This is a genomic window from Ureibacillus xyleni (genome assembly GCF_900217795.1).
GTDB classification, from domain to species: Bacteria; Bacillota; Bacilli; order Bacillales_A; family Planococcaceae; genus Ureibacillus; species Ureibacillus xyleni.
This window is the reverse complement of sequence record NZ_OBMQ01000004.1, coordinates 115,344-286,120: the sequence shown is the minus strand read 5'-3', so window position 1 is coordinate 286,120 and position 170,777 is coordinate 115,344. Positions and strand designations below refer to the sequence as shown.

Below are 170,777 nucleotides of genomic sequence, written 5' to 3'. Positions count from 1 at the left end.
CCAAGCCCGTGGAAAGCGAAGTGAATCCCACCTTCTATTTAGAAGCAAATAATTACTATAAATTTTTATCGGTATTTAGTTTTTCAGTGGCTTCTCTGTTGTCCCAATCCTTTCTATTTAAGGTTCAGGAGATAAATCTATGCTTATCATTATTGTCATCAAGCATGTTGTCCATAACGAAATATTAGTCTATTTCACCCATATTCAACACTCATTAAAATCCCCGAAATATGATTTAGCTTGATATATTACTATTATAGTCTCTAATAAACTTTATTACACTATTGTCAATTCCCCCCACTTTTTGGTTCAAAAAGTCCTTCTTATTTTAAGTACAATGTTTGTTTCCTAGCTTGCTTATTTGGAAAAATTTGAATGATTTTTATAGCTAAGGTCAATGCTAAAAACATGTCACCTTTATTTGGTGTTTTAGGAGGTAATTAAATGACAAGAAGATTGTTTGCAAATCGAGTTGTATTAATAACTGGAGCTTCAACTGGAATTGGTCGTGCAACAGCCCTTGCATTTGCTCGGCATGGTGCGAAAGTTGCGATTGGGGATGTAGATGAGCGTGCAAATGAAACCATTGAACTCATTGAAAAAACTGGTGGAGAAGCAGTATTCTTTAAAACCGATTTGACAAATGGGAAAGAAGTAAAATCACTTGTTGAACAAACTGTAAAAAAATTTGGCGGATTACATCACGCATTTAATCATGCAACTAGTATTTTAAATATACCAACAAAATTCGCAGATATCGAAGAAGTTGAGTTTAATAAAGTAATGGAAGTGAACATAAAAAGTATATTCCTTACTGTAAAACACGAACTTCAATATATGGTTGCAAATGGTGGTGGTACAATCGTCAATACTGCTTCTTTAACAGGTTTAATGGCTGATCCTTTTATAGCGCCTTACGTTACTGCAAACCACGCAGTTATTGGGTTAACAAAAGCTGCAGCATTTGACTATGCTCAAGATGGCATTCGTGTAAACGCAATAGAGCCCGTTTTAACTGAAGTATCCTTGACTCAACTAGATGTTAAAAAAAGCTTCTTTCCAATGCCACGTGCTGTTAAACCAGAAGAAATTGCTGATATGGTAATATTCCTTTCCTCTGACGCTGCAAGTTTTTGTAACGGTACTGTTTATGCAGTTAATCGGACAAATTTCCCACTCACTAATTAAAATCATCTAAAGCTCCAAATACATCTTTATTGACATAATTTCGGTCATCATTTCTCATATTAAGTAACGAGGAGATGATGACATGTCAATATTTGATCATAGGAAAAATAAAAAAAGTGGTCAAGGTCAGTCGAAACTAGGAGACACTGTAGGTTCATTGTTAAAAAATTTTGAGGAGATTGCAAAAGAGTTCCTTCCCACAAACGGGCAAGCAAACAAGAGCTTAAATCAATCTGCTTCAGGGAAATCACAACCGAAAAGCCCAGAAGAAATAGCGAAAGAGTTCCTACCTATAGACGGTCAAACAAGTAGAATGTCCAATGCGTTTGCATCGTTGAAATCTCAACCAAAGAGCCAAGAAGAGATTGCCAAAGAATTCCTTCCAACTAATAGTGAAAATAGAATGTCGAATGCTTTTGCTCCAATGAAATCACAACCGAAAAGTCATGAAGAGATTGCCAAAGAATTCCTTCCAACTAATAGTGAAAATAGAATGTCGAATGCTTTTGCTCCAATGAAATCACAACCGAAAAGTTATGAAGAGATTGCCAAAGAATTCCTTCCTGCTAAAAGTCAAGCAAACAAGGGCTCAAAACAATCTACTTCAGGGAAATTGAAGAGCCAAGAAGAGATTGCAAAAGAATTTGCCCCATCTAAAGGCCAAACATTTAAGCATGATAATGGAGCAAATTTAGGTAATCAAAAACCTAAGAAATGATAGAAGAGGCTGTCCAGCAAGTCATAACTTTCTGGACAGCCTACTTTTTATAATAATTATCCATTAAAAACCTTTACTCTTGTGGCGCTCACATCAAAATGCTACCATCCTCATCGCAAAGGGGGCACTACCAAAATGACTTCAGACGCCCCCTTTTCTCATTTATTCAAATACAGCTACTAAGCGGCCTTTTACTTCATGATTTTTAAGTTTTTCTAAGCCTTTGTCGATTTCTTCAAATGGGATTGTCACAAGAGTTGGATTCATTTTTCCAGTAGCGAAGCAATCATAAACACCTTGTAAGTCTTCTACAGACCCACCATTACTTCCTAAAAGCTTAATTTCTTTCGTAATCATTAAATACGTATTAATAGTGGATTCTAATTTACCCATCCCAACAATTACAACCGTTCCTTGAGGTTTGATCGCTTCTAGTGCATCAGAAGTTGTTTGTCCAAAACCTGCAAAGTCCACAATAACGTCACATTCCGCTTCTTTCATATCAAGAATTGTGTCGTACACTTTTTTAGCCCCAAGTTCTTCCGCAAGTTGACGAGCTTCTGGAGAAACATCTGTTGCATACACTTCGCATCCTTTAATCAATGCCATTTGTAAAGCAAATTGACCAAGGCCACCAATTCCGATAATACCTAACTTTGTACCTTCTTTTGCTTGTCCAATGCTAAATAGTGCACGATAAGCTGTGATTCCTGCATCTGTTGAAGCTGCTCCTTCTATAAAGGAAACGCCTTCAGGAATTTTTACACATTGCTTCGCTGGAACACGCACCTTTTCTGCATAACCACCGTCATAAGTGTATCCAGCAGTGATTTTCGTTTCTCGATCCATAGGGTTAGCCCCAACACGATCTCCCACTTTAAAATCCTCAACTCCTTCACCTACTTCAATGACAACGCCCGCAAACTCATGCCCCATAATAACTGGACCATTTGGGAAAAGTGGCATCCAACCTGGATCTTGTAATGCGGCAACGTCCGAATGGCATAGACCAGCAGCTTTCACTTCTATCACAATTTGACCTGGGATTGCTTTTGGATCTTCTTTTTCAATCAATTCTAATGGTTTGTTTGTACCTGAAAATAGCCAACCTTTCATAATGATCGCCTCCAAATTGTTTTACCTCTACATTATACCCAAAATACACAACTTTATGGTTTAGTTTACTAATATTTTACAATTTCATAATCTCGCCCTTCGTTTTATCTGTAATTCGATAATAAACTCTCAATCCGGTAAGAACCAAGCCAATTATGAATGTCACTACTAAAAAAATCATTGCTGCAGGGAAAAGCCCAAACGCATCCAGCATTGTCGAACTGTTATCTTTTAGACTAGGAACAATAAATAATAACCAACCGATTCCCACTACCGGTATTAATTGTGGGATTAAACGAAGATAAAATCTCCACGCCGGAAATTTCTCTCTTTTCTCTGTCCATTTTTTACTTCTTACAATTCCTCTTATTCCTAAGATCAAGTAAATGAATGTAATAACACCAAGAGATAAATCAATTATTTTCGGTGTGGATGCTTTCAACTCAGGGGTTTGTCCCTCAGTTAATTGGATAATACCTGAACTAATTTCATATGCATGTTCAAATGTGGGAGTGAAGCTATTGAGTAAAACGGCAACAGCATAATCACTAGGTGGTATGATATCTTGTTGTGATTGGAAAGTAGAAATGGAGCCACTATGAGATATGCGTGTTACTTCACTATTGGAAGATTTAATCGACCAGCCAAGGCCATACTTCTCGCTTGCAGGTTGTGGTGAATAAGACTCTTTCAAAAGCGCTCGTGATAATAATGGTACCCCCTTGTTATTTTTCCCCTCGTTTGTGTGCAGTGATAGCCATTTCCCCATATCACTAGCTGTTGTAAAGATACTCCCTGAACCACTGAACATTTTTTCAAGTTCGTGCCATGGCATTGCTGTACCATATAACGTGACATATCCTCGAGGTAACCCTAACTTTTCCATCTCCCCTGAATTCACTGCTGAAATGGAGTCCGTCATTCCGAGGGGTAAAAATATATTTTGTGTAAGATATTCATTAAACTCTTTCCCACTAATTTGTTCCACTAAAAATGCTAAAGTCCAGTAGTTTGCATTACTGTAAAAATACTTTTCTCCGGGATTTGATTGTAGTTTCCAATCATAAAAACGGTCTACACCTTCTTTTAATGTATTTGCTGGGGCTACAATGGTAGGGTTTGGTAGTCCAGAAGTGTGACTCAATAGTTGACGCACTGTTACCTGTTTCCATCTTCCATCATCAAGCGTGAGTTCTGGAAGGTAATTTACAACGGGTTCGTCCAGTTGAATCTTTCCTTCATCCACCAACTGTAAAACAGCAAAGGCAGTAAAGGGCTTCGTACCAGACGCGATACCAATCTTTGACTTTGCTGTTATTGGTTTTCCGTTAGAATCATGACCGTATCCTTTTTCATATAATACTTTTCCATCCTTTACAATGACAATTGCTGCACCCGGCAATCCGTTCCTTTCAATATAATTCGTAACATACTCATCCACATCATCAGTATTGAAGTTTTTAGCGGCTTGGCTAGATAAAGGAACGAAAGGTATAATCAGTAGTAGAAGAATAAAATTTATCTTTTTGAACATAACGAGCACTCCATTCTAAAGATTTTGCTTACTTCCTCCTTTACTTTTTCATTAGTTTAGCCTTGATTTTTGATTAGTACACAAATTTCAGTGTTACGATGACAAATCATAAAGCGCAATCTAATTCTGAATGCGCCAGTTTATTCTTTGTTATTTTTTTCCAGTAAACTCTAATATATTTAAACTCTCGGATGCTACTGGTTCTTCAAAATGTTTATCCCCCAGTGGTAGTTTGTTTGACATTATTTATATTTATTTAATAGTTCATCTGGAATATGACAATAATCGTTTGGACATTTAGCTAATCGATCTTGATGTTCTTCTGCACTTCTCACATAGTTTGTAAGAGGTAATACTTCAACAACAATACGGTCATAATCATCTCTCTCACTAAGAAATGCCTTCGCTTCAGTTAAATGTTCTTGCTTTTCACTATATACACCTGTTCTGTATTTTTCACCAACATCTTGTCCTTGTTTATTCAAACTATATGGATCGATTATTTCAAAAAAATACTCCATTAATTCGCTAATTGTTACCTCTGTTGGATCAAATGCTGTTTTCACACATTCGGCGTAACCATCATAAATACCCTCGAGTATATTACTTGTACCATTTGCTCTTCCCGCTTCAGTAAACTTAACGCCAGGTAAGGTTTTTATAAAAGCTTGTACTCCCCATAAACATCCACCTGCAAAATAAATTGTTTCCATCTGTTTCTCCCCCTTATGTCCCTGAACACAGGATAATCCCTGCACGCCTTTACTCTGCTTTATATCTCTTACATTTATATTGAATATTAACATTTTATTAGTATATTTAGAGGATATTTCTTCACAAATATTTAAATATTCTTATATGGCCTTTTACATGAAGAAAGCGGCCGATTGTTAGATATTTTTATTCAACCCAAGCCATCGTTATCACGGCTTCGAGTTAAAATGATTGATAAATAACTATATTAATGAAGTGATTAATGTGGAAGACTAGGTGGTATATTGATAAAGATTTTAATAGGATTAACGTCTCTACTCTTTATTATTATTGGTATGTTACACGTTTTTTGGGCATTTGGTGGAAGATGGGGAGTAAATAGTGCTCTTCCAACTAAAGATGATAGTAATTTACCAGTGTTACGACCTAGTATGGTAGGTACACTTTTTATTGGATTACTTTGCTTTTTTGCATCGGTGCTTCTATTAGTTCAAATAGATTTAATGGTGGTCCTCAAATCCTCCCCTCTATCAAAATGGCTTTGTATCGCTGGAGGAATAGTTTTCTTGTTACGTGCTATTGGTGAAGGAAAATATGTAGGGTTTTTCAAAAAAATCAAACATACGAGATTTGCAAAACAAGATACCGCCTTCTATTCACCGCTTTGTGTATGGATTAGTCTTATTTTTTTGCTAGCATCATTACAATGAAATTTCAACAATCTACATTCAACATTAATAGTGAAAAAGGGCAATTATCCACTGTTGCAGGATAGTGCCCGATTGCTAATTTGTACTGTTACTTTTCTTTTAAATTCAAATTATTAATTATTAATATAATAGAAAATACGATTAAAAGTAGAAACCCAACTAACTAACACCACTCCTACTGTTCCTCCATATCTGCCTAGAAACATTCCCAGTTTGGCGAAACTAAGTATGGGGCTATTTAATAATGCAAGCACAAAACTTCCGAATATACAGTAAAGTAATCTTTTATTTCAGTAGAAAATCCCTTTACCAACCTCATTAATTTAGTATCCATTAACTGCTTGTTTAAATTTCTCGAGCATTTCAAGTTCTTCTTTATATTTTGCCCCATCTATAAATTTTTTTTGGAACTCTAAATCATGAAGCATTGCATCTGCCAATTTAGTATAAGTAAAGCCAGGTACAGTGAAAATATCTACATAATTGGGCTCGTCTGGGCGAACAATACACCATTGTCCTTGTTGATTTAGGTAAGCATTTGCTTTAATTTTTTCCGTCGCCACTTTTATAAATAAACTTCCCTTTTCTTTTAAAGTTAGTGAATTATAATAATCGTGAACAGCTTGTGGTGCATCCTCTGGGAATAGGGACTTTTTAACCTTTCCATTTGCTTGTTGCTCTGCCAGTTTCTGAGCTTCTTCCACAGGTATTGAAGTTAGATAAGCCTCATCAAATGTTGATTCGTTTGGCTGTAACTTTTGTAGAATACTCACAATCTTATTATTGTTTTGATAACTAATTAAATCACCATATTTAAAAGATTTTGACGCCCTCGCTTCAAATTCAGCTATCCAATCTCTTTGACCCAATTCATTTGCGCTTGTTTCATATAAACTAAAATCTGATGATATTTGAATTCCGTTTTCTCGAATGATATGCCCTGCATTATGGATTAAATCACGCTTTGCTCGGTCAAAATCGAACGTCATTAAAGCCACTTCTTTTCCAGATATCTCACCTGCTTCATATAAGGCGTTTGCGATTTGAACAATCTCATCAAATGTCGCATTTCGAACGTTATAATTTTTTGAGAGTTCTCCATAAATATCACTTGATGCAAAATTCGTAGTATTTATTTCTACATTGGTACGTGCCAATACATCATCAAAATTTGCTTCTTTTCGTTTATTCGTCGAAATTACATTTGTTATTGAGTTATCTAACGCTACTTGACCTAATGCGTGAATCATCTCCTTCATCCTTTCATAATCTTTTAGAATGATAAAATCATTAAACTTTATATCGAATTCTAATTGTATATTTCAATATATTCCCAAAAAATTCACATTATTTTTAGAACCTAAATTTTTATGTAACATAATATTTTGCTTAGGCACAGAATCGTTGCGAATTCCAAAATTGGAGTCAGTTGTTCGTAAATAATCATATTAACTCCAACAATCGCTCCATAATGCTATGAGCAAAATTCCCCCATGATTAGAAATGTACAAATCAAATTTACAATAAATAACATTATCAAATAGTTTACTCCGAATAAAAAGTAAGTATCAAGCGGATATAGCATTTATAGCCTATTTATCATAGGATTAACAAAATAACCTTTCATTTATCTGATATTTTTATAATTAAATTGATATAATTATCTCAGAATAATAGTTTGAAAGGATATGTTTAATGAGATACTTGATGAAAGTTACTACTGCAGTGATGATTTTCCTTCTCCCAATCAGTACAGGCAATGTGCAGGCAAGTGTAGCAGACAGTACAATTCCTGCACTTGTTTCAATTGAAAGCGATAAAACGAGTTTAGCACCAGGAGAAAAAATAACGTTTTCTGTTGGCATAGAAGATGAATCTGATTTAGATTATGTTTATTTAAAAGTGAATCCAATACATCGTTCGATTTTAGGAACAAGTGTCCAATTAAAGTTTGATGCTGCAACGGAAAAATACGTTGGTTCATATACAGTGCCTACGAGCGCTTTTAACGAACAATGGTATGTTTCTTTTGTAGGTGCGCGTGATGTGCATGGTAATTACATGCATTTAGAAGATGGTGGTATCGTCATAAACAATTGGGAATCCCCTATTACGTTTAAAATTTTTGACGGTAACGATACAGTGGGACCAACTTTTGAGCAAAAGGGTTCGTTAACATTAAACGTAACAGGCCCTTTTGACTTCACAAAAAATCTAGTTATTTACGATGATGTCGATACGGATGTTGAAAAATCTGTGAAAGTTACACACAATATCCCTGAAAAAACAGTTGGCACATTCACTGTGAATTATGAAGCAAAAGATTTTACAGGCAACCTTTCAACCTTTAGCCAAGATGTAACAATAAAAGATATAGAATCACCGAAGTTATACAATGTACAAAATCGTACTATTTTTGCAGGCGATGCTTTTTATGCTTTAGAAGGTATTCAAGCAACGGACAACTTTGAAGGTGACGTGTCGAATGCCGTCAAATATATTGGTTATGTGGATACTTCAAAAGCCGGCGACTATTCTATAACGTATAGGGTGAGCGATAAAGCGGGCAATACAATAAATCAAACTGCTAAAATTACAGTTGTGGCAAAGGAAAGCGTTACAATTACAGGAACTGAGGATGAATTTTTACTACTCAACAGCACGTTTGATCCGCTAGCAGGTGTCAAAGTGATGGACAGTTCAAACCAAGATGTAACGGCAAATCTTTCAGTTGAAAGCTCCGTCGAAACTGATGTAGCCGGTCGTTATTCGGTGATATATACGTTTGATCAAGGTGGTTATGAGCCCCTTACTGTGTATCGTCAAATTACGGTAGCCCCTTACAATAGCCCTCGAATAGAAGGCTTACAGGACCTGTATCTTTTTGAAGGTGAAGCGTTGACTATGCCTACAAACATAAAAGCTTATAATGTCATGGGATTACAAATCGATGGCGTTCAAATGAAAACAGATCGACCAGTGAAGGATGCTGGCGATTATGCTGTGACGTATTCGGTAAAAGATCATTACGGCTATTCTTACGAGGAAACTAAAAAATTAACTGTCCTTGCGAAAGAAGCTTCGTTTAGCGATGTACCGGTTAGTCATCGATATTTTAAAGAAATTCAGTTTATGAAAGAAATGGGCATCATTAATGGCTACCCAGACAAAACATTTAATCCAACTGCCTCCATTTCACGTCAGCATGTAGCATCACTCATTTATCGCAGTGGGGTTGCACTAAAGCCGATTCGTGAAAAAATAGCGTTTGTGGATGTACCCGAATCGCATCCATATTACACAGAAATTATGGCACTGTATCAGGCGGGTATTATCGATGGCGTAAATGGCATGTTCAATCCAAAAAATTCGCTAACAAGAGCACAATTAGCGAAAATTTTAGTGAATGCTTATAAATTAGAGCTTCAACCACTAAATTTAATGACTTTTACAGATACTGACAATCACTGGGCAAAAGACTATATCAATATTTTATCGTCAAATGGAATTACAACCGGCGCACAAGGACGTTTTAACCCGAACGAGCAAGTAAGCCGCATGCATTACGCTACATTTATGTATCGAATTGTTCAATAAGAAGCGATAGAAGAACCGTGCATTTTTTTCGATGCGCGGTTTTAGTTTTGAGTAGTGAGTTAATCCTCACAAACAATCTAATATATATTAGGCTGAAAACTTGCTCAAGTAATCAAACCAATTATAGAACACATCTTTTCTTCGTGGTTTTTAAGAAGTTATGCTATATTCAAAAGTGTTAGGAGTGAGTTGATGAAAAAGTTTTTAACAATTATCGCAATGTTTGTTGTTTTACTTGGAGCAGCTGGCTATGCTGTGTGGCATTTTGGTACAAATATCGCTTCCGAGAAAATAATCGAAAAAGTGGAATCTACTATAGATGAAGAAAATCTAGAAGAAGTAAAAACCTATATCGAGAACGATCCGAAAGTTCAGGAAATTGTAAGCGAGGCAGCAAATACAAATCCGGAAACGCTTCCCTTCCAAACGAAGGAAGAAGCGACACGTGTGTTAATCAAAAAAGTGGGCGTAAATCGTTTACTTGAAATTCAAAAACAAGCTCAAAACGGTTCACTTAATAAGGATGAAGTATTAGCCGAAATTGAAGGTAAACTATCTGAAGAGGAAATTTCAGCTTTAAAATATGTTTTATATAACGAATTGTATAAATAAAACTAGCCGTTAACTACGCTAGTGGCCGAAATATAAAAAGTGGCTGTTCAAAAAGTCAAAACTTTCTGGGCAGCCTGCTTTTCTATAATAATTATCCATTAAAACCTTTGCTCCTGCGGTGGTCACATCAAAATGTCACCATCCTCGTCGCAAAGGGGGCGTCTCAAATGATCTTCAGACGCCCCCTTTTTTGTTTTCATCCTATTCAACTATCATATTCTCCTAGTCCTCTTCCCTACACGATAAACGCAAAGTATAAAAGGAATAGTACACAAAGGACATACATCATTGGATGAACTTCTTTCGTACGCTTTTGTGCGACTAAGCACATTGGATATAGCACAAAGCCTAATCCGATCCCGATTACGACACTAGAAGTTAGTGGCATCATAATAATTGTTAAAAATGCAGGAATAACAATTTCTAACTTTGTCCAGTTGATTCGACGGATTTCCATGGCCATTAATGCACCGACAATGATTAAAGCCGCTGATGTTACTTCGACTGAAATGACACTCACAAGTGGTGAGAAGAATAAAGCTACGATAAAACATGCGGCAATGACAACAGATGTAAAGCCGGTTTTACCACCCACCGCAATCCCAGCTGAAGATTCGACACTTGTCGCAGGTGTTGATGTCCCTAATACAGCTCCAATTACCCCCGCAGCTGAATCGGCAAGTAAGCCTTTCCCGATATTCGGAATTTTATTATCTTTCATCATACCCGCTTGACTCGTTAAACCAATTAACGCACCCGCTGTATCAAAGAAGGCCACGATTAAAAATGTGAAAATAACAGTCAACATTTCTGGTGTGAACATTTCATCTAAATGACCAAATACAACACCAAATGTCGGTTCAATGCTTGGAATGCTACCAACAACTGAAGAAGGTACGTCAATTAATCCAAAGATCATCCCAACAATCGTTGTAATAACCATTGAGTAGAAAATCCCACCGTTAATCCCTTTTACTAATAAAATCGTTGTAATGATAATCCCCAGAACGGCTAATAAGGTCATCGGTGACGTTAAATTACCAATGGAAACAAATGTATCTGGATTACCGACGACAATTCCACCATTTTTTAAGCCGATAAATGTAATGAAGAAACCAATTCCAGCAGCGATGGCGTATTTTAAGTCGATTGGAATCATGTTAATAATTTTTTCGCGTATTTTAAATAAGCTTAAAATCATAAAGATGATTCCAGCAACAAATACACCCGTTAAAGTAACTTGCCAATCAATGCCCATGCCAATACATACTGAGAACGTGAAGAATGAGTTTAATCCCATACTAGGCGCAATCGCTATTGGAAAGTTTGCAAGTATGCCCATTAGAAGTGTGCCGATGATGGCGGTAAGTGCAGTAGCAGTAAACACAGCACCATGGTCCATACCAGATTGACTTAGGATAATTGGATTGACGATTAAAATATAGGCGATTGATAAGAAGGTCGTAATTCCTGCGAGTGTTTCCGTTTTATAGGAAGTCCCCCGTTCGGCAAATTTAAAAAAGTCTTTCATGTTGTCATCTCCGTTTTGCTAAATAAAAAAATTTGCGGGAAGATTTCCGAAGTTAGCTTTTTAACTAATTCATTTATTGTTCCAGGATAATAAAAAAAACTTTGACCACGAATTGGCCAAAGCTTTTCTACAAAATGGAATAAAAAATATCATCATTTCCCATTCCTTGTAGACAAGCTATTTATGGTAGCTGGTAGAAACTTTCAAGCCGTATTCTTGAATTTATACAAGGGATATCTATTCTTTTTTAAAAACAATAGGAGAATAATAACAAGATTAATTTAAGTCGTCAATAGTATAAGCATTGAGTTGAAGAAATAAAAATATTCGAAAAAGGCAAAAAGTTGAGAAGATCCTAATGTCTCTCAAAGTATTCGAGGAATTTTTTAATGAGACGGGTTTGGTTTCGGTTTTTTGAGTAGATTCCACCGAATAAGAGGTGAAAATTCAGTGGATGCCCCGTTAGAGGTATCGAAATAATTCGCCCACTTTCCAAATATGGATCGTCCATTAACATTAAACTAGAGACAATACTAATCCCCACGCCTTCTGATACGGATTTTTTGATTACCTCTGAGTTCGTCGATTTAAAAATGATATTTAATGGACCAAAATGTTTTTCAAAATCCTCAACCAGATTGTTATAAAAATTTTTCCCGTATATCACGAATGGGTACTCTCGTATATCCATTAACTGCAGCTCTTTACTAAAAGCCAATACAGAATCTTTTGGAACGATTACCTGAAATGTTGCTTGCGTTTGAAATGAGTGAAAAGCAATAGGTTCAGGAAATGTGGGTTTAACCGTATTAAATAACGCAATTAAGCCCAAATCTACTTTGTTTTGATTCACTTCTTCTATAACATCTTTATTGTCCATTTCCATAATCGATACTTTTATTTGTGGGAAATCCTTTTTAAATGTAACGAGTGCTTTCGGTAAATATGTCATAAATATACTTGGAACTGTGGCAATTTTTAATTCTCCGATATAGGAAGAAGTTAAAGATTGCACCTCTTCTTTTAATTCATCTGCTTTTTTTAATATTTCAAGGACTTTTGCAATAATGTTTTTCCCTTCTTCAGTTGGAATCGTTCCATTTCTTGACCGTTTAAATAGTTGAACGCCAAATTCCTTTTCTAATAGTGAAATCGATTGGCTGATTGCCGATTGTGTAACATGTAGATTTTTGGCAGCAATCGACATGGATTTCGTTTCAATCACTTCTTTTATATATTCCAACTGTTCGAAATTCATGATAATCCCCTTTACATTAGCTACACTAATATGATTATTAATAATTATAATTATACATAAAAGTTATTTAACTATATAATCAATAAGTTAAAATTAAATCGTGATTTATGTAAGAAAGAAGAGAAGAATTAAATGAAAGAGAAAATTTGGACGAAAGATTTTATTTTTGTGTGTTTAAGTAACTTTTTTGTGTCACTAAACTTTTATATTTTAGCAACCGCTTTTCCATTATATGTAAAAGATATTTTACATGGGAACGAACAACAGATGGGCTTGGCCATTACGATTTATTCTCTAGGAATTGTATTGATTAGACCTTTCTCCGGGATATGGGTAGATCGTTTTGGTAGCAAGAAAATCGCTTTAGTAGGGTTAGGCCTCTTTCTAATTGCCTCCTTCTGTTATTTCGGGGCAATGGGCATTGTTGTTTTTCTAGCTATTCGATTTATTCACGGAATGGGCTTTGCGCTTGCCTCGACTGCTACAACTACGATTGCCTCGTCGATTATTCCTATTTCGCGACAAGGTGAAGGCGTCGGTTATTTTAGTATGTTCATGAGTCTTGCGATGGTAATTGGACCCGCATGCGGCCTTTTTCTATGGAAAGACAAGAACATCACCGTTTTACTTGTAGCTGCTTGTATTATTTCAGCACTTTCCCTCCTATTTGCAATTGTTTTACGAGTTTCACAGCAAAAGCAAAATGGCCCTGAATTAAATCAGACTACAGTCCCAAAAAAGAAAATGCATTTTAGTGATTTTATCGAACGAAAAGCTTTGCCGATATCAATTCTTGCATTTTTACTTGCCTTTTCATATAGCTCTTTATCTGGATTTTTAGCTTCTTTTACTGCTGAAATTCATCAAACTCAAATCGCAAGCCTATTTTTCGTTGTGTTTGCCATGATGATTGTTGTGTTTCGTCCAATCGTCGGGAAAGCATTTGATAAATATAAAGAACATTATTTATACTACCCATCGATTTTATTGTTTGGAATTGGTTTATTAATGTTAAGTCAATCGCATTCTGGGAAGATGGTTTTAATTTCTGGTTTACTCATGGGGATTGGTTATGGGGCATTATTTTCATGTTTTCAAGCACTTACAGTAAAGCTTTCCCCAATTCATCGCCGAGGTATCGCAACAGCAACATTCTTACTGTTTTTCGACTTAGGCTATGGATTAGGTTCTTATTTTATGGGACTGATTGCTTCCATGGTAAATTATAGCATGATGTATGCGGTAGCGGGGATCATTACGTTGTTATCAACTACCCTCTATTACCTGTTCCATCATCGTCCACAAGCGAAACATCCATTCAAAATTAAGATTTAATGCCAAAATCATTTAGGTTGTAGAAGGAAGTTAAAGTCCATTATTTGGGATTAACTTCCTTCTTTACTTTGATTAGAAAACTATTTATCACCTAAATATAGATGCGACGTTGCAAGGTTGGATGTCGATTTTTTGCCACACGTTGCCCACCACATAAGGTTCAACCTTCAACCAATTGTCTAGCTCTTCTTTTGATGGAAATTCCACGACCATCATGGATCCGATCATTTTTCCTTCCTCATCAAGAATCGCTGCCCCATATAAATGCTCGCCAGCTTTCTTTCTTTTTTCAACTGATTTTAAATGTTCATCTCTTGCCATTAATCTTCTGTCGATGGCATGCATATCAGTACCATCATAAGCTGTAATGATGTATTGCATTCATCCTATCTCCTTCCACAATATAGATTATTTTAACAAAGCCACTGATGATCTAGTGAAATTTTTATCTTATTTCCCTCTAACTTTCATTTGTCACTTGGAAAGCTGTACATGTTCCCTTTGTTATTCCTTCTTGACTCAATCTTTCTCCTTTTGCTTCAGTTATTCAATTAAAACAGCGCCACTAACCTTTACACCCTAACATAATATCTATTCTTAAGAATTTCAGAATTTAGTTCAGAGTGTAAAACAAGGGCCGAGATACATTACTTCCCCCTTAAGACTTAACCTAAGGCAATACCAGTAAATTTAATTCGACATTAATTATAAAATAATCTTTAAAGTCACCTACGTTTTTCATAGAGTTGGAAAAACTCCAATTTAGGTTTTCTATTCTTACTAATTTTATAGATAATTTCACTTTCATGCTTTTTAATAAAATCGACTTGTTTATTCGTAACTTTTTTAACATTGAGTACATAATATTCCCATTTCGGTTTTTCGTAAATTTTTTTCATTCTGTATTCACAAGAAGGAGTAAACCAAGCATCTGGTACCCATCGATTAAAAGTTTTATTCCATACCGCTTGTTTAGTGGTATATTTTCCTTTATTTTTATTATTCAATTGACTTAGTACTAAATATTTCGGTCCATGTACGCCTTTGTTGCGTTGTTCGTCAATATCTTGATTCGCCGTTTTCCAAGTAATATACTTTTTTTCTTCTATATTTGTGTGCTTTGGATAACTTGGTTTTATCTTTCTATCAAATATCTCCACAATAAAGTAGTAAAAAGCCCTTTTTCCATGAGTATTATAAGTATGTAACGCTAAAACATCTATCCATTTATTTGCTGTATTTATTGAATTAACAATATCTCTCGTAATCATTACGGCAGCTGACTCGCCACTTTCTAAGTAACTTATATACTCAGCATCATATTTCACACGTTTGTTCATGTAAATTCTCCTTAATTATCATTTTGTTTTGTACAACAGATTATTTCATTGCAACTACTTTCTTACTGCTTTGAACAGCATAACCGCGGTTTTCCTTTCTTCTTAACCCTCCTAAAAAATAAAAGCCACCCGAAGATAAATACGAATCCTATTGAAAGGAAGATCGTATAAATCTACGGGTGGCTATAAAATTGAATTTTATTTATCAAATAAGTGACTTATTTGAACGCCATCTTTAGCAGAATACTAAAGAAAATTTTCAGTTGTTAATTTTAAAATAACACAATTGTTAATTTAAGGCAATTTGAAGTTATTTTTTTTCAACAAATATTTAAACGGGCTAAGCTAACTCCAACCAAGCGACAGCTTCACGATGTGTGAATTGTGTAGCAACACATATGTGCTGGTCCTACTTTTTTAGCTACCTATTTATTGTCCTCAAAACCGTTCCATGATTAGATCTGTAATTACTGAAACAGCCGCTTTATTCCCTTTAGCAGCTGAAATCATTAAAGAGGATGGTTTGGATCGTTCGGTTTCCCCTGCAATATAGACATTTTTTTGGGTTGTTCGACCAACATGATCTGTTATCACTTTTCCTTCTTCATCCATTTCACAGCCTAACTTCTCAGCGAAATGATTTGGTCGGTAATATGATGGCGCAACGAATCCAGCCGTTCTATTAATGGATGCTCCTGTTTCGAACTCAATACTTTCTAAGTAACCGTCATTTCCTATTAAGTCTTTTATCTTTTCCGCAATAATTTTGATATTGTGTTTTTGTAACTCTGTTTGCCCTTCAATAGATAATTGAACGCCATTCGTTAAGACAATCAAATCCTGCGACCAATTATAAATTAACTTTGTCAAATGCAGGACATGCTCTTCTTTTTCTGCAATCACCACTAACTGCTTTTCTTGTTGCTCCCAGCCATCACAATACGGACAACTAAATAGGCTTTTGCCATAAAATTTGCGTATGCTTGGAATCGAAAATATTTCTTGAATCCCAGTGGCAAGCAATATTTTTTCCGAAACAAATTCCTGATTCGTCGATGTTTTGACAGTAAATTGCTCATTTTCCTTGATAATTTCGGTAACTGTTGCATTAATAAATGATACGGACGGGTAATTCTCCAACTCTTTTCGTGCGATTTCTTTAAACGCTTGTGGCTTTATTCCATCTCGAGTAATAAAACCATTTGACGCTTGTGTCACTCTATTCCGATTCGTTCCATCGTCAAATAAAGCAATGTTTCTCCTAGCCCTTCCTAGAGTTAAACTCGCACTTAACCCAGCAGGACCTCCACCGATCACGATACAATCAAGGACATTCATGTTTTACCTCCGTATTTAAAAAGGATCACTTTATCGTTATTGATAAAATGACCCTTTTTCATATTGAATTATACAATCTAGTGCTCTACGACTTAGTTTCACCGTTAATAGAATAAAATTCAATTAGCTTGTCTAATAAATCATGTAATCCCGTAAAATGAAATCCTAGTTGCTCTGCTTTTTCAGTATTTACTGACCACGAACCATCAAATGCAAAAGGTGAGGCATTTTCACTCGTCACTTCAGATGTCAGAATAGCTCTTTTGTTCACATGGCTTTCAATTTTTTGAATCAGTTCCCTTAAGGAAAGATCCCCTCGACTTCCAGGGTTGATCGCTCCGGTAAAGTTTGATTCTCCCATTTTATATAAAAAATCTGCTGCTTCGTCCGACGAAATAAAACCCAATCGGACATCAAAATTTTTAGCGCCAATCTCCTCTTCGTTCATAACCTTTTCTACATGAAATTTTACCCGTTCCGTAAAGTCATCCTTCCCTACGACAATTGGAAAACGCACCGAAACTGCTTCAAATGACTGGTCGTTAAAGAGTACAGCTTCTGATGCTCGCTTTGCTTCTTGATACCCAATGAAGCCTGGATATTCTTTTCTTCCTTTAAAAGAAAAGGTAAATGTAGTTGGATCAAAAGCTTCTTCCTTGTGGTTTGTTCCGTAATCATACACGGCTTGAGAAGATGTAAGGATATACTTTTTCACTTTCCCTTTTAAGGCTTCAGTTGTTGCCTTTAATTCCTTTGGCGAATAGCATGTTTGATCATACACAACATCCCATTGCCCCTCTTTGAAGGCTGCAAAAACGGTCTTCTCATCTTCTCGGTCTAACTTTAAGCGATTCACCCGATCTCCAAATGAATCCGCCGTAAGCCCCCGTGTCGCAATGTTTACATTTTTCCCATCTGCTAGTAATCTCTCAACTAATTGTTTTCCAAAATACTGAGTCCCACCTAAAACTAGGATATCCTGCATGAATCGATTCCCCTTTTTTCCATTCCAATCTATTTTTACTACTAACGCATCTTTTACACGAATTGAAGGGCTGAAACCGGTATATCGCTTTGAAAGATGCCCTCTTGATTTAAAGAAATATGATCCCCAACAAAATCGATTATTCCGTTATTATCTTCGACGCTACATGATAATTAAAAGTTTCCAAATCCTGTATGCCATATTTTTTGTAGTTCATTTGGATTTGATATGTTTCCTGTCCGTTTATGTGGATAACGGTTACTTTAGAGGACCAATTTTCACCCTCGCCAACAAAAATTAAGTTATCCTCTTTTACACGGCATGCAAACATTTTCTATTATTTTTTTGATTAAAATGCCCCCTCAAAACTCTGAATTAGTGAGTTAAATCACCTTAAAAAATTTTTTCAAAGTTATCTAATGTTTATGTCGTTTGTTGACTTCAATCGTAATGAACTCCGGTAAATAGTTGGGGGTACATCCTTTTGCTACTTTTTGATCTTTGTAAAGACCCGTTTTCTCACCAAGTTTAATACAACGTGCACGATATTTTTCATCATAAACGCCTATCCAACCAGCAGTGAAATTCATCGCCCATTGAACTTCTGGTTCTTCCTGCGTAATCGTAGCTTCTATTGTAGATAGTAAGTCTGCGGTGTTATCGGGCGGAGTTTGTCCTGTCCATCTCAATCGCCCTTGATAATACCAGAAAGCTCGCCTTTGAAGTGCAGAAGGGCTATTTTCCCATGACTCCATCAATGCAATTGTCTTCTTGTCTTTGGTGAGCTGATTTGCCATTAACCAATCCATTAAGTTATTTCGCTCATCAAAAGTATGATTCTGCATATCCTGATTAAGCTTATTGAGCACATCTTGTGATAGAAGTTTTTTATCCATAATTAAAATTGCTAATAATCTAGGCAAATACTCCTTCGTTGACCAAAGTTCCATCGCTAGTTCGTGATTTTTTTTAATGTCCTTTGCGATTTTTCGTAAGTCGCCTAGTTTCGTATTACTATCGATCTGAGCTAGAATGTTTTCTGCTTTTTGTGAGCGTTTTGCTTCTGTACCTTTATTCTCATTCATTTTATTTAACTCCTTCATAATATTGCGACATTTATCGTTTTAAAGAAACGACCCCGCTAGTTATACATATAGACTACACATTCATTGCATATTAAATAAATGGCCACAACAATAAGTATCTATTTCTTCCCTTTTCGTTCTAAAAGTAGAGGTGTTATATTTAGTAAGATCGAAACAATAGTCAAAAACCATAATGCCCTCTCCATACCAGGTACAACATCCTGTAAAGCTGCCCAATCTTTCGCATCTACCCACTTCGATACAAGACTATATTCTGCACAAAGCGTTAATGCTGTGAATGACAATCCCATTGCCATCGCAAACTTGTAATCTTTACCTGTTGTATACATATAAAGATTAATAAAAGTTGTTACAATTGCAATAAGCCCTATGATTAACCACATATTGACGCCTCCAGTAATACTTCCGTTTCTAATATAGACATTAATGGTAAGTATATGGTTCCCAAAGCGTTCTGTGGGAACTTTCAGAAAGAATGTTGTTCAACAATCTAGCCTAATAATGAAAATACGAGAGTGCCTTGTTAAATTGATTTGAATTGGGGATTTTCTTTTTTCAAAGATACATACTAAGGACACCACATGGCAAACTAAATATTATGGAGGTGTCGATAGTGAGTAACAACCGGAAGAGCAATGTAAGTGGTACCGTTAGTGATAAGCAAGCAGTAAGGAAGAATTTATCAAGAGAGTTTGATCATGAATTTGCAAATGAACCTTTAACAGCGGCAGAAAGAGCTAATAATAAGAAAACGAAGAAGCGGCAATAAACTAAAATGAAGTAAGCCCTGAATTATTAAGCCCCTATCTTTAGTATTTTATTCAAAGTCAAAAATAATTAAGAAGCCCTTTAATAAAATGTTTTATTCTAATGTCAAACATTATATAGGGTAAAAAAGAAAGGATAGATGAACAGGAGTTATACCTGCTTACATCTATCCTTTTTGTACAACATATTACCTCAATCACTTGTTTATTTCACAATCGCGCCCGTTTGTGGAATACTTATTAACTACGATTACTTCTCTTTAACTTTTAATAAGAAGAATCCCTCTACTACCAAAACAATAAAAACACTAGCAATAATTGTTTTTGTAACTGGTACACTAGATTAATATCTAATCAATAAAGCTTTTCTATATATATATGTCCCATACTGTACTGAATAAATTTATATTTCTTATACGTAATAATATCACCTGTGTTATATACTTTATCTAAGTTTTGAATAATTTCATTTTCAGTTAATTCATAACCAGCGTCTACTACTAAACTAGCAATATATTTTTTATTACTCTTATAATATTCTCTGTCTACACTAATAATTTCAGTAAAATATGTTTTTGAACCAGGTTTGGTTTCCATTTTTGTATCCATATTATCTTTATACATAAAAATAGGACCATTTGAGTTCGTAATTGAGAATTCATCTTCTAATGGAGTATAGTAGCTTAGTCCTTCTTTAATATTATCAATAAATCTACCACTTACTTTATTCGCAGTCAGCTTAGTTTCAGATGGCGGATTATATATAGTACCTCCACCATTATTATTTGTATTTAGAGTAAGTCCAGAACCACTCTTAGTAGTTCCTTGACTTAAAGTACTATCAACTCGTTTTTTACCATTTGCAGCAACATCATTAATACTTGCACCATTTGGTTTTTCAATTGTTTCATTAACATTATTTAATCCACCAAGTTCCATTCTATATAAAAAAGCAACAACTTGACTTCTTGTTAAATTATTAGTTGATCCAAAGAACGCATTTAAATCACTATCTTTAAATTGAGGATTTTGACCAGAAGTTACATTATTATCTAATAAAAACTCAATTGAACCCTTCAAGTCAGTTCTATTACCTGCTATATAAGTCAATACTTGAGCAACTAAACCTCTTTTGATTGGTTGATTTCTAATCGTATTATCAAAGTATCCATTTAAAGGAACAGCATATTGTGCTAATGCATCATAAGAACTATCAGACCAATGAGCAGAATTAGTTGTTTTATTAAGATTTCCATACGAATCTTTAATATTAAAATAGTTACTAATCATTTTTGCAAATTGTGCTTCAGTAACTGTATCACTTGGTCCAAATCTGCCGTCACCATATCCACTTATAATTCCCTTACTTTGCGCCCATTGAATGGCTTCATAAGCGTAGTGATCCGTTTTTACGTCTTTAAATTGTGCACTTGCGATCATATTTACAGGTGCTTGTATTATCTGATAATCAGCAAATGTAGTTGTTGGTGCTGCTAGTGCAGAAATTAGTAGTGTACTAATTGCAGCGGTTTTCCATTGTAATTTCATATGTTTTATCTCCTGTCTAATGCATTCTATATACATAAATTTACCAATAACGGTAACTTTCGTCTACCTAACGATGTTGAATCCCAAATTCGTGTTTTATAGTAGAGATATAAAAATGTGTTTTTCTTAAACTAACCTTCCCCTTAAATATACATGAAGGAAGTTAATGAAAATAAAAAGCCCATCACTAAATTTGTATTTAGTAATGTGCAATTTTTATTTAATGTGTAACATTTTAAATGAAACTCTATTAAATAAGACATAATGTACATTTACTTGTACTTAATCTTACAGAGTAAGGTGGGGGCTATTTGACCCGAAAACAAAAAACGAATTCCTAAAATCAGAATCCGTTTCTCGTAAATTATCAGAGGGTTTGTGGGATCTAAACACCCTTTCTCCTTACTTTTAATGAATGTTCGATGATTAAATCGAGTAGCTTATGATAAGGAATCCCTGCTCCCTTTGCACTTTTTGGCAACAAACTATTTTTCGTCATTCCAGGCAGGGTATTTACTTCCATTACATAAGGGATATCATCTTTTATCATCATGTCAACTCGGGCGTAAACACTGCATTTCAATGATTTGAAGCAAGTCATTGCAGCGGATGAGACACGGGATTGTATTTCAGGAGGGAGTTGGACCACCTCTTCAATAGTAGCTGCATCATCGTATTTGGACGTATAATCAAAAAATTCACTTTGATGGCGAATCGAAATCACGGGTAACAGCTTACCATCTAAAATGCTAACAGTAATTTCATCACCCGAAATAAACTTTTCGATGATCACTTCATCATCCCATTTGAATACTTCCTCAATAGCTGGCAATAATGTTTCTTTGTCATAAACAAGTTTTACGCCTACACTCGAACCGCCTGAATTTGGTTTTACAACGAGCGGGAACCCCATTTTTTCTACATCGTCCATTTGAAGTTCTTCAAATTTCGTAAGGTGAATCCAATCCGCTGTTTTCACGCCTTCATAACGGATGATTTTTTTGGAAAGATTTTTATCCATGCATAAGCTGCTGGACAGAATACCGCTCCCTGTATATGGAACGCCCATCGTTTCAAGAGCGCCTTGTATCGTGCCATCCTCACCGAATTTGCCATGCAGTGCTAGTAGCGCAATGTCGAGATTTTCCACTTTTTCCACTAAGTCTTCTTTGTTCTCTAAGTGGATTGGTACAATTTCATATTTATTTTTATCTAAATGGGCAATCATTTCTTTCCCTGTCATGATTGAAACTTGTTTCTCGGAAGAAATTCCCCCCATAATGACACCAACTCTCATTTTTTAGCCTCCATAATGTTTTTTTATCGTGTCCCCGATGATTTGAATGCCCTGAATAATCTCACTATCTGTCAGCCTCGAAAATCCTAATCGTAACGTATGGTGTCCACTGTTGTCTGTATGGAACACATTACCTGGTAAGAAAACAACGCCCCTTTGAGAACATTTTTCTAAAAGCTCTCGAGTATCAATATGGTTTTCTAGTTCTATAAATAGATGAAGTCCACCGTCACCAGTGATTCGTTTGAACGGAATAAATTTCTTACAATAATAAACCGTTAATTCATACTTTTTCTTATAGACCGATTTCGCTTTTTTTAAATACTTCTCAAAGTATCCATCATGCAAATATTGGTATAACACAGCTTGATCTAATGTAGACGTATGAATGGTTCGAGCTCGTTTCATACTTTCTAGGTAGTAAATTAGCTCTTTGTCTGCTAATATCCAGCCGATCCGTAAGCCCGGAAAAAGAACTTTAGAAAAGCTGCTAATATAAATCACATGATTGCTTTGTCCGGCGAAGGATGCTAATGATGCAAGATGTGACCCTGAGTAACGTAATTCTTCATTAAATCCATTTTCTATAATTGGAAGCTGATAGGCAGAAAACAAATCCATGAGTTCTTTCCTTTTTTGTGAGGACGTTACGATTCCAGTTGGATTATGATAAGACGGAATGAAGTATGCAAAATCATATTCATTTTTTGATAAGCACGTTTCGAGCTGACGAACATTGATACCGTCATCTTCCATTTCAATTCCATCTATTTCGAAGCCATGTAATCGAAAGAGCTTGAGAGCAGAATCATTCGTTGGATTTTCACAAAGTACACGGCCGCTTTTTTTATTGAAAGCGGATAAAATAATGTCTAGACCTTCCGTAAATCCATTGGTAATTAAAATATCTTTATTGCTAGTGTCTACCCCTTTAATTTCCATGTAGTGAAGCAAGTGGTCAATCAGTGGTTTATAGCCTTTTGCATAGCCATAGTTCAGAACGATGTCTCCTTCAACGGACAGCCGATTTAAAAAAGCTCTTTTAAAATTTTCTACATCAAAAAGTTTTTCATCGGGCGCGATACTTGTAAATGAAATCATTTCCTTGTTCCAGCGCACACGATGTTTCATCAGATCCAGTTCTTCTGCCAGTAGTGTTTGCTCGTTGACTTTTTTCGTCCAATCGAACTGGATGGTTGGGGATTTAAAGGTCTCAACACGACTTACAAAGTTTCCCTTTCCCTTTACCGCATAGATAAGTCCTTCTTGTTCCAAATCCGCATAAGCTGTTAGAACAGTGTTTCGGCTAATGGACAATAAACTACTAAGTTCACGAGTGGATGGAAGCTTTTGGTGCTCAAGTAAATGCCCGTTAGTGATCATTCTTTTTAAATATTCTTTCAATTGAATATAGACAGGACGGCCTTCCGTAATTTGAAAATCGTTAAACACTCCATTCATCCCCTTGGTAACATTTTTACATTTCTGCACGCATTTCAAAAGGTCCACCCAATCTGTATTTTTACGGTCTTGTGGTAGGGTGTGGAAACATTAATGCGTTAAGCTAAATTGTTTTAAGATGACGTCTCACCTAGCCATGATTTCAGATATGTAATAAATTTTTTCGTAGCTGGGGCAAGAGTTTTAAAAGAGGTAGAAGCAATGCCAATTGTACGAAAATTTTCTCCCTCTAACTTAAGCGTTTTAACGTTCGATGGGACACGATGTAACACCATTTCCGGAAGTATACTAATTCCCATCCCATTTTCAACCATTGAAATCATGGCTTGGTCATCTGACAGTTCAAATTTTATATTAGGGGTCACCTTATTTTCTTTTAAAATTCGGATTAGATCATTATCACTCCCCTTTTTCGGCTTGATTAAAGGCTCATCTTGAATGCTTTCAAAACGTATTTCATTCTGGTCGGCAAGCGGATGTTCACATGAGAGAACACAGAGCATTCTATCCTTTTTTAGTGGGATTGCCTCCAGATGTTTCGACGTCGGCAGAGACACAAAACCAAAATCAACTAAACCCGTTGTGATCCAATGTTCGATGTCATCATAATCCCCTTCTAACAGTTTAATTTCAATCGAAGGATGATTTTCATTAAATATTTTCATAATTTCAGGTAGCCAGTGAATGGATACACTTGAAATCGTTCCAATCCGTACAGTACCAATTTCCAGCCCATTGATATTCGCGATTTCTTGTGCCATTTCTTCGTTCCACCTTAGTATTTCACGTATGTATTTTAAGACGCGTTCCCCATTACTGGTCAATTGGATACCAGAGCGTCCCCGATTGAGTATAGAAAAGTTCCATTCTGATTCAAGGCTTGTAATGGCATGACTCACAGCAGATTGACTTAAACCAAGTTTTTCACCTGCTCTCGTAATGCTTCCCAACTCCACGACGGTACTAAATATCTCAAACTTAACAAGAGACAATTCAACCACTCCTTTTGCATGAAACTTTTTCATATTAACATTCAAAAACATTCATTTTTCTTATGCTAACTTTACAATTATACTTAAAATTATTCAACTTGGTATAGAATGGGTGATGAAGTAAATGAATGGGAATAATTTTTCTAGAAATTCGATTGGGTCAGACACTCAATTAAAAGCGAATTTCATGATGCTGATTGTGACGATGTTTTGGGGGTCATCTTATTTGTTTATGAAGATGGGTCTCGATTCTTTTGAAGGGTTTAATTTGGTAGCACTACGTTTTGGCATCGCCTTTATTTTAGCCGGAGCTTTATTTTATAAGCGTTTAATTCAAATGAATTTTAAAACGTTCTTTTACGGTTTTATATTAGGTACCCTCTTATTTTTAGTGATGTCGACTGTAACATTCGGATTAAACTTTACGAGTGTCTCAAATGCAGGGTTTTTATTTAGTCTTTCCGTTGTATTTGTCCCAATGTTATTAGCGCTATTCTTCAAAATAAAGCCAGAGAAAAAAGTTATTTTTGGCGTTGGGATTGCGTTATTAGGGATCGCTCTATTAACATTAAATCACCATTTAACTATAAATTCTGGAGATTACCTGATTATTTTAGGTGCAATCTTCTACGCAACACAAATTATTTTTACAGATAAATTTACAAAAAATGTTGATTCGATTACCCTTGGGATTTTACAATTGGGCGTTGCAGGTGTTTGGGGACTCGTATTTTCGTTTCTTTTCGAAGAGCCCCATCTCCCAAGCACAACCGAAGCATGGGTTTCAATTATGGCATTAAGTGTTTTATGTAGTGCAATTGGGTTTATCGGGCAAGCGGTCGCACAAAAACATACTACGCCAACGCACACAGGCCTTATCTTTTCACTTGAACCCGTTTTTGCAGCGTTATTTGCGTTTTTGTTTATCGGAGAAATTCTTCCAGCAAAAGGATACGTCGGGGCAATTCTTATCATGCTAGGTGTATTAATAGCTCAGTTTAAATTTAAGAAGCCACTTTTGGGGAAAAAGTTCAATCAATCGGTTGAAGGGTCGAAAGTTTTACATTAGGATGAAAAAACGAATTCCAATGGCTGGAATTCGTTTTTTATTTCACTACAGATGTAAGGATATAGCCATTTTGATTGTCCCCTGATATGTCAAAATAATTGGTATCGGGATTCTCTAATTCTTCCACATATTGAATGAAATAATTGACACCATTTACCTGTTGAGCGTATTCTTTTTCTTGTTTTAAAAACTCAAGATATTCTTCTAAAGTAAGGTCCCTCTCCTGCATGATAATACTGTGTGGCAAACCTACGTAACGGTAATGCCAAGGTTCAAATGAAATCCCCGTCACATGCACTTTATTTGCAGGATAGCGTAAAATAAAGCCGAAGTTGGCAGCGTTTTTTGCAAGCCATGCCGCTTCAGGTGCATTCTCCATTGTTCCTTGAGTCGAGCCAATATCTACAGCAAGCCCTGTCTGATGCTCACTGAATCCTGGAGGTTGAGCATAATCGCTGCCATTTTCCTCATATAACTGCAGTTGTAATTGTTCACTACGATAAGCACTGTTGATTCTAAAATGATGGATGCCATCGATTTCAGCTGCGTTAAACATTTGTTGTAAAGGTTCTAAGATATCCTGTTCAAGATAATATTCAGTATCCACGAGTACATTACTTGCAAAAGTGGTTGGAATCACCGTTAAGTTCGTTGGATCCTGTTGAAGTTTTGTTTCCTTATTGATTAATATTAATCTACCAGTATGAATGGAATTGTCATGTATCGAAAGTTCCTTCTCTAAAGTTGGAGATTCCTCAAAAAAGAAGAAATAACTTAATAAGATGATAAGTGCTGCAACCATTATTTTTTTCAAAATGCTCTCCCCTTTTCTAGTCAATACCTAGATTAAGGAAGAGAGTTTAAGAAATACATAGGGGAAATCTTAAGGTTTTCTTAATTTGTATATGGGGAGGGTAACTTTGAGATGAATTGGTTACTCATATTTTCTATGTGTTGATATTCTTTTTTCATAATCAAATGGAAAAAGCACAATGTAATTCTTGAAAAAAAGTAACTCATAATAAATTCATCTTACTGCATTTTGGTCATCCTTTAGGAAGAAGTTGCCTTTTCTATAAAAATAAAACTATAGTAATTAAACCAAAACAATATCGAAATTACATCCCCCGTAGTATCCTGTTGCGATATAGTAATGTGGGTTGATAATTTATTAAAATCACAGTTATATTATTTTCGAATCTTAGTTAAGTGAACAAATTATATCGCCCTCCATTTTTTATATTTTGGCTTAACCAAATACGAAAGTAAATGTTCTATCACTTCTCTCTCATCGTCTTCTTCAATTTCTTTCCAATATATTTTCATAGTACCTTGATTATTTATGAAAAATGTATCTCTATTATCAGCATCTTTTTCTTTTAATAGTTTATTATAATGACTTTTTATTCGCTTTTTTATTGGTTTTCCTTTACCTATATAAACAATTTCTTTTGAAGCGTTTTCATATACATATACACCTTTTTGATTCTGCAAATGAGATTCAATAATATTTATATTGTTTTCAAACTCTTGGCAATTATTTGGTCTAGTTTGTTCAAAATTAAATGAGTTCCATAATGAGGTTGTTAAAGGGTAATAACCCTCTTTCTTTAATAACTCTTCAATTTCCTTTCTCATCATTTTATCTCCCCCTACCTTTTATTACTATGCCACGCCTGATAGTAAAAAGCGCCTCCACTTATTGTAGAAACGCCGCGCGATTACTGAGTTCTAGCTTGTAGGACTTCACCAATTCGAAGTAATATTGCTTCTAGATCGCCATTCGTTTGAAATGTAAAAGGATGGCCAAAATTCGATTTCATTGTGTTCTCCTCAATCTTTTTTGGAAACTTTGTTAATGCCGTGCTTTTCATTGGGTCCGATGCCATTTCTTCAAGCTCCGGTTCCTTTGCAATCAACGTCGGATGAACAACGATTGTAGGCATTACATTATCGATTAGATAGACATATGCCTCTGCATCTCTTTCCTCAAACTCCATATGTTTGAATTCGGCAGCTTTTTTCGTTGTCTTCTTCCAATCGAAATTTGCTTTTTTAAATGTATCTTTAAATTGTTCTAGCGGGACCGTTCGTTCATCTTTAGGAGCTTTTTGAGTTTTAATTTTGTTCTCTTCTTTGCCTGAAATTTGTTGTTTCTCTAGTTTTAGTTCTTCTAGTTGTTTTTCAATTTCGGCGATCTTCTTCTGATGTTCTTCCATCCATTCCTGAAAAATCTGAGGCTCTTGTATTTGTTTAGCGGGCAATTCGTATACAGGGGCTGTAAATTCATAGCTGAAATATACTTCCGTATACCAAACCCCCAGATCAAAAATGAACTGATGGGCTTGTTTTGCTACTTCTAGATCCAAATCGGTAATTTGATGCACTGCAATATTGCCGTTTTTTCGTATGTATTCGAATCTTTTAAACATGTCATCTTGAATAATGTCATGGTTATACAATCGATTAATCTTCTCCCACTGTTTCAGCGGGTACACTTCATTCATATTTTCTTGCTCAAAAATCATGTTTACTAATGTTTCTCCAAACAAACGCGCATTCATCACGGCTGCTTGGGGTTGTTCCCATAAAAGGTCCTCCACACTTAAATGCCAACTCTTTTAGCGTGCTCGAAAAATCCCCAAGAAAATTAAATATACTAGACTTCATTCACTTTCGACTTCCTTTCAATCACTCATCTATAAGTTTACCATTTATTTTTGATTAGATGGTTGCAAGAAAGAAATTGCGTCCCCCATTATGGAAGACGCTAGATTATATTTATTTATCATACGCCAGTAACGCATTCACCCCATGCGCGAGTGCTGAGCCTGCTTTTAATGCCGTTGCAACTAGAATAGCTTCTGCGATTTCTTCCTTGGACGCGTCCGCTTTTTTGGCGTTCTTTGTGTGTAGGTCGATGCAGTACGGGCACCCTGTTGTATGCGCCACTGCCACCGCGATAAGCTCCTTTTCCTTGACGCTTAAGAATCCTGCTTTTAGTGCTTGCTGGTCAAAGGCGATAAATGCTTCGAAGCAATCACCGTTAAGCTTTGAAAATTCGCCTAATCGTTTAAAATATTCCGCTTTATACAATTCGTCGTCAGCGCTTTCATCATACGTATTCAGCGCATTAACACCATGAGCTAAAGCTGAACCCGCTTTTAAAGCCGTCGCCACCATGATAGCCTCTGCGACTTCTTCCTTTGTGGCTTCTGCTTTTTTTACTGCTTTTGTATGAACATCAATGCAATACGGACAGCCTGTTGTGTGTGCGACAGCAACGGCAATTAACTCTTTTAATTTCACTGGTAATTCCCCTGCAGCTAACGCCTTTTTGTCAAATGCAACAAATGCTTTAAATGCATCGGGCGCCAATTCACTAAATTCCCCTAAAAGATCAAAATAAGATTTTTTGTAAAGACTTGCTTGACTCATTTTTTCTCCCCCAATTTTAAAGTAGTTTATTGCTTTATCCATGGGTGTATTTGCATGAGATGTACTTACTTGCTAGTACTTAATTTACCATAAATGGGAAAGAATATAAATTGAAAATTAAGAAATTTGAAGTTTTTTTTACAAGCTTTTTATACTTTATTATCTTCGTTTAATATCTTCAAATCTAGGAATGCCTAATAAAGAAAATAGAATATTCACGTATGTATTATTTATAGCGATTTGTTAGTTTCTCTTTATGGCTTTCCATAATTTCTGTCAAATCAATCTCGTATTTATCAGCTAAAATAAATAAATTATCCAACACATCACCAAGTTCTTCTTTTAAGTTCTCAACTTGTTGTTCTTTCGATAGATTAACTTCATCTGGGCGATCTCGACCAATTTCGATTGTACGGATTGCTTTTGATACTTCCCCAACTTCTTCTGTTAAAAAGTTGACACGTATAAACGCATCTAAATCATACCAGCCGCGCGTTTTATAAAAATCTGTAATCCATTTTTGATATTCTAAAATATTCAATGCAATCGACTCCTTTTTTTTCTATAATAATAGCATAAAGGGGGAAGAAAATTTGAACATTTCAGTGTATTGTGGTGCGAGTTTAGGTAATAACGAATTATATGTAGAGGCAGCAAAATCACTTGGTAAGTGGATTGCGGATAATGGTCATACATTAATATATGGTGGTGGAAAGGCTGGCTTAATGGGTGTTATTGCTGATGAGGTTCTACTACATAATGGGGAAGTTATTGGAATTATTCCAACATTTTTAGTAGATCGCGAGCTAAGTCATCCAAATTTAACGCGTTTAGAAATAGTAAACTCGATGTCTGAACGTAAAAATAAGATGATTGAATTAGGAGATTGTTATATTGCATTACCAGGTGGTCCAGGGACGTTGGAAGAAATTTCAGAAGTTATTTCATGGGCAAGAATCGGCCAACATCAAAATCCATGTATTTTGTTTAATATAGGTGGGTATTATGATAAATTAAAAGACTTTTATGAGGATATGGTAGACAACGGATTTTTAACGGAAGCCGATAAAAAAGCGATGTTATTTACCGACTCATTCATTGAAATTGAAGAGTATATTATGGATTATACACCACTATCAGTAAGAACATATAAATAGATAGTAAACAGCCCATTTAACTATTTTTAATAGAAATGGGCTGCTTTGTCCCCAATGTTCGCATATGCTAACTAGCCAAATCAGACGCATCCCTTATTCGTAAAATGCGCCTAGTTGCTATATACCATTTCAATCTACGCCTAATTTTTCAAAATACCTAAATAGTCTTTCCAAGGACCCACGTCAGCTCGGTATCTCTCAGCCATAACCCTTACAATTTGGGCAATATGTGTGAAATCATGAACAACCCAGGTTGAAAGTAATTCGCTTACTTTCACTGTACCAAATGCCGGGTGCGAACCTTTTAACTTGAGATGAAGATTAGGTTCAATCAGATTGTTTAGTTTATTAATATTTTGCATTCTGATAGTTTTAAACTCCTGCAACTTTTGTTCAATTGATGTTTGAGACTGAACATTTAGATGGGCGTACCGATCAAATGGAGGAAATGGTCGATTGCAACCTTCCTGAAGCATGAACTCTAGCCTTGGTATCCAATTGTTTTTCTCTCCCTCAATGAGATGCTCTATCACTTCAACTGCATTCCAAGTTGCTTCACCTTCATTACAATGGAGCCAACTTTCTGAAAGACCAGATAAAAAATACTCTAGTGTCTGCGGTGTTCGTTCTAGCACTTCGATAGTTTCTTTCATATTAAACTGCATACTGCAACCCCTTCCTATAATGATGCACACCCATTTTTATGATGACGACTCTATGAAAATTCGGACCGTTCATAAGAAAAAGTACAAATCCAGTGTGTGGAAATGTGCTCTGATTTATAGCAATTACCCTGTGTAGCTAATTTTACCTGTCTCCAATAATTCCTTAAGCCCCATAAACATATAATGCCAACCTTGTTCCGTACTATCACGCCATTCAATATGAGCTTTTTCGATATCGGATTCTGTCCAATTTTCTTCATGCATCACATGAATCACTTGTGTGAATGTCATCTCACTAGTTTGCTGAAGTTTTTTTAACTCAACTGTAATTGTATCGGCTAAATCGTTTCCGCTTAATTCTGGCATTTTAAAAGTGAACACAAGTTTTTTGGGGGGATCCATTTCTAAGTACTCCCCAATGGCACGATAATCTTTCCCCCCGCGATGGTCAACAATTTCCCACGTACCGCCTACTTGAGGGGTATTTTGTGCTACCTTATTTGTCCCTTCCAATGTGAACAACCATTTTCTCATCATTTCAGGGTTAATCCATGCATCAAAAACTTTTTCAGGTGCTACATCAAATTCTCTTTTCATCGTTAAAGTTATTGTTGAATAATTTCCCATCAAAAAAAATACCTCCATTATTCTTTAAATGATAAACCCTCTTCTTCTAATGAAGATCTCATAAGCGGTAAGGAAGTTGGTCCAATTCCATGTAGTTTTAAAATTTCTTTTTCCGTGTATTTTGAGAGTTTCTGCAAAGTGTCAATCCCTTCACGAACTAAGGTATTTCTAGCAGGTGAGCTAAGTTTCGATAGGAAGCCATGATCTGGTCTATTTTCTTGATTACATATAGGGCAACTTGTACAATCACTACTTTTATAATACTTGTGCCCTTTTTCACAAACTCTTAAACTTTTGTCAGCTTTCAAAATACCCCTCCTACGAATTTCTAGGTATCATATGGATTGTTTCATTGTACACTTGTCATTAAAGTCACAGTTTCTTTTCAAAATAGGTTAGAGCTAGTCCTTTACCGACTATAACTTCTTTAACTTTTTCAAATCCATTTTTTTCATAAAAATGAACTGCAGGGGTATTTTTCGAACCTGTCGCTACTTTTATAGTACCAGCCTCACAAGAACTTACAATGAAATTTAAAAGCCTCTGTGCTATTCCTTTTCTGAAATGGGTTGGGTGAACAATTAGCCTATAGATATCAACTTCATCGTTCTCTTCCTTTATTGATACCACTCCGCATAGCTCTTCATCTTGGTAATAGCCAAAGAATGTTTCTCCGCATCCTAACAAAGTATCAACTGTATCTTTTAATGGCGGTATATCATATGAACCAATTATTTCTGCCTCTACTTTATAAGATGGGATCTGAATATTTAATACATTTTCTGCGCTTTTTCTATCTCGAATATCAATTTGTTTAATCATGGCAACCCCTCTATTTCATTTTGTTATTAAACTCAATTGTTATGTGAATTCGAATTACTTTAACAATAACATCTGTATCCTTATGAGGGTCACTACAAATACTTTTCCGCGGTGATTTGACGTTCATCGTGCTCATGAAGGTCACTACGAACAATTTCTCACAGAGTTTTGGCGTTCATTTCATTAGGCCACTTTTACTCTAGCGTATGTGGTGTACGGCTAACACTTCTATCGATTCTTGCTACTCCTTCCCATGGACATCCATTTTTTAAAAATCAGTTCCTCTTACCCTATTAGCTCAAGAATACGTTCATTCTCTATCCCTTATTTTACTTCACATGCATGTTTCTCCAATGTCAAATGTTGTATTTTTTAACATACAATGAATGCTAAATTTAGGCTAATGCTGTATATTAAACATAGGAAATAAATCGCTAAAGGTTGGGGGGAGAAATGGTGGAATTTAAGGAAGTTACAGTAGAAACAACTGTTCAGGCACCAGTGGAGAAGGTATGGGAATATTGGACAGAGCCTGCGCATATGACGAAATGGAACCATGCTACAGATGATTGGCACACAACATTTGCTGAAAATGATTTACGCGTAGGTGGAAAATTCGTTTCAAGAATGGAAGCGAAAGATGGCAGTATGGGATTCGATTTTGGTGGAATTTACGATGAAGTGAAATTACATGAGGTTATTTCTTATACAATGGAAGATAGCAGAAAAGTAAAAGTTACGTTTATCGGCCAAGGAAATGAAACCAAAGTAATTGAAACTTTTGACGCTGAAACGACACACCCACCCGAGTTTCAACAACAAGGATGGCAAGCAATATTAGATAATTTTAAACAATACGCTGAACAAACAAATAAATAAACTTGATGTTTAATAAAGATGGCATTTCTGTGGTTATTCAATATCCACAGAAATGCTACATTCTTAATCTATTATCCTTTTAGTCCACTATAATTTAAAAGTACTTTCCTTATTCGAGGAAGGGGCCGTTTGTGAGGAACAAAAATGTTTAAAAGAACTTTAAAAATTTAATTTAAACTATTTTTAGTTCAACTTTACGGATACCTATTGCCTTTTTTGCATCACCAAGAAATCTCCAAACACCTTTATTGATTTGCTGAATTTTCATTTCTGCAAACTCTTTGCGAAATAAAGTTGCATCACAAAAATTTTCCATAGCAAGTAAACTTTGTTCATCTCCTTCCACAAATTGCCCCCATAACGCAAATGTTCCATCTTCTAGTTCAACAACATACCTCTCAAAATAATCCATAAATTACTCATCACCTCATCATGTATTTAAACTACCTCTTTAGTAAAATACAATTCCTCCCACTTTTATCTATACTTTAACAAATTTTTTAACGATTGTTTCATAATTTAGCCCCATTGTTGTACCTGCTCCCATCCTTCATCACTCCATATAAAGCGTAATTGTAGTACCTCCTTTTTTTCAACCCGGTTATGTATTTTCCTTCCATAAATAAAAAAACCGCACCAGTGAAATGCGGTTTTACTAATTTCATATCACAAGATAAAAAAGATAAGCATAGGTAAATTAAATAAGACCAGTTATAAAGTTAATATAAAAAATGATATTAAGAGCAATTCTATTATTTTCTTAATTAACAACTTCTGAATGGCTAAATATTTTCATCAAAATCGCATTAGTAGAAATGAAAAAAAGCTGCCTCTATTGACAGCTTCGCAAATTAATCATAAGCAACCCCACAGGAGCAGCGATTTTTTCCAAATGATAGATGATAGGATGCGGGGAATTCTTGATTGACCCGTTGAACTTGAGCTGCAAATTCCTCACTATCTCCTGGAATTGGGGAAAGTGCATCCGCTTTTTCTTGAGAATCAATATTCGCTCCTGGTGGGACGAATCGGTTCGGTGCAATTCGAACGCCATTTGTGACCACCGCATTCGTCGAGATAAATGATCCTTCCCCAACAATGGCATTATAAACAATCGCATTAAACCCAACAAATACTTTGTCCCCGATATAACATGGACCATGGACAAGGGCACCATGCGCTACAGACACTTCATTTCCAATAAATATCGAATACTTTTTGTTTCCAAGTGAAATTTTTCTATTTAATAATCCATGCAAAATGACACCGTCTTGGAGATTGGTATTCGACCCTATATAAAATGGCGTTCCTTCATCCGCGCGTATACTAACATTTGGGGCTACAAAAACATTGTTACTTATTGTCACATCCCCGATTACACTGGAAAACTGGCTTATAAATGCGGTTTGATGTATTTTTGGAAAGCGTTGAACAGGATTTGATGGTGTAATCGGGTTGGGACTAATAAATGGTTCGAAACAGTGGGAGTTCGTTCCTTTTTCCAAGTAAAAACCTCCTTCACAATCTAATGGCATAACATTATATTATGCAAAAAGAAGAAAGGAGGAATGGACAATTTTAAAAACAGCTACTCCCCTTCTATCGTAACTTCGAAACGCTTCACATAAACAGCGGTCCCCGTGATTTCAACATCATACGTATCCGTGTTTTTCGAAATATGTACCAGTACCCGTCCATCTTTTCCGATTTCATGCCCTTGCTCTACAATAAGATTAAGCTCATTAAAATTATCATTTTGAATGTAGCGAGCAAAAAATGCACCCATAACTCCCGAAGCCGTTCCTGTCACCGGATCTTCTAGTGTCCCTGAGTATGGCGAGGAAAAATGTCTGGCATGCATATCTGCATTCACATCATAAGTTTCTAAGCAAAACGGATGAACCGATGATGTTGGCATTTCTTTCAAAATACCAGGAAATTGTTTAATATCTGGTTCCATTTTATTAAAAGCATGGAGTCCTTGGATTGGAACTAATAATGTCCAAGCTCCTGTGCTTCCGTATACAATTGGTAAATCCTCATGAAGATCCGTTTCTTCTAGGCCGATTGAATTCGCTAAATCTTTTCTTGAACCTTTGAACTCTTCAAATTGTGGAGAAGCGTGTTTCATCGTAATGAGTATTTCATTTTCTGAACCTGTTGTAATTTTTATCGGCAAAATTCCAGCTTTCGTTTCAATGGTGAATTCCCTTTTTTCGCCTAATAACCCTTTTGTCTGTAACCCACAAACTGTCGCCATTGTTGCATGCCCACAAAGGTTTGTTTCGTGGCCCGGCGTAAAATAACGGATTCGAAAGTCAGCTACTTCGGATTGCAGTGCAAATGCGGTTTCATTAAATCCAACTCTGAGAGCGATTTCTTGCATTTCTTTTTCCGTTAAATGGTCTGCATGAAAAACTACCCCTGCAGGATTCCCTTTATTCGGCTCTTTACTAAACGCTTCAATATGATAAACCGGTATAGATTTCACAATTACTTCCCCCAATGGATTATGATCGTCTCACTTATTTTACCAAAAGTGCTTGTTTATGTATGTAAGAATTAACATGAAAAAAATCACCTTTTCTGAACAAACTAGAATTTAAAAAGGTGTTATGTTCATGAAAAAATGTATGCTAATCCTATTTTCCTTGATAATGCTAACGTCATCACATATAACACACGCTGAATCGGACTTTTACCAGCCCCCAAAAGAGTCTAAAGAAGAGCTTGTGATGGACATGTTTTTTTCGCTCTTGCTACCCGATGTTCAAAAAGCAGTTTCCAAATTCTATTCAGATTCTTACATCGAAAGTCCTTTAGTGTATCCATATCAAATCAACATTTTGAAGATGGAAAGAACGAATGGTTATCGGGGATTTATGTTTTCAGTTGTAATTGAGGTGACGCCAGTATTTGGTGCTCACAACCCAGTAGGAAAAGACCAGCTCACTTTTTCGATTACGTCATCTGAAGTTGAACTGACAGATTTTAAGCATCTAGAGGATGTTGAGCTTCCACCACATTTGCAAGATTTGAAAAAAAGATAGGATTGGTATTTAGGAAATGGAAAAATTAATTTTACTCGTTGATGACTCCCTCTTTATGCGAACGTGGTTGAAGAAAACAATCAGTGAACAGATTGATATTCAATTTATTGAAGCTGCCAATGGAAAAGAAGCCATCGAGATGTATACAAAGTTTTCACCGCACGTAGTTTTGATGGATATTACGATGCCAAAACTTAGTGGAATTGAGTCACTCAAAGAAATTATCAAAATCGATTCACAAGCGACCATCATCATGTGCACATCTCTTGGGTCAAAAATGTTAGTTACTGAAGCGATACAATCTGGTGCTAAAGATTTTATAGTCAAGCCGCACTTTCATAATTTGATTCCGATCCTAAGAAAGTTTATTTAAAACGGTACGCTGATGAATAGATGTTTGAAAGATATTAATTTTTTGTGCACCACCCTCAAAAAATTTCTATTGTCCATTTTAGACGTCTAACCCATTCCTGTTGTACTTCTATCGATGAACTTCTAACTTTGTTTAATATTGTCCAAACTTTATAAACACAGTAAGGTTTTAATTTTTCATGTTCAATTGGATTATTTTTTTCATATGCGCTAATAAATAATGAAGATAAAAGATTCGCATATTCAGGATAATGCAATTTTGTAAACCAGCAAACCCATCCTACATCGGTTAGTGGATTTGCCCATTCTGCCCATTCCCAATCTAAAACGGTTAGGCTGTTATGATCTGTGAATAACACATTATGAACTCCGTAATCTCCGTGGGTTAACACCCAATCTTCTTTTTGATCGTTTATAGCATTTACAAGCATTTTGGATTTTTGTTGAAGTTCTGCTGGGACAAAATCTAAATCAAAGTTTAATTCGTGTAAATTCCATTTCTTTACATCATACGAAATAGAATGATATTTTATGGAATGAATTTTTGTAGAAAGAGCTTCCCCTAAACAGGTAAATAAAACTTTAGCTCTTTCTAGGTCATGGTTATCTAATATGGATTGGCCGTTTATCCCTTCACGGAATTCTAACACGACGAATTGATGATCCTTATGTTCGAAAAAATCGTAAAGTTTAGGAACGATTCCCGTATGTTGGGTAATCTTCATACAATTCATTTCGTTTACAATATCCTTATTCACCGTGTTTGCTACCTTCACCACTTTTGGTGGATTCGTTCCCTTTAATAAATAGGTTTGATTTGTATACCCGCCTGTTAAACGTAAAAGTTCGATATCACCGTATTTTTTTAAATGCTCTGTTATCGATTGTTCATTCATGTCATCACATCCAATTTACTCTTCTCATTACCAATTTAATATAAATTGCAACTCAATGAAATAAGACCAAGGCAATAAACCCTGGTCTTTTCAATATTTCCGCTAGTTTAAAATGTATATAGTTTTAATAAACCCTATAAGTCTGACCTGTTTGTGCTCCCTCTACACTTTTTCGAAAAGCACTTGCCACCTTACTACCAGGGACAGGTACAAAACCAGGAAAATACGGTTCATAAATGTCTATAGATTCTTCTAAAACAGTTGGGCTTATATTGTTTATACGAATCCCTCGAGGCATTTCAAGGGCTGCCGATTTAACAAAAGCACTTATTGCACCACAAGCCATAGCAGCTGATACTCCACCTACTATAGGATCATCCATTGTAATACCTGTTGTTAACGTAAAGCTACCGTGGTCATTGACATAATTCCGTCCAAGTAGCACTAAATTGATTTGGCCTTTTAATTTACTTTGTAGAGCAATTTCATTATTTTCTAAAGTTAGTTCTGAAAAGCTTCCAAAGAACGTATTGCCCGCTGTATTAATTACTGCATCTACCATACCTACTGCTTCGTACATTTTCACAATGCTTTCAGGAGAAGTAATATCAACAGGAATGTCTGCTCCATTTCGACCTGCTGTAATAATTTCATGACGAGATGACAATTCGCTATAAACCGCACTTCCAATTGTCCCTGTAGCACCGATTAAAAGAATTTTCATTTTTAATCCCCCAATTTGGATAAAGAAGGGTGTTTTTTGTGCACCCTTCTATTTTTTTACTCTACGTGATATCCTTTGTTTTCAATCGTTGTTTTAATTTCCTCTACCGTGATTTGGTCTGAATCAAATAGTACATCCACATTACCTTCTGACAAATGCACTTTCACTTCCGCTACACCTTGCAATTTCCCAACACTACCTTGAATTGAATTAACACAACCGCCACATCTCATGCCCATCACATTGAATGTAATTTTTTTCATAAACTATCTTCTCCTTTATTTGTTAGTTGGATTTTGAAAAACACTTACTTATCTATCTATATACCCCACCCCCCTATATGAAAGCGAAAAAATTTTTGCTGCTTTATTTTTTATTTAAAATGAGTACGAACAAACTAATTAAAGAAAAAATTGCAATTAGAATATTTACATAGATATATCCGCTTGAACTAAAAGCAATCAATATACCTGCAATCGTTGGACCCATAGTTGACCCCATGGAACGGGCTAAACTTAAATAACCGATAGCTGAACCAGTTTCCGTTTGTTGAACGTTTTGAATCATGATGACATTTAAAGGCGAACCGATGATAATACCAATTCCAAAGCCAATTAACGTAATGGCAAAGAAAAATAGGAAAATATGATGTGAAAAAGCAATGAGTACGGCACTGATGAAAGTAAGTGAGAACCCTATTCCTACTGCTTTTTTTGCTCCCATATTTTTTACTAAATAGCCCCCTACTAAAGATGCAATCATGGAGGCCACAGCTAATGGTGTAACACTTATTGCAGAATAACTTTTATCCAGTGAAAATTGTGTTTCAATAAAGAATGGCAATAAATTAATGGTACTTGCCATAATAAAACCAGAAAGCAACGATAAAATTAGAACGAATAACGTATTAAAATTTTTGAAGTAATTAATATTAAACACGGGATCCAATGCTTTCTTTTCAACTTTTATGAATAAAGGAATCAGTGCAATACCAATGAATAATAACCAACCATTGATTAATGTAATGCCTAACATAATCGTAAAAATAATGCCAACTAGTATGAACATTCCATAAAGATCGATTGGTTTCTTAACAATTTGTTGATTGATTTTGATTGGAGCCATGAATAGTAAAATGATAATCGATATTGGTACATTCACTAAAAAGATCCATTGCCATTGTGTACTACCGATAATGAATCCCCCAACGATTGGACCTAAAATTGTACCTAATCCAAACACGACACCAATTAACCCTAACATTTTAGCTCTTGTTGCTTCAGGGTAACTTACTGCGATAAAAGCACCTACAATTGGGAAAATACCCCCTGTACCTATTGCTTGCACCATTCTTCCTAATAAAAACGTAATGAAAGTTGGAGAGAACGCCGCAATAATAGAGCCTAGACCAAATAAAGCAATCCCGATAAGAAAGATTTTCTTTCGTCCAAAACGATCGGATAATTTCCCCATCAACGGAATGCTTACTGAAAAGAACAATGTATAGATGGTAAAACTCCATACACCCCATGATGCTTCAATTCCGAAAAATTGATTGATGGAACTAAATGCAGGACCAACAATCCCGTGATCTAAAGCACCCATAAATATGCCGGCCAAAAACAGTGTTAAAGCAAAAGTTTTCGATAGATCTCGATTTTCTTTACGTATTAATAGTGAATCCATATGAAAAACCTCGTTTCGTTTTCTTTGTATTTATTTTATACCATACCCCCCTAACCTATGTAAAGTGTTATGAAGAAATTTTTTCCTAAAAACATAATTCGCAATTTTTCAGTTATAATAAAACAAGTGATACAATATCTGGAAAGTTGGTGGGTTTTTTGACGAAGAAACTGGAAACATTACAATCCGAAATTAGTATAGATGCCAAAAAAGGGTTTCCTATTTTGCTAGCTGGTGCTATCGTGTTTTTAATCTTTACCTTTTTACCATTGATGTTCCCAATGGAGACAGTTTATTTAATTTGGATTTTTGGGTTAGGAATGATTTTTCCATTGGGCGTTGGATTAGGTAAGGTATTCGGAGCGAATATTTTAAAAGCAGGAAATCCTTTAGGGACATTAGGAGGAATTGTTGCGGGTGCTCAAGCTTTTTATATCCCCGTCTTTATCATCGTATATATGCACATTCCAGCCTATTTGCCTTTTACGATTGGATTACTTAGGGGATCACATTTCTTGCCGTATATGTGGATTTACAGAAGTAAAGCGTACCTTTTTGTTACTCTCGGCGTTTGTTTTTCTTCTTTAATCATTGGAGGCTATTTTGTAACGCATGCCTATACTTTTGTACCGATCGCCATTAGTCTTGTGTATGGTATTGGGGTTTTATTCATTTTAAGAGAGCTTAAGGTAGAAGCGAATAAATAATCGTAATTTAAAGTCAACCATTTAGTAGGGTTCTAATGGTTGACTTTTTACTCGTTTGTTAACTTTTGGTAGATATTTCTTTTAAATATTGTTAGATAAAATAAACAGTAATTACCATATTTTAACTAGATTATGAGGAAATTACATGAAAAACCTAACAAAAGATATTTCAAAAAAGATTTTAGCCAATGAAATCCCAGTGGAAACATTATTATCTCAGTTTCCGGAGTATAAAAATGAAGTATTCAATGAAATTAATTTACAAATAGACAAAAATGACCCGAACTTAATTTATGTACTCATTGAAAAATATACAATAGCTGCAAAAGTCTCCATTGATAAAATTACAAAAAGTGGATTCAATGAAAAAACGTTAAATGCATTTATGCCGAATATCATTAAGGCCCGTTTTGCCCTTTTCTTATTGGAGCAATTAAGACTTTCTGCTTTAGCAAATAAACATACAAAAAAAATAAGATTAAATCTTTGGGATGGATTTATTTTACAAAAGCTTTTATTTAAGAATGATTTAGTTAGAAAACCGGCTTCTCTGTATTTATTTAAATTTTTTTGGAAGTTTATTTCAAATAAACAAAGCTTAATGCCTCTTGTGAATGAAAAAGGCATATATTGCTTCTACTCGCGGGAACTCATTAAGGAACTTTCAACTCTAACTGAGGGGAAAGAATGTCTTGAAATTGGTGCTGGCGACGGGACTTTAACACGGTTTTTAAATGCAGAAAACATTCATTGCACGGCTACGGACGACTATAGTTGGGAACATTGCATCACATATCCAGACTTCGTTGAGAAAGCTGACGCAAAAGCTGCTCTTCAGAAATACAATCCTGAAGTCGTTATTTGTTCGTGGCCAGTTCCTAAAAATACATACGAAAAACATGTATTTAAAACAAATTCAGTTAATTTATATATTGTTATTGGTACAAGAAACCCAGCATTTACTGGGGACATTGATTCTTATTTAAACGCTGCAAATTTCACTATGGAATATAGCGAAAAACTTTCTTCACTAGTGTTACCTCCATCAAATGAAAATGCTGTTTATCTTTTTCGGAGGAAAGAATCAGGTTTGCTTGAAAAACAATTATAAATTTATGGAATTCTAATCTCTTATCAAAAAAAGACAAGCGCATTTAATTAAAAATGCGCCCATCGATAAATTTACTTCGGAAGATTCAGTTGCCATGAAATGCCAAACCGATCATTAAGCCAGCCGAATTTTTTGCTGAAACCATAATCATTTAGTGGCATCAGTGCCTCTTCTGCCTTACCATCTTGGAACATTAATAAGCACGAAAATTTCTATTAATTTCACACTTTCTATTAACTCACTCGATTTTTCTATTAATGCTTCAAAATTTTCTATTAACTCGGGGAATTTTTCTATTATAAGCACGAAAATTTCTATTAATTTCGCACTTTCTATTAACTCACTCGATTTTTCTATTAATGCTTCAAAATTTTCTATTAACTCGGGGAATTTTTCTATTATAAGCATGAAAATTTCTATTAATTTCGGACTTTCTATTAACTCACTTGATTTTTCTATTAATACTTCAAAATTTTCTATTAACTGGGTGATTTTTTCTATTATAAGCACGAAAAATTCTATTAATTTCGGACTTTCTATTAACTCACTCGATTTTTCTATTAATGCTTCAAAATTTTCTATTAACTCGGGGAATTTTTCTATTATAAGCACGAAAATTTCTATTAATTTCGGACTTTCTATTAACTCACTTGATTTTTCTATTAATACTTCAAAATTTTCTATTAACTCGGGGAATTTTTCTATTATAAGCACGAAAATTTCTATAAATTTTCGGACTTTCTATTAATTTATCTCCAAATAAAAAAACCACTCGATTTCATTCGAGTAGCCATTAAAATTGATTTAACACGTCCTAGAAAATATTAAAATAAACTCAATTCATACTGATAAAACTGTGAATCTCGTACATAACCATTTTTCTCATATAGTTTTTGAGCGGAATAGTTATCAGGTGCTGTGCTTAGGCTAATGCTTTTGGCGCCGGTTTGAATGCCGTGTTCTTTTACTTTTTGTAAGAGCATTTCGCCGATTCCTTGATTTCGGGCTGCTGCGTCAACATATAAGTCGTTCAAAATCCATGCTCTTTTCATCGATATGGACGAAAATGTTGGATACAATTGGGTAAACCCTACATATTCTAGCCCGTCTTTTACAACAAATATGACAGACTCCTTGTTTTCAAAACGTTTCTTTATGTAAGCACTGGCACCTTCTATATCCGACGTCTGTTCATAAAACATTCGATATAAATTAAATAACTTTGCAACGCCTTCTAAATCTTCCATGGTTGCTTGATAGATTTCCATTTTGAATCCCTCCCATTCGATTATACACTTTGGATAGTTAATGTTGTTATTACATTCCCAACCCATTCAAATTCTCCTTCAAATACTGAATAAATGGATGTTCGTTCAAATCCGCTTTTCTCGTGCAAATAAACAAACTTTGATTGATTTCTATTTGTTCGACAAAGACTCTAGCAAGACGACCCTGTGTTAACGTTTCTTTCACGCTGCATGCTGGTGCGAGTGCCATGCCAAAGCCGGCTTCAACCACCTTAATCGATTCGAGTACGCCTTGCATTTGTAGGCCAAATTTCGGTAATGGACAATTATGGGTATAAAAAATCGCCTTTAATAAATCAAGGGTTGAACTCCCCTGCTCCCGATAAATAAAATCGTGTTCACTTAACTCAAAAATCGAGATCTTTTGATTGGCTAAAGGGTGCGTTGGGTGGACGACAAACCAAAATGGCACATCGAGGATTTTCTCAAAATGCAAATCTTCATGCCCGATGTTACTTTGCACAACAAAGCCAAAATCCACTTCATAATTTAAGACGCGCGCTTCTACTGATTGCACATTTCCTAACGATACATAGATTTCCGACTCCGGATTTTCGAGCTTATACCCAGCAATAATTGGTGGTAAAATATAATTGGTTGAAATGTAAGAAGACGCAATTTGCACTTTTTCCTTCTTTTCCAAAAAGGTTTTGAACTTTTCATCAATCTGCTCTTCTAAATGAAACAAGCGTAACCCTTGTTCATAAAGAAATGTCCCTTCTGATGTGAGTTCAATCCCTCTTCCTTTCCCCGTGATTAATTTGACCCCTAATTCCCCTTCTAGTTTCCGAATTTGAGCTGTGACAGCGGGCTGACTAATATGTAGAGAGTTCGCAGCTTCGGTGATACTCCCTAGTTTTGCAACATTTGTGAAGATCCGTAACGTGTGTAAATTCATCTCTTTCCCTCGATTCATAACTAAAACTTATGAATAAACAAAAAATATATATTTGTTTTATGAATAGTATAGCAGTATTTTTGGATTAGAGGTGATGGATTTGGAAAATTTACTATTGGAGTGGCTATCGCTGCATGGTCTTTTATTATTTGGAATTGGCGTACTCGCTGCCATTATTGGGGTGATGTTTGGAGCTGCGGGATTCGTCTTACTCCCTGCCCTACTCTTAGTTGGAATCCCAATTCATGTAACTGTGGCAGTGAATAAATTTGCAACAGGCATATCTTCCTTTTCAACCGTTCTTGTCCTAACGTTAAAAAAGAAAGTAGGACTCAAACAAATGCTGCCACTCATGCTCGTTGCAGGACTTGGTGGAATAAGCGGTGCGTTTTTTGCAACCAGATTGTCCGAGCAGGTGATGAATATCGTCGCTTGTATCGTGTTAATTTCGATGTTTATAGTAGTTTTGAAAAATAATAAATCGGGGTTAGTGAAAGAAGTAGATGACACTGAAGGTACGGATAAACGAACAAATTGGTGGGCGCCATTTTTTATCGGGATTTATGATGGAGGGTTTGGACCGGGATCTGCGCTTTTAAACATTACGTACTTTTTGAAAAAACAATTTAGCTATTTAAAAGCGGCCGAATTGACTCGTTTTATGATGTTTGCCAGTTGCATTAGCGCATTTTTCTTTTATCTCTTTTATGGCATCGTAAATTGGGGATTTGCTATACCGGTTGCACTTGGCTCCATTGTTGGATCGCATATCGGGCTAAAAATCATTCCGTATTTAAAAGGAAAATGGATTGAATTTTTGCTGCCAGTTATCTTTTTCTTATTAATCGTTCAAGTAGTGGTTGATATGGTGTTTTAATAAACTGAAGTCAAAGTATTATGGCTTCATACAACACTAAAAGACTAGTATAGAAAACAATCTACACGGGTCTTTTAGTTGAATTCCAGTGTTAATTTGTCTATTTGAATGGTTGCTGAGCAGCTCTGTAATTATGAGTTGGATTCAATTTCCTCGTTCATTTGAGTCTTCATCGCTTTCATGAATACCCTCAATTTTTTGTTTACGCTTAAATGTGATTAGCATAAGGATCAAATATTCCCGTAAGCAATAAGATACTAATCGATAAAATGATTGCTCCAGCTAGAAACAATCCATTGCTTACGATTTTTTCGTTCGTATTGCGTGAAAATACACCTAATAAATGAATATCCATTTATAGTTGGAATGATTATGCAGCTATGAGAATGACCACCTCAATTAAAAAATGCTAAATAGATTACAATGCCAACTATGATTAAAAGAATGAGTAATCCTGTCCCTTTCCAACCGAAATCCCCAATTAAATCATGAAGTCCGCCTCCTGCAGCAGGATTTCTCTTTAATTCTTGTTGTCTCAATCTTTCTCTTCTGGCTTCGGGAGTTTCTTTATTCACTATTTACACCTCTCAAATTTTTAACAAAATCTCCTTCAACTGAATTAAATCATCTATCACAAAATCGGCTTTTGAAAGTTCATCTTCTTTTGCAAAATCAAAGTTACAACCGATTGCCATTAAGCTATTATCTTTTGCTGCATTGATATCCGAAAGACGATCTCCCACGACAGCACCATTCGTTATTCCGTATTTCGTAACGATTTTTCGTACCAAATCGGATTTGTTCAGCGATTCGATTTGTGAAATGCTAAAGGTTTCCGTTACCCATTGATCTAATTGATAATACTTCACAATTGCATTTAAGTAGTCTACTAAACCGTTACTTGCTATATAAATAGAACAATTTTGCTCTTTTAGAAAACTAAATACTTCTTTCACATGCGGGTATAAAGCACCTTTGCCATTTTTGATATTGACGATTAATCTTGCTAAAAAATAAGTATCCGCGAGTTGCCTTAGTTCGTTTGAGTGATGGGGTAACAAAGATTCCCATACTTTTGGTAAAGGAACACCCATAATTTCACGGTATTTCTCAATCGGCGTTACACAATCCCATTGATGAAGTGCCCGCAAATGGTTGAATGTATCATCAAGGGAACATTCTAAAATTTTATCTGTTTGAAATAACGTGCCATCCATGTCGAAAATGATTGATGGTACCATCACTTTTCCTCCTTTTCTAAATTTCCGCCAAAAATAAAGTTCCCTGCTTTGTTGGGGGATTTGGAGGATATTAACAACCTAAGATTCTCATTATTATATTAAAATCATGATAAAATTATATAAAAGAGTTTTAGGAGTTTTCGTATGTATATTATTTGGTGTATTTTAGTTCTTATCTTAGCTTATATTAGTTCTTATTTATTTGGAAAAATAAAATTTAGAACTTATTTATTATTTGGACTTTTAGTTATTATATTAATTGCAATAAATTCGATTTTTTTGACAATCATCCTGTTTACAATAGCCGCCTTTTTATTTATCTTCAAAAGAGTTGAATCTCCCAATAATCCTATTGAAACAACCGTTTTGCAGGACTCCCCTACTTATGTTGAGACCGATGAAGATCGACCAGACTTTAAAGAATATCACCGGAAAGTAGATTCACACAAGGTTAATAGATATGTACGGTCTAGTGGTTATACTGCGAGTAGTTTAAATGACAATCATGATGAAGACGAATATGAACGTGATCGTTTCGAATTGGAATATGATGGACAAAGCTATGAGTATGATTATGGCGATCGTTTTGACTCTGATTATGAATACGACGGCGATAGTGGTGGTTACGAGAACGACTATAATCGTGATCGCTACGACTATGGAGATTCGGGATCTGGGTCGGATTGGTAAAGGCACTTACTTTAATGTAGGTACTTATTTTTTCCAACCTTTTAGAATCGATTAGGGAACTGAACAATCAAAACGGACAAACAGGAAATATAGGAAACTAAAAAACCGAAACATTTACACTAGGTCATTTCCACTTGAGGAGATGACCTTTTTTGATAATAACCTTTCCCTTTATTTCGAGGATTTTCCCAAAAGGCTTAACTAATATCTCCCCCGATTTTCCTCCCATTTCGGATCTTTTTTCCAATGGTATGTATCGTTAAAAATATGTAACGGATGATCATTGATAACAATGGTTTCATTATCTACCCATCTAATATTGACAGTGCTTTCATCGTAATTCCAATAAATCGTCTTGGTTTTATCACCATAATCAATTTCGACTCGAATGGCTGCTCTTACCGTTGCTCCCCCTTCATCGATGACAAATGCTTTTGCTACATAGTCGTTGTTTGGCGATGGATGCTCTGATAAAAATTCACCTTTCGATAATTCATCTAGCTCAACATTCAGGAAATCATAAACTTTGTACGTACATCCCCCAATAATCAAAACAATGAAAATAAGCCATTTCTTCAATTACTATTCACCTCGATTTGCCCGAGCAACAACATTGAGTATTAAAATATAAAATGGATACGCGATTAATCCCCCGATTGCTAAAAGACCCGTAACCGGATTGGGGGTATCTCCGCCATACGTGATTGGGAATAACTTTGCGTAAATACAAATAAAGAGAACGAAATAAGGGAACCAAAGAATCATGGTCCAAAAATTCGCCTGCCATTTGTTTGTAAGGTAGTAAAGTAGCATTGAACCACCAATCATATCAACCATTAGCGTGAAACCAATCAAAATATTTACTGTTCCAATTTCCCAACCTGTGAGCCGTGCAATTCTATATACATTCTGCATCAGTTCGAGTGGAACAAAAATCATTAGTGCATACAAAACACTCATCACGTTTAAGTTCATATCATTCTCTCCAATAGTTTAATGATATGACGGTAAATATTGGAGGGGGGTTCAATTTGTTATTACTACCCTTACAAAAGACAGATTGCGGAACATTAAATTTCAAGAGATTTGAATCGTATTCACCTTCAGAATCATATTCAGCATTCGAATGATCTGCAGATAATAGAAAATTTCACCCTAATTATAGAAAATCTCTCTCACTTAATAGAAAATTCTGGGCCGTTAATAGAAAATTTAAGCCTTTTATTAGAATGTTCTCAGATAATAGAATTTTTCACCCTAATTATAGAAAATCTCTCTCACTTTATAGAAAATTCTGGGCCATTAATAGAAAATTTAAGTCCTTTATTAGAATGTTCTCAGATAATAGAATTTTTCACCCTAATAATAGAAAATTCTAGGCCGTTAATAGAAAATTTAGGGCTTTAATAGAATGTTCTCAGTTAACGGGAAATTTCGCGTCTTTTTTAGAAGGTACTTAAATAATAGAAATTTCCCCTAGTTGAATGATTAATTTTCGATAGTCTTCTAAATCGGCAACGACTCGCCCATCGATTTTTTCTTGGAAATCACACTCTAACTCTTGAGCCCATCTTCTCGCTCTAGAACATGCTCGACCCGCGTCGCTAACTTCTACGATTGGGGACAGTTCGCCTTGTACATTTTTATAACAGATGAGGAATCTTTCTTCTCTTTTTGAACTACCCGGAAAAAGGACAACGACATGACCATTTTTAGCCCTTAGCTGTTTATGTTTTCTCCAATCGTATTTTTCGAACACTTTTTCTTTATACTCAAATTCAATTCCATCCGTATCTTTTTCTAGAGGGTCACCAAAAAGCGAACAAAGTGTACCATTAAAACTTGTTACCGGGATGGGTGCGCCTATATGTTTGTTCATTCTACTTTTTGGGAGCATGTTCTTCATTTTTTCTTCAACGGACTTGTATTCCCAGATTTTAGTCATTGCCCTTCCCCCTTCAACCTTTCATTCGCTTTAGCTAGTTCCATCTTATTCATCTTTTGGCCTATTTTTATCAGAAACTCCTGGATAGGTACGGTCAAGACAATCATCTTTATCCAGCCCATATAAATCGCTTATTTCATCTTGGTCGTGGTCATTTGAAATTTTAGATGGTAACTTTATCTCCATAGCTACTTCCTCATCAAATCGATCATAAATAATTTCCTTGCGTTCTTTTGACATTTACTTCACCCTTTTTCATATTGCTTTCCGCTACCCAATCGTCATAGGTTACCCCGTCTATTTTTTAAAAAAATATTTTCTTTCGGCTAAATGATTTTGACCGTAAAGCCTAATATCATTCTCAATTTCTACTAAGGTATTAAATTTCTTTTTTTTCGCAATTTTACTAGCAAAAGTTAAAGCTTCTGGCAATTGCAATAATGTAGGATCATCTGCACCAACATTAACTTCTAAAATTGTAGAACTAGGTTGATGACAATGTAACTCGACATAACTTTCCCAAAATTGTCTACCAGTTGGTTTATGATTCTTTTTCACTATTCCAGCCACCTTAATCGTTAATTGAACGAACTATACTAATTTAGTATATGGTAGCTTTTTCTATATAGTCAATATATTCAAAATTATTCACCCATTAAGACGGCAAATCTTTTTGCCGATGCAACTCACGAAATCTGCATTCCCTTCCCCGCGCTAGTTTGAAAATGGTCAATGGACAGCTAGTATAAATCGCAAAACCGATGCCAGAAATGAGCCGCCCAACTAAAACATGATTGTTCACGGCTTTCCTTGCTCTAAAAAATAGTTGCACGTCTCATCTATCGTCTGAAACCCTTTGTGCTGTTGCAGTTGTTTCATCCAAAACTCAAATGCCTCTTCAAAATGGTGCGTCTTGAACTTGTGATAATTGATCCCGTTCAGAATTAGCATGTTAACAATAAATTCCTCTCTCACCCCGAGTCCCCCCTAAAACTCGATATTTCGAATTCGTTTATCTTTTGTTTCTGCAAAATGGATCAAATACGTGTTTTTCATCAGGCGCGACACCAATTTTCGGTCATACATCGCTTCAAGTTTTGCTCGATTTAAATTGGTTGTGATGATGGTGCTTTTCTTTTGCCGCGCGTTGATGATTCCTCTCAAAACACGACTTGTGTAGTCCGATGCTCGTTTTTCTGTATCAATATCCCCCGTCTCTGCCCCTAAATCATCCAAAACGAGGTAATCGACACTTGCAAGTAAATCTGTGACATATTGTTCGGTGTACTTGCTTTCTCGGTTGTGAAAACTATCCCGAATGCGGCGTAACATTTCATCCACATCGACAAAAAGGCATGTAACATCGCGATGAAATTCATTCAAACTTCTTAGGAGCGCCATCGCTAAATGAGATTTGCCAACACCTGTATTGCCAGTAAGCCAAATGTTAAAAACCTCTCCTTTACGAAATTGATTTAGCGCTATTATTGCCCGTTCCTTATTCGCCACCTCTTCATGTTCTGTCACGTAATAATTTTTAAAACCCGCTTCCAACAACGTTTCGTCTTGTAAAATACTTTGTTTGTACAGCAAATTATATTTTGCAAGAGTTTGTTGCTGTAAAATTTCGTTTGCCAATTCTCGCTCTAGTTGTTGAGTCAGCTTGTCTGTTTCGCAGACGGTGCACATTTCTTTGTTGTTGATGAGCATGTAATGGCAGCGGTGAAGATCACAAAATTTAGAAGTTAATGCCATCTGTAAATTGTGTGGTAGTTTGATTTCGCTTAATTTTCGCATGTTGACCACCTACTTTTTCATTCAAGTACGATTCAAATTTTGTTCCAAAAAGCGTTTCTGGACGTAGAAACTTGTTCATTTTTTCGTCATGTAACCAACTGCACACCTTTTTGATGATGACCGTTTGAAAATCGTCTTCTGTAAACCCTTCTTGAAATCTAGCTCTGATTAATTGTCGTGTTTTCTTTGACGTATAGCGATAACTTGTACCCGCTTTTTCGTTTAGGTAGTCGACGATCGATTTGTATGGAATGGCGAACTCAGGCAATATCTTTTTATCAGTATTTAGTAATTCAGTATTTAGTTTAAAGTCAGTATTTAGTAGCCCTTCGTTATCTAAATCAATAGAACTTGGATTTTGGTTACCTACTTGTACGTTTTGGGGAACTTCATACACAATCGTTTCCCACTTCGCAATTCTTTTATCCACATAAACAGGAAACCGTTTCACATAGCCATAACTTTTTAGCTCATTAAAACCAGAACGAAAGGATTTATCCCCGTCAGAAGCATGTTTCTTTAATTCGTCAATGTAAAAAAACCAATCATCTGGCATCGACAGCATATAGGCAAGAATTCCTTTTGCCTTCCAGCTTAGCCTTGCATCGTTTAAGAAACCTCGATCCAAAACCGTATATTCTTGTTTTTTCTCAGCACGAATTATTTTACTCATAATATCCACCTCTCCAATTTTCGATAAATCGTAATGCATCTTGCAGTTGACTTTGCTTAATTTCCCGATACGAACGCACGTGATACCGTCTTTTTAATGCGGCATAAAGCAAGCGAAAGTAGACTTGTCGTGCATCTGGATCATCTGTCATCTCGTAAACTCTCGTGCTCACCGCTTTGCGCAATCGCAACTGTAATGGCAACACATCCACCCCCCTCTTTAGAAGGATATATATCTTTTAAAATCGGAAAAGGAGACAAGTAAAATGAAGTGAATTTTTCAAATTGAGGCTAGAGTAAATAAAAAAGTCTGCCGTTAAGCGAAAAGCAGCTTTGCGGCAGATTTGTTTTATCAATCAAACTCATTGGTATTTAGTTGATTAATTGCTTCCAAAACAACCTGAGGATGCAGCACAGGTATCATGTGAGCAATATCTGGTATAATTTGCAATTTTGAGTGCTTTAGTTCATCATTTAGTCTTTTACCTTGCTCAATAATATTAAATGGATCGTTTTCACCAACTACAATTACCGTAGAGGTTTCTATACTAGAATAGTAAGAACTGATCTCTTTCGATGTTTTTGGGAACTCCAATACATCTTCACGATTTGCTTTAAATTGGCCTGGTCTAAATCCTAAAGCAATGGTTTCTTCTAGATATCCATCAGGGGGAGTTTCTGGTGAAAACGTTGAAATTACAGTACTTTTAGCTAAATTTTTACCTAATGGTGTTTTTAATAGTGTATTTAACATCAACTCTCCTACAAGTGGAGTTGTAACGATTTTAGATAGTGCATCTCCATTTTCTGCTGGGTACCCTTCCTTATACATAGCTGCTCCCAACAACACAATGCCAGCCACCTCATCTGGAAATTGCTGTGCATAAGAAAGTGTCATTGTACCACTCCATGAATGTCCAACAACAATAATCGGATCTTCTACTCCAATCTTTTTCAAAGCATTTCGTATTAATTTTGCTTGGGAAATCGGGGTTACCTTTCCTTTTGGTCTTTCACTATAACCATAGCCTGGTCGGTCAAATGCGAATGCCTGGTATCCATGAGCAGCTGCTAATTTTAGTACATCTTTATAATCATTTGCAGATAGCATTGCACCGTGTAAAAACACAATTGGCTGACCTTTCCCCTCCGTATAGTAATGTAATTTCACATCATTTACCGTTACATATTCCCCTTTTGGAGAGAAGCTGATTTCCCCCTTTTTCACCTCAATTGCGTTATAAATATATAGCCCTACAAACAACAGTAACAAACTAGTGAATATTGCAATTATCATTTTCTTTCCCCTTTTCATGTTCATACCTATTCCCCTTCTAAAATATACGCATTAATATTCTAATCAAATACCATTTAGTATGTTTACCGTACAAAAAAGTCCGTAATTTAATTGAAGCCACTGAAAAACTAAATACCGATAAAAATTTATAGTAATTATTTGCTTCTAAATAGAAGGTGGGATTCACTTCGCTTTCCACGGGCTGGCTTCAGCCTCCTCGTCGCAAGCTCCTGCGGGGTCTTCAGCTCAAGCTGTTCCCGTAGGAGTCTTCGTGAATCCCACTTCCTAAAAGATCTGAGCTTATTTTTATTATAAAAATTTATTAAAATCGACTTTTTCAGTGCCCTAAATTTAATTACGGTCTATTTTTGGAATTATTCCATTCCAAAGAACACTCGAAATAGTTTCAAATATTGACTTTGATTTAAAATGTGTTGGATCAATAATGTATTCAATTAGGATGCCTTTCATTAATGCATCAATTGTAATACTAAGAGACTCTGCATTTACCTCACTCGTAATCAGATTCTTCTTTTGCATTTCACCTAGATAGACACCAACACCCTCAATAATTTTACTGTGAATCATTTGTAGCTTATGATGAATTTCTGGCTCCCTACTTGATGTAACAAACTCAAGGAACAATCTTGAAGAACCTTCTTCCTGGTCAAAAAAATTGAATTGTAATTTAAGCCAACTTGTTAAAGCTTCTTCAGGATTATTTGAGGATAATATTTTCTCTATTTGTAATGGAAGAACTTTTAGCTGTTGTGTTAAATTATGTTCTAAAATCGCCAAAAACAAATCTTGCTTACTAGAAAAGTGCCAGTAAACAGCACCTTTTGTCATTCCTGCTTCTGCCGCAACTTTATCGAGAGACGCATTCCAGTAACCTTGAACAGAAAAAGTTTTTGTCCCTGCTTCAATGATTCGTGTCCTAGTATCCGTAAAAGTCTCATTCATGGTTGATTGTTTTTCCTGTAGCCAATTTCTCATCTCTTCTTTATTCCCAAAATGTCTTCTAACCGCTGTCCAATGCACACCGGCTAACTCGGCAATTTCTGCAAAAGTAATTTGATCAAATGGCTTTTTTTCAAGTAATTTTTCTGCCTCCTGGAAGACTTTTTCACGCACAGACAAGTTAACACCTCCATTCTTTTGCATTCACCAAAGTATTACATAAACATACTTTGTAGGATGTTTATATAATACTAATTTACGAAATAAATTGTCAACAAATTCCTTCCATCCCAAAAGCGGCTTCTCGGATAATATTTACGAATTCTGTTGATACTAATAGAAAATTTGCTCTATCATGCAAATCGTAGAACTATAGCAATTCATTGGTAAATATGGTAGCATGGAACTCTATACAAATGAAGGACGTGAATGTAGTTGATTAAAATTGAAATGCCAAAACCGAATGTGGTCATTTATCAAAGACAGCAAGAACTAAAAGAGGGCGATGTTCCAATTACCCCTTACTTTGGATTTATTGACTTTCATAAAATCACGCGTGATAAAGGTGGGATTTTCTTATTTTACAATAAAGCCAATGAAGTGTTATTTGTCGGAAAAGCCCGTAAAATTCGCCAACGTATTAAAAAACATTTTGAAGATAATGTGTCGCCAATGAAAAATCATCGAGATGAAATTTACAAAATCGAGGTGTACGAAGTGGAAGACGCAATGGAACGTGAAATTTACGAAACGTACGCGATTAACCAATTTAAAGCGAAGTATAACGTGGACAAAGTATTTTATTAATATAACGTCAATGCTCTCTTAATATAGGGAGCATTTTTTCGCTACAAAAAAAGTACGAGGATTGCTCCCCGTACTAAAACTCGATTAATTCCCCAATTTGTTTCATATCCGATAAGATGTAATCCTTATTTCTCATCACATCGTCAAACCAAGGATCGACTGGCTTCATAAATTGTTCTTCAATTTCTTTCTTTTGATGCAACATCCCTACCAAATAGTCAATCATTTTTGTCCGTTGCTCATAAAACTTCACTCTTTGATGGAAATCTCTGTTTACTTCCACTTTAAACACTTCGCCTAATCGAATAATGCCGGCATTCACCTTTTGTTCAGCGTAAAGGGACGAGCCCACAATCGCCAGTTTATAATTAAACGAAACAGCCATTGGTTTAAAATAGCTTTGCATTAATTGTTCCACTTGTTCGGTAATCACTTGAAGTTGAACTTTTTGCGTTTCCGTAAGCGTATGAGTTTGTTCAAACACTGGTAAAACTTTGTACGTTTCATCCAATAGATTGTGAATGATAGCCATTCGCTCGGGATCATAATGTTCGCCAATTCGCTCGTAAATTGTTTCTGCGACGAATAAGCGCTGTAAATACCCTGTTAATAAAATTATTCCATTATATTGTTTTGTTGCATTGTTTGTCATTTTGAAATGACCCCCCTTTTTCACTTTTGGTCATTTCTTTCTAGAAAATCCCTAATTTCACTATCTCTATTATAATGAAAATTAAGATAATTAACTAGTCCTTCTTTCTGTTGCCAAACTCACCCCAACAAACACAACAAACGATAGTAAAATAGGAATTGTCACCGTATGCATGCCAAAAATATGTGGGGAAAGCCGATCAATCAAAATATATAACGTGAGCCCACTTATCATCGATGCAATTGCCCCATATTTGTTCGCCCTTTTCCAATACAACCCTAAAACGATGGACCATAGAAATGCTGACTCTAACCCTCCAAAGGCAAATAAATTGAGCCATATTAAAAATTCGGGGGGGTTTAAAGCAAATAAGACAACCGCTAACCCAATAATTGTCGTCACCCAAAAACTTCGCGATTTAATTTGCCCTTCTGCAGCGTTCGGATTGATAAAATGTAAGTAAATATCTTTCACAAATGTTGAACTGACTAAAATGAGTAAAGCATTCACTGTCGACATAATGGCCGCCATTGGAGCAGCTAACACAATGCCAGCTAGAATCGGTGGCAACACTTCTAATGTTAATAGCGGCATCACCTTATCCCCAACCTCAATGCCTGGTAATACTGGTCTTGCTAACACACCGATTAAATGCATGCCAAACATGATGGTCCCAATCCCAATCGTGCCAATAAGAATCGCCCGATGTAAGCTTTGGGAATTTTTATAACTCATTGCCCGCACTGCAATTTGAGGCAATCCAACTACCCCTAAGCCAATTAGAATCCAAAAAGTGGAAACATATAAAGGTGTTAGTGACCCGTCTGATCCAAATGGGGTTAACATTTTTGGATTTTCAGTAGCTAATGAAGTCATAATATTTTCAATTCCTCCACCTGCGATAATGGTACCGATTAAAAGGATGATTGTCCCGACAATCATAACAGAGCCTTGCATCGCATCCGTTAACGCAACCGCACGAAAACCGCCAATTGTAACATAAACTAACACAGTTACGGCAAAAATAATTAATGCCACCGGATAATGCAGCCCCGTTAACGATTCGATTAACCGAGCTCCCCCAACCCATTGTGCTGTCATACTTGCAAATAAAAATACGATGATGCTAATTGCAGATAGGATAATGACGACATTACTTTCATAACGTTTTTTTAGAAAATCAATTAACGTGATTGCTTCATATCGACGAGAAATGATGGCAAACTTTTTCCCTAAAACCATTAAGACGAAATACCCTGCCGGAAGTTGTGCCATCGCCAGCAACACCCATCCTAAACCAAGGTTATAAGCAACACCGGGTCCCCCGATAAAACTAGATGCACTTCCGTATGTTGCCATCATCGTCATGGCGAGTAAAAATCCACCCATTTCACGCCCACCGAGAAAATATTCTTGTAAAAAAGAATCAGATTGTCGTACTTGTTTATTTGCCCAAAACCCAATTGCAAAAATAATGATTAAAAATAGGATGAGGGGAATAATCACTTGCCACTGAATCATTGTTCTTCTCCCCCATCATCAAATGGGATATTTTTAAAAAATAATTTTATTGTTATCCAAATAAGAACAATCATGAAAATCGTTCCGGCAAAACAACTGTAGAAAAACCATGCTGGAAATCCAAAGATATACGAATATTCAGCCGGGTCTTTTGAACCTAATCCATAAGCAAACCCAAACCAAATGGCAAAATTGATTAGCACTAAAGCGATGCCGATGAGTGCTTCTCGATTTGCTACTTTAAAACGGGGATCTTGCAATCTTTTCACCCTTTCACTCTAGAGAATTGGAATATTTATCACTGAATCGAATTTATATAATTATTCATAATAATGTTAGAGTATTTATTTTTTTTAAGCATAATATTTTGTTATAATTATAGAAGTGTGTATAGGATGGAGGATTTTATTAATGAAAATAGTATCAGCAATATTGTTAGCCTTTACTCTAGCATTCACAAGTGTCGGAACGGTTATTCTTCAAGATGACGTTCAAACGGTGGAAGCAAAAAAGTACAAATCTGGTAAAAAAAGCTATAATTCTAACCCAGGTACGAACAATAATAATATCAAAGACAACGATGCAGGAACAAACGTAAACAAAGCAACGACAACAAATAAAAATACGACGGGCACAGCAACAACAGCAAAAAAAGGTGGATTTTTCTCTGGCGGGTTAATGCGAGGATTATTCATCGGTGGGCTAGCTGGCTTACTATTCGGTAGCTTATTCGCAGACATGGGCTTACTTGGAAATATTTTAGGTTTTGCCATTAACGCAGCTGCCATTATTTTCATTGTGTTCTTATGTATGAAAATTTACCAAATGATGAAGCGCAAAAAAGATAAAGAGGTAACAGATCATTGGAGAAATTAATTTTATCCGAACAAGAAGTAATCAACGCACTTTGCTTGTTCCATGCAAAGTTTAAAAACGTACAACCTCAGGAAGTAGAAGTCGAGTTAATGTATGATGACGACGCGGGTTTTACGGCCGAGGCTTATGTAAACGGACAAATGGATCTTTATAACACAGTAAATTTTATTACGGCAATTCGCCTATATATTGATGAACAACTTCATCGCGACTCCCTTTCTGCTAGAATCGTGTTAGATTTACACGATGAAGAAGGCATTATTGCAAAAATCGAATTTTAATTATGGATGGCGGATGGCGACTCAATCTTGGGTCGTCATTTTTTGTTGCGGTTCCCCCCACTCTAGTTCATGCATGTTCTTGATGAACGACAAAACTATAACGAAAATTTGAGCGTAGTGACTTTCAAAGATGAAATAAATGCATTTTTTATAATCTCTCCCGATAATTTTTGTCTTCTAAGTATAATGAATAGCTGTTTTACTGAATACTATTTTTCTTGTAATTACAACATTTTTTCGCTTTTATAAGTTAGATGACCTCCACTTTTCTTGCTAACAACAATTAATTTTCGTCTTCATCACGATAATAGGCGCGTATTTTATTCATTTCCCCAGCAAATAAATACCAACATAAAAAACCAAAAGCCCATAAAGACTTTTGGTTTGCTAATAATCTAATTCTGTTGTATCAAAGAAAACCGTTTCTCGGATGTCTGTTGTTCGATCTTTTAAATGGTAGTAGCTGATATTTCCGTTAATTAATTCTACAAAAAACTCAATTTCGGCATGGGTGAAGAGTGGCCATTGAGCGATTGCTAATAAACCTTGAGGAGGAGGAACTTGTTTTAAACAATCAAGTATTTGTGGATCATTAAAATTCAAGTAAAAGTATCGCCCGTCTCGAATCTTTGCTAAAATACTATATCTTTTTTTCATGAATCCTCCTATTATTTTCTAATGATATTAGTAGTTATTAATAAATATATATGTCTACTATTTTATTAACAGTATGTATTAATTTCAACAAAATTTTGAAATGTTTACAATAGTCATTGAACTTTTTATGACAATTACAAAAAACAGACATAAAAACGGACTTACGCAAATACGTAAATCCGTAATGTTATTTATTTTTGTGCGGCAACGTCTACAATTCGGCCTTCTGTTGCTGGTTTCACTTCTTTTAATGATTTTAAATGATCTCTCAAGTTTTCCCAATCGGAAAGGCCAAGATCTGTTACTTTGCCATTTGCATATGCAGCCGCAAACATGTCATAGCCATCTCCACCTTTTGCAGTGAAGGCATTTGTTGCTACTGTGTACGTTTTTCCGTCTTCAATGGCAACATCGTTTCCACCCGCGTCTTTATACGTAATGTTGACAACGCGACTTCCGGCTGGTTTTGAAGAGTCAAATTCAATTTTTGTTCCTTTTGAAACGTGTAAGAAGCCCCCGTTTTCTTCAGGGTATTTGCCAACTGATACTTCAAATGCTGCTTTTAACTCGGCACCTGTCACATCCATCAATGCTAATGTATTACCAAATGGCAGAACCGAGATTACTTCGCCAACTGTAATTGGTCCTTGTCCGATGTTTGAACGAATTCCTCCACCGTTTTGGAACGCCATGATCACTTCTTTTTTCGTGTAGTTTTTCGCTTTTGCTAGCATGCCATCTGTAATGTAGTTTCCAAGAGCAGTTTCATTTTTGCGAACACTCAAGCCGTCTTTGTTGCCTTCATCTGTAACGCGTGGGTTTGCTAGACTTTCCGTAGCTGTTGCACCAATTTCTTCATTTTGAACAGCATCTACTTTTTCTTTATACGGTTTTAAAATTTCTAATGCGCCTGGGTCATCTGTATACTTCCCTAGTTCAATTAACTTTCCAGCGTATTCAACCACAACGCCCTTTTCATCAAATGCAACGTCTAGTGTGCCTAAGAAATCGCTATATTGGTAAGCTTGAACGATAATTGTCGCGTCTTTTTCTTCACCTTTTGCGTTTTTATCCACAACAACAGGTTCATCAAGTTTCGTATGACTATGACCACCAACAATCACGTCAATGCCTTCAACCGCTTTTGCTAATTCTAAATCGTTATCAATTGCCGCTGTATCATCATAACCGATATGCGTTAGTGCGATAATTTTATCAACGCCTAAGTCTTCAAATGCTTTTACGGCTTTATTCGCTTCTTCAATATAGTTTTCGAATTTCACTTTACCAGGTGAAGAGATGTCAGCCGTTTCAGCAGTTGTTAAACCAAAAATACCAACTTTCTCACCATCGATTTCTTTTACGATGCCAGAATAAATTTTCCCTTTTTCTGGTTCACTTGATGTTAGGTCATTGAATAATCCTGTGAATTTGTCATCACCTGAGAAATCTACGTTTGCAGAAACAAATGAAAATTCCGCTGCTTTTATGAAGTCCGCTAATGCTTTGTGTCCTTCAGCGCTAGAACCTAAATCAAACTCATGGTTCCCAAATGTCATTAGGTCATACCCCATGTAGTTCATGAATTTTAAGTCTGCCTCACCTTGGAACTCATTGAAATAAAGCGTGCCACTGAATACGTCCCCTGCATCAAGTAACAGTGAGTTCGGATTTTCTGCACGCAATTCTTTTACAGCTGCAGCACGTTTTGGCGCATTTTCAGCACGAGCATGTGTATCGTTGCTGTGAAGAATTGTTAATTCAAAATCCTTTTCTACTGGTTCTGGTTGTGGCTCCGGCTGAGGTTGTGGCGTTGGATTTGCAAAAACATTTAATGCACGAACAATAAATGCTGCCGCCTGACCACGTGTGATCGCTTCGTTTGCTCCGAATGTAGTGCCTGTAGCATTTGTGATGCCATGGTCTAATAACGCTTTGACAAAAGGTGTGTCTTCTTTAGAAACATCAGTAAACGGAAGTGCATCATTATTTTTTGGTTCTAATTTGAGGGCAAGGGCAATAATTTTCGCAACTTGTCCACGTGAAATCGTTTCATTCACTTTAAATGTTTGGTCATCATAGCCGTTGATAATGTTCGCTTGTGCTAATGCGGCAATCGGACCGTAATATTGGTGTGATGGTGGAACGTCTGCAAAATTTGGATTTGTTACGTTTTTCACATCCAATTTTAAAACATTCGCTATGATTTTTGCTGCTTGTCCACGAGTAAGTGCAGCACCTGGCTTGAACGTGCCATCTGGGTAACCAGTAATAACACCTTGAGATGCAAGTAAAGAAATTTCTTCAAATAGTGAATGTGTGGATGGGACATCTTTGAAAGTAGTTGCTGCAAATGTTGGTGTTACTAAAAGAGCTGAAGCAACTAATGTAGTGGCAGTAGTTGCAGTAAATAACTTCTTACGTTTTAAAGTCATATAAATTAACCCTCCGTTATCTGAATATTATGAGATTCATAATCTACTAACTATTTTACTAGAAAGCTATGTAAATGACTAATGATTTGATGTAAAAATAATGTAATTTATGTAAAGGGTTCCTACTACGAGTTTATATATAAAAAGGCTATGTTAAACAACCAAACAAATGTTCTTGTCAATATTATAGAACATTCATTCGCATTTATCAACATCGCCTATAAAAAAAAGCAAGTTGAACGAGTCAACTTGCTTTTTATGTCTAGCTTAGTGGCTAGCTCCTCGAAAACTTCAACTTTCTCCTACACGTGCGGGCACGTTTATCGAAAGTCTCCAGTTAGGCGAGCCGCTTTCGCTTTTCTTATGCTTCTTGAGCTTTGTTACGTAATACCATTTGTAGGATACCGCCATGACGGTAGTAGTCTACTTCTACTTCTGAGTCGAAACGAGCAAGAGCTTGGAATTCTTTTACTGTTCCATCTTCAGCTTTAGCAGTTACAGTTAAGATATCACGTGGTTTTACATCGTCAGTTAAGTTAACTGAGATTTCTTCTTTACCAGTTAAGCCAAGAGAATCTGCGCTGTCACCTGGTAAGAATTGAAGTGGTAATACACCCATCATTACAAGGTTAGAACGGTGAATACGCTCATAGCTTTGTGCGATAACTGTTTTAATTCCTAATAAGAATGTACCTTTAGCTGCCCAGTCACGAGAAGATCCCATACCGTAGTCGTTACCAGCTAATACTACTAAACCAGTTCCGTTTTCTTGGTATTTCATACATGCATCGTAAATGTATTCTACTTCACCTGTTGGCCAATAAGTAGTGAATCCACCTTCTGTACCTGGTGCAACTTGGTTACGGATACGGATGTTTGCAAATGTACCGCGCATCATTACTTCGTGGTTACCACGACGGCTTCCGTATGAGTTGAAGTCACGGATTGCAACACCGTTTTCTTGTAAATATTTACCTGCTGGAGTATCTTTACCGATTGCACCAGCTGGAGAAATGTGGTCAGTTGTAATTGAGTCACCAAACTTAGCAATTACACGTAAGCCGTTAAGACCTTGGATTGCTTCTGGCTCTTTAGAAAGACCAGTGAAGAATGGTGGGTTTTGGATGTAAGTTGATTTTTCATCAAATGTGTATAAAGAATCAGTTGATGTTTCAATTGCATTCCATTTTTCGTTTGCAGTAAATACTGTTTCGTATTCTTTTTGGAATAGTTCACGAGTAACTACTTTGTTTAATACTTCGTTTACTTCTTCAGTTGAAGGCCAGATGTCAGCGAAGAATACATCGTTACCATCTTTGTCTTTACCTAAAGAATCTTTTTGTAAGTCGATGTCTACAGTACCAGCTAATGCATAAGCAACTACTAATGGTGGTGAAGCTAAGTAGTTCGCTTTTACAAGTGGGTGTACACGACCTTCGAAGTTACGGTTACCAGAAAGAACTGAAGTTACGAATAAGTCTTTTTCTTTAATTGCTTCTTCGATTTCAGGTAATAATGGACCTGAGTTACCGATACAAGTTGTACAACCGTAACCTACAGTGTTGAAACCGATTTGGTCAAGGTAGCTTTGTAAACCTGAATCTTCTAAGTAACCAGTTACTACTTTAGAACCTGGTGCTAAAGAAGTTTTTACCCATGCAGGTGGTTGGATACCTTTTTCAACCGCTTTTTTCGCAACTAAACCAGCTGCTAAAAGAACGTATGGGTTAGATGTATTTGTACAAGATGTAATAGCAGCGATTGCTACTGCACCTGTAGGCATTTCTACATCGCCATCAGCAAATTTAATTGTTGATGTTTTTGAGAATTCATCTTCAGTTAAACCGAAACCTTGAACGCCCATTGGAGCAGTAACTGCTTCATGGTAACGAGCTTTCATATCTGAAAGTGGAATTAAGTCTTGTGGACGTTTTGGACCAGAAAGGTTTGGCTCTATATCTTCTAATTTAATTTCTAATACGTCTGTGTATACAGGCTCTAATTCTGGATCAAAGAATAAGCTGTTCGCTTTTAGGTAGTTTTCTACTACAGCGATGTGCTCTTCGTCACGACCAGTTAAACGCATGTAGTTTAATGATTCTTCATCAATTGCGAAGAAACCACAAGTAGCACCGTATTCAGGAGCCATGTTAGAAATTGTAGCACGGTCAGCAAGTGGTAAGTTAGATACACCAGGACCGAAGAACTCTACGAATTTACCAACTACGCCACGTTGACGTAATACTTGAGTTACTTTTAATGCTAAGTCAGTAGCAGTAGCACCGTTTGGAAGTTCACCAGTTAATTTAACACCGATTACTTCTGGAATTGGGAAGTATGAAGGTTGACCTAACATACCTGCTTCTGCTTCGATACCACCAACACCCCAACCAAGAACACCGATACCGTTGATCATAGTTGTATGTGAGTCAGTACCTACTACTGAGTCTGGGAATGTTTCGAATGTGCCATCAGCGTTCTCTTTCACGTGAACAACTGGAGCTAAATATTCTAAGTTAACTTGGTGTACGATACCTGTTGCAGGTGGTACAGCACGGAAGTTATCATATGCAGTTTGAGCCCATTTTAAGAAGTTATAACGTTCTGCGTTACGTTCGAACTCAAGATCCATGTTCGCTTGTAATGCTGATGCGTTACCGTATTTGTCAACTTGTACTGAGTGGTCAATTACAAGGTCAACTGGAATCGCTGGGTTGATTTTATCTGGATCTCCACCTAATTCTTTCATAGCTGAACGTAAAGAAGCTAAGTCAACTACTACAGGAACCCCAGTGAAGTCTTGTAATACTACGCGAGATGGTTTGAATGGTACTTCACCTTCTGGATCTGCACCTGCACCAAATTTAGCTAAATTGTTTACGTGATCTTCTTTAATTACATAATCATCGAATTGACGTAATACAGATTCTAATAATACTTTAATTGAGTATGGTAGGCGTGAAATGTTTGCTACGCCTGCTTCTTCGATTGCAGATAAACGGTAGTAGTTATACGTTTTACCATTTACTTCAAATGAAGAACGGCTATTGTGTAAATTGCTTGCCATTGTTGTACTCCCCCTAATAAATATTCGAAAAGGCTAAAATCAAAGCTTCTTTCCTCCAAAAAATATCATAACTTAAAATTATACATAAGTAAATTACATTAATATTATCTTTTGTGATAAGTTATTTTTATGACCTAGCGGAAAGCTTTGCAAATGGATTATACATGATTAAAGCCCAAAATAAAAGCACACCTAGTAAGGATGCGCATTATTGGACATAAAAAACGATATAATAGTCATTTATTGTTGTTTCATTAGCTTTACTTGTCGTATCATTCGTTCATCCGCTTTTTTATCACGAACGATTAATATCGCATGAATTACAGCCGGAATCCAAAATAACAAACATAAACCGAAATTGATCAGTGCTTGAATGGGTTTCCCACAAAACAAAACAGCTAATGGCGGTAGGAATATGGCTAATAAGTACATCATGTTTTTACACTCCCTTTTTACTTATATAAAATGATTTGTATTTTGAACAGTTTTTAATCATATTTTTTTCTTGTTAGAATCACTCTTGGTACTCGGGGCTGTGAGAACCATTTTTGTTCAATTTTTGGTTCGATTTGTCGTTCATCGGCGCTATGAATACCATTTCCACCCAAATCCCAGTGTGCTTATTTTGGTTTTCATCATCCCCCTTATGCATCCCATTCATCCCGATGTTCCGGCTTGTTATTGACTTCATCGATTCGAAACCATAAAAAAGCAGCCACCTCCCAAAAGTGACCGCTTCTTCCTAAATTGATAATTCACTTAAAACTTCATCATTTTCGTCTAGCACTTGAATCGAGAACTTTTCTTGATCCTCTAATTTCGATTTATCAATATACCAAATGGAGTACCCTTTGACATTATATAATTGGAGAACTTCCTCATCTAAAGAGGAAAAATCAACAAGGTCGGCTTTTGTCCCATTCACTTTAACCGAAATGTCGCCTTTTGGTTTAATTAACCCAAACAAAATTTTGCTATCGGAATGTGCGCTTGTGATCGTATTGTCTTCAAGGGGATTTGGTAGTTTGGAATAAGAGCCCTTCCCTGTATTCCAGCCTTTTAAGTTTTTCGTGACAACCCCAGTGCCAAAGTAGTTGCCATTCGATAAAAAGAAATAACGATGCTCCTTATCGGTTTTCGGTCCTTCAATCCATTCATAATCCGCATCTTTTGGCAAAGCTTGTTCAGGGGTGTCTTTCCCGTCACCAGAAAAATGAACAAAGAATAAGTTGAATAAATAACCAATGATTACGACAAAGACCGCAAATAATAGAATTCGTGTAAATCGGTTTCGCACTATACCCACCTCTATTCCTAAAAGAGTAATTTAATAAACGCTTATTGCTTCATCCATTTCCCTAAAAACAGCGAAACAATACCCATCAACTCCGGAGCTTTTTTAGAAAACTTTAACGTGAAATACAGTGTTTTCATAAAGTTCAAGGTGTTAGTGCGAGCAGCGAAGTATTGTGGTGTATAGCCTACTTCCATCACATAAAATTGTAGTTTATCAAATACTTGTTCAATCCATTCAATGAACACTTCTTCAGGGAACTGTTGATTTATTAATTGCTCCACAATGGCAACAAAACGTTCATCTTCATCGTTTGTAAAGACAGACCCCTTCCAGAAGCTATCTTTAATTCCCTGTAGGAGGATTGGCGATAAACGGATTTCAAATGCCGGGTGTGAGACAATGGCCGTAGCTAAATCTGCCCCGTGCGCAATCGCCAGTGCCCAGCCTTTTTCCCCAACAAACCCGCGCACATCCTTTTCTCTACTTAAATAGGGTGAACAAGCATTTAAAATGGCAAGCGCGTCTTCGTCATTTAAAAAATGCAGTTGGCGGTCTGCGTGAAGTAGCCCCGTTAACCATAATGCTGAAAACGATCGTGTGAAAACTTGGTCGGACTCCCCATCATGAATAGCAGAATATAAATAATCATGTTCGACTAATGTTTTCGCAGTAGAATTCATTTGCTCCTGTGATAATTGGTTTTGGGAAAGTAGCTCAATAAATAGACGGTAATTGAGTTGATCTCGCAACTCGTTTTCAGGGACACCGATATGTAAAATCATATTGTGCAATAATTCATCCCCGTGATCAGTTAAATATTGTTGTCTACCTTCAAAATTCATATTTAATAGATTGATTAATGTGGTTTTCAATGAATGTATCCTCCTAAGCAAAACTCTCTACAATTGTAAACTTCAAGTAGAATTTTGGCTACAAAAAGGAATTTCCAATCGAAAACGCTTCCGTTGCATCAAATAAATCATTTACTTCAATCACTTTATCAGAAAACCGCTCAACAATTGATAAATCTACCGCGTTAAAATAATTCGTCAAAATGATGCTAATACATTCACACGACTTTTGTTTTTTTGTTTGATTAAATGTCTCAATAAAATTCGTCGTTAAAAAACTCGATCCATCGGTTAAAAATAAAATATCCGCTTTTTTAAACGGACTTTGACTAATGATTTCAAGGGACTTTCGAAGAGGCAGTTCAAAATTAGTCCCCCCACTTAAAAAACTATTGCAAAGATCAATTAACTGCTCAATGGATGAATGCCCTTTATAAAAATATTGCACTTCCCCTAAACTATCGGAAAATGGAATAATCACCATATCGCGTTTTTGTTTTTTGGCAATCATGAGCAATGCTAAACTGAACGCTTTGCACTCGTTTTTAATCGAACACATCGAGCTGCTTTCATCGATACAAAATACAATCGGCCCTTTCCCTTTAGGCGGCTGATTGTTATCATATTGCAATGTTTGGAATTCTGAAAAACGCCTTAAGAAATCAAGTCTCGTTTTTGGATATTGAAATTTTGCCAGTTCCATAGGGATTAATTTCGATAATTCCTGGCCTACATGGATGTTATTAATCGCAAAATCTTGCTCAACTAATGTTTGTTTTTTTGTCACGAGTGGCTTTAGTTTCCCCGTGAGATCGGCAATTTCTTTTAATGTTGGGTTACATTGTAATTCTTTCGCTAATTGAAGCTGCTCTTTAATTGATAACTTGTTTAAATGTTTCCCGTACATATCCGTCACTTCATAAATATCCTTTTTTAATGACAACGCTTCCCCTTTACTTAAATTGAGTAAAATTGTAATATCCCGTGCAAGTAATTGGTTGGCCACCTCATTTTTCGCTTGAGGATTGGCGGTGTAGTACTGTTTCTGGTGTTGCACGTGTGGAGGAATAATACTATTAAAATAAGTAAGAATTCGCTGCACTAAAAATTCGGTCGTAATAATGGATAACAGTTCATCTAATTGTGTCAGTTTTTTCCAATTGTTATATTCCTGATTAGTAATAAGCTTTTCGATAATTTTATAATGTAAATTGCAATTCTTTTGTTCTTCTAAAGTGAAGTTTGTTTTATAGAAAGCGGCCCAAATATCCCCTACTAAATTCGTAAAGCCACAGAGTATTTCCTCGCCTTCCTCACAAAGATTCCGGAGTGTTTTCGCAAAAGTGAGTAATTCATTAAATCGCATCATTCTTGCTGCCGAGACATTTAAAAGCGTAATCGAATATTTCCCACTCACATACTCATTTTGCTTATAGATGCTAACCACCCTCTATAACGATAATCATTACAAAATCTTTTAAAAACCGATTACTTGAGAAGTCATGTCGAGCAATCGCTTATGCATATCATTTTTTAAATTTACTAATTCCTTGCGATTGGGCATTTTCGTTGTTAACTCTTGCACTTCTAAATATAAAGATTTTCCTTGTAATAATAATTCGCCAACCATTTCTTTCCCTTTTCCGGCGTCATCTGTCATGGAATGCTCAATAATCTGAAGCAACGTATCGAATTCAGGGCTAATTCTTTCAATAAATGTATCTACCGAATCATCCACAATCTCAAAAATAATTTTTGCCGTTGTTTCACGCTCTTCAGGTCGATTCCATAAAACGTTTGTAAGGACTAACAAATCATTTCGCTCCACTTCCATTCGACCCGCAAGATACGCATTTGCCCGTAAAAGTGAAAGCGATTGTTTAAAACGACGGTCAGACGGATGAATTCCTTCGTCTAGTAAACTAGTTCGAATTTTTGCGATTGTATGATAAATCGCATCCGGAATCTCAACTAAATTCACTTGCTGTTGGTGATGGTGTAGTTCATGTAATGAAAGAGATGGAATCAACGGCTCACCATGATCTTTCAACATGGAAATAAACAAATCTTCCTCGCGTATATACGTCACTTCTAACCGAAGCAAAAAACGGTCAAATAACGCTTCTAGTCCTTCCCCTTCTTCAATATATTCGTTAGAGGAGCCGATTAATGTCATTAACGGACAATTAATTGGCTTGCCATTATCATAGAAAATTCGCTCATTGATTAAAGACAATAATGAATTTAATACACTGGAGTTCGCTTTGAAAATCTCATCGATAAACGCAAACTGAGCCTCTGGTAACATCCCCTCAATGTTTCGTTTAAAATTTCCTTGTTCTAATTCCTTCAACGACAACGGACCAAACAGCTCATCTGGCGTACTAAAACGGGTTAATAAATGTTGAAAATAATGAGAATCCTCAACAAACTTACTTAGCATACTCGCTAATGCACTCTTCCCTGTTCCTGCTGGGCCAATCAATAACACATGCTGACGAGACAATAACGCAATCATCAACGCCTCAACTTCCCTTTGCCGATCATAAAACATTGAATTCAAGGACAACATGATTTGCCTGAGCTTGTTGTGATTCATCTTGTTTTCTCCTTTTATATGAAAAAAATTTAACTCTATATATCAATTATGTGCAAAAATTTCCTTTTTTATACTAATAGCTTCGTATTTTGTTTTATAACGCTTTTGTAAAAAATTGATTAAGATTTGGATTTTTTAGTGAAAATAGGAGTATTAATTGGTTGTTTATAGGAGGACATTGAATGGCAATGTTGAAGTTGTTTTCAAAATTTTTTAAAAATGCAAAATCAATTCAAAAAATGGTCCAATATTCGAAAAACGGCAATTTTATTCAATTAAAGCCGAAATGTTATAAAGAGTCAGTTCATTTCGATAAAAATACCGTCATTGCTGGCGATAAACTTGAAACGACGATTATCGAAGGTTTTTTTATTATTCCAAAAAATGTTACGGTGTCTTTTCAAAATGTCACCATCTCCCCCACTTCTCAAATGTATATTGAGGGGGATGTCGTCCTGACGAATTGCCATGTGGCGGGTGCAAAAACCGATGTACTACTCGTTGTGGATGGCGGAAAAATAAAAGCAACTCACTGTGAATTTAAAAAGGCTCGTGATATTGGGATTTCGCTCATCAATAACAGTAAGGCAATCATTGAAAATTGTATTTTTGAAGAAAATGGCAAAGCGCATATATTAGCTGAGAGTTCGCAAATTTGTATGGAAAATAGTGAATTATCGAAAGCAAAACACGCGTTGTTAATTAAAAACAAGTCCTTGTTGCAAACGAAAAATGTCCATATCCACCACCACACAAATACACAAGTCGTAATTGATGATGCAAAATATTTTGACCACGAAAGTACGATCGAACGTGGCGATGGAATGGGGTTGCAAGTAATACACAAAGGGCATGCCTCCCTACAAACGACGAATTTTAAATATAACGCATTAGCCCAAATTTCAGGGCAAAATAGTTACTTAACCATTCGAAATTGCACCATCCAACATGGAAAAGATGTAGGTGTCACAATTCAAGGCCATTGTGAAGCCCAATTGTCCTATTGTCAGATTTCACAACATAAAAATACGAGTATTGAAGTTTTCAAACAATCCAACATGAACATTGAGTACAGTTTGATTGATGGTAGTGAACATCAAGGCATTAATATAAGACAAAAATCCATTGTCAATCTGTATGATGTCATTGTGAAAGGGCATCGTGCTTCTCAAATTTTCATTATCGATAAATCCATTTGCTCGATGAAAAAATGTATGATTAAAGAAGGCTATCATGTTGGAATCTGTATAGAAGATGCTAGTAGTTGTGCAGTGGTTGAAAGTGAAATATGTCATAATGCCAATTCAGCCGTGACCGTTTTCAAAAGCGAATTTTCCATCTTTCAATCAACGTTAACCCAAAATGCAGGCAATGGAATTTTAGCGATGACAGACTCGGGGATTGAAGTGGATGAATGTAAATTTTATGACAATGAAATGCCCCATATCGCCTGCAAATCTAACGTCACAATCCACATTGAAGAGAGCGAATTGTTTAAGGGAAAAAGTTTGTTTATTGTCAATGAATGTGAACTTACGGCGGTGAATAGTCAATTTTACGATAGTCATAATGTGCAAGTGGAAATTTGCGATTTATCGACCGCTCGATTTGAAAACTGCCAAATTTATAATGGCGGCTCTTACGGAATGAAAGTGATGCGCAATTCCAACTGCTTTTTAATGAATAGTTCGATTTTCCGCCATGAACTTTCGCAAATGGTTGTCAATGATAGCTCGGTCATCTTGAAAGATAGCGAGGTGTTTGCGGGCAGCCGCCATGCATTTTATATCCAAAATCATAGTGAAGTGTTAATTCAAGACACCTTTATTTCTAAACATGCCCAACATCAAATTTGGATTGATTTTGAGTCAACGGTGGATTTGAAGGGCGTCCAATTAACAGACGGCACCCTTTCAGATATATACGCCCAAAACCAATCGTCCGTTTATGTGGCCGACAGCATGATCCGCAACAACAATTCCCGCTATAACGTGCAAGCCGTCAACTTCTCCAAAATCGAAATCGGCAATAGCGTCATCGAAAATAAATATGGCGATGTGTACTATAGCGAAAATCATAGTTTCATCAAGCAGTTAGATTATTAACGTAGCACCCCTCCCCCGCCTTTGAAAAGTTGTTTCTTGGGTGGGGGTTTAGTTTAGCTAAGTTACGGGCAAACTAGGGAGTTCATCACGTGTATGAAGGACAGTTCATTCTGGGATTTCACCTGCATTTCGACGTTCATCACGCGTTGACCATGAATACAATTTCAGCTCAATTTTCATGGAATTTTTGGCTTCATCGCAAAGTTCACCCTACATTCATCCTTCATCATGTTCATTCGCGCCACCTCTTCGCACTCTGCTAACAAAACTACCTACTACAAAACGTGCCAATTCCTCCCCGAATACGGATAAATGTTCTAGTTGATGAAATTTTAGTTTTCCAAACGGTGTTTCTATGAGAAAATTACAAGTTGGAAAGGAAGTTACGAAAACTATGACGACTTTAACGAAAATCACTCCGAAGTACGATCCTTGGGAGGCATATTTAGACGTAGAACAATTCGGGAAGTTAACCCTGTCCAACATCGAATTTACGACAACGACTTTATGTAACATGCGTTGTGCTCATTGTGCAGTTGGTTACACCCTTCAAACGAAAGATCCAGATGCGCTTCCCCTAGACATCATTTTAAAAAGATTAGAAGAAATCCCCCATTTAAAAACCATCAGCATTACAGGTGGGGAGCCGATGTTAAGCAAAAAATCAGTGGCGAATTATGTAAAGCCGATTTTACAATATGCTCATGAACGCGGCATTCGTACACAAATGAATTCAAACCTTACATTAGATGGTGAACGATACTTAGAAATTGCACCTTTCTTAGATGTTTTACATATTTCGCACAACTGGGGAACAATCGACGAATTTGTCGAAACGGGTTTTGCCATGATGGAACGAAAACCGACATTTGACCAACGTACCGCCCTTTTTCAACGAATGATTGAAAATTCGAGAATGTTGTCGGAAAATGGTGTGATGGTGTCGGCTGAAACGATGTTAAATAAAAAGACCGTACCTTATATTGAACACATCCATCACCAAATTGTGCACGAGATGAAATGTGCACGACACGAAGTTCATCCAATGTACCCATCCGATTTTGCATCGAGCCTTACTTCCCTATCGTTAGAAGAGACAAGAGAGGCGATCAATCATTTACTCGATATTCGCGATGAGGACACATGGATGCTATTTGGAACATTGCCATTTTATCCATGTAGTCAAAAGGAAGAAGACATTGCCTTAATCAATCGTTTACGCAATAGCAAAAATGTGACATTACGCAACGATCCAGATGGGCGTTCTCGACTAAACATTAACATCTTTACTGGAGACGTGATTGTGACGGACTTTGGCGATACACCAGCACTCGGCAATATTCAAACCGATTCCTTACCAGACGTGTTTGAAAAATGGTTAAATACTGATTTAGCCCGCAGCTTAAATTGTCATTGTCCGGCAGTAAAATGTTTAGGACCAAACGTATTAGTAAAAAACATGTATTATCAAGACGAACAATTTGTCAGTGGCTCAGTGAAATAAGGTAAAGGGTGATTAGAAGTAGACACTCTAATCACCCCTTTTTTCCATATTGAATTTTTTCGTAGGCTTGTTGAATGAACGTTTTATAGATGGTGTTTGGGAAATCTTGTACACCATGCACTGCAATTGAAACTTCCTTTTTCGCTTGTTCTTTATTGCCAAGTTCTAAAAAACATAATGCACGAACAGCAAAACATTGATACATAATCGATAGATCAATCGGATGATGCATATTTGGCGAGATTTTGAAATCTTCACTATTTTGAAGCGCCTCATTAAACAAACCGCGCGCCCAAAATGCATAAGTGGCTTCGTTTTTATAGTACTGAACGATTTCATTTCCAGCTTTATCATCTAAATAAGAACCATATCGCGCAACCGCTTCATAATCTTGCTCGATGAAATTAGCATAATGAGATTTACAAAACGCCAGCATACTTTTTGCAACTGGGTCCTCGGTAAATTCGGCGTGCTGCGTTAACTTCATTAGATAATATGCACTTTTTTCTCGATCGCCTTTACGGATCGCTTGAAATAATGTAAAACGATAAAAATCATCCAAACGATAGTAAATTTTGTTTTCATGGGCGATATGTAATGCGAAATGTAAATGTTTCTGTGTATTTTCCACATCATCAACCGCTGAATATAAAACAGTTAGAACATAATGCATATCAAGCAGTGTCAAAAGGTCAATCATATGAAGATACGGCTCGACTTGCTCTTCTGCCTCTTTTATAAACTGAAGGGCAATGCGATAATCGTTGCGTTTGTAAGCAGTGCTGGCAAGAAATGAAAAACACTCAACCACTCGATTATAGGCGTGAATCTTTTCGTAATCCGCAATCACATCAAACATGGAAAATTCAACATCGATATTCAAATAGGTAGCTAACCTTAAGTAAATATCAAGAAGCCGTACTTCTTCAAAATGATTTCCTTGAAGTTTTTCTCGTACTACTTCAATTTTTTCAACCATATGCAAAAGCAACGTTTCATCTTGCGGAGAAAACGGTTGTTCAATTTTTTTAAAGCTTGCTTCCATTTCAAATAAAAGCTTTCGGAGTTGCTCCACATGATGATCGTTTAGTAGTGTCGTGACCTCCACGCCTAAACGTTCCGCAATATAATGCAAGCTTTCCATCGACGGTTGCGCTTTGCCATTTTCGATTAAACTAAGCATGCCTTTTGTTAAACGTTCGCCCGCCAATTGGGCAAGTGTGAGCTTTTTTTCTTTTCGAAGCTTTTTAATGCGCTCTCCTAAATCTTTCATCCCATTCCCTCCCTTCCCTTCATTGTATCAGAAATTTAATTAAATTAAACTTCTTATCCCACAGTAACAAACGAATTCAAAAATAATTGTTTAATTAAATTAAACTACCCTATTGCACTCTATGATATTTTCACATATTATAAGTTTAATTAAATTAAACAAGGAGTGATTTCAATGCAACGAAAAGCAACGTTTCATTTATATACATTTTTAGTTAGCAAAACATTATCGACTTTAGGGGCAAATGTGTATGCCTTTGGAATGAGTTTGTTTATTTTAGCGATGACCGGTTCAGCACTAAGTTTTGCGGCAAATTTAATTTTTTCCATCATCCCAAGAACACTTCTTTCTCCAGTAGCGGGGTTACTTGTCGATCGTGTTTCGAAAAAATTCATTGTGCTCTCTGGCCAACTCGGAACGATACTTTCCATTTCATGTTTACTAATCTACATGACGTTTTTCGACATCTCTCTTCCAGCAATCTACTTAACGACATTTTTCTACACAATTAGCAGTACGTTTACAACCATTGCATTTTCCGCATCAATCGGAAATTTAGTCGATGCAGAGCGAATTCAAAAAGCAATGTCCTTTAATCAGCTATCTCTTTCCATCGCTGGCATTTTAGGACCGATGATTGGCGGCATGCTTTTTGGATTTGTCAGCATTGAAACGTTTCTAATCATTAATATTGTTGCGTATTCCCTTGCCTTACTGTTGGAATCAACTATGAACTTCAAACTTTTTTCATCTACAGAATCCAGCCCTAAAGAATCCATGGTCCAAAGTCTTAAAAGTGGCATTCACTACATTAAAGAAATGCCTATGATCAAAAATCTCATGTACCTGCTTTTATGGATTAATTTGTTCTTTACATCAATTACGGTGGGCGCAAACTTCATTTTTGTCAATATCATCAAGATGGAATACCAACTCATTGGCATAGTAGAAGCAGCAAGTGCCATTGGGATGCTAGTCGTCTCCATTTATTTTGCCGTTCGTTCCAACATTAAGTATCCCCTACTTTTCTCAAAACGAGCGGTACTTGCCCTTTCAACATTAGTCGGCACTTTTGCGTTACCATTACTCATTCCGATGACGAGTACTATTGTTTTCATTTATTATTTAACAGTAATGTTTTTATTTGGAGGCTCCCTTGTGTTAACGAACACACCAATCGGGATTATGATTCAAAAAGATGTCGAGGAAAATTTCAGAGGTCGAATTTATGGGATTATCGAAATGTTTGCGATGGGGCTAACACCAATCGGCACACTTCTTTTCGGCTTACTATATGATGTGATTCCAGCGCAATTTATTTTACTATTCTGTAGTATGGCTCTAATTCTAACTACCCTCTTCTTAATGCCTAGAAGATTAATAGAAACCGCTTATCCAGACTTGTCGGGTCCCAAAGCGAAAACAATAAATCCTACTTCTCCCCCTTTCCGTTAAAGTGCACATACGTTATAATAAAAAGCCCAGTACAAATCGGAAGCCACTGAAAAACTAAATACCGATAAAAATTTATAGTAATTATTTGCTTCTAAATAGAAGGTGGGATTCACTTCGCTTTCCACGGGCTTGGCTTCAGCCTCCTCGTCGCAAGCTCCTGCGGGGTCTTCAGCTCAAGCTGTTCCCGTAGGAGTCTTCGTGAATCCCACTTCATAAAAGATCTGAGCGTATTTTTATTATAAAAATTTATTAAAATCGACTTTTTCAGTGCCCTATACAAATCGCTGGGCTTCCATGTTTTTGTATGCTTTTTTATAGTATAATAAAAAGGTTATCGTGTGATTAAAAAATCTATTTGGATTTTTATATATAAGGAGAGTCTATATACTATGTGTGGATTTACAGGATTTATTGGCGAAGTAGCAAATGCTGAAGCTGTATTAGAAACTATGATGAATCAAATTATTCATAGAGGACCAGATAGTGGTGGTCAATTTGTAGAAAATCAGGCGGCACTTGGTTTCCGTCGTTTAAGTATTATTGACTTAGAAAAAGGATCACAACCTTTATACAACGAAGATAATTCATTAGTGTTAGTGTTCAATGGTGAAATTTATAACTTCCAAATTATTCGTGAAGATTTAATAGAAAAAGGTCATATTTTCAAAACCGATACAGACAGTGAAGTACTTCTTCATGGGTATGAAGAATATGGTACAGATTTAGTGAAAAAACTGCGTGGGATGTTTGCCTTTGTTATTTGGGATCGCAACAAAGAAACATTATTTGCAGCCCGTGACCATTTTGGCATTAAACCATTTTATTATGGTCAAATGAACGGCACGCTATTTTTCGGTTCAGAGATTAAAAGTTTCCTTCCCCACCCACATTTTGTGAAGGAACTAAATAAAGAAGCATTAAAACCATACTTGACATTCCAATACCCTGTTTTAAAAGAAACATTCTTTAAAGGAATCTTTAAACTACCTGCTGCCCACTACATGAAATATGAAAAAGGCAAGCTAACCGTAGAACGTTATTGGGAACCAGAGTTTCATGCAGAAGAACGTCCATTAGATGCGATTGTTGAAGAAATTGATGATGTGGTGCGTGAATCTGTACAAGCTCATACTATTGCAGATGTAAAAGTCGGTTCATTTTTATCAAGTGGTGTGGACTCAAGTTATGTCGCTTCTGTATTACGCCCTGACAAAACATTTACAGTTGGCTTTAGTGCAGAAAACTTCTCTGAAATTGACAATGCCGACGAATTATCAAAAGAACTTGGCATTGAAAACGTCAACCAAATTTTAGACCCAAATGAATGTTTTAACGATTTAGGAACAATCCAATATATGATGGATGAACCACATTCAAATCCATCAATCGTGCCTCTTTACTATTTAGCACGTTTAGCAAGACAACATGTAACAGTGGTTCTTTCTGGTGAAGGTGCCGACGAATTGTTTGGTGGCTATGATTTATATTCAGATACACCAAATCAAAAGAAATTCAAAAGTTTACCGGGTCCTGTAAAAGCATTGGCTTCATTAGGTGCAACAATAATGCCAAACAGTAAAATTGGTCAATTTGTAAAACGCGTAAATGCGCCAGTAGAAGAAACATTTATTGGGCAAGCTCGTATTTTTGAAGAAGATGAAGCAGCAACGATTTTAAATAACGATTACGTAAATGCCCCATCCGTAAAAGAGATCGTCTCCCCTATTTATAATAAAGTAAAAGGTCATGACGATGTAACGAAAAAACAATTGCTCGACTTAAATTTATGGTTAGTGGATGATATTTTATTAAAAGCCGATAAAATGTCAATGGCACATTCCATCGAGCTTCGCGTTCCCCTACTAGACCGTGAAGTAATGGATGTTGCCGCAACAATTCCAACAAGATACCGAGTAAACGAACAAAATTCAAAATTTGCTTTCCGTAAAGCAGCGAACAATGCATTACCTGAAGCGTGGGCAAATCGTAAAAAAATCGGGTTCCCAGTGCCAATTCGTCATTGGTTACGTGATGAAAACTATGTTTCCCGCGTGCGCAATGCGTTCATGAGTAATATCGCGGCTGAGTTCTTTGATCAACCAAAAATCATAAAACTTTTAGAAGACCATGTATCGGGTGCACAGAACAATCAGCGTAAAATTTGGTCCATCTACATGTTCCTACTTTGGTACAATGAGTATTTTGTAAAAACGGATGAACAACGCAATGCTGAAATAAAAGAACTTGTTACGGTGTAAGAAGAAATGAAACAGGTACAAAATTCCAAAAAAATTTTGGTCCTATCCACAACCTTACTATTACTTGGTTGTAGCCCAATTGATTCATCGAACACAGGTGTATTGCAATCGATTATCAACTCGTCGCATGAGTTAACCATTCAAACTGTTGAATTTTCGAGCACAGAAATTGTAACGAATGTTGGTGTGACGCTATTTGATTACATTACTGGTGAAGAGATTGCAAAGGTCGTAGTTGACGATGAGGGAAAAGCTGTTTTTCCGGGAGTAATACAAGATACAGCTTATAAAATTACCATTTCCCGAATCCTCCCTTCTGGTGAATGGCTTGAGCAAACAGAAGAAGAGATTGTTTATGATGAAAACAAGCCAATTGTGTCTATCGAAACATTTAATACAAATAACCATTCTCCATTAGATGTTCCGGTTGTTTTGCAAAACCCAGAACTGCCAAATGGATGTGAAATTACTGCATTAACAGCCATACTCAACTATTATGGCATGAAAGTAGATAAGTTAAAGTTGGCGACCGATTATTTGCCGAAACAACCAATTACAAAAAAAGGAAACACCCTATATGGCCCTGATCCAAATCTAGCCTATGCAGGAGATCCTTCTAAAAAATCCGGAAGCTATTATGTGTTTGCACCGCCAATAGTAGAAGTAGCAAATAACGTGTTGTTTGAACATAGTAGTGAATTTCGAGCGATGGATTTATCTGATGCCAGTAAAAAAGAAATTATTAATTACGTACAATCTGGGGTCCCAGTTTTAGCTTGGGTAACCATTGATTTAAAAAAACCTCGAACAAAAGGGGCTTGGGTGATTCAAGAAACAAAGCAAAACCACCCAATCTACATGAACTTACATGCAGTGGTGGTGACGGGTTACCAGAACGGAAAAGTGTCAGTTATGAATCCCCTATCTGGTCATCAATCTATTGAGGAAAATGTATTTTTCGACAGTTTTAAATCATTAGGGTCTCATGCAATCGTCATATTATAAAAAAGTCGTCTATTTCTAGACGACTTTTTTCTATTAATATGCAATTCTCTTTGCTTCGTACGCTGCGATTTGCTCTTCATATTTGAATGTTAACGCAATTTCATCCCAGCCATTTAGTAGCATTTCTTTGTAATACGGATCGATGTTAAAGCTATACACTTTGCCGTCTTCCCCTGTTACGGTTTGAGCTGCTAAATTTACTTCTACGTTATAAGGCTTTTCTAAACCTTTTGCTAAAATTTCGTCACACTCTTCTTCAGTTAAACGAATCGGTAGAATACCATTTTTGAAACAGTTATTGTGGAAAATATCCGCAAAGCTTGGTGCAATGACTACGCGGAATCCATAGTCCAAAATTGCCCATGGTGCGTGCTCACGAGAAGAACCACAACCAAAGTTATCTTGTGCAACTAAAATTTCAGAACCTTTATATTCGGGTTTATTTAATACGAAGTCAGAAATTTCGTTTCCTTGCTCGTCAAAACGCCAGTGGTAAAATAAAAAGCTTCCAAACCCAGTACGTTCGATACGTTTTAAAAATTCTTTTGAAATAATTTGGTCCGTGTCGACATTTTTACGATCTAATGGTGCAATGACACTATTTACTATATTAATTGGTTCCATATCTTTTGTCCTCCTTGCAAGACTTACACTTCTTGTTTTACATATTTACGAACGTCTACGAAATGACCTTCAATTGCAGCAGCTGCCGCCATCGCTGGACTTACTAAGTGCGTGCGAGCCCCTGCACCTTGACGTCCTTCAAAGTTACGGTTTGATGTAGAAGCACAGCGTTCGCCAGATGGAATGATGTCTTCGTTCATACCAAGACAAGCAGAACATCCTGATTCACGCCATTCAAACCCAGCATCCGTAAAGATTTTATCCAATCCTTCTGCTTCTGCAGCAGCTTTTGTTGAATAAGAACCTGGAACAACAATACCACGTACGCCAGGGTGTAATTTTTTACCTTCTACAATACTAGCTGCTGTACGTAAATCGGATAAACGTGAATTTGTACAAGAACCGATAAATACATGTTGCACTTCGATGGACGTAATTGGTTGTCCCTCTTCTAAATCCATGTAAGCAAGTGCTTTTTTCAATGCTTGTTTATCAGATTCATTGTCAAAATCTGCTGCAGTTGGAACCGTTTTTGATACACCTGTTCCCATTGATGGGTTTGTTCCCCATGTTACGATTGGTTCGATTTCATCAGCGTCGATTTCAAGAACCACGTCATAAGAGCAACCTTCATCCGATGCTAAGCTTAACCAGTAAGATGCTGCTTCTTCAAATTTATCTTCTTTTGGTGCATGACGACGACCACGTAAAAATTCAACTGTTGTTGCATCTGGAGAAATAAGACCTGCTTTTGCACCTGCTTCAATTGACATGTTACAAATTGTCATACGTTCTTCCATTGAAAGCGCGCGAATTGCATCTCCTGTGAATTCCACGATATGACCAGTACCTACACCAATTCCCCATTTTGCAATAATTGCTAAAATGATATCTTTTGCTGCAACACCAACACCAAGTTTACCATTTACACGGATTTCCATTGTTTTTGGTTTATTTTGCCATAAAGTTTGTGTTGAAAGCACATGTTCAACTTCAGAAGTACCAATACCAAATGCTAATGCACCAAATGCTCCGTGCGTTGAAGTATGAGAGTCACCACAAACGATAGTTTTTCCCGGTTGAGTTAAACCAAGCTCAGGACCGATTACGTGAACAATCCCTTGATCTGGGTGGCCAATATCTGCAAGCTCTACACCAAATTCTTTTGCATTGTCTGCTAGAGTCATAATTTGTTTTTTCGCAATAGGGTCATTAATTGTTGGTAAATTTTTTGTTGGGACGTTGTGATCCATTGTTGCAAAACAAAGATCTGGGCGACGCACTTTTCGACCTGCTAAACGTAATCCCTCAAATGCTTGAGGAGATGTTACTTCATGAATTAAATGAAGATCGATATAAAGTAAATCAGGTTTCCCCTCTTCTTGGTAAACAACATGTGAATCCCAAACTTTTTCGATAATATTCTTTGCCATAATCTTCACCAATCCTTAAATATAAGATTCCATAATACTTTCTGCTACAAAATTCGTATCAATTTCAGCGATTACTTTGTCTGTGAATTCATCCGTTGTTAGTGCGCGGCCGCCATCTTTCACTAAATCAGCCGTGTAATACCCATCTTCAAATACAGCACTTACTGCACGTTCAATTTCTGCTGCTTCTTCTTTCATGCCAAATGAATATTGAAGCATCATGGCAACTGAAAGAATCGTAGCTGCTGGGTTTGCAATTCCTTGGCCAGCGATTTCCGGTGCTGAACCATGAACTGGCTCGTATAAACCAAAGCTGTCACTGCGAATCGATGCGGAAGGAAGTACACCTAATGAACCTGTAATAACAGAAGCTTCATCACTTAAAATATCACCGAACATATTATCTGTAACGACTACATCATAGTGACCTGGGTTTGTGATTAATTTCATTGCGACAGAGTCTACTAAATTATGCTCTACAACCACATCCGGATATTGTTCTTTCTTTTCTTCCACAATTTGGCGCCATAATCTTGAAGTTTCTAAAACATTTGCTTTATCAACAGAACATAATTTTCCGCGACGTAAACGAGCAAGTTCAAAAGCATTGTCAACAATACGCTCAATTTCATGACGAGTATAAATGTTTAAATCACTTGCTTCTTCTTCGTTACGTTTTTTCTCGCCAAAGTAAATACCACCTGTTAATTCACGAACGATCATTAAATCAACATTTTCAGCTACCTCACGTTTTAACGGGGAAGAGTCTAAAAGTGATGGGAATGCTTTTACTGGACGTAGATTTGCAAATAAATCAAATGTTTTACGGATTTTTAATAAGCCAAGTTCAGGGCGTAATTCTGCAGGGTTGTTATCCCATTTTGGACCACCAACCGCTCCTAAAAGAACTGCATCACTTTCATCACACATTGCAATTGTTTCATCTGGAAGTGGATTATTGAACTGATCGATTGCTGCCCCACCAATAGCAGCATATCCTAATTGGAAATCGTGATTATATCTTTTTCCGATTACTTTTAACACACGTACTGCAGCTGCTACCACTTCAGGACCAATGCCGTCACCAGGAAGTACTGTAATTTTCTTTTCCACCTGCAAAAACACCTTTCTATATTGAATAGCTTTTATTCCGAGATTAATGGTTATCTTTTAAAGAAATGCCATCAAACGTATAAACATTTGATGGCGTTTCATAGTTAATTTATCAATTGACAATTGACATTTTAAACTTCTGTTGGTTGCTTTCCACGAATACTTTCTTGAATTAAATGACGGTTAATTGCATTTAAGTATGCTTTCGCTGTCGCTTCAAGAACGTCTTGTGCAGCATCACGACCAGTAGATGTAAAGCCGTTGTAACGTAAGTTGATAACTGCTTCCCCTAATGCATCGCGACCTTTACCAACTGATTTCACACGGAAATCAAGGATATTTACCTTCGCGTTTACTAATTGTTCTAATGTATTAAAGATTGCTTCAACAGAACCTGAACCAGTTGCTGCTAATGTTTTTACTGCGCCTTCTGGAGTAAGAACAGATGCAGTAGCTGTTGGAATGTTTTCTGTACCGTATGAAACTTGAACAGATTTTAGTTCGTATAAAGGAATGTCCTCGATCGAAACTTGTTGTTCTGTAAGAAGCGTCATTAAATCTTCTTCTGTAATTTCTTTTTTACGGTCAGCTAACTTTTTGAACTCTTGGAACGCTTTGTTTAGCTTTTCGTCCGATAAATCGAAGCCCATTGTAATGGCACGATCGCGGAATGCTGCACGGCCAGAGTGTTTTCCTAAAACTAAAGGAATATCTTCTTCACCGATTAATGCTGGTGAAATAATTTCGTATGTTTCTTTATGTTTTAACACGCCATCTTGGTGAATACCAGATTCGTGGGCAAATGCATTTTTCCCTACTACCGCTTTATTTGGTTGAATCACAACACCAGTTAAACGGCTTACAAGTTGAGAAGTACGTTTAATTTCTTTTAAATTTAAACCTGTTTCAACTTGGTAAATGTCATTACGAATATGCATTGCAACACCGATTTCTTCTAATGCAGCGTTCCCTGCACGTTCACCAATCCCGTTAATTGTACATTCAACTTGGTCTGCACCATTTTGAATCGCAGCAATGGAGTTGGCAACTGCCATACCTAAGTCATCATGACAGTGAGCAGAGAATTTTACTTTATCTGCTCCACGTACGTTTTCACGTAGGAAGGCAAATAGTTCACCATATTCTTGAGGTGAAGCATATCCAACTGTATCTGGAACGTTAATTGTCGTTGCACCAGCTGCAATCACTTCCCCTATGATACGAACTAAGAAATCACGATCTGAACGGAACCCATCTTCAGCTGACCATTGTACAAGTGGGAAAAACTTTTTTGCATATTTTACAGCTTCCACAGCTTGCTCTACAACTTCATCAGGTGATTTTTTCAACTTGTATTCCATATGAATTGGGCTTGTTGCTAGGAATACATGAATATGAGGTTGTTCAGCAACTTTGATTGCTTCCCATGTAGTATCGATATCTTTTTGAACACAGCGAGCAAGTCCTGTAACGATTGAATTTTTCACTGTTCCAGCAATACGATTCACCGCTTCGAAATCCCCAGGGCTTGAAGCAGGAAAACCTGCTTCAATAATTGTTACGCCTAGGCGTTCAAGCTGCTTTGCAATCTCGATTTTCTCGGCAGTGTTAAGGTTAATACCGGCTGATTGTTCTCCATCACGAAGCGTCGTATCAAAAATATCAATTTTACGCACTATTTAATCACCACTTTTTTCTTGCCTTCTTGAATGAATGGCATCATTGCGCGAAGCTTGCGACCAACTTCCTCGATTTGGTGGTTAGCGCCTTCTTCTTTATATTGAGTATAACGTGGACGTCCAGTTTCGTTTTCTTTGATCCAATCTTTTGCGAACGTACCGTCTTGAATGTCTTTTAATACTGCTTTCATATTTTCTTTAACTTCAGGTGTAACGATACGTGGACCAGTTACATAGTCTCCCCACTCAGCTGTATCTGATACTGAGTAACGCATTGTTTCCATACCACCTTCAAACATTAAGTCCACGATTAATTTTAATTCGTGTAATGTTTCGAAGTAAGCTAATTCTGGTTGGTATCCAGCTTCTACTAAAGTTTCGAAACCAGCTTTTACTAATGCAGTTGCACCACCGCAAAGAACTGCTTGCTCACCGAATAGGTCAGTAACTGTTTCTTCAGCGAATGTCGTTTCAAGTAAGCCACCACGAGCTGAACCGATTCCTTTACCGTATGCTAATGCTAAATCACGAGCTTCTCCAGTTGCATCTTGGTGAATCGCGAATAATCCTGGTACGCCAGCGCCTTCTTGGAATTGACGGCGAACTAAATGTCCTGGTCCTTTTGGTGCTACTAAGAATACGTCAACATCAGCTGGTGGTACGATTTGACCGAAGTGAATGTTGAAACCGTGAGCGAACATTAACGCTTTACCAGGTGTTAAGTGTGGAGCGATTTCTGCTTCGTACACTGCTTTTTGTCTTTCATCTGGAAGTAAGATTTGGATAACGTCTGCTTCAGCAGCTGCTTCTGCAACAGTTTTTACTGCAACGCCATCTTCTTTTGCTTGGTCGAATGATTTACCAGGACGAACTCCTACTACTACGTCAAAACCTGATTCTTTTAAGTTAAGAGCGTGTGCATGCCCTTGAGATCCGTAACCGATGATTGCGATTTTTTTCCCTTTTAATGCTGCTTCGTTAATTTCGTTTTCATAGTACATTTTTGCCATTGTAAATTCCTCCTAAGAATGTGTTCAATTTTTTTATGCTTAGCACGCAGTTAGTTTTGCGTGCTAGCTATATATACTAACTACCTGTAAGTAAAACTTACTTAAGAATAGAAAGTTGCGGTGTGTCTAATGGTTGCGTTTCACGAACTGTTGCGGTTACACCTGTACGAGTTAATTCTTTAATCCCGTAAGGCTTAATGAGTTCAATGAAAGCATCAATTTTGTCTGGGTGACCAACCACTTGATACGTGACAACATTTTTAGATGTATCAACGATTTGTGGTCTGAATGGTTCAACAATTGCATTCATTTCAAGTCGTAAGTTTGCAGGTGACACGACTTTTACAAGTGCGAGTTCACGCAATACAATCGATTTTTCAGTAATATCAGTAACTTTTAGTACGTCAATTTGTTTAGATAATTGTTTCACTAGTTGTTCTAGCTTCACTTCATCTGCCACATTTACGACAAAAGTCATTTTTGAAATATTTTGCTGCTCTGTATGACCAACAGTAATGGATTCAATATTGAATTGGCGTTTCATAAGTAAACCAGTTACTCGGTTTAAAACACCGCTTTGGTTAATTACAGTTACTGTAATGACACGTTTCAAGGTCTCTTCACCCCTACCATTTCATCTAATGCTTTACCAGGTGCGATCATCGGATAAACATTTTCAAGTTGTTTTACACGACAATCAATTACAACTGGTTCATCTGAATTTAAAGCTTCTTCAAAAACTGTTCTTGCTTCATCAAGTGTATTGATGCGGTATCCTTTCACACCATACGCTTCTGCCAGTTTTACAAAGTCAGGTTGTACTGGCATTAAGCTTTGTGAGTAACGACCGTCGTAGAAGATTTCTTGCCATTGACGAACCATCCCTAGTGCTTGGTTGTTTAAGATGACAACTTTTACAGGTAGGTTAAATTCCTTCAATAATGCAAGCTCCTGATTTGTCATTTGGAAACCAGCATCTCCACAAATCGAGATAACTTTTTTATCTGGTTTTGCAAATTGAGCGCCAATTGCAGCTGGGAAACCGAATCCCATCGTTCCTAGTCCACCTGAAGTTACCCATTGATGACTATGGTTTTGGCGATAATATTGCGCTGTCCACATTTGATGTTGACCTACGTCCGTAGTAACGACAGCATCACCATGTGTAATCGCGTGAATCATTTCAAGCGCTTGTTGTGGTAAGATTTCATTTTCATCTTCCACAATCCAATAAGGGTAATCTTCTTTCATCTGATTTAAGTAATCAATCCAAGCAGTTGTATCAGGTGCATGGAAATCTTTTTTCAGAAGAGCTTTTAACGCTTCTTTTGCATCGGCTACGATTGGAATATCAGTTGGAATGTTTTTACCAATCTCAGCTGGGTCGATATCGATATGAATGACACTTGCGTTCGGTGCGAATCTTGAAGTATCTCCTGTTAAACGGTCATCAAAACGAGCACCAATATTAATAAGAAGATCACTCTTTTGAATCGCATCGTTTGCAACTACAGCGCCATGCATTCCAGCCATACCGTAATTTAGTTCGTGATCACCATGAATACTTCCAAGACCTAATAATGTGTTAACTACCGGAATTTTGTATTTTTCAACAAATTCAGTTAATTCTTCACGTGCTTCTGCGAATAGTACACCAGCACCTGCTAAGATTAATGGTTTTTCAGCATTGGAAATTGCTTGAATTGCCTTTTGAACTTGTAAGTAATTTGGTTTTGTGTTTGGTTGATATCCCGGTAAGTAAATTTCTTGCTCTCTACTTGCCTGTGCTAACGCTTCATCGAAAATAGAAGCTGAAACATTTTTAGGGAAGTCAATTAATACGGGACCTTTACGACCTGTATTGGCAATATGGAACGCTTCTTTCACGATACGTGGAATGTCGTTTACATCTTGCACTTGGTAGTTATGCTTTGTAATCGGTGTTGTAATCCCCATAATATCTGCTTCTTGGAATGCGTCTGTTCCAATTAGGTTGGAAGCAACTTGACCAGTAAAGATGACTAAAGGAATTGAATCAATCATTGCATCTGTAATACCTGTTACTAAGTTAGTAGCTCCTGGACCACTTGTTGCAATTACTACACCTGGTTTATTTAATACACGTGCATATCCTTCTGCAGCGTGAATTGCACCTTGTTCATGTCGAGTTAAGATATGTCGAATTGGGTTTTTGTACATCGCATCATAGACGTTCAGTACAGCACCACCCGGATAACCGAACACAATATCAACGCCTTGATCATGAAGTGCTTGAATTAATATATCTGAACCATTTCTCGGTTTAGTTTGTTGTTCTGGCTGCGATAAATTAGTTGCATCTATTTTTTCGCTTGTCGATACATTTGCAGACATTTTTTTACTCCTCCCTAATTTCCAAGTCTATAGGTGATCACAAATTTATAAAAAATAAAAAAGCCTTTTTATCCAACGCAAAAGAAAACCTTTCGCGTAGGGATGAAAAGACTTTCATGGTACCACCCTTGTTCGTAGCAAATTGCTACCTCGTGAATAGTGGATATTATCTATCTTCTCATTGAACTTTTTAAATAGTTTGAAAATTCAATGTGCAACAAAGATAGATGCACTATTCATTAGTAACGAGCATCGAATAATGCCCGGAGCTATCTAATGGCGAAACGCGTTTAATAGCTCACTCCGAGGGGATGTCGGTTATAGTTGTATCGTCGGCTTCCAGCAATACCGACTCTCTGGTAGATACAAGACTCTATAACCTTTAACCTCATCATCGAGTTAAATATTTAGATTAATAATGTTTATATGATAATTATAACACTTTTAAACCATTTAGTGAATAATAATTATATTTTCATAATTCCGCCTTTTGAAGCGTTTGTCACTAATTTGGAATATCTTGCTAACCATCCCGTTTTAATTTTTGGTTCGAATGGTTGTAGGTTTTGGCGACGTTCGTTTAGAACTTCTTCAGAAACTTCTAGATTAATTGTTCTGTTTGGTAAGTCGATTATGATTGTATCACCATTTTCGACTAATGCAATTGGTCCACCTTCAGCAGCTTCTGGTGAAATATGTCCGATTGAAATACCACGAGATGCACCGCTAAAACGTCCGTCAGTGATTAAAGCAACTTTTGTTCCTAAACCACGTCCCATAATTGCAGAAGTTGGTGCAAGCATTTCTGGCATACCAGGACCACCTTTTGGACCTTCGTAGCGAATAACAACAACGTGTCCTTCTCTTACAGTACCGTTGTCAATTGCTTCTTGAGCTTCATCTTGTGAATCAAAGACAATTGCTTCACCGATGAACGTTTTAATCGAAGGATCCACAGCCCCAACCTTAATAACAGAGCCTTCTGGTGCGATGTTTCCGAATAATACGGATAAACCGCCTACTTGACTATATGGATTATCTTTCGTGCGAATGACTTGATCATTTGTAATTTCATATTTTTTCACAAGTTCGCCCATTGTTGTACCTGCAACTGTAATACGGTCCGGATGAATTGCTCCAGGGATTTTTGTAAGTTCGTTAATGATAGCACTTACTCCCCCAGCCTTATTAATATCATCCATTGAGACATCTGATGCTGGCATAATTTTTGCAAGATAAGGAACTCGGCTTGCAACCTCGTTTATATCTTCTAAGTTATACTCGATTCCTGCTTCATTTGCAATAGCAAGAGTATGTAAAACTGTATTTGTTGAACCACCCATTGCCATATCGAGTGCAAAAGCATCATCAATTGCTTCTTTTGTTATGATATCGCGTGGTTTAATATCTTCATTAATCATGCGAACTAACTGTCTTGCAGCTTCACGAATAAGCTCGTGACGTTGTTCACTTGTTGCAACGATTGTACCGTTACCTGGTAGTGCTACTCCTAGCATTTCCATTAAACAGTTCATTGAGTTTGCTGTGAACATACCGGAACAAGAACCACATGTAGGGCATGCATTGTTTTCAATATCTAATAACTCTTCAGCCGACATTTGGCCTGATTTATGAGCTCCTACACCTTCAAATACAGATGTTAACGATAATTGTTTACCTGAAGAAGATGTTCCAGCTTCCATTGGTCCACCTGAAACGAAGATGGATGGTACGTTGGTGCGAACTGCAGCCATTAACATACCTGGTGTAATTTTATCGCAGTTTGGAATGTAGAATACCCCATCAAACCAGTGTGCATTAATTACGGTCTCCGCAGAATCTGCAATTAGCTCACGACTTGGTAGTGAATAACGCATCCCAATATGACCCATTGCAATCCCATCGTCAACACCAATTGTATTGAATTCGAATGGAATCCCACCTGCTTCAATAATTGCCTCTTTTACAACATCCGCAAATTCTCTTAAATGCACGTGACCAGGAATGATATCGATATATGAGTTACATACTCCGATAAATGGTTTTCCTAAATCTTTCGCTTTTACTTTGCCCGTAGCGTAAAGAAGACTACGGTGAGGAGCACGATCAACTCCTACTTTAATCATATCACTTCTCATAATTGAAACGCCCCTCAGTTCTACTAAATTGAAACTAGCTTAGTAGATAATAATACATAAATGGATAATCACTGTACTTCGAATAGAGGTAACGTGATTGTGTTCACTAAAATTTAGCGAACGTATTAAATTGTTGTCATCATAGTATAAAATGGTCGTTTCCGTCAACACTATTTTTTTAATTATTTACACAATTTAAAAAATTTATCTTTCATGAAATCGTTTTCTTCCTCGATAATGATGGGAATTTTCTGTTTCAAATGATTTATTTGAAAATTTCTTGAATTTTAAATTACTTGAAATCATTTCACCACAAAACAGTAAAATCCCCCCTCTTTGGGAATTAATTGAAATGAAAAAAGAGTGTTGGCAAAATCAATTTCGACTTTACCCACACTCTTTCTCTAGCAATCTACTTGATAGATTAATAGTTTATTTTATTAATAAAAGTTCTACGGAGAGGTTTAAGAGGATAACCGAATGCAATAAAGTGAAAATGAAACCTTGTTTATTTAACTTTTTCATAACTTTTCTATCCATATTAACCACCCCATCAAATTATTTTTGTAACATGTGTCAATTATATGACAAATTTTCGAAAAAGGCAAAAGATTTTGAACATTTTGTGAATTATTTTAAGATTATTTTTTCAAACATGCATTGATTTTTCAAATATGTACATATTACGAAGTGAAGTATAGTAGCAGATTCAATATCTATAAGGAGTTGAACAACTTATGATGAGCTTTATTTGGTATTTAATCATCGGCGGTATACTCGGTTGGTTAGCCGGTGTCATTATCGGCCGCGACGTTCCTGGTGGGATTATTGGGAATATTATTGCGGGGATTATCGGTTCATGGATTGGCAGTGCGATTCTTGGGAACTGGGGTTGGCAAGTATCTGATTTTTACGTCTTCCCAGCACTTTTAGGCGCAATTGCTTTAATCTTTATAGTTAGCCTTGTAATGCGTTCAATGAAGAGAAAAACAACATAATAGTTGGGTTAAAAAAAGAAATCAACGTTCCTTAAAAAGGTGTTGATTTCTTTATTTTACGTTGTTCAACGTTTTTGATTCATCTGAAGACAAAATTATCTGCTCTAAATCATCGCTTACTTCTTCGTATAAGTGGTAATAATACAAAATATCATCCACGTACTCTTCACTATGGTTGTAATTATAAATAGCTTTTTTCAGCTGGCCATCCGAGACACCTGCTTTTGCTAAATAATTGGCGGCACTAAAAATGGCATCTTCAATATCAAAGGGATCAGCAACTCCATCTTTATTGGCATCCACTCCATAACCACCGTATTTTCGGATGATTTTCGGGTTTGTTTTTTCTTCTTCCGTGATTTCCCCTTGTCCTAAACCATTACAAGTTGGATGATCCCAACCAACAAAGGTACACGGCATAAATTGCATATGCCCTTCTGCACCTAATGGAGAAACGAGTGTCTTCATCGTTGAAAATCGTGTTTCAATGCGATGATGTGCCGCAAGTAATGTCCATGGAACTCCGTATGTTTCTTCTGCCGACATGTAAATGGGAATATACTCTTCAGGAATTTTCAAATCTAAATCTTGTTGAATGACATCCATTTCGTTTTCAACAAGCTCGCTAATAAATGGGATACTTTTTAACTCTTGCCAAGCGAGAAACGCAAAGAAATAAATCGTAATGGATGCAGGGAGTAATATGATGATTAAAAATAATTTCACTCCAGGACTAATGAGTGGTTTACTCTTCTTCTTTTTTGCCATACTTTTTTCACCTAAGTTTAAAATAGTTACAACGTATGATAGTTACCCATACCAATTCAATCTATACTAATTAATTATACATCAAGGAGTGAGATGAGATGTGGAAAGATTTTAAAGAGTTTGCGATGAAAGGAAATATTCTTGATTTAGCCATTGCGGTCGTAATTGGTGGAGCATTCGGCAAAATCGTTACTTCATTAGTAGAAAATATCATTATGCCTCTTGTCGGGATGCTTACTGGAGGAATTGATTTAACAAAAAGCTTTGCGTATGGCCCGGAAGATAGTTTGAAATTAGGTGTCTTTTTACAATCGATTATTGATTTCTTAATTATTTCCTTCTCTATTTTTATGGCATTACGATTATTGTCTAAAATAAATCGTAAAAAGAAAGAAGAAATTGCAGCTGAGCCAACACCAAAGATTGATACGAAAGAAGAACTTTTAAAAGAAATTCGCGACCTCTTAAAACAACAACAATCTTAAGACCAAGTGTTTAATCTCCGTGATTAAGCACTTTTATTTATGACTAAGGAACTTATAATTATCGGTATTATAACTTTTCATTCTGAATATGTTGTTTTCACTAAATTAACGTGTTAAATTGTATAAATAATCGAATCATTCCATATGTTTCGGCCCATGTATTAAACGAAAGAAAGAGTGAGATCATTGACAAAATCAATTGAAACGAAATTAGTTCAATTAGGAAATTTAAGCGATCCAAAAACGGGTGCAGTAAATCCTCCTATCTATTTATCTACGGCTTATAAACATGCAGGGATTGGGCAATCAACAGGTTACGACTATACACGCACAAAAAACCCAACACGTGAAATTTTAGAAAAAGGCATTGCGGATTTAGAAAACGGGGATGCAGGATTTGCTTGTAGTTCAGGAATGGCTGCAGTACAACTAGTGTTATCTCTATTTAAACCAGGGGATGAAATAATCGTTCCTGATGATATTTACGGTGGAACATATCGCTTATTAAAATCATTTAGTGAAACGTACAATATCAAACCTGTATATTTTGCAAAAGTGGAAGATATTGAAGGCATAATCAATGAAAATACAAAAGCTATTTTCCTAGAAACACCGACAAACCCATTAATGCTAGAGTTTGATTTAGATCAATTTAATGATATTTGTAAAAAACATAACTTACTTTACATTGTTGACAACACGTTCTATACACCATATTTCCAACGTCCAATTGAGCATGGTGCAGATATCGTACTTCACAGTGCAACGAAATATATTGCAGGTCATAACGATGTATTAGCAGGTCTTGTTATTTCAAAAGGACAAGAGTTAAGCGAAAAACTTGCTTTCAACCATAACGGCATGGGCTTAGTTCTTTCGCCAATGGATAGCTGGTTAACAATTCGTGGTTTAAAAACATTGCATCTACGCCTAAAACAACATGATGCAAATGCGAAGAAAGTTGCATCTTATCTAGAAAATGAGCCATTGGTGACGGATGTGTTATACACAGGTAAAGGTGGAATGCTTTCTTTCCGTGTAAAAGACGCAAATATGATTGATCCATTTTTACAAAAAATGCAATTAATCACTTTTGCTGAAAGTTTAGGTGGCGTGGAAAGTTTCATTACGTACCCTGCTACACAAACTCATGCTGATATTCCATATGAAGAGCGTGTTGCGCGTGGTGTAGATGATCGCCTACTACGTTTCTCTGTTGGAATTGAAGAAGCAGAAGATATTATTGCAGATTTAAAACAAGTATTTGATCAATTACGAAAAGAATTTTAATACAAAACGACGACCCTTTTTGGAAGAGTCGTCGTTCTTTTTTAATGATGGTCTGGCTCTGAAATTTCGCTTAACGCTTCCCCAGCTTCATTCACATAAATGTTTTCTTTCGCTAAGTCACCAATTGCACAAATACCCACGATTTCGCCATTTTCAACTACAGGGATACGGCGAATTTGGTGTTGTGCCATAATACGTGCACATTCATGAATATCTGTATTTGAATCACATGTAATGACTTCTGTTGTCATCGCATCATGACAGTGCACTTTATTGCTATCTTTCCCATCTGCCACACAGTTTAGCACGATGTCACGGTCCGTAATAATCCCTACTACTTGTTTTCCTTCACATACTGGAACAGAACCACAATCAATATCTCTCATAATTTTCGCAGCTGTTGTTAACGAATCATGAGGTGTACAAACTTGGATATTTGTTGTCATAATTTGAGATACAGTTTTCATACGCATTCCTCCAATCAAATTTATCTCTCTTATTGTTGCTAATTTCTTGATTTTTATTCCGAATAAAAAAACTGCTAATTAGCAAAATACTAATTAACAGTTTTTCGTGATTATTTTAATCTTTCTTCAATTAATGTTTCCATGTCAATCGCGATTGTATCATATGGAACGCCTTCTTCTGATTCAGAATAGCCCGTATAATTTTTTACCGCCACGCCATTTTCATCAACTAAATAAAACGTTGAGGCATGCAGTACTTGATCACCTTCTGCGGGCATTTTAACAATCGTTTTAAAAGAATTTAACCCAAACTGCTCAATCCACGTTTGATCATAGTTTGTCACTAAATGCCATTTCGATTCATCCGCAAGTTTATAACGGCTTAAATACTCTGAAAGTACTTCAGGCGTGTCCGTTTTTGGGTCTACTGAGAAACCGACAATATTGTAATCTTCCACTCCACGTTCTTTCAATTCTTCTTGAATGACTGACATATTATACGTCATTGGCTGACAAATCGTTGTACAATTCGTAAAAATAAACATGGCAAGCCACGGTTTCCCTTTTAAACTGTCAAGAGTTACGGTTTCTCCACGATGATCAGTTACTTCAAAATCGGCAATTTCATATTCTGTATCCGCTTTAAATTTATAATTGCTACAGGCACCTAGAACTGTTGCCAGAATAAGTATGCCAACAAGTCCGAATAACTTCTTTTTCATTCCTTCAACTCCCTTTTCCACTTTCATCTTATCGAAAAGGGAGAATTTGTACAACCATTCAGGATGACACTTATGGAACAAATTTGTGAAGTTAGGTTTCACAATCCATTTTACTCTTGGTTTATGGAAACAAGTGCGGTGTGTATTGCTTCAAGCTTCGTTTCAATACGGTGTAACAAATAAAATGAAACAAGTATTGGAAAACCAATTTCTTGAATTAACATCACCCATTCGTCCATCCAATTCCCCTCCCTATAATAAAAGTCGACAACTAATAAGCAGTTGCCGACTTTTTTAAAATTAGCTCATTAAATCAAATTCAGTTACATCTCTTGCGACGATTCTTGCTTGATTGATTGCCGTGAACTTGTACCCTTCCTTATGAAACACATCTGAATCAATGATTGCGGTCATAGCAGTTTTAATTTGATCCGGCGTTAAATTTGGTTTCGGGTCACTAATTGAAATTGTCACTATCTTGCCGATTTCCGTGTCAAATTTCAATTCCAATACTTTCATCAAAATTGTTCTCCCCCTTTACAATTATAGATCCACAGATTCAGAAACGATTCTTTTTACATCGTTTAATGGATTTTGGCAAAGACCTGCGATAGCGTACACGACAGAAGAAAGTTGTTCTGGTTGAACATCTGGTCGCAAATTTTGATAAGTTTTCGAAGTGAAAACAGGCTTACCAAACTCATCCATCCCTGAGACGAAAACAAGTTTTACTGATGCACTGTCAAAATTATAGGCTGCCATTTACTTCCCCCCCTTTCACTTACGTATATATCTTTTTTCAAAGCAAAAGGAGACATTACTAGTGAAAACTTTTTTCATTCAATTTATAATGGAAGTACGTAAGAAATAATGAGGTGAACGTTTTGCTACATGGTTGGTTTTCATGGTTTATCGTGTTTTGGGTTGTCGTGCTAGTTGCGTTAATGGCAATTGGTGGTTTTTTCATGTTCCGCAAATTTTTAAAGGCTTTACCAAAACAAGATGGTCGGTCTGATTTAGATTGGCAAAATATATACATTGAGAAAACGGTCCACTTATGGGGCGACAAAGAGAAGGAATTGTTAAATGAACTTGTAAGCCCTGTGCCAGATTTGTTCCGACAAGTGGCGAAGGAAAAAATTGCAGGAAAGATCGGGGAAATCGCATTAAAAGAACGGGCAAATTCCATTACAAACGAAATTATTATTAAAGGATATATTCAAGCAACCCCAAAGCGCGATCATAAATTTTTAAGAAAAAAACTCGACGAATTAAGTATTGATGTCACGCCTTATGAGCATTATTTTGAATAATCCATACATACAAGGCATGAAAAAACTGCACGCCCTTTTTTAGGTGAGTGCAGTTTTCTTTTTACCCTCTTGCAACTTGTGATTTTTCTAATTTTTTATATTGAATATACATCGCCATTCTCCAAGGCCAAATCATGGAAAATGCTAAAATCCAAAACATTCCACCCAATTCTCCTACATTAAAAGAGTCTGATAGAATGGCTTTTGCTAAAACACGTATAATCAGAAGTCCCATTAAAATAAAGAAAAACGCTTTAGAACGTTTCATATAAATCTCGTTATCTCGTACTTCAAATTTAGACGTTGCGATTAACACGGTTGAAAAAACTATACCTACTAGTGCTGCTTCTAATATTTGCATCGGTGGAACACGAAAGTCTTCAAAAATAAACATTAATCCTCCCGTAGACATAGCAATAGGTGGAATGAGTATTTTTTTTGCATTTACAGGTTTCTTTTGCGAACGAACACGCACGAACATCACAAAAATCCCCATAAACAGTGCCATGACAGTTGATCCAATAATTAAATAATGAGAAGGTATATTAGCCAACATAAAAAGGTCCTCCTCTTATCTCAACATTTTTATAAAATAACGTATTGATAATAACTCATTTGCAAAATAAATTCCACATTAAGTGTCCACAAAATAAAAAAATCCTACTCTATGAAGAAATCTTCACGAGAGTAGGAAATTTAAATGATTTAAGGTCCGTATGTGCCTAAAATATTATTCACAACCATTTTTAGTTGATTCGGTTCGAAAGGTTTTGTAATAAAATCTTTTGCCCCAGCCTCAATTGCGTCCACAATAATTCTTTGTTGTCCAAGTGCTGTAATCATAATAATGTTTGCATCGGGAAACTCAGGAATTATTTGTTTGACTGCATCTAAGCCTGACATCACAGGCATCGTAATATCCATTGTCACGAGGTCTGGTTGAAGTTCTTTATAAAGTTCTACAGCTTCCCTGCCATTTGCTGCTTCCCCCACCACTTCAAAGCCCCATTCTTTAAACATATTTCCGACTGCTACACGCATAAAAAGTGCATCGTCTACTATTAATACTCTAGGCATCCATCATTCCCCTTTTAATAATCATAAGACAATTTATTTTTCTCTAGCTTATCATTAGAAGCCAGTAAACCCACCGAAAACTGGGGATAGAATACGAATAATATAATCAAGTCCGTCAAAGAATAAAAGAATTCCGACAGCAACCATGATATAACCACCAAATTTGACGATTTTCTGGCTGTGTTTGCGAATCCAGCTTAATTTTGAAATAAAGAAGGATAATATGAAAAATGGAATGGCAAACCCAAAATAATAAGAAAGCATATAACCAAGGCCAGATTCTGGGTTTGTACCAGCTAATGCGATAATCGACATTAAGATTGGCCCTGTACAAGGCGTCCACCCAGCAGCAAAGGCAATACCAATTAAAACTGACCCAAAATATCCAGAAGGTCTGTTTTTAAATTGAATTTTGCGATCTTTCATTAAAAAATCAATTTGAAGTAAGCCTACAATCATTAACCCGAAAACCACAATTAAAATGGCACCAATTTGTCGGAGTAAGTCTTGATATCCAATGAAAAATTCTTTTGCTAATGATGCGGAAAAACCGATTGCAATAAAGATAATTGAAAACCCAATTAAAAAGAATAACGTATGTAAAATTGCCCGTTTTTGTAGCATTCCTTTCTCATTTTTCAACTCATCATAACTCATTCCTGTAATATAGGACAGAAAAGCAGGATAGAGCGGCAACGTGCAGGGTGAAATAAAACTTAAGAAACCTGCACCAAATGCTAAAAAGACATTAATATCTGTGTTCATGGTGAGATTCTCCTTACAATTAATGTCTCCATCGTACCAAATTTATTGAAACAATGTGTAGGATTGGCTTGTGAACTTTTATTGACAAATATGTGTTGTGAATGTGAAGTTTGTTTGATGTACGTAGAATTTAACTGCCAATGTAGGATTCTTCTCTACTGCTAAATCGAATATTCCAAATCGGTTCAAATCGGTTAATAATCGCATTTTTCACTTGCTTCATCTCATCCAAATTATTCATCGGACAAATTTTAAATTGAATTTTTGATTTTTCATATAAATCCGTTATTTTCGCATTTATATGGCAATGTGTTGCAGTGCCGTCCTTAAAACAACATTTTGGTGAAATATTCCCAATATGTTGGTTAAATCTCAATTTAAATGAATTTGCACAAACGCCAGTAAACACAAGCTCATCATCGACTACAATGGTATAAACGCCAGTTTTGTTTAACAGCGTTTCATTTCCTTTCACCGCAAAATGGGAATACGTTAAATCTCCATAATTATTTAAAAACTGTTTATAGAAAGGGTCCCCATTGCTTTTTAAATTATATAACGCTTTTCCTGCTGGTATGTCTAAATATTGTTCATACTTTCCATGAAATTGACTTTTCAACCCCTCGTATCTTCGATGGCGAAGTAGTTCGCGCATGGTTTTCTTATCAAACTTTGCAAATGTATCCTTGATCCCCGTATCAAGAATTTCTAGTTCTAACTTGTGAAAGCAAAATTCTTTATCCCCTAATTTTACGTACATTTGTAAGCTCCCCCTTGCTTATATAAAACTATATTAATGTCACGTAATAAAATTATATTCTACAAAACTTTCTAGAATCCTCTTTCATACAACTAGAAATTTCTATTAAATTTCAACATTTGCTACTTCATGCCGGATATTATGTCGTTTCCTTGCTTCAATAATCGTTGAAATCGTAAAAATAATGATGGCAAGCCAAATGAAACTAAATGAAATAAATTCAATTGTAGAAAAAGTTTCATTATATAAAACAATGCCAAAGATTAAGAGCGTTGTTGGTGTGATGTACTGAATAAACCCGATTAAATATTGTGGAAGTAACTTTGCCCCCATCGAAAATAAGACAAGTGGGATTGCTGTGACGACCCCGGCTAAAATTAATAAAATATCTGTTTGCACCGATACATGAAGGAATGACATATTATTAGTTAACATAATATAAATATAGTAAATCAAAGCGAAAGGTAAAATAAATAAAGTTTCAATGGCTAAACCTCTCGTCGCATTCAAAGTAATTTTCTTTTTTAATGCTCCATACGTTGCAAAACTAAACGCGAGCAAAAGAGCTACCCACGGAATTTCGCCATAGCTGATTGTTAAAACGACCACTCCTACTAAGGCAACTAACACGGCAAAAAGTTGCATTTTCGATAATCGTTCTTTAAAGAAAATCATCCCAAACAATACGGTAATTATCGGGTTGATGTAATATCCTAAACTAGTTTCAATCACATGCCCGTTATTTACGGCAAATATATAAATATACCAATTACAAGAAATCGCAAAGGATGCAGCTAAAAGAGACAAAAAGATTTTTTTGTTACTCCATAATAGCTTCAAATCTTCTATTAAAAGATTCTTTTGTTTAAGTAATAGAATAAAAATTGTTGTAAAGACGAATGACCAAATGACCCTACTTAACAAAATCTCCATGCTATTTACTTGGTCTAAAAGTTTCCAATAGAGAGGAAACAATCCCCAAATTCCGTATGCACCAAACGCATAGAGAATGCCCTTTTGTTCATTCCTCATTAAGACACCTTCTTTATTATTTTGAGATAAGCAAATTATAGTATTTGGAAAAATAGAAGTAAATGTATTTTTGTTCAATAACACATGTACCATTATGATGAAAATACACGTAACCTTAAAAAAGATTACGTGTTTCTTTGTTATTCCACGATACCATTTTGCAATAAATACATTTTGTGATATAAACCCTTTTGCGAAAGAAGCTGCTGATGATTGCCTCTTTCTACAATTTCCCCTTTATGCATCACTAAAATGAGCTCTGCATCTTGAATCGTCGATAAACGGTGGGCAATGGCAATTGTTGTACGCCCTTTTCTCATTTTTTCCAGCGAACTTTGAATGGCCACTTCGGTTTCTGTATCAATGGATGCGGTTGCTTCATCTAAAACAAGCACCTTAGGATTTGTCGCAATCGTACGAGCAAATGCAATCAACTGCCGTTGCCCACTTGATAAAGTAGACCCTCTTTCCGTCACTTTCTGGTTATATTTATCCGGCAGTTGCTCAATAAATTGATCTGCTTGCACAAATTGAGCTGCCGCTTGAACTTCCTTATCTGTTAAGTTTTTATCGTGCAAACGGATATTACTATCAATTGTTCCATAAAACAAAAACGGATCTTGAAGGACAAGACCAAGTTTTCTTCTCAGTTCATTCTTACTATAAGACTTAATGGAATGACCATCAATAAATATGTCTCCGTGCTCAAATTCATAAAAACGCATTAACAAATTAATAATCGAACTTTTTCCACTGCCCGTTGACCCGACAAGTGCTACCGTTTCCCCGGGGTTCACTGTAAAACTAATATTTTTTAATACAGGTGTTTTCCCATCATAACTAAACGTCACATTTTTAAATTCAATGAAGCCATCACGTATTTCGTAATCTGTTTGTTGTTGCGCTGGTTCTAGTTCCTCTTCATCAATTAAGGCAAAAACCCTAGAAGATGCAACTAGTGCCTGTTGAAACAAGGCTAATTGTTCCATCACCTGATTGATTGGTTCAAAAAATCGATTAATATACGTTATAAACGCAAAAATGACCCCAACTTCAACGGCAGTTTCAAATGAAGAAACACCAAAATACGACAGCAATAAAACAACGGCAACAAAATAAATCAGATCAATGACAGGTCTTAACAATAGGCTATTTAATTTCGTATTGTTCATTGCGGAACGGAAATGTTCATTATTAATTTGGTGGAATTCATCATTGAAACGCTCTTCTTGACGAAATGCTTGCACAATCCCCATCCCAGATAAACTTTCCGATAACTTAACATTTAGTTGACTCAACTTTTCCCGCATCGTCATATATACAACCGAACTATATTTTCGATAAATATAAATGACCATTATTATTAGCGGCAATATTAGTAGTGCGAAACAAGCTAAAATTGGATTTAATAAAAACATCGCCACATACATACCGACTATCAAAAAGGCCGCTTGCACAAAGGAACTTAATACCGAAACAAATAGATCTTTGATTGCCTCTGTATCATTGGTTGCTCTAGAAACGATGGATCCGGCTGGCGTAGTGTCAAAAAAACGAGTGCCCAATTGATGAATTTTCGAAAACACATCAATTCTCAGCTGCCCGATAACGTTTAGCGCTATTTCTTGAAACTTCACCAACTGAAAATAAGAAATAAATACATTTAACACTTGGATCGCAAAATACGATCCAGCAAGAAAGACAATTGGTTTTGTTTCAAAGTTTAATACTGCCACATGATTATCTAAAAATACTTTTATAATATAAGGACCTAACACATCCCCAATCACCGTTAACGTTAATAGAAATAACGCGAAAAATACAGATATTTTATGGGGTTTTAAGTATTTTAATAATCTTAAAAGAATTTTCGTTTGTTCTCTATTTGAAAAGGTTGGTTGATTATTCATCCGCCTCGCCCCCCTTTTCTACTAGACGTTCTAACTGTTGTAATTGGTACATTTCATAATATTTTCCTTTTAAAGCCATCAGTTGTTCATGCGTCCCTTTTTCAACAATGGTCCCCTCATGTAACACAATAATGAGGTGGGCATGTTCAATCGCACTTAATCGATGGGATGTAATAATCGTTGTTGCGTGTTGCCGCTCATTCTTCAACGATTGCAATATCGCCTCTTCTGTTTTCGCATCCACCGCAGAAAGAGAATCGTCTAAAATGAGCAACTCAGGATTTGTTAACAATGCCCGCGCAATGGAAATACGTTGCTTTTGTCCCCCTGATAATGACACTCCCCTCTCCCCCACAATCGTTTCATAACCATTGGAAAAGGCTAAAATATCCTCATGAATGTAAGCTAATTTTGCAACATGCTCTACTTTTTCTCGCTCTACATCGATATTTGAAAAGGCGATATTGTTAGTAATAGTTGTTGAAAATAAAAAATGTTCTTGAGGTACGTACCCAATTGCCTCTTTTAATCGCGACTTTTTATACTCGTCAATTTGATGTTGACCGAAGATAATTTTTCCTTCATACCCTTCAAATTCTCGTAATAGCAGTTTTAAAATCGCAGTTTTTCCTGCCCCCGTTTTCCCGACGATCCCAAGCGTTTGTCCTTGCTTAAGCTCAAAATGAACATTTTTTAACGATGATTTTTGTTCTCCAGGAAACTTAAAATCATCCACTGCAAAGATAATATCCCCTGCTGGACGCGTATCTAGAGCATCTACTTTATCGTCAATTTCAACTGGAATTGATAACAGTTGATGAATGCGGTCATAAGAAGCTGACCCTCGCTCCATAATGTTAAACAGCATCCCAAACGCAAGCATGGGCCAAACGAGTAAACCTAAGTACGTATTAAAGGCAACAAGATCCCCAATCGTCATCGCACCATCCACAATAAATTTCGCTCCAAACCCTAAACTAAGTAAGAAGCTAATGCCCACAATTAAACTAATCGTTGGATCAAATAACGAATCCACTCGGGCAACTTTCATATTTTTCGAAACTAGGTTTTCTGAAAGCTTTGTAAAATCGGCAATGTCTTCTTTTTGTTGTCCAAAGGTTTTAATAACTTTGATTCCTGCAATACTTTCTTGTGTTTTATCATTTAAATCGGAAAAGGCAGCTTGTGCGATGCCAAAACGTTCGTGCAATAGTTTTCCATAAAAACTAGTAGATAGCGCCATAAACGGCATTGGAATCAGTGCAATGAAAGTTAAACGCCAATCAATCGTAAATGCCATAGCAACAATGACAAATCCGCCAGTAACAATCGAGTCAAAAAGAGTTAACACACCGGCACCTGCTGTTTGTTGGACCGCAGACACATCGTTCGTTGCATGGGCCATTAAATCCCCAATCCGACGTTCTTGATAAAAAGACGAACTCATCTTTGTGAAGTGACAAAATAATTTTTCACGCAATATTTTTGCTAAATAATTGGAAGAACCAAAAATCATCATTCGCCAATAATAACGCATAACATACATCACTAGTGCAACAACGATAATAATGGCAATCCATTTCAGTAAGGATACTGTCGTTAATGTTCTTGAGCCAATTTCATCAATTACATAACCAATAATTTTCGGCGGAATAAGAATTAATATTCCGACAATTGTTAACATGAGAAGTCCTAGTATATATTCTTTTTTCCGCTCTTTAAAAAACCAATCTAACTTCAAAAAAACACTCATGTTGTGTCACCTTCTTTCGCGTTGCCCAATATACTTGGAAATTTCAGTATGACCAACCTATTTTAGCAAATATGAATCGTACGGGAAAGCAATACATTTCATAACACGAAATAAATTGCCATTATTTGATTGATAGGAATCTAGTAATTTCCGTGTTAAAATTACTCTACAATAATATAAAGATAGGAGAACACTATGCGACGTAGACTTTTCTATACAACATGTGCAATTGCAGCGATCGTAGCACCAATTTCTATCCAATCTGCTGATGCAGCCACAACGAATTTTACTGATATTACGATTTATCCTGAAGAAACACAACAAGATATATTAAACTTAGTAGAGTTAGGCATCATTAAAGGAACATCACCTACAACATTCTCTCCAAAAGAATCCATTACCCGCGGACAAGTAGTTAAAATGCTTGGTCGTTTTTTAGTGAATAGTGGCATTACAGAAATTCCATCTGATTGGGAAACAAAACAATATTTCACAGACCTTCCTGTTACTATAAAAGACCGAGAATTATTAAAATATGCGGCTGTTGTAAAATCAACAAGTGTTTTTAATGGGAAACCAGATGGCTCTCTTTATAGCTCAGGTAAAATTACACGCGAAAATATGGCACTTGTACTAGACCGCGCAACAGAGGCAATGCGTGGAAAATCTTTAGTGGAGATTGCCAACTACGAAGAAGGTAACGTAGAAGATATATATACGGCTAGAACAGAAACGCAAGAAGCAGTGAATGCACTAAATGTTTTAGGCATTTCCAATGTGTCGAATTTCAATCCTAAAGGAAATGTCTTACGTGTGCATTTTGCTTCGTTCTTAACAAGAGCAATTTCATATATGGCGCCGGAAATGGTTGAATCTACTGTTACAATAAACGCAAAAGATTACGGATTCACAAGCTTTTCTGAAATTACAAATTTAGACGAAACATCATTAAATGTCGACTTCTCCTCTTCAAAAATTACGGTTTCGGGTGAGTTTGCGCCAGATGAAGTGAACACATTTATGGATTGGCTTGATATTCAAGGAACCGATTTATTCGGAAACGAACATTTTGTAAGTCTTGATTTTGAGTTGAACGAAAACGCTCAATTACAAGTGTACAACGAGAAAAATACGTTAACGGAAAATATCCCTGCTCAAGCATTCTTGATGGACTCATTTACAAACGTTTCTGTAACATCTGTGAATCGTGAACCACTATCAACGAATTACAACTATCGTACAGTTCTTCCTATTAAAAAAGATACTGCTGTAAATGAAATCATGGCATTGTCGTTAACCGGGATGAGAAATAACGAAATCGTAACAGAAAAAGTTCAATATTACATTGATTTTGCAGGCAATATCGTGCTCGACCAAGCAGCAAACAACCACTCGTTAAACTATAACTATTATTTATCAAACAGTGGGGACGTTATTTTTAAAGGATTACCAGTAGAAAATAAAACGTTCTACTATTTACCAGTATCAACGGATATGAATTGGGAATATGCGGCATTCCAAGACGACAAAACGATTGAAGAAATATTCGCTTTCTTTAAAACGGACGGAACAAAAGACAATTTCGATTTCTCGAAAAGTAAGTATGTATTACTTATTGATGAAGATAAAAATGTCTATGGTGTTTTAAATCTTTCTGAAGTGGATGGATTTTTTGAAAAGTATTCCTTCGAATTAAAAGCACCTGCAAACGTAACGATAAGTGAAATGTATGGTTTTGGAGACGTTTTCTTAACACAACAAAGTAATGGCAATATTTTAGCTACTGCTACTGGTGAAGAAGTAGAAGGCTCACTCGTTTTAATCTTAGACGAAGCAGAAAATGAATACTACTATATTATTTCAAAAACTGCTAAAGGCTACGAGTTAACTCCATATAATGAAGATCTTTTCTACGAATAAAATAAACTCGAAAAATGTACAATTCATCCACATTGAATTGTACATTTTTTCGTTATTAAAGATTAATCACAGACGGTAAATCATGACGGTACATTTGAAGTGCATCTGTGCTTCTTTCTAAAACAGCCATCGCTTCTATGTTCGGTTTTGTATAAATAATCGGGTAATCCATTTCGCCTAAAGATTCATCCGGCGTATACGGTAATTTTTCTTCGTAAATGGAAAACTCACTTTGTAAACCAACTTTATTTCCACGAGCATCAAGTCGAATCCAACGCCCCACTGATGGAATAAAAACCGCATTTAACGCATGAAGGGCGAAACGTGTTTCGGTGATATTTTTTATTCGTAACCGCTGATAGCAAAAACCTGTTGGAATCGTTTGAGAACGTAGTAGTGCTGCCAAAAGGTTCGCCTTTGCAAAACATACCCCTTCGCCATATTTTAGCACGTCAGAAGCTTTGCATGGCACATAACGACTTTCAATATCCAAAGATTGCGCAATCTGATCTCTTACAAATTCAAAGGCAATTTTCACTTTTTCGATATCACTTTGATTGTCTGAAAATAATGTTTTTGCCCTTTTTTGTAATAAATGATGTGAAAAGTTGACAACCGGTAACTCTTCTAAATAATTGCCAATTTCGATGGATTCTGCAATTAGATTCATAGTAAACACCCCCGAACGTTATCTATTAACTATTACATCTATTATATAGTTAGTTTAATATACCTACTAGTATTAAATAGCAAAAATTTTGAAAATTGCTAAAAAATAGCTAAAATGCTCGAAAAAAAGATTGCAAACAAACTCTTATCCCTTGAATTTGTCTACAATCTGAAGAAATTATTAAGTTGTCACTTTTATCCATTAAATCAATATTAATGTCCTCCAAAAACTGATACAGGCAATAAATAATCGAATACGATGAAGAACTTATCTACCAATAAGCAAAAGGCCAATCCGATTTTATCGTTCCATCTATCAGTTAACAGGTAATTCCACAATAAACGTACTTCCTTCATTTTCTCTACTATTCACTTGGATACGGCCATCATGTAATCTCACAATCGTCCAAACAATTGATAATCCTAGTCCTGTTCCTTCAATGGTTCTTGTCCGCGCAGTATTAGCTCGATAAAATCGATCGAATATCCTTTCGATTTCGGTCTCTTTTAACCCTATTCCTGTATCTGTAAACGTTACAAATATTGACTCTCCTTTTTTTGCAAGAGATATTTCAATATTTCCTCCTGTTTTATTATATTTAATTGCATTTATGAATAAATTATCCCAAACCGTATTGAGTAACGATGGGTCTCCAATCATTTCAATATCAGGTAAAGAATAGCTTAGCATAATCTCTTTCTCACTTACTTGCCATTGATACGTTTTGACCAATTCCTTAATTTGATTCCCCACATTGAATGATTGCTTTTTCAAAATATGATCATTTCGATCCAATGAGGCAAGTAGTAATAATTGTTTCGTTAAAGTAGACAGCCTACCAATCTCCTCATGAATAATTGAAATATAATGCCTCTTTTCTTCTGTACTGATTGATTCATTTTCTAAAAGGTCTGCATAGCCTTTAATATTTGATAAAGGAGATTGAATATCATGGGAAATATTGGATATGAACTCTTTTCTTATATCATCGATTTGTTCTAATTTCCTAGCCATTCGTAAAAAACTTTGGGACAGTTCCCCTAGCTCATCCCGACGATTGCTATCCAGGTCAACATTAAAATTACCATTGGAGAGTGATGTTGTAGCAGATGTTAGTTTTGAAATAGGTTTTACTAAATATTTCGTACTAATAAGCACAATCATAATACTCAAACCAATTGTTAATACTAGAAGCCAACCAAATAATAGATGCATTTCATTAAAAAGAAGTTTTATATCTGGTCTGATAAAAAGCGCATAATGTTTGCCGTTATGAGTTAATGGAACACCAATTGTATTCTTTAATTCATTTGCAAAAAACCCTGTAACAAATGTTTGTTGCGGAAAATGAAGAATGCCATGGTAAATATCACCGTTTAACACTTGTTCTTTCGTTCCATTAGACAAACTTTTATCTCGAAAGGGTGCTCCCCAAAAAACATCTTCCCCAACATGATCAATCATATAAATTTGGTACCCAATGGAAGAAACATTTTCTAAGTATTCATTTAAGTCGATCTTTGGATGCTTTTTTGCATACTCAACGATTGATTTTGCGATATTTGTGATTTTTTCATCGTTGTAAGGTTTTAAGTTTTGCTGATAATAAGCATTTGATATAAAAAAAGCTAAAATGCTGCTACATATCATAATGAGTATCGTAAACACGACAAATTTTACGTAAAGTGTTTTCATGAACGCTGTGCCTCCAGTGAATAGCCAACCCCCCGAACTGTTTTTATTTGAAAATCATCTGTTAATTTAGAAAAACGTTCTCTTAGCCTTTTGATATGAACATCCACTGTTCGTTCATCTCCTTCATAATCTATGCCCCAAATGTGTTCAATTAAGTAGTCTCTCGAAAACACTTGCATTGGTTTTGACATGAGAAAATACAACAGTTCAAATTCTTTTAAGGGTAGGAGGATTGTTTTTTCTCCAATTTGAACTTCATAGCTTTTTTTATTAATTGTCGTTTTACCTATACGAATCATGGATGGATCCTGTTGATGGTCATATCGCCGTAATAATGCTTTTATACGAAAACTTAATTCTTTTAGTTCAAAAGGTTTCACTAAATAATCGTCTGTACCTGCTTGATATCCCTGCTCTTTATCCTCGATTTGATTTTTAGCTGTTAAAAGAATGACCGGGATATTGTACTGTTTTCGAATTGCCTCCGTTAATGCATAGCCATCCATAAAAGGCATCATCACATCCACAACAGCTAAGTGACACACTTCCCTTTTAAGAATATGTAACGCTTCTATTCCGTCTTTTGCATTGAATACATGGAATCCTTGTTCTGTTAAATGAATGGACACTAGCTTTAATATATTCCAATCATCATCCACAACTAAAATATTCGTCATATTGCATACTCCTGTTTTTTTATTTAATCGACTCTTTTTTATGCACAATGACACCATCACTCATTTTCACAATAGTATCAGCAAAGGCGAGCATTTCTTTATCATGAGTCACCATGAGCGTAGTAATGTTTAAGTCTTTCGTCAACTGTCGAATTAATAATATAACCTCTTTTGACCTTTTAGAATCAAGACTTGCAGTTGGTTCATCAGCAAATAAAACTTTTGGTTGATGAATGAGCGCACGTGCGATTGCAACTCTTTGTTTTTCGCCTCCTGATAGAGAAGAAGGATAGGCATTTTTTCGATGGTTCATCCCTACTAATTCCAGCATTCTATTAACTTCCTTTTTTTGTTCATCTTTCTTTAATTGATATTCAGAAACATCTAACATAAGCTGTAGTTGTTCTTCAACGGTGAGAAACGGAACAAGGTGTGAAAATTGAAACACAAATCCAAATTGACTTGCTCGTATTTTTCGAATTTCCTCTTGATTCATCGCACTCATATTTTTCCCCTCAAAAATGATTTGACCATCAGTTACACTTTGAAGTCCTGCTGCTATTGTAAGTAGCGTACTTTTTCCCGAACCGGATGCACCAACTAATGCGATGATTTCACCTTCTTTTAGAGTCAGCGTAATTCCTTTTAATATTTCTTCCTCTACCTCCCCATTTGTAAACGTTTTTCTGATTTGATTAATTGAAAATAGCGACATATTATATCTCTCCTTGTTGGATTGCCTGTAATGGTTGGATCTTTTTAATTTGTATTCCAGATAACGTTGCGCCAATAAACCCTATGAAGAAAAAAACAAGGGACAATTGTATAGTTGTGCTCATAGTTAAACGAAAAGGCATTTCTACTGGTGCAATTTCATTGAATAGTTGACTAGCAGCAATAGAACAAACTAGAGAAGAACTAGTAATCAACATCATTTGTGTCCACATCATGTTGAATAACTTACTTGTTTTTAAACCGATTGCTTTTAAAATACCGTACAAACCAATCTTTTGAACGTTCATCATATAGAAAAAGATGGCAAACAACATTCCGCTAATGATTACTAAAAACCAAACGATCATATTTAAAGACATTTGTTCTGCGTTATAACTTGGGATTGTTTGAAGAAACTCTCTTTTTGAAAATGATTCATATCCGTTAAATTTTTCGGAAGATTGTTCCCCGGGTATGAAAATAAATTGCATTTTATCGACTCGATACATTTCTTTATAGTCTTCTATATTGATCAAAGCGACAGGTGCATGGCTGAATTTCTTATGTTTCACAAAACCTTTCACTACCAAATCGCCACTTAGTTGAGTATTCGTTACGATATCTCCAATTTTTAATCCTTTTTCCTTCATGGAGCTATCCAAAATGACCTCACCAGCTTCCACTTCATCAAAAATTGGTGAATCAGTTGCTGCTACAAATGCTACACTTTGTTGTTTATTGTGCGGATCATGTACAAAGCCCATTTGAATGGCGAGTGCTATAGTGTCACTTTGTTTAGTTATCAAACTTTCTTGAATGTCAGGTTCAATCTGGGACAAGTTATAAGTTTGGTTAGCATCCTTACTCATGTAAAAATGTCCTTCTGGTAAATCATTTATTAAAGAAGCATTGTCTTGTGATAAGCCATTTGCCAAACCTGAAATGATAAACGTTAGTAAACTGATAAGAAAAATAATTGAACCTAATATCAAAAATCGTACTTTATTTCTCTTCATTTCTTTCCACGCAAGGTTCATTGTTAACTCCTCCAATCTTTTTTGACATTCATAGAATACATCTCTTTTATGAACGGACGATGAACAAGAAATTACAAATAAAAAAGAGAACCTTCTAAAGAGAAAGTTCTCAAAAACTAAATTTTAAGTTGTCACTTTTAAAACCGTTTTAATTTTTTGGATAATGCCACCACTACTATATGTTAATACACTTCGCTTATAGAATGATAAACTTAACATGTACCCGGCAACAACTGTTACGATGAGCACGATAAATGACAAGATTGGCTCGATTGGAGAAATGTCAGTTGCTCCAATACGCATTGGCATTACCATTCCCGATGTTAAAGGAATATAAGAGAACACTTTAATTAATAATGTATCTGGGTTCCCAATTCCCGATAACATCACATAAAAGCCGACTAACGGAATCATCACAGCTGGTGTCATTACTTGGGAAGCTTCTTCTGGTTTTGAAACGAGTGAACCGAACAATGCCCCAATAATTAAATATAAGAAAATTGTTAGGAATAAGAAACCTAGTATATATAATACAAATCCAAAAGATAGCTCATTAATAGTAGATTGGATAAAATCTAGCTTTTCCCCACCATCCATAAAGCCTAGATAAGTCAGTAATACGGCGATAATGATGCCAATTTGAGTTAGTGCTAATAAAAACACACCGAAGATTTTCGATTGTAAGTGGGTACTCGGTTTCACACTAACAAGTAACATTTCTAACGCGCGAGACCCCTTTTCGTTTGCCACATCCGTCGTAATCATAGATAAAAAGGCCATAATGAAAAAGTAAATAACAATCCCTGCCACATAAGAAGCAAACATTCCGGCTTCTTTCTGATCTTCACTTTTCCCATCGGCAACTGTTTCATTTAAATTGGTCATCGTAATTACTGGTTCGGAATTTAATATTTGATCTGCTTCTTGAGCCGTTAAATTTAGTTGGCCAATCCCGTAAATTTTCCCTGCATATTGAAGCATTGAAGAAATTGTTGATTGGTCATTTAGTTTCAGTGGCGTATAAGTCGCGATATCCGCACTTAAGTTTTTGTTTTCTTCTGTCACATGAATAACAGCGTCTAACTTTTCTTCTTTTAACTGTTCATATAACGGTTTCACATCGTTGTTCGGGAACTTAAAATTCACATCATCACTGGATGCAAAAATCGGTGCTAAATCAACAGTTGTTTCATTGACAATCGCTACTTCAATCGCTTCGTCATTTACAAAAATTGCTTTAATGTCAGACCAAAACATAACCACTGTAATAATCCCTATGTATAGTAATGTCATAAGAATAAACGTTTTGGAGCGGAGTTTTTGGAAATAAAGTTGTTTTAGTAATATGGAAAATTTACGCAAGATCTCCACCTACCTTGTCTTTAAAGATTGCATCTAGGGATAAATAATCTAAACTGAATTTTTCAATATAATTTCCATTTGAAACAAAGTCAAAAATTGGTTTTGCATAGGATTCATCCACCAATGTAATGACCACTTCATCACGATCTCTCTTGATTTCCTTTATCCCAGCCATTTTAGAAAAGTCTTCTATTGAAACATCCGTACGTATCGTAAGTTTTGTTTTCCCGTATTGCTTTTTCAAATCTAGTAAACTACCTGAAAATAACGATACACCGCGCTTTAGTAGACATAAATGGTCACACAACTCTTCCACATTATCCATTTGGTGACTTGAGAAAAGAATCGTCATACCCTTTTCTTTTAACAATAAAATGGCGTTTTTCAGTAAATCTCTGTTCACTGGGTCAAGACCACTAAATGGCTCATCTAAAATTAAAAACTTTGGTTGGTGTATGAAGCTTGCAATCAATTGAACTTTTTGTTGATTCCCTTTTGATAATGTTTCGGCTTTCGCATTTCGTTTTTCCTCTAAGTCAAAACGCTGGATCCAGAAATCAATCTCTTTTTTCAATTTCGACTTTTCCATGCCTCGTAATTGCCCGAAGAAAAATAATTGTTCTTCTACTTTCATTTGGGGGAAAATACCGCGCTCTTCTGGTAAATAACCAAGCCAATCGCGATTAATTTTTTTAATCGGTGTCCCTTCCCAAGTAATTGTCCCCGAAGTTTGGTCTTGTAGGTCAAGAATCATTCGGAACGTCGTTGTTTTACCCGCTCCGTTTTGTCCGATTAATCCAAATATTTCCCCTTTGCCAATAGTGAAATTTAAGTCATTTACAGCTGTGAAATCTTTATATTTCTTCACAACATGTTGTAGTGATAATGTCATTTCCTGACTCCTTTCTAATCATTAAAAAGATCTAAATTCTTTTTTAAATGATCTCGTCTTTTCTTAACTTTTACGAATGGAATGAATAGTAGTATGGCAACTGTCAAATTACAACTACCCAAAATGATTTGATAATCGAACAAACCTGTTAAATTGGTTAGAGCAGATAAGAGATTCACAAGCATCAAAAATAAAAATAGTGTATAAATTCGATTTAAATACGTTATTTTAGATGAAGTATCTGTATACAGTTCAAATGGACCATCAGATGTGTTCTTTCTGAAATATGCCCAGTTAAACCGTCTTTGTACAAGCTCCACGCCAGATTGCTGCAAAAATTCGATATACTCTTTTGATTGATCTTTCGCACCTAAACCACTTAACATTTCATTTCGGTAAATATATTGACCTGGTTCGCCTTTTTCGAATGTAAAATAGTTAAAATTAAATGAAATTAAATGCCATCCTTGTTTCGACATGTCATTTACCCAATCTTCCTCTTTTTCATAATCCAAAAAGAAACGAAATTTTGTTAACTTTTCATTCATTTTGTACTACCCCCTGTTATACGGATACCATTGTCAAAAAGTTCCCTTAATCTCAAAATTTCGTACTCAATAACTTCTTTACCCTTATCTGTAATAATGTATTCTTTTTTTCGCCCATCTTCTTCAAAAGCTTTTATCCATCCACGATCCAGCAATGTTTTAATCGCACCATAAATAGTACCAGCCCCTAGTTTCACACGGCCACTTGTCATTTCATCCGTAAACTGAATCATGCCATACCCGTGTCGTGGTTCGTATAAAGACAGCAAAATATAATAAACGCCTTCTGTTAACGGTGGAAGGTCTTGTTTCATTTTATGATCACCTCTCGATATAATGGCTACTGATATATCGCCTGTTGATATATTTAATATATCAGGGGTCGATATAATAATCAATAGAAACGATGTAAAAAATAAAAAAACTGGTAACCTCTGTGGATTACCAGTAAAAAATTATTTTCGTTTTCTTTTAACAAACCAAACAAACAAACCTGTTAAAACCATATAAATGACAATAATAACGGCTAGTGTAATCATCCGTTCCGAAAACGTGCCATCTGCAAATAGCACTGGCCCTAAACCAAAAAATGAGACACCTAAATACAGGACGAGAAAAAGGAAGTAAACAATCCACTTCATACAATACCCTCCCTAAAAACGGCTTTCTCTATAGTAAATGCTCTTTTACTCTCGAATGATTTTGAAACTGCCAATCCCTTTTGCAAGTACAGTGCCATCCTCAGTATATACTTCCCCTTCAGCCTGTGTAATGCGATAGCCAAGTTGGACAATTCGACCGGTTGCATACACGGTCCCAGCAGTAATTGGAGCTAAATAGTTAATATTTAAACTAATTGTGGCACAACGAGATTTCGTTTTTGCTCGAATACACATCGCGAGCACTTGATCAATCATCGACGCATGAATTCCACCGTGTAAAGTATGGTTATTGTTTAATAAATCGTCTCTTATCTCAAGTTTTAATATTACCCGATCTTCATCAAAATCAATGATGTCAAACCCGATAAATTGAAAAAATGGCATTGTCTCAAAACTTTTTTGAATTTCTTGTATTGTTGTATTCATGATGTCACCTCAAAATTTACTATATCAAAACCAACCAAAAAGGACTCACCTTTTGTTCAAGTGAATCCTTCCAACATTTTAGTTTGAATAGACAGTTGGCTTTACGGTTTCCTTTAAAAATGAATGTATCGCTACGATTGTTTTCTCGATTTCGCTAGAGAACACATCATTTTTCGTAAAGAAACTATGAACAAGACCCTTTGCCACTAATTGTTTGACAGACACATTTGCATCTTTTAATTTTTCACTATACGCAATCCCCTCATCGCGTAACACATCGTTTTCTGCAACAATAATTAATGCTGGCGGTAATCCTGTCACATCATTTGCTTTTAATGGCGCTACATAAGGATGCTCTTTTTCTTCTTCTTTATTTAAATAATACTTCCCAAACCATTGCATATCTTTCCGTTCAAGACCGAACCCTTCCGCAAATTCATGATAAGAAGTCGTATCATAGCCTAAATCCGTTACTGGATACAATAAAATTTGTGATGCAATGGATGGTCCATTGAAGTCTTTTGCCATGAGTGTTACAACAGTGGCTAGATTTGCACCAGCACTATCCCCCATCACTGAAATTTGATCATCAATGCCGTTAATCTTAACAGCATTTTCAACTGTCCATAGAAAGGCATCGTAAGCATCATTAACTGGAGTTGGAAATTTATATTCTGGTGCAAGACGATAATCAACTGACACCACAAGAGAATTCGCAAGTGCTGCTAAATTTTGGCAAGAAGTATCACTTGTCTCAATACTATTGATGACCCATCCTCCACCATGATAATAAATAATAATCGGATGCGGCCCTTCCCCAATTGGTGTATAAACTCGCACCTTAATTTTACTACCGTCTCTTACTTCAATAAGTTGATCTTCTATATTTGAAAGTGTAACTGAGTTTTTGTCCGTTGTTAAGGCTGATGCACGTAAATGGCGTACTTCTTCAGGTGTCATCGTATGGAGTGATGGTTGTTGATTAACGGTTTCTAAATATTGGATCGTTTTTAATAATAAATTCGGCAAATCGATCACTTCCTAATGTTTTTAATTCTTATAGATTTAGTATGTTTTAATACTAATTGATTTACTCGGAATTAGCAAGGTGAAAAAATAGATTTAGCAAAAAATTGTGAAATGCAGAAATACTTCTACATTATTGGTGATTTTTGGTTATTCACCCGACTTTCGTTTATTTCTATAAATCGAAAAGTAATATATCTATGTAGGCATCTATCTTTCAATTTTATGAGAGTCTACCTATTTCCTCTCAATAATAGGTATACAACCAACTCTACTAACGTTTTTTTCATAATTTAATAAGGCAACGAACTATTAAAGAAGGAGGAGAAATAATGCGTAGAAGACATTGCGGTTGTGGTAGTAGAAAGCCCATTTGCTGTCCACCAACTGTACATCCAACTCAAGTCGCACCAGCACGTGTATCACCAACTCAAGAAGTAATCAAAACAAACATTTTTAATACGGTGGTACCTCATTATCACCCGGTTCACACTAGAACAATTAACCGTCATTACACTCATCACCAACACTACTTCCCTCAAACTCAATCAGTTGAAAATGAGTATATTGACACACAACACAATTGTGGAGATCCTAGAAATCCAAACCCTGGTTGCTTCCCTCGTAGACGATTTGGCTTCTAAATAAAAATTACCTACCGTTTTTAAAGCGGTAGGTAATTTTTTACATTCTTTTTAATTTCTCGTATTCTAACTGCAACGCTTCAATTCGTTTACGACCTTCTTCACGATTGCGAATTGTTTCAGCTTGGATTTGTTTTGTTTCTTGAATACCCGACATAATGGTTTGCCACGTTTTTTCAATCGTTTCAATTTTAATGCTTGGGTTTCCAGCAGAGCGTGCAATGTTGACACTATTCTGACGGATATTTTCTGCATTGCGAACGAGCATTTCATTTGTCCGTTTATCCAGCTCATTCATAGAATCTGCTACTAACTTTTGGCGTTGAATTGTGACAGCATGGATTAACCCTTGCTTGAAAATCGGAATGGTTGTCACAAAGGCCGAATTAATTTTCGCAATTAAATGGTTATTCCCTTGTTGAATCATACGAATCTGCGGTGCTGCTTGGAATGACACTTGTTGAGCCATTTCTAAATCATAACGGCGCTGTTCTAGTAACTCAATTGTACGACGCATTGATTCTAACTCCATCATCGCCTCTTGATCGCCTTCATTTGATCTTTGTTCTAATAACGGGATTTGAGGGTGCAGTTGGTCAAGCTTTACTTCAATGGCTGCCACATGTTCACTTAAACTTTGGAAATAATTTAAGTTTTGGTCATACATGTGTTCTAATTCCATTGTATTTTTCTTCATTTCCAACTCATATTTTGTAATCTCGTTATAAATCACATCGACTTCTTTATTCATCGTGTCATATTTAGATAAAATTCGTTCTAGCTGCTCTTTCCCTTTATTGAATAACTTCTTTAAAAAGCCACCCTTTTTCTCCTCATGAAAATCTTGTGGGTCAAAGCGGTCCATAATTTTATTCAAATTGTTAATAAGTTCACTCGATTTTTCCAGCTTACTGGACTTGATAGAAGACAACATGCGATCGGAAAATTTAGAAATCGCAGTAGCAGTTTCCTTCCCAAATTCAAGGACGGCAATTTGATTTTTATGGTCAATTTTTTCTGCCAACGCTTGTACTTGTGGCTCTTCTTTTAACATGAGCTGGCGTTTTTTAATTTGAGACATCTCTTCTTGTGATACGAGTTGTACAGGTTGAGGAATTGGTTCTAAGCTTGAGTTTATTGGTTCAACTTTTTTTGCGTCTAAGTCCTCAAATAATGGATTATTAATTTCTGACATAGAAATCCTCCGTTCATCAAAATTTCAAATTATTGTCATCTTATCTTAAACATAATTCACACATTTGGTCTATATAAAACATACGAATTCATACGTAAAAAAGTTTCATTGCAACTTAGCAATTAGCGTAGTTTTTGATTAATAGAAAATTCTAAGGCAACTATAGAAAATTTCATCCTGTTAATAGAAAAAATTGCGCTGATAATAGAAAGTCCTCACATCATCAAAAAAAAGCCGCAAACTCAAATTCTGCGGCTTTTGCAATTTACATTATTTTTTCGATTTCAACAGCTGATTGGATAAGAATAGTCCAATTCCCCCAATTGTGATAAACAGTAACGCGCGAATTAATAAACTTAAATCTGCTAAATCGATAAAAATTAATTTACAGATCGCCATAGCTAATACCGTATACCCCATCACCCGGACGACTTTTAATTTGCGCTTCGTACTCATCCAGAGCGAGATGGTTGCAGTGGCAAATAACAAAATTGTTTTAGCTGCGACAATCACGATATAATCCAGCCAACCATCGTAAATCAGCTGGTTCAGAATACTATATAACACCATCATAGACGCAACGATTCCTACCGCGATGAAACCATCCACATTCATTTTTAAATTCCGTATCCACGTCTTATATAAATAGCCTTCCTCATAAACATCGGAAACAATGAGAATTATCACACACGCATAAACGATCCGAACGATTAAATTCAACCACATCTCGATACCTTCGACATAATGAGTTGGAATTAAATTGATCGTCACTAAAGCAAATACTACCGTGAGTGCGTAACGTAAAATTCGCCCAATGAATCGTTCTGGAAGGAAAAACGACCCCAGCATCACAATCACGAAGATTATGCTTGAAAAGTACGGATACCCAAAATCTGAAAAATATTCACCATCGAATTTCAGAATATAAATAAAGAAGTATAGTACGATAATGTTTGGGTAGACATCATGAATAAAAGTGAACGAAGCTTTCTCTGTTGTCTTACGTTTTACATATACGAAAATTGTGATTAGATAGGCAAAAATTAATAAATAATTGAAATGTTCCACACTCCAAAATGGTTCAACTTCATCAATGAGAAAATGCCCGAATATCAAGATGGTAAATAAAATGCTATAAGTAATTTTCATTAACATAGCGCCAATCCGAATCGCAAGCAGTACCCCTAAAAATGTCGAAAGTGGCAATAGGACGATATCAAAATCGTTGGACAAATCAAACGCAAGTAACATGTTAAAAAATGCGACTAGGGCAAGCGTTCCAACAACATCCACAATTCGGAATTGCCCACGTTTAAATGCAAATAACGCAAAACTTCCGAAAATAATGGTTAAAGCAATGAACGGCATTGCATTATCATCCGAAATGACGTTCATTAATATGATTGTAAGTCCACTTAAACTAAATAACATTCCCTCATGTAAGGCTTTCATTTTGCCCGAATTATAAACTCGCAGCCAAACCACAAGAAAAATAACATTCAATAAAACATAGCTAATGAAATATAAATATTCCTCTTGATCATTCAAGCTATAAATTACTTGAACAGCAATGATGGAGAAGAAATACGCAATATAAAGTGCAACCTTTTGGCGATGCTTCATAAATACCAACTGCATTGCACCAAATACAAGTACTACATATAACAGGATGATTGCATTATTAAATTCCATATATTCTAGTAAATACGGTAGTAACAAGGAAGTGAAAATTACAAACACCGATAACACTTCATTTTTCTTTAAATATGAAATGATGATACCGTACGCAATATAAAGTAGAGTTAACAATAACGCCACATAAAGTCCGAGCACCTCATAAAGTATGGCCCCTGCAGCTGTCGTCAATATCCCAATGATGAATGCCCCACCATATAAAACGACGGTCAAAACTTGTGAGGTGTCTCGTTTCCTTTTTTCCATTAGGTAAGCCGCTACCATTAAACCAATGGAAAGGAAGTATGCCAAAATAATTTTAACAGTATTTGGAAATAATCCAAAATCACTAATCAGCTTTAATCCCCATAAAACGCCGAGGACAAGAATGATCATAAATATTTTTGGCAATGCCCAAACAACGATTTCTTCAAAACTCCGTGAATTTTTCGGAGATGTTTCTTTTTTCGGTTGTATTGGGGGTTGAGTAATCGTTTTTGGATTTACACGTTCTTGTGCCGCCTTATTAAGTTTTACTAAAGGATTTTCCAACTCAATTTGAGGTTTTTCAAGAATTGGCTGTTCCTCCATTTGTTTGATACCCTTTAATTCATTTAATTCAAAACGGAGAGCCCGCACCTCTTCTTCTAAGCAGGCAATTCGCTTTTCGGTTTCTTGATCCATTATCGAAACCCCTTTATCCATTAATGAAATACTATTACTATTTTATTTTAATCTTGCCAAATATAATGTAGTACTAAAAAGCTATTTCAATACAAAATGCCCCGAAAGTATAAATACTTTCGAGGCATTTTATTGCTGCTGCTTATTTAAAATAGTGTGCGCCAACAATTATTAGTAGGATGAAAAGTACTACGATTAATACAAACTCATTGTTGTGTCCTTTTGAATAACCACCATGTGAATTACAATACATGATTTACTCCCCCTTTATACGAGATACTACAATTTATGTCGTTTCCCCAAAAAGAACAGGGACAAATGACTTGGGTTTGCCCTGTTTTTTGCTGGTGCTACCTTAAAAAATTTGAAAGCACCCACCCCGAGTTTCCCTCGAGATGGATGCCTTTTTGTTATTAGCAGTATTTTCCGCCGCCGCCATTGAAGTTATAGTAAGCACCGATAATGATAAGAAGAATGAATAGTACTACTAGTAAAGCAAAGCCGTTTCCATGACCATAACCGTAGTCACCAGCTCCTCCAACATTTCCACAGTAACCCATACAAAAAACCTCCTTTCTTTGAACACATTTATAATTTATGATTCTCTTTGAAGGGGGTATTGGACAAAAGTTTAGTTATCCGTAAGTTTTTGTAATGAATGAGCTTCTTTCGTTTCTACCTTAATAGCTACCTCCTGTTATTAATTAATGCAAAGATTCATTTAAGAGGTATGACAATCGTTTATGCCCATTTAAAAAACCGCTTCCCGATTGGAAAGACGGCTTTAAAACTCTTGATTAAAAGACAACTCTCTTGTCCAATAGTCAACAATCACAGTGGCATGCTCAAGTTCAATCGTATCCTTTAAAAACGAAATAAATGTATCAAAATCAGTTTGCGTTATGTCTTGATGGTTTTTCTTAAATGTCACAACAATTAGTGGTTTCCCTTTTTCAACATTATAACTTACCGATATATATTTCGTTTCACCAAAGTGATCTTCTATGTACCTTTCAATCTTTGGGTTTACTTCTTGATTTAAAAGCTCCTCTTGTGATTCAATGTTGATGGAGTCTTCCATTCGATTCATTTTTTTATCATAATATACGGTTAACGTTTCCTCACGATTGATGTTTTGAACAGTTACGGCATGTTCAAAATAGCCATAATGTTTAAAATGAGTGGAAGACGAAATTTCTAATAAATTATATTCCATGTTTGGATAGTTTTGGGCTAAATAATGTCGAGTTTGTTTTAACGCTTCTTTTTTCTCCAAATCTTTTAAAATATTGTTAATAATCAAAACGATGCCTGCAATCAAAAACACCGCTACAAGCAAATATATAAAAAGTTTTCTCTTATTCATTCATTCCTCAATTCTACATGTAATTTACAGCCAGTCTTTCACGTAAGCAACTAATCCAATAACCGAACCCACTGCAGCACCTAAAAACACATAAATTATTAGATTACTTAATGGTTTTCTATCATTATTCTTTATCATAAAACTTCACCTCAACTCAATTACCTATACGAATAACTTCGGTTTATGTTTCATTTTAAGCTGCTCGATTTAAACATGGACGCATCTTGGTTCATAAAAATACGCTGTCCATAGAAGAAATTTTTGATTTGAACAGAATGGAAGGTTTTGGAGCTCATCATAGGTAGCTTTTTTCGCAATCACCTTTGCTAATGCGATTCTCCCTTCTATCATATCGTTTTGCAACTTTTTTTTCATAATAAAAACCGCATCTTAAAAATGATACGGTTTAATTGACTATATATTAATCGTTGTCATATTTCGTCCATTTCGTTTTGAACAGTACAAGCCTCTATCAGCTCGTTCGATGATTTGTTTTGGATGTTCATCATCTGCATTGAACAAAGTTATCCCTAACGAAATTGTAATAATTTCCCCTGTAGGACTAATCGTATTTGCAACTGTATTTCTTAATTCTTCAGCCATTTCGAATGCTTCCTCAATAGACGCGTCTTTTAATAAGAGAACAAATTCTTCTCCTCCATATCGGAAACACCCATCCCCTACTCGACAAGCATCTCTTAAAATCTCCGCTAAAAATTTTAATACATCATCACCAACTAAATGGCCGTATGTATCATTCACCTTTTTAAAATAGTCAATGTCTAACATAACCAATGCAAAAGGTGTTTTCGTGTTCACCCATTCGTTTATATGGGAATCAAACATACGTCGATTTGATAAACCTGTCAAGCCGTCTTTTTGGTTTTGATCTGTCAACAGTTGCAAATGCTCTTGTATATCATGATAAAGTAATTTTACTTCTCGGATGGATGATTTGATTTGAATCATTTCTCGAGTTTCATGGGGCTTATTATTTTTCACAGAATCACGAGAAAATTCGGCTAATTTTGTTAAGGGTCTGGAGATTTTATTTGCAATCATTAGGGTTATGATTAAAACCAAAACGAGTAATGGGAAAGAATTAATTAATGCTTTTTTCGTTAATTCTTCCAATGGTTTTTTCATCACTGAAACTGGTGTACTCGAAATTATGAACCAATCCGTACTATTCATATATGCGTACCCAGCAAAATATTCTGTCCCACCCGTTCCAACGATTGTTGTACTTCCACTTTTCCCTTTTTCCACTTTCTCCATAATCGGGTAATCCGAAATATTTTTATAGATTTTCGTTGGGTCTGTATGAGAAATAATGGCACCATTATTATCAACAACGAAACTAGAGGAAGTGTCTAGAATATCATGTTTCTTTAATAATCGGGTTAATGAATTATCCCCATTAATGTTAACGGTTCCTCCTGTAATCCCTCTAAAAGTCCCGTCCTTATCAAAGATTGGGTAGGAAATTAACACAATTAAGTCCCCAGATTGAGCCAAATAAGGATCTGACACAATGGGTTTTTGCTCCCGCAGAAATTTTCGAATTGAATCTGTTTCAAGCTTTGTGCCTGGCATTACTTTGTTGTTCCCGGCATCCATAGGGCTCAACCATTGTATAACACCGTCTTCATCTGTTGAAAAAACTGCATTAAAATAAGGACTTGTCGCAGAAAACCACTGATCCATATTTGCTTGTGTAAAATTACCTTTTTCAATCGCTTTTGATAAGTTACGAATACTTATTTTCATGTCATCTACTAAAATGCTTGTATCCAACGAAATTTTCTTTGCATATTCATAATTTTTATTTAAATAATTCTCAGATAATGTCACTTTCAATACTCTATTGGTTGTATGTTCGGTTACAATCGTCGCTAATAAAATTGAAATGGTGACCAAAATACTAATGACAAAGTTTAGTTTTAACCCCTTTTTTGGTTTCATCATGTTGTTTTCGTTCCTTTTATATGAATGGTTATACTTCAACTTTCCCCCAAACAGTGAACTTTATAGATTTTAGAAGGCTAAAAAAATTCCCACTAATGTGGGAATTTTAGGGTTACTCTTCTTCCATCGCTGCTGTAAACGCATCTTCATAATCTTCGTCGTAAACAATGTTATAAATTTTCCATGTTCCGTCTTCTGTTTTCTTTAAGTAAGCTGTTCCTGACATATCCACTGTCATTTCAAAAGACATATCTGGTGCACTCATTGCAACATGAACTTTTAAATTGTCTACTTTCACTTCAGCAAAACGTTTATTTAATGAAACAACCGTGCTTGTATGTTCACCCACTTGTTTTGCTGTGACAGTGCCTTCCATTTCCTCAGAATCTTCTTGGAATGCAAGGTTATCAAGGGAGAACGCTAGGTAATAACCCATTGTTGTTTCACGATATAAAGTTTTTAACCCTTCAAGATCTTGTTGTTCAGTTAATAAGAACTCTTCTGTAATGTTACGGTCAACCACTTGAGTAACTTGCGATTCGTCTACCGCTGTCCCAAGCTCTAAGTGTAATGCACGATCAATCATTAATACAGCTTGAGAACGTTTTGCAGGATTATTCGGTTTAAATTCATTTTTAATCCCTTTAATAATTCCAACACCTGCTGCTTTAACAATTGCTTCATATGCAGAGTTGTTCGTTGTCACATCTGTGAACGTTTTTACTGGGGCTGAAAAATCTACTGTCGGCTCGAATGCGCGGTAAATCATCGAAGCCATTTGAGCACGTGTAATTTTTTCATTTGGTTTAAACGTGCCATCTGGTTTACCAATAATAATTCCGTTGCTCGTCGCAATTTGTACATAATCATAGTGCCAATCTGTTGCTTTAACATCAGGGAAGGATTTGTTTAACTCCCCACTCGTTAAATTCATGGCGTTCACTAAAATTTTTGTGAATTGTGCACGCGTAATCGTATTTCCCGGCTTTACAAAAATAGAAGTATATTCATAGATTTCGCCATCTTCTTCATAAACTTCAGTTTCCTCATAACCGCTTAGAATATCTGTATATAAGAAACGTTCTAATTGGTTGTACGCCTCATGATCATAATCAACATCATACATATAATATTGATCTATTGTTTTTTCTGCCGCAAAAGCAGGGGATATCGAAAAAATGCTGAATGCAAGAACTAAAACTAATAAACTACGAGCTATTTTCAATTGGTTTAACACCCTTCCATAATAATTTATCTTACTCGAAAATATTACTCGAAATAGAGTAAAATGAATATAACTAAAAATATGGAAAGTTTGTCACTTCTTAAGCAAATAAAAAGCCGTTTCTCGTAGGATAAGAATCGACTTTAGCCAGTATTTTGGTGTGGTGAAACCAATAGCGTTATGTGGGCAAAACGCATCGCTATGTGGACAAAACATAGCGCCCAGTGGACAAAACGATTGTTAATTCACTATACGTAACGCGGATTCCTATGCATCACCGCAGTAATGAATACCATTCTGATGCAATTTCCTTCAGATTTTTGTTTTCATACGCTCTATGAATACCATTCTCCCCCAGTTTCCCAGCCATTTCCGTCTTCAACACTGTTAATCAAATATCATTAATTGTACTTTCCCACCGACTACTCCACTATCGTAAATTCAAACTTCATATCAAATTGAAATTCACCATCCCAAAAAGTTCTTTCGACAAACGTAACTTTATTATGGTGATCAATTAAAATAACCGTGGAATTCCGAGTTCCGTAGTTTGGCATTTTAATAAAAATTGAAGAAAGTAGGCGTTCTAACTCAAGGCCCACGCCTGTATCTGGCAACCGGTCATCTTCAGCAATTTCTGGGTCCGCAACCATTTCAAATAAATCTTCCATATTTAGTTCGTGTTGATGGGATGCATAATCTTTTAACTTTAATTTCGCTTTTTCCACTTTCGGCCAAGGTGTATTCAATGAATAATTACTTAGACTATGGGTGCCTTCTTTAATATTATTCACCTCATCTAACCGGTTATTATAGTGAAAAAATTCCTTACCGTTCCAAAGCAACACATTATACCCACCATATTGATCCCGATTCGTTCGCAATTCTTCAATAAAAGCTGCAATAGTCCCATCACCTGATAAAAAGTTTGTCACGATTTCTCCCCGTGATTTTGGTTTTGCAGGTTCACTCGGGTCGCGAAAATTTGTCACAGCCGCAAATCGACCGTTTTTCGAAATTCCTAGCCAAGTTCCCATTTGCAAAAGATCCCTGCCTGCTAAGATTGTTGGGTTATCCTGCCAAAAATGCGCGGCTTCTGTTGGGCGTAAATAATCCTCATCTCGATTCGCTACAATTATTAGTTTATAGGTTGGGTGCTGATTGTAATGAACATTAATTAAACACATGATTGATCCCCCTTACTTCGTGTCGTTATTTTTCGCCTCTAGTTTTTCGACGATTTCACGTAAAATGGTATTACGTTCTCGTTGTGCAGAGACAATACTTACCATAAACCATATAATAAATAACGCTGGAATGACATAAAAAATAAACGCTACTACAATTTCCATAGTACCCTCCTAACTTAGAAATAAGAAAAACGAGATTATCTAAAGACAATCTCGTCCAAAGTACTGCCGATTATTTAACCGTAAACGTCATTTTCACAGAATTTTTTAAATTCAAACCACTTTCTGATGAAATATCATTACCAATATATAATGTATAAGTTTTACCAGATTCATAAGGTTGAGATGACGAAATTTTTACTGCATTCGAATCCGGCAAGTAAGAAATTGTTGTTTCTACAAGGTTTTGTTCTTCATCTAATACAACAATATCTAAATTTGAAAGCGTTGAAATGTCGATTCCTTTAGAGAATTGAATTGTCCAGTCTTTGGTTGTATCAACTGGCGTTTGTGATTCTTTTTCTTCTGCAGATGTATCTTGTGTTACTTCTTCTTTTACTTTCTTTTCAATTTGAGTTAGCGTTGTTTTTACTTTTTGGATTTCAACTTTCATTGCTTCAACGCGATCGATTCTTGCTTGTAATTCTTCAGTAGCTGCACCTTTACTTGAAAGCCCGTTTAAACGGTTTGATACCCCATTTAGACGATTTAATAATGCATTTAACTTCCCTTCATATCCAGGGTATTTCTTTAGCTCAGATTCAACCTCTTCCTCACTGTTTCCATCAAGCTCTTCGTTATCAACTACTGGCTCTTCAACCACTACTTCTTCAGTAGGAGCTTCCTCTGTAGCAACAGTTTCTTCTTGCGGTTCAGCTAACTCTGAAACTTGTTCATTTTCCACTACTGCATCAGTAGTTTCAGTACTTTGAGCATTTTGCGTTTCTTTTTGTAATTCTTCTATTGATGAACTTAATTTTGGTATTTTGCTTTGATACAATTTGAATTTGCCTTCAATATTATTAAGCTGTTTATCAATTGACTTTAATTGCTGGATTTGACCCTGATTTTGTTGCTTTTCTTTTTCTTGTTGTTTTCCATGCTGTTGCACAACTTCATTTTTAGGTGCGGCAAATACTGAATCTGTTGTTGCTACTCCTCCTATTGCAACACATGCTGCCACTGCTAGTACGAATTTTTTCATTACCAATTCCTCCTTATTGTTGGGTAATGGTAGCTGGCTGGCATAGATAACCCTTAGCCCCTATAGCTTTGTGACACCAAATTTCTTTGGTTGTACCCAATTTTATATCGGAAGAATTATGAAATATTTTAGGGGACTTTGTAGAAAATGGGTGAAAAGTAGTGCAAATTGGTGGCCCAAAAAATGATGTTGTACGCTAAAAAAATGTATAAAAATCTCGAAAAGTTACATTTCAATTTAAAATATCAAATAATTCATCATTTTTTAAATTTAACGAGCGAAATGGTAGAAAAGGGTATATAATCATTATATTCTTATTATTATCTTCAAGGAGTGTTCAATTTGAGTACAACAACTAAACGTGCATACAACTTTAATGCAGGTCCATCTGCATTACCATTAGAAGTTTTAGAAAAAGCACAACAAGAATTAGTGAACTTTAATAATACTGGTATGGCATTAATGGAAATGAGCCACCGTAGTAAAGATTATGAAGCTGTACATAACGATGCAATTGCACGTCTAAAAGCATTATTTGCAATTCCAGATAACTATGAAGTATTGTTCCTTCAAGGTGGCGCTAGTCTTCAATTCACAATGATACCAATGAACTTCTTAACACAAGACAAAACAGCAAGCTATGTGTTAACTGGTTCATGGTCTGAAAAAGCGTTAAAAGAAGCAAAACTTTTTGGACAAACTGCTCAAGCTGCTTCAACAAAAGAAAACAACTATCGTAATATTCCTTCATTAGAAGAAATTCAATTCAACGAAACAGATGCATATGTTCACATCACTTCAAACAATACAATTTACGGTACACAATGGAAAAACTTCCCTACTACAGGTGAGGTTCCACTAGTAGCAGATATGTCTAGTGATATTTTGTCAAAACCAGTTGATGTAAGCAAATTCGGTATTATTTACGCTGGTGCACAAAAGAACTTAGGGCCATCTGGTGTAACAGTTGTGATCATCCGTAAAGACTTATTAGCTAGTGCCAACACAAACATCCCGACAATGTTAAAATATACAACGCATTCAGAATCAAACTCTCTTTACAACACTCCTCCAACGTTTGGTATTTACATGTTAGGTGAAGTATTAAAATGGGTTGAAGGTAAAGGTGGATTAGAAGCAATTGAAAAACAAAACGAAGAAAAAGCAAAAGTAATTTACGATGCAATTGATAACAGCAACGGCTTCTATTATGGTCATGCAACAAAAGAATCACGTTCATTAATGAACATCACATTCCGCGTCGCTGATGAAGAGCTAGAAAAACAATTCTTAGCTGAAGCAAAAGCAGCAGGGTTTGTTGGCCTAAATGGTCACCGTTCTGTTGGCGGTTGCCGTGCATCAACTTACAATGCAGTACCATTTGAAGCATGTCTTGCACTTGCGAACTTCATGGTTGATTTCCAAAAGAAAAATCAATAATAGCGAGCGAAAACACCTTGTCTCAAGTTCGAGGCAAGGTGTTTTTTATAGGGCACATACAATTCTTTCATACTTGTAGCAAAGTGAACAATTGTTTGTATATAGTCGTTCGATTGATCCATATTTTAAAGTGCCCCTTTCAAAAAACATATTGTTATAATATTATACTCTATTTATATATTAACAAAGAATTGGAAAAATTCAATTAATTCGGTTTTCTCTCTAAAATAAAAAAGAAGAGAAATTCCACCCTAGATTTCTCTTCTTCACTCATGTTATATTTTTTTGGCCATTTCTTCAATTTCTTCAGCAAAATCCGTTAAATGCTGGATTGTTTGCGATATTTCATTAATGCTTGAAGATTGATTGTTTGCGATATCTAATGTTTCTTTCACAATAGTTGCTACTTGATTCACTTTTACTTTTAACTGATCGAGTAGATTACGAATTTCGTTGACAGAATCCGCACTTTGGTCTGCTAATTTTGTAATCTCTTTTGCTACGACACTAAACCCTCGTCCATATTCTCCTGAACGAGCCGCCTCAATTCCTGCGTTAAACCCTAAAATTCTTGTATTTTTAGCAACAGAATTGATCATCTCCAAGATTTTCGTCGTATTTTCAACTTGTGTGCTCATTTCACTTTGGGCTTCTGTTAAATGCTTGATATATGTACTAAAGTCACTTGCAGAAGAGGCCAATTCTTCCGTTGAAGCAGAGATTTCTTCAGAAGAGGCTGCAAAATGCTCTGCGACTTGCATTAATTTTGATTGATTTTTCGTACTTTTACTTACCCCGATTGCCCCTATTACTTCACCACGGTCTCCATGAATTGGTGCCATGACAACGTGGAATGGGTCGCCATAAAGCTCAGCAGGGATATTCATTACTTTTACTTTATTTGTACGAATAACCTCTAAAATTGGTTCGTTACTTTCAAGCTTTCGACCTTTCGAACTCTGTACAGCAATTTCTTTTGATAATAGTTGTTCAATTACTGTTACCCCATCTGTAATGGAAATGTCAACATCTTCTGTGAAAAGTTGTTTAATCGTTGGTGCATGTTTTACGAACCATTGTAGTGTTTCATGTACTTCTTTTTTTGTCTCTAAACTCATTAGTATTCCCCTCTCAATCAACATGAACAACTTATTAGCTAATATTATATCACCATTATCTTTCCAAAAACTCTCAATTTGGTAATATTTTTTGAATAATTTTTAAAGGCAATTAAAAAAACCCCCTTCCATTTTGGTAGGGCACTGAAAAAGTCGATTTTAATAAATTTTTATAATAAAAATACGCTCAGATCTTTTAGGAAGTGGGATTCACGAAGACTCCTACGGGAACAGCTTGAGCTGAAGACCCCGCAGGAGCTTGCGACGAGGAGGCTGAAGCCAAGCCCGTGGAAAGCGAAGTGAATCCCACCTTCTATTTAGAAGCAAATAATTACTATAAATTTTTATCGGTATTTAGTTTTTCAGTGGCTTCCCATTTTGGGACGGGGTTAACAATTAATAAATTAGGATTTAACTAGCATCTTAAGGAGCAATGTTTCTATCACTTTTTCTATAACTTCAAAATCTCGATTGACACCGCTCAATACCGTATCTCAATATATTGTAGAAGATCTAAACTTTCCTTTAAAATTCGCATCATCTAAACGTTTCTTCTTATCCCAATATACTTTAACTTTTTGATATCTATCAGTTTCATTTGGTAATAACCAAATATCTGGCATATGAACCCTCCATAATAATATAAATTCCTATGTAACTTAGATAATATGTAATTATATACAAAAGCTTAGAATTTCCCCCCATAAAAAAACTGCCCTTTTTAAAAGAGCAGTTTCATCAATTAATATGCGCGGCCGAACCAAACAGTGTGTTGTGCTTCTTTGCCACAGTTAATGCATGTATGTTTTTCAGTTGGAGGGTTGAATGGAATGTTACGTGTTGTGAATTTAGTTTCTTCTTTCACGTTTGATTCACATGCATCGTCTCCACACCAGCCAGCAAGAACCCATCCAGGAATTGTGCCGTTTTGTTCTGAAGTAGCTAAATGTTCGTGTAATTGAGCTAATGAATCAATATGTGTATGAGAGTTCGCATCACGGAACGCTTTTGCTTTATCGTAAAGTCTTGTTTGCATTACTTCAAGCTCTTTTTCGATCGCTTCTACAACAGCGCCAAGTTCGACAGTTTGTTTGTCTTGTTCGTCACGAGCTTTCAATAACACTTGGTTATTCTCTAAGTCACGTGGGCCAAGCTCGATACGTACTGGTACCCCTTTTAATTCCCATTCATTGAATTTAAATCCTGGTGATTGATCTGAATCATCCAGACGAACACGGATGCCTTTTGCTTTTAGGCTCGCAAAAATTTCGTCTAATTTTTCAATGATCGCTGGGTTCTTTTTCCAAGGACCAACTGGGATTAAGACAACTTGAGTTGGTGCAATTTTTGGAGGTAATACTAGACCTTGCTCATCACCATGAACCATGATGACAGAACCAATTAAACGTGTTGACGTACCCCAAGACGTTGTATGAACGTGAACATGTTTGTTTTCTTTGTTTAAGTATTTAATATCAAAAGCTTCCGCAAATTTTGTCCCTAAATAGTGAGAAGTTCCGGCTTGTACAGCTTTTCCGTCTTTCATCATCGCTTCGATTGAATACGTATCAACTGCACCTGCAAAACGTTCTGATGGTGTTTTTTGACCATCGTACACAGGAATTGCAAGGAACCCTTCTACTACTTCTTTATAAATATTTAACATTTGCATCGTTTCTTTACGTGCATCTTCTTCATCTACGTGCGCAGTGTGCCCTTCTTGCCATAAAAACTCAGAAGTACGGATGAATGGAAGAGTTTTCTTCTCCCAACGGAAAACGTTTGCCCATTGGTTAATTAATAATGGTAGATCACGATAACTTTTAATCCAATCTGAATACAAATGACCAATCATAGTTTCAGAAGTTGGACGTAATGCCAAACGCTCTTCTAACTGCTCCCCTGCTGCTTCAGTTACCCAAGGAAGCTCTGGTGAAAAGCCTTCAATATGATCTTTTTCTTTTTGGAAAAATGATTCTGGAATCAGCATTGGGAAATACGCATTACGGTGTCCAGTTTCTTTAAAACGACGGTCCATTTCGCCTTGGATATGTTCCCATAACTCATAGCCATCTGGTTTAAAGGCGATACAACCACGAACAGGTGTATAATCCATTAAATCTGCTTTTTGAATTGTGTCGATGTACCATTTTGAAAAATCATTTGTTTGTTGAGACATTTTATTTCCTCCTAAACATATTACAACTTGACGGATCCGTTCTAACTAAAGATTTGAGCTCGCCTGTGGTATTCTTTTATATATTTGGATTTCTCTTCCTAAAATAAACATCAAATCCAAATAAAAAGCACAAAGAGTCCTAAAATAAGGACGTCTCTGTGCGAATAAACGTGGTACCACCTTAGTTCGGTAATAAACTATTACCCTCCTGACGTTAGTAACGATAACGACTCGGCAAGTTTTTGCTCGCATCTCCGTGATAGGTTTCAATAAGAAGTGGTGATATAGCTCTCAGCAACTGCTATATTTTCTGTGTCACAATTCTCATTTACTTGGTCACATCATTGATTTCATATTTCTTATAATGTATCAAAAAAACGGAATAAATTCAATGTTTGTGGTAATTTTTCCAGGAGTTGTTGAAACAGAAAATTTTAAATTGATTTACTTATTCAAATATTAACAATTATACATATTCAAAGTTTTTCATTCAATTGTCCTATAATCAAATTAGTAGTTTCTTAATATACAAATTTAGGAGGGAAATGCGTTTGAAAACTTCCATACGATGGAGAATTATTGCCATTGTACTCGTTATTATTGTCCTTGGATTAGGTTCCCTTTCTACAATAAGTTCATTCATGATTTCAACCAAATCCGAAAAAAACGTAATTGAATCGAGTGAAGTGGTTGTAACAGGACTATCTAATACGATTACTACATTTTTAGATGGGTATGAACATAGTTTATTAAAACTAGCAAATTCACCCGACGTAGTAGAATTTAATAAACACTCAACAACATACGATGATGCACAAGATCGTTTATACCGTACTGGATTAACAGACTATTTATCCATTTACGATGCAGCTTCTAGTATATACTTCTCAAATGGCGACTATACCATTATTGAACCCCATTTTGATGGGATAGATGAGTTAGACATTAAATCTCGTGATTGGTATAAAAATGCAATTGCAAATGAGGACCAATTTGTTTGGTCAGAACCATATATCGATACTGTATCAAATAGTTATGCTATTACAGGTTCAGTAACTGTTAAAGATGGCAATCAAGTAATCGGTGTCCTTGGTGTAGACATACAGTTAGAACAATTAACCGAAATGGTCTCATCCACAAAACTTGGGTATAATGGCTATCCACTTATTCTTGACAATCAAGGAGCAGCTTTAGTCCATCCAACAAAATCTGGTGAAAATTTACAATCAATTGAATATGTAAATAAGATGTTAAACGATACGTCGAAAACAAATCATTTTACTGATGATGTTGATCAACAGGAATCCATGATTGTTTATAACAAAATTCCTGAACTTGGTTGGACAGTTGGTGCTGTATATGATGTAAAAGAAGTGCAAAGTTTAGCAAGGGACATGCAACAGGTAATCGTCCTCATTGCAGTTGCTACGTTAATCATTACATTTGTTATTCTTTACTTCTTAATAACAAGAACGTTAAAACCAATTAATCAACTCGGTTTGTTAATGGAAGAAGTCGCACAAGGCGATTTAACGGTCCAAATCAACTTAAAATCAAAAGATGAAATTGGACAACTTGCCAACTACTTTAATGATATGGTTCAACAAATGAAATCCATCCTTACTGTTGTTCAAGATTCATCTGCACATGTAGAAGAACGTTCGCAACTACTAAGCGCATTAGCAGAAGAAACAAGTGCATCGAGTATTGAAGTGTCAAAAGCCGTGAATGATATTGCCATTGGTGCAACAACTTCTTCAGAAAATGCAGATGCTGTAATGGAATCTTCCGTGAAACTTGGGGACAAAATTAATGACATGCAAGAACAATCCAACGCCCTACATGCGATTACAATCCAGGCTGGCAAATTAAATGTCGTTGGGGAAGAAAAAATGGAGAACTTACTCGGCTCCTTTGATCACTCGAAACAAGACTTACTGAATATGGCACAAGCTGTTAAAATTTTAGAAGCGAAAGTCGGCGCGATTGACTCGATCATGAATACAATTTCCGAAATTTCCACGCAAACGAATTTATTAGCGCTAAATGCGAGTATTGAAGCTGCTCGTGCTGGTGAACATGGTCAAGGTTTTGCAGTTGTTGCAGCTGAAGTACGAAAATTAGCGGAACAATCAAGAAACGCAACCGAACAAGTCAAATTAACGATTCAAGAACTTCAATCAGAATCACAAGTTGTTGCTAACCAAATGACGGAAATGCAACAAACTTTCCAAACTCAAGGTGTAGTCGTTGAAGAAACTGGTACCCTCTTTGGTAATTTAACTGAGTTAGTGAACAACATGGAAGCAACTTTTAAACATGTAACGACAGAAATTGAAGGTATCATTAAATACAAAGACCGTGTTGTACAAACAATTCAACAAATGGCTTTAACAGCACAATCAAGCGCAGCAGCATGTGAAGAAGTGAGCGCATCAAGTGACGAGCAGTTAAATGCCATCCAATCGGTCGCTCTTGCATCTGAAGAGCTAAACAGTTTAAGTACAGAACTGTCCATTGCCGCAAGCAAATTTAAATTATAAAACACGAAAGCCACGCGTTGATGAACCAACCGTGGCTTTTTGTTATCCATTTTTCACTTTTTGAAATTGAAAAATCTTTTCAATCTTTTCTTCTAAGAAGTTAGTTCGTTCAAATAAGCTTGCTCGCAAATGTTCAATTTGACGAACAATCTTTTCTATTAATCCTTCACTATTATCGACTTGCTCAATGACTTCTTTTTGTGATTGTTCGATACAAGAAAGTCGCGTTAACAATTGCTCGTTAACTTCTCTTTGTTCCTCCATTTTTTCTTGCATTTCTTCATTGATTGATGCCACATGTTCAATTCGTTTCAACATCGCACTTGTCATCGTTGCATAATCCTTTAACAAATGAACAATTTCTTTATGTTCATCCGCAATCACATCTACTCTTGTCGCCACTTCTTTTTGCGAATGCGTAATCGTGTTTACTTCTTGTAGCAAGTTTTCTTGTGATTGAGACATGCTGTTTACTTCTTGACGCAAAGCTTCTTGTGATTGAGAAATGCCATTTACTTCTTGCAGCAAGTTTACTTGTGAATGAGAAATAGCATTTACTTCTTGGTGTAATGTTTCTTGTGATTGCGTAATCCCATTTACTTCATGTAGCAAATTTTGTTGATTATGTTGATCGTCCTTTAACACTTCTTGAATGAAGGCATTTTGATTTTCAATGGACCCTAACATATCGATTACTTGCTGCTCCAATTGTTCTTGCATTTGATGGAAATGATCGATATTACTTAAACGGTCATCTAATTTTTCCCATTGCTCGGATTGCTGATGATTCCATTGTATTTGTGATGTGTGATTAGTAGATACCGCATTTTGTAATTCTTTGCTTGCCCTTACTTGTTGTTCTAAAAGCTCCGATAAATAATCCCTTCGAAACTCCACTTGATTCGGTTCAAAAAGCGTATTTGGATTTTTAAACACTTCTGGGTGCTCATCATTATTAATATATAACCCCATAGTGAATACACCCCCTTCTTGTTGCCTCATTAGTTTATGCGAAGAGAACAAAAGGGGGTACTGTAGGGTTCAAAACAAATTAATCTAGATTCATTTGATTAACAATTTTTTGTTTGTTATGATTCATTTCCTTTTTTATAAGTTCAATATTTTGCTCATGACAAATTTGAAGCTCGCTTAAATAGTTATATCCTTCAAGGAGATTTTGGCTATCCCTCCCCTTTTGAATTGCTTCACGTAATTCCTTAATATACGTCAATGCCACCATTTTACGAAATTTTATTTCTTCAACAATATCCGTTATGTGACCATGACCTGGAATTAAATAATCAATCAAATGGCTTTTTAAAATGCTATCTGTTTTGTGTAACGTTGCTTCATATTGCGAACTACTCTCATAAATAAACGGGAATTCAATATCTGACAAATAATCTCCCGCAAGCCATATTCCTAAAGGTTCAATGATGGCATAGATCCCATCATTTGTATGCCCTTCTGCTTGATAAAAAGTTAAAAACGTATCACCTATATTTAAAAATTGTCCTTCTTCATTCACCACAATATCTACTGAAGGGTAAAGGATTGGATGTTGTCGGTCTAGGTAGTACTGGTCATCAAATTTTTTCATCTGCTTCACAATGTCTTCTTTATTTTCTTTTTGTGCAAAAGTGCTACTGGCAATAACCGTTGCATCTTGGAAAGCGCCGTATCCAATTACATGATCCCAATCAGAATGTGTGAAAAGGATATAAATTGGTCGGTCGTTTTTGATGTTGTCAACATGTTCGCGAATGGCCTCTACTTCAAAGGGTAAAAGGTTTGGATCAACGACAATGATACAATCCTTTGTTTGAATAACCGTCGAAGTAGTTTTATATAAAAGACTTTGGAAAACTGTGAAATCACTATTTTGATATTGAATCAATCTATTTCACTCCAATCCGCTTTTTCTTAAATATTTTACCCGAAAGTATCGAAAAAGTGTAATTCCAACGTACAGCGGAAAAAGTATACTTTTGGCGAATACTAGCGTTTGCTAAGGAATTTTCTATTAAGGCATCTAATTTTTCTATTAACTTAGGGAAATTTTCTATTAATTGCACAAAACTTTCTATTACCAGCAAGAAAAAACCCAGTATCCCAAACCTTCAAGGACACTGGATTCTCCAATACTATTCTTTCAGTTGGAACATTTTCACAGAAGTTTCAAGTTCTTCTGCCATTTTCGTTGATTCAAATGAACGATGAGAAATATCTTGAATACTCGCTGTTGTTTCTTGGGCAGCTGCTGAAATACCTTTCATCGTATTCTCTATTTCGTGAATCGATTGTGTTAACTCATGAATCATTTCAACGATTGTATCCGACTTTTCTGTTTCAGACGATAATAAATCGGAAATATTTGTAATATCATTTACCGTTTCAGAAACGGCAGTGGAAATATTGTGGAGAGCATCAGCAGTTAATTGTACTGTTTGTGCACCTTTTTCAATAAACTTCCCATTTTCGCTAGAAGAAATCATCACATTCCCAATGCGTTCCATTATGTCTTTTACAAGTTTTTCGACTTCTGTTACTTCTTTGTTCGATTGTTCCGCTAGTTTACGAACCTCTTCTGCAACTACTGCAAAGCCTTTTCCATGCTCCCCTGCTCTTGCAGCTTCAATGGACGCATTTAACGCCAATAAGTTAGTTTGGGAAGCGATAGAAGAGATTGCTGTTGTAATCGTTTGAATTTTCGTTGCAGAATCAACTAAATGTTGAATCGTGTTACTTACTTCTTGGGAACCATTGCGAATTTTTTCCATATCTGCACTAATTTCTTGTGCACGTTTTTCCCCTTCATTGGCAATTTTCATCGTTTCATTAGAGTTAACGACTGTTTGATCCGCTCTAGCTTTCATACTTTGTAAATTATCAGCTAGTGAAGTTAAAACGTTTGACGCATTATCTGCATTATACATACCATCTCGCATTGCACCTGTTACATCTTCAATATGATCTGCCACCATTTGAACTGCAGAATTCATTTCAGTTAATGTGCTTGCTGTTTCCGTGGCGTTCGTTGTTAATTGATTGGAAGTCGAACGCATAGTAGAGATGATGGATTGTAAATTCGATGCCGTTTGATTTAATGTATTGGATAAATCGGCAATTTCGTCTTTTCCTTTTATCTGTGTTTCAGTTACCGTTAAGTTCCCATCTGCTAATTGTTTTGCTTGTTCAATTAACTGACTAATCGGTTTTGTTTTACGGTAAATTAACAAACCAGTTACCATCGAAGCTAAAAGCATAGGAATGATACTAATTAAAATCCCTTGACTTACAACTCCCCACGTTCTTTCTGTTACGATTTTAGCATCAAAATCGATAACGTTGATGGCAATAATTTCTTTTGTAGGGTCATGGTCTTTATAAATCGGCGCATATCCTGATAAACGTTCCATCCCTGCATGTTCATATGCTTCAGAATAAGTCGGGTGCCCCATTTCGAGTAACATGGAAATCGCTTTTTCATCGATATAAAACTTATCGCCAATATTGACCCCTTTTTCTTTTAAATTATTATCAAGGGCGAGTACATTGCCATCTAGGTCTAATATGTATTGAGTTTCAAAAATTTCTTTATGATCGATTGTCCAATTCAGTTGTTCACTAATACTCTCTTTTGCTGCCATGTCGTCGTTTAGTGCTTTATCAAGTACAGCTGGGTTAATTAAACCCGTCGTAATATTGGCACATCCGTAAGCTTCAATCCCGGCAGCCTCATAAAGTTTATCGTACGCAGTATAATATGTAGCGGCAGAAGTAATTGCAAGCATGACAACAAGAATTCCTGCGATGATCGTTCCTAATTTAAACGTTAATGTCTGCATAAATTTCATTTTTTCTTACCACCTTCTAGAGAACCATTCTAGTATTAAAAACTCTAGTCTATCATACTATGAAAAGATGTATTGAGGAAGAATGTTTAGATATTTATCGAGTTTTTTTATGAAATTTGTCATGTAATTGACATATAGCCTAAGATTTTGTAAAAATATGTAAAAAGAGTCCATATCACGATGGACCCTATTTGTTAATCTTTAAATTTTCTCATTCGATCTAATAATAAACCGTCTGACTTATCGTTTTCACCAATGACAAAATCTGTCATATAATGTTTTAAATATTTTCCATAGTTCGTTTGGTTGTTCAGTAGAAGTTCATCGACATAGTGGGCACCTTTTGGAATATCATCAAGCAACAAGACAGCTAGAGATGCAAAAAGTCCGCATGCTACTTGAAAATAAGTTGCATTCATTTGATACTTCTCGAAAATCTCTTTATTTGATAACACATTGTACATATACTGCTCTTTATCTTTATAAACCATTAACACACCACATAAATCTTCGCCTTCTAACTCACTTTCTAAAGGATTCAAAACTTTCATTTCGAAGTCCCAAATCTGATCTACATTTTTTATATTGGAGCGAATGAGTTTTGTTGTATGCTCATTCACTTTGTAAATAAAACCACTTTCCATATTCAACAATTTTCCTAACGTGTAAACTTCCTCATGGGGCATTAAACAACCGTAAAATTGTTTGTCACCTAATTTCACTTTAAATTCGAGATCGTAAACCTTTTCGTAAAGGAATAGTGGCGTTTGATGCTTCATGAACATCGGGTAACTAAGAATGGCTTCATCGAGGAAACATTCAGGGGACCAAGTAGTATAAACGACATTTTTCTTCGCTACATTTTTATCTTTGAAGAAAGAATTATCATGTTCAACGATGAAACAGGCTAACGGATACGCATCGACCGGCTTATTATTCAATAATTCTATGGCCATCCATTGTACAACCCCTGGATTCATTCCGGAACAAAGAATCGCTTTTGTATTTGTAATGCGATGTCTTTTTCCTTCCATCCAGTTCAATCGTTCAATGAGGCCAAATCCTGCAAATAAGTCTTCATTTTCATCGATATACGGATTTTCAAGGGCAGAATTTACATAGCCAATGCCTAAACTGTTACATGCTTCTAACATTTCTGCAGTGTCTGCCCAAGAAACATCGATGACTAAAGAAGTTTTCGTTATCTTTAAAAGATAGATTAATTTATCCTTTTGACTTAAATCCAGCTGGTGAAAAACAAATTTCTTTTTTAAATTAGGAAAGAGCTGAAAATATTGTTGTTTGTCCACAGGCTTTATATCAATTAGGTGAAGTTTACATTGTGCAAGGACTATATGAATGGGGTCAGTTGGATCAACGGCTGATTTGTTTAGAATGGATAGTATTGCTTTTGCAACACCACCCGCGCTACCTAAAATAGTAATATCACTAGTACGATTTGTCATATATATGATTCACCTCGCCTTCTACTTAAAGCATATGAATTTTAATAGAACCTGTTTAGGTAGAAAACTATTAAAGTGTGAGATTCGCCTATTCAAAATAAAATAAAAGTGTACAACTCGGAAATTGTACACTTAAAGAATTTATTTTAATTGATTAATCGTTTGACCGCGGTTTGAGCTTTGACAAATGGCAGAAATCACTGCAACCCCATCTGCCCCTGCCCGGAGCACTTCTAATGCGTTGTTGGTCGTGATGCCGCCAATTCCGACAATCGGGAAATCTGGATAATCCGTACGTGCTTTCGACAAAAATGAAACTCCTGCAGCAGGTTTGGCATCCGCTTTTGATTGCGTTTCATAAATCGGGCCAATTCCAACATAATCTGCCCCTCCTGCTACTGCTAACTTCATTTCTTCTTCATTGTGAACAGAAACACCCACAATTTTTCCTTTCAATTGTTCTCGAATTTGGGCTAGCGGCTTATCTTCTTGCCCAACGTGAACACCGTCTGCATTGATTTTTATTGCCAGTTCCACATCATCATTTATAATAAACGGGATAGCATACTCTTTACATAAACTTTGACAGGTTAACGCAAATGTTTCATAAGCTTCCCCTTTTAATGCTTTTGCCCCTTTTTCTCGCAACTGGAACATTGTAATTCCAGATTTTAGTGCATCTTCCAAAACTGATAGAGGATTTTCCTTACAATTTTCAGTTCCCATTATAAAATACACTGCCAAATCACTACGCTTCACTTATCATCACCTCGTAATTCCGATGATTTTGATAAGCAAAATGATTTGTTGGACCGTGCCCATGCCCTAAATTTAATGGATGTTCAATGGCTAGTTGTACAAATTTTTTCGCTTCAAGTATTGCTTCTTGCAACGACAAACCTTTTCCTAAAAATGCCGTCATCGCAGCTGAAAAAGTACAGCCTGTTCCATGGGTATGTTTTGTAGCAATGCGTTTGCTCGACATTTTAAAAGAGGTGCCATTTGAAAGGAACACCGAATCTGTTGCAAACTCATCATCTTCAAGGTGCCCACCTTTCATGACCACACATTGAACACCTTTTTCTAAAATTGATTCTGCAGCATGTTGAATATCGGATTGTGTATTCATTGTCATTCCAGTAATCACTTCAGCTTCTGGAATGTTCGGCGTTAGGACCGTAGCAATTGGTAACAATTTTGTCTTTAACGCGTAGACAGCTTCTTGTTGCAATAAACTAGCCCCTCCCTTTGCAATCATCACGGGATCCACTACTATTTGAAGTTCCATCTCTTGAATTTTGTCGGCAACGCACTCAATTATTTCATCTGAAAAAAGCATGCCTGTTTTTAACGCTTTGACATCAAAATCATTGAAAACCGCTGTCATTTGTTGCGATACAAAATCAGGAGTGGTCGGAAAAATAGCTTCCACACCTAATGTATTTTGAGCCGTTAATGCCGTGATTACCGAAGTTCCAAATACTTTTAACTCTTGGAATGTTTTTATATCTGCTTGAATGCCTGCTCCACCCCCACTGTCAGAGCCCGCAATTGTCATTACAACGTCCATTCCACAGCACCTCTTGAAATCGAATGTAATTCATTTAACACGTTTTCTTGGAATGACCCGAGTAAAAGATGCTCACTGGCAATATCTGCGACACGTTTGTAGTCAGTTAACGTTTCAAATAAATTGGATACTGGGTCGCCTTCAAGTGCTAAAGTTGCTGCACAAATCGCACTTAATAAACAGCCTGTACCTGTCACTTGTGTCATAAGAACATGTCCACCTGAAATCCAATGTTCCTTTTCGCCATTCGTTAAGTAATCAGACTCGCCGGTAACAATTACTAGACAATCGAATTTGGATGCCACTTGCTGAGCAACCGTTTGGACGTCCATTTCGCCTTCTCCACTATCAACGCCCTTTGCTTGCCAAGTTACACCTGCAAGTGAAGCTAGTTCTCCAGGGTTACAGCGGATTAATTGAATATCAACTTCTTTTAAAATTTTAGCCACAGCAAGTTGTCGGAATGTTGTCGCCCCAACACCAACTGGATCAAGCACAACAGGAATATTAAGCTCATTTGCCTTTTTTCCAGCTTTTATCATGGACTCTAGCGTTCTAGTATTAAGCGTCCCAATATTAATTAATAGAGCACTTGCAATCGACACCATTTCCTCGACTTCTTCCACTTCATCAGCCATTACAGGAGATGCCCCAATTGCAAGTAAGCCATTTGCTGTAAAATTTGCAACAACATAGTTTGTAATACAATGTACAAGCGGGTTCTTTTCACGGATTTTAGACAAAGTCATATTGTTTTACCTCCTGCTCCCAATTTTCTAGTGTCCAAGGCATTTCCCAAAACTTCCATTCATAATAACAACTCTTTAAAAAGTGGGATTTAAATACTCGTATTTTTTCTGGATTCTGTTCTGCGTATCGATTCATCATCGCTTTTTGATTTTCAATGGATTCTTTAAATTCCGGATTACTATACATCGCAATCCATTCTTCATATAACTTCACTCCAGGTTTGGCATCTTTATATTTTTCGCCAATTTCTTGATACAACCACGGACATGGGAACATCGCTGCAAAGGCCTCTGCCACATCCCCATTATGAACCGCATTATACATATGACTTACATAGTTATAAGCAGCTGGAGCTGGATCAAAATGTTCAATTTCCTCTTCAGATACTTGTAATTCCTTGAAAACCGTTCGATGCAATTCCAGTTCTGCTTCATTGATAAAACGCGCAGAATTTAAAAAATAAGTAATTTCATCATTCGTGTGAGATTTTGAAGCTGCGATGGCTAATATTTTTGTGTAGTGCTTTAAATAATAAGCATCTTGCAACATATAATACTTAAATTTTTCGATTGGAAGACTACCATCTACCAAACCTCTTACAAAAGGATGGTTGAAGCTTCCTTCCCAATACAAATCTGTTTCTTTTCGAACTTCTTCACAAAATGTCATCTTTCTTCCTCCTCTAAATGGACGTAGGAAAACAAAAAACGCCCTTCTCATATGATGACGAGTAGGCGCTTCTCTTCATAAATTGCTCCCTTCGTCTGATTTACGGTTAGTTAGCAATTAGAGATATTTGGCAAAGAAAAAGCCCTCCAAAAAATGGAGAGCTACATGTACAGTAAAAAAATAAGCATACACTTATGCTAAATTTGTACTTTGCTCCCTACGATCGTACTAACGAACAGGTTCAAAGGGTCAGGTTTTAACCTTCTCAGGCACGAGTGCCCCCCCTGCAAATATTCTAATTATGTTCATTCTAGCATAGTTTTCTGATTATTCAAGTTTGAGAGATTATTTAAAATGCGAGCAAACTTGTTTTGACCGGGAAATAGAGTGTTTTGCTCGGGAAATGACTCGTTTTGACCGGGTAATACTGTTTTGCTCGGGAAATTAACCGTTTCGTCCGGGAAATACTGTTTTGCTCGGGAAATCCACCGTTTCGTCCGGGAAATACATTCTTTCGCTCGGGAAATAAATCCAAATCACTTTTTCAAACAATGCATCGCCGCTTCCGCCTCATTCCATGGTACAGAATAGCCCTTCCCCTTTGCACAAAAAATACTTGAAGAAGAATACTCGGGATCAGCATCTTTCCTATAGCCAATTTGTTCAATCACTTCTTCTGCATTATGACAAAGATCATAGCCGTCAAATTGAAGTGACAGCGCTCCTTTACCGTTTGTATAAGCGGCAAAAATCGTACTATAGTTCATAAAGGTCGAAACAGGTGCTCTCCCCATAACAGTGACTTGATTCTCATTCATTTCAGGAGTTTCAAAGGTGCCACTTGCTTGCTGAATGTCTGTCATCATGCGACCTAGATGAGTCAATTCTGCCTTCATCTTAAAGCGGTAGTATGGTTCTAGTAAAACATTTTCTGCCTGTTCAAGACCTTGGCGAAGTGCGCGGAAAGTGGCTTCACGGAAATCTCCACCTTCCGTATGCTTGTTATGAGCTCGTCCTGTTAGCAACGTAAAACCAATATCTGTAATCGGATAACCGGTTAATAACCCATGATGATCTCGTTCAAACAAATGCTTCTCAATTAAGCGTTGATAACCAACTGATAAATCATCCGCGTGGCAAGCATTTTCAAACTTGAGTCCACTACCTCTAGGTGCAGGTTCCATTCTCAAATGAACTTCCGCATAATGTTTCAGTGGCTCAAAATGTCCATAACCCGTTACACAATTATTAATCGTTTCCATGTATAAAATTTTCGGATCCTCAAACACGATATCAATTTGAAATCGTTCTTTCGCCACCTCAATCAACACTTCAAGTTGAATAACCCCCATGACGTGAACATGAATGTCTTGAAATTTTTCACTCCACACCACACGCAATGTTGGTTCTTCTGCTTCCAACATTCGGAAGTAACGTAATATTTCCTTAATATGTTCAGTACCTGAATAAACAACTTTTGCTTGCAATGTGGGCACAAGTTCAAATTCATCTCGAGCAAAGTTTCCGCCAACCATATCACCAATTTCTGCTCCCGACAATCCTTTTACCGCAAATATTTCCCCCGCCTCAACCTGTTGCGCGGCATCAAATTTATTGCCGTTATAAAGCCGGATTTCAGTAACTTTTTCCGACACTTCATCATAATGAATCTCATCTCGAACATGTAAAGTTCCATTCAGCGCCTTGATAAACGTAATTCGTTGATTCAGTTCATCGTGCCGAATTTTAAAAACTTTCCCTTGAAACGGACCATCACTTTGATAGTTCGTAGGAGTTAAAATCGCAAGTTGCTCGAAAAATTCCTTCACTCCGATATCTTTCAATGCGGAACCAACCATACAAATAAATGCTCGTTCATCCTTTATCATTTCTTGTAGTTTTGTAAAGAAAGCAGCGTACTCAATATCGCCTTCCATATATTGCTCTAGAAGAAATTCATCACGTTCTGCAATCCATTCCAATACGTCTTCTGGTAGATAGTTTTCATTGAGCGGCTCAGCCAAATAAAAAGCATCTTCAGAAAAGTCTTTTTGGATTTCTTTCATTACGTTTTCAATGCTTGCTCCGTCACGATCAATTTTATTCAAAAAAATAAACGTGGGAACATGATGTTGTCGTAACAAGTGCCAAACCGTTTCCGTATGACCTTCAATTCCATCAACTGCACTAATAATTAAAATTGCATAATCCATCACACTAATAGCACGTTCCATTTCAGGAGAGAAGTCGACGTGTCCAGGTGTGTCAATTAACGTATAAGTATCTCCGTTAAACTGAATTCGACCTTGCTCAGCAAAGATCGTAATTCCCCGTCTACGTTCAATGCTATGATTATCTAAATAGGCATCTTGGTGATCCACTCGTCCCCTTTCTTTTATACTTTGTGTATGGTAAAGGAGTTGCTCTGAAAAAGTTGTTTTCCCCGCATCAACGTGAGCAAGTACCCCAATTGTTTTAAACATAAAAATCCTCTTTTCCACTAATTTCATAACGTTATTGTAACAGATGTAAAGTAACCCAAACCAAAAATAAAAACCCGCAAATTATTTTAGTAGACATAATATTATTATCTATTAAACACACAAATAAATAATATATACAAAACGATACGTCTCGTTTTATAATTGTGTAAACTTTCCAAATTGTGAGGAATTCTCTATGAAACTATCAAAGTTAGACACAAGTATTGGCGCACTACAATGGTTTATTTTCTTACTAGCAAATTCGTTAACCATCCCCATTATCGTTGGGCAAGTTTTTCAACTTCCACCAGAAGAAATTTCCGGTCTAATGCAAAGAACATTTTTTGTAGTTGGCCTCTCTAGTTTATTATCTGGCTTTTTAGGACATCGCCTCCCGATACCAGATGGACCAGCAGGAATTTGGCTCGCCATTTTTACATTAATGGGTCAGATGGCAATGATTGAAGGGGTTAGTCACGTCAACAATTCATTACAGTTGCTAGAAGGTGCGATGATTTTAGCAGGAATCATTCTGTTAGTTGTAAGCATAACCGGATGGATGACAAAATTACTCACATATTTTACACCATTAGTAAATGGTGTTTACTTAACAATTCTCGGGTTTCAATTGTGTAGCATATTTCTAGAGGGGATGTTTGATGTGAATCCAACGTCTACGTCCATCCAAATGGGCGTGGTTCTTCTCTCTTTTGGTACGTTTCTACTTGTTCTTTTTCTAGGAGTTTGGGGGAAAGGTTGGCTAAAAAGTTATGCTGTTCTCATTGGAATGGTGATTGGATCAGTTCTATTTATTTTGTTCTTTGGTACGCATTCATTTCCTAAAAAAGACTCCATCATTTCATTTCCCGAAATTTTCGCTTGGGGACCACCTAAAATTGATACTAGTATGATTGTTTCAGCGATTCTCGTTGCAATTGTTTTAATTTTAAGTATTATTGCTAGTATCGCGGCAATGAAGCATGTTTTAAGCACCCAAAACGAACATCGAAAGGAAGGTACTTTAAAAAGTGCAGGCGTCATCAGTGGTGCCAACACTATCATTTCCGCAATCTTTTCGGTCGTCGGTGTAGTCCCATATACAGTTACGGCAAGTTTTGTACAAATGACAGGGCAAAATAAAATGAAACCTTACATCATCGCGAGTTTCCTTTTAGCTTTCATTGCTTTTTTCCCTTCCATTTATACGATTTTCGCAATGCTTCCAGGACCGATTGCCAATGGTGCCATGCTTGCTTCGTATACAACGATGGCGGGAATTGGAATAAGTACAGTACTCAAAGAACCACTCGACCAAAGACGCATCACTATTTTAAGCATCTCTTTATCTTTAGGCATTAGCGTGATGTTTTTACCTGAAGTGGTAATTTCCGCCTTTCCACCATTATTGCAATATGTTATTAGCAATGGGGTTATGGTCGGATTAATCACTGCACTAATATTAGAACATGTTTGGAAGACTAAATGAGGGGTGTGAAGATGAAAAGTATTGGAAGACCGCGGAGTGAAGCATCCAAAACGGCGATTTTGCAAGCTGTCATTCAGTTGCTTGAAGAAACACCCTTTTCTGATTTAACAATTGAAAGAATTGCAAATACAGCTGGAGTTGGGAAAGCGACCATTTATCGTTGGTGGAGTCATAAAACTTTTTTAGTTCTTGATGCCTTTTTAATGTCGGTCAATTCAAATTTGAAATTTCATGAAAATACTACATTCCGTGAAAATTTCAGACAACATTTATACAACCTATCTAGCGTGCTAAATAGTTCTCTAGGAAGAACAATCATCTCTCTTGTTGCAGAAAGTGGCGTAAATTCCGAACTTGCCAATAAATTTTATACGGAATATTTAAAGCCTCGCCGTGAAGAATCCCGAATACTGTTAAAAGCGGCAATTGCACAAAGGGAAATCCAACCTTCAATCCATTTAGACATTGTTTTAGATATGTTTTATGGCCCTGTTTACTTTCGACTATTAATTTATAAAAAAGAAGTCGATTCAACTTATGTTGATTCATTAATTAACCAAGTGATGAAAGGAATCACTTAAATAGAGCTTATCACTTGTTGTATCGGGATTTTTCCTGATACAACTTTTATTTCTTTGCAAATGGTAGCGTCACTTTCTAAACAAGCTAAAATAAATTTCGCGACATCTTCTTTTGCAATTTCCCTGTGTTGAATATTTGGGCCAACTTCAACAAGCCCTGTCCCCTTTTTGTCAACCAACGTTCCTGCATGAATAATTGTATAATGACACCGAGATATTTTTAACCATTTTTCAATATAATGATTTTGAATGAATATTGGACGGAAATAAAGTGGTATTTCCCGCGTTTCAAAAGTACTGAGGTAAATAAACCGTTTTACTCCAGCATATGTCGCTGCATCCATTAGTTTCAGCATGTCATCAATCTCAATGAGCGTTTCTTTGTTCTTTTCATCGAGGCTACCTATAATAACAAGTGCATTAATATTTTTTAAAACCTTTACAATTTCCGTTACTTTTTGGTCAAGGTTGATAATTCGTGTGTCAATTCCCATATCGATAAAATATGCTTGTTGGACAGCATTATTAACTAAAGCAACAGCCATATGATGATTGTGCTCAGTAATGTTTTTTATTAATTGCCTTCCTGTTTGACCATTTGCACCAACAATGAGAATGTTCAATTGCTGCACAACCTTTCTTTCGTCCGGTAACAGATTTAAAAAGAGGCTGTGTTAACCCTTTAACACAGCCGGAAACTACTAAGTAAGAGGTTCATTTTTCATTCTTTGAATTTGATGTTTACGGCGCTCATTTTTTTCTTGTAGGTGTTCAAGCTCTTCTTCACCGGCAAACTCCATACTTATTTCGGCTTCACGCATATTATCTAATGTATTTTCAATCATTTCTTCCTTACTCACAAATTTTTTCGGTCTACCTGCAATTTTTTGTGGGTTTTGTTTCATAATAAAAAACCTCCTAAAAATCATTTTCAAACACAGTTTTAGTTTGGTATTGTTTATTGCATTTATACTTAAACAGAATTTTTTCAAGTAAAGTGTGAATAATAACATGGCAAAACTTTAGTGAGGAGGATACATCAATGAACGTTCAAAGAGCACAAGAAATTACCGAATCCGGTGAAATTGCAAATATTTTGTTTAATGGACAACGAGTGTATATTCAACATGTAGATGCAGACAAAGGGACAGCTCGCATTTATCCCCTTGATGATCCCGAAAAAGAACAAGAAGTGGCATTAAATGATTTAGTGGAGCATTAAAATAAAAATTGTGAGAGCAGTATTTGTTCTCACAATTTTCTAAAAGGAGTGTGTTTTTTTGTTTTCAAGAAAGAAAGAAGCGCGATATGCAGCTGGGTTAAATTTCGATATTGAAAATGTTGAGCCCTTCCTCCACCAAGTTTCGAGGGATTTTCTAGATTCGGGGTTTAATAATAAAGAGATAGAAGGCATTTTGTCAGAAATTCATCTTATGAAAGAAGATCACGAACAAAAAGAACTTGGAACTTTCGAAGTCATTTTTAAAGGAAAACCTACAAACATTCGAATCATTGCAGAAATCCATATTGAGGACGATTCAAAAGAAGTTGTCCTTTATTTTTACAGTGTAAAAAAACTTGTAAAGAAGATTGATAAATTGATGATGCAGATTGGAGAAGAACTATACTAAAACATACTACTCCTTTAAATCATCAAAATTTCTCGTATATCTTCCACGGTTAATGTAGAGTCTCTTGGTTCGATAATACTCGAAATCAAATCTTTCTTTTTCTCCTGAAGTTCATACATTTTTTCTTCGATGGTCCCTTTTGCAATCATTTTAATGACTTGAACGACTCTTTTTTGCCCCATTCGATATGCACGGTCCATTGCCTGTTGTTCCACTGCAGGATTCCACCATAAATCATACAAAATGACCGTATCTGCACCAGTAAGGTTAAGCCCAGTTCCCCCTGCTTTTAACGAAATCAGGAAAATATCCCGTTGTCCTTCATTAAACCGATGACAAAGTTCTACTCGTTCCTCTGAAGGGGTTTGTCCATCAAGGTAAAAAAAGCTTTGCCCATTATTCGTTAATTCCCTACCTATCATTTGTAGCATTTTTGTAAACTGAGAGAAAATTAATACTCGTCTACCTGAAACCCGTGATTCTTCAAGTATTTGTAGGAGCTGTTCAAATTTTGCCGAGCTTCCTTCATACCCATCCACAAAAAGTGCCGGATGACAGCAAATTTGTCGTAACCTAGTTAGCCCAGCTAAAATGCGTATCCGATTTTGATGAAACGTATTTTGGTCCAAAGCTTTAAAAGCATCATGGCGCAACTTGGATAAAAATGCAGCATAAAGCTTTTTTTGTTCTGCTTCAAGTTCTGATACAACAATTGTTTCCTCTTTTCCAGGTAATTCAGTTAGCACATCATTTTTTGTGCGTCGAAGTAAAAATGGTCGTACTTTCCGCGCAATGTTTTTTCTTGGCAAATAACTAAAATCCTCCAGCTTTTGAAATAAATGTGGAAACACTACATGATAAATCGCCCAAAGCTCTTCCAATGAATTTTCGATTGGCGTTCCAGTTAGGCCAAAACGGTTTGTTGCCTGTATATTTTTTACTACTTTAAAGGTTTGAGTCATCGGATTTTTAAAGTTTTGTGCTTCGTCAAAAAAAACAGTATGGAATTTTTGATTTTCATACCACTTTCGATCTCGTAGAAGCAATGGATACGAAGTGATAATTACATCAATGTTCTCAAGTTCTTTTTGAAGTCTTTCTCGCTCTTCCTTTTTCCCATCGATAATAATTGCTTGTATTTGTGGAGCAAAATTCATCATTTCCCCAAGCCAGTTATAAGTTAAAGAGGATGGGCAGACAATCAATACGGGCTCACCCGACTGTCGAATCGTACCTAGTTCTGAAACAATAAATGTGATACTTTGTAACGTTTTGCCAAGCCCCATATCATCTGCTAAAACGCCGCCAAACCCGTATTGTGACAGAGCTTTCATCCATTGATATCCTTGTTTTTGATAGTCCCTTAAAATCGCGTTTAAATCAGGAACTTCAAAAGTTAGTTTTTCTGGGTGTAGTAATTGGTTTACAAAATCGCGGAAAGATTGCTCTGCCATAAAGGCGTCACTGTCTTCGATTATATCCAAGAACTTCAAACTTTCCGTAATTGGTATATTAAAGGTTGCCTCGTAGTTCGTCTCCTGCTCAGGAATCTCATTTAAGAAACGGTGAATTTCCTCCATTTCCTTTGTTTCTAATGATAAAAGCGACCCATTTGGCAAACGATAATATTTTTGTTTCAATTTTAGAGCCTTTAGGAATTCTTGAATTTGCCGATCTTTTATCCCATCCATTTCAAACTTAAATTCGAGCCAATCCGTCCGTTCCTTTTGTACCTTTACGCGAATTTTTGGGAAAACATGTTCCTTTACGAGACGCGTTCGAACAGCTGTCGTCATATAAATTTGCGTTAATGGGCTCAGTTTGGGCAGAACATGATATAAAAAGTCATATTCAAGCTCTTCATTTTGCATATAATAGCCGCCCTCTGTAATAGTAAACCCACTATCCCTCATGAGCGTAAGAATGTTCTCTTCACTAGCCAAATCCCGTATAATCCTATTGGGAAATTCTCGATGTTCTAACTGCTGAATCACAACGTTTTCATAATGAAATTCTATACTTGCAAGAAGACGATTTTTCAACCGATCTAAATATAATTTTGCAACTAAAGGCGTTTTCCTCATCTCAGCTTGGACCGCGCTTGATAATTGAAACTCCCCAATTCGATTAATTTTAGGTACCACATTGTTTAAAAAATGATCCAGCTGATTTTTTTCGATAACGAGTTCATCATTTGGAATGATTTTCATTATCTCAGTAAAACGATCAAAGTCCTCTGCCTGTAATAAATATAACTTCCCCTCAAATAGCACACAGCCATAACCATGAAAAACGGTTAAAAATTCATATCCATTTACGAATAATAGATAGTGATCTTCTGCTTTTTCGAGGCAAAAGTGAATGGGAAGTGGGCCATCGATTATAGAAATTGGATAGTGCTGAAGGGAAAAATTCGGAGTGTTTTTCATCAAAGGAATCAACCGTTCAAAGGATGATGGTGGAATGATTAAACTTTTTGAAATCTCATAGTCAATTTCATCATGTACAATTTCATTTAAAATAGACAATATCTCATCAACTTCCTTAGAAAAACAGTGTTTCTCTCGGTCATATGTAAAGGAAGAAGTTATTTTAACAACATTTTTTTTAAATAAGTCCCGAATGTTTACAACAAACTCATGAATCCTCATCTCTAATGCAAAGAAATGATCATACCCTGTGTGAATAGGCGCTAATAAAAACTCGACATCCAATTCTTCCCGTGTTTCAAAAAATTGTTGATGCCCTCTTTTTTGTTTCGGTTTATTTTCAAAAATTGACATGAACCCATTTGTTAGTTGCTGTTCTTTTAATGCAATGAATGTAGCCGCCACATGTTGACAAGCCTTTTTAAACGTTAATAATGAAGAACAGCTACACGTTGATTGGAGATTTCCATTAGTGTTTTTTATTGTTACATGAAAATTTTCTACACCTTGAACAACTGCTTCACAAATATCCGGCTCGTTTTTTAGAATGTGTACTTTATTTCCCCGATAAAAGTAGTCGCCTTTTTTGAAGGAGACGGTACCACACAGATCGATAATGCGTTTTTGAGTTATAGTTATATTCATGATTTCCGCCTCCTTTCTTCCTTAAAGTTTAATCGTGATTTAATGCGACGGCAATTTTAATTAAAGATGTAAAAGCGTCTTTTTGAATTTCTTGCATATTGTTAATTTGAATATGCCTCATCGACTTTCCTGTACCATGTAAAAAATGACCCCACTCTTTATTTTTCAGTTCATTTCCTCGATGAAAACCGAGATTTACATGGTTTTTGGCAGGTTGTAAATAACAAACAAGCCCATTATAAGAGTAATTTGGCATCGACCATTTAAATTCTTCTTTTAAATGTGGTGATGAATCCAAAATAATTTTACGTAATTCTACAGTGATTTGCTGTATTTCTTCTGGTAATTTGTCAATGTACTGATCAACGATTTCAATAGTTCTTAATTTATTTGTCATGACCATGCTCCTTTAGAGTCATTCTACTATATGAAAAAAACGATTACTAACTTTGTAATCGCAAGTTTAACTTGTTACATCATGGTAAGTGCAATTTAATGTAACGATCCCAATCATCTTATTCAAAGAAGTCTACACATGAAACTTTCCTCTATATACTATTATACGAAAAACATTTACAATTTCACAATACTATGTTTTTCGTTTATTTTAGAGAATAATCATGCATTAAAGTAGAAAATTACTCCGTTCCAGAAAATATTTATGTAATAAAGGAGGAAACTCGTTATTTTGAGCTTCCTCCTTGAATTATCGTATGTACTTTTGTAAAAAAATAATTTTCAGGCAGATAGGAAAGTAACCTTTCCCATCTACTGTTTACTGAAGTTCAATTTGTCCTGTAATATCAACACCTTTTAATGCTTGTGTAGCAAGACGGTCTGCTTCTTCGTTTTGTTTTCGAGGGACTAACTCAAATTCTGGTGTGATGCCAAGAGAATTTAATTTTTCATCAATGCGATCTGCCCAGCTTGCTAAGTCTTTTTCATAAGCAGGCCATTCCCCACTCATTTGATTTATAACGACTTGAGAATCGCCAATAAATTTTACCGTTTGATGGTGAACATCTAAAAGATCTAATTCAACAATACTTAAATGCAATGCTGCATATTCTGCTTCGTTGTTTGAAACAAGACCTTGTGCAGGAGCATTGCGGCGTAATCGGTAAGACTTGCCATTTTGTTCATAATAAATAACAACGCCAAGACCAGAAAAACTCGTTTGAATATCAAAGCCACCATCAAAGTAAACACGTACATTATGTGGCTCTGTTTCCACTTCTTTAATATATTTCTTCAATTCTTTAGCCATCCACGTACTATCATGTTCGTCAATAAACGTCAGATTTTTTACGCGACCGGTTTTTTCAAGATCTTCGGCAATAGCTAATGCATGGGCTGGTGGCATTTCACTTGAGCGAAAAACAGTTTCAATGCCATTTTTCGTTTTATATGTCCATTCAATTGTAATGTTCACGAATAGGTCCTCCTTTTGGTACCATGGTCATACAAATAAGTATAACCTTCCAATTATCGAGATAGTACGTATTTTTTAATCGTCTTCTAATATTTTCGCAATGAGCCAATCGCTTGCTTGACTCGAAATAAATCGTTCAAATGGACATTTATTATAAAGGTAAATATCTTTTAAAAGCTGATGAACATCCTTCCAAGTTATAATACTAATACCGCCCAACCGAGAAATTTCCGTTGTCCGATGTGGAAGGTCTTGTAAAATTGCCTTTTCAGATTGACGGTATTGATTGATTAAGATTTGTCCATAAGGCGTATGAAAAGGATCTAAAAACAATAGGGAAAAATAAAAATCTCGCTGTTTCGTATATTCTAACCCCACATCAACGTTTCGAATAATTTGATTGTTTTGTTGTGTATTAACACGAACATCACTTTTATATTTCGCGAGCAAAAACCAAACAAATTGTTTTGTTTCGATCACAATATCAAGTTCATAATAGCTTTGGGGTTGTGAAATATCTCGTGGAGGGGGTACACGTTTCCATAAGTAGATCTCGATGTCATCTAGTGAGTAAGGAAAGTCTTTTTGAAATCCCTTTGCAAATAATTGTTTTACCCATAATTCCGGATGAATTTGTCTCAAACTTCGAAAAACATTCCAAATAAGGGCATCTTCAATACTTTCGCTATAGTCTTGTTGAAATTTTCTCGTCCCCCACTGGACAATTTGCGGATCATATTTATCAATAATAAGCGTGTTTCGGAATTGATGGATGGCATTCGTATTTGCTTTCAAATGTTTCAATTCCCCCCTCCCTCCATATAAATATACGCACTTCTAAGGGTGAAATACTAAATTTAGGAATTTTATTGTATGAAAAATTGAAACTTTCAAAACCTAAATTTCGTAAATAATGTAATTACATAATAAGGGAGAACTCTACTTGGAAACTAAAGAACAACTATCAGCTTATTTACAAGAAATTGAAGCATGGGAAGACGACCAAAAAGGATTGTTTTTTTGGGAGAAGCTTGGCCGACTACCCTTCAAGTTATTAGATAAAGTCACACCAAAATTTATTCAAGAAAAGATTGGCGTATTAGTGAATGAACTTGGGAGCTATATTCAAACGGGCGGAAAATATTTAATAAGCGAACAAGCTATACTTAAAAGAATTCAAAAGTCCACATCCATTCCCATTGAAACAATTGAAGATGTTGGAAATTTGCCCATTGAAAACATGATTTTCTTAAGCACATCCTTACAAAGTGAACGGGCGAAATTTGCAACTGTTCAAGGGGCTTCTACAGGCTTTGGCGGTTTATTTACATTAGCGATTGATATCCCTGTCATTCTTGGCACTGCCTTAAAAACGTTACAAGAAATCGCGATGATCCATGGGTATGACCCGAATAACAAAGAAGAACGTGTGTTTATCGTTAAATGTTTGCAATTCGCTTCAGCAGATATCGTTGGTAAAGAAGCCATTTTAAAGGAATTGTCTTCGATGAACGAGACGAAAGATAAATCACAAGATATGATCAGCCAATTAAAAGGTTGGCAAGAAGTGTTCTTTACTTATCGTGACAATTTTGGATGGAAAAAACTATTTCAAATGATTCCAATAGCAGGGATGATTTTCGGTGCCATCGCCAATAAAGGAATGATAGAAGATGTGTCAGAAGCTGGAATGATGCTTTACCGAAAACGTCGGATATATGATAAATTAAATCAATTAGATGAATCTTTATCGCCACAAGAAGAATAAAAGGATAGGGGTAGTCTAAATGACCGCCCCTTACATTTTTCTTTTATTTCGTTCAGATACGATAAACATGGCAAGGAAAATAAGAGCAAACAAATACGCAAAGACATCTCCAAAACGTGTATAGAACGTTTGCTTATCTAACGTAAACGTATCCCCTACGATATATTGACGTTGATTCACACCACTCATCGCGGTCATTTCCCCATATGGCGTTATCACTTGTGCAACTCCTGAAGTGGAACCTGAACCAATTGCAAGATGATTTTCGACAGCTCGGAATACGGCATCACTTGCTGCATAGTAAGGAAATCTCTTATCTCCATAAAAATCATCATCAGCCGGAATCGTCGCTAACTGTGCGCCGTTTTTCGCATAGTTTCTTAAGATGGATTGGTCATGGCGATCCCAACATATAGCAAGCGCCACTTTCCCGTGTGCTGTTTCATACACGTCATAATCTCTTGGTCCAGGAGAAAATCCGTAACTCTCCTCCCCCCAAAGCGTAAAAATCTTTGGTGTTCTACCGATTTCTTCCCCCGTCCCATCCACCATATAAGCGGTATCATACATCGTGTCTTCTGTTTCCCAAACTGTATCAGCAATAATCGTAGTATGTAACGATTTTGCAAGAGAACGGAAATCATTTGTCAATTGTGTATCGTTTAAGTTCATGAATTCATTTTCGCCCCATACGATAAAATCAGCACGTTTTTCGTTCATGATTTGTTTGGATAGCTCTTCATTAATCTCAAATATTTTTTCTTTCATTTCGTATGTATCTGCTAAATATCCATCGCCTGCTGTTTGCCCGCTCCCTAGTGAAAGCACTTCCTCATCTTGGTTCACAAGGTCCACTGTAGCACCAATTGTAATCGGCTGTTCTTTCAGTTGTTTATCATTTTCATTCATAATTACTGTGCCAAAAATGAAATTAGCTACTGGCAATACGAACAATGAATACGTAAAGATTTTCATGTTTTTAGATGAAAATTGATTTTTAATAATTTCTGCGATGACAACGTTTGATAGTAAAATTAAGAATGATAATCCAATAAAACCTGTTAACGATAAAATTTGTAAAGTTTCGGGTATCATCCATTGCGATTTGGAGATGATTTCAATCCACCAAGTTTTTGTAAAAGGAAGGATGGTTTTGAGCCATTCGAATACACTAAAAGTTATTGGTATTGCAAAAATCGCGTACCAACGATTGATTCGAACCTGCATATCATAGCCCATCTTTATAAATGCACCGTAAAAACAGCCAGCACCAATCATAATGAGATAGCCCCATCCCGAGAAGATTGCCGGGTACCAAATATGCGTTCCGAAAGACCAAATGATACATGTGACATTAATTAATATATATTGTTGAAGGGAGGATTTATCTTTGAGTGCAAGCAATAAAGGTACTAATCCAAACCATGCAAAAATTCCAAAATTATAACTGGGCATACTTAAAAACATGAGTATTCCAGAACATGCAGCGAATAAATAGGAGATTAATAATCTGTTCATTATCCATTCCTTTCAGTGATAATTTATTTATGTTAATTTTTACATAATTCACCCTATTTTTCTAGTTAAAAAAGCGAACCTCGATTTTTACACGAAGTTCGCTTTTTCTTAATGGAATACAATTGTTTTATTACCTTCTACAATAACACGATTTTCTAAGTGCCACTTTACTGCTCGAGCTAGTACGCGACGTTCGATTCGACTACCAATTTTCTTTAATGTTGCCACATCGTCACGGTGATCCACACGCTCTACGTCTTGTTCAATAATAGGCCCTTCATCTAGATCATTTGTTACATAGTGGGAAGTTGCACCGATTAATTTTACTCCACGTTTATGGGCACGGTCATAAGGTCTTGCACCAATAAATGCAGGTAAAAATGAATGGTGGATGTTAATAATACGATTTTCAAAATGCCCTACAAATTCAGGTGTTAAAATTTGCATATATCTTGCTAAAATTAATAAATCAACATTATAGTCTTCCATTAATTGAATTTGTTGTGCCTCTACCTCTTTGCGAATGTCTTTATTGGCTGGGATATAGTGGAATGGAATCCCGTAAGACTCTACAATTGATCGAGCATCTTCATGGTTACTAATGACTACTACAATATCCGTATCTAAATCGCCATTTTGCCATTCCCATAATAACTCCAATAAACAATGCAGCTCTTTTGACACATACACCGCTGTACGCTGACGTTCATTTCGATAATAGAAGTCATACGTCATATTATAATCTTTTGCTATATGCACAAACTCTTCTTCCATATCTGCTGATTTCGCTTGAAGATTTTCGCAATGGAATTCAAGACGAATGAAAAAGTTTCCATTTTCTGGGTCACTAGAATATTGGCTTGATTCGATGATGTTGGCATTATGTTTATATAAAAATGTTGATAATACAGAAACAATTCCTGGTTTATCTGGACATTTTACTAACAAAATTGCACGGTTATCTAATTGGGAATTTTTTTTAATCACGCTGTTTTCTTGCTCAAGTTGCATTACAAACTACACTCCTAATCTATTTCTAATAGTTTTAATTATCTATTATTTTCTGACAATGAGCAACATTTTTCGTGCTGATTTATTATTTACATAAACAGCAAGGAAAATTCTCATATTAAAATCATCGAAAGGAGATGATATCATGAACGAACAAAAAGATTTTGACGAATACTCAAACTACGATGATCGACAACTTCATAATAGTAAAGCTGCACCAAAAATGGGCCATTCAACAAAAGAAGAATTTGGTCGTGAACACATTACCAATGAAACTTTAGCTAAAAAGAAACATACGGAGAATCGAAATCGACGTCTATAAAATAAAGGAAGTCAACTTGATAACGAATTCAAATTGACTTCCCTTTTTTATTGTTGTTAATATGCTTTTTTGAATAAACCTTTAATTCTTCAATCAATTTTACTTTTACATGTTGTTCTTTTAAATCCAACTTAATTCCATAGCTGGTAATGTTCCCAATCATCTTTTTCCAAACGATAATCCCATCAAGATTAAAAGATGTGTCATTGATAGTAAATGCAATTGTTAAAGTAATTGTCTTAGATGTAATATCTGGAATATTCAACTCCGAACTAATTCTTAACCCCTCAGGACTCACATCTAATATTTTCGCTTTTCCAGGAGAAGACGTCACGGGTTTGTCATCTAATTTAATAATATGAAATAAAGCATCCACTGGCTCACCAAAAGCAAATCGAAACGCTTCTTCTCTACGATACTTCATATAATAGCCCTCGCTCACTATTTTTTACTATTGTCATACTTTTAACCTATTTTAATGGTTAGTAATATGAAATTCAATCAATATTCAAAGGCAAAAAAATGAACACTATATAATCATAGTTTCAAAACGTAAGAGTATGTATAAATTTAACAAAACTATAGTTCATATGGTTTGTTTTTTGTAATTGTGTCATTTAATTGAATAAAATGTGAACATTTTAAGAACTTTATGTTACAATATTGTTAATTAGATAACAAACTCAAGGAGGTTTTCAACATGTATAAATTTTTTATTACCTTATGTGCATCGATTCTAACAATTGGACTAGCTCTATTCGGATTAAGCTTTTTCACAGAAATCTCTCATTGGATCGGAATTGAAATGGTAAAAGGCAGTGTATTCCTCTTTATTATTGGTTTGTTTATCGTGATGATGGAAAACGATTTTACAAAAGAAAATGGACGAGCATAACGTTTAACGAAGTAGATTCCTTAACAATGGGGTCTACTTTTTTATGATGTAAAATAAAAAGCACCATTTCAAAGTGCCTTCAAGTAAGCTAAATCGAATTAATTGGGTGAAAAACGCTTATGACAAATTGAACTTGACTTTCCGCTAATGCCAACGCCCTAACAAGATTCGCATGTTGAGCAGTTAACGCAAGTTCTGAATTGGCAGGAACAACTTCTTCTGCAATGACATCATGTTCGTCCTCAATACTTACTAACACATCATTTTCTGATAAGTTTCGGGCAATAATTGTCATTAATATTGGGGAACGCATTGGGGTTGCTGGTGCTGCATAAATAAGTGTATAATCTTGGCGAATTGTAGTATCAGCAATTTCAATTTCAATTTCCACCTCATGCTCAGATACTGTGGACTCTTCTTCGTCATCCACTTCTTCCATTACAATCTCTTCAATAACTAATTTTTGTTCAGCTCCAACAATGGCATTGACAGTAAAAGTTTGGCTAATAATAAGGGAATTGCGGTCGAGTATAACCTCACTTTCAATTTGATTTTGTTTATTGTCATTGTTTATATTTTTATTTGAAAATTGCTGTTCACCCATTTCTTCGCCTCCCTTTCCATATTAAATGAAAGTATGAAAGGAGTTGTGAGGGCTTTTGAAAACAAAAGGAAAGTGGGCATTTCTTTTCTAAAGCTGGACAAAATATAGTACGGAGGTGAACAAAAATGAAAAAACATGGCAGAAACTCTGTGCGAAAAATGAAAAAGCCGGTAAAGAAGAATAGTCGAGAAGAAATTTCTCAAGAATTGAATTTTGAACGAGCACTTAAAAAAATCGAGTATCAAGATAATAAAATTAATGATTAGTTTAAAGTAAATTAGCAATTACAAAACGCCCACGAAAATACGTGGGCGCAAACACTATTTAATGAATTAAGCCAAGGTGATTTAATGGCCATACTCTCACATCAACTGTTCCTAACACTCGCTCTTGTGAGATAAATCCAAGATTCGGATCACGGCTATCTCGGCTATAACGTCGATTATCCCCTAAGACGAAAAAATGTCCTTCAGGTACAACAGATTCATTTAGAATTTCCTCTAGAGCAAAATCTTGTGTTAACGTTCCGCTATCGATTAATTCATTTTTAAAATCTTCTAAATATGGTTCATCGAATTTTTCACCGTTAATGTAAAGTACATCATCTTTATAAGCAATTTTGTCTCCCGGAAGTCCAATAATACGTTTAATATAATTATCTGTTTCCGTTGCTTTAAAAACAATGACATCAAATCGGTTATACTCTGTTAACTTTGGTCCAATTTTATTTACAACAACTTTGTCTCCATCTTCAAAGGTTGGCATCATCGAAGCGCCTTGTACTTGTGTCGGCATAAATAAGAAAAATGGAACTGCCCATGCGATAATTACTCCAATGATAATCGCCTTTACCCATTCTATTAATTCATTTTTTTCTGTTTTTTGTTCCAATCTAGACACCTCGATTCATATTATCATAGTTACTTACGTCTAGGATACATAAAAAGTTCCAATTTTTCTATAGTTTCAGAGGCATGAGATAAAGGTTTTCTGTTCTCATTTTAAAAAAGAACTTGATATTTCATTTGGAGTTACAACCAACAATCCTATATGATTCTCTGTCTCAATAATTGAATACCCATCCACTTGGTCATAACTTAATTGTTCTACCCAACGAATTTTTTTATTTGGAATGTCTTTCGGTTCTTCTTGATGAATTTTATAAAAAGAATCACAATAACGGAAGATAGATGGGTTTTGTTTTAGCAACTGGTCGATGGAAGAAAAGATTTCCACAACAATCCCCATATTATTGAAACTCAAGTTTTTTTGAGGACTTGACGTAATTTGTTTTATTTTTAATTGTTGGTTTTTAGGGAATGTAAAGGTTGAGTTAACTGAAAAACCATAGTGAACATCCCCAGATAAAATGATACAAGGATTTGGGTTCCATTTTGTTAATCTAGTTAACAAATTGGTGAGGCCTTTTCCATTGTACCTCCACGCTTCCACATCAAATACAGTTTCCACGTTGACACCGAACATCTCTAATGGAATAACAAATTGTGCAACTAAATTTTCTATCATGTCAAATCCGATGACAGGAGTTGGCGAAACAATGATTAAAGGGCTCCCATACACCCATCCACTATTCTGTAACTGATGACTAATCACCTCATACTCTGTTTCGTTGACAAGCTGTGGTGGAAATGTAGAATCATCTTTTGGCTGTGTCACTGGCTTATCTTCATATTCCCGTAACGTACGCGTATCAAGAAAGACTGTTTTTGGACTTGTAGGTGCAACAAAATGCCATGGTTGATGTTTCGATAACAGTTCAATCCAAGTTTGATGATGCTCCATCATGTTCCCATTCTGTATAGATTGAAAATAATTTTTCATACAAGTTGTAAATTCTTCAGAAAAGTTTTCTGGATTATTCCCCCACCCTTGGAATGCCCAATAGGCGGATAATCCATTTGAAATCACATGTTTTCCGAGTGGCGATTCATTAACTTCTTCTTTCCACTCTTTATTAATATTCCAATCATCCGTAATGTCATGATCATCAAAAATCATATAGGTTGGGATATTTGCGAATAACCTTCTAATTTTATAACTATCCCCACGGCACTTTTGAATGATTTTTTCTTGTTCTTCATAACGCTTTTGAATTCGCCCTTTTTCTATTTTCCTCAACTTTTCACTTTTAGAAAATAAATGGAGATGGTCATTTTCTAACCCATCAAAGGATATGAATAACTTTTCGTTATCTGCAATTTCCCATAAAACAGGACTCCAGGACATTAAATACATCGCCGCATATTCACCAAATTCAATTAGATGATTCGCTGCATTTCTAGAAGTGAATTTTGCAAGTTGCTTCATAATTTTCTTTCTACCATTAATTTTATGCAAAGACGAATTATCGAGCCTTTGATCTATCATCGTTAAATCTTCATTAACGCCCATTAATTCCTTACAAAAATAATGGATTGAGCGGGATATTGGATGTGCTACATCATCTGCATAGATTTGATCGCCCATTAAGAATAAAGCTTGCGGCCGATGAGATAAATTCGTCGTATTTTCGCTTAAAAAATCGTCGCCTTTTATTAATGTATCTTCTCCATCACCATGAAGTTTATGACAAGAACCAAATAAAAATGATGCTCGTTCTTTATGTGGGATATAAAAGCTAGGATACTTTAAGGAATCGTAGACAATACTATTTTCATTTCCGTGGGAGAGAAGACCTAAATCAGATAAATTGAAGGATTCTGTACCGTTTGAGAAGGTAATGTTATAGCCGATTAGTTGTTCTGTAGGAAAAAGGTTTTTTCGTGGGGTTATTTTAAGCAAATGAAATATTAGATTTTCGCCAAAGGGTATCGTTTGTTTCGCTGACTCGGTCTTAATCTTCGTATAATGCGTTGTTCGATTATTGGGTACGATTTTAAAGAGGTCCCCCTTTATATCAAAATCATTACTTGTCGCCAACCAAATAACAATTTGTGAAGGTTCAACCTTTCGAACAATTGGACCAGCTAATAGAGCAGGAAATAAAGTTGCCATCTTTTCCTCCACCCCATCATGTAAACTTTTCTTACCATATGCGAAAAGCCTAATGTGTGTGAAAGAGGAGAATGCAAATAAAAAGGAAACCCAATTAACCGGGTTTCCCATTTGATTTCACTTAATATTTATTTGTAAATCTTACACTATTGTTGTGTACCACGTAATTGACTTTCCGCCATTTGTACAAGGCGTTTTGTGATTTCTCCACCTACTGAACCATTTGCACGAGCTGATGCATCTGGCCCAAGATGTACTCCAAATTCTGATGCAATTTCATACTTCATTTGATCTAATGCGTTTTGTGCACCAGATACTAATAACTTATTATTGTTATTACTGTTTGCCATATTGATTGCCTCCTTTAGAGTAATTCACTGATTGATTTATCAGTGTTTTTATAGTTTAGTTTAAAATTGATTTCTTAAACGAAGAAATTTTTGGCAAAAAAAAAGCACCCTCACCATTTAGTAAGAGTACATTATTATGTATAGGTGTAAGCCGCTTTGCCGTAAGTTGATAGAAAGTTTTAAACCACCACTCCTCAAAGTGGGTGTTCGCAAAAGATTTCCTGTATATCGTCATGCACAAATTGTGTGACGCTCGCCATTTCATCTTCAATCTAAAACTCCCTTTTACAGCTTAAAGGTTAAAACTTAATATTCTACGTACAACGCAGCTTTAATGTTATATTACTGAAATTTATTATATTGTGCAAGTAAGTGTGTTATATGAAAATAGTCAACCATTTGTTTTTGGAAAAAAGTCCAGCCATTTAATGAAATATTTGAAGATGTTAGGCTTTTATCTGTTATACATCAGATTGAAACAACATATATTTGTTATATAATAATTAGGAGGGTGTATAAATTACATGATTACTGAAAAAGAGCGACAAAACATGGTGCATTTTTTAGTAACTTACTTTGGCGTAAATCCGAGTGAACTAATGAATATTAGTGACCGAGTGTTAGAGGCAACTTACGAATTTGCTTACCAAAGATTAGAAATGGAAAGTGACTTTTAATACTTATTCCTCTTCATATAATAAGACTACCCAATTTCGGGTAGTCTTTTAATGTATTATTTAATATTTGGTAATGGCTGAGAATTGTACACTTTTGAATTTTCAGGAACAGATTGAGTTAACCAAATGTTCCCACCAATCACTGAATTTTGACCAATTGTTGTATCTCCACCAAGGATTGTTGCACCTGCATATATTACAACATTATCTTCAATGTTTGGATGGCGTTTAATCCCTTTAATCGGATTGCCATTTTCATCTAATGGGAAGCTTTTTGCACCTAACGTTACACCTTGATAAATTTTCACATTTTTACCAATTGTACATGTTTCACCAATGACTACACCAGTACCATGGTCAATAAAGAAGTATTCTCCAATGGAAGCACCAGGGTGAATGTCGATACCCGTTAAACCATGGGCGTATTCAGACATAATTCTCGGTATGATTGGTACATTTAATTTATATAATTCGTGAGCAATTCTATGTATGCTTATTGCTTGAATTGACGGATAACTAAAAAGGATTTCTTCCGTTGATGTTGTTGCAGGGTCTCCATCATAAGCTGCTTGAATATCCGTTTGTAAAGTTTTGCGGATCTCAGGAAACTTATTGATCAGATTCATCACAATTTCTTCTGCTTTTCTTTTTGCATCTGTTTCATTCAAAGCATTTTCATTTACAAGAACTTTTCCAATTAACTCACTTAAATCTAATGCAGATTTTCTTAAGTTATTGCCAATACTAACATTAATTCGGGTATTATCGCTTGAATATTTATCACATAAACATGGGAAAAGAGCAGAACGGAAATTTTGAAGAATTTTATAAATTGTTTCTTGCCCTTCAAACCCAATCGATTTCTCAATTGAAAAATAATCTTTATGAACATCTACAAGCGTTTTTGCAATATTAGGAATTTCATTGTTTAACCATTCGTTTAACTTCACTATAGCTTCCCCCTTATAAATTATTATTTTACCAAATAACTTATCCTTTTCAATTAATTTAGAATACAGTTTATAAGATTTCGAAGATTTTCGCTAATTTTCTGATTTCAAATTAAAAAAAGTACTAGAGTTCTTCAAAAATCAGTTTACTACACGCTAGAATATGTAAGTGATTGTTATACAAGTACAGTTTTACAAATAAAAACGCAACCTTAGAGTTTCCCTCATAAGATTGCGAATTACTAATTAATTATCGTTTTTTCCCTCTTGCTCTGTCTGCTCGTTTAAAATCCTTTTGGTATAAAACTTCTTGTGTTTTCGTTAACTGGTTATCTTGCACCGTTAACTGTTGATGTGGCTGTTTGTTCTTCAACTTCAACACTCCCCTTTAAAATGTAATCCCCATTAGTTTTGCCATTCAACGAGCTGCTATTCTAATTTGAATATTGAAAGTAAAGGAAATAAAAAAGTTTTCACCATAATTTTACATTTCCCATCAAATTCCGCTAAAACCTTTTCTTTTTAGCTAAACATTTTTACCGCAAATTTCCAACTTTTCTCTAAAAATACGATTATTACTACATTTTAAATAAATTTAATCTTTTTGTAACATTTGAAATAAAACGACAACATTTTTAATTTTGATGTTTTATAATACAAACAGAACTACTAATTGATGTCATACAATAATGAGAAGAGAAGGAGTATATATGATCAATTTCATAATTAAAAAAACACTTATACTACAAATCGAACTCAAAAGAAAAAGCATGTATAAAAAGGCAAACTTATTAGGTTTTACACACCCAGATGTGGTAAATTTTAGTCAAGAATTAGATCTGTTATTAAATAAATATAGTAAAATTGTTTAAGGAAAAAAGCATCTCGCGAACATTAGGAAGCCACTGAAAAACTAAATACCGATAAAAATTTATAGTAATTATTTGCTTCTAAATAGAAGGTGGGATTCACTTCGCTTTCCACGGGCTTGGCTTCAGCCTCCTCGTCGCAAGCTCCTGCGGGGTCTTCAGCTCAAGCTGTTCCCGTAGGAGTCTTCGTGAATCCCACTTCCTAAAAGATCTGAGCGTATTTTTATTATAAAAATTTATTAAAATCGACTTTTTCAGTGCCCTCAACATTAGCGGGATGTTTTTTATTTAATCCTTCTATGTAAGTGGCAGAAAACCAATAATACTGCTACAATCATAAGTTGAAGTACTGTGTAGATAAAAAGGAGAACTACTACTTAATGAATATTGTCTTAACAACGCTTAATGCGAAATATATCCATACAAACCTTGCCCTTCGTTGTTTAAAAGCTGCTGCTCAACCTGAGTTTAACCCAACAATTGTTGAATATACCATTAAAGATCCTTCTTTCAATATTGTTTCAGATTTATACCAATACAAACCAGATGTTATCGGCTTTAGCTGTTACATTTGGAACATTGAAGAAACCATACGTGTTATTCGAATGCTACGTGCGGTTGCGCCTGACATTAAAATTGTGCTTGGAGGTCCAGAAGTTTCTTATGATGTTCACGAATGGTTGCGCCGTGTTGAAGAAATCGACTACATCGTGATGGGTGAGGGTGAATTATCTTTTAAAAAGTTACTTCAACATTTTCACGGAGAAATTCCCCTTGAAGAAGTACCAGGGATTTGTTATTTACAAGATGGCCATGTAAAAATTCATGCTCAACCAGCTAAAATCGATTTACGCGAATTGCCAAGTCCATTCCGCTTTGAAGAAGACCGCCCTCACTTAGGGAAACGTATTCAATATATCGAAACTAGTCGCGGTTGCCCATTTAGTTGTCAATTTTGCCTTTCTTCCATTGAAGTAGGTGTTCGTTACTTTAATCGGGAAAAAATTAAAGACGATATCCGCTATTTGATGGCAAATGGCGCAAAAACAATCAAATTCGTCGACCGTACCTTTAACATTAGCCGCAGTTACGCAATGGAGATGTTCCAATTTTTAATTGATGAACATGTGACAGGTGTTGTATTCCAATTTGAAATTACAGCTGATATTATGCGTCCGGAAGTGATTCAATTTTTAAATGACAACGCACCAAAAGGACTATTCCGCTTTGAAATTGGTGTACAATCTACAAATGACTTAACAAATGAACTGGTAAAACGTCGCCAAAACTTTGAAAAATTAAAACGTACCGTGACGATGGTAAAAGAAGGCGGCAAGATCGACCAACATTTAGATTTAATTGCAGGTTTACCAGAAGAAGATTACAACAGCTTCCGTCAAACATTTAATGATGTGTTTGCAATGCGACCAGAAGAATTACAACTTGGTTTCCTAAAATTATTGCGCGGAACTGGACTTCGTATTGAAGCAAAAAAATACGGCTATACGTATGTGGATGTTGCACCCTACGAAATTTTCGCAAACAATGTCCTAACCTTTGATGAAATCATTCGTATTAAACATGCAGAAGACGTTCTCGAAAAGTATTGGAACGACCACCGAATGGACAACACAATTGAATATTTAGTTACGCAAGGGTTTGAAACACCATTTGATTTCTTCCAAAACTTCGGCACGTATTGGGAAGAAAAAGGTTGGTCTCGAATCGGACATCAACTTGAAGATTTATTTAAAAGACTTGAAGAATTTTTAGCAACGCAAAAACACATCAATCTACCGGTTGTACGAAGCTTAATGCAACTAGATTATTTATCAAAACAACAATTCCAACCACGAAAACTATGGTGGCATGAACGTGTTTCTCAAAGCGATCAGAAAGCGATTTTCACGATGTTAAAAGACAACCCATCGTTAGCAGGTGATGAGTTTGCACAAATGAATGTAACAGAAAAAGAATTTTATAAACATTCTCTTCTCGTTCCATTTGCTATTGATTATCATGAATTTACAAACGGTGAAATTGTAGCAAAAGATGGCGTTTTATTAACGTATTTCCGTAACGGCAGCACGCCAATTTTCGCGACATTACAGTTAGAATCTGTTTAATATGAAAGGCTTGATTCAAATTTATGAATCAAGCCTTTTATGATTATGAGCGCGGCATTAACATCACAGCAACCCCAACTAAACAGATTGCCGCCCCAACCCAATCGTATAAATCCGGAGTTTTTTTATCGACGCCCCAACCCCATAACACCGATAACACGATAAATACACCGCCATATGCTGCATACACCCTACCAAATGACGGGAAAGTTTGGAAAGTAGCAATTACGCCATAAATTGCTAATGCTAGTCCTCCAAATACGCCCCAATAAAAAGGCTTCCCTTCCCGTAGCCATAACCAAATTAAATAGCCGCCACCAATCTCAGCGATGCCTGCTAGAATAAATAATAGAGCTGCATAAACCAAATAAAACACTTCCTTTAAATCCATTTCATTTAGCTTACTTGAATTTAATTAAGAGGAAAAGTGTTCATTCATTTTCACTGGAACTAGCGGCCAGATGTTCACTTCTGCCCTTTTGGAAAAATGCAACACCGGTTTGTCCCAAAGTGGTTCAATTTTATATTTTGAAAGGAATGTATTATGGTGAAATTCAACATTTGCCTCATATAAAACCCATGATGGATGGACAATATTACATTGAAAAACAACACCTTTACTCACTGTATAAAGACAATATCTTTCAAGCAACCATTCATCTAATGACCCCTTCTTAGGAGAAAATGGGTTGTTCACTTGCTCGTATTGACATTTCAAATAATTTGATTCAAAATGAACTCCTTCATTTCCCTTCGACATTTTCATCTTTTCAAACTTATAAGGTAACCGAAAAAAAGTTTTTGCTAGTCTTGCCGCAACAATATTTGCTGCTGCTAGGTAAAAGAAATAAACACCTGGTTTTCCATTTCCTTTTACATAGGTTCGTAAATTATACCCTGGAAATTCACTTATACCCGGAACTGGGGGCATACCCTTCCCACGTTGATCACGGATATAGTAAGGTACAATGGTCACCCACCCTACCCCATTAAATGTATCCACGGAAAGTTCCAAAGGGATTAACTGTTCAAGGAGTTCCTTTTTCACAGGGTAATGAATAAATAATGAATTTTCCCAAGTTTGTTTCAACATCCAAGGTATTTTCGGCAACTCAAATTTACGACTTTCGTAAGTGGTACGATTTATCACCATATTGTCCCTCACTTTAGCTTTTGTACTACTCATCTTTGCCAGAACACAATTGAAGTTACACATTTGATGTATAATTGAAATAGATTTCGACTAGAAACGAGGATATTTTTGTGAAAGAAAGTTATTACGATAAAATATTAAATATCAATACACGCGAAACTATTGCGGAAGTGAATAATTCCGTCTATTACCACCCATACGAACCCACACCATACAGTGCATTAGAAGAATTATTTAAACACTATACAATCAATTGCAGTGACACAATCGTGGATTTTGGATGTGGGAAAGGACGTTTGAATTTTTTTACAAATTATTTATTTCATACATCTTGTGTTGGAATTGAGATGAATCAACAATTTTTAAACGAAGCTTCACACAACTTAAAAAGCTATCAATTTAATTCGGGTCAAATCCATTTTGTTAATTGTTATGCTGAAAAATATAAAATCGAAGCACAACAGAACAAATTTTATTTCTTCAATCCATTTTCAGTTCAAGTATTTATGAAAGTAGTAAATAATATTTTGCGCTCTGTAGAAGAAAATCCCCGTGAAGTGGACATCATTTTATATTACGCTTCAAATGATTATCGATATTTTTTAGAGAACAGCACTACCTTTGAATTAGTAAAAGAAGTCAATTTACCGAATTTATACGAAAAAAACCCTTACGAACAATTTTTAATTTATCGTTTGAACCTATTTTAGACAAAAGAAAAACCGTTTCCTCATGTTAAGTGGTACCAGCACCTAACGGAAACGGTTGTTCATTCGAATCGCTTGTATTCTGTTTATTATTATAGAATAATATATTCTAATGCGCAAGTTCTTTTTTAAAAAAACCATTCATGTGCTATAATCAATAATTAGGCAGCCTTCTTGGTCTGTCTATTTTTTATTGTATAAAAGGATATACTAACTTAAAGGAGGCTGTAAAAATGGAACTAATTGATGTGTATATTGAACTTTGTGATAAAGAGACAGAAGAAACATTGTCAGAACAAAATGCGGAATTTTTAAATAAACCGATTTCTTATTTAAAGCAACACCAAAATGAATTTCTCTATATCGAATCTCCAACTTTCGAGACAATCAAAGCAGAATCACTTTCATTGGAATTAGATGATGTTTTTAAAACGTACATGGTGTTATTCGGATTAAAAGTTCAAAAGAAACATGCATCTACAATTAAAACATACTTAAATGAAAACTTACATGGATCAGAAATTAAAAATTTCAGTGCTATGTTTTCCGGAGAAGACGGACTATGGGATTTAAATATTCCAATTGATTTGATGGAAGGTTTCCAAGAAAATATGATGATTGAAGAAGTGCTATCTATCACAATTAATTTTGTAAGTAATTTACTAAATGCCATCGAGCAAAACAACGAGAATTGAGGCGAGAAGACCTGAGTAACGAACAAAAGCACTGTACATATATTTATACGTATGTACACCACGAAGATGAACATGATCTTTGTAGAATGGAGATGCGTTCATTTTTTGGTTTCGATTCCCAATCGAACTATTTAATAAGCGATGTTAAAGTGGACCCAAGTCGTAGCCCTTTTATTGAGGGACGACTTGAAGTTTTATTTGACAGTAACAATCTTCAAGAGATTTCGAATTACGCCAAAAATGTACAAGTAAGTTCCACTTTTAAAGTAATCAACTTAAATCAGTTTGAAATTGGTAATACGAAAAAGATTCCTCACCCAGAACGTCGAAAAATTGAACGTGAAGTGGGATTAAATATTATCGGTGAACCAGAATTGGATCATCCCAATCAGATTTTTGGGATCCTTTTATTAGGTGAACGTTGGTATTTTGGACTTTATGAAAAAAGTGAATCCGTATGGCGACAACATGTACATAAGCCTAAAAGTTATTCCACAGCACTAAGTACTCGAGTTGCTCGAGCTGTTGCAAATATTGCAGCCCCAAAACCAGAAAACCTACGCGTAATCGACCCTTGTTGTGGCATTGGAACAGTAGTAGTTGAAGCACTGTCGATGGGGATTAATATTGTAGGACGAGATATTAGCCCCCTTGTTTGTGTAGGAGCAAGAGAAAATATCGCTTACTTCGGTATTCATGGTGACATAACTAAGGGTCCAATTTCAGAAGTAACAGAACATTATGATGTTGCAATTGTTGACTTACCATACAACATCTATTCACATATTACCGATGATGAACAATTAGATCTTATTAAAAACGCTCGCAGAATTGCGGATAGGGTCGTTTTTGTTACAGTAGAACCGATTGATGAATTTGTACATGCGGCAGGTTTTATTATCAAAGATCGATGTATTGCTAGAAAAGCGCAATTTGAAAGACAAATTCTGTTATGCGAATAATCAAAGCTCCCATATTTGGAGGGCACTGAAAAAGTCGATTTTAATAAATTTTTATAATAAAAATACGCTCAGATCTTTTAGGAAGTGGGATTCACGAAGACTCCTACGGGAACAGCTTGAGCTGAAGACCCCGCAGGAGCTTGCGACGAGGAGGCTGAAGCCAAGCCCGTGGAAAGCGAAGTGAATCCCACCTTCTATTTAGAAGCAAATAATTACTATAAATTTTTATCGGTATTTAGTTTTTCAGTGGCTCCCATATTTGGGGGCTATTTTTAATTAAAAACAAACAAAAAACCGAAAACAATGTTCATTTGCTTTCGGTTAAACTTTTTAATTTTCAGTTTGCTTTTCTTTTTCTGCAGTGTTTAAACACCAAACAAAATTGTCCCAAGCTGAGAACCAACCAACGAAAACTTCAGAAGAATCGTCCCAACGTACATCGAATTTCTTCTGACCATCTACGTCAATTAAATACAATTCTAACGTTGGATCTGCTTTACTTACAGCTAGTCTCATTCCATTTTGAAGTTCTTCTTCTGTAAAAGCCACATCCGCTACAGAACGTACTTGAGCTTGTTCAAATACTGCTTTGTTTGTAATTCTGTAATTCATATTAAACCTCCAATAAAACTGTCTTGTAATGGGTTAAAAACTTACCCTTTTTGTACCATCATAGATATATTAAAAGTATACCCTATAATTACTGAGCAATGAAAACAACCGTTAAAATATGTTGTTACGATGACCCAATGAATTAAATACTGACTTTTTAACTATACCTATTAATCTACAATTTTTCTACACTGTATGATAAATATTTTTCGATTTGTTAATTATATCAAAATAAGATTTCAATACAATTATTTTTAGCAAATTAAGTGAATTAATTTTGCAATTTGTTTATTAAATTTTGCGTGTATTAATTAAAAGATTTCTTTATTTTGGTGCGTTGGAGAAAAATTATTCTATGTATATAAGAGTCGGATAATCTTTTGAACATTATTAAAAAAAGCGATGCTGTCTAATGGAAGTGTATATTAGATTAATGTGCGACCTTGTATCTTCAATTTCACAAATCCCGAACTCTTAGCCTGTGTTCGCTCCTCATTCCCATCTTTATTCTTTTTGTATTTCATGAAATTTCTACTTTCATAGTAAATTTTTTTGTAAAAATTTAATAAACAAAGATTAATTTCAGATTAATTTCAGTTTCCACGTAAACGTTAAAAATAAAAAAGGAGATAGATGATCTTATGCTATTACATCCATTAGTTGTTCATTTTCCAATTGCTTTACTTTTTGTTGCAGCCATTATTGAAGTAGTAAATGTTTTTGCCAAGAGAGAGACGCTGAATAAATTCGGCACGTTTTTAATGATTATCGGTATCGTTACAGGAGTTGGAAGTTATTTAAGTGGGGAAAATGCAGAACATTTTGCAGAAAATACTTGGGGTAAATCTGTTCATGATACGATTGAATTACATGAATTTTATGCGGGATTATCGCTGTTGTTATTTTCAATCCTTTTAGTATTAAAATTAATTTTTAAGCACGCTATTTTTAAAAGAATCCATTGGTCAAAAGGGTCTATTATGAAAGGAGTTTCTTCTATATTAATTGTGTTATTATGTATTTTTGGAATTACAGCATTAGTAATTACAGGTCATCTAGGAGGACAAGTTGTTTATAACCAACCTTCACCATTAATTG

The 170,777-nt window shown here is 35.9% G+C and carries 180 protein-coding genes, 1 other RNA gene, 3 pseudogenes, 3 riboswitches and 1 other annotated feature (1 of these 188 only partly in view); of the genes and pseudogenes, 47 read left to right on the top strand and 137 right to left on the bottom strand.

Annotated features, from left to right (window positions below; translation table 11 throughout):
* Positions 1-444 precede the first annotated feature (444 nt).
* Together CRO00_RS08540 and CRO00_RS08535 are read left to right on the top strand one after the other, a co-directional pair.
* Positions 445-1,188: an SDR family NAD(P)-dependent oxidoreductase gene (locus tag CRO00_RS08540; RefSeq protein ID WP_097073258.1), complete on the top strand. Its 744-nt coding sequence runs from the start codon at positions 445-447 to the stop codon at positions 1,186-1,188.
* A gap of 82 nt (positions 1,189-1,270) precedes the next feature.
* Positions 1,271-1,906, top strand: coding sequence for a cohesin (locus tag CRO00_RS08535; RefSeq protein ID WP_237658361.1), 636 nt, complete (start codon positions 1,271-1,273; stop codon positions 1,904-1,906).
* A 162-nt stretch (positions 1,907-2,068) separates the two neighbouring features.
* On the opposite strand, the gene CRO00_RS08530 is transcribed toward CRO00_RS08535, so the two are convergent.
* The 3 genes from CRO00_RS08530 to CRO00_RS08520 all read right to left on the bottom strand — a co-directional run bounded on the left by CRO00_RS08530 (position 2,069) and on the right by CRO00_RS08520 (position 5,269).
* Positions 2,069-3,022, bottom strand: a complete 954-nt coding sequence (locus tag CRO00_RS08530; RefSeq protein ID WP_097073257.1) for a zinc-binding dehydrogenase — start codon at positions 3,020-3,022, stop codon at positions 2,069-2,071.
* 76 nt (positions 3,023-3,098) lie between these two features.
* On the bottom strand, positions 3,099-4,556 hold the full coding sequence (locus CRO00_RS08525; protein ID WP_097073256.1) for a serine hydrolase domain-containing protein: 1,458 nt from the start codon (positions 4,554-4,556) through the stop codon (positions 3,099-3,101).
* Positions 4,557-4,798: 242 nt separating this feature from the next.
* Positions 4,799-5,269, bottom strand: coding sequence for a peptide-methionine (S)-S-oxide reductase (locus CRO00_RS08520; RefSeq protein WP_097073255.1), 471 nt, complete (start codon positions 5,267-5,269; stop codon positions 4,799-4,801).
* Positions 5,270-5,554: 285 nt separating this feature from the next.
* Between CRO00_RS08520 and CRO00_RS08515 the strand changes: the two genes are divergently transcribed.
* Positions 5,555-5,980: a DUF3995 domain-containing protein gene (locus CRO00_RS08515; protein ID WP_097073254.1), complete on the top strand. Its 426-nt coding sequence runs from the start codon at positions 5,555-5,557 to the stop codon at positions 5,978-5,980.
* Between the two features lie 323 nt (positions 5,981-6,303).
* On the opposite strand, the gene CRO00_RS08505 is transcribed toward CRO00_RS08515, so the two are convergent.
* Positions 6,304-7,230 carry a hypothetical protein gene (locus CRO00_RS08505; protein ID WP_097073253.1) on the bottom strand — a complete coding sequence of 309 codons (927 nt, stop codon included), beginning with the start codon at positions 7,228-7,230 and terminating at the stop codon, positions 6,304-6,306.
* A gap of 457 nt (positions 7,231-7,687) precedes the next feature.
* Here CRO00_RS08505 and CRO00_RS08500 point away from each other — a divergent pair, with 457 nt between their 5' ends.
* Both CRO00_RS08500 and CRO00_RS08495 read left to right on the top strand, forming a co-directional pair.
* Positions 7,688-9,577, top strand: a complete 1,890-nt coding sequence (locus CRO00_RS08500; RefSeq protein WP_161946644.1) for an S-layer homology domain-containing protein — start codon at positions 7,688-7,690, stop codon at positions 9,575-9,577.
* A 192-nt stretch (positions 9,578-9,769) separates the two neighbouring features.
* Positions 9,770-10,189: a hypothetical protein gene (locus CRO00_RS08495; protein WP_097073251.1), complete on the top strand. Its 420-nt coding sequence runs from the start codon at positions 9,770-9,772 to the stop codon at positions 10,187-10,189.
* A 235-nt stretch (positions 10,190-10,424) separates the two neighbouring features.
* On the opposite strand, the gene CRO00_RS08490 is transcribed toward CRO00_RS08495, so the two are convergent.
* A complete protein-coding gene (locus CRO00_RS08490; RefSeq protein WP_097073250.1) occupies positions 10,425-11,720 on the bottom strand; it encodes an NCS2 family permease in 1,296 nt (431 codons plus the stop codon).
* Between the two features lie 149 nt (positions 11,721-11,869).
* Positions 11,870-11,970: riboswitch (purine riboswitch) on the bottom strand.
* Between the two features lie 105 nt (positions 11,971-12,075).
* Positions 12,076-12,978 (bottom strand): LysR family transcriptional regulator, encoded by a 903-nt coding sequence (locus CRO00_RS08485; protein WP_097073249.1) that lies wholly within the window; start codon positions 12,976-12,978, stop codon positions 12,076-12,078.
* 132 nt (positions 12,979-13,110) lie between these two features.
* On the opposite strand from CRO00_RS08485, the gene CRO00_RS08480 reads away from it, so the two are divergent.
* Entirely contained in the window at positions 13,111-14,313 is a 1,203-nt protein-coding gene (locus CRO00_RS08480; protein WP_097073248.1) for an MFS transporter, read from the top strand.
* 87 nt (positions 14,314-14,400) lie between these two features.
* On the opposite strand, the gene CRO00_RS08475 is transcribed toward CRO00_RS08480, so the two are convergent.
* The 6 genes from CRO00_RS08475 to CRO00_RS08445 form a co-directional block, all read right to left on the bottom strand.
* Positions 14,401-14,694: a YciI family protein gene (locus CRO00_RS08475; RefSeq protein WP_097073247.1), complete on the bottom strand. Its 294-nt coding sequence runs from the start codon at positions 14,692-14,694 to the stop codon at positions 14,401-14,403.
* A gap of 344 nt (positions 14,695-15,038) precedes the next feature.
* The gene (locus tag CRO00_RS08470) at positions 15,039-15,653 is read right to left on the bottom strand and encodes a hypothetical protein (protein ID WP_097073246.1); all 615 of its coding nucleotides are present in this window, start codon (positions 15,651-15,653) and stop codon (positions 15,039-15,041) included.
* A 438-nt stretch (positions 15,654-16,091) separates the two neighbouring features.
* Positions 16,092-16,991, bottom strand: a complete 900-nt coding sequence (locus tag CRO00_RS08465) for an NAD(P)/FAD-dependent oxidoreductase (RefSeq protein WP_097073245.1) — start codon at positions 16,989-16,991, stop codon at positions 16,092-16,094.
* 85 nt (positions 16,992-17,076) lie between these two features.
* On the bottom strand, positions 17,077-17,976 hold the full coding sequence (locus tag CRO00_RS08460; RefSeq protein WP_097073244.1) for an NAD-dependent epimerase/dehydratase family protein: 900 nt from the start codon (positions 17,974-17,976) through the stop codon (positions 17,077-17,079).
* Positions 17,977-18,392: 416 nt separating this feature from the next.
* Positions 18,393-19,061: a DNA alkylation repair protein gene (locus tag CRO00_RS08450; protein ID WP_097073242.1), complete on the bottom strand. Its 669-nt coding sequence runs from the start codon at positions 19,059-19,061 to the stop codon at positions 18,393-18,395.
* Positions 19,062-19,180: 119 nt separating this feature from the next.
* The gene (locus tag CRO00_RS08445) at positions 19,181-19,465 is read right to left on the bottom strand and encodes a hypothetical protein (RefSeq protein WP_097073241.1); all 285 of its coding nucleotides are present in this window, start codon (positions 19,463-19,465) and stop codon (positions 19,181-19,183) included.
* 230 nt (positions 19,466-19,695) lie between these two features.
* Here CRO00_RS08445 and sspO point away from each other — a divergent pair, with 230 nt between their 5' ends.
* On the top strand, positions 19,696-19,851 hold the full coding sequence (gene sspO / locus CRO00_RS08440; protein WP_237658360.1) for a small acid-soluble spore protein O: 156 nt from the start codon (positions 19,696-19,698) through the stop codon (positions 19,849-19,851).
* Positions 19,852-20,203: 352 nt separating this feature from the next.
* Here sspO and CRO00_RS08435 read toward each other — a convergent pair whose 3' ends face one another.
* From CRO00_RS08435 to CRO00_RS08420, 4 genes are all read right to left on the bottom strand, one after another.
* The gene (locus tag CRO00_RS08435; protein ID WP_161946643.1) at positions 20,204-21,397 is read right to left on the bottom strand and encodes an S-layer homology domain-containing protein; all 1,194 of its coding nucleotides are present in this window, start codon (positions 21,395-21,397) and stop codon (positions 20,204-20,206) included.
* Positions 21,398-21,782: 385 nt separating this feature from the next.
* On the bottom strand, positions 21,783-22,694 hold the full coding sequence (locus CRO00_RS08430) for a D-alanine--D-alanine ligase (protein ID WP_097073239.1): 912 nt from the start codon (positions 22,692-22,694) through the stop codon (positions 21,783-21,785).
* Positions 22,695-22,697: 3 nt separating this feature from the next.
* Positions 22,698-24,146 (bottom strand): MocR-like pyridoxine biosynthesis transcription factor PdxR, encoded by a 1,449-nt coding sequence (pdxR, locus tag CRO00_RS08425; protein ID WP_097073238.1) that lies wholly within the window; start codon positions 24,144-24,146, stop codon positions 22,698-22,700.
* 122 nt (positions 24,147-24,268) lie between these two features.
* Positions 24,269-25,147: a LysR family transcriptional regulator gene (locus CRO00_RS08420; protein WP_097073273.1), complete on the bottom strand. Its 879-nt coding sequence runs from the start codon at positions 25,145-25,147 to the stop codon at positions 24,269-24,271.
* A 124-nt stretch (positions 25,148-25,271) separates the two neighbouring features.
* Between CRO00_RS08420 and CRO00_RS08415 the strand changes: the two genes are divergently transcribed.
* Entirely contained in the window at positions 25,272-26,216 is a 945-nt protein-coding gene (locus tag CRO00_RS08415; RefSeq protein ID WP_097073237.1) for a DMT family transporter, read from the top strand.
* A gap of 37 nt (positions 26,217-26,253) precedes the next feature.
* Here the strand turns inward: CRO00_RS08415 and CRO00_RS08410 are convergent, their stop codons facing one another.
* From CRO00_RS08410 to CRO00_RS08390, 5 genes are all read right to left on the bottom strand, one after another.
* Entirely contained in the window at positions 26,254-27,030 is a 777-nt protein-coding gene (locus tag CRO00_RS08410) for a M15 family metallopeptidase (protein ID WP_097073236.1), read from the bottom strand.
* 404 nt (positions 27,031-27,434) lie between these two features.
* Entirely contained in the window at positions 27,435-27,857 is a 423-nt protein-coding gene (locus tag CRO00_RS08405; protein ID WP_097073235.1) for a GIY-YIG nuclease family protein, read from the bottom strand.
* Between the two features lie 80 nt (positions 27,858-27,937).
* Positions 27,938-28,819 carry a DUF4145 domain-containing protein gene (locus CRO00_RS08400; protein ID WP_097073234.1) on the bottom strand — a complete coding sequence of 294 codons (882 nt, stop codon included), beginning with the start codon at positions 28,817-28,819 and terminating at the stop codon, positions 27,938-27,940.
* Positions 28,820-28,997: 178 nt separating this feature from the next.
* Complete coding sequence (locus CRO00_RS08395; RefSeq protein ID WP_237658359.1) at positions 28,998-29,696, bottom strand: carboxymuconolactone decarboxylase family protein; 699 nt, start codon at positions 29,694-29,696, stop codon at positions 28,998-29,000.
* A 184-nt stretch (positions 29,697-29,880) separates the two neighbouring features.
* The gene (locus CRO00_RS08390; RefSeq protein ID WP_097073232.1) at positions 29,881-30,195 is read right to left on the bottom strand and encodes a MazG nucleotide pyrophosphohydrolase domain-containing protein; all 315 of its coding nucleotides are present in this window, start codon (positions 30,193-30,195) and stop codon (positions 29,881-29,883) included.
* 52 nt (positions 30,196-30,247) lie between these two features.
* Between CRO00_RS08390 and CRO00_RS08385 the strand changes: the two genes are divergently transcribed.
* Positions 30,248-30,811 carry an LOG family protein gene (locus tag CRO00_RS08385; protein ID WP_097073231.1) on the top strand — a complete coding sequence of 188 codons (564 nt, stop codon included), beginning with the start codon at positions 30,248-30,250 and terminating at the stop codon, positions 30,809-30,811.
* A 140-nt stretch (positions 30,812-30,951) separates the two neighbouring features.
* Here the strand turns inward: CRO00_RS08385 and CRO00_RS08380 are convergent, their stop codons facing one another.
* The 4 genes from CRO00_RS08380 to CRO00_RS08365 form a co-directional block, all read right to left on the bottom strand.
* Positions 30,952-31,476, bottom strand: coding sequence for a DinB family protein (locus tag CRO00_RS08380; RefSeq protein WP_097073230.1), 525 nt, complete (start codon positions 31,474-31,476; stop codon positions 30,952-30,954).
* Positions 31,477-31,599: 123 nt separating this feature from the next.
* Entirely contained in the window at positions 31,600-32,103 is a 504-nt protein-coding gene (locus CRO00_RS08375; protein WP_097073229.1) for an SRPBCC family protein, read from the bottom strand.
* A 17-nt stretch (positions 32,104-32,120) separates the two neighbouring features.
* A complete protein-coding gene (locus CRO00_RS08370; RefSeq protein ID WP_097073228.1) occupies positions 32,121-32,411 on the bottom strand; it encodes an RNA polymerase alpha subunit C-terminal domain-containing protein in 291 nt (96 codons plus the stop codon).
* A gap of 64 nt (positions 32,412-32,475) precedes the next feature.
* The gene (locus CRO00_RS08365; RefSeq protein WP_097073227.1) at positions 32,476-32,925 is read right to left on the bottom strand and encodes a GNAT family N-acetyltransferase; all 450 of its coding nucleotides are present in this window, start codon (positions 32,923-32,925) and stop codon (positions 32,476-32,478) included.
* 456 nt (positions 32,926-33,381) lie between these two features.
* Between CRO00_RS08365 and CRO00_RS08360 the strand changes: the two genes are divergently transcribed.
* Positions 33,382-33,804: an SRPBCC family protein gene (locus CRO00_RS08360; RefSeq protein WP_419865866.1), complete on the top strand. Its 423-nt coding sequence runs from the start codon at positions 33,382-33,384 to the stop codon at positions 33,802-33,804.
* Positions 33,805-33,976: 172 nt separating this feature from the next.
* Here CRO00_RS08360 and CRO00_RS08355 read toward each other — a convergent pair whose 3' ends face one another.
* The 3 genes from CRO00_RS08355 to CRO00_RS08345 form a co-directional block, all read right to left on the bottom strand.
* Positions 33,977-34,216 (bottom strand): hypothetical protein, encoded by a 240-nt coding sequence (locus tag CRO00_RS08355; protein ID WP_097073225.1) that lies wholly within the window; start codon positions 34,214-34,216, stop codon positions 33,977-33,979.
* Between the two features lie 439 nt (positions 34,217-34,655).
* Positions 34,656-35,309, bottom strand: a complete 654-nt coding sequence (locus CRO00_RS08350; protein ID WP_237658358.1) for an LbetaH domain-containing protein — start codon at positions 35,307-35,309, stop codon at positions 34,656-34,658.
* A gap of 83 nt (positions 35,310-35,392) precedes the next feature.
* Positions 35,393-36,295 (bottom strand): PhzF family phenazine biosynthesis isomerase, encoded by a 903-nt coding sequence (locus tag CRO00_RS08345; protein ID WP_097073223.1) that lies wholly within the window; start codon positions 36,293-36,295, stop codon positions 35,393-35,395.
* A gap of 166 nt (positions 36,296-36,461) precedes the next feature.
* On the opposite strand from CRO00_RS08345, the gene CRO00_RS08340 reads away from it, so the two are divergent.
* Together CRO00_RS08340 and CRO00_RS08335 are read left to right on the top strand one after the other, a co-directional pair.
* Positions 36,462-36,854 (top strand): DUF3888 domain-containing protein, encoded by a 393-nt coding sequence (locus tag CRO00_RS08340; protein ID WP_161946642.1) that lies wholly within the window; start codon positions 36,462-36,464, stop codon positions 36,852-36,854.
* A 16-nt stretch (positions 36,855-36,870) separates the two neighbouring features.
* Positions 36,871-37,227 carry a response regulator gene (locus CRO00_RS08335; RefSeq protein ID WP_097073221.1) on the top strand — a complete coding sequence of 119 codons (357 nt, stop codon included), beginning with the start codon at positions 36,871-36,873 and terminating at the stop codon, positions 37,225-37,227.
* Positions 37,228-37,282: 55 nt separating this feature from the next.
* On the opposite strand, the gene CRO00_RS08330 is transcribed toward CRO00_RS08335, so the two are convergent.
* The 4 genes from CRO00_RS08330 to CRO00_RS08315 all read right to left on the bottom strand — a co-directional run bounded on the left by CRO00_RS08330 (position 37,283) and on the right by CRO00_RS08315 (position 40,532).
* Positions 37,283-38,122, bottom strand: a complete 840-nt coding sequence (locus CRO00_RS08330) for a phosphotransferase family protein (protein WP_097073220.1) — start codon at positions 38,120-38,122, stop codon at positions 37,283-37,285.
* Between the two features lie 124 nt (positions 38,123-38,246).
* Positions 38,247-38,846, bottom strand: coding sequence for a short chain dehydrogenase (locus CRO00_RS08325; RefSeq protein WP_097073219.1), 600 nt, complete (start codon positions 38,844-38,846; stop codon positions 38,247-38,249).
* Between the two features lie 56 nt (positions 38,847-38,902).
* Positions 38,903-39,109 (bottom strand): copper ion binding protein, encoded by a 207-nt coding sequence (locus CRO00_RS08320; RefSeq protein ID WP_097073218.1) that lies wholly within the window; start codon positions 39,107-39,109, stop codon positions 38,903-38,905.
* A gap of 103 nt (positions 39,110-39,212) precedes the next feature.
* Positions 39,213-40,532, bottom strand: coding sequence for an MFS transporter (locus tag CRO00_RS08315; protein ID WP_097073217.1), 1,320 nt, complete (start codon positions 40,530-40,532; stop codon positions 39,213-39,215).
* A gap of 149 nt (positions 40,533-40,681) precedes the next feature.
* Here CRO00_RS08315 and CRO00_RS08310 point away from each other — a divergent pair, with 149 nt between their 5' ends.
* Positions 40,682-41,239: a DUF7010 family protein gene (locus CRO00_RS08310; RefSeq protein WP_237658357.1), complete on the top strand. Its 558-nt coding sequence runs from the start codon at positions 40,682-40,684 to the stop codon at positions 41,237-41,239.
* 145 nt (positions 41,240-41,384) lie between these two features.
* Positions 41,385-42,350: a class I SAM-dependent methyltransferase gene (locus CRO00_RS08305; protein WP_097073215.1), complete on the top strand. Its 966-nt coding sequence runs from the start codon at positions 41,385-41,387 to the stop codon at positions 42,348-42,350.
* Between the two features lie 71 nt (positions 42,351-42,421).
* Here the strand turns inward: CRO00_RS08305 and CRO00_RS08300 are convergent.
* The 4 genes and pseudogenes from CRO00_RS08300 to CRO00_RS08285 all read right to left on the bottom strand — a co-directional run.
* Positions 42,422-42,520: pseudogene (locus tag CRO00_RS08300) on the bottom strand (VOC family protein); the annotation flags it as partial.
* 7 nt (positions 42,521-42,527) lie between these two features.
* Complete coding sequence (locus CRO00_RS08295; RefSeq protein WP_097073214.1) at positions 42,528-43,064, bottom strand: hypothetical protein; 537 nt, start codon at positions 43,062-43,064, stop codon at positions 42,528-42,530.
* Between the two features lie 110 nt (positions 43,065-43,174).
* Positions 43,175-43,618: a GNAT family N-acetyltransferase gene (locus tag CRO00_RS08290; protein ID WP_097073213.1), complete on the bottom strand. Its 444-nt coding sequence runs from the start codon at positions 43,616-43,618 to the stop codon at positions 43,175-43,177.
* Positions 43,619-43,667: 49 nt separating this feature from the next.
* The gene (locus CRO00_RS08285; protein ID WP_097073212.1) at positions 43,668-44,555 is read right to left on the bottom strand and encodes a LysR family transcriptional regulator; all 888 of its coding nucleotides are present in this window, start codon (positions 44,553-44,555) and stop codon (positions 43,668-43,670) included.
* Between the two features lie 100 nt (positions 44,556-44,655).
* Between CRO00_RS08285 and CRO00_RS08280 the strand changes: the two genes are divergently transcribed.
* Positions 44,656-45,432 (top strand): sulfite exporter TauE/SafE family protein, encoded by a 777-nt coding sequence (locus CRO00_RS08280; protein WP_097073211.1) that lies wholly within the window; start codon positions 44,656-44,658, stop codon positions 45,430-45,432.
* 208 nt (positions 45,433-45,640) lie between these two features.
* Here the strand turns inward: CRO00_RS08280 and CRO00_RS20285 are convergent, their stop codons facing one another.
* The 3 genes and pseudogenes from CRO00_RS20285 to CRO00_RS08270 form a co-directional block, all read right to left on the bottom strand.
* Positions 45,641-45,787, bottom strand: coding sequence for a hypothetical protein (locus CRO00_RS20285; protein ID WP_202615643.1), 147 nt, complete (start codon positions 45,785-45,787; stop codon positions 45,641-45,643).
* A gap of 40 nt (positions 45,788-45,827) precedes the next feature.
* Entirely contained in the window at positions 45,828-46,010 is a 183-nt protein-coding gene (locus CRO00_RS08275) for a DUF6366 family protein (protein ID WP_097073210.1), read from the bottom strand.
* Positions 46,011-46,019: 9 nt separating this feature from the next.
* A pseudogene (locus tag CRO00_RS08270) lies at positions 46,020-46,664 on the bottom strand (HAD family hydrolase); the annotation flags it as partial.
* A gap of 153 nt (positions 46,665-46,817) precedes the next feature.
* Here CRO00_RS08270 and CRO00_RS08265 point away from each other — a divergent pair.
* Entirely contained in the window at positions 46,818-47,363 is a 546-nt protein-coding gene (locus CRO00_RS08265; RefSeq protein ID WP_097073208.1) for an energy-coupling factor transporter transmembrane component T family protein, read from the top strand.
* 201 nt (positions 47,364-47,564) lie between these two features.
* Here CRO00_RS08265 and CRO00_RS08260 read toward each other — a convergent pair whose 3' ends face one another.
* From CRO00_RS08260 to CRO00_RS08215, 10 genes are all read right to left on the bottom strand, one after another.
* Complete coding sequence (locus tag CRO00_RS08260; RefSeq protein ID WP_097073207.1) at positions 47,565-47,942, bottom strand: DUF5412 family protein; 378 nt, start codon at positions 47,940-47,942, stop codon at positions 47,565-47,567.
* Positions 47,943-47,945: 3 nt separating this feature from the next.
* On the bottom strand, positions 47,946-48,338 hold the full coding sequence (locus tag CRO00_RS08255; protein ID WP_097073206.1) for a hypothetical protein: 393 nt from the start codon (positions 48,336-48,338) through the stop codon (positions 47,946-47,948).
* Between the two features lie 481 nt (positions 48,339-48,819).
* Entirely contained in the window at positions 48,820-49,308 is a 489-nt protein-coding gene (locus CRO00_RS08250; protein ID WP_097073205.1) for a hypothetical protein, read from the bottom strand.
* Between the two features lie 45 nt (positions 49,309-49,353).
* Positions 49,354-49,548 (bottom strand): hypothetical protein, encoded by a 195-nt coding sequence (locus CRO00_RS08245; protein ID WP_097073204.1) that lies wholly within the window; start codon positions 49,546-49,548, stop codon positions 49,354-49,356.
* 57 nt (positions 49,549-49,605) lie between these two features.
* A complete protein-coding gene (locus CRO00_RS08240) occupies positions 49,606-49,866 on the bottom strand; it encodes a hypothetical protein (protein ID WP_097073203.1) in 261 nt (86 codons plus the stop codon).
* A gap of 429 nt (positions 49,867-50,295) precedes the next feature.
* Positions 50,296-51,105: an ATP-binding protein gene (locus CRO00_RS08235; RefSeq protein ID WP_097073202.1), complete on the bottom strand. Its 810-nt coding sequence runs from the start codon at positions 51,103-51,105 to the stop codon at positions 50,296-50,298.
* Positions 51,047-51,778, bottom strand: coding sequence for a conserved phage C-terminal domain-containing protein (locus CRO00_RS08230; protein WP_161946641.1), 732 nt, complete (start codon positions 51,776-51,778; stop codon positions 51,047-51,049). Before CRO00_RS08230 ends, CRO00_RS08235 begins: the two co-directional genes overlap by 59 nt.
* Complete coding sequence (locus CRO00_RS08225) at positions 51,771-51,980, bottom strand: ORF6C domain-containing protein (protein ID WP_097073200.1); 210 nt, start codon at positions 51,978-51,980, stop codon at positions 51,771-51,773. The genes CRO00_RS08230 and CRO00_RS08225 overlap by 8 nt, the downstream gene beginning before the upstream one ends.
* 149 nt (positions 51,981-52,129) lie before the next feature.
* Positions 52,130-53,074 (bottom strand): alpha/beta fold hydrolase, encoded by a 945-nt coding sequence (locus tag CRO00_RS08220; protein ID WP_097073272.1) that lies wholly within the window; start codon positions 53,072-53,074, stop codon positions 52,130-52,132.
* 351 nt (positions 53,075-53,425) lie between these two features.
* Positions 53,426-54,208, bottom strand: coding sequence for a TetR/AcrR family transcriptional regulator (locus CRO00_RS08215; protein WP_237658365.1), 783 nt, complete (start codon positions 54,206-54,208; stop codon positions 53,426-53,428).
* Between the two features lie 261 nt (positions 54,209-54,469).
* Here CRO00_RS08215 and CRO00_RS08210 point away from each other — a divergent pair, with 261 nt between their 5' ends.
* Complete coding sequence (locus CRO00_RS08210) at positions 54,470-54,841, top strand: nucleotide excision repair endonuclease (protein WP_097073198.1); 372 nt, start codon at positions 54,470-54,472, stop codon at positions 54,839-54,841.
* A gap of 73 nt (positions 54,842-54,914) precedes the next feature.
* On the opposite strand, the gene CRO00_RS08205 is transcribed toward CRO00_RS08210, so the two are convergent.
* The 3 genes from CRO00_RS08205 to CRO00_RS08195 all read right to left on the bottom strand — a co-directional run bounded on the left by CRO00_RS08205 (position 54,915) and on the right by CRO00_RS08195 (position 57,274).
* Positions 54,915-55,493 (bottom strand): transcriptional regulator, encoded by a 579-nt coding sequence (locus CRO00_RS08205; RefSeq protein ID WP_097073197.1) that lies wholly within the window; start codon positions 55,491-55,493, stop codon positions 54,915-54,917.
* A 90-nt stretch (positions 55,494-55,583) separates the two neighbouring features.
* Positions 55,584-57,011, bottom strand: a complete 1,428-nt coding sequence (gene panF, locus CRO00_RS08200) for a sodium/pantothenate symporter (protein WP_202615646.1) — start codon at positions 57,009-57,011, stop codon at positions 55,584-55,586.
* Entirely contained in the window at positions 57,011-57,274 is a 264-nt protein-coding gene (locus CRO00_RS08195; protein ID WP_097073195.1) for a YhdT family protein, read from the bottom strand. The genes panF and CRO00_RS08195 overlap by 1 nt, the downstream gene beginning before the upstream one ends.
* A gap of 151 nt (positions 57,275-57,425) precedes the next feature.
* Between CRO00_RS08195 and CRO00_RS08190 the strand changes: the two genes are divergently transcribed.
* Both CRO00_RS08190 and CRO00_RS08185 read left to right on the top strand, forming a co-directional pair.
* Entirely contained in the window at positions 57,426-57,890 is a 465-nt protein-coding gene (locus tag CRO00_RS08190; protein WP_097073194.1) for a hypothetical protein, read from the top strand.
* On the top strand, positions 57,878-58,171 hold the full coding sequence (locus tag CRO00_RS08185) for a YxcD family protein (RefSeq protein WP_097073193.1): 294 nt from the start codon (positions 57,878-57,880) through the stop codon (positions 58,169-58,171). The genes CRO00_RS08190 and CRO00_RS08185 overlap by 13 nt, the downstream gene beginning before the upstream one ends.
* Positions 58,172-58,558: 387 nt before the next feature.
* Here CRO00_RS08185 and CRO00_RS08180 read toward each other — a convergent pair whose 3' ends face one another.
* From CRO00_RS08180 to CRO00_RS08145, 8 genes are all read right to left on the bottom strand, one after another.
* Complete coding sequence (locus tag CRO00_RS08180) at positions 58,559-58,828, bottom strand: hypothetical protein (RefSeq protein WP_097073192.1); 270 nt, start codon at positions 58,826-58,828, stop codon at positions 58,559-58,561.
* Between the two features lie 191 nt (positions 58,829-59,019).
* A complete protein-coding gene (locus CRO00_RS08175; RefSeq protein ID WP_097073191.1) occupies positions 59,020-61,263 on the bottom strand; it encodes a 5'-nucleotidase C-terminal domain-containing protein in 2,244 nt (747 codons plus the stop codon).
* Between the two features lie 361 nt (positions 61,264-61,624).
* Positions 61,625-64,330, bottom strand: coding sequence for an aconitate hydratase AcnA (gene acnA, locus CRO00_RS08170; RefSeq protein ID WP_097073190.1), 2,706 nt, complete (start codon positions 64,328-64,330; stop codon positions 61,625-61,627).
* 240 nt (positions 64,331-64,570) lie between these two features.
* On the bottom strand, positions 64,571-64,765 hold the full coding sequence (locus tag CRO00_RS08165) for a YqaE/Pmp3 family membrane protein (protein ID WP_141396949.1): 195 nt from the start codon (positions 64,763-64,765) through the stop codon (positions 64,571-64,573).
* A gap of 307 nt (positions 64,766-65,072) precedes the next feature.
* Positions 65,073-65,627 carry a hypothetical protein gene (locus CRO00_RS08160; protein WP_097073189.1) on the bottom strand — a complete coding sequence of 185 codons (555 nt, stop codon included), beginning with the start codon at positions 65,625-65,627 and terminating at the stop codon, positions 65,073-65,075.
* A 41-nt stretch (positions 65,628-65,668) separates the two neighbouring features.
* Positions 65,669-66,499: a DUF2785 domain-containing protein gene (locus tag CRO00_RS08155; protein ID WP_097073188.1), complete on the bottom strand. Its 831-nt coding sequence runs from the start codon at positions 66,497-66,499 to the stop codon at positions 65,669-65,671.
* Positions 66,500-66,557: 58 nt separating this feature from the next.
* The gene (locus tag CRO00_RS08150; RefSeq protein ID WP_161946639.1) at positions 66,558-67,847 is read right to left on the bottom strand and encodes a VWA domain-containing protein; all 1,290 of its coding nucleotides are present in this window, start codon (positions 67,845-67,847) and stop codon (positions 66,558-66,560) included.
* Between the two features lie 108 nt (positions 67,848-67,955).
* On the bottom strand, positions 67,956-69,077 hold the full coding sequence (locus CRO00_RS08145) for an AAA family ATPase (protein ID WP_097073186.1): 1,122 nt from the start codon (positions 69,075-69,077) through the stop codon (positions 67,956-67,958).
* Positions 69,078-69,259: 182 nt separating this feature from the next.
* On the opposite strand from CRO00_RS08145, the gene CRO00_RS08140 reads away from it, so the two are divergent.
* Entirely contained in the window at positions 69,260-71,182 is a 1,923-nt protein-coding gene (locus CRO00_RS08140) for a right-handed parallel beta-helix repeat-containing protein (protein WP_097073185.1), read from the top strand.
* A gap of 394 nt (positions 71,183-71,576) precedes the next feature.
* The gene (gene yfkAB, locus CRO00_RS08135) at positions 71,577-72,686 is read left to right on the top strand and encodes a radical SAM/CxCxxxxC motif protein YfkAB (protein ID WP_097073270.1); all 1,110 of its coding nucleotides are present in this window, start codon (positions 71,577-71,579) and stop codon (positions 72,684-72,686) included.
* Between the two features lie 31 nt (positions 72,687-72,717).
* Here yfkAB and CRO00_RS08130 read toward each other — a convergent pair whose 3' ends face one another.
* Positions 72,718-73,959: a helix-turn-helix domain-containing protein gene (locus tag CRO00_RS08130; protein ID WP_097073184.1), complete on the bottom strand. Its 1,242-nt coding sequence runs from the start codon at positions 73,957-73,959 to the stop codon at positions 72,718-72,720.
* Positions 73,960-74,133: 174 nt separating this feature from the next.
* Here CRO00_RS08130 and CRO00_RS08125 point away from each other — a divergent pair, with 174 nt between their 5' ends.
* The 3 genes from CRO00_RS08125 (at position 74,134) to CRO00_RS08115 (ending at position 78,677) form a co-directional block, all read left to right on the top strand.
* Positions 74,134-75,414, top strand: coding sequence for an MFS transporter (locus CRO00_RS08125; protein ID WP_097073183.1), 1,281 nt, complete (start codon positions 74,134-74,136; stop codon positions 75,412-75,414).
* A 389-nt stretch (positions 75,415-75,803) separates the two neighbouring features.
* Positions 75,804-77,672 (top strand): asparagine synthase (glutamine-hydrolyzing), encoded by a 1,869-nt coding sequence (asnB, locus tag CRO00_RS08120; RefSeq protein WP_097073182.1) that lies wholly within the window; start codon positions 75,804-75,806, stop codon positions 77,670-77,672.
* A 6-nt stretch (positions 77,673-77,678) separates the two neighbouring features.
* Entirely contained in the window at positions 77,679-78,677 is a 999-nt protein-coding gene (locus tag CRO00_RS08115) for a C39 family peptidase (protein WP_097073181.1), read from the top strand.
* Positions 78,678-78,710: 33 nt separating this feature from the next.
* Here CRO00_RS08115 and leuD read toward each other — a convergent pair whose 3' ends face one another.
* The 8 genes from leuD to ilvD all read right to left on the bottom strand — a co-directional run bounded on the left by leuD (position 78,711) and on the right by ilvD (position 89,047).
* Complete coding sequence (leuD, locus tag CRO00_RS08110; RefSeq protein ID WP_097073180.1) at positions 78,711-79,301, bottom strand: 3-isopropylmalate dehydratase small subunit; 591 nt, start codon at positions 79,299-79,301, stop codon at positions 78,711-78,713.
* A gap of 23 nt (positions 79,302-79,324) precedes the next feature.
* Complete coding sequence (gene leuC, locus CRO00_RS08105; protein WP_097073179.1) at positions 79,325-80,734, bottom strand: 3-isopropylmalate dehydratase large subunit; 1,410 nt, start codon at positions 80,732-80,734, stop codon at positions 79,325-79,327.
* A gap of 15 nt (positions 80,735-80,749) precedes the next feature.
* Positions 80,750-81,847 carry a 3-isopropylmalate dehydrogenase gene (leuB, locus tag CRO00_RS08100; RefSeq protein ID WP_097073178.1) on the bottom strand — a complete coding sequence of 366 codons (1,098 nt, stop codon included), beginning with the start codon at positions 81,845-81,847 and terminating at the stop codon, positions 80,750-80,752.
* A 131-nt stretch (positions 81,848-81,978) separates the two neighbouring features.
* Positions 81,979-83,523 carry a 2-isopropylmalate synthase gene (locus tag CRO00_RS08095; protein ID WP_097073177.1) on the bottom strand — a complete coding sequence of 515 codons (1,545 nt, stop codon included), beginning with the start codon at positions 83,521-83,523 and terminating at the stop codon, positions 81,979-81,981.
* Entirely contained in the window at positions 83,523-84,536 is a 1,014-nt protein-coding gene (gene ilvC / locus CRO00_RS08090; RefSeq protein ID WP_097073176.1) for a ketol-acid reductoisomerase, read from the bottom strand. The genes CRO00_RS08095 and ilvC overlap by 1 nt, the downstream gene beginning before the upstream one ends.
* Before the next feature lie 97 nt (positions 84,537-84,633).
* On the bottom strand, positions 84,634-85,149 hold the full coding sequence (ilvN, locus tag CRO00_RS08085; protein ID WP_097073175.1) for an acetolactate synthase small subunit: 516 nt from the start codon (positions 85,147-85,149) through the stop codon (positions 84,634-84,636).
* Positions 85,146-86,909, bottom strand: coding sequence for a biosynthetic-type acetolactate synthase large subunit (gene ilvB / locus CRO00_RS08080; RefSeq protein WP_097073174.1), 1,764 nt, complete (start codon positions 86,907-86,909; stop codon positions 85,146-85,148). The genes ilvN and ilvB overlap by 4 nt, the downstream gene beginning before the upstream one ends.
* A gap of 467 nt (positions 86,910-87,376) precedes the next feature.
* Entirely contained in the window at positions 87,377-89,047 is a 1,671-nt protein-coding gene (ilvD, locus tag CRO00_RS08075; RefSeq protein WP_097073173.1) for a dihydroxy-acid dehydratase, read from the bottom strand.
* A gap of 737 nt (positions 89,048-89,784) precedes the next feature.
* Here ilvD and CRO00_RS08070 point away from each other — a divergent pair.
* Positions 89,785-90,045, top strand: coding sequence for a GlsB/YeaQ/YmgE family stress response membrane protein (locus CRO00_RS08070; RefSeq protein WP_097073172.1), 261 nt, complete (start codon positions 89,785-89,787; stop codon positions 90,043-90,045).
* Between the two features lie 51 nt (positions 90,046-90,096).
* Here CRO00_RS08070 and CRO00_RS08065 read toward each other — a convergent pair whose 3' ends face one another.
* Complete coding sequence (locus CRO00_RS08065; protein WP_097073171.1) at positions 90,097-90,813, bottom strand: lytic transglycosylase domain-containing protein; 717 nt, start codon at positions 90,811-90,813, stop codon at positions 90,097-90,099.
* Positions 90,814-90,911: 98 nt separating this feature from the next.
* Here CRO00_RS08065 and mscL point away from each other — a divergent pair, with 98 nt between their 5' ends.
* Positions 90,912-91,298, top strand: a complete 387-nt coding sequence (gene mscL / locus CRO00_RS08060) for a large conductance mechanosensitive channel protein MscL (RefSeq protein WP_097073170.1) — start codon at positions 90,912-90,914, stop codon at positions 91,296-91,298.
* 186 nt (positions 91,299-91,484) lie between these two features.
* The gene (locus CRO00_RS08055; protein WP_097073169.1) at positions 91,485-92,588 is read left to right on the top strand and encodes a methionine biosynthesis PLP-dependent protein; all 1,104 of its coding nucleotides are present in this window, start codon (positions 91,485-91,487) and stop codon (positions 92,586-92,588) included.
* Positions 92,589-92,629: 41 nt separating this feature from the next.
* Here CRO00_RS08055 and CRO00_RS08050 read toward each other — a convergent pair whose 3' ends face one another.
* From CRO00_RS08050 to CRO00_RS08030, 5 genes are all read right to left on the bottom strand, one after another.
* Positions 92,630-93,055: a CBS domain-containing protein gene (locus tag CRO00_RS08050; RefSeq protein WP_097073168.1), complete on the bottom strand. Its 426-nt coding sequence runs from the start codon at positions 93,053-93,055 to the stop codon at positions 92,630-92,632.
* 110 nt (positions 93,056-93,165) lie between these two features.
* Positions 93,166-93,777 (bottom strand): SCO family protein, encoded by a 612-nt coding sequence (locus CRO00_RS08045; RefSeq protein ID WP_097073167.1) that lies wholly within the window; start codon positions 93,775-93,777, stop codon positions 93,166-93,168.
* A gap of 110 nt (positions 93,778-93,887) precedes the next feature.
* Positions 93,888-94,016, bottom strand: a complete 129-nt coding sequence (locus CRO00_RS08040) for a YvrJ family protein (RefSeq protein WP_097073166.1) — start codon at positions 94,014-94,016, stop codon at positions 93,888-93,890.
* 61 nt (positions 94,017-94,077) lie between these two features.
* Positions 94,078-94,296 (bottom strand): DUF2922 domain-containing protein, encoded by a 219-nt coding sequence (locus CRO00_RS08035; protein WP_237658364.1) that lies wholly within the window; start codon positions 94,294-94,296, stop codon positions 94,078-94,080.
* Positions 94,297-94,320: 24 nt separating this feature from the next.
* Complete coding sequence (locus CRO00_RS08030) at positions 94,321-94,539, bottom strand: DUF1659 domain-containing protein (RefSeq protein ID WP_097073164.1); 219 nt, start codon at positions 94,537-94,539, stop codon at positions 94,321-94,323.
* Between the two features lie 122 nt (positions 94,540-94,661).
* On the opposite strand from CRO00_RS08030, the gene CRO00_RS08025 reads away from it, so the two are divergent.
* Entirely contained in the window at positions 94,662-95,090 is a 429-nt protein-coding gene (locus CRO00_RS08025; protein ID WP_097073163.1) for a DUF2621 domain-containing protein, read from the top strand.
* 61 nt (positions 95,091-95,151) lie between these two features.
* Here the strand turns inward: CRO00_RS08025 and CRO00_RS08020 are convergent, their stop codons facing one another.
* From CRO00_RS08020 to CRO00_RS07990, 7 genes are all read right to left on the bottom strand, one after another.
* Complete coding sequence (locus CRO00_RS08020; protein WP_097073162.1) at positions 95,152-95,646, bottom strand: CcdC family protein; 495 nt, start codon at positions 95,644-95,646, stop codon at positions 95,152-95,154.
* A 149-nt stretch (positions 95,647-95,795) separates the two neighbouring features.
* Positions 95,796-96,167: a response regulator gene (locus tag CRO00_RS08015; RefSeq protein WP_097073161.1), complete on the bottom strand. Its 372-nt coding sequence runs from the start codon at positions 96,165-96,167 to the stop codon at positions 95,796-95,798.
* Between the two features lie 54 nt (positions 96,168-96,221).
* Complete coding sequence (locus CRO00_RS08010; protein WP_097073160.1) at positions 96,222-96,932, bottom strand: cytochrome c biogenesis CcdA family protein; 711 nt, start codon at positions 96,930-96,932, stop codon at positions 96,222-96,224.
* A 130-nt stretch (positions 96,933-97,062) separates the two neighbouring features.
* Positions 97,063-97,692 carry a GIY-YIG nuclease family protein gene (locus tag CRO00_RS08005; RefSeq protein ID WP_097073159.1) on the bottom strand — a complete coding sequence of 210 codons (630 nt, stop codon included), beginning with the start codon at positions 97,690-97,692 and terminating at the stop codon, positions 97,063-97,065.
* 105 nt (positions 97,693-97,797) lie between these two features.
* Entirely contained in the window at positions 97,798-98,724 is a 927-nt protein-coding gene (rarD, locus tag CRO00_RS08000; RefSeq protein ID WP_097073158.1) for an EamA family transporter RarD, read from the bottom strand.
* Between the two features lie 140 nt (positions 98,725-98,864).
* A complete protein-coding gene (locus tag CRO00_RS07995) occupies positions 98,865-100,634 on the bottom strand; it encodes an ABC transporter ATP-binding protein (RefSeq protein ID WP_097073157.1) in 1,770 nt (589 codons plus the stop codon).
* Positions 100,627-102,387 carry an ABC transporter transmembrane domain-containing protein gene (locus tag CRO00_RS07990; RefSeq protein ID WP_097073156.1) on the bottom strand — a complete coding sequence of 587 codons (1,761 nt, stop codon included), beginning with the start codon at positions 102,385-102,387 and terminating at the stop codon, positions 100,627-100,629. The genes CRO00_RS07995 and CRO00_RS07990 overlap by 8 nt, the downstream gene beginning before the upstream one ends.
* Before the next feature lie 195 nt (positions 102,388-102,582).
* Between CRO00_RS07990 and CRO00_RS07985 the strand changes: the two genes are divergently transcribed.
* The gene (locus CRO00_RS07985) at positions 102,583-104,307 is read left to right on the top strand and encodes an S-layer homology domain-containing protein (protein ID WP_097073155.1); all 1,725 of its coding nucleotides are present in this window, start codon (positions 102,583-102,585) and stop codon (positions 104,305-104,307) included.
* Between the two features lie 55 nt (positions 104,308-104,362).
* On the opposite strand, the gene CRO00_RS07980 is transcribed toward CRO00_RS07985, so the two are convergent.
* From CRO00_RS07980 to CRO00_RS07925, 12 genes are all read right to left on the bottom strand, one after another.
* Positions 104,363-104,977 (bottom strand): transglutaminase-like domain-containing protein, encoded by a 615-nt coding sequence (locus CRO00_RS07980; RefSeq protein WP_097073154.1) that lies wholly within the window; start codon positions 104,975-104,977, stop codon positions 104,363-104,365.
* Positions 104,978-105,292: 315 nt separating this feature from the next.
* Positions 105,293-106,672 carry a sensor histidine kinase gene (locus CRO00_RS07975; RefSeq protein WP_097073153.1) on the bottom strand — a complete coding sequence of 460 codons (1,380 nt, stop codon included), beginning with the start codon at positions 106,670-106,672 and terminating at the stop codon, positions 105,293-105,295.
* Positions 106,669-107,349: a response regulator transcription factor gene (locus CRO00_RS07970; RefSeq protein ID WP_097073152.1), complete on the bottom strand. Its 681-nt coding sequence runs from the start codon at positions 107,347-107,349 to the stop codon at positions 106,669-106,671. The genes CRO00_RS07975 and CRO00_RS07970 overlap by 4 nt, the downstream gene beginning before the upstream one ends.
* 19 nt (positions 107,350-107,368) lie before the next feature.
* Entirely contained in the window at positions 107,369-108,064 is a 696-nt protein-coding gene (locus CRO00_RS07965; RefSeq protein ID WP_097073151.1) for an ABC transporter ATP-binding protein, read from the bottom strand.
* Between the two features lies 1 nt (position 108,065).
* Positions 108,066-109,100: an ABC transporter permease gene (locus tag CRO00_RS07960; protein WP_097073150.1), complete on the bottom strand. Its 1,035-nt coding sequence runs from the start codon at positions 109,098-109,100 to the stop codon at positions 108,066-108,068.
* Positions 109,101-109,223: 123 nt separating this feature from the next.
* Positions 109,224-110,471, bottom strand: a complete 1,248-nt coding sequence (locus CRO00_RS07955) for an ABC transporter permease (RefSeq protein ID WP_337189410.1) — start codon at positions 110,469-110,471, stop codon at positions 109,224-109,226.
* Complete coding sequence (locus tag CRO00_RS07950; RefSeq protein ID WP_097073148.1) at positions 110,455-111,354, bottom strand: ABC transporter ATP-binding protein; 900 nt, start codon at positions 111,352-111,354, stop codon at positions 110,455-110,457. Before CRO00_RS07950 ends, CRO00_RS07955 begins: the two co-directional genes overlap by 17 nt.
* A 14-nt stretch (positions 111,355-111,368) precedes the next feature.
* Positions 111,369-111,902, bottom strand: coding sequence for a DUF2812 domain-containing protein (locus CRO00_RS07945; protein ID WP_097073147.1), 534 nt, complete (start codon positions 111,900-111,902; stop codon positions 111,369-111,371).
* Positions 111,899-112,216 carry a PadR family transcriptional regulator gene (locus CRO00_RS07940; RefSeq protein ID WP_097073146.1) on the bottom strand — a complete coding sequence of 106 codons (318 nt, stop codon included), beginning with the start codon at positions 112,214-112,216 and terminating at the stop codon, positions 111,899-111,901. Before CRO00_RS07940 ends, CRO00_RS07945 begins: the two co-directional genes overlap by 4 nt.
* Before the next feature lie 141 nt (positions 112,217-112,357).
* Entirely contained in the window at positions 112,358-112,543 is a 186-nt protein-coding gene (locus CRO00_RS07935; protein ID WP_097073145.1) for a DUF6954 family protein, read from the bottom strand.
* Positions 112,544-112,588: 45 nt separating this feature from the next.
* Positions 112,589-112,990, bottom strand: coding sequence for a PaaI family thioesterase (locus CRO00_RS07930; RefSeq protein ID WP_097073144.1), 402 nt, complete (start codon positions 112,988-112,990; stop codon positions 112,589-112,591).
* Between the two features lie 78 nt (positions 112,991-113,068).
* Positions 113,069-114,019, bottom strand: coding sequence for an alpha/beta hydrolase (locus CRO00_RS07925; RefSeq protein ID WP_097073143.1), 951 nt, complete (start codon positions 114,017-114,019; stop codon positions 113,069-113,071).
* Between the two features lie 329 nt (positions 114,020-114,348).
* On the opposite strand from CRO00_RS07925, the gene CRO00_RS07920 reads away from it, so the two are divergent.
* On the top strand, positions 114,349-114,660 hold the full coding sequence (locus CRO00_RS07920) for a CotD family spore coat protein (RefSeq protein ID WP_097073142.1): 312 nt from the start codon (positions 114,349-114,351) through the stop codon (positions 114,658-114,660).
* A 40-nt stretch (positions 114,661-114,700) separates the two neighbouring features.
* Here the strand turns inward: CRO00_RS07920 and CRO00_RS07915 are convergent, their stop codons facing one another.
* The 11 genes and pseudogenes from CRO00_RS07915 to CRO00_RS07875 form a co-directional block, all read right to left on the bottom strand.
* A complete protein-coding gene (locus CRO00_RS07915; protein ID WP_097073141.1) occupies positions 114,701-115,855 on the bottom strand; it encodes a toxic anion resistance protein in 1,155 nt (384 codons plus the stop codon).
* A 270-nt stretch (positions 115,856-116,125) separates the two neighbouring features.
* A complete protein-coding gene (locus CRO00_RS07910; RefSeq protein ID WP_161946638.1) occupies positions 116,126-118,213 on the bottom strand; it encodes a DUF2339 domain-containing protein in 2,088 nt (695 codons plus the stop codon).
* Positions 118,214-118,355: 142 nt separating this feature from the next.
* Positions 118,356-118,466 (bottom strand): YjcZ family sporulation protein, encoded by a 111-nt coding sequence (locus CRO00_RS07905; protein ID WP_097073139.1) that lies wholly within the window; start codon positions 118,464-118,466, stop codon positions 118,356-118,358.
* Positions 118,467-118,626: 160 nt separating this feature from the next.
* Positions 118,627-118,728: pseudogene (locus tag CRO00_RS07900) on the bottom strand (YjcZ family sporulation protein); the annotation flags it as partial.
* A 269-nt stretch (positions 118,729-118,997) separates the two neighbouring features.
* Positions 118,998-119,579, bottom strand: a complete 582-nt coding sequence (locus CRO00_RS07895; protein ID WP_097073137.1) for a hypothetical protein — start codon at positions 119,577-119,579, stop codon at positions 118,998-119,000.
* A gap of 207 nt (positions 119,580-119,786) precedes the next feature.
* Positions 119,787-119,954, bottom strand: coding sequence for a hypothetical protein (locus CRO00_RS20115; protein WP_161946637.1), 168 nt, complete (start codon positions 119,952-119,954; stop codon positions 119,787-119,789).
* 39 nt (positions 119,955-119,993) lie between these two features.
* Positions 119,994-121,547 carry a sensor domain-containing diguanylate cyclase gene (locus CRO00_RS07890; protein ID WP_097073136.1) on the bottom strand — a complete coding sequence of 518 codons (1,554 nt, stop codon included), beginning with the start codon at positions 121,545-121,547 and terminating at the stop codon, positions 119,994-119,996.
* Positions 121,548-121,659: 112 nt separating this feature from the next.
* A complete protein-coding gene (locus CRO00_RS07885; RefSeq protein WP_237658354.1) occupies positions 121,660-122,772 on the bottom strand; it encodes an S-layer homology domain-containing protein in 1,113 nt (370 codons plus the stop codon).
* A 422-nt stretch (positions 122,773-123,194) separates the two neighbouring features.
* Positions 123,195-123,959 (bottom strand): NRDE family protein, encoded by a 765-nt coding sequence (locus tag CRO00_RS07880; RefSeq protein WP_097073135.1) that lies wholly within the window; start codon positions 123,957-123,959, stop codon positions 123,195-123,197.
* A 12-nt stretch (positions 123,960-123,971) separates the two neighbouring features.
* Entirely contained in the window at positions 123,972-124,124 is a 153-nt protein-coding gene (locus CRO00_RS20280; RefSeq protein WP_202615642.1) for a hypothetical protein, read from the bottom strand.
* 70 nt (positions 124,125-124,194) lie between these two features.
* Positions 124,195-125,166 (bottom strand): Ig-like domain-containing domain, encoded by a 972-nt coding sequence (locus CRO00_RS07875; protein WP_097073134.1) that lies wholly within the window; start codon positions 125,164-125,166, stop codon positions 124,195-124,197.
* Positions 125,167-125,191: 25 nt separating this feature from the next.
* A riboswitch (cyclic di-GMP riboswitch) is annotated at positions 125,192-125,273 on the bottom strand.
* A gap of 235 nt (positions 125,274-125,508) precedes the next feature.
* Here CRO00_RS07875 and serC point away from each other — a divergent pair.
* Positions 125,509-126,606 carry a 3-phosphoserine/phosphohydroxythreonine transaminase gene (gene serC, locus CRO00_RS07870; RefSeq protein WP_097073133.1) on the top strand — a complete coding sequence of 366 codons (1,098 nt, stop codon included), beginning with the start codon at positions 125,509-125,511 and terminating at the stop codon, positions 126,604-126,606.
* Positions 126,607-126,881: 275 nt separating this feature from the next.
* Here serC and CRO00_RS07865 read toward each other — a convergent pair whose 3' ends face one another.
* The 3 genes from CRO00_RS07865 to proS all read right to left on the bottom strand — a co-directional run bounded on the left by CRO00_RS07865 (position 126,882) and on the right by proS (position 129,903).
* The gene (locus CRO00_RS07865) at positions 126,882-127,724 is read right to left on the bottom strand and encodes a methyl-accepting chemotaxis protein (protein WP_161946636.1); all 843 of its coding nucleotides are present in this window, start codon (positions 127,722-127,724) and stop codon (positions 126,882-126,884) included.
* Positions 127,725-128,218: 494 nt separating this feature from the next.
* Positions 128,219-128,347: a hypothetical protein gene (locus CRO00_RS20540; RefSeq protein ID WP_272914313.1), complete on the bottom strand. Its 129-nt coding sequence runs from the start codon at positions 128,345-128,347 to the stop codon at positions 128,219-128,221.
* 119 nt (positions 128,348-128,466) lie between these two features.
* On the bottom strand, positions 128,467-129,903 hold the full coding sequence (gene proS, locus CRO00_RS07860) for a proline--tRNA ligase (RefSeq protein WP_097073131.1): 1,437 nt from the start codon (positions 129,901-129,903) through the stop codon (positions 128,467-128,469).
* 143 nt (positions 129,904-130,046) lie between these two features.
* Positions 130,047-130,257, bottom strand: a binding site (T-box leader).
* A gap of 197 nt (positions 130,258-130,454) precedes the next feature.
* Between proS and CRO00_RS07855 the strand changes: the two genes are divergently transcribed.
* Positions 130,455-132,446, top strand: a complete 1,992-nt coding sequence (locus CRO00_RS07855; RefSeq protein WP_097073130.1) for a methyl-accepting chemotaxis protein — start codon at positions 130,455-130,457, stop codon at positions 132,444-132,446.
* A 42-nt stretch (positions 132,447-132,488) separates the two neighbouring features.
* Here CRO00_RS07855 and CRO00_RS07850 read toward each other — a convergent pair whose 3' ends face one another.
* From CRO00_RS07850 to CRO00_RS07810, 10 genes are all read right to left on the bottom strand, one after another.
* A complete protein-coding gene (locus CRO00_RS07850) occupies positions 132,489-133,418 on the bottom strand; it encodes a coiled-coil domain-containing protein (RefSeq protein WP_097073129.1) in 930 nt (309 codons plus the stop codon).
* Between the two features lie 79 nt (positions 133,419-133,497).
* The gene (locus tag CRO00_RS07845; RefSeq protein WP_097073128.1) at positions 133,498-134,343 is read right to left on the bottom strand and encodes an MBL fold metallo-hydrolase; all 846 of its coding nucleotides are present in this window, start codon (positions 134,341-134,343) and stop codon (positions 133,498-133,500) included.
* 1 nt (position 134,344) lies between these two features.
* A complete protein-coding gene (locus CRO00_RS20110; protein WP_161946635.1) occupies positions 134,345-134,521 on the bottom strand; it encodes a hypothetical protein in 177 nt (58 codons plus the stop codon).
* Between the two features lie 69 nt (positions 134,522-134,590).
* The gene (locus tag CRO00_RS07840; protein ID WP_097073127.1) at positions 134,591-136,303 is read right to left on the bottom strand and encodes a methyl-accepting chemotaxis protein; all 1,713 of its coding nucleotides are present in this window, start codon (positions 136,301-136,303) and stop codon (positions 134,591-134,593) included.
* Positions 136,304-136,497: 194 nt separating this feature from the next.
* Positions 136,498-137,769 carry a saccharopine dehydrogenase NADP-binding domain-containing protein gene (locus CRO00_RS07835; protein WP_097073126.1) on the bottom strand — a complete coding sequence of 424 codons (1,272 nt, stop codon included), beginning with the start codon at positions 137,767-137,769 and terminating at the stop codon, positions 136,498-136,500.
* A gap of 141 nt (positions 137,770-137,910) precedes the next feature.
* A complete protein-coding gene (gene thiE, locus CRO00_RS07830; RefSeq protein ID WP_097073125.1) occupies positions 137,911-138,528 on the bottom strand; it encodes a thiamine phosphate synthase in 618 nt (205 codons plus the stop codon).
* Positions 138,518-139,339, bottom strand: coding sequence for a bifunctional hydroxymethylpyrimidine kinase/phosphomethylpyrimidine kinase (gene thiD, locus CRO00_RS07825; RefSeq protein WP_097073124.1), 822 nt, complete (start codon positions 139,337-139,339; stop codon positions 138,518-138,520). The genes thiE and thiD overlap by 11 nt, the downstream gene beginning before the upstream one ends.
* Positions 139,327-140,088: a hydroxyethylthiazole kinase gene (thiM, locus tag CRO00_RS07820; protein ID WP_097073123.1), complete on the bottom strand. Its 762-nt coding sequence runs from the start codon at positions 140,086-140,088 to the stop codon at positions 139,327-139,329. The genes thiD and thiM overlap by 13 nt, the downstream gene beginning before the upstream one ends.
* Positions 140,075-140,758, bottom strand: a complete 684-nt coding sequence (gene tenA / locus CRO00_RS07815) for a thiaminase II (protein WP_097073122.1) — start codon at positions 140,756-140,758, stop codon at positions 140,075-140,077. The genes thiM and tenA overlap by 14 nt, the downstream gene beginning before the upstream one ends.
* Before the next feature lie 197 nt (positions 140,759-140,955).
* Positions 140,956-141,053: riboswitch (TPP riboswitch) on the bottom strand.
* Positions 141,054-141,294: 241 nt separating this feature from the next.
* The gene (locus CRO00_RS07810) at positions 141,295-143,241 is read right to left on the bottom strand and encodes an elongation factor G (protein ID WP_097073121.1); all 1,947 of its coding nucleotides are present in this window, start codon (positions 143,239-143,241) and stop codon (positions 141,295-141,297) included.
* Positions 143,242-143,437: 196 nt separating this feature from the next.
* Between CRO00_RS07810 and CRO00_RS07805 the strand changes: the two genes are divergently transcribed.
* Both CRO00_RS07805 and CRO00_RS07800 read left to right on the top strand, forming a co-directional pair.
* Positions 143,438-144,727, top strand: a complete 1,290-nt coding sequence (locus tag CRO00_RS07805) for a purine/pyrimidine permease (RefSeq protein ID WP_097073120.1) — start codon at positions 143,438-143,440, stop codon at positions 144,725-144,727.
* An 11-nt stretch (positions 144,728-144,738) separates the two neighbouring features.
* A complete protein-coding gene (locus CRO00_RS07800; RefSeq protein WP_161946634.1) occupies positions 144,739-145,308 on the top strand; it encodes a TetR/AcrR family transcriptional regulator in 570 nt (189 codons plus the stop codon).
* Here CRO00_RS07800 and CRO00_RS07795 read toward each other — a convergent pair.
* On the bottom strand, positions 145,305-145,931 hold the full coding sequence (locus tag CRO00_RS07795) for an NAD(P)H-binding protein (protein WP_161946633.1): 627 nt from the start codon (positions 145,929-145,931) through the stop codon (positions 145,305-145,307). The two genes, CRO00_RS07800 and CRO00_RS07795, sit on opposite strands and share 4 nt — an antisense overlap.
* A gap of 78 nt (positions 145,932-146,009) precedes the next feature.
* On the bottom strand, positions 146,010-146,213 hold the full coding sequence (locus CRO00_RS07790; RefSeq protein ID WP_097073117.1) for a small acid-soluble spore protein Tlp: 204 nt from the start codon (positions 146,211-146,213) through the stop codon (positions 146,010-146,012).
* Positions 146,214-146,350: 137 nt separating this feature from the next.
* On the opposite strand from CRO00_RS07790, the gene CRO00_RS07785 reads away from it, so the two are divergent.
* Both CRO00_RS07785 and CRO00_RS07780 read left to right on the top strand, forming a co-directional pair.
* Positions 146,351-146,530, top strand: a complete 180-nt coding sequence (locus CRO00_RS07785; RefSeq protein ID WP_097073116.1) for an H-type small acid-soluble spore protein — start codon at positions 146,351-146,353, stop codon at positions 146,528-146,530.
* Between the two features lie 58 nt (positions 146,531-146,588).
* On the top strand, positions 146,589-146,939 hold the full coding sequence (locus CRO00_RS07780) for a hypothetical protein (RefSeq protein ID WP_097073115.1): 351 nt from the start codon (positions 146,589-146,591) through the stop codon (positions 146,937-146,939).
* A 14-nt stretch (positions 146,940-146,953) separates the two neighbouring features.
* On the opposite strand, the gene CRO00_RS07775 is transcribed toward CRO00_RS07780, so the two are convergent.
* The 4 genes from CRO00_RS07775 to CRO00_RS07760 form a co-directional block, all read right to left on the bottom strand.
* Positions 146,954-150,013: a DEAD/DEAH box helicase gene (locus CRO00_RS07775; protein WP_097073114.1), complete on the bottom strand. Its 3,060-nt coding sequence runs from the start codon at positions 150,011-150,013 to the stop codon at positions 146,954-146,956.
* Positions 150,014-150,041: 28 nt separating this feature from the next.
* The gene (locus CRO00_RS07770; protein WP_097073113.1) at positions 150,042-150,410 is read right to left on the bottom strand and encodes a DUF1801 domain-containing protein; all 369 of its coding nucleotides are present in this window, start codon (positions 150,408-150,410) and stop codon (positions 150,042-150,044) included.
* Positions 150,411-150,788: 378 nt separating this feature from the next.
* Positions 150,789-151,445 (bottom strand): ribonuclease H family protein, encoded by a 657-nt coding sequence (locus CRO00_RS07765; RefSeq protein ID WP_097073112.1) that lies wholly within the window; start codon positions 151,443-151,445, stop codon positions 150,789-150,791.
* A 75-nt stretch (positions 151,446-151,520) separates the two neighbouring features.
* Entirely contained in the window at positions 151,521-152,249 is a 729-nt protein-coding gene (locus CRO00_RS07760) for a hypothetical protein (protein ID WP_097073111.1), read from the bottom strand.
* 139 nt (positions 152,250-152,388) lie between these two features.
* On the opposite strand from CRO00_RS07760, the gene CRO00_RS07755 reads away from it, so the two are divergent.
* A complete protein-coding gene (locus CRO00_RS07755) occupies positions 152,389-153,213 on the top strand; it encodes an EcsC family protein (RefSeq protein WP_097073110.1) in 825 nt (274 codons plus the stop codon).
* A 30-nt stretch (positions 153,214-153,243) separates the two neighbouring features.
* Here the strand turns inward: CRO00_RS07755 and CRO00_RS07750 are convergent, their stop codons facing one another.
* The gene (locus CRO00_RS07750; protein WP_097073109.1) at positions 153,244-154,731 is read right to left on the bottom strand and encodes a nitrilase-related carbon-nitrogen hydrolase; all 1,488 of its coding nucleotides are present in this window, start codon (positions 154,729-154,731) and stop codon (positions 153,244-153,246) included.
* Positions 154,732-154,839: 108 nt separating this feature from the next.
* Positions 154,840-155,742, bottom strand: a complete 903-nt coding sequence (purU, locus tag CRO00_RS07745; RefSeq protein WP_097073108.1) for a formyltetrahydrofolate deformylase — start codon at positions 155,740-155,742, stop codon at positions 154,840-154,842.
* Between the two features lie 145 nt (positions 155,743-155,887).
* Between purU and CRO00_RS20105 the strand changes: the two genes are divergently transcribed.
* On the top strand, positions 155,888-156,064 hold the full coding sequence (locus CRO00_RS20105; protein ID WP_161946632.1) for a hypothetical protein: 177 nt from the start codon (positions 155,888-155,890) through the stop codon (positions 156,062-156,064).
* 28 nt (positions 156,065-156,092) lie between these two features.
* Here CRO00_RS20105 and CRO00_RS07740 read toward each other — a convergent pair whose 3' ends face one another.
* A complete protein-coding gene (locus CRO00_RS07740; RefSeq protein ID WP_097073107.1) occupies positions 156,093-156,488 on the bottom strand; it encodes a PilZ domain-containing protein in 396 nt (131 codons plus the stop codon).
* Positions 156,489-156,764: 276 nt separating this feature from the next.
* Between CRO00_RS07740 and CRO00_RS07735 the strand changes: the two genes are divergently transcribed.
* Positions 156,765-156,959, top strand: coding sequence for a hypothetical protein (locus CRO00_RS07735; protein WP_097073106.1), 195 nt, complete (start codon positions 156,765-156,767; stop codon positions 156,957-156,959).
* Positions 156,960-157,047: 88 nt separating this feature from the next.
* On the opposite strand, the gene CRO00_RS07730 is transcribed toward CRO00_RS07735, so the two are convergent.
* Entirely contained in the window at positions 157,048-157,563 is a 516-nt protein-coding gene (locus CRO00_RS07730) for a hypothetical protein (protein ID WP_097073105.1), read from the bottom strand.
* A gap of 125 nt (positions 157,564-157,688) precedes the next feature.
* On the opposite strand from CRO00_RS07730, the gene CRO00_RS20100 reads away from it, so the two are divergent.
* A complete protein-coding gene (locus CRO00_RS20100; RefSeq protein WP_161946631.1) occupies positions 157,689-157,829 on the top strand; it encodes a hypothetical protein in 141 nt (46 codons plus the stop codon).
* A 58-nt stretch (positions 157,830-157,887) separates the two neighbouring features.
* On the opposite strand, the gene lepB is transcribed toward CRO00_RS20100, so the two are convergent.
* The 4 genes from lepB to ssrS form a co-directional block, all read right to left on the bottom strand.
* Positions 157,888-158,463 (bottom strand): signal peptidase I, encoded by a 576-nt coding sequence (gene lepB / locus CRO00_RS07725; RefSeq protein WP_337189409.1) that lies wholly within the window; start codon positions 158,461-158,463, stop codon positions 157,888-157,890.
* Positions 158,464-158,559: 96 nt separating this feature from the next.
* Entirely contained in the window at positions 158,560-160,578 is a 2,019-nt protein-coding gene (locus CRO00_RS07720) for a metallophosphoesterase family protein (protein WP_097073103.1), read from the bottom strand.
* 146 nt (positions 160,579-160,724) lie between these two features.
* On the bottom strand, positions 160,725-160,928 hold the full coding sequence (locus CRO00_RS07715) for an alpha/beta-type small acid-soluble spore protein (RefSeq protein WP_097073102.1): 204 nt from the start codon (positions 160,926-160,928) through the stop codon (positions 160,725-160,727).
* A gap of 144 nt (positions 160,929-161,072) precedes the next feature.
* Positions 161,073-161,263, bottom strand: a non-coding RNA gene (gene ssrS, locus CRO00_RS07710) — 6S RNA.
* A gap of 189 nt (positions 161,264-161,452) precedes the next feature.
* Between ssrS and CRO00_RS19990 the strand changes: the two genes are divergently transcribed.
* Entirely contained in the window at positions 161,453-161,605 is a 153-nt protein-coding gene (locus tag CRO00_RS19990) for a BH0509 family protein (protein ID WP_141396947.1), read from the top strand.
* Positions 161,606-161,661: 56 nt separating this feature from the next.
* Here the strand turns inward: CRO00_RS19990 and epsC are convergent, their stop codons facing one another.
* Together epsC and CRO00_RS07700 are read right to left on the bottom strand one after the other, a co-directional pair.
* The gene (epsC, locus tag CRO00_RS07705; RefSeq protein WP_097073101.1) at positions 161,662-162,555 is read right to left on the bottom strand and encodes a serine O-acetyltransferase EpsC; all 894 of its coding nucleotides are present in this window, start codon (positions 162,553-162,555) and stop codon (positions 161,662-161,664) included.
* A 250-nt stretch (positions 162,556-162,805) separates the two neighbouring features.
* Entirely contained in the window at positions 162,806-162,895 is a 90-nt protein-coding gene (locus CRO00_RS07700) for a YfhE family protein (protein WP_101918860.1), read from the bottom strand.
* 370 nt (positions 162,896-163,265) lie between these two features.
* Between CRO00_RS07700 and CRO00_RS07695 the strand changes: the two genes are divergently transcribed.
* Together CRO00_RS07695 and CRO00_RS07690 are read left to right on the top strand one after the other, a co-directional pair.
* Positions 163,266-163,427 carry an aspartyl-phosphate phosphatase Spo0E family protein gene (locus tag CRO00_RS07695; protein WP_097073099.1) on the top strand — a complete coding sequence of 54 codons (162 nt, stop codon included), beginning with the start codon at positions 163,266-163,268 and terminating at the stop codon, positions 163,425-163,427.
* A 377-nt stretch (positions 163,428-163,804) separates the two neighbouring features.
* Positions 163,805-165,550 (top strand): B12-binding domain-containing radical SAM protein, encoded by a 1,746-nt coding sequence (locus tag CRO00_RS07690; protein ID WP_097073098.1) that lies wholly within the window; start codon positions 163,805-163,807, stop codon positions 165,548-165,550.
* A 43-nt stretch (positions 165,551-165,593) separates the two neighbouring features.
* On the opposite strand, the gene CRO00_RS07685 is transcribed toward CRO00_RS07690, so the two are convergent.
* A complete protein-coding gene (locus CRO00_RS07685) occupies positions 165,594-165,941 on the bottom strand; it encodes a YnfA family protein (protein WP_202615641.1) in 348 nt (115 codons plus the stop codon).
* A 24-nt stretch (positions 165,942-165,965) separates the two neighbouring features.
* Complete coding sequence (locus CRO00_RS07680) at positions 165,966-166,736, bottom strand: YqjF family protein (RefSeq protein ID WP_161946630.1); 771 nt, start codon at positions 166,734-166,736, stop codon at positions 165,966-165,968.
* Between the two features lie 77 nt (positions 166,737-166,813).
* On the opposite strand from CRO00_RS07680, the gene CRO00_RS07675 reads away from it, so the two are divergent.
* The 3 genes from CRO00_RS07675 (at position 166,814) to CRO00_RS07665 (ending at position 169,067) form a co-directional block, all read left to right on the top strand.
* Positions 166,814-167,413 (top strand): methyltransferase, encoded by a 600-nt coding sequence (locus tag CRO00_RS07675; RefSeq protein ID WP_097073095.1) that lies wholly within the window; start codon positions 166,814-166,816, stop codon positions 167,411-167,413.
* A 230-nt stretch (positions 167,414-167,643) separates the two neighbouring features.
* On the top strand, positions 167,644-168,105 hold the full coding sequence (locus tag CRO00_RS07670; protein ID WP_097073094.1) for a hypothetical protein: 462 nt from the start codon (positions 167,644-167,646) through the stop codon (positions 168,103-168,105).
* A gap of 11 nt (positions 168,106-168,116) precedes the next feature.
* Positions 168,117-169,067: a TRM11 family SAM-dependent methyltransferase gene (locus CRO00_RS07665; protein WP_141396950.1), complete on the top strand. Its 951-nt coding sequence runs from the start codon at positions 168,117-168,119 to the stop codon at positions 169,065-169,067.
* Positions 169,068-169,397: 330 nt separating this feature from the next.
* Here CRO00_RS07665 and CRO00_RS07660 read toward each other — a convergent pair whose 3' ends face one another.
* Positions 169,398-169,679, bottom strand: a complete 282-nt coding sequence (locus tag CRO00_RS07660; protein ID WP_097073093.1) for a hypothetical protein — start codon at positions 169,677-169,679, stop codon at positions 169,398-169,400.
* Between the two features lie 641 nt (positions 169,680-170,320).
* On the opposite strand from CRO00_RS07660, the gene CRO00_RS07655 reads away from it, so the two are divergent.
* A protein-coding gene (locus tag CRO00_RS07655) for a DUF2231 domain-containing protein (protein ID WP_097073092.1) crosses the window boundary here: on the top strand, positions 170,321-170,777 show its 5' portion. Its footprint extends 20 nt past the window's final position; the window shows 457 of its 477 coding nt (coding positions 1-457); its start codon is at positions 170,321-170,323; its stop codon lies beyond the right edge, outside the window.

Bases quoted from the DNA above. Each gene is read 5' to 3' on its own strand.
- CRO00_RS08015 (WP_097073161.1), bottom strand. From the start codon at position 96,167: ATGCCTAGAGTATTAATAGTAGACGATGCACTTTTTATGCGTGTAGCA.
- CRO00_RS07810 (WP_097073121.1), bottom strand. From the start codon at position 143,241: ATGTTTAAAACAATTGGGGTACTTGCTCACGTTGATGCGGGGAAAACA.
- CRO00_RS08500 (WP_161946644.1), top strand. From the start codon at position 7,688: ATGAAAGTTACTACTGCAGTGATGATTTTCCTTCTCCCAATCAGTACA.
- CRO00_RS08065 (WP_097073171.1), bottom strand. From the start codon at position 90,813: ATGGCAAAAAAGAAGAAGAGTAAACCACTCATTAGTCCTGGAGTGAAA.
- ilvD (WP_097073173.1), bottom strand. From the start codon at position 89,047: ATGAGAAGTGATATGATTAAAGTAGGAGTTGATCGTGCTCCTCACCGT.
- CRO00_RS08530 (WP_097073257.1), bottom strand. From the start codon at position 3,022: ATGAAAGGTTGGCTATTTTCAGGTACAAACAAACCATTAGAATTGATT.
- CRO00_RS08070 (WP_097073172.1), top strand. From the start codon at position 89,785: ATGATGAGCTTTATTTGGTATTTAATCATCGGCGGTATACTCGGTTGG.
- CRO00_RS08115 (WP_097073181.1), top strand. From the start codon at position 77,679: ATGAAACAGGTACAAAATTCCAAAAAAATTTTGGTCCTATCCACAACC.
- thiD (WP_097073124.1), bottom strand. From the start codon at position 139,339: ATGGACGTTGTAATGACAATTGCGGGCTCTGACAGTGGGGGTGGAGCA.
- CRO00_RS07735 (WP_097073106.1), top strand. From the start codon at position 156,765: ATGTATAAATTTTTTATTACCTTATGTGCATCGATTCTAACAATTGGA.
- tenA (WP_097073122.1), bottom strand. From the start codon at position 140,758: ATGACATTTTGTGAAGAAGTTCGAAAAGAAACAGATTTGTATTGGGAA.
- CRO00_RS08005 (WP_097073159.1), bottom strand. From the start codon at position 97,692: ATGTACGTAAAATTAGGGGATAAAGAATTTTGCTTTCACAAGTTAGAA.
- CRO00_RS08490 (WP_097073250.1), bottom strand. From the start codon at position 11,720: ATGAAAGACTTTTTTAAATTTGCCGAACGGGGGACTTCCTATAAAACG.
- CRO00_RS08415 (WP_097073237.1), top strand. From the start codon at position 25,272: ATGAATGGGAATAATTTTTCTAGAAATTCGATTGGGTCAGACACTCAA.
- CRO00_RS08145 (WP_097073186.1), bottom strand. From the start codon at position 69,077: ATGAATCACAACAAGCTCAGGCAAATCATGTTGTCCTTGAATTCAATG.
- CRO00_RS07970 (WP_097073152.1), bottom strand. From the start codon at position 107,349: ATGACGAATATTTTAGTTGTGGATGATGATTGGAATATATTAAAGCTA.
- CRO00_RS08290 (WP_097073213.1), bottom strand. From the start codon at position 43,618: ATGGAAATCTATCAAGCAACCATGGAAGATTTAGAAGGCGTTGCAAAG.
- CRO00_RS07690 (WP_097073098.1), top strand. From the start codon at position 163,805: ATGAATATTGTCTTAACAACGCTTAATGCGAAATATATCCATACAAAC.
- CRO00_RS08020 (WP_097073162.1), bottom strand. From the start codon at position 95,646: ATGTTGGCTAATATACCTTCTCATTATTTAATTATTGGATCAACTGTC.
- CRO00_RS08320 (WP_097073218.1), bottom strand. From the start codon at position 39,109: ATGAAAAAAATTACATTCAATGTGATGGGCATGAGATGTGGCGGTTGT.
- CRO00_RS07660 (WP_097073093.1), bottom strand. From the start codon at position 169,679: ATGAATTACAGAATTACAAACAAAGCAGTATTTGAACAAGCTCAAGTA.
- yfkAB (WP_097073270.1), top strand. From the start codon at position 71,577: ATGACGACTTTAACGAAAATCACTCCGAAGTACGATCCTTGGGAGGCA.
- CRO00_RS08395 (WP_237658359.1), bottom strand. From the start codon at position 29,696: ATGGATAAAGCAATAAACTACTTTAAAATTGGGGGAGAAAAAATGAGT.
- CRO00_RS08520 (WP_097073255.1), bottom strand. From the start codon at position 5,269: ATGGAAACAATTTATTTTGCAGGTGGATGTTTATGGGGAGTACAAGCT.
- CRO00_RS08010 (WP_097073160.1), bottom strand. From the start codon at position 96,932: ATGAACACAGATATTAATGTCTTTTTAGCATTTGGTGCAGGTTTCTTA.
- CRO00_RS07995 (WP_097073157.1), bottom strand. From the start codon at position 100,634: ATGAATAATCAACCAACCTTTTCAAATAGAGAACAAACGAAAATTCTT.
- CRO00_RS08335 (WP_097073221.1), top strand. From the start codon at position 36,871: ATGGAAAAATTAATTTTACTCGTTGATGACTCCCTCTTTATGCGAACG.
- CRO00_RS08165 (WP_141396949.1), bottom strand. From the start codon at position 64,765: ATGATGTACTTATTAGCCATATTCCTACCGCCATTAGCTGTTTTGTTT.
- CRO00_RS08180 (WP_097073192.1), bottom strand. From the start codon at position 58,828: ATGAAAAAAAGATATAGTATTTTAGCAAAGATTCGAGACGGGCGATAC.
- CRO00_RS07965 (WP_097073151.1), bottom strand. From the start codon at position 108,064: ATGTCGCTATTTTCAATTAATCAAATCAGAAAAACGTTTACAAATGGG.
- CRO00_RS08365 (WP_097073227.1), bottom strand. From the start codon at position 32,925: ATGATTAAACAAATTGATATTCGAGATAGAAAAAGCGCAGAAAATGTA.
- CRO00_RS07670 (WP_097073094.1), top strand. From the start codon at position 167,644: ATGGAACTAATTGATGTGTATATTGAACTTTGTGATAAAGAGACAGAA.
- CRO00_RS07920 (WP_097073142.1), top strand. From the start codon at position 114,349: ATGCGTAGAAGACATTGCGGTTGTGGTAGTAGAAAGCCCATTTGCTGT.
- CRO00_RS08140 (WP_097073185.1), top strand. From the start codon at position 69,260: ATGGCAATGTTGAAGTTGTTTTCAAAATTTTTTAAAAATGCAAAATCA.
- CRO00_RS07915 (WP_097073141.1), bottom strand. From the start codon at position 115,855: ATGTCAGAAATTAATAATCCATTATTTGAGGACTTAGACGCAAAAAAA.
- CRO00_RS07975 (WP_097073153.1), bottom strand. From the start codon at position 106,672: ATGAAAACACTTTACGTAAAATTTGTCGTGTTTACGATACTCATTATG.
- thiM (WP_097073123.1), bottom strand. From the start codon at position 140,088: ATGACTTTGTCTAAAATCCGTGAAAAGAACCCGCTTGTACATTGTATT.
- CRO00_RS08040 (WP_097073166.1), bottom strand. From the start codon at position 94,016: ATGGACGAATGGGTGATGTTAATTCAAGAAATTGGTTTTCCAATACTT.
- leuD (WP_097073180.1), bottom strand. From the start codon at position 79,301: ATGGAACCAATTAATATAGTAAATAGTGTCATTGCACCATTAGATCGT.
- CRO00_RS08205 (WP_097073197.1), bottom strand. From the start codon at position 55,493: ATGACAAACAATGCAACAAAACAATATAATGGAATAATTTTATTAACA.
- CRO00_RS07730 (WP_097073105.1), bottom strand. From the start codon at position 157,563: ATGGGTGAACAGCAATTTTCAAATAAAAATATAAACAATGACAATAAA.
- CRO00_RS08245 (WP_097073204.1), bottom strand. From the start codon at position 49,548: ATGTCAAAAGAACGCAAGGAAATTATTTATGATCGATTTGATGAGGAA.
- CRO00_RS07930 (WP_097073144.1), bottom strand. From the start codon at position 112,990: ATGAATACAACAATACAAGAAATTCAAAAAAGTTTTGAGACAATGCCA.
- CRO00_RS07685 (WP_202615641.1), bottom strand. From the start codon at position 165,941: ATGGATTTAAAGGAAGTGTTTTATTTGGTTTATGCAGCTCTATTATTT.
- CRO00_RS07985 (WP_097073155.1), top strand. From the start codon at position 102,583: ATGCGACGTAGACTTTTCTATACAACATGTGCAATTGCAGCGATCGTA.
- CRO00_RS07790 (WP_097073117.1), bottom strand. From the start codon at position 146,213: ATGAAACAAAACCCACAAAAAATTGCAGGTAGACCGAAAAAATTTGTG.
- CRO00_RS08150 (WP_161946639.1), bottom strand. From the start codon at position 67,847: ATGATGCGATTTAATGAATTACTCACTTTTGCGAAAACACTCCGGAAT.
- CRO00_RS08470 (WP_097073246.1), bottom strand. From the start codon at position 15,653: ATGAACAAACGTGTGAAATATGATGCTGAGTATATAAGTTACTTAGAA.
- CRO00_RS08355 (WP_097073225.1), bottom strand. From the start codon at position 34,216: ATGGATTATTTTGAGAGGTATGTTGTTGAACTAGAAGATGGAACATTT.
- CRO00_RS08375 (WP_097073229.1), bottom strand. From the start codon at position 32,103: ATGGGAAATTATTCAACAATAACTTTAACGATGAAAAGAGAATTTGAT.
- CRO00_RS08330 (WP_097073220.1), bottom strand. From the start codon at position 38,122: ATGAATGAACAATCGATAACAGAGCATTTAAAAAAATACGGTGATATC.
- CRO00_RS08435 (WP_161946643.1), bottom strand. From the start codon at position 21,397: ATGAAATTACAATGGAAAACCGCTGCAATTAGTACACTACTAATTTCT.
- CRO00_RS08190 (WP_097073194.1), top strand. From the start codon at position 57,426: ATGAAAATAGTATCAGCAATATTGTTAGCCTTTACTCTAGCATTCACA.
- CRO00_RS08285 (WP_097073212.1), bottom strand. From the start codon at position 44,555: ATGAATTTACACACGTTACGGATCTTCACAAATGTTGCAAAACTAGGG.
- CRO00_RS08255 (WP_097073206.1), bottom strand. From the start codon at position 48,338: ATGAACTTAAACGTGATGAGTGTTTTGTATGCACTAATGATTTTTGTT.
- CRO00_RS07750 (WP_097073109.1), bottom strand. From the start codon at position 154,731: ATGAACAGATTATTAATCTCCTATTTATTCGCTGCATGTTCTGGAATA.
- CRO00_RS08235 (WP_097073202.1), bottom strand. From the start codon at position 51,105: ATGCGAAAATTAAGCGAAATCAAACTACCACACAATTTACAGATGGCA.
- proS (WP_097073131.1), bottom strand. From the start codon at position 129,903: ATGTCTCAACAAACAAATGATTTTTCAAAATGGTACATCGACACAATT.
- purU (WP_097073108.1), bottom strand. From the start codon at position 155,742: ATGCAACTTGAGCAAGAAAACAGCGTGATTAAAAAAAATTCCCAATTA.
- CRO00_RS20285 (WP_202615643.1), bottom strand. From the start codon at position 45,787: ATGGATATTCATTTATTAGGTGTATTTTCACGCAATACGAACGAAAAA.
- CRO00_RS07770 (WP_097073113.1), bottom strand. From the start codon at position 150,410: ATGACAAATAAATTAAGAACTATTGAAATCGTTGATCAGTACATTGAC.
- CRO00_RS07950 (WP_097073148.1), bottom strand. From the start codon at position 111,354: ATGACATTATCACTACAACATGTTGTGAAGAAATATAAAGATTTCACA.
- CRO00_RS07875 (WP_097073134.1), bottom strand. From the start codon at position 125,166: ATGAAAAAATTCGTACTAGCAGTGGCAGCATGTGTTGCAATAGGAGGA.
- CRO00_RS08315 (WP_097073217.1), bottom strand. From the start codon at position 40,532: ATGGATTCACTATTAATACGTAAAGAAAATCGAGATCTATCGAAAACT.
- CRO00_RS08265 (WP_097073208.1), top strand. From the start codon at position 46,818: ATGTATATTATTTGGTGTATTTTAGTTCTTATCTTAGCTTATATTAGT.
- CRO00_RS08045 (WP_097073167.1), bottom strand. From the start codon at position 93,777: ATGAAAAAGAAGTTATTCGGACTTGTTGGCATACTTATTCTGGCAACA.
- CRO00_RS07980 (WP_097073154.1), bottom strand. From the start codon at position 104,977: ATGAATCTAATTGCAGAATCCATCGAAATTGGCAATTATTTAGAAGAG.
- CRO00_RS07935 (WP_097073145.1), bottom strand. From the start codon at position 112,543: ATGAAGTGGATTGTTTACTTCCTTTTTCTCGTCCTGTATTTAGGTGTC.
- CRO00_RS07695 (WP_097073099.1), top strand. From the start codon at position 163,266: ATGATCAATTTCATAATTAAAAAAACACTTATACTACAAATCGAACTC.
- CRO00_RS20540 (WP_272914313.1), bottom strand. From the start codon at position 128,347: ATGCCAGATATTTGGTTATTACCAAATGAAACTGATAGATATCAAAAA.
- CRO00_RS07865 (WP_161946636.1), bottom strand. From the start codon at position 127,724: ATGAGTTTAGAGACAAAAAAAGAAGTACATGAAACACTACAATGGTTC.
- CRO00_RS07960 (WP_097073150.1), bottom strand. From the start codon at position 109,100: ATGAACCTTGCGTGGAAAGAAATGAAGAGAAATAAAGTACGATTTTTG.
- CRO00_RS07775 (WP_097073114.1), bottom strand. From the start codon at position 150,013: ATGAATATAACTATAACTCAAAAACGCATTATCGATCTGTGTGGTACC.
- CRO00_RS08325 (WP_097073219.1), bottom strand. From the start codon at position 38,846: ATGAAAATTCTTTTAATCGGTGCTACAGGGACAATTGGAAGTGCGGTT.
- asnB (WP_097073182.1), top strand. From the start codon at position 75,804: ATGTGTGGATTTACAGGATTTATTGGCGAAGTAGCAAATGCTGAAGCT.
- CRO00_RS20115 (WP_161946637.1), bottom strand. From the start codon at position 119,954: ATGAAAAAAAAGTTGCAAAACGATATGATAGAAGGGAGAATCGCATTA.
- acnA (WP_097073190.1), bottom strand. From the start codon at position 64,330: ATGGCAAGCAATTTACACAATAGCCGTTCTTCATTTGAAGTAAATGGT.
- CRO00_RS07895 (WP_097073137.1), bottom strand. From the start codon at position 119,579: ATGAATAAGAGAAAACTTTTTATATATTTGCTTGTAGCGGTGTTTTTG.
- CRO00_RS20280 (WP_202615642.1), bottom strand. From the start codon at position 124,124: ATGGAAATTGTAGTAGCGTTTATTTTTTATGTCATTCCAGCGTTATTT.
- CRO00_RS08125 (WP_097073183.1), top strand. From the start codon at position 74,134: ATGCAACGAAAAGCAACGTTTCATTTATATACATTTTTAGTTAGCAAA.
- CRO00_RS08130 (WP_097073184.1), bottom strand. From the start codon at position 73,959: ATGAAAGATTTAGGAGAGCGCATTAAAAAGCTTCGAAAAGAAAAAAAG.
- CRO00_RS08175 (WP_097073191.1), bottom strand. From the start codon at position 61,263: ATGACTTTAAAACGTAAGAAGTTATTTACTGCAACTACTGCCACTACA.
- CRO00_RS07720 (WP_097073103.1), bottom strand. From the start codon at position 160,578: ATGGCAACTTTATTTCCTGCTCTATTAGCTGGTCCAATTGTTCGAAAG.
- CRO00_RS07800 (WP_161946634.1), top strand. From the start codon at position 144,739: ATGAAAAGTATTGGAAGACCGCGGAGTGAAGCATCCAAAACGGCGATT.
- CRO00_RS07910 (WP_161946638.1), bottom strand. From the start codon at position 118,213: ATGGATCAAGAAACCGAAAAGCGAATTGCCTGCTTAGAAGAAGAGGTG.
- rarD (WP_097073158.1), bottom strand. From the start codon at position 98,724: ATGAGGAATGAACAAAAGGGCATTCTCTATGCGTTTGGTGCATACGGA.
- CRO00_RS07740 (WP_097073107.1), bottom strand. From the start codon at position 156,488: ATGAAGTATCGTAGAGAAGAAGCGTTTCGATTTGCTTTTGGTGAGCCA.
- CRO00_RS20105 (WP_161946632.1), top strand. From the start codon at position 155,888: ATGAACGAACAAAAAGATTTTGACGAATACTCAAACTACGATGATCGA.
- CRO00_RS08430 (WP_097073239.1), bottom strand. From the start codon at position 22,694: ATGAGAGTTGGTGTCATTATGGGGGGAATTTCTTCCGAGAAACAAGTT.
- CRO00_RS08495 (WP_097073251.1), top strand. From the start codon at position 9,770: ATGAAAAAGTTTTTAACAATTATCGCAATGTTTGTTGTTTTACTTGGA.
- CRO00_RS07840 (WP_097073127.1), bottom strand. From the start codon at position 136,303: ATGAAATTTATGCAGACATTAACGTTTAAATTAGGAACGATCATCGCA.
- CRO00_RS07990 (WP_097073156.1), bottom strand. From the start codon at position 102,387: ATGAGTGTTTTTTTGAAGTTAGATTGGTTTTTTAAAGAGCGGAAAAAA.
- CRO00_RS08230 (WP_161946641.1), bottom strand. From the start codon at position 51,778: ATGAGTAAAATAATTCGTGCTGAGAAAAAACAAGAATATACGGTTTTG.
- CRO00_RS19990 (WP_141396947.1), top strand. From the start codon at position 161,453: ATGATTACTGAAAAAGAGCGACAAAACATGGTGCATTTTTTAGTAACT.
- CRO00_RS07905 (WP_097073139.1), bottom strand. From the start codon at position 118,466: ATGTATTGTAATTCACATGGTGGTTATTCAAAAGGACACAACAATGAG.
- CRO00_RS08540 (WP_097073258.1), top strand. From the start codon at position 445: ATGACAAGAAGATTGTTTGCAAATCGAGTTGTATTAATAACTGGAGCT.
- CRO00_RS08220 (WP_097073272.1), bottom strand. From the start codon at position 53,074: ATGATAATTGCAATATTCACTAGTTTGTTACTGTTGTTTGTAGGGCTA.
- CRO00_RS08525 (WP_097073256.1), bottom strand. From the start codon at position 4,556: ATGTTCAAAAAGATAAATTTTATTCTTCTACTACTGATTATACCTTTC.
- ilvB (WP_097073174.1), bottom strand. From the start codon at position 86,909: ATGTCTGCAAATGTATCGACAAGCGAAAAAATAGATGCAACTAATTTA.
- CRO00_RS08505 (WP_097073253.1), bottom strand. From the start codon at position 7,230: ATGATTCACGCATTAGGTCAAGTAGCGTTAGATAACTCAATAACAAAT.
- CRO00_RS08460 (WP_097073244.1), bottom strand. From the start codon at position 17,976: ATGCAGGATATCCTAGTTTTAGGTGGGACTCAGTATTTTGGAAAACAA.
- CRO00_RS08380 (WP_097073230.1), bottom strand. From the start codon at position 31,476: ATGCAGTTTAATATGAAAGAAACTATCGAAGTGCTAGAACGAACACCG.
- CRO00_RS08485 (WP_097073249.1), bottom strand. From the start codon at position 12,978: ATGAATTTCGAACAGTTGGAATATATAAAAGAAGTGATTGAAACGAAA.
- CRO00_RS08035 (WP_237658364.1), bottom strand. From the start codon at position 94,296: ATGAAAGTATTGGAATTGAAATTTGACACGGAAATCGGCAAGATAGTG.
- CRO00_RS08030 (WP_097073164.1), bottom strand. From the start codon at position 94,539: ATGGCAGCCTATAATTTTGACAGTGCATCAGTAAAACTTGTTTTCGTC.
- CRO00_RS08450 (WP_097073242.1), bottom strand. From the start codon at position 19,061: ATGAATGAGAATAAAGGTACAGAAGCAAAACGCTCACAAAAAGCAGAA.
- CRO00_RS08445 (WP_097073241.1), bottom strand. From the start codon at position 19,465: ATGTGGTTAATCATAGGGCTTATTGCAATTGTAACAACTTTTATTAAT.
- CRO00_RS07680 (WP_161946630.1), bottom strand. From the start codon at position 166,736: ATGAGTAGTACAAAAGCTAAAGTGAGGGACAATATGGTGATAAATCGT.
- CRO00_RS08305 (WP_097073215.1), top strand. From the start codon at position 41,385: ATGAAAAACCTAACAAAAGATATTTCAAAAAAGATTTTAGCCAATGAA.
- mscL (WP_097073170.1), top strand. From the start codon at position 90,912: ATGTGGAAAGATTTTAAAGAGTTTGCGATGAAAGGAAATATTCTTGAT.
- CRO00_RS07850 (WP_097073129.1), bottom strand. From the start codon at position 133,418: ATGGGGTTATATATTAATAATGATGAGCACCCAGAAGTGTTTAAAAAT.
- CRO00_RS08340 (WP_161946642.1), top strand. From the start codon at position 36,462: ATGCTAACGTCATCACATATAACACACGCTGAATCGGACTTTTACCAG.
- CRO00_RS07835 (WP_097073126.1), bottom strand. From the start codon at position 137,769: ATGACAAATCGTACTAGTGATATTACTATTTTAGGTAGCGCGGGTGGT.
- CRO00_RS20100 (WP_161946631.1), top strand. From the start codon at position 157,689: ATGAAAAAACATGGCAGAAACTCTGTGCGAAAAATGAAAAAGCCGGTA.
- CRO00_RS08535 (WP_237658361.1), top strand. From the start codon at position 1,271: ATGTCAATATTTGATCATAGGAAAAATAAAAAAAGTGGTCAAGGTCAG.
- CRO00_RS07785 (WP_097073116.1), top strand. From the start codon at position 146,351: ATGAACGTTCAAAGAGCACAAGAAATTACCGAATCCGGTGAAATTGCA.
- CRO00_RS08475 (WP_097073247.1), bottom strand. From the start codon at position 14,694: ATGCAATACATCATTACAGCTTATGATGGTACTGATATGCATGCCATC.
- CRO00_RS07805 (WP_097073120.1), top strand. From the start codon at position 143,438: ATGAAACTATCAAAGTTAGACACAAGTATTGGCGCACTACAATGGTTT.
- CRO00_RS07715 (WP_097073102.1), bottom strand. From the start codon at position 160,928: ATGGCAAACAGTAATAACAATAATAAGTTATTAGTATCTGGTGCACAA.
- CRO00_RS07945 (WP_097073147.1), bottom strand. From the start codon at position 111,902: ATGAATGAAAAGTTAACAAAATTTCGTTTCTTTTTGGATTATGAAAAA.
- leuC (WP_097073179.1), bottom strand. From the start codon at position 80,734: ATGGCAAAGAATATTATCGAAAAAGTTTGGGATTCACATGTTGTTTAC.
- CRO00_RS08050 (WP_097073168.1), bottom strand. From the start codon at position 93,055: ATGAAAACTGTATCTCAAATTATGACAACAAATATCCAAGTTTGTACA.
- CRO00_RS07890 (WP_097073136.1), bottom strand. From the start codon at position 121,547: ATGATGAAACCAAAAAAGGGGTTAAAACTAAACTTTGTCATTAGTATT.
- CRO00_RS08405 (WP_097073235.1), bottom strand. From the start codon at position 27,857: ATGATGAGAAAGGAAATTGAAGAGTTATTAAAGAAAGAGGGTTATTAC.
- CRO00_RS08250 (WP_097073205.1), bottom strand. From the start codon at position 49,308: ATGACTAAAATCTGGGAATACAAGTCCGTTGAAGAAAAAATGAAGAAC.
- ilvC (WP_097073176.1), bottom strand. From the start codon at position 84,536: ATGGCAAAAATGTACTATGAAAACGAAATTAACGAAGCAGCATTAAAA.
- CRO00_RS08480 (WP_097073248.1), top strand. From the start codon at position 13,111: ATGAAAGAGAAAATTTGGACGAAAGATTTTATTTTTGTGTGTTTAAGT.
- CRO00_RS07940 (WP_097073146.1), bottom strand. From the start codon at position 112,216: ATGAAACAAGACCTTCCACCGTTAACAGAAGGCGTTTATTATATTTTG.
- CRO00_RS07880 (WP_097073135.1), bottom strand. From the start codon at position 123,959: ATGTGTTTAATTAATGTTCATTACAATCAGCACCCAACCTATAAACTA.
- CRO00_RS08465 (WP_097073245.1), bottom strand. From the start codon at position 16,991: ATGAATGTCCTTGATTGTATCGTGATCGGTGGAGGTCCTGCTGGGTTA.